Origin of the sequence: Mobilicoccus sp., assembly GCF_032060985.1 — a bacterium.
Classification (GTDB): domain Bacteria; phylum Actinomycetota; class Actinomycetes; order Actinomycetales; family Dermatophilaceae; genus Mobilicoccus.
On the sequence record NZ_DAMBGD010000003.1, the window covers coordinates 55,962 to 286,647 of the forward strand.

General features: G+C 71.9%; 199 protein-coding genes, 5 tRNA genes, 3 pseudogenes and 1 riboswitch (2 of these 208 only partly in view). Of the genes and pseudogenes, 78 read left to right on the forward strand and 129 right to left on the reverse strand.

The window, feature by feature from the left end; translation table 11 throughout:
• From RT054_RS03410 to RT054_RS03425, 4 genes are all read left to right on the forward strand, one after another.
• Nucleotides 1–690 carry the 3' portion of a WYL domain-containing protein gene (locus tag RT054_RS03410; RefSeq protein ID WP_313022162.1) on the forward strand. The gene continues 333 nt to the left of window position 1, outside the view, so the window shows 690 of its 1,023 coding nt (coding positions 334–1,023); its start codon lies off the left edge, out of view; its stop codon occupies nucleotides 688–690.
• Nucleotides 691–827: 137 nt separating this feature from the next.
• The gene (gene tatA / locus RT054_RS03415; protein ID WP_312719479.1) at nucleotides 828–1,196 is read left to right on the forward strand and encodes a Sec-independent protein translocase subunit TatA; all 369 of its coding nucleotides are present in this window, start codon (nucleotides 828–830) and stop codon (nucleotides 1,194–1,196) included.
• 8 nt (nucleotides 1,197–1,204) lie between these two features.
• Nucleotides 1,205–1,993, forward strand: coding sequence for a twin-arginine translocase subunit TatC (tatC, locus tag RT054_RS03420; protein WP_313022163.1), 789 nt, complete (start codon nucleotides 1,205–1,207; stop codon nucleotides 1,991–1,993).
• Nucleotides 1,994–2,058: 65 nt separating this feature from the next.
• Nucleotides 2,059–5,028, forward strand: coding sequence for a DEAD/DEAH box helicase (locus tag RT054_RS03425; RefSeq protein ID WP_313022164.1), 2,970 nt, complete (start codon nucleotides 2,059–2,061; stop codon nucleotides 5,026–5,028).
• A gap of 39 nt (nucleotides 5,029–5,067) precedes the next feature.
• Here RT054_RS03425 and RT054_RS03430 read toward each other — a convergent pair whose 3' ends face one another.
• The 5 genes from RT054_RS03430 to ybaK all read right to left on the reverse strand — a co-directional run bounded on the left by RT054_RS03430 (nucleotide 5,068) and on the right by ybaK (nucleotide 9,593).
• Entirely contained in the window at nucleotides 5,068–6,174 is a 1,107-nt protein-coding gene (locus tag RT054_RS03430) for a hypothetical protein (protein ID WP_313022165.1), read from the reverse strand.
• A 190-nt stretch (nucleotides 6,175–6,364) separates the two neighbouring features.
• Complete coding sequence (locus tag RT054_RS03435; RefSeq protein WP_313022166.1) at nucleotides 6,365–7,510, reverse strand: hypothetical protein; 1,146 nt, start codon at nucleotides 7,508–7,510, stop codon at nucleotides 6,365–6,367.
• Between the two features lie 64 nt (nucleotides 7,511–7,574).
• A complete protein-coding gene (locus RT054_RS03440) occupies nucleotides 7,575–7,907 on the reverse strand; it encodes a PadR family transcriptional regulator (RefSeq protein WP_312719474.1) in 333 nt (110 codons plus the stop codon).
• 193 nt (nucleotides 7,908–8,100) lie between these two features.
• A complete protein-coding gene (locus tag RT054_RS03445) occupies nucleotides 8,101–9,030 on the reverse strand; it encodes a 5'-3' exonuclease (RefSeq protein WP_313022297.1) in 930 nt (309 codons plus the stop codon).
• A gap of 44 nt (nucleotides 9,031–9,074) precedes the next feature.
• On the reverse strand, nucleotides 9,075–9,593 hold the full coding sequence (gene ybaK, locus RT054_RS03450; protein WP_313022167.1) for a Cys-tRNA(Pro) deacylase: 519 nt from the start codon (nucleotides 9,591–9,593) through the stop codon (nucleotides 9,075–9,077).
• A gap of 525 nt (nucleotides 9,594–10,118) precedes the next feature.
• Here ybaK and lnt point away from each other — a divergent pair.
• From lnt to RT054_RS03465, 3 genes are read left to right on the forward strand one after another with little or no spacing between them, the layout of a single operon-like run.
• The gene (gene lnt / locus RT054_RS03455) at nucleotides 10,119–11,696 is read left to right on the forward strand and encodes an apolipoprotein N-acyltransferase (RefSeq protein ID WP_313022168.1); all 1,578 of its coding nucleotides are present in this window, start codon (nucleotides 10,119–10,121) and stop codon (nucleotides 11,694–11,696) included.
• Nucleotides 11,697–11,728: 32 nt separating this feature from the next.
• Nucleotides 11,729–12,553, forward strand: a complete 825-nt coding sequence (locus RT054_RS03460; RefSeq protein WP_313022169.1) for a polyprenol monophosphomannose synthase — start codon at nucleotides 11,729–11,731, stop codon at nucleotides 12,551–12,553.
• 8 nt (nucleotides 12,554–12,561) lie between these two features.
• Complete coding sequence (locus tag RT054_RS03465) at nucleotides 12,562–13,131, forward strand: FxsA family protein (protein ID WP_313022170.1); 570 nt, start codon at nucleotides 12,562–12,564, stop codon at nucleotides 13,129–13,131.
• A gap of 98 nt (nucleotides 13,132–13,229) precedes the next feature.
• On the opposite strand, the gene RT054_RS03470 is transcribed toward RT054_RS03465, so the two are convergent.
• Both RT054_RS03470 and RT054_RS03475 read right to left on the reverse strand, forming a co-directional pair.
• A complete protein-coding gene (locus RT054_RS03470; RefSeq protein WP_312719465.1) occupies nucleotides 13,230–13,580 on the reverse strand; it encodes an RNA polymerase-binding protein RbpA in 351 nt (116 codons plus the stop codon).
• A gap of 210 nt (nucleotides 13,581–13,790) precedes the next feature.
• Entirely contained in the window at nucleotides 13,791–15,095 is a 1,305-nt protein-coding gene (locus RT054_RS03475) for a M15 family metallopeptidase (protein WP_313022171.1), read from the reverse strand.
• A 367-nt stretch (nucleotides 15,096–15,462) separates the two neighbouring features.
• Here RT054_RS03475 and RT054_RS03480 point away from each other — a divergent pair, with 367 nt between their 5' ends.
• Nucleotides 15,463–15,636, forward strand: a complete 174-nt coding sequence (locus tag RT054_RS03480; RefSeq protein WP_312719461.1) for a CsbD family protein — start codon at nucleotides 15,463–15,465, stop codon at nucleotides 15,634–15,636.
• Nucleotides 15,637–15,728: 92 nt separating this feature from the next.
• Here RT054_RS03480 and RT054_RS03485 read toward each other — a convergent pair whose 3' ends face one another.
• Nucleotides 15,729–16,247, reverse strand: coding sequence for an ACT domain-containing protein (locus RT054_RS03485; RefSeq protein WP_313022172.1), 519 nt, complete (start codon nucleotides 16,245–16,247; stop codon nucleotides 15,729–15,731).
• Between the two features lie 119 nt (nucleotides 16,248–16,366).
• Between RT054_RS03485 and RT054_RS03490 the strand changes: the two genes are divergently transcribed.
• The 3 genes from RT054_RS03490 to RT054_RS03500 all read left to right on the forward strand — a co-directional run bounded on the left by RT054_RS03490 (nucleotide 16,367) and on the right by RT054_RS03500 (nucleotide 20,219).
• Nucleotides 16,367–16,921 (forward strand): NUDIX hydrolase, encoded by a 555-nt coding sequence (locus tag RT054_RS03490; protein ID WP_313022173.1) that lies wholly within the window; start codon nucleotides 16,367–16,369, stop codon nucleotides 16,919–16,921.
• Nucleotides 16,922–16,941: 20 nt separating this feature from the next.
• Nucleotides 16,942–17,760, forward strand: coding sequence for an undecaprenyl-diphosphate phosphatase (locus tag RT054_RS03495; RefSeq protein ID WP_396837200.1), 819 nt, complete (start codon nucleotides 16,942–16,944; stop codon nucleotides 17,758–17,760).
• A 101-nt stretch (nucleotides 17,761–17,861) separates the two neighbouring features.
• On the forward strand, nucleotides 17,862–20,219 hold the full coding sequence (locus RT054_RS03500; RefSeq protein WP_313022175.1) for an excinuclease ABC subunit UvrA: 2,358 nt from the start codon (nucleotides 17,862–17,864) through the stop codon (nucleotides 20,217–20,219).
• On the opposite strand, the gene RT054_RS03505 is transcribed toward RT054_RS03500, so the two are convergent.
• Nucleotides 20,209–21,348 (reverse strand): alpha/beta hydrolase, encoded by a 1,140-nt coding sequence (locus tag RT054_RS03505; protein WP_313022176.1) that lies wholly within the window; start codon nucleotides 21,346–21,348, stop codon nucleotides 20,209–20,211. The two genes, RT054_RS03500 and RT054_RS03505, sit on opposite strands and share 11 nt — an antisense overlap.
• A gap of 31 nt (nucleotides 21,349–21,379) precedes the next feature.
• Nucleotides 21,380–22,495, reverse strand: coding sequence for an alpha/beta hydrolase (locus tag RT054_RS03510; protein WP_313022177.1), 1,116 nt, complete (start codon nucleotides 22,493–22,495; stop codon nucleotides 21,380–21,382).
• Between the two features lie 134 nt (nucleotides 22,496–22,629).
• Here RT054_RS03510 and RT054_RS03515 point away from each other — a divergent pair.
• Together RT054_RS03515 and RT054_RS03520 are read left to right on the forward strand one after the other, a co-directional pair.
• A pseudogene (locus RT054_RS03515) lies at nucleotides 22,630–24,402 on the forward strand (ABC transporter ATP-binding protein); the annotation flags it as partial.
• A gap of 165 nt (nucleotides 24,403–24,567) precedes the next feature.
• Nucleotides 24,568–26,331 carry an ABC transporter ATP-binding protein gene (locus tag RT054_RS03520; RefSeq protein WP_313022298.1) on the forward strand — a complete coding sequence of 588 codons (1,764 nt, stop codon included), beginning with the start codon at nucleotides 24,568–24,570 and terminating at the stop codon, nucleotides 26,329–26,331.
• On the opposite strand, the gene RT054_RS03525 is transcribed toward RT054_RS03520, so the two are convergent.
• From RT054_RS03525 to RT054_RS03545, 5 genes are all read right to left on the reverse strand, one after another.
• Complete coding sequence (locus RT054_RS03525; RefSeq protein ID WP_313022178.1) at nucleotides 26,276–27,187, reverse strand: rhomboid-like protein; 912 nt, start codon at nucleotides 27,185–27,187, stop codon at nucleotides 26,276–26,278. The two genes, RT054_RS03520 and RT054_RS03525, sit on opposite strands and share 56 nt — an antisense overlap.
• A 41-nt stretch (nucleotides 27,188–27,228) precedes the next feature.
• Complete coding sequence (locus RT054_RS03530; protein ID WP_312721196.1) at nucleotides 27,229–28,023, reverse strand: alpha/beta fold hydrolase; 795 nt, start codon at nucleotides 28,021–28,023, stop codon at nucleotides 27,229–27,231.
• A gap of 78 nt (nucleotides 28,024–28,101) precedes the next feature.
• Complete coding sequence (locus tag RT054_RS03535) at nucleotides 28,102–30,012, reverse strand: hypothetical protein (protein WP_313022179.1); 1,911 nt, start codon at nucleotides 30,010–30,012, stop codon at nucleotides 28,102–28,104.
• Between the two features lie 812 nt (nucleotides 30,013–30,824).
• Entirely contained in the window at nucleotides 30,825–31,847 is a 1,023-nt protein-coding gene (locus tag RT054_RS03540) for a hypothetical protein (protein WP_313022180.1), read from the reverse strand.
• Nucleotides 31,848–32,668: 821 nt separating this feature from the next.
• The gene (locus RT054_RS03545) at nucleotides 32,669–33,574 is read right to left on the reverse strand and encodes a DUF952 domain-containing protein (protein WP_313022181.1); all 906 of its coding nucleotides are present in this window, start codon (nucleotides 33,572–33,574) and stop codon (nucleotides 32,669–32,671) included.
• A 192-nt stretch (nucleotides 33,575–33,766) separates the two neighbouring features.
• Here RT054_RS03545 and RT054_RS03550 point away from each other — a divergent pair, with 192 nt between their 5' ends.
• The 5 genes from RT054_RS03550 to RT054_RS03570 all read left to right on the forward strand — a co-directional run bounded on the left by RT054_RS03550 (nucleotide 33,767) and on the right by RT054_RS03570 (nucleotide 37,800).
• Nucleotides 33,767–35,290, forward strand: coding sequence for an aldehyde dehydrogenase family protein (locus tag RT054_RS03550; protein ID WP_312721528.1), 1,524 nt, complete (start codon nucleotides 33,767–33,769; stop codon nucleotides 35,288–35,290).
• 134 nt (nucleotides 35,291–35,424) lie between these two features.
• Entirely contained in the window at nucleotides 35,425–35,841 is a 417-nt protein-coding gene (locus RT054_RS03555; protein WP_313022299.1) for a DUF779 domain-containing protein, read from the forward strand.
• Nucleotides 35,842–36,043: 202 nt separating this feature from the next.
• Nucleotides 36,044–36,238: a PspC domain-containing protein gene (locus tag RT054_RS03560; RefSeq protein ID WP_312721530.1), complete on the forward strand. Its 195-nt coding sequence runs from the start codon at nucleotides 36,044–36,046 to the stop codon at nucleotides 36,236–36,238.
• Nucleotides 36,239–36,388: 150 nt separating this feature from the next.
• On the forward strand, nucleotides 36,389–37,249 hold the full coding sequence (locus RT054_RS03565; RefSeq protein ID WP_313022182.1) for an SGNH/GDSL hydrolase family protein: 861 nt from the start codon (nucleotides 36,389–36,391) through the stop codon (nucleotides 37,247–37,249).
• A 50-nt stretch (nucleotides 37,250–37,299) separates the two neighbouring features.
• A complete protein-coding gene (locus tag RT054_RS03570) occupies nucleotides 37,300–37,800 on the forward strand; it encodes a hypothetical protein (RefSeq protein ID WP_313022183.1) in 501 nt (166 codons plus the stop codon).
• A gap of 16 nt (nucleotides 37,801–37,816) precedes the next feature.
• Here the strand turns inward: RT054_RS03570 and RT054_RS03575 are convergent, their stop codons facing one another.
• From RT054_RS03575 to cmk, 17 genes are all read right to left on the reverse strand, one after another.
• Nucleotides 37,817–38,311 carry an OsmC family protein gene (locus RT054_RS03575; RefSeq protein WP_313022184.1) on the reverse strand — a complete coding sequence of 165 codons (495 nt, stop codon included), beginning with the start codon at nucleotides 38,309–38,311 and terminating at the stop codon, nucleotides 37,817–37,819.
• A 113-nt stretch (nucleotides 38,312–38,424) separates the two neighbouring features.
• Nucleotides 38,425–39,360 carry a cation diffusion facilitator family transporter gene (locus RT054_RS03580; protein ID WP_312721536.1) on the reverse strand — a complete coding sequence of 312 codons (936 nt, stop codon included), beginning with the start codon at nucleotides 39,358–39,360 and terminating at the stop codon, nucleotides 38,425–38,427.
• 112 nt (nucleotides 39,361–39,472) lie between these two features.
• Complete coding sequence (locus tag RT054_RS03585) at nucleotides 39,473–41,419, reverse strand: FG-GAP-like repeat-containing protein (protein ID WP_313022185.1); 1,947 nt, start codon at nucleotides 41,417–41,419, stop codon at nucleotides 39,473–39,475.
• 265 nt (nucleotides 41,420–41,684) lie between these two features.
• Nucleotides 41,685–42,914 (reverse strand): pyrophosphate--fructose-6-phosphate 1-phosphotransferase, encoded by a 1,230-nt coding sequence (locus RT054_RS03590; RefSeq protein WP_313022186.1) that lies wholly within the window; start codon nucleotides 42,912–42,914, stop codon nucleotides 41,685–41,687.
• A 150-nt stretch (nucleotides 42,915–43,064) separates the two neighbouring features.
• Nucleotides 43,065–44,555: a glutamate-cysteine ligase family protein gene (locus tag RT054_RS03595; RefSeq protein ID WP_313022300.1), complete on the reverse strand. Its 1,491-nt coding sequence runs from the start codon at nucleotides 44,553–44,555 to the stop codon at nucleotides 43,065–43,067.
• Between the two features lie 118 nt (nucleotides 44,556–44,673).
• On the reverse strand, nucleotides 44,674–47,547 hold the full coding sequence (gene gcvP, locus RT054_RS03600) for an aminomethyl-transferring glycine dehydrogenase (protein WP_313022187.1): 2,874 nt from the start codon (nucleotides 47,545–47,547) through the stop codon (nucleotides 44,674–44,676).
• Between the two features lie 97 nt (nucleotides 47,548–47,644).
• Nucleotides 47,645–47,747: riboswitch (glycine riboswitch) on the reverse strand.
• A gap of 218 nt (nucleotides 47,748–47,965) precedes the next feature.
• Nucleotides 47,966–48,559, reverse strand: a complete 594-nt coding sequence (locus tag RT054_RS03605; RefSeq protein ID WP_313022301.1) for a MerR family transcriptional regulator — start codon at nucleotides 48,557–48,559, stop codon at nucleotides 47,966–47,968.
• A gap of 145 nt (nucleotides 48,560–48,704) precedes the next feature.
• The gene (locus RT054_RS03610) at nucleotides 48,705–49,265 is read right to left on the reverse strand and encodes a bifunctional nuclease family protein (RefSeq protein ID WP_313022188.1); all 561 of its coding nucleotides are present in this window, start codon (nucleotides 49,263–49,265) and stop codon (nucleotides 48,705–48,707) included.
• A gap of 25 nt (nucleotides 49,266–49,290) precedes the next feature.
• A complete protein-coding gene (locus RT054_RS03615; RefSeq protein ID WP_312721547.1) occupies nucleotides 49,291–50,031 on the reverse strand; it encodes a MerR family transcriptional regulator in 741 nt (246 codons plus the stop codon).
• Nucleotides 50,031–50,429, reverse strand: a complete 399-nt coding sequence (locus RT054_RS03620) for an FHA domain-containing protein (RefSeq protein WP_312721559.1) — start codon at nucleotides 50,427–50,429, stop codon at nucleotides 50,031–50,033. Before RT054_RS03620 ends, RT054_RS03615 begins: the two co-directional genes overlap by 1 nt.
• Nucleotides 50,430–50,672: 243 nt before the next feature.
• A complete protein-coding gene (gcvH, locus tag RT054_RS03625) occupies nucleotides 50,673–51,062 on the reverse strand; it encodes a glycine cleavage system protein GcvH (protein WP_312721549.1) in 390 nt (129 codons plus the stop codon).
• A gap of 41 nt (nucleotides 51,063–51,103) precedes the next feature.
• Complete coding sequence (locus RT054_RS03630) at nucleotides 51,104–51,943, reverse strand: DUF881 domain-containing protein (RefSeq protein ID WP_313022189.1); 840 nt, start codon at nucleotides 51,941–51,943, stop codon at nucleotides 51,104–51,106.
• A gap of 2 nt (nucleotides 51,944–51,945) precedes the next feature.
• The gene (locus RT054_RS03635; protein ID WP_312722763.1) at nucleotides 51,946–52,278 is read right to left on the reverse strand and encodes a small basic family protein; all 333 of its coding nucleotides are present in this window, start codon (nucleotides 52,276–52,278) and stop codon (nucleotides 51,946–51,948) included.
• The gene (locus RT054_RS03640; RefSeq protein ID WP_313022190.1) at nucleotides 52,275–53,150 is read right to left on the reverse strand and encodes a DUF881 domain-containing protein; all 876 of its coding nucleotides are present in this window, start codon (nucleotides 53,148–53,150) and stop codon (nucleotides 52,275–52,277) included. The genes RT054_RS03635 and RT054_RS03640 overlap by 4 nt, the downstream gene beginning before the upstream one ends.
• Nucleotides 53,151–53,419: 269 nt before the next feature.
• Nucleotides 53,420–53,493 (reverse strand) — tRNA-Pro (locus RT054_RS03645).
• 111 nt (nucleotides 53,494–53,604) lie between these two features.
• A complete protein-coding gene (gene der / locus RT054_RS03650) occupies nucleotides 53,605–55,296 on the reverse strand; it encodes a ribosome biogenesis GTPase Der (protein WP_313022191.1) in 1,692 nt (563 codons plus the stop codon).
• Nucleotides 55,297–55,300: 4 nt separating this feature from the next.
• Entirely contained in the window at nucleotides 55,301–56,191 is an 891-nt protein-coding gene (gene cmk / locus RT054_RS03655; protein WP_313022192.1) for a (d)CMP kinase, read from the reverse strand.
• Nucleotides 56,192–56,460: 269 nt separating this feature from the next.
• On the opposite strand from cmk, the gene RT054_RS03660 reads away from it, so the two are divergent.
• Entirely contained in the window at nucleotides 56,461–57,261 is an 801-nt protein-coding gene (locus RT054_RS03660; protein ID WP_313022193.1) for a carbonic anhydrase, read from the forward strand.
• 36 nt (nucleotides 57,262–57,297) lie between these two features.
• On the opposite strand, the gene RT054_RS03665 is transcribed toward RT054_RS03660, so the two are convergent.
• The 7 genes from RT054_RS03665 to RT054_RS03695 form a co-directional block, all read right to left on the reverse strand.
• Nucleotides 57,298–58,386: a prephenate dehydrogenase gene (locus RT054_RS03665; RefSeq protein ID WP_313022302.1), complete on the reverse strand. Its 1,089-nt coding sequence runs from the start codon at nucleotides 58,384–58,386 to the stop codon at nucleotides 57,298–57,300.
• Nucleotides 58,387–58,493: 107 nt separating this feature from the next.
• Nucleotides 58,494–59,297: a pseudouridine synthase gene (locus RT054_RS03670; protein ID WP_312719589.1), complete on the reverse strand. Its 804-nt coding sequence runs from the start codon at nucleotides 59,295–59,297 to the stop codon at nucleotides 58,494–58,496.
• Nucleotides 59,298–59,554: 257 nt separating this feature from the next.
• Nucleotides 59,555–60,238 carry an SMC-Scp complex subunit ScpB gene (scpB, locus tag RT054_RS03675; protein WP_396837192.1) on the reverse strand — a complete coding sequence of 228 codons (684 nt, stop codon included), beginning with the start codon at nucleotides 60,236–60,238 and terminating at the stop codon, nucleotides 59,555–59,557.
• Nucleotides 60,235–61,176 carry a ScpA family protein gene (locus tag RT054_RS03680; protein WP_313022195.1) on the reverse strand — a complete coding sequence of 314 codons (942 nt, stop codon included), beginning with the start codon at nucleotides 61,174–61,176 and terminating at the stop codon, nucleotides 60,235–60,237. The genes scpB and RT054_RS03680 overlap by 4 nt, the downstream gene beginning before the upstream one ends.
• A complete protein-coding gene (locus RT054_RS03685; RefSeq protein ID WP_396837201.1) occupies nucleotides 61,160–61,975 on the reverse strand; it encodes a ParA family protein in 816 nt (271 codons plus the stop codon). Before RT054_RS03685 ends, RT054_RS03680 begins: the two co-directional genes overlap by 17 nt.
• A 419-nt stretch (nucleotides 61,976–62,394) precedes the next feature.
• Complete coding sequence (locus RT054_RS03690; RefSeq protein ID WP_313022197.1) at nucleotides 62,395–63,420, reverse strand: site-specific tyrosine recombinase XerD; 1,026 nt, start codon at nucleotides 63,418–63,420, stop codon at nucleotides 62,395–62,397.
• Entirely contained in the window at nucleotides 63,417–64,043 is a 627-nt protein-coding gene (locus tag RT054_RS03695) for a hypothetical protein (RefSeq protein WP_313022198.1), read from the reverse strand. The genes RT054_RS03690 and RT054_RS03695 overlap by 4 nt, the downstream gene beginning before the upstream one ends.
• 131 nt (nucleotides 64,044–64,174) lie before the next feature.
• On the opposite strand from RT054_RS03695, the gene RT054_RS03700 reads away from it, so the two are divergent.
• Nucleotides 64,175–64,705, forward strand: coding sequence for a DUF1990 domain-containing protein (locus tag RT054_RS03700; RefSeq protein ID WP_313022199.1), 531 nt, complete (start codon nucleotides 64,175–64,177; stop codon nucleotides 64,703–64,705).
• Nucleotides 64,706–64,750: 45 nt separating this feature from the next.
• Here RT054_RS03700 and hisS read toward each other — a convergent pair whose 3' ends face one another.
• Nucleotides 64,751–66,088, reverse strand: a complete 1,338-nt coding sequence (gene hisS / locus RT054_RS03705; protein WP_396837202.1) for a histidine--tRNA ligase — start codon at nucleotides 66,086–66,088, stop codon at nucleotides 64,751–64,753.
• A gap of 92 nt (nucleotides 66,089–66,180) precedes the next feature.
• Nucleotides 66,181–66,879, reverse strand: a complete 699-nt coding sequence (locus RT054_RS03710) for an MBL fold metallo-hydrolase (RefSeq protein WP_313022201.1) — start codon at nucleotides 66,877–66,879, stop codon at nucleotides 66,181–66,183.
• 235 nt (nucleotides 66,880–67,114) lie between these two features.
• On the opposite strand from RT054_RS03710, the gene RT054_RS03715 reads away from it, so the two are divergent.
• Nucleotides 67,115–69,034 carry a DUF349 domain-containing protein gene (locus RT054_RS03715; protein ID WP_313022202.1) on the forward strand — a complete coding sequence of 640 codons (1,920 nt, stop codon included), beginning with the start codon at nucleotides 67,115–67,117 and terminating at the stop codon, nucleotides 69,032–69,034.
• 123 nt (nucleotides 69,035–69,157) lie between these two features.
• On the opposite strand, the gene RT054_RS03720 is transcribed toward RT054_RS03715, so the two are convergent.
• From RT054_RS03720 to pgsA, 12 genes are all read right to left on the reverse strand, one after another.
• The gene (locus RT054_RS03720) at nucleotides 69,158–71,512 is read right to left on the reverse strand and encodes a RelA/SpoT family protein (RefSeq protein WP_396837193.1); all 2,355 of its coding nucleotides are present in this window, start codon (nucleotides 71,510–71,512) and stop codon (nucleotides 69,158–69,160) included.
• A gap of 17 nt (nucleotides 71,513–71,529) precedes the next feature.
• On the reverse strand, nucleotides 71,530–72,057 hold the full coding sequence (locus tag RT054_RS03725; RefSeq protein ID WP_312719601.1) for an adenine phosphoribosyltransferase: 528 nt from the start codon (nucleotides 72,055–72,057) through the stop codon (nucleotides 71,530–71,532).
• Nucleotides 72,058–72,173: 116 nt separating this feature from the next.
• Nucleotides 72,174–73,514 (reverse strand): protein translocase subunit SecF, encoded by a 1,341-nt coding sequence (gene secF, locus RT054_RS03730; protein ID WP_313022203.1) that lies wholly within the window; start codon nucleotides 73,512–73,514, stop codon nucleotides 72,174–72,176.
• Nucleotides 73,511–75,508 (reverse strand): protein translocase subunit SecD, encoded by a 1,998-nt coding sequence (gene secD, locus RT054_RS03735; protein WP_313022204.1) that lies wholly within the window; start codon nucleotides 75,506–75,508, stop codon nucleotides 73,511–73,513. Before secD ends, secF begins: the two co-directional genes overlap by 4 nt.
• A gap of 455 nt (nucleotides 75,509–75,963) precedes the next feature.
• Nucleotides 75,964–77,133, reverse strand: coding sequence for a Holliday junction branch migration DNA helicase RuvB (ruvB, locus tag RT054_RS03740; protein WP_313022205.1), 1,170 nt, complete (start codon nucleotides 77,131–77,133; stop codon nucleotides 75,964–75,966).
• Nucleotides 77,130–77,741 carry a Holliday junction branch migration protein RuvA gene (ruvA, locus tag RT054_RS03745; RefSeq protein ID WP_313022206.1) on the reverse strand — a complete coding sequence of 204 codons (612 nt, stop codon included), beginning with the start codon at nucleotides 77,739–77,741 and terminating at the stop codon, nucleotides 77,130–77,132. The genes ruvB and ruvA overlap by 4 nt, the downstream gene beginning before the upstream one ends.
• The gene (gene ruvC, locus RT054_RS03750; protein WP_313022207.1) at nucleotides 77,738–78,424 is read right to left on the reverse strand and encodes a crossover junction endodeoxyribonuclease RuvC; all 687 of its coding nucleotides are present in this window, start codon (nucleotides 78,422–78,424) and stop codon (nucleotides 77,738–77,740) included. The genes ruvA and ruvC overlap by 4 nt, the downstream gene beginning before the upstream one ends.
• Before the next feature lie 228 nt (nucleotides 78,425–78,652).
• Nucleotides 78,653–79,423, reverse strand: coding sequence for a YebC/PmpR family DNA-binding transcriptional regulator (locus RT054_RS03755; protein WP_312719609.1), 771 nt, complete (start codon nucleotides 79,421–79,423; stop codon nucleotides 78,653–78,655).
• 89 nt (nucleotides 79,424–79,512) lie between these two features.
• Nucleotides 79,513–80,250, reverse strand: coding sequence for a pyridoxal 5'-phosphate synthase glutaminase subunit PdxT (gene pdxT / locus RT054_RS03760; protein WP_313022208.1), 738 nt, complete (start codon nucleotides 80,248–80,250; stop codon nucleotides 79,513–79,515).
• A 115-nt stretch (nucleotides 80,251–80,365) separates the two neighbouring features.
• Nucleotides 80,366–80,698 carry a hypothetical protein gene (locus RT054_RS03765; protein ID WP_312719611.1) on the reverse strand — a complete coding sequence of 111 codons (333 nt, stop codon included), beginning with the start codon at nucleotides 80,696–80,698 and terminating at the stop codon, nucleotides 80,366–80,368.
• A 110-nt stretch (nucleotides 80,699–80,808) separates the two neighbouring features.
• On the reverse strand, nucleotides 80,809–81,711 hold the full coding sequence (gene pdxS, locus RT054_RS03770; RefSeq protein WP_313022303.1) for a pyridoxal 5'-phosphate synthase lyase subunit PdxS: 903 nt from the start codon (nucleotides 81,709–81,711) through the stop codon (nucleotides 80,809–80,811).
• Between the two features lie 144 nt (nucleotides 81,712–81,855).
• Nucleotides 81,856–82,482 (reverse strand): phosphatidylinositol phosphate synthase, encoded by a 627-nt coding sequence (gene pgsA / locus RT054_RS03775; RefSeq protein ID WP_312719613.1) that lies wholly within the window; start codon nucleotides 82,480–82,482, stop codon nucleotides 81,856–81,858.
• Between the two features lie 187 nt (nucleotides 82,483–82,669).
• Here pgsA and RT054_RS03780 point away from each other — a divergent pair, with 187 nt between their 5' ends.
• Entirely contained in the window at nucleotides 82,670–84,778 is a 2,109-nt protein-coding gene (locus RT054_RS03780) for an elongation factor G-like protein EF-G2 (RefSeq protein ID WP_313022209.1), read from the forward strand.
• 137 nt (nucleotides 84,779–84,915) lie between these two features.
• Here RT054_RS03780 and RT054_RS03785 read toward each other — a convergent pair whose 3' ends face one another.
• The 4 genes from RT054_RS03785 to RT054_RS03800 form a co-directional block, all read right to left on the reverse strand.
• Nucleotides 84,916–85,485, reverse strand: a complete 570-nt coding sequence (locus tag RT054_RS03785; RefSeq protein WP_312719616.1) for an HIT domain-containing protein — start codon at nucleotides 85,483–85,485, stop codon at nucleotides 84,916–84,918.
• A 111-nt stretch (nucleotides 85,486–85,596) separates the two neighbouring features.
• Nucleotides 85,597–86,079: a GNAT family N-acetyltransferase gene (locus RT054_RS03790; RefSeq protein WP_313022210.1), complete on the reverse strand. Its 483-nt coding sequence runs from the start codon at nucleotides 86,077–86,079 to the stop codon at nucleotides 85,597–85,599.
• A gap of 118 nt (nucleotides 86,080–86,197) precedes the next feature.
• Nucleotides 86,198–88,276: a threonine--tRNA ligase gene (gene thrS, locus RT054_RS03795; RefSeq protein ID WP_313022211.1), complete on the reverse strand. Its 2,079-nt coding sequence runs from the start codon at nucleotides 88,274–88,276 to the stop codon at nucleotides 86,198–86,200.
• A 213-nt stretch (nucleotides 88,277–88,489) separates the two neighbouring features.
• Nucleotides 88,490–88,843, reverse strand: a complete 354-nt coding sequence (locus RT054_RS03800) for a hypothetical protein (protein ID WP_313022212.1) — start codon at nucleotides 88,841–88,843, stop codon at nucleotides 88,490–88,492.
• Nucleotides 88,844–88,987: 144 nt separating this feature from the next.
• On the opposite strand from RT054_RS03800, the gene RT054_RS03805 reads away from it, so the two are divergent.
• On the forward strand, nucleotides 88,988–89,797 hold the full coding sequence (locus RT054_RS03805; RefSeq protein WP_396837203.1) for a putative RNA methyltransferase: 810 nt from the start codon (nucleotides 88,988–88,990) through the stop codon (nucleotides 89,795–89,797).
• A gap of 168 nt (nucleotides 89,798–89,965) precedes the next feature.
• Here the strand turns inward: RT054_RS03805 and RT054_RS03810 are convergent.
• The 6 genes from RT054_RS03810 to RT054_RS03835 form a co-directional block, all read right to left on the reverse strand.
• Nucleotides 89,966–90,039: transfer RNA gene (locus RT054_RS03810), tRNA-Val, on the reverse strand.
• A gap of 157 nt (nucleotides 90,040–90,196) precedes the next feature.
• On the reverse strand, nucleotides 90,197–90,718 hold the full coding sequence (locus RT054_RS03815) for a TIGR02611 family protein (protein ID WP_313022214.1): 522 nt from the start codon (nucleotides 90,716–90,718) through the stop codon (nucleotides 90,197–90,199).
• A gap of 100 nt (nucleotides 90,719–90,818) precedes the next feature.
• On the reverse strand, nucleotides 90,819–91,034 hold the full coding sequence (locus RT054_RS03820) for a hypothetical protein (RefSeq protein ID WP_313022215.1): 216 nt from the start codon (nucleotides 91,032–91,034) through the stop codon (nucleotides 90,819–90,821).
• 277 nt (nucleotides 91,035–91,311) lie between these two features.
• Nucleotides 91,312–91,383: transfer RNA gene (locus RT054_RS03825), tRNA-Val, on the reverse strand.
• Nucleotides 91,384–91,409: 26 nt separating this feature from the next.
• A tRNA-Cys gene (locus RT054_RS03830) sits at nucleotides 91,410–91,480 on the reverse strand.
• Between the two features lie 42 nt (nucleotides 91,481–91,522).
• Nucleotides 91,523–91,595 (reverse strand) — tRNA-Gly (locus tag RT054_RS03835).
• A 460-nt stretch (nucleotides 91,596–92,055) separates the two neighbouring features.
• On the opposite strand from RT054_RS03835, the gene glgX reads away from it, so the two are divergent.
• On the forward strand, nucleotides 92,056–94,338 hold the full coding sequence (glgX, locus tag RT054_RS03840) for a glycogen debranching protein GlgX (protein ID WP_313022216.1): 2,283 nt from the start codon (nucleotides 92,056–92,058) through the stop codon (nucleotides 94,336–94,338).
• A 118-nt stretch (nucleotides 94,339–94,456) separates the two neighbouring features.
• Here the strand turns inward: glgX and RT054_RS03845 are convergent, their stop codons facing one another.
• Complete coding sequence (locus RT054_RS03845; protein ID WP_313022217.1) at nucleotides 94,457–95,740, reverse strand: PPK2 family polyphosphate kinase; 1,284 nt, start codon at nucleotides 95,738–95,740, stop codon at nucleotides 94,457–94,459.
• A 256-nt stretch (nucleotides 95,741–95,996) separates the two neighbouring features.
• Here RT054_RS03845 and RT054_RS03850 point away from each other — a divergent pair, with 256 nt between their 5' ends.
• Complete coding sequence (locus tag RT054_RS03850; protein WP_313022218.1) at nucleotides 95,997–97,058, forward strand: ATP-dependent DNA ligase; 1,062 nt, start codon at nucleotides 95,997–95,999, stop codon at nucleotides 97,056–97,058.
• A gap of 3 nt (nucleotides 97,059–97,061) precedes the next feature.
• Here the strand turns inward: RT054_RS03850 and RT054_RS03855 are convergent, their stop codons facing one another.
• Nucleotides 97,062–97,526, reverse strand: coding sequence for a hotdog domain-containing protein (locus RT054_RS03855; protein WP_313022219.1), 465 nt, complete (start codon nucleotides 97,524–97,526; stop codon nucleotides 97,062–97,064).
• 107 nt (nucleotides 97,527–97,633) lie between these two features.
• Nucleotides 97,634–98,695 carry an ATP-dependent DNA ligase gene (locus tag RT054_RS03860; protein WP_313022220.1) on the reverse strand — a complete coding sequence of 354 codons (1,062 nt, stop codon included), beginning with the start codon at nucleotides 98,693–98,695 and terminating at the stop codon, nucleotides 97,634–97,636.
• 192 nt (nucleotides 98,696–98,887) lie between these two features.
• Between RT054_RS03860 and mbhE the strand changes: the two genes are divergently transcribed.
• Genes mbhE through RT054_RS03890 form a run of 6 tightly spaced genes read left to right on the forward strand, consistent with a single transcriptional unit; the run spans nucleotide 98,888 to nucleotide 104,717 of the window.
• Nucleotides 98,888–101,668, forward strand: a complete 2,781-nt coding sequence (mbhE, locus tag RT054_RS03865; RefSeq protein WP_313022221.1) for a hydrogen gas-evolving membrane-bound hydrogenase subunit E — start codon at nucleotides 98,888–98,890, stop codon at nucleotides 101,666–101,668.
• Nucleotides 101,668–102,207, forward strand: a complete 540-nt coding sequence (locus RT054_RS03870; RefSeq protein WP_312719635.1) for a cation:proton antiporter subunit C — start codon at nucleotides 101,668–101,670, stop codon at nucleotides 102,205–102,207. The genes mbhE and RT054_RS03870 overlap by 1 nt, the downstream gene beginning before the upstream one ends.
• On the forward strand, nucleotides 102,204–103,682 hold the full coding sequence (locus RT054_RS03875) for a monovalent cation/H+ antiporter subunit D family protein (protein ID WP_313022222.1): 1,479 nt from the start codon (nucleotides 102,204–102,206) through the stop codon (nucleotides 103,680–103,682). Before RT054_RS03870 ends, RT054_RS03875 begins: the two co-directional genes overlap by 4 nt.
• The gene (locus RT054_RS03880) at nucleotides 103,679–104,080 is read left to right on the forward strand and encodes a Na+/H+ antiporter subunit E (RefSeq protein WP_313022223.1); all 402 of its coding nucleotides are present in this window, start codon (nucleotides 103,679–103,681) and stop codon (nucleotides 104,078–104,080) included. The genes RT054_RS03875 and RT054_RS03880 overlap by 4 nt, the downstream gene beginning before the upstream one ends.
• A complete protein-coding gene (locus RT054_RS03885) occupies nucleotides 104,077–104,334 on the forward strand; it encodes a monovalent cation/H+ antiporter complex subunit F (RefSeq protein WP_312722353.1) in 258 nt (85 codons plus the stop codon). The genes RT054_RS03880 and RT054_RS03885 overlap by 4 nt, the downstream gene beginning before the upstream one ends.
• Nucleotides 104,334–104,717, forward strand: a complete 384-nt coding sequence (locus RT054_RS03890) for a monovalent cation/H(+) antiporter subunit G (protein ID WP_313022224.1) — start codon at nucleotides 104,334–104,336, stop codon at nucleotides 104,715–104,717. The genes RT054_RS03885 and RT054_RS03890 overlap by 1 nt, the downstream gene beginning before the upstream one ends.
• On the opposite strand, the gene RT054_RS03895 is transcribed toward RT054_RS03890, so the two are convergent.
• Both RT054_RS03895 and RT054_RS03900 read right to left on the reverse strand, forming a co-directional pair.
• Entirely contained in the window at nucleotides 104,681–105,265 is a 585-nt protein-coding gene (locus tag RT054_RS03895; RefSeq protein ID WP_313022225.1) for a hypothetical protein, read from the reverse strand. The two genes, RT054_RS03890 and RT054_RS03895, sit on opposite strands and share 37 nt — an antisense overlap.
• Before the next feature lie 12 nt (nucleotides 105,266–105,277).
• Nucleotides 105,278–105,739 (reverse strand): hypothetical protein, encoded by a 462-nt coding sequence (locus tag RT054_RS03900; RefSeq protein WP_313022226.1) that lies wholly within the window; start codon nucleotides 105,737–105,739, stop codon nucleotides 105,278–105,280.
• Nucleotides 105,740–105,813: 74 nt separating this feature from the next.
• On the opposite strand from RT054_RS03900, the gene msrB reads away from it, so the two are divergent.
• Entirely contained in the window at nucleotides 105,814–106,224 is a 411-nt protein-coding gene (gene msrB / locus RT054_RS03905) for a peptide-methionine (R)-S-oxide reductase MsrB (RefSeq protein WP_312722348.1), read from the forward strand.
• 126 nt (nucleotides 106,225–106,350) lie between these two features.
• On the opposite strand, the gene hemQ is transcribed toward msrB, so the two are convergent.
• Together hemQ and RT054_RS03915 are read right to left on the reverse strand one after the other, a co-directional pair.
• Entirely contained in the window at nucleotides 106,351–107,064 is a 714-nt protein-coding gene (gene hemQ, locus RT054_RS03910; protein ID WP_312722347.1) for a hydrogen peroxide-dependent heme synthase, read from the reverse strand.
• 11 nt (nucleotides 107,065–107,075) lie between these two features.
• Entirely contained in the window at nucleotides 107,076–108,503 is a 1,428-nt protein-coding gene (locus RT054_RS03915; protein WP_313022227.1) for a cation:proton antiporter, read from the reverse strand.
• Between the two features lie 107 nt (nucleotides 108,504–108,610).
• On the opposite strand from RT054_RS03915, the gene RT054_RS03920 reads away from it, so the two are divergent.
• Entirely contained in the window at nucleotides 108,611–109,285 is a 675-nt protein-coding gene (locus RT054_RS03920; RefSeq protein ID WP_313022228.1) for a hypothetical protein, read from the forward strand.
• 23 nt (nucleotides 109,286–109,308) lie between these two features.
• Here RT054_RS03920 and hemE read toward each other — a convergent pair whose 3' ends face one another.
• Nucleotides 109,309–110,358, reverse strand: a complete 1,050-nt coding sequence (gene hemE, locus RT054_RS03925) for a uroporphyrinogen decarboxylase (RefSeq protein WP_313022304.1) — start codon at nucleotides 110,356–110,358, stop codon at nucleotides 109,309–109,311.
• Nucleotides 110,359–110,741: 383 nt separating this feature from the next.
• On the opposite strand from hemE, the gene RT054_RS03930 reads away from it, so the two are divergent.
• From RT054_RS03930 to RT054_RS03960, 7 genes are all read left to right on the forward strand, one after another.
• Nucleotides 110,742–111,323 (forward strand): DUF3000 domain-containing protein, encoded by a 582-nt coding sequence (locus RT054_RS03930; RefSeq protein WP_396837196.1) that lies wholly within the window; start codon nucleotides 110,742–110,744, stop codon nucleotides 111,321–111,323.
• Between the two features lie 21 nt (nucleotides 111,324–111,344).
• Nucleotides 111,345–112,940, forward strand: a complete 1,596-nt coding sequence (locus RT054_RS03935) for an HRDC domain-containing protein (protein WP_312722342.1) — start codon at nucleotides 111,345–111,347, stop codon at nucleotides 112,938–112,940.
• A gap of 320 nt (nucleotides 112,941–113,260) precedes the next feature.
• Nucleotides 113,261–114,496 (forward strand): thiolase family protein, encoded by a 1,236-nt coding sequence (locus RT054_RS03940; protein ID WP_312722340.1) that lies wholly within the window; start codon nucleotides 113,261–113,263, stop codon nucleotides 114,494–114,496.
• Nucleotides 114,496–116,610, forward strand: coding sequence for a 3-hydroxyacyl-CoA dehydrogenase NAD-binding domain-containing protein (locus tag RT054_RS03945; protein ID WP_313022229.1), 2,115 nt, complete (start codon nucleotides 114,496–114,498; stop codon nucleotides 116,608–116,610). Before RT054_RS03940 ends, RT054_RS03945 begins: the two co-directional genes overlap by 1 nt.
• Nucleotides 116,611–116,823: 213 nt before the next feature.
• A complete protein-coding gene (locus RT054_RS03950; RefSeq protein ID WP_312719925.1) occupies nucleotides 116,824–118,353 on the forward strand; it encodes a UDP-N-acetylglucosamine 1-carboxyvinyltransferase in 1,530 nt (509 codons plus the stop codon).
• Nucleotides 118,354–118,364: 11 nt separating this feature from the next.
• Nucleotides 118,365–118,952, forward strand: coding sequence for a helix-turn-helix domain-containing protein (locus RT054_RS03955; protein WP_313022230.1), 588 nt, complete (start codon nucleotides 118,365–118,367; stop codon nucleotides 118,950–118,952).
• Between the two features lie 26 nt (nucleotides 118,953–118,978).
• Complete coding sequence (locus RT054_RS03960) at nucleotides 118,979–119,920, forward strand: alpha/beta hydrolase (protein ID WP_312719922.1); 942 nt, start codon at nucleotides 118,979–118,981, stop codon at nucleotides 119,918–119,920.
• 41 nt (nucleotides 119,921–119,961) lie between these two features.
• On the opposite strand, the gene dxs is transcribed toward RT054_RS03960, so the two are convergent.
• Nucleotides 119,962–121,878: a 1-deoxy-D-xylulose-5-phosphate synthase gene (gene dxs, locus RT054_RS03965; protein WP_312719920.1), complete on the reverse strand. Its 1,917-nt coding sequence runs from the start codon at nucleotides 121,876–121,878 to the stop codon at nucleotides 119,962–119,964.
• Between the two features lie 185 nt (nucleotides 121,879–122,063).
• Here dxs and RT054_RS03970 point away from each other — a divergent pair, with 185 nt between their 5' ends.
• Nucleotides 122,064–124,832 (forward strand): phosphoenolpyruvate carboxylase, encoded by a 2,769-nt coding sequence (locus tag RT054_RS03970; protein WP_312719919.1) that lies wholly within the window; start codon nucleotides 122,064–122,066, stop codon nucleotides 124,830–124,832.
• Nucleotides 124,833–124,856: 24 nt separating this feature from the next.
• Here the strand turns inward: RT054_RS03970 and RT054_RS03975 are convergent, their stop codons facing one another.
• Entirely contained in the window at nucleotides 124,857–125,228 is a 372-nt protein-coding gene (locus tag RT054_RS03975) for a hypothetical protein (protein ID WP_312719917.1), read from the reverse strand.
• Nucleotides 125,229–125,295: 67 nt separating this feature from the next.
• Between RT054_RS03975 and RT054_RS03980 the strand changes: the two genes are divergently transcribed.
• From RT054_RS03980 to RT054_RS04005, 6 genes are all read left to right on the forward strand, one after another.
• Nucleotides 125,296–125,733: an HIT family protein gene (locus tag RT054_RS03980; protein WP_312719915.1), complete on the forward strand. Its 438-nt coding sequence runs from the start codon at nucleotides 125,296–125,298 to the stop codon at nucleotides 125,731–125,733.
• Between the two features lie 162 nt (nucleotides 125,734–125,895).
• On the forward strand, nucleotides 125,896–126,900 hold the full coding sequence (locus tag RT054_RS03985; RefSeq protein WP_312719913.1) for an ABC transporter substrate-binding protein: 1,005 nt from the start codon (nucleotides 125,896–125,898) through the stop codon (nucleotides 126,898–126,900).
• Nucleotides 126,900–127,934 (forward strand): iron chelate uptake ABC transporter family permease subunit, encoded by a 1,035-nt coding sequence (locus RT054_RS03990; RefSeq protein WP_312719912.1) that lies wholly within the window; start codon nucleotides 126,900–126,902, stop codon nucleotides 127,932–127,934. The genes RT054_RS03985 and RT054_RS03990 overlap by 1 nt, the downstream gene beginning before the upstream one ends.
• A complete protein-coding gene (locus RT054_RS03995) occupies nucleotides 127,921–128,934 on the forward strand; it encodes an iron chelate uptake ABC transporter family permease subunit (RefSeq protein WP_312719911.1) in 1,014 nt (337 codons plus the stop codon). The genes RT054_RS03990 and RT054_RS03995 overlap by 14 nt, the downstream gene beginning before the upstream one ends.
• Entirely contained in the window at nucleotides 128,931–129,713 is a 783-nt protein-coding gene (locus RT054_RS04000; RefSeq protein ID WP_312719910.1) for an ATP-binding cassette domain-containing protein, read from the forward strand. Before RT054_RS03995 ends, RT054_RS04000 begins: the two co-directional genes overlap by 4 nt.
• A gap of 1 nt (nucleotide 129,714) precedes the next feature.
• Nucleotides 129,715–130,497 carry a hypothetical protein gene (locus RT054_RS04005; protein ID WP_312719909.1) on the forward strand — a complete coding sequence of 261 codons (783 nt, stop codon included), beginning with the start codon at nucleotides 129,715–129,717 and terminating at the stop codon, nucleotides 130,495–130,497.
• On the opposite strand, the gene acnA is transcribed toward RT054_RS04005, so the two are convergent.
• From acnA to RT054_RS04020, 3 genes are all read right to left on the reverse strand, one after another.
• Nucleotides 130,487–133,258: an aconitate hydratase AcnA gene (gene acnA, locus RT054_RS04010; RefSeq protein ID WP_312719908.1), complete on the reverse strand. Its 2,772-nt coding sequence runs from the start codon at nucleotides 133,256–133,258 to the stop codon at nucleotides 130,487–130,489. The genes RT054_RS04005 and acnA overlap by 11 nt on opposite strands.
• Nucleotides 133,259–133,463: 205 nt before the next feature.
• Entirely contained in the window at nucleotides 133,464–134,858 is a 1,395-nt protein-coding gene (locus RT054_RS04015; protein WP_313022231.1) for a TRAM domain-containing protein, read from the reverse strand.
• On the reverse strand, nucleotides 134,855–136,879 hold the full coding sequence (locus RT054_RS04020) for an APC family permease (protein WP_313022232.1): 2,025 nt from the start codon (nucleotides 136,877–136,879) through the stop codon (nucleotides 134,855–134,857). Before RT054_RS04020 ends, RT054_RS04015 begins: the two co-directional genes overlap by 4 nt.
• Nucleotides 136,880–136,967: 88 nt before the next feature.
• Between RT054_RS04020 and RT054_RS04025 the strand changes: the two genes are divergently transcribed.
• Together RT054_RS04025 and RT054_RS04030 are read left to right on the forward strand one after the other, a co-directional pair.
• Nucleotides 136,968–137,633 (forward strand): TrkA family potassium uptake protein, encoded by a 666-nt coding sequence (locus RT054_RS04025; RefSeq protein WP_312719905.1) that lies wholly within the window; start codon nucleotides 136,968–136,970, stop codon nucleotides 137,631–137,633.
• A 56-nt stretch (nucleotides 137,634–137,689) separates the two neighbouring features.
• Nucleotides 137,690–138,352, forward strand: a pseudogene (locus RT054_RS04030) (potassium channel family protein); the annotation flags it as partial.
• A gap of 269 nt (nucleotides 138,353–138,621) precedes the next feature.
• On the opposite strand, the gene RT054_RS04035 reads toward RT054_RS04030, so the two are convergent.
• From RT054_RS04035 to RT054_RS04050, 4 genes are read right to left on the reverse strand one after another with little or no spacing between them, the layout of a single operon-like run.
• Nucleotides 138,622–138,981, reverse strand: a complete 360-nt coding sequence (locus tag RT054_RS04035; protein ID WP_313022233.1) for an OB-fold nucleic acid binding domain-containing protein — start codon at nucleotides 138,979–138,981, stop codon at nucleotides 138,622–138,624.
• 31 nt (nucleotides 138,982–139,012) lie between these two features.
• Nucleotides 139,013–139,819, reverse strand: coding sequence for a DUF3710 domain-containing protein (locus RT054_RS04040; protein WP_313022234.1), 807 nt, complete (start codon nucleotides 139,817–139,819; stop codon nucleotides 139,013–139,015).
• Nucleotides 139,820–139,874: 55 nt separating this feature from the next.
• A complete protein-coding gene (dut, locus tag RT054_RS04045) occupies nucleotides 139,875–140,462 on the reverse strand; it encodes a dUTP diphosphatase (protein ID WP_313022235.1) in 588 nt (195 codons plus the stop codon).
• Nucleotides 140,450–140,752, reverse strand: a complete 303-nt coding sequence (locus RT054_RS04050) for a DUF4193 domain-containing protein (protein WP_312719898.1) — start codon at nucleotides 140,750–140,752, stop codon at nucleotides 140,450–140,452. The genes dut and RT054_RS04050 overlap by 13 nt, the downstream gene beginning before the upstream one ends.
• 392 nt (nucleotides 140,753–141,144) lie before the next feature.
• On the opposite strand from RT054_RS04050, the gene RT054_RS04055 reads away from it, so the two are divergent.
• Complete coding sequence (locus RT054_RS04055; protein ID WP_312719896.1) at nucleotides 141,145–141,336, forward strand: hypothetical protein; 192 nt, start codon at nucleotides 141,145–141,147, stop codon at nucleotides 141,334–141,336.
• Nucleotides 141,337–141,453: 117 nt separating this feature from the next.
• On the opposite strand, the gene RT054_RS04060 is transcribed toward RT054_RS04055, so the two are convergent.
• Together RT054_RS04060 and RT054_RS04065 are read right to left on the reverse strand one after the other, a co-directional pair.
• Nucleotides 141,454–142,356, reverse strand: coding sequence for an inositol monophosphatase family protein (locus tag RT054_RS04060; RefSeq protein WP_313022236.1), 903 nt, complete (start codon nucleotides 142,354–142,356; stop codon nucleotides 141,454–141,456).
• Nucleotides 142,353–143,555, reverse strand: a complete 1,203-nt coding sequence (locus tag RT054_RS04065) for a ferrochelatase (RefSeq protein WP_313022237.1) — start codon at nucleotides 143,553–143,555, stop codon at nucleotides 142,353–142,355. Before RT054_RS04065 ends, RT054_RS04060 begins: the two co-directional genes overlap by 4 nt.
• A 251-nt stretch (nucleotides 143,556–143,806) precedes the next feature.
• Here RT054_RS04065 and sepH point away from each other — a divergent pair, with 251 nt between their 5' ends.
• Nucleotides 143,807–145,960 carry a septation protein SepH gene (sepH, locus tag RT054_RS04070; RefSeq protein ID WP_313022238.1) on the forward strand — a complete coding sequence of 718 codons (2,154 nt, stop codon included), beginning with the start codon at nucleotides 143,807–143,809 and terminating at the stop codon, nucleotides 145,958–145,960.
• A gap of 30 nt (nucleotides 145,961–145,990) precedes the next feature.
• Here the strand turns inward: sepH and RT054_RS04075 are convergent, their stop codons facing one another.
• The 3 genes from RT054_RS04075 to RT054_RS04085 all read right to left on the reverse strand — a co-directional run bounded on the left by RT054_RS04075 (nucleotide 145,991) and on the right by RT054_RS04085 (nucleotide 150,676).
• On the reverse strand, nucleotides 145,991–147,133 hold the full coding sequence (locus tag RT054_RS04075) for an alkaline phosphatase family protein (RefSeq protein ID WP_313022239.1): 1,143 nt from the start codon (nucleotides 147,131–147,133) through the stop codon (nucleotides 145,991–145,993).
• A gap of 100 nt (nucleotides 147,134–147,233) precedes the next feature.
• Nucleotides 147,234–147,821 (reverse strand): DUF5998 family protein, encoded by a 588-nt coding sequence (locus RT054_RS04080; protein WP_312719886.1) that lies wholly within the window; start codon nucleotides 147,819–147,821, stop codon nucleotides 147,234–147,236.
• A gap of 29 nt (nucleotides 147,822–147,850) precedes the next feature.
• Nucleotides 147,851–150,676, reverse strand: a complete 2,826-nt coding sequence (locus RT054_RS04085; RefSeq protein ID WP_313022240.1) for a GNAT family N-acetyltransferase — start codon at nucleotides 150,674–150,676, stop codon at nucleotides 147,851–147,853.
• Between the two features lie 287 nt (nucleotides 150,677–150,963).
• Here RT054_RS04085 and RT054_RS04090 point away from each other — a divergent pair, with 287 nt between their 5' ends.
• The 6 genes from RT054_RS04090 to ptsP all read left to right on the forward strand — a co-directional run bounded on the left by RT054_RS04090 (nucleotide 150,964) and on the right by ptsP (nucleotide 157,156).
• Nucleotides 150,964–151,725: a DeoR/GlpR family DNA-binding transcription regulator gene (locus RT054_RS04090; protein ID WP_312719884.1), complete on the forward strand. Its 762-nt coding sequence runs from the start codon at nucleotides 150,964–150,966 to the stop codon at nucleotides 151,723–151,725.
• Complete coding sequence (pfkB, locus tag RT054_RS04095; RefSeq protein ID WP_313022241.1) at nucleotides 151,722–152,675, forward strand: 1-phosphofructokinase; 954 nt, start codon at nucleotides 151,722–151,724, stop codon at nucleotides 152,673–152,675. The genes RT054_RS04090 and pfkB overlap by 4 nt, the downstream gene beginning before the upstream one ends.
• A 27-nt stretch (nucleotides 152,676–152,702) precedes the next feature.
• Nucleotides 152,703–153,155, forward strand: coding sequence for a fructose PTS transporter subunit IIA (locus tag RT054_RS04100; RefSeq protein ID WP_313022242.1), 453 nt, complete (start codon nucleotides 152,703–152,705; stop codon nucleotides 153,153–153,155).
• Complete coding sequence (locus tag RT054_RS04105) at nucleotides 153,152–155,080, forward strand: PTS fructose-like transporter subunit IIB (protein ID WP_313022243.1); 1,929 nt, start codon at nucleotides 153,152–153,154, stop codon at nucleotides 155,078–155,080. Before RT054_RS04100 ends, RT054_RS04105 begins: the two co-directional genes overlap by 4 nt.
• A gap of 35 nt (nucleotides 155,081–155,115) precedes the next feature.
• Nucleotides 155,116–155,385, forward strand: coding sequence for an HPr family phosphocarrier protein (locus tag RT054_RS04110; RefSeq protein ID WP_312719880.1), 270 nt, complete (start codon nucleotides 155,116–155,118; stop codon nucleotides 155,383–155,385).
• Between the two features lie 88 nt (nucleotides 155,386–155,473).
• Complete coding sequence (gene ptsP, locus RT054_RS04115) at nucleotides 155,474–157,156, forward strand: phosphoenolpyruvate--protein phosphotransferase (RefSeq protein WP_313022244.1); 1,683 nt, start codon at nucleotides 155,474–155,476, stop codon at nucleotides 157,154–157,156.
• A gap of 170 nt (nucleotides 157,157–157,326) precedes the next feature.
• Here the strand turns inward: ptsP and RT054_RS04120 are convergent, their stop codons facing one another.
• Nucleotides 157,327–158,292 carry a PIG-L family deacetylase gene (locus RT054_RS04120; protein WP_313022245.1) on the reverse strand — a complete coding sequence of 322 codons (966 nt, stop codon included), beginning with the start codon at nucleotides 158,290–158,292 and terminating at the stop codon, nucleotides 157,327–157,329.
• A gap of 255 nt (nucleotides 158,293–158,547) precedes the next feature.
• On the opposite strand from RT054_RS04120, the gene RT054_RS04125 reads away from it, so the two are divergent.
• The 3 genes from RT054_RS04125 to RT054_RS04135 all read left to right on the forward strand — a co-directional run bounded on the left by RT054_RS04125 (nucleotide 158,548) and on the right by RT054_RS04135 (nucleotide 162,876).
• Nucleotides 158,548–159,312, forward strand: a complete 765-nt coding sequence (locus RT054_RS04125) for an SDR family NAD(P)-dependent oxidoreductase (RefSeq protein WP_313022246.1) — start codon at nucleotides 158,548–158,550, stop codon at nucleotides 159,310–159,312.
• 256 nt (nucleotides 159,313–159,568) lie between these two features.
• The gene (locus tag RT054_RS04130; RefSeq protein ID WP_313022247.1) at nucleotides 159,569–160,063 is read left to right on the forward strand and encodes an OsmC family protein; all 495 of its coding nucleotides are present in this window, start codon (nucleotides 159,569–159,571) and stop codon (nucleotides 160,061–160,063) included.
• 134 nt (nucleotides 160,064–160,197) lie between these two features.
• Nucleotides 160,198–162,876: a DNA topoisomerase (ATP-hydrolyzing) subunit A gene (locus RT054_RS04135; protein ID WP_396837198.1), complete on the forward strand. Its 2,679-nt coding sequence runs from the start codon at nucleotides 160,198–160,200 to the stop codon at nucleotides 162,874–162,876.
• Between the two features lie 142 nt (nucleotides 162,877–163,018).
• Here the strand turns inward: RT054_RS04135 and RT054_RS04140 are convergent, their stop codons facing one another.
• The 5 genes from RT054_RS04140 to RT054_RS04160 all read right to left on the reverse strand — a co-directional run bounded on the left by RT054_RS04140 (nucleotide 163,019) and on the right by RT054_RS04160 (nucleotide 170,061).
• On the reverse strand, nucleotides 163,019–164,305 hold the full coding sequence (locus RT054_RS04140) for an MFS transporter (protein ID WP_313022248.1): 1,287 nt from the start codon (nucleotides 164,303–164,305) through the stop codon (nucleotides 163,019–163,021).
• A complete protein-coding gene (argE, locus tag RT054_RS04145; RefSeq protein ID WP_313022249.1) occupies nucleotides 164,302–165,507 on the reverse strand; it encodes an acetylornithine deacetylase in 1,206 nt (401 codons plus the stop codon). Before argE ends, RT054_RS04140 begins: the two co-directional genes overlap by 4 nt.
• A 203-nt stretch (nucleotides 165,508–165,710) precedes the next feature.
• Nucleotides 165,711–167,258 carry a glycerol kinase GlpK gene (gene glpK / locus RT054_RS04150; RefSeq protein WP_312721616.1) on the reverse strand — a complete coding sequence of 516 codons (1,548 nt, stop codon included), beginning with the start codon at nucleotides 167,256–167,258 and terminating at the stop codon, nucleotides 165,711–165,713.
• A 95-nt stretch (nucleotides 167,259–167,353) separates the two neighbouring features.
• Nucleotides 167,354–168,112 carry an MIP/aquaporin family protein gene (locus RT054_RS04155; RefSeq protein WP_312721617.1) on the reverse strand — a complete coding sequence of 253 codons (759 nt, stop codon included), beginning with the start codon at nucleotides 168,110–168,112 and terminating at the stop codon, nucleotides 167,354–167,356.
• A 203-nt stretch (nucleotides 168,113–168,315) separates the two neighbouring features.
• The gene (locus RT054_RS04160) at nucleotides 168,316–170,061 is read right to left on the reverse strand and encodes a glycerol-3-phosphate dehydrogenase/oxidase (protein WP_313022250.1); all 1,746 of its coding nucleotides are present in this window, start codon (nucleotides 170,059–170,061) and stop codon (nucleotides 168,316–168,318) included.
• 174 nt (nucleotides 170,062–170,235) lie between these two features.
• Here RT054_RS04160 and RT054_RS04165 point away from each other — a divergent pair, with 174 nt between their 5' ends.
• A complete protein-coding gene (locus RT054_RS04165) occupies nucleotides 170,236–171,213 on the forward strand; it encodes a sugar-binding domain-containing protein (RefSeq protein WP_312721621.1) in 978 nt (325 codons plus the stop codon).
• Nucleotides 171,210–172,214: a sucrase ferredoxin gene (locus RT054_RS04170; RefSeq protein ID WP_313022251.1), complete on the forward strand. Its 1,005-nt coding sequence runs from the start codon at nucleotides 171,210–171,212 to the stop codon at nucleotides 172,212–172,214. Before RT054_RS04165 ends, RT054_RS04170 begins: the two co-directional genes overlap by 4 nt.
• Before the next feature lies 1 nt (nucleotide 172,215).
• Here the strand turns inward: RT054_RS04170 and RT054_RS04175 are convergent, their stop codons facing one another.
• A complete protein-coding gene (locus tag RT054_RS04175; RefSeq protein WP_312721625.1) occupies nucleotides 172,216–173,697 on the reverse strand; it encodes an APC family permease in 1,482 nt (493 codons plus the stop codon).
• Between the two features lie 133 nt (nucleotides 173,698–173,830).
• Nucleotides 173,831–175,939 carry a DNA topoisomerase IV subunit B gene (locus RT054_RS04180; protein WP_312721627.1) on the reverse strand — a complete coding sequence of 703 codons (2,109 nt, stop codon included), beginning with the start codon at nucleotides 175,937–175,939 and terminating at the stop codon, nucleotides 173,831–173,833.
• 315 nt (nucleotides 175,940–176,254) lie between these two features.
• On the opposite strand from RT054_RS04180, the gene RT054_RS04185 reads away from it, so the two are divergent.
• Both RT054_RS04185 and RT054_RS04190 read left to right on the forward strand, forming a co-directional pair.
• Entirely contained in the window at nucleotides 176,255–176,458 is a 204-nt protein-coding gene (locus RT054_RS04185) for a hypothetical protein (protein WP_312721629.1), read from the forward strand.
• Nucleotides 176,459–176,585: 127 nt separating this feature from the next.
• Nucleotides 176,586–177,107, forward strand: a complete 522-nt coding sequence (locus tag RT054_RS04190; RefSeq protein WP_313022252.1) for a DUF456 domain-containing protein — start codon at nucleotides 176,586–176,588, stop codon at nucleotides 177,105–177,107.
• A gap of 156 nt (nucleotides 177,108–177,263) precedes the next feature.
• Here the strand turns inward: RT054_RS04190 and RT054_RS04195 are convergent, their stop codons facing one another.
• The 6 genes from RT054_RS04195 to RT054_RS04220 form a co-directional block, all read right to left on the reverse strand.
• Nucleotides 177,264–177,701: a DUF3040 domain-containing protein gene (locus RT054_RS04195; protein WP_312718753.1), complete on the reverse strand. Its 438-nt coding sequence runs from the start codon at nucleotides 177,699–177,701 to the stop codon at nucleotides 177,264–177,266.
• A gap of 214 nt (nucleotides 177,702–177,915) precedes the next feature.
• On the reverse strand, nucleotides 177,916–179,148 hold the full coding sequence (gene dinB, locus RT054_RS04200; RefSeq protein WP_312718755.1) for a DNA polymerase IV: 1,233 nt from the start codon (nucleotides 179,146–179,148) through the stop codon (nucleotides 177,916–177,918).
• 87 nt (nucleotides 179,149–179,235) lie between these two features.
• Nucleotides 179,236–180,009: a methyltransferase gene (locus RT054_RS04205; protein ID WP_313022253.1), complete on the reverse strand. Its 774-nt coding sequence runs from the start codon at nucleotides 180,007–180,009 to the stop codon at nucleotides 179,236–179,238.
• Between the two features lie 466 nt (nucleotides 180,010–180,475).
• On the reverse strand, nucleotides 180,476–184,525 hold the full coding sequence (locus RT054_RS04210; protein WP_313022254.1) for a DNA polymerase III subunit alpha: 4,050 nt from the start codon (nucleotides 184,523–184,525) through the stop codon (nucleotides 180,476–180,478).
• A gap of 5 nt (nucleotides 184,526–184,530) precedes the next feature.
• Nucleotides 184,531–184,950 (reverse strand): SAV_6107 family HEPN domain-containing protein, encoded by a 420-nt coding sequence (locus RT054_RS04215; protein WP_313022255.1) that lies wholly within the window; start codon nucleotides 184,948–184,950, stop codon nucleotides 184,531–184,533.
• 199 nt (nucleotides 184,951–185,149) lie between these two features.
• On the reverse strand, nucleotides 185,150–185,464 hold the full coding sequence (locus RT054_RS04220) for a DUF6504 family protein (protein ID WP_312718762.1): 315 nt from the start codon (nucleotides 185,462–185,464) through the stop codon (nucleotides 185,150–185,152).
• 433 nt (nucleotides 185,465–185,897) lie between these two features.
• On the opposite strand from RT054_RS04220, the gene RT054_RS04225 reads away from it, so the two are divergent.
• Nucleotides 185,898–187,010 (forward strand): polyprenyl synthetase family protein, encoded by a 1,113-nt coding sequence (locus RT054_RS04225; protein WP_313022256.1) that lies wholly within the window; start codon nucleotides 185,898–185,900, stop codon nucleotides 187,008–187,010.
• Between the two features lie 18 nt (nucleotides 187,011–187,028).
• On the opposite strand, the gene RT054_RS04230 is transcribed toward RT054_RS04225, so the two are convergent.
• Entirely contained in the window at nucleotides 187,029–187,436 is a 408-nt protein-coding gene (locus tag RT054_RS04230) for an Rv2175c family DNA-binding protein (protein WP_313022257.1), read from the reverse strand.
• A gap of 75 nt (nucleotides 187,437–187,511) precedes the next feature.
• Here RT054_RS04230 and pknB point away from each other — a divergent pair, with 75 nt between their 5' ends.
• The gene (gene pknB, locus RT054_RS04235; protein WP_313022258.1) at nucleotides 187,512–189,566 is read left to right on the forward strand and encodes a Stk1 family PASTA domain-containing Ser/Thr kinase; all 2,055 of its coding nucleotides are present in this window, start codon (nucleotides 187,512–187,514) and stop codon (nucleotides 189,564–189,566) included.
• A 56-nt stretch (nucleotides 189,567–189,622) separates the two neighbouring features.
• Here the strand turns inward: pknB and RT054_RS04240 are convergent, their stop codons facing one another.
• From RT054_RS04240 to RT054_RS04260, 5 genes are all read right to left on the reverse strand, one after another.
• Nucleotides 189,623–190,219 carry a molybdopterin-dependent oxidoreductase gene (locus RT054_RS04240; protein ID WP_312718768.1) on the reverse strand — a complete coding sequence of 199 codons (597 nt, stop codon included), beginning with the start codon at nucleotides 190,217–190,219 and terminating at the stop codon, nucleotides 189,623–189,625.
• A 9-nt stretch (nucleotides 190,220–190,228) separates the two neighbouring features.
• A complete protein-coding gene (locus RT054_RS04245) occupies nucleotides 190,229–191,623 on the reverse strand; it encodes a class II 3-deoxy-7-phosphoheptulonate synthase (protein ID WP_313022259.1) in 1,395 nt (464 codons plus the stop codon).
• 158 nt (nucleotides 191,624–191,781) lie between these two features.
• Complete coding sequence (locus RT054_RS04250) at nucleotides 191,782–192,516, reverse strand: response regulator transcription factor (protein ID WP_312718770.1); 735 nt, start codon at nucleotides 192,514–192,516, stop codon at nucleotides 191,782–191,784.
• A complete protein-coding gene (gene macS, locus RT054_RS04255; protein WP_312718771.1) occupies nucleotides 192,513–193,748 on the reverse strand; it encodes a MacS family sensor histidine kinase in 1,236 nt (411 codons plus the stop codon). Before macS ends, RT054_RS04250 begins: the two co-directional genes overlap by 4 nt.
• Before the next feature lie 12 nt (nucleotides 193,749–193,760).
• Nucleotides 193,761–194,804: a 1-acyl-sn-glycerol-3-phosphate acyltransferase gene (locus tag RT054_RS04260; protein ID WP_312718772.1), complete on the reverse strand. Its 1,044-nt coding sequence runs from the start codon at nucleotides 194,802–194,804 to the stop codon at nucleotides 193,761–193,763.
• A gap of 138 nt (nucleotides 194,805–194,942) precedes the next feature.
• Here RT054_RS04260 and RT054_RS04265 point away from each other — a divergent pair, with 138 nt between their 5' ends.
• Nucleotides 194,943–195,728, forward strand: coding sequence for a hypothetical protein (locus RT054_RS04265; protein ID WP_313022260.1), 786 nt, complete (start codon nucleotides 194,943–194,945; stop codon nucleotides 195,726–195,728).
• 39 nt (nucleotides 195,729–195,767) lie between these two features.
• Here the strand turns inward: RT054_RS04265 and RT054_RS04270 are convergent, their stop codons facing one another.
• From RT054_RS04270 to RT054_RS04285, 4 genes are read right to left on the reverse strand one after another with little or no spacing between them, the layout of a single operon-like run.
• Entirely contained in the window at nucleotides 195,768–196,751 is a 984-nt protein-coding gene (locus RT054_RS04270) for an ROK family glucokinase (RefSeq protein ID WP_312718775.1), read from the reverse strand.
• Nucleotides 196,748–197,758, reverse strand: a complete 1,011-nt coding sequence (locus tag RT054_RS04275) for an ROK family glucokinase (protein WP_313022261.1) — start codon at nucleotides 197,756–197,758, stop codon at nucleotides 196,748–196,750. The genes RT054_RS04270 and RT054_RS04275 overlap by 4 nt, the downstream gene beginning before the upstream one ends.
• Nucleotides 197,755–198,306, reverse strand: a complete 552-nt coding sequence (locus tag RT054_RS04280; protein ID WP_312718777.1) for a hypothetical protein — start codon at nucleotides 198,304–198,306, stop codon at nucleotides 197,755–197,757. Before RT054_RS04280 ends, RT054_RS04275 begins: the two co-directional genes overlap by 4 nt.
• A complete protein-coding gene (locus RT054_RS04285; RefSeq protein WP_312718779.1) occupies nucleotides 198,303–198,746 on the reverse strand; it encodes an SRPBCC family protein in 444 nt (147 codons plus the stop codon). Before RT054_RS04285 ends, RT054_RS04280 begins: the two co-directional genes overlap by 4 nt.
• Nucleotides 198,747–198,836: 90 nt before the next feature.
• Here RT054_RS04285 and RT054_RS04290 point away from each other — a divergent pair, with 90 nt between their 5' ends.
• Nucleotides 198,837–200,642, forward strand: coding sequence for an AMP-dependent synthetase/ligase (locus tag RT054_RS04290; RefSeq protein WP_313022262.1), 1,806 nt, complete (start codon nucleotides 198,837–198,839; stop codon nucleotides 200,640–200,642).
• A gap of 171 nt (nucleotides 200,643–200,813) precedes the next feature.
• Here RT054_RS04290 and RT054_RS04295 read toward each other — a convergent pair whose 3' ends face one another.
• A complete protein-coding gene (locus tag RT054_RS04295) occupies nucleotides 200,814–201,350 on the reverse strand; it encodes a hypothetical protein (RefSeq protein ID WP_313022263.1) in 537 nt (178 codons plus the stop codon).
• Between the two features lie 1,009 nt (nucleotides 201,351–202,359).
• The gene (locus tag RT054_RS04300) at nucleotides 202,360–202,617 is read right to left on the reverse strand and encodes a hypothetical protein (protein ID WP_312718783.1); all 258 of its coding nucleotides are present in this window, start codon (nucleotides 202,615–202,617) and stop codon (nucleotides 202,360–202,362) included.
• A gap of 229 nt (nucleotides 202,618–202,846) precedes the next feature.
• Here RT054_RS04300 and RT054_RS04305 point away from each other — a divergent pair, with 229 nt between their 5' ends.
• A complete protein-coding gene (locus tag RT054_RS04305) occupies nucleotides 202,847–204,712 on the forward strand; it encodes a DEDD exonuclease domain-containing protein (protein ID WP_313022264.1) in 1,866 nt (621 codons plus the stop codon).
• A gap of 4 nt (nucleotides 204,713–204,716) precedes the next feature.
• Nucleotides 204,717–204,995, forward strand: coding sequence for an Lrp/AsnC ligand binding domain-containing protein (locus RT054_RS04310; protein WP_312718785.1), 279 nt, complete (start codon nucleotides 204,717–204,719; stop codon nucleotides 204,993–204,995).
• 250 nt (nucleotides 204,996–205,245) lie between these two features.
• On the opposite strand, the gene trpD is transcribed toward RT054_RS04310, so the two are convergent.
• Nucleotides 205,246–206,322, reverse strand: a complete 1,077-nt coding sequence (trpD, locus tag RT054_RS04315) for an anthranilate phosphoribosyltransferase (protein ID WP_313022265.1) — start codon at nucleotides 206,320–206,322, stop codon at nucleotides 205,246–205,248.
• Nucleotides 206,323–206,326: 4 nt separating this feature from the next.
• Nucleotides 206,327–206,788 (reverse strand): hypothetical protein, encoded by a 462-nt coding sequence (locus tag RT054_RS04320; RefSeq protein WP_312718787.1) that lies wholly within the window; start codon nucleotides 206,786–206,788, stop codon nucleotides 206,327–206,329.
• 628 nt (nucleotides 206,789–207,416) lie between these two features.
• Between RT054_RS04320 and RT054_RS04325 the strand changes: the two genes are divergently transcribed.
• The 5 genes from RT054_RS04325 (at nucleotide 207,417) to RT054_RS04345 (ending at nucleotide 212,291) form a co-directional block, all read left to right on the forward strand.
• On the forward strand, nucleotides 207,417–207,995 hold the full coding sequence (locus tag RT054_RS04325) for a heme-copper oxidase subunit III (protein WP_312718788.1): 579 nt from the start codon (nucleotides 207,417–207,419) through the stop codon (nucleotides 207,993–207,995).
• A gap of 67 nt (nucleotides 207,996–208,062) precedes the next feature.
• Nucleotides 208,063–208,860, forward strand: coding sequence for a c-type cytochrome (locus RT054_RS04330; protein ID WP_313022266.1), 798 nt, complete (start codon nucleotides 208,063–208,065; stop codon nucleotides 208,858–208,860).
• 45 nt (nucleotides 208,861–208,905) lie between these two features.
• Nucleotides 208,906–210,045, forward strand: a complete 1,140-nt coding sequence (locus tag RT054_RS04335; protein ID WP_313022267.1) for a Rieske 2Fe-2S domain-containing protein — start codon at nucleotides 208,906–208,908, stop codon at nucleotides 210,043–210,045.
• Nucleotides 210,042–211,787: a cytochrome bc complex cytochrome b subunit gene (locus tag RT054_RS04340; RefSeq protein ID WP_313022268.1), complete on the forward strand. Its 1,746-nt coding sequence runs from the start codon at nucleotides 210,042–210,044 to the stop codon at nucleotides 211,785–211,787. Before RT054_RS04335 ends, RT054_RS04340 begins: the two co-directional genes overlap by 4 nt.
• Before the next feature lie 162 nt (nucleotides 211,788–211,949).
• The gene (locus RT054_RS04345) at nucleotides 211,950–212,291 is read left to right on the forward strand and encodes a metallopeptidase family protein (protein ID WP_313022269.1); all 342 of its coding nucleotides are present in this window, start codon (nucleotides 211,950–211,952) and stop codon (nucleotides 212,289–212,291) included.
• A 249-nt stretch (nucleotides 212,292–212,540) separates the two neighbouring features.
• Here RT054_RS04345 and RT054_RS04350 read toward each other — a convergent pair whose 3' ends face one another.
• From RT054_RS04350 to RT054_RS04390, 9 genes are all read right to left on the reverse strand, one after another.
• Nucleotides 212,541–213,785, reverse strand: coding sequence for an Ig-like domain-containing protein (locus RT054_RS04350; protein WP_312718794.1), 1,245 nt, complete (start codon nucleotides 213,783–213,785; stop codon nucleotides 212,541–212,543).
• Between the two features lie 301 nt (nucleotides 213,786–214,086).
• On the reverse strand, nucleotides 214,087–214,488 hold the full coding sequence (locus tag RT054_RS04355) for a cytochrome c oxidase subunit 4 (protein WP_313022270.1): 402 nt from the start codon (nucleotides 214,486–214,488) through the stop codon (nucleotides 214,087–214,089).
• Nucleotides 214,485–216,233, reverse strand: a complete 1,749-nt coding sequence (gene ctaD, locus RT054_RS04360) for a cytochrome c oxidase subunit I (protein ID WP_313022271.1) — start codon at nucleotides 216,231–216,233, stop codon at nucleotides 214,485–214,487. Before ctaD ends, RT054_RS04355 begins: the two co-directional genes overlap by 4 nt.
• Complete coding sequence (coxB, locus tag RT054_RS04365) at nucleotides 216,233–217,063, reverse strand: cytochrome c oxidase subunit II (RefSeq protein ID WP_313022272.1); 831 nt, start codon at nucleotides 217,061–217,063, stop codon at nucleotides 216,233–216,235. Before coxB ends, ctaD begins: the two co-directional genes overlap by 1 nt.
• 325 nt (nucleotides 217,064–217,388) lie before the next feature.
• Entirely contained in the window at nucleotides 217,389–218,138 is a 750-nt protein-coding gene (gene aat / locus RT054_RS04370) for a leucyl/phenylalanyl-tRNA--protein transferase (RefSeq protein ID WP_313022273.1), read from the reverse strand.
• A gap of 22 nt (nucleotides 218,139–218,160) precedes the next feature.
• Nucleotides 218,161–219,147: a carbohydrate kinase family protein gene (locus RT054_RS04375; RefSeq protein WP_313022274.1), complete on the reverse strand. Its 987-nt coding sequence runs from the start codon at nucleotides 219,145–219,147 to the stop codon at nucleotides 218,161–218,163.
• A 300-nt stretch (nucleotides 219,148–219,447) separates the two neighbouring features.
• Nucleotides 219,448–219,810 carry an iron-sulfur cluster assembly accessory protein gene (locus tag RT054_RS04380; RefSeq protein ID WP_312718802.1) on the reverse strand — a complete coding sequence of 121 codons (363 nt, stop codon included), beginning with the start codon at nucleotides 219,808–219,810 and terminating at the stop codon, nucleotides 219,448–219,450.
• 195 nt (nucleotides 219,811–220,005) lie between these two features.
• Entirely contained in the window at nucleotides 220,006–221,166 is a 1,161-nt protein-coding gene (locus RT054_RS04385; RefSeq protein WP_313022275.1) for a glycerate kinase, read from the reverse strand.
• 97 nt (nucleotides 221,167–221,263) lie between these two features.
• The gene (locus RT054_RS04390; RefSeq protein WP_313022276.1) at nucleotides 221,264–222,694 is read right to left on the reverse strand and encodes a dipeptidase; all 1,431 of its coding nucleotides are present in this window, start codon (nucleotides 222,692–222,694) and stop codon (nucleotides 221,264–221,266) included.
• Nucleotides 222,695–222,754: 60 nt separating this feature from the next.
• Here RT054_RS04390 and RT054_RS04395 point away from each other — a divergent pair, with 60 nt between their 5' ends.
• Nucleotides 222,755–223,354, forward strand: coding sequence for a DUF3043 domain-containing protein (locus RT054_RS04395; RefSeq protein WP_313022277.1), 600 nt, complete (start codon nucleotides 222,755–222,757; stop codon nucleotides 223,352–223,354).
• 220 nt (nucleotides 223,355–223,574) lie between these two features.
• Here RT054_RS04395 and RT054_RS04400 read toward each other — a convergent pair whose 3' ends face one another.
• Complete coding sequence (locus RT054_RS04400; protein ID WP_312718808.1) at nucleotides 223,575–223,784, reverse strand: hypothetical protein; 210 nt, start codon at nucleotides 223,782–223,784, stop codon at nucleotides 223,575–223,577.
• A gap of 87 nt (nucleotides 223,785–223,871) precedes the next feature.
• Here RT054_RS04400 and RT054_RS16485 point away from each other — a divergent pair.
• Nucleotides 223,872–224,249: pseudogene (locus RT054_RS16485) on the forward strand (NUDIX hydrolase); the annotation flags it as partial.
• Between the two features lie 129 nt (nucleotides 224,250–224,378).
• On the opposite strand, the gene RT054_RS04405 reads toward RT054_RS16485, so the two are convergent.
• Together RT054_RS04405 and RT054_RS04410 are read right to left on the reverse strand one after the other, a co-directional pair.
• Nucleotides 224,379–224,534, reverse strand: a complete 156-nt coding sequence (locus tag RT054_RS04405) for a hypothetical protein (protein WP_312718810.1) — start codon at nucleotides 224,532–224,534, stop codon at nucleotides 224,379–224,381.
• A gap of 30 nt (nucleotides 224,535–224,564) precedes the next feature.
• Nucleotides 224,565–224,825 carry a hypothetical protein gene (locus RT054_RS04410; protein WP_313022278.1) on the reverse strand — a complete coding sequence of 87 codons (261 nt, stop codon included), beginning with the start codon at nucleotides 224,823–224,825 and terminating at the stop codon, nucleotides 224,565–224,567.
• 60 nt (nucleotides 224,826–224,885) lie between these two features.
• Between RT054_RS04410 and RT054_RS04415 the strand changes: the two genes are divergently transcribed.
• On the forward strand, nucleotides 224,886–225,605 hold the full coding sequence (locus RT054_RS04415; RefSeq protein WP_313022279.1) for an SUMF1/EgtB/PvdO family nonheme iron enzyme: 720 nt from the start codon (nucleotides 224,886–224,888) through the stop codon (nucleotides 225,603–225,605).
• Nucleotides 225,606–225,840: 235 nt separating this feature from the next.
• Here RT054_RS04415 and cobA read toward each other — a convergent pair whose 3' ends face one another.
• The 4 genes in view from cobA to RT054_RS04435 are tightly spaced (at most 14 nt apart) and all read right to left on the reverse strand, a layout consistent with a single transcriptional unit that may run on beyond the window.
• Nucleotides 225,841–227,004: a uroporphyrinogen-III C-methyltransferase gene (cobA, locus tag RT054_RS04420; RefSeq protein ID WP_312718814.1), complete on the reverse strand. Its 1,164-nt coding sequence runs from the start codon at nucleotides 227,002–227,004 to the stop codon at nucleotides 225,841–225,843.
• Entirely contained in the window at nucleotides 226,997–228,874 is a 1,878-nt protein-coding gene (gene cobT / locus RT054_RS04425; protein ID WP_313022280.1) for a nicotinate-nucleotide--dimethylbenzimidazole phosphoribosyltransferase, read from the reverse strand. Before cobT ends, cobA begins: the two co-directional genes overlap by 8 nt.
• A complete protein-coding gene (locus tag RT054_RS04430; protein ID WP_313022281.1) occupies nucleotides 228,871–230,376 on the reverse strand; it encodes an aminotransferase class I/II-fold pyridoxal phosphate-dependent enzyme in 1,506 nt (501 codons plus the stop codon). The genes cobT and RT054_RS04430 overlap by 4 nt, the downstream gene beginning before the upstream one ends.
• A gap of 14 nt (nucleotides 230,377–230,390) precedes the next feature.
• Nucleotides 230,391–230,686 carry the final stretch of a cobyrinate a,c-diamide synthase gene (locus RT054_RS04435; protein ID WP_313022282.1) on the reverse strand. 1,195 nt of this gene lie beyond the right edge of the window, so the window shows 296 of its 1,491 coding nt (coding positions 1,196–1,491); the start codon falls outside the window, past its right edge — the gene reads right to left on this strand; its stop codon occupies nucleotides 230,391–230,393.

The following is a 230,686-nucleotide window of genomic DNA, read 5'->3' on the forward strand; positions in this document are numbered from 1 at the left end:
GCCGACGTGCCCGGTCTCGCCGACCCCCGACTCGTCGCCGACACCATCGCGCTGCTCGAGTCCGCCCTCGACCCGTCGTCGGCGGCGTTGGCGCGGGAGGCGGGCCGGCGCATCCACGTCGACGCGGGGTCGGACGCCGAGACGCGCCACGTCCCCGCGCTGCGAGAGGCCCTGCGGTGTCGTCGGCGGGTGCACCTGCGCTACGTCGTCCCCACGCGCGACGAGGCCACCGAACGCGACGTCGACCCCATGCGCCTCACCCGGGCCGAGGGGCACTGGTACCTCGAGGGGTGGTGCCACCTCGCGCAGGACACCCGCCTGTTCCGGCTGGACCGCATCGAGGCGCTCGATGTCCTGGACGTCGACGGCACCCCGCCGCCGCAGGCGCACCCTCGCGACCTCGCCCACGGCCCCTACCGGCCGGAGGACGCCGAACTCACGGTCACGGTCCTCCTCGAGCCGGAGGCGCGGTGGATGCTCGACTACTACCCGCACGAGGTCGTCGGGTCCGCCGACGGGGAGCGCGTGACGATCACGATGCCCGCCTCCGACCCGGCGTGGATCACCCGGCTCATGCGGCGCCTCGGCGGACGCGCCCGCGTCCTCTCCCCGCCCGAGGTGGTCGACCTGGTCCGCGAGGAGACCGCCGCGGCCCTCGCGCTGTACGACGGTCCGGCCCCGGCGGGCTGAGGAGCCACGCCGAGATCACCCACGGCGCGGGCGCCCCCGGGGTCCCGAGTCGTGCTCAGGGTCCCCCCGTAGACTGACGACGCTGCACCGCCATGGTGCCCGGACGACCTCACTTCGTGACTCGAAAGGCCTCTCCCATGCCCAACCTGGGTGCACCGGAAATCATCATCATCATCCTCGTGATCGTCGTCCTCTTCGGATGGAAGAAGCTGCCGGACGCCGCACGCAGCCTCGGCCGGTCCATGCGCATCTTCAAGGCCGAGGTCGAGGAGATGAAGGACAAGCCGAGCGCGGCCGGCCGTGAGACGGTACCGGGCGAGGCGCGTCGTGAGACCCGCACCGAGACCCGCACCGAGACCGTGCCGCCGGAGGACCACCGCGGCCCCGCCACGGAGACGCACACCACGGTCCGGGAGGAGCGCATCGTCGAGGACACCCCTCGCACGGACGGCCCGCGCACCGACGGACGCCGTGACGGCGACCAGTACCGTCCGCCGATGGCCTGAGGGCCGCGATGGCGCTCCGTCGCGCGAAGCGTGACCCCGAGGGGCGGATGTCCCTCGGCAGTCACCTGCGAGAACTCCGCAACCGCATCGTCATCGCCGTCGTCGCGCTCGTGCTCGCGGCGATCCCCGGGTGGGTCATGTACGACTCGCTCATCGCCGCCCTCGCGGCGCCGATGAAGCGGCGAGGTGCCGACCTCAACTTCGCCAACCTCACCGACCCGTTCGTCGTCCACCTGCAAGTGGCGTTGTTCGTCGCGGTGATCCTCTCCAGCCCGGTGTGGCTGTGGCAGATCTGGGCGTTCATCGTCCCCGGCCTGCGCAAGAACGAGAAGCGGATCGCCATCCTCTTCATCACGTGCTCGGTGCCGCTGTTCCTCGCCGGGTGCTGGTTCGCCTACCTCACCCTCGACGCCGCCGTCGACGTGCTGCTCGGGTTCACCCCGACCGTCGGCGACAACATCATCGACGCCTCGTTCTATCTCACGTTCGTCACCAGGTTCATCCTCGCGTTCGGGTTCTCCTTCCTCCTGCCGATCCTGCTCGTCGCCCTCAACATGGTCGGCGTGCTGCCGGCACGCACGATGCTCAAGGCGTGGCGGTGGGCCGTGCTCCTCATCTTCCTGTTCGCGGCAATCATCACCCCGACGCCGGACCCCTGGACGATGACGGGCATGGCGGCGCCCATGATCGGGCTGTACTTCGGTGCCTGCGGGGTCGCCGCGATCCTCGACCGCATCCGGGCCAAGCGGCGACCCGAGTGGGTCGCTACCCCCGACGACCAGGCCAGCCCACTCTGATGCGCACCGCGGGGTGAGTCGGTGTCGACGAGGCACTGTCGGCCTCGTGCCCTAGCCTTGCGGACATGGCCTCACCTGCGGAACGGTATGCAGCCTCCCGACGCGCCCGGGAGCGGGAGGCCTCCGAACTCGCCGCCTTCGCGCGGGGGCTCGACTTCGTCCTCGACGACTTCCAGGTGCGCGCCTGCGAGGCCCTCGAGGAGGGCAAGGGCGTCCTCGTCGCCGCGCCCACGGGCGCGGGCAAGACGGTCGTCGGCGAGTTCGCCGTTCACCTGGGCCTCGCCCGCGGGCAGAAGGCGTTCTACACCACGCCCATCAAGGCGCTGTCGAACCAGAAGTACGGCGACCTCGTGCGGCGCCACGGCGCGGAGAACGTGGGGCTGCTCACGGGGGATTCGTCTGTCAACGGGGAGGCGCCGATCGTCGTCATGACGACCGAGGTGCTCCGCAACATGATGTACACCGACTCCTCGACGCTGCAGGGCCTCGGGTTCGTCGTCATGGACGAGGTGCACTACCTCGCCGACCGGTTCCGCGGTGCCGTGTGGGAGGAGGTCATCATCCACCTCCCACGCCACGTCCAGCTCGCGTCGCTGTCGGCGACGGTGAGCAACGCCGAGGAGTTCGGAGCCTGGCTGGGGGAGGTGCGCGGCGAGACCGAGATCGTCGTCTCCGAGCACCGGCCCGTGCCGTTGTGGCAGCACATGATGGTCGGCCGCGACCTCTTCGACCTGTTCGTCGAGCAGACCGACGCCGGTGAACCCGACCCGCGGACCGAACGCCGGCCCGACCACCGGACGGGGCGACGGGCAGAGCGCCGCGCCGACCGCGAGCGTGCCATCGCCGCCACCCTGGACCCCGACCTCCTCGAGGCCATCGAGGCGATGCGTCGGTCCTCGCCACGGCATCGGGGCCGTGGCCGACTCGAGGACGCCGGCGCCCCCCGTGGGCGACGAGGCCGACCCCGGGGCGGTGAGCGTGGCGGGCGCGGGTCCCGCCGCACCGAGGACGCCCGACGCGGTGGACGGGAGGCGTGGTCCTCGGTCGAGGAGACGGCGACCCCCCGTCGCGGCGCGAGGCCCGGTGGTCTCCCGAGCCGCCCGCAGGTCATCGCCGCGCTGGACCGGGCGGCCCTTCTCCCCGCGATCACGTTCATCTTCAGCAGGGCCGGCTGCGACGGTGCGGTCGAGCAGATGCTCGCCGCCGACATGCGGCTCATCACCCCGGAGGAGGGGGCGCGCGTCCGCGCCGTCGCCGACGAGGCGGTGCGGGGCATCGACCCCGCCGACCTCGTCGTGCTCGGCTACCACACCTTCGTCGAAGGGCTCGTCCGCGGCTTCGCGGCCCATCACGCGGGCATGTTGCCGACCTTCCGCGAGGTCGTCGAGCAGCTGTTCACGCAGGGCCGCATCAAGGCGGTGTTCGCCACCGAGACCCTCGCGCTCGGGATCAACATGCCCGCGCGCAGCGTCGTCATCGAGAAGCTCGTCAAGTTCAACGGTCAGACCCACGCCGACATCACCCCGGCCGAGTACACCCAGCTCACGGGTCGGGCGGGCCGGCGGGGGATCGACGTCGAGGGGCACGCGATCGTCGTGTGGAACCCCCACATGGATCCGCTCGCCGTCGGTGGTCTCGCCTCCACCCGCACGTATCCGCTGCGCAGCAGCTTCCGCCCCACCTACAACATGGCCGTCAACCTCGTCGCCCGCTACGGCCGCGAACGTACCCGCGAGGTGCTGGAGACCTCGTTCGCGCAGTTCCAGGCCGACCGCTCGGTCGGCGGGCTCAACCGCTCGATCCGCGAGCTGACCGAGGCGATGGCCGGTTACGAGGAGGCCATGACGTGCCACCTCGGCGACTTCACCGAGTACGCCGCGCTCCGGCGCCGCCTCGGCGAGGTGGAGAAGGACGCCGGCCGCGCACGGGCGGCCTCGGCGAGGGTCGCGGTCGACGCCTCCCTCGGCGCGCTCACGCCCGGAGACGTCGTCTGGCTGCCCGGCCGCCACGGCGGGCGCGCGGTCGTCGTCACCGCGACCCGTGGACACAAGGGTCAGGGCGCGGCGCCGCAGGTGATCACCGAGGAAGCGCGGCTGCGTCGACTCACGGCCGACGACGTCCAGGGGCCCCTCGAGGCGTACGCCCGCCTCGAGGTCGGCCCGTCCCTCAACCCGCGCAACGCCAAGGAGAGACGGGACCTCGCGGCGACGATGCGGGTGAAGATCCCCGACGAGGCTCCGCGCGACGGTGCGTTCCCGGGGGCACCGCGACGGACCTCCGACCCGTCGCCCGACGCCCACGAGCGCGAGATCGCGGACCTGCGCAGGCAGCTGCGGGCGCATCCGTGCCACGGGTGTTCCGACCGTGAGGCGCACGCCCGGTGGGCCGAGCGATGGTGGCGGGCCGACCGCGAACGCGCCGAGCTCGAACGCCGTGTCGGCGGTCGCACCGGCACGGTCGCGCGCACCTTCGACCGCGTCTGCGACCTGCTCTCGGCCCGCGGTTACCTCGACGAGAGCGGAGGTGAGGTCACCGAACTCGGCGGCCGGCTGCGGCACGTGTACACCGAGCGCGACCTCCTCACCGCCGAGTGCCTGCGGGACGGGCTGTTCGACGGACTCAGCCCGGCCGAGCTCGCGGCCGCCGTGTCCTGCCTCATCCACGAGCCGCGCCGCGACGAGGAGGACCTGCTCCCTCAGATGCCGACGCACGCCCTGGAGTCGGTGCACACACGGATGGTGCAGCTGTGGAGCGGCATCGAGGACGCGGAGAACGACCACGATCTCCCCACGACCGGGTACCCCGACCCCGGTCTCGCACCGCCGATGTACCGGTGGGCGAGCGGTCGCAGCCTCGGGGTCGTGCTGCGCGACACCGACCTCGCCGCCGGCGACTTCGTCCGACGCTGCAAGCAGACGGTCGATCTGCTCGACCAGATCGCCGACGTCGCCCCCGAGGCGGCGGTCTCCCGCGCCGCCCGCAAGGCCGTCGACGCAGTGATGCGCGCGGTCGTCGCCGCCGATCGACTCGACTGACCGCGGCCGGTCAGGCCGCCGGCCGGGATCCGCTCGGGCTCATCGGGTCGTCGACGCGGGGCTGGGCGTGGCGGGCGTCTTCGTCGAACCGGGGGAGCGGCGCGAGGTCGCGGCCGGGGAGGGCGCCTTCAGGGTCCCCGGGGGGGTGTAGTTCGGGCCGGGGACGAGCGGGGCGATGGTGGCCGGCGGGACCCAGACTCCCGACCCGGCGTCCGGGTCGACCCACGGGTCGAGTCGGCCCTCCGCGCGACGGGGATAGGCGTTCGGCTGCGTCGCCCCGAGGAAGTCGCGCGGCATCGCGTCCGGGGTGATCGCGTCTCCCGAGGTGAGGTGCACGGGGTTGCCGTCCGGGTCGTACACCCGCGCCGACGGCACCCGGTGCCCGTTCGCGTCGTAGACGTAGAGGTTGTCCGGTCCGTACGCCGTGCCCGGCTGGGACAGACCCACCCGCGCCAGCGTCGAGGAGAGCCGGCCGGGCACGTGGTACCCGAGGACGCCGAGGACCATCACGAGGGCGCCCACGGCCAGGACGAGGGTCGCCGCCCCGAGGACGAGGTCGACGAGGACGCGCGGTGTGCTGCCGCCCGCGCCTCTGGTGCGTCGGCCGAGACGGACGCTGAGGACGACGGCGAGGACGGCCGCGGGGACGCCGAGCAGCACGAGCATGCCGAGCCCGAGGTCGAGCACCGACACCGGGATCCCGACGAGGAGGATGGCGACCGTCAGCCCGCGGATCACCCACCACGACGGCCGCAGCGAGACGAGGAACTCGACGGCGTCGTCGAAGCCCGCGTTCTCACGACGCCGACGCTCGACCGAGCCCTGCCACCCCCGGACGCGAGCGGTCCGTCGTCGTCCCCGTGCCGCCGGGGCCGGGGGGAGTCCCGCCTCGGCGCGGAGTTCGGCCGCGTACGCCTGCGGCGTCCCGAGGCGGCCCTCGATGCTGCCGCCCGAGTCGGCGGCGTCGGCGACGTCGGCGCGCATGCGCGGGGTGAGCCCGTCGACGTCGTCCCTCGACAGGTCCGCGAGCTCGGCGAGAACGACGCGGAGGTAGGCGGCGCTCTCCGGTCGGGAGGAACCCGCACCGCTCTCGTCGGCCTGCTCGGTCGTCAGCCGGGTGGCTCCGCCGGGAGTGGTCTCGGTCATGTCGTCGCCTTCGTGTCGATGAGGGGATTCGGGTCGATCGCGGGGCACGGCGCACCGATCCGTCACGCCGCAGCTGCTCGACCGGCGAGGGCTGCGCCGACTCACTTACGGTGCGGCCCTTGGGTACTGGGGACAACCTAGGGTGTCGACGCCCCACCGGGAAGGACCACAGCGATCCGCCGCGTGCTCCTCACCGCGTGGCGGTCGTGGCTCGCGGCGTCGGTGACGCCGTCGACGCCGGTGGCGTCACCGAGGAGGGCTGCGATCCCGTGGTCGGGGACGAGGCGGCCGGACCCGGGGTGGCGGGCGGCGTGGTGGCGGGCGGCGTGGTGACGTCCGGGGCAGGCTGGAGCGGCGCGATGGACGCCGGTGGGGTCCACGCTCCCGGGAGGTCCGGCAGGCCGACCCACGGGTCCGGTCGGCCGTCGCCGCGCCCGGGGTAGACGTTCGTCTGCGGTACCCCGTAGACGTCGCGGGGGACCGCGGTGGGGTCGACCCCGACCCCGGAGGTGAGTCGCACGGGGTTGCCGTCGGCGTCGAAGAGGCGTGCCGCCTCCACCCGGCGGCCGTCTGCGTCGTAGACGTAGAGATTGGCCGGCCCCTCGATCAGCCCGGGCTCGTAGTCGGGGGTCGGGGGCGGGCCGGATTCGAGGACACCCGGCCCCGTCACGCCGAGGAAGGTGAAGGCGGCGGCGACGCAGATCGCGAGGGTCAGGGCGCCGAGTGCGAGGTCGCCGAGGGTCCGCAGGGGGCTCCCGCCGGTGCGGAGGGACCGGCGTCCGAGCCGCACACTGAGGACGACGGCCACGGCCGCCACGGGAAGGCCGAGCAGCACGACCGCACCCAGCCCACCCCCCAGGAGGAGCACCGGGAACGCGACGAGCACCGTGGCGAGCGTGAGTCCGCGGATCACCCACCACGACGGCCGGAGCGAGAGAAGGAAGTCGGCGACGCCGTCGAAGGCCGGGTGCTCCCGGCGCCGGCGTGTGACCGAGTCCTGCCACACCCGATAGACCTCGTCGAGTCCCCGTCGTCCCGGTACCGGCGCGGCCGGGGGGAGCCCCGCCGCACGACGGAGCTCCGCCGCGTACACCTGCGGGGCCCCCAGCTGGTCGCGGACGCTCCCGCCCCGGTCGGCGACCATCTCGGCGAGGTCGGCCTCCATCCCCGCGGTGAGTTCCTCGACGTCCTCGGGGGCGAGGTCCGCCAGGCCGGCGCGGACGAGGCGGACGTAGGCGATGATCTCGCGCCGGGCGGGGGACGCGGCGGCCTCACCGCTCGCACCGGTCCGGTCGGGCGTCATCCGGGTGGCTCCGCCGGGAGTGGTCTCGCTCATGTCGTCGCCTCCGTGTCGGTGATGCGGGATGGGGTCTGTCGTGGGCGGGGGGCCGCCGTGCCGCTCATCGCGACGGCTCGACGTCGTCGAGGAGCCGGTCGACGGACGAGGCGAAGCGGCGCCACGTGGCCTGCTGGGCGGTGAGCAGGTCCCGCCCGGCTGGGGTCACCCCGTAGTACTTGCGGTGCGGACCCTCGGCACTGGGGACGACGTAGGACGTGAGCGCCCCCGCCTGGAAGAGCCGACGGAGGGTGCCGTACACGCTCGCCTCCCCGACGTCCTCGAGCCCGGCCGCTCGTACTCGTCTCACGACGTCGTACCCGTAGCCGTCCTCGTGGGTGACGACGGCGAGCACCGCGAGGTCGAGCACGCCCTTGACGAGCTGCGTCGTCTCCATCTCATCCCTCCCGTCCCGGGTTCCAGCCCTCGGTGGGCGATGCGGTGGTCGAGGAGACCCCCGCACCGCTCGACCACCGCCCGCTCCTCCCGTTGCCACACTATCGCGCACAGCACAATAGTGTCTACGGCGGAGCAGTTGGTCTCGCTCCGCCGACGCGCGGGGACGTCACGCCGGGACGCGGCGGCGACGCTCAGGGGCGGATGCCGAGGGCGGTGAGGAGACGGGGGACGCCGGTGAGGCGATGGGACTCGACGAGACGGGCGAGAGCGGCCGGGTCCGCGACGTGCTCGGGGACCCCACCGTCGACCGGCCCCTCGAGGGGGATGTCACGGGCCACGAGGACGACGGGACGGGCACGGTCGAGGTAGTCCCCGGACTCGGCGAGCTTGCGACCGAGCGCCCCGGCGGGCGCCTCACCTGCGGCGAGCGCCTCCTGCAGGGCGGCGACGCTGCCGTACTGCTCGAGCAGGCGCACGGCCGTCTTCTCCCCGATGCCCTTGACCCCGGGGAGGCCGTCGCTGGGATCGCCGCGAAGGAGGGCGAGGTCGGCGTACCCCGCGCCGCCGTCCACGCCGTACGTGTCGCGGAGGAACCTCTCGTCGGCGACGTCGCCGCCACGCACACCGCCGCGCGCGGTGTAGAGGACTCGGACCCCGGCGGCGTCGTCGACGAGCTGGAAGAGGTCCCGGTCGCCCGTGACGACGAGCACCGGACGCCCCGCCTGGATCGCCCGGGTCGTCAGCGTGCCGATGACGTCGTCGGCCTCGAAACCCGCGTGCCCGATCCGGGGGACACCGATCGCGGCGAGGAGCTCGACGATGACGGGCACCTGGACCGAGAGCGCCTCGGGCACCTCCTCCGCGGCGCCACCGGGTGCTCCCTCGTGGACCGACCCGGCGACGCGGTGGGCCTTGTACGTGGGGATCGCCTCGACGCGGAACGCCGGCCGCCAGTCGTCGTCCCAGCATGCGACGACACCGGAGGGCCGATGCGTCTCGACGAGCGTCGCCATCATGTCGACGAGCCCGGTGACGGCGTTGCGGGGCGTCTCGCCCGGGCCGGAGCGGTCGGGCACCCCGTAGAACGCCCGGAAGTACAGCGACGCGGTGTCGAGGAGCATGAGCGGGCGCACGAGGGACCTCCCGTGGTGAGGGGCTGGGTGGGTCAGCGGAGGAGGGGGGCGGTGGTCGCCGACAGCGCGGCGACGAGATCGGTGGGGGCGAGTTCGACGTCGAAGCCGCGGGCGCCCCCGGAGACGTAGATCGTGTCGTGGAGGAGCGCGGTCTCCTCGAGGACCGTCGGCAGCACGGTGCGCTGCCCGAGCGGGCTGATGCCGCCCACGACGTAGCCCGAGGAGCGTTCGGCGGCGGCCGAGTCCGCGAGCGCGACCTTCTTGACCCCGAAGGCGGCGCCGGCAGCCTTGAGGTCGAGCCGGCCCTCGACCGGCAGCACCGTGACGCCGAGGCCGCGCCCTCCGCCGGCGGAGAGGTCGACGACGAGGGTCTTGAAGACCCGCGCCGGGTCGACCCCGAGCTCGTCGGCGGCCTCCCGACCGAACGAGGCGACGCCGGGGTCGTGGTCGTAGTGATGCGCGGTGAACGGGATCGCGAGCCGGGTGAGAAGTGTCACCGCCGGGGTGGCCCCCGCGGACGCCTTGCCCCTGCCGCCGGTTCGTCGTGCCATGCCGCGAGTCTCGCACGGCCCCGCCGGCACCTCCCGGAGAGCGCACGGGTCGCGCCACGCCGCGTTCATCTGGACGAATCCGACGACGCGGACATCCGTGCATCCGCGCGGGCCTCTTCTTGAACGAATGCTTACCTTGGGGTAGCCCTCACGCCCGACCTGCCGGTTTGTTAAATCGCCGCAGGTGGGGGGCATGTTGACGGACCGTCGGCGAGCTGTAGCGTGGTGGGGAAGTCATCGCCGGACCCCTGCCAGGGCTCATGGCGGTCACCCCGTTCTGCCCGGCGTGGCGACGTGCGCGCGCGGTCGTCGACTCCGGCGGGGGACCTGTCAGGCTCCCCGGACCATGCGGTGGCTGCGAGGCCTGTACGCCCAGTAGACAACAGGCTCACCGCCTCCTGGCGGCGGGAGTCTGGCCCCACCGGCGTACAGGCCTCGCGCATTCCCTCCTCGTCCCGACCCGCACGGCGCCTCGTGTCCCGCATCCCCTCTCGGGGGAGCGCGACGGGGCCCTAGTCTGAGGCGGTGCTGCGCCGTCTCCTCCTCGCCGTCGCCGGGGGTCTGCTGATCTGGGCCGCCTTCCCCGACCTCGGAGTCTGGATCGCAGCGCCCGTCGGCATCGCGATGCTCGTCGCCGCCACGAGAGGCGTCGGGGTGGGCGGGGGTTTCGGTCTCGGCGTCCTCGGCGGGCTCGCCTGGTTCGTGCCCTACGTCTCGTGGACGGGCCTGCACGTCGGGCCACTGCCCTGGCTCGCGCTCGCCGTCCTCCAATCGCTGTTCGTCGGGCTCTTCGGCGCCGGTGTCTCCCTCGCGCACCGCCCCGTGGCGGACCGTGCCACCGCGGCCCGGTCCCCGCTGTCCGTCGCCGCGATCTGGTCGGCCTGTGAGTGGGCCCGCGCCTCGATGCCGTTCGGCGGGTTCCCCTGGGGACGGATCGCCTACAGCCAGGCCGAGGGCCCCCTGCTCCACCTGGCCGCCTGGGGCGGTCCGGCTCTTCTCGGCTTCACCACCGCCCTGCTCGGCGGCCTCGCTCTCGCCACGCTCGACGCCACCCGGCGACAGTTCCCCGCCCGCGCGTCGGTCTCGTCCGCCCGTCCTGCGCGCCGCGGCGTCGGCGCCGTCCTCGTCCCCGCCGTCACGGCCCTCACGCTCGCAGGTGCACCCATGCTGATCCCGCTGGGGACGGATGGCACTCCCGCCCGTCTCATGGCGGTCCAGGGCAACGCACCCCGCAACGGCCTCGACTTCAACGCCGAGCGGCGGCAGATCCTCGACAACCACGGTGCGGTCACCCGGCAGGCCGCAGCGGACGTCGCCGCGGGCCGACTGCCGACGCCCGACCTCGTCATCTGGCCCGAGAATGCGAGTGACATCGACCCGTTCGTCAACGCCGACGCCGGGGCGGTGATCGACGGCGCGGTCGAGGCGATGGACCGTCCCGTGCTCGTCGGGGCCGTCCTCGGCGGGGGACGCCGCGATCTCACGAACACCTCGATCCTCTGGGAGCCGGGCGTCGGCGCCACGGACCAGCGTTACGACAAGCAGGCCCTCGTCCCGTTCGCCGAGTACATGCCGTACCGGGCGTTCTTCCGCGCGATCACCCGCCAGGTCGACCTCCTCGAACGCGACTTCGTCCCCGGCCACACGTCGGGGGTGATCGAGGTGCCGCTGCGGGAGGGAGGCGGCACGATCCGTGCCGGTCTCGGGATCTGCTTCGAGGTCGCCGTCGACCGGGTCATGGACGCCGCCGTGCACGAAGGGGCCAACCTCCTCGTCGTCCAGACGAACAACGCGATGTTCGACTTCTCCGCCGAGTCGGCCCAGCAGCTCGCCATCAGTCAGGTACGTGCCGTGCAGTACGGCCGCAGCGTCGTCCATTCGAGCAACGTCGGCATCTCCGCGCTCATCACCCCCGACGGCGTCGCCCACGACCCCACGGCGCTGTTCACCCCCGCGGTCGTCGAGGGCACGCTCCCGCTGCGCACCGCGACCACGCCCGCCGCCGCCCTGGGGATCGCCCCCGACGTGGCGTTCGTCGTGCTCGCGGCCGCGGCGCTCATCGTGCCGGCACGACGCCCACGCCGCAGCCGTGTCGCTGAATAGACTGCCCACCCCGTTCCGTCCCGAGGAGATCCATGCCCGCCGTCCCTCGTCCCCGGCCGCACGCCCCCGGTCGCCTCTTCTCGCACGCGCCGGTCGAGCGCATCGTCGTGCTCATCCCGACGTACAACGAGAAGGACTCGATCGTCCGGCAGGTCACCACGGTGCGCGCGATCTGCCCGCAGGTCGACGTCCTCGTCATCGACGACGACTCGCCGGACGGCACCGGTCGGCTCGCCGACTCCCTCGCCGAGGCCGACCCCGCCGTCCACGTCCTGCACCGCGGCGGCAAGGACGGCCTCGGGCGCGCCTACCTCGACGGGTTCGCCTGGGCTCTCGAGCAGGGCTACGACACCCTGGTCGAGATGGACGCCGACGGCTCCCACCGCCCCCAGGACCTGCCGGCCGTGCTCGCGCGGGTTCCCGAGGCGGACCTCGTCATCGGCTCCCGCTGGGTCGCCGGTGGCAGCATCGAGAACTGGCCACCCCACCGCCGGTTCCTCTCGGTCGGCGGCAACCAGTACGTCCGGATGTTGCTCGGCATGCCCGTGATGGACGCGACCGCCGGCTTCCGCGCCTACCGGGCCGAGGCCCTGCGTCACGTCGGCCTCGGCGAGATCGCCTCCCAGGGCTACTGCTTCCAGGTCGACCTCACGTGGCGGTTCGTCAAGGCGGGACTACGGATCGTCGAGGTGCCGATCACGTTCGTCGAGCGCGACACCGGCGCCTCCAAGATGAGCCGCGACATCTTCGTCGAGTCACTTCGGAACGTCACGGCATGGGGTATGCGTTACCGATACGACCAGGCTCGTGGACTCCTCTCCTCCCGTGCTCGACCGGGTGGGTCCGCGCGCCGCTAGGAGACCGCATGTCCACCGTCTTTCCCCCCTCGACACCCGGGGTGGGCCCCGCGGGCCCGGGGGCGACGGGGCGCCGCACGCCACGCCGTGGCCGCCCGCGCCTCATGCTGTTCGTCGCCCTCGCCGTGCTCCTGCCCGTCCTCGAGATCGCCGCGCTCGTGGCGACGGGCCGGGCGATCGGCGTCCTCCCCACCATCCTCGTGCTCCTCGCCGTCTCGGTGCTGGGGCTGTGGCTCATCAAGCGGGAGGGCCTGTCGTCCTGGCGCTCGCTGCGTCAGGCCGGCCGTGAGGGTCGCGTCCCCACGCAGGAGGTCGCCAACGCCGCCGTGGTCCTCGGCGCCGGGGCGCTGTTCCTGCTGCCGGGCTTCCTCACCGATGTCCTCGCGGTGATCCTGCTCCTGCCGGTCGTGCGGCCCGCCGTCGCGCGGTTCCTGCAGCGGTCGGTGGAGCAGCGGGTCGCCGCCCGTGTCGGCATCGTGCGCTCGGTGCGTGTCGACTCCGTGCCGCCGCGCACGCAGGAGACCGGTCCGCTCGAGCTCGGGCACCTCGACCTGCGCCCCCGGGCCGAACGCGACTGAGCCACGACACCGCTGAGGCACCATGCGCGCGAGAGGGACCGTCACCCCGCGGGGTGACGGTCCCTCTCGTCATGCCTGCGGCGCGTGGCCGCGGACGTTCACTTCTTCTTGGGCTTCTCCCCGCGCGCGGCGCGGAGCAGGTCGAGGCGCTCCTCGAGGAGATCCTCGAGTTCGGGGATCGAGCGCCGCTCGAGCAGCATGTCCCAGTGCGTACGGGCGACCTTGGCGGGCTTGTTCTCGGGCTCCGGTCCGTCGACGAGCTTGGCCTCGAGGCCGCAACGGCACTCCCAGACCGGGGGGACATCGGCCTCGACCGAGAACGGGAGCTCGCTGATGTGCTTGTTCTCGCACACGTACCGCGTGATCCGGCGCTCGCTGAGCACGACGTTCTCGTCGGTCTCCATGCTGAGGGCCGACAGGTTGGTGCCCCGCAACGATCGTTCTGCCATCGATTTCCTCCATCACTTCGACTGCCCGTGCCGCAGCCGGCGCGCGTGCGGCGAGCTGCGGGCCTCACGTGTGAACGCGCCACGGCGCGCCGATGTTCCGAGACACCGCTCGCGGCATTCTCGCCGATGCGCGCCACGGTCGCGAATCCGCCGCGCCCGCGGGGCGTCCGCAGGGGAGGCCCGGCCGGCTCCGGCGCGGGGGAGCCGCCGTCAGCCGGTGAACTCCCAGTGCCACGGCTCCGGCCTGGAACCGCCCGGCTGAGCCCACGCCGGGTGGTAGAACCCGAACAGCGGCGCGTGCTGCTGCATCCAGATGTGCTGCGGGGTGCCGAAGCTCTCGACGCCGCCGCAGAGGTCGACCGCGAGACCCAGCCCGTGGTTGCTCGTGCCCGGGGTGGCCGCGAGCGTGGGCTTGCGGCGCTTGACGTCGACCTGGGCGGCGAGGCCGCGGTAGCTGTCGGTGACGCACAGCGGTGAGCCCGTGGAGGTCTGGTACGCCTTCGACATCGCGTCGAACGCGCCCGCCGCCGAGGGACGCATCATGTGGCCCGGCGAGGTCTTGAGGGCGCACAGGGCCGAACCCGGCCACTGCCCGTTGGGGTAGGTCGCGTTGTCCTCGGTGCACAGCGGGGTGGTCACCACCTCCTGCAGCGCGGCCATGTCGACCCCGGCGATCATGCCGCCGGAGACTCCGAGCTTGTCGAGGCGTGCGCGGCGCTCGGCGGCGACCTTCTGCAGGTCGAGGACGGCGGCCTGCTGCTTGGCGACGGCGCCGGCGGCGGCCTTCTGCGCCTTCTCGGCCTGGGCGGTCGCGGCCTCGCGGCGTGCGCGCAGTGCCGCCGCCTTGGCCGCAGCCTCACGTTGCTGCCGGGCGAGGGCCGCGAAGCGCTTCTCGTCGGCGGACCGGGCACCCGCGGCGAACCGGGCCTGCGCCGCGGCGTCGGCGTTCAGACCACCGGAACCCACGAGGTCGACGAGGGCGGCGACCTGGCCGAGCACGCCGGGTCCGTTGACGTAGGCGTCGTAGGCCATGCCGTCGACGTCGTCCCGGGCCGCCGCGACCTGAGCGGTGAGGGCCTTGAGGCGGGCGATCTCGTCGGCCTCGGCCTTCTTCGCGGCCTTCTCGGCGTCGCGGGCCTGGGTGACGGCGCTCATCGCCGTGTTCGATGCCGCCGCGAGAGCGGCGAGTTCCTTCCCGGCAGCAGCGAGTTCGGCATCGCTCTCGGCGAGCTGGGTCTGCAGCCGGGCGGCCTCGGCCACCTGGGCGCGTACCTGCTCGGGGGTGAGGGGTGTGCGCTCGTCGGCGCCGGAGGAGGGCTTGGGGGCCGGGGTGGCGGCGGCCGCGGGGCCGAAGGAGCGAGGGACGTCGGCGTTCCCCGAGCCACCCGAGCCACCGGAGGTGGCCACCGGCGCGGAGGCGGGGACGGGTTCGGGGACCGCCTGGCCGGGGGTGGCGAGCATCCCGATGGTGACGAGGGCGGCCGTCGTCGCGGCCGCCCACCTGAATCCCTGCATCCCCTGCCAACCCCTCGTCGCGGTCCCGCTGCCGTGTCGCCGTCGTGCTCGCCGTGTCGCTGCTTCGTCGCTGTCGTCCCGTCGCGCCGTAGGAGGCCGTCGAGGCCGCGTGCGGACGACGCGTGGGCGCGAACACCCCGCTACCACAACGGTAGCCGCGCCCCCAGCCTGAGACAAACGTGGCCGCGAGTTCGGACGTCCGACCCCGGCACGATGTCGTCGCTGGTCAGGGGGCTTGTCGGCTGATCCCTCCCGATGTCGGCGCGGCGCATGTCCGCGGCGCGCCGGGGGTAGGGGTGGCGGGGGAGAGGTTCCCGACGTACCGTGCGGTATCCGCACAACCCGGACCGACATCAAGGAGTGGCGCATGGGTATTGGAGACAAGATCGAGAACGCTGCCCAGGACCTCAGCGGCAAGGCGAAGGAGGCCACGGGCAAGGCGTCCGACGACAAGAGCCTCGAGGCCGAGGGCCGCGGCGACCAGGCCGGGGCCGACCTCAAGAAGGCCGGCGAGAAGGTCAAGGACGCTTTCAAGAAGTGACCCGACCCCGCGCCCGCCGGTGACGGCGTGAGGGGCGGGATGCATGACGACGGCGGGGGAGCGACATGCTCCCCCGCCGTCGTCGTCGACCCTCACTCGCCCGCGGGAGTGAGGGTCAACTCGACGTCCAGGCGGCGGGCCAGGTCGTGCAGCCCGTCGAACCACGCGTGCAGATCCGTCCCCCCGCCCACCTCGAGGTGCGCGTGGACGCGTAACTCCTGGCCGCCGCCGGGCATCTGGGTGCTCCTGCTGTCCAGGCACCGGACGTTCACCCGGGGGCGTGCGATCGCGGCGGTGAACTCCTCGACGATGCCGGGATGGTCCCTGCCGACGACGTCGAGGCGGATCGACCGCACCCCCTCACGGACGGGGGTTCGGGTCGCCGCGCGGACGTGGATCTGCAGCATCCCGTCGAGGGCCCGGAGATCCTCCGCGAGCGCCTCGCACCGGTCGGCCTCGGCGGTGACGACGAGCGTGCCGGCGAACACGCCGTGCCACGAGACCATGTGGCTCGACTCCCAGCTCCCCCCGTGATCGGAGATCACCTCGGCGAGCGCGTGGACCAGGCCAGGGCCGTCGTCGCCGGTGAAGGCCACTACGAGAACGTCCACGTCATCCACCATTTCTCCCTCGGGGCGGCACCGGGTGCCAGGGCAGGACGAGCCTACCGACGTGCACCCGCGGCGAGGGCGACTCCGGCGAGACTTCGAGGGCCTCTAGAGTCGTGGGCATGGCCGTCGAGATCCGCTTCTGTCGGCGCTGCGGGACCCCCACCGAGCAGCGCATCCCCGAGATGGAGGACAGGCCGCGCGCCTGTTGTCCGCACTGCGGCTACATCGACTACGTCAACCCCATCAACGTCGTCGGCACGATCCCGGTGTGGGACGAGGGCGGGCCGGAGGAGCGGATCCTCCTCTGCCGCCGCAACATCGAGCCCCGCAAGGGGTACTGGACGGTCCCCGCGGGGTTCCTCGAGCTGGGGGAGACCCTCGCCGAGGGTGCCGCCCGGGAGACGCTCGAGGAGGCGGGTGCGCGCGTCGAACTCCTCGGTCTGTTCAGCGCGATCGACGTCGTCCGCGTCGGCCAGGTGCACCTGCTCTTCCGCGCGCGGCTGCTCGACCTCGACCTCGAGCCCGGCCCGGAGACCATCGAGAACCGCCTCGTCACGATCGACGAGATCCCCTGGGACGAACTGGCGTTCCGCACCGTGCGCCGCGGGCTGGAGCTGTGGGTGCAGGACCGTCGGACCGGCACCTACGGCACGCACACCGAGGCCGTGGGGTGAGTCCCCACCACTCCGCCCGGATGAGCTGGGGAGAGGCGCTCGTGCTCGGCGCCGTGCAGGGGGTCACGGAGTTCCTCCCGGTCTCCTCCAGCGCCCACGTCTCCCTCGCCGGACGCCTCTTCGGCGGCAGGGACCCCGGCGCCGCGTTCACGGCGGTCACCCAGCTCGGCACCGAGGCCGCGGTGCTCTGGTGGTTCCGCGACGACATCACCCGCCTCGCCCGTGGCTCGACCCGAGCCCCGGGATCCTCGACCGAGGCCCGATCGGCGTGGTCGATCATCGCCGGCACGGTGCCGATCTGCCTCGCCGGGGCCGGTCTGCGACGGCTCATCACGGGACCGTTCCGCGACCTGCGTGTCACCGCGACGATGCTCGCCGGCTTCGGGCTCGTCATGCGGGCCGCGGACCGAAAGTCCGTGCAGGACAAGACGATCGAGGACGTCACGATCCGCGACGGGGTGTTGTTCGGGTGCGCCCAGGCGCTCTCGCTCGTCCCCGGGGTGTCCCGCTCGGGGGCGACGATCGCGGGCGGTCTGTTCCTCGGCTACGAGCGCTCCGAGGCCGCCCGATACAGCTTCCTTCTCGCCGTCCCGGCCGTGCTCATCTCCGGCGCCCAGCAGGCGTTCGACGTCGCCCGTGACCCGAACCCGCCGGAGTGGGGTCACCTCGCCGCGGCCACCGGTGTCGCCTTCGGCACCGGCTACGGCGTCATCGCGTGGTTCATGCGACACCTCGCGGAGGCCGACCTGCGCGGGTTCGTCCGCTATCGGTTCGCGCTCGCCGCCCTGCTCGCAGGACTCCTCCTCGTCGGGACCCTGCGTCCCGAGGATCAGGTCTGAGCGGTCTTCGGTCCACCCGTTCCCCTGGGGCCCACCGGCCTCCACAATGGTCGCGACGCCTCGGGCCGACCGGGTGCGCACCGACCGCTCGAGGGAGCCAGATGCACGCGCACCCCGCCGACCGCCACGACCTCGTCCGCGTCGAGGGCGCGCGGGAGAACAACCTCAAGGACGTCTCGCTGCAGATCCCCAAGCGCCGCCTCACGGTGTTCACCGGGGTGTCGGGCTCGGGCAAGAGTTCACTCGTGTTCGACACGATCGCGGCGGAGTCGCGACGGATGATCGACGAGACCTACCCGGCGTTCATCCAGGGGTTCATGCCCACCCTCGCGCGTCCCGACGTCGACGTCCTCACGGGACTCACCCCCTCGATCATCGTCGACCAGGAGCGGATGGGCGCGAACATCCGCTCGACCGTCGGCACGGCGACGGATGCCAATGCCATTCTCCGCGTGCTCTTCTCCCGACTCGGTGATCCGCACGTCGGCTCCCCGCAGGCCTACTCCTTCAACGTCCCCTCCCTCAGCGGCGCCGGCGCCGTGACGATCCAGACCGGCGCGAAGAAGGGCACGAAGGAGAGGCGCAGCTTCTCGATCACCGGCGGGATGTGCCCGAACTGCGAGGGGACCGGTCACGTCTCCGACATCGACCTCGCTGCCATCTACGACCCGGAGAAGTCCCTCTCGCAGGGCGCGATCCTCGTGCCGGGATACTCGATGGACGGGTGGTACGGGCGCATCTTCTCCGGGTTCGGGTTCGACATGGACGCCCCGGTCAAGTCGTTCACCGCCGCCCAGCTCGACGACCTGCTCCACAAGGAGCCCACGAAGATCACGGTCGAGGGCATCAACCTCACCTACCAGGGCATCCTCCCGCGCGTGCGCACCTCGATCCTCGCCAAGGACCGGGAGGCGATGCAGCCGCACATCCGGGCGTTCGTCGACCGGGCCGTCGTGTTCCTCGAGTGCCCGGAGTGCGGGGGGACGCGTCTCGCCCGCCACGCCCTGGAGTCGCGGATCGCCGGGGTGAACATCGCCGAGTGCTGCGCGATGCAGATCACCGACCTCGCCGCGTGGGTCCGCGACCTCGACGCCCCGAGCGTGGGTCCGCTCGTGCGCACCCTGTCCGACCTGCTCGACAGCTTCGTCGAGATCGGTCTCGGGTATCTCTCCCTCGACCGGCCCGCGGGGTCCCTGTCCGGTGGCGAGGCGCAACGGACGAAGATGATCCGCCACCTCGGGTCGGCGTTGACCGACGTCACGTACGTCTTCGACGAGCCCACCGTCGGCCTGCACCCGCACGACATCGACCGCATGAACGCCCTGCTCCTGCGGCTGCGTGACAAGGGCAACACCGTGCTCGTCGTCGAGCACAAACCGGAGACGATCGCGGTCGCCGACCACGTCGTCGACCTGGGTCCGGGGGCCGGTCCCGATGGGGGGACGGTGTGCTTCGAGGGGAGCGTCGAGGGGTTGCGGGCCTCGGGGACGCTCACGGGCCGTCACCTCGACGACCGCGCGCACCTCAAGGACGCCGTGCGCACGCCGACCGGCCATGTGCAGATCCGCGGCGCAACCGCCCACAACCTCCGCGACGTCGACGTCGACGTGCCGTTGGGTGCCCTCGTCGTCGTCACCGGCGTCGCCGGCTCGGGCAAGAGCTCGCTCATCCACGGGTCGCTGGGTCCGCGGGAGGACGTCGTCGAGATCGACCAGGGCGCCATCAAGGGCTCCCGGCGCAGCAACCCGGCGACGTACACCGGGCTGCTCGAGCCGATCCGCAAGGCGTTCGCCAAGGCCAACGGGGTCAAACCCGCACTGTTCAGCGCGAACTCGGCCGGCGCGTGCCCGACGTGCAAGGGCGCGGGCGTGATCTACACCGAGCTCGGGTTCGCCGAGACGGTCTCGAGCCCGTGCGAGGTGTGCGACGGCCTCGGCTTCCAGCCGGAGGTCCTCGAGTACCGGTTCGGCGGGAGGAACATCGCCGAGGTCCTCGCGCTGCCGGTGAGCGAGGCGCGCGAGTTCTTCGCGAGCGAGGCGGCACGGGTCCCCGCGGCGCGGACGATCCTCGACCGGCTCGCCGACGTGGGCCTCGGGTACATCACCATCGGCCAGCCGCTCACGACCCTGTCGGGCGGGGAGCGGCAGCGGCTCAAGCTCGCGACGCACATGGGGGAGCGGGGCGGGATCCTCGTCCTCGACGAGCCGACGAGCGGCCTCCACCTCACCGACGTCGAGAACCTCCTCGCGCTGCTCGACCGCCTCGTCGATGCGGGCCGCTCGGTCGTCGTCATCGAGCATCACCAGGCGGTGATGGCTCACGCCGACTGGATCATCGACCTCGGCCCCGGCGCCGGCCACGACGGCGGTCGCGTCGTCTTCGAGGGCACCCCCGCCGACCTCGTCGCGGCGCGTTCCACGCTCACCGGCGAGCACCTCGCGCTCTACGTCAACGCGTGAGGACCGGGACCCTGTCGAGGTGGGCGAGGAGGGCCTCGAGGACCCGCGTCGGGGACTCCAGGTGCACGGAGTGCCCCACGCCGGGCAGGACGACCTCCTCGTACCGTCCCCCGGCGCGGACGTACCGGTCGAGCACCGCCCGGGTCTGACTCACCATCGGATGGGAGGCCGTGGCGGCGAACGGGATCCACGGGGCGAGGAACGCCCCGCTCACCACGGCCGTGTCGAGGAGGGAGAGGTCGGAGGCGACGATGTCGAGATCGCCGCGCATCCACAGGATCGGGGGCCGGGCGGGGGAGTCGACGAGGTCGTCCCACCGGCAGTACAGGGGCGACATCGCGTTGAGGATGCCGCGCCGGCCCGGCGCGAAGTAGGGCCACCGCCACGTGAACCGCATGTCCCCGGGGTAGTGGTCGGGACTCACGTGGGTCGTGCACATCGCGGTGACCCAGAGGTCCTCGTCGGGCCAGGGGAGCAGCCGAGGCGCGGTGTACATGGCCCGGATGACCCCGCGTGGGGAGAACAGCTCCGGGACGAGCCGCGTCCCCCATCCGTTGTGGCTCTTCGCGGCGAGGAGCCAGGCGAACCGCCACACCGTGCCCCCGGACCCGGTGCCGGCGGCCTCGGGGGTCGTGAGGCGCCCCTGCGGGCCGCTCGTGCCACCGAATCCGAACGGCGAGATCGGGGCGAGGAGGGTGAGGGTGCGGGCCCGGCCGGGGGCGTCGGCGGCCGCCCGGGCGACGACACCGGCGCCCATCGACCAGCCGAGCAGGTCCGCGGCGGGCACGTCGAGGGCGTCGAGGAGCGCGAGGAGGTCGTCGCTGAGGTCCCGCAGCCCACGGGTCGCGTCGACGGGCGCGGGCTCGGTGCCACCGAACCCACGGAAGTCGAGGGCGATCGGCACGACCTGGGGTCTCGCCTCGGCGAGGGCGAGGAGCAACCGCTGGAAGATCAGCGAGGACGACAGGCTGCCGTGGGCGAGGACGACGACCCGTTCCGCCTCTCCCGCGAGGAGGGCGTCGGCGCAACGAGTCGGGACGAGCACCCGCTGGCGTAGTCGCGCGGTCGACACGTCGAGGGCGCTCACGCCGTCCAGCAGGTGGTCCGCCGCCACGATCGCCGAGGTCATGCTCGATCGTAGGCCGCTCCCGGTGCAGAACTCACCCGGTGGCGCGCAGATGCGCGACGAGTGCGCTCCGCACCTGCACGTCGGCCTCGAGGTGCGGGGAGTGGCCGACCCCGGGCAGGCACAGCTCGCGGTAGCTGCCTCCAGCCGCCCGGTAGGCCTCGAGGACGGCCCGCGTCTGGGCGATCATCGGCTGCGGCGGCAGGACGTCGGCCCCCGGGTATCCGGGCAGGACACCGGCCGCGCCGAGGACCGCGAGGTCGAGGCCGGAGGCGTCGGAGACGATGCGGTCGGCGTCGCCGTACACCCACAGGATGTCCGGGCCGGGCGCCCCGGCCAGATCGTCCCACCGACAGAACAGCGGCGACATCGAGTTGAGGATGCCCCGACGGCCCGGGGCGAACCCCGGCCAGTTCTCCGAGGGCGTCGCGTCGCCCGGGTAGTGATCGGGGCCGACGCTCGTCGTGCACATCGAGGCGACCCACATGTCCTCATCCGGCCACGGTTCCTCCCGCGGCGCGACGTACACCGCGCGCAGCGTCGCCCGAGGTGCGGAGGCCTCCGGAGCCTCGGGGGTGCCGTCACCCTCGACGCTGCCCGCGGCGAGCAACGCGGCGAACCGCGGGTTCGCCCCGCCGCCCCCGGTGCCGGCCGCGTCGGGCGTCGCGAGGGTGCCCTGCGCGTCGGTCGTCGCCCCGAACCCGTAGGGGGAGATCGGCGCCTGGAGGGTGAGACTCCGCACCCGCCCGGGAGCGTCGACGGCGAGACGGGCCACGACGCCCCCGCCCATCGACCACCCGAACGCGTCGACGGCGTCGAGGCCGAGGGCGTCGAGGAGGGAGAGCAGGTCGTCGACGTGGTCGCCGAGGCCGCGCGAGGCGTCGATCGGCGCGGGTTCGGTCTCGCCGTAGCCGCGCAGGTCGGGGGCCAGGGTGACGAGGTCGGGCATCTCGTCGGCGAGGGCGAGCATGAGGCGCTGGTAGAAGAGTGAGGACGACACGTTGCCGTGGACGAGGAGCAGCACCCTCGCCCCGGGCTCGAGGGTGGCGCCCTCGCGGGCGAGGACGCGCATCCGCAGCCGCGCGGTGTCGACGTCGGAGGCGGTGATCCCGGGCAGCAGGTGGTCGGCGGCGACCGTCGTCATCGTCATGACCGGAAGCCTAGGAGCCGCGAGGCGGAGCGCGGCGGTTCCGGACCGGGCCTCTAGGCTGGGTCGGCCCCCGAGAGACGAGGGGACGCGAAACTCGAGGGCACGCGAGAGTCGAGGCGCCGGTGAACTCCCCCATGGGTCGGCTGTGGACGACCATCCGACCGATCCGCGCGCGCCTGTTCCTCGGGCTGCTCTCCGCGCTCACGGCCTCGATCGTCGCGCTGCTCATCCCGCAGGTGCTGCAGCGGCTCGTCGACCGGCTCGAGGCGGACCCGACGAGGACCGCCGTCCTCACCGCGGGCGCCGCCGTGCTCGCCCTCGGCCTCGTCGAGGCCTCGCTCATCTGGCTGCGGCGCACGTTCGCCGTCGCGCCGGCCACGACGGCCGAGAAGCAGATGCGGGTCCGCTTCTACGACAAGGTGCAGCGGATGCCCGTCGCGTTCCACGACGCCTGGGGCTCGGGCCAGTTGCTGTCGCGATCGATGAGCGACATCAACCAGATCCGCCGGTGGGTCGCGTTCGGGATGATCATGGTCGTCACGAGCTCGGTGACGATCCTCGTCGGCGTCGCCCTCCTCGTCCGGGCCAGCCCGCTGCTCGCCGGGGTGTTCCTCCTCGGCGCCGCGCCGGTCACGGCGATCTCGTACAGGTTCAGCCGCCGCTACCACGCGCTCTCGCGCCTGTCCCAGGACCAGAGTGGGGACCTCGCCACGACGATCGAGCAGTCCGTCCAGGGCATCCGCGTCCTCAAGGCGTTCGGCCGGGGCCCCACGGCCCTCGACGTCTTCACCGGTCAGGCCGACGAGCTCCGCCGGACCGAGGTGCGCAAGGCCACGGCGATGGCCTCCTTCACCGCCGCGATCTTCGCCCTGCCCGAGCTCGCGCTCGGTGTCGCGCTCTACCTCGGTCTCCACGGAGTCGCCGCCGGGACGATGGACGTCGGCCGGCTCGCCGCCTACTTCGCGACCGCGACCCTCGTCATCGGCCCGACGCGGATGCTCGGACAGCTCCTCGGTCAGGCGGTCAACACGACGACCGCCCTCGAACGCCACTACGAGGTGATGGACGAACCCGACACCATCACCTCGCCCGACCACCCGGTCCCTGTCGACGGCGAATCCGCCTGCGGTGACGTTCGATTCGAGAACGTCCGCTTCCGCTATCCCGACGCGCCCACCCGCGGCGGGGACCTGCTCGACGGAGTCGACCTGCACGTGCGCCCCGGGGAGACGATGGCCCTCGTCGGCCTCACCGGCAGCGGCAAGTCGACCCTGCTCCAGCTCGTGCCACGGCTCTACGACGTCACCGGCGGCCGCATCACCGTCGACGGCGTGGACGTCCGCGAGATGGGTCTCACCGACCTGCGACGCCTCACCGCCGTCGCCTTCGAGGACGCGACGCTGTTCTCCGACTCGGTGCGGGCCAACGTCCTCCTCGGCGCCGACCCCGGCCTCGACCCGGAGGAGTCCGACGACCTCCTGCACCTTGCGCTGCGGACCGCCGACGCCGGCTTCACCCTCGATCTGCCCGACGGGGTCGAGACCCGCATCGGCGAGCAGGGGCTCAGCCTCTCCGGGGGTCAGCGCCAGCGCCTCGCCCTCGCACGCGCGATCGCCGCCCGCCCCCGGGTGCTGCTCCTCGACGACCCGCTCTCCGCGCTCGACACCCGCACCGAGGAGACCGTCACCGCCCGCCTGCGTGAGGTCCTCTCCGGCACGACGACCCTCGTCGTCGCCCACCGCACCTCGACCGTCGCGCTCGCCGACCGCGTGGCCCTTCTCGACGGTGGCCGGATCGTCGCCGTCGGCACCCACGCCGACCTCATGGCGACCTCCGCGCGCTACCGATACGTCCTCACCGACCAGCAGCGCGAGGCCGCCCACAACCGCGACATCACCGAGCTCACCGACACGACGACGACCACGGCGACCACGGCGACCCCGCGAGGACGCCTGTCGGTCCTCGAGCAGCCTGGAGGGACGACGACATCGGCGCCCACGGCGGAGACGGGCGCCGTGACCACCTCCGTCGCGACGGCGGACCCCCCACCCACGGGGGAGGACGACCGCACCCTGACGGCCGACGAGAACCGGGCCGCGCGGCGCAGATCGTCGCGGTTGCTGGGGGAGTTGCTCCGCCCGGTGCGGGGCCGGATCGGCGTCCTCGGCGTCATGGTCGTTCTCGCCCAGCTCGCCGTCGTCGCGGGACCGGCGATCATCGCCTGGGGCATCGACCACGCGCTGCCCGCCCTCCTCGCCGGGGATCCCGTGCCGACCGTGCTCGCAGCCGTGGCGCTCCTGCTCGCCGCCGTGGTCGGAGGGGCGCTCACGTTCGGGTACGTGCGGCAGTCGACCGTCATCGGCCAGGACGTGCTGCTGTCCCTGCGACGTCGGGTGTTCCGGCAGACTCAGCGTCAGGACCTGGAGTTCCACGAGCGCTACACCTCGGGGCGGATCGTGTCACGGCAGACCTCCGACATGGAGGCGCTGCGGGAGCTCCTCGACTCGGGGATCGACGTGATGGTCGGCTCGTCGCTGTCGATGCTCTTCACGATCGCGTTGATCCTCGCGATGGACCCGGTGACCGGCGCCGTCATGCTGCTCATGCTCGTGCCCGGCGTCGCGCTCACGGTGTGGTTCCAGCGGCGGTCGCGGGAGGCCTACCGGGGGATCCGGACGCACTCGGCGCGGCTCATCGTCCAGTTCGTCGAGGCGATGACGGGCATCCGGGCGGTCAAGGCGTTCCGCAAGGAGGACGCCGACCTCGCCCGCTACGACACCCTGGCGCAGAACTACCGTGACGCCTCCCTCGCCTCGATCATGATCTTCGGGATCTACCAGCCGGCGTTGCGCATCCTCGCGAACGCGACGATCGCCGTCGTGCTCGTCGTCGGCGGGTTCCGGGTGCTGTCCGGCGATCTGCAGGTGGGCGTGCTCGTCGCCCTCGTCATCTACGCTCGGCGCTTCTTCCAGCCGATCGACGAGATCGCGAACTTCTACAACTCGTTCCAGTCGGCCGTCGCGGCGCTCGAGAAGATCGCCGCGTTGCTCGCCGAGGTGCCCGCCGTCCGCGACCCGGAGGACCCGACGCCCCTGCCGCGGGCGCGCGGCGAGATCGACCTCGTCGACGCGGCGTTCAGGTACACCCCGCGCGGGCCACTGGTCCTCCACCCGCTCGACCTGCACATCCCCGCCGGTCAGACCGTCGCGCTCGTCGGTCGGACGGGGGCGGGCAAGTCGACGATCGCCAAGCTCGTCGCGCGCTTCTACGACGTGACCCGGGGGAGCGTGCGCCTCGACGGGATCGACGTCCGGAACCTCACCGCCGAGGACCTCACCCGCAGCGTCGTCATGGTCACCCAGGAGGCGTACCTCTTCTCGGGATCGGTGGCGCAGAACATCGCGGTCGGCCGTCCGGGGGCCTCGCGCGCCGACATCGAGGCCGCCGCGGACGCCATCGGTGCGGGCGCGTTCATCCGGCGGCTGCCCGACGGGTTCGACACCGACGTCAACACCCGGGGAGGACGGGTCTCCGCCGGTCAGCGCCAGCTCATCTCGTTCGCGCGGGCCTTCCTCGCCGACCCGGCGGTGCTCATCCTGGACGAGGCGACGAGCTCCCTCGACATCCCCTCCGAACGAGCCGTGCAGGAGGGGCTCACCCAACTCCTCGGTGCCCGGACGGCGCTCATCATCGCGCACCGCCTCTCGACCGTGATGATCGCCGACCGGGTGCTCGTCGTCGACGACGGACGCGTCGTCGAGGACGGCTCGCCCGCCGATCTCATCGCGGCCGGCGGGCGATTCGCTGCGCTCTACCACGCCTGGCAGGCCGCGTGACGGCCCGGACCGGGGGAGGGGTGGCCTCGACGACGACGGTCCCGCAGCTCGGACAGACCACCGCGGTCGTGGCCGGTGAGGTCGGTCCGTCCGCGGTGGCGGGACGCCACAGCTCCCACAACTCGCCCGCGGAGCTCTCCCGCGCGCGGACGACGGGGGAGCGCGCCACCGCCACGAGTGACAACCCGATGAGGACCGCGACCGCGTGTCCACGAGCGGTGAAGCCCGTGCCCTCGATCGCGCCATAGCCGACGACCGCCGCGAGGACGACGCCGAGCCCGACGCGGCTCACGCCCCGCAACCGGTAGATCGACAGGGCGGCGAGAGCGGCGAATCCGTAGCTCGCACCGGTGTCCTGGACGCGCATGAGCGACTCCGGAGCGCCGCGGTAGGTGATGTGCACCCACACGTCGACGGCGGCGATGAGCGTGGCACCCACGTGGCCGACGACGAACACCGCGATCGCCCTGGCCGAGCCGAGCCACCGTTCCGCGGGAGCCAACAGCATGGCAAACAACGCGATCCACCAGGCGAGTTCGCTGTTGGTGACGAAGAAGGCGCTGCGGACGAGCACCCGCAGCGGGTTGGTCGCGAGCTCCCTGAGGTTCGTCGACTGGTTCTCGATGAACAGGCGCCGCGGCAGGTCCGGCATGCCGAGCAGCACCCACGTCGTCACCCCCAGCAGCGCCAGGTAGATGAACGTCGCGGGGGCACTCGTGACGTACCAGACGATGACGTCGTCGTGGCGTGTCCACCATCGGCGGACCGGCCGCGTGAGGGCCCAGTCGTCGGCCCAGGACAGCCCGACGAGGACGACGAGAACGACCACCAGCGGTGGTACGAGTTCTCTGACCATGCCGGTGATGCTAGACCCGCGCCGAGGCCGGCCTCCGAGGGTCAGGCGTCGAGGAAGGCGCGCAGGACCGCGGTGAACTCCCTGGGTTTCTCGGAGTGGACCCAGTGGCCGCTGCCCTTGATGACGACCTTCCGCACGTGGGGGAACGAGCCCCGCATGACGTGGGTGGCCTCGGGGGTGACGTAACCCGATTCCGACCCGGCGACCCACAGTGTTCGGCCCTCGAACTCCCGCCCGAGGAAGGGGATCTCGCCGATGACGGCGTCGATGTCGCGGCGCAGCATCGCGAGGTTCGGTTGCCAGGCGAAGTGGTCGCCCTCGTGGCGGAGGTTCTGAAGGAGGAACCCGCGCAGTCCCGACTGGGGGACCTCCGCCGCCATCTGCGCGTCGACGTCGCGGCGGGTGTGGGCGGAGTCGAGGTCGAGGGAGAGCATCACGTCCATGAGGTGGACGAACTCCGTCGTGGCCTCGGAGCTCGTGGGCGCGATGTCGACCACGACGAGGTGATCCACGAGGTCGGGCGCCATGAGAGCGGCGGTCATGCAGATCTTGCCGCCCATGGAGTGCCCGACGAGGTGCACCGGGCCGTCGGCGGCGACGCCGGCGCGCAGGTGGTCGACGAGCATCGAGGCCGCGGTCTCGTAGTCGAAATCATCGGTCCACGGGGAGGATCCGTGGTTCGGCATGTCCAGCAGGACGCAGCGGTAGTCCGGCTGCAGGGCCCCGGCGATCGCGCCGAAGTTGCGGCCGCGGCCGAAGAGGCCGTGGCAGAACACGACCGTGGGCCCGGAGTCACCGACGATCGACTCGGCGAGCAGGGGAGTTCCGGTAGTCACGAGCCGAGGGTAACGAGCCTCGTCGCGGCGCCGGGAACGGGTCCACACCAGGGCGAGCGCAGGTGCTCCGCCGGCAGGTCAGAAGGGTGGCGGGCCGACCGAGCGCAGGTGCCACGGTGTCGTCGAGGCACGGGCGGCACGGGCGGCACGGACGTGCGAGGACGGCCGTCGAAGGGTGCGGATGCCGCGCGGTTCGCCGTCGTCCTCCCCTCGCCAGTCGGCCGGGGAGGAGTCGCCCGCGTCCAGTCCGAGCTCGGTGTCGATGAGGATACGGATGTCGGCCTCGGCCCCCTCCGGCGTGAGACCCGTGACGTCGGCGTGCCGCAGCACGGCCTCCTCCCGCGTGGGCACGGGCGGTCGTGGTGGCGGGGTGCGCCGCCTGGTCTCGCGGGACAGCGCGTGCAGCGTCGGTGCCGGGTGCAACGGCGCATCGCCTGCGGCCGCGCCTGTCGTTACGGGTGCCGTCGCCCGGGCCGCACGGGCCGGTTCCTCCTCCACTGGTGGCGTGAGGGCGCTCGGGGGTGGTGACGGGGGCGCGACGGGTTCGTCGGGAGGTGCCCACGACGCGGGGCGTGGGGGCGGGGACTCCGCGGGTGCCGACTCGCGCCCCGAGAGCGAGGCCGCCTCGGAGGGGGAGAACGGGGTGGGATCGAGGTCGCGGTGATCCCAGGGTGTGGTGGCGTAGGTCCGCCCCGTCGGGGTGGTCCAGGTGATCTCGCCGTTGATCCCGGGCTCCCGCACGGACGTCCACGTGCTGCGGGTCTTGTGGTTGTGCCCGCGACGATCCTTGGCCGACACGTTGGCCTCGCTCGTCGGCCCGCCCGCCGCGTGGTCGATGTCGTGATCGGTGTCGCACCGCGACGCCGGCGTCATCCGGCCGGGGGCGCGGGTGATCCCATCGCGGGCGAGGACCCGGTCGCGCAGGCGACCGGTCACGGCGTAGGACGTCGTGGACAGGTCGACCAGGTGTCCGGTGGCCGGGTCGGTGACGAGCCTCGTCCAGGTCGACCCGGCGGCGACGGCCATCCGACGGACGATCGGCGCGGCGAGCCATTCCCGTCGGCCCACCGCGTCCACGACGCCGGGTTCGTCGACAGCCCCGAGCAGACACGCGAGGGAGACGGTCACGTGCACCCGCGCCGCCGGGAGGTCCCCGAGGATGTCGCGGCACTGCGGCAACTCCCCGAACAGCAGGAGATCGAGGGCGAGGTCGGAACGCAGCTGGCTCACGGTGCGGGGGTCACCCTCCCTGCGCAGCCGGCGCGCCAGCTCATCGACGCGCTCGTGCGCCCCGGCGATGCGCCCGGCGTGCCCGGTGACGGTGAACCTGCCGGTGCCGTCCTCGTGATCGAGGAGGGCGTAGGTGTGCCGATCGGCGAGGGCTTCACGGTGGCGCCTCTGGCGGGTGGAGTGTTTCGCGACCTGACGGGACAGTCGCGCGGTGAAGATCGGCTGGGGGACCAGCAGCCCGCCGACGCCGTGGATGCTGCGCGCGGGGTAGGGCGCGGTGATCGCCTCGACGACGCCCGGCACGGTCTCGGCATCGACGAAGGACACCGCGGAGAAGGCCTGCATCGCTCGTGCCCACGACAGCTCACCCCGTGCCAGCGCGGCGCGGATGGAATGGGCTCGCTGAGGGTCGCCGACGACCATCGCCATCCGGGTATGCGCCCCGCGGCCCGTGATGCCGGTGGCCAGGGCGATCTCGTCCTCCAACCCGGCGTGGACCTCGGCACGGTGCAGACGGGCCGCACGCGCCGAGTCGGTCACGAGCGGATCCTCCGAGGCGGCCTCGCGGGACAGGACGAGCTGCTCGGTCAGCGACACCGCCCGTGCCGCCAACCATGCCGTGAGCCGCTCGATGTTCTCCATCTCGGCGAGCATCTCGTTCTCGGACAGCCCCACGAACACCTCGGGCGGGACCTCCTGCCCGACCCCCCAGCCCTCGGGTGGGGCCAGCGTGACGACCGGCGCCGCGGTCGACGTCATCGCACACACCTCCCACACCTCTCAAGACCCGGGGCGGGTCTTCGTCCTCCCATTCTACCGCCCTGACGCGGTTTCCAACACTGTCCACATGGCCTTGTCTCGAATACCTGTACGATCCGACATCGGCCGAGGTCCCGCCCCAGCGGGCGCCCACGCCGCGAGGACCTGGGCCCCGACTCGCGCACCATCCAGACGCGACACGCCGGGGCGGTGAGGGCACCGCCGGACACAGCCCATCGCGATGGGAGGACAAGCCGCGGATTGCCGGGTCGGCGAACAACGCGCGTCCGACGGTGGTGGCGTCGTCGGTGTGCGTCGATGTCGTCGCACGAGAGGCGCGCCGCATCCGTCGGCGCTCAAGCCGTCACAGTCGAGACCTCACCGTCGACCGGCACGGTGCGCCGACGGCGTCGACACGGGGAGACCGCTGCGGCCGCTGCACCGGAACGGACTCGGCAGCAGTCGTCTCGTCTCACCCCATGCCAGGGATCACCGCCGATAATCCACATTATGTCATTTCCGACTGCCCGGGCCCCTGCTCAGATGCGGACGCTACACGGCCGACGAAGCTCGGCGTCCTCCCGAAAGACGTGATCCCGCACGTGAACTCTTGACCGTACCCCGACCCGCGCATGATCATGGGATATGGGCGACGACAGAGTGCCTGGCGTGGGCGCGGTGACGGCAACCGTGTGGGTCTGCCCCCGCGGCGGGTGTGGACAGAGCCAGATTAAGACCCTGGCACCCGTTTGCCCGTCCCACAAGATCCCTATGGTGCGGGAGGCAAGTCGTCAGCGCTGACCCGCTTCGGGCTAACCAGGAGTCTGATGCGCGGAGATCTCGTCCCGCATGGCGACCAGGGCGGTGCCGTAGCCGCGTGCCGATGCGATGGCGGCGCGGTAGCTGAGCATAGACAGTGCCAGCAGTAGCGCGACGCCCGTAATGGGCGCCGACACGGGGTGACCCCTGACCCCGGCCAGCAGGGGCCCTGCTGCGCAGGCCAACGCGAAGAACACGAATACGAGCAGAGAGTACATCTCCAATCGATCGCGAAACTGATCGTGCTGACCCATCAGGCGGCTGGGGACCAGCAGGTGATTGTCCATGACGAACCTCTCCAGCCGGTCCCCCTCAAGCCCGAGACGCTCCTCGGAGGCACGCAGAACGTTCCCCATCCTCGTCGGCAGGATGCGATGAGGCGCCGTGGGGTAGTCGCCGACGCGTTGAGCGGCGCGGTAGAAGAGCGCGGCCACCGCAGGATCGCCCTTCTCGCGCCAATCGATCTCCAGCGCAGCAGCGATCGTGGCCGGATCAGAGACTCGTTGCCGCTCCGGTGGGATGTCGTAGACGTCCGTCTCCCACACGTCGACGTGGTCCCTTTCCTCCTCTGCCAGGAGCCTACCGCGCGCAGACTCGAAGAGTCGCCTGTGCAGCTCCACGACCCGTCGGTGTAGGACCTCCGATCGTCGTACGTGATGGCGCACCCTGACGCGCGTCGCCCAGTCGAGCGCCCATCCCGAGGCCCAGTACCCCTCGAGCGCGCGAATGACCCCGAAGGAGAATGCCTGCGTGACCATCGTCGCCAGGACGAGGCCGAAGGCCCAGACGATGAAGACCGTCCACGACGCACTCGACATGATCGACACCGCGGCACCGACGTCCGAGGTGGACTCACGGTGCATCGTCACGAGAAGAGCGCCCACGGCGGTGAGCATCGCCGCCGGCAACCACGCGCTCACGGCCAGCTGCTCCAACACCCGAGCAACGAAGCTGGTGAACCCTGCTGAGCCCTTCGACAGGTCGTCTGCTCTGGCAACAGTTGAGTCTTGTGACATGACCAGATTCTGGTAGCTGCTCGGCGTTGAGGTGTTCCAACAGCATCGATGCGCTGCACCCCCTTGACCAGCCGCCCACCATCTGACCAGCCGCCCACCATCGATCGGGCGAGTCGTCACCGGTATCGGCGACATCATGCGACGGCGCGGTCACTGTTGGCTTAGTCCACGCCCCGGTCACCGAATGCCGCGCCCCGGACAACGGCGCCCTTGTCTCCCATTGCGTCGTCGGCATCGGTGACACGACCGGCCGTGAGCGGTGTCCTCACCCGCGCGGCGACGCGAACACCGCAACGGACGAGGGAGGAGTGCCCCAGAGGGAGCTGCGGGAGCGACGGGGCACGGTGCGCTACGGCGTCCCACTCATCGGCAACGTGTCCACGGTGCTGGACGCCCATGAGCGTGCTGATCCGACACCTGGGCGGGTGTACCACATGGTGCGGCAGGCCTCCGTTGACGGGCGTGGGAGCTGGGCGCGGCACCACGATCCCGGCGCCGACATCTCGGTGACCAGCTCGTCACCTGCTTCCGTGCGGGTCGGCCGCATGTGGAGGCCGAGCCCGCGTCGCCACCGTGGACGTGCGGCCCCCGCGGAGATCCCGTCGCCTTCTGGCGGTCGTGGTCCGCTTCGTCGCCGATGACACCGGGGACACCTGGGCGTGGGGAGACGGCGATCTCGCCGGCTCGGTCCGCGCCCCCGCCGAGCGACTCCTGCTCACCCTCTGGGCGCTCCGGGCTTTGGACGACGCAAGGATCGGTAGCGACGGGGAGGCCTGTGCGTGCTGCCCTGGCCCGGTCCCTCGTGCCCTGAGCCGGGTTGATCAAGCCCGCACCCGACGCCGCAGCTCGTCGAGCCAGACCTCGAGACGATCGCCCCAGGGGTCGGCGAGATCCCCGGCCCGCCAGAGGCGTTCGACCTCGTCGAGATCGACCCAGCGAGTGGTGGCGACTTCGGCCGGGTCGAGGGAGACGGTCGCGTCCGAGGGCACGCGCACGAGGTAGAAGTCGAAGAAGGCGTTCGACTCGGTGCGACGTCCGAGGAGGTCGAGTTCGTCCTTACCCACCCGGAACCCGACCTCCTCGATGAGCTCCCGGACGGCGGCCTCCTCACTCCTCTCCCCCAGCAGCGCGCTGCCGGCCGCGAACTCCCACGACAACGGCCAGTCCTTCGTCGTCGCGCGTTGCGACACGAGCACACGCCCGTCGGCGCGCACGGGGCAGACACCGACGACGAGGTGGTAGCGCCCGTCCTCCCAACCGCCGTCACCGCGGCGGACGCGCTCACCGGTCGTGTTCCCCTCGGCGTCGAGCAGGTCCCACCACTCCTCGACCTCGCCCTGGACGACCGCGGCGCCGTGACTGCGGACCGCCGCGACGAGGTCGGTCGGACGCTGGCCGAGAAGGACGTCGCGCACCGCATCGACGGGAACGGGACCTCCGTACACGTGGGGGAAGAGCTCCGAGGCGGGATCGCCCGGGTCACCCGGCTCCAGGCGGACGACGTGGCCGGTGGCCGAGAGCCGGTCCTCGTCGAGGGCCAGCACGCACAGCGGGTCGGTGACGTCGGCGTAGAACCGCCCGAGCACCCCGGCGACCTGCTCCGCGTCGAGGGAGGCGTGCAGGAACCCGACCTCGTCGATGGTCGCGCCGCGGGTCGAGATGCCGTACTCCCCCGAGTGCCGGGCGGCGTCCCAATCACGGTGTTCGGCGAGGTGATAGATCGTCATGGCGCCCATCATCGCCGGTCGCCGGAACCACCTCCGACCCACCTCGGCCCCCGATCCTCCTCGGCGCGCCCCTGTACTTCAGGACACCTCTGCCCCTAATGTGACGTGCATCTCACGCGCGGCGATTCGTCGCGGCGACATGGCCAGGGCCTCACGACGAGCGCCTCCCCCTACGAACGACGGAGTTCCTGTATGACGACCTACGCCCGACCCGGTGGTTCGGACTCCCCCGTCACCGTCAAGGACAGGTACGAGCACTTCATCGGTGGCGACTGGAAGGCGCCGGTCGACGGGCAGTACTTCGACAACGTCACACCGGTGACCGGTGAGGTGTTCACGCAGGTCGCTCGTGGGACGGCCGGCGACATCGAGGCCGCCCTCGACGCCGCCCACGCCGCCGCCGACGCGTGGGGACGTACCTCGGCGGTCGAGCGGGCGACGTTGCTGCTCGCGATCGCCGACCGCATGCAGGAGAACCTCGAGACGCTGGCCGTCGCGGAGACGTGGGACAACGGCAAGGCCGTCCGCGAAACCCTCAACGCCGACATCCCTCTCGCGATCGACCACTTCCGGTACTTCGCCGGGTGCATCCGTGCGCAGGAGGGCGGGATCAGCCAGATCGACGAGGCCACGATCGCCTATCACTTCCACGAGCCCCTCGGCGTCGTCGGGCAGATCATCCCGTGGAACTTCCCGATCCTCATGGCGGTGTGGAAGCTCGCCCCCGCCCTCGCCGCGGGGAACTGCGTCGTGCTCAAGCCGGCGGAGCAGACGCCCTGGTCGATCCTCGTGCTCATGGAGCTCATCGCCGACCTCGTCCCGGCCGGCGTCATCAACGTCGTCAACGGGTTCGGCGCCGAGGCCGGTAAGCCGCTCGCGAGCAGCCCCCGCATCGCCAAGATCGCCTTCACCGGCGAGACGACGACCGGGCGGCTCATCATGCAGTACGCGAGCCAGAACATCATCCCGGTGACCCTCGAACTCGGGGGCAAGAGCCCGAACATCTTCTTCGAGGACATCGGCGAGCAGAAGGACTCCTTCTACGACAAGGCCCTCGAAGGGTTCGCGTTCTTCGCGCTCAACTCCGGCGAGGTGTGCACGTGCCCGTCCCGCGCGCTCATCCAGTCCTCGATCTACGAGGAGTTCCTCGCCGACGGCATCAAGCGCGTCGAGGCCGTCACGCAGGGCGACCCGCTCGACGACGCGACGATGATGGGCGCGCAGGCGAGCAACGACCAGTTCGAGAAGATCATGAGCTACCTCTCGATCGGCAAGGAGGAGGGCGCGAAGGTCCTCACCGGCGGCGACCGGGTCGACCTCGGTGGCGACCTCTCCGGCGGCTTCTACGTCCAGCCCACCGTGTTCGAGGGCACGAACACGATGCGCATCTTCCAGGAGGAGATCTTCGGACCCGTCGTCTCGGTGACGCGGTTCGCCGACGACGCGGAGGCCCTCTCGATCGCCAACGACACCCTCTACGGCCTCGGCGCCGGGGTGTGGACGCGGCACATGCACCGCGCCTATGCGATGGGCCGGGCGATCAAGGCCGGACGCGTGTGGACGAACTGTTACCACCACTACCCCGCCCACGCGGCCTTCGGTGGGTACAAGCAGTCGGGCATCGGTCGCGAGAACCACAAGATGATGCTCGAGCACTACCAGCAGACGAAGAACCTCCTCGTCAGCTACTCCAAGGACGCCCAGGGCTTCTTCTGAGCCCGCCCGTCCCCCCGTTCCCGCGGGTGCGTCGCACAACGGCGTGAGACGCACCCGCGGCCCTCTTCCCGGAGACCCCGATGACCGACGCCACCGCCTCCCCGCCGCCCGTTGCGTGCGCGCCGGACGCGGCCATGTGCAGTGACGTCCCGGTCGAGGAGCTCCCGACCGCGGGCCCGACCCGGGTCGCCGTGACCCCGGCCGCCGCCGCTCTGCTGCAGCGCCTCATCACACTCCACGGCCCGGTGATGTTCCACCAGTCCGGCGGTTGCTGCGACGGCAGCGCGCCGATGTGCTATCCCGCCGGGGAGTTCCTCACCGGCGACGCCGACGTCCACCTCGGCGACCTCGAGATCCCCGCGTCACCGCCGATCCCGGTGTGGATCGGCCGGCAGCAGTGGGCCGCGTGGAAGCACACGCGCCTCACGATCGACGCCGTCCCCGGCCGCGGGGCCGGGTTCTCGCTCGAAGGCCCCGAGGGGTTGCGGTTCCTCACGCGCTCCCGGCTGTTCACCCCGGAGGAGCGCGCCGCGCTCGACCTCGACGAGTGAGCCCCGCCTGGGCGGTCGAGGTCGGTGCCTGACTCGACGGGGACGCGAGGGCGGACCCCGCCGCGGAGACCCGTGCGCGCCGGGGTCGAGCCAGGGAGGTCCCCCATGGCCGTGATCAGGGCGGCCGGGTTGACTGTGAGCAGCGGGACCGACCCGGCCCGCTCCCCGGATCACCCACGAGCCACCCACCACAGGAGCGTCGATGAACCAGCGTCTCGTCCGTACCAACCAGTCCGACAAGGTCTTCGCAGGTGTCTGCGGCGGACTCGCCCGGCGGTTCGACATGAGCCCCGCGCTCATGCGGTTCCTCTTCGTCGCCTCGCTCCTGCTGCCCGGACCGCAGCTCGTCATCTACCTGGTGCTGTGGGCGCTCATCCCCGCCGAGGACGGCATCTGAGGCGACCCGCCCGCCCCCGGCCGCCCTCGGCCCCGAGCCTCGGGACGACGAGACCGCCCGAGACCGCCCGAGACCTCCAGACTCCCCACGGCGACCGGTGAGGGACGAGAACCACGCGCGACCCCCGCCGGGGCGTGACAGGGTGGCGGAATGTCAGGCGCCACGTACGTCGCCCTCGGCGACTCCTTCGCCGCGGGCATCGGGTCGCGCACGTCCGGGGATCGATGCCGCCGCCCGGGTGGGTATCCCCCGCTGCTCGCGGCGCGTCTCGGAGTCGACCTCGCCTACCAGGGGTGTCACGGGGCGACCGTCGAGGACGTCCGCCGACTGCAGCTCGGCGCCCTCGGCCCCGACACCCGTCTCGTCACGCTGACGGTCGCCGGCAACGACGCGGGCTTCACCCCGGTGATCCTCGCGGCGGCCAAGCCGGGCTGGCTCGTCGACGGTGTCCGGGTGATCGAGGCCGCCCGTCGACGGACCCGGGTGACCCTGCCCCTCGCTCTGTTCCGGCTGCTGCGCGACATCCGCCGCCGCTCCCCCGCCGCCCAGGTCGTGGTGACGGGCTATCCCCAGCTGTTCGGGTCGTACGACTGCCACTGGTCCACGTTCTTCTCGACCGCCGAGCTCGCCGCCCTGCAGGCCGGGGTCGGCGACCTCGACGCCCTGATCCTCGGCGTCGCGGGACGCGCCGGCGCGACCGGCGTCGATGTGCGCGCCGCATTCGAGGGCCACCACATCTGCAGCCCCGAGCCGTGGATCCACGGGCCCACGTGGCCGTTCGGCGACTCCTTCCACCCGACCGACCGAGGTCACGCGGCCTACGCGGACGCCGTCGCTCAGGCGCTCCACCCCGATCTCATCCCCGCCCCTCCCACCGAGGACCACCCGAGCCCACGGCTCACCGGGCACCCGGCGGTCACGGAGGGACCGCGAGAGACGGGCCGGGCGCCCCGCTTCGGCCTGCGTGAGCTGGTGCTCGCCGGGACGCGGCCGCCCGTTCCTCCCCCCTGACCGGCGGACGCGCTGTTGCGTCCCGACCTGCGCCGTCGCAGGGTAGGGGCATGAGAGACCAGCCCACAGAGTTCGACGACCGCCCGCGCGACCCCGCCTTCGACGACACGCGCATCAGCAGCGACGAGGCCGATGACCTGCCCGTCTCCCCGCCCGATGGACAGCCGCGCAGCGGTGAGTACCTCGGTGGCGACGCCGAGCCCGTCGAGGAGACGATCGACCAACGGATCATGCAGGAGGAGCCCGATCCGGACTCCGCCTACGGCGCCCCCGACAACGAGAGCGGACTCGACGACCGCGACGACCGTCTCGGCGGCGACGACCCCGACGCCATCCCCGCCGAGTCCGACGTCCTCGGCGGCGGGGACGGGGAGCTCGACTCGACCGGTGAACCCCTCCCCGACGGGATCGACATCGCCGCCGGTGGCGACGACCTCGAAGCGGTCGCCACCGCGGGTGACGCCGACTCGATCGACGAGGAACTCGAGATGCCCTCGCACGGCGACGCGCTCTCCCCGGAGGAGTCCGCGATGCACGTCGAGGACCTCTAGTCGGCCCGCTCGGACCTCACTCCTGACGCATCGCCACCGGCGTGCCGAGTGCGACCGTGCGGGACACCGTGCACAGCCGGTCTCGGGAGGCCTCGATGGCGCGCGGCACCATCGCGCGGGCCTTGTCGCCACCCTCCCCCTCCGGGAACCGCACGGTGAAGCTCACCTGGATGTCGGTGAGGTGGTGGCCCTCGTCGTCGTCGACCTTGACCCCGCTGCACTCCACCTCGAACGTGGCGGGTTCGGCGCGCCGCGCCGTGAGCATGTCGACGTCGACGGAGCTGCACCCCGCAATCGCGGCGAGCAGGAGTTCGACGGGTGTGAAGTCCTCGCTCGTCCCCGTGCCCATCGGGACCCGGCCGCCCCGCGCGTTCACCGCCTCGAACGCGCCCGCGCCGGTCCGCGTGAGCGAGACCTGGCGATACCCCTCCGCTCGCCGGCGGCCCGGGAACCGTGCCTGCTCGTCCCGATCCCGCGCGTCCTGACCACCCGTGGCCGTCACGTCCGTCATCGCCCGCTCCCTGAGGTCCGTACCGGCGGCGGGACCCGCCCGTGGGTGGGTCCGCCGCGCCGACGCCGTGCACCGGCCCGGCCAGCCTACGGAGACCGCCTCGCCGACGGCACTCAGTCGCGCGGGATCGCGACCTCGGTCTCGTAGTCGCGGTAGGCGCGCGGGTCCTCCCGCGGTTCGATGTGGCCGGTGACGACGACGCCGTCGAAGGTCTCCTTGACGGCGGTCTCGATCTCCTCGCACAGGTCGTGGGCCTCGTTGACGCTCCACGCCCCCGGGACGAGCAGGTGGAAGTCGCAGTAGCGCTGGTGGCCGGACTCGCGCGTCCGCAGGGCGTGGACGTCGATCTCACCGCCGGTGAACCGACCCATGAGACGTGCGAGCTCGGCGTTGTCCTCCTTCGGCCACGAGACGTCCATGAGCCCCTCGGCCGACTCGCTGACGAGCTTCCACCCGGTGACGATGATGTTGAGGCCGACGAGGAGGGCGACGATCGGGTCGAGCCGATGCCACCCGGTGAGCGCGACGAGCCCCACGCCCACGAGGACACCGACGGTCGTCCAGACGTCGGTGAGGAGGTGCTTGCCGTCGGCGACGAGCGTCTTGGACCGGTGTCGTCGGCCTGCACGGAGCAGGAGCATCGCGACGACCCCGTTGAGGATCGAGGCGACGACGGAGATCGCGAGGCCGATGCCGACGTTCTCGATGGGTGCGGGGGTGATGAGTCGCTGGATGGCCGCGACGATGATGAACACGGCCGCGACGAAGATCATCACGCCCTCGGCCCCCGCCGAGAAGTACTCGGCCTTGCTGTGGCCGAAGTGGTGGCTCTTGTCCGCCGGCCGGGCCGCCACCCGAAGGGCGATGAGGGCGAAGAACGCGGCGACGAGGTTGACGACGGACTCGGCCGCGTCGGACAGCAGCCCCACCGACCCGGTGATGTACCAGGCGCCGGCCTTGAGGGCGATGGTGACGACGGCGGTCGCGATGGACAGCCACGCGTAACGGGTGAGGTCGCGTGCGCTGGACGAGGTGGTCTCCTGAGTCACCCCTCAAGTATCGGCCCCGCGCCGAGTGCTCCCCACCACCCCTCCCCCGCCACGGCTCGTATGGCGAGAGGCACGGGTGGAGGTGGCAGGGTCCGCGCGCCAGCCGGCCCGGTCAGCCGGGGAAGACCGTCAGTCCGCGGAAGGTGGGCGACACGTTGGTCGCCGCGATGCCCGACCGTCCGGGGCGCAGGACGGCGGCGGAGCCGTTCGGGCGGATCGCGAGGACACGACCGGAGCCGGTCATGCCGACGAACCGCGCGTAGCCGCTGACGGTGCCCTGCGGACGCTTGCCGCCGCGGACGAACCCGCCCTTGCCGTCGCCGAGGTGGAGGACCGCGCGCCCCTTGGCGTCGACGCCGAGGAGGTCGGGCTTGCCGTCGCCGCTCCAGTCCCCGACGGCGGCCACGTGGGGGTACACGTTCCAGGCGGTACCGATCCGCTTGCCCGAGGAGAACCCACCGCCGCGCTTACCCGGGTAGAGGTACATCGCCCCGTCGGAGCGGCGGATCGCGATGAGGTCGGCGTAGCCGTTGCCGTTCCAATCGCCGGGCGTGAGGATCTGGCTCATCCCGCCGAATCCGCTGCCGACGAGCCGGGCCGAGGTGACGCCCTTCGTCGTCCCGGGGCGGATGTGGAGACGACCGTTGCGGCGGTCGAGGGTAAGCAGGTCGGGCAGACGATCGCCGGTGACGTCCTGCGTCGCGATGATCGTGCCGTAGTTCCCCCAGTTGGCCGTGTCGATCGACCGCGCGTACGTGATGTCGTTCGAGCCCTTCGGGCCGACGGCGTAGAGGCGTCCGGTCGTGCCGAGCATCATCGCGTCCGAGGCCGTGACCGCCCCGGCGGCGGGCGGGGAGACCGAGGGCCCGGCGACGCCGCCCGAGTGTCCGGATCCTCCGTGCCCGACCGAGGAGGACCGCATGAGCGAGGCGGCGCGGGTGGCCATGCTCGGCAGGTAGCCGTAGATGAGGCCGGGGCACGTCGTCTGGCCGACGTCCTTGTGGCCGCTCACGTTGCGGTAGGTGCCGCCCCTGTAGCTGAACCGGCCGCGCGGGTCGAAGCCGTGGACCGAGGCCTTCCACGCGATCGTCCGCGTCACCGCGTCGATCGCCGCGGAACTCGGCTGGACGTGGCGGTAGTCGCCCATGACCGAGATGCCCATCGTCACGCTGTTGAACCCGCTGGCCTGCGCACCGATGAGTGCCCTGTCCGTGCCGCCGTAGCGGCCCTCCCACACCCGTCCCCACTTGTCGACGAGGAAGTTGTAACCGATGTCCCCCCAGCCGCGGTCCTTCACGTGGAAGGCGTAGATGCCGCGAAGGATCGCGGGCACCTGGCTCGGGCTGTAGTTGTTCGTACCGGCGGTGTGGTGGACGATCGCCCCGCGGACCTGGCCGTAGGACGGTGAGCCACGACGGATGGACTCGTTCGCACCCCACTGCGCGCGGGTGCGGATCGTGGGACGTGAGGCCGCAGCCTGAGCGGCCCCCGCGGAGGTGCCGGTGTTGGCGTCGGCCTCCCCCTGACCGGGGTCGATGACCGACAGCGACGGATTGCGGGGCTTGTCCCCCGCCGCGCCGAGGATGCGGGCCTGCACGGCCTTCACCCCGGTGAGGACGATCGCGTCGGAGCCGCTGCGCGTGCGGCCGGCGGCCCCGCCGACCTCGACGTCCGCGTCGGAGTCGGTGTCGATGCCCTGCCACGTGCTCCAGCCCTTGGCGTCCTCCGTGCGGTACTGCACGGCGAGCGGCGCGGCACCGTCCCAGGTGACGCCGACGACCGCGAGGTTCTCGTCGACGGCTTGACGGCCCGTGGCGCCGAGCACCTCCAGGTCGGGGCTCTTGGCGACGTCCGGCGTCGTCGCCTTCGCGAGGACGAGATCGCCGTCGGAGGCGTAGTCGCCGTCGCCGACCTTGGGGTCGGCCGGGTCGACGAGCGGCGCGGCCTCCTGCGTCGTCTCGACGGGGGTGGGGGCGGGCTCACCGTGGGCGGGGAGGGCGATGAGGGCTGGGGCCAGGAGCGTGGCCGCGGTCAGGGTGGACAGTCGTCGCAAACGCACGGGCAGGACTCTTTCCGTAGTCGACTTCGATGCACGTCACCGCGATCCCGCGGCGCATCCGGGCCCCCCGAGTCCGTCGCCGCGCTCACGTTCGGCGGCAGCGGACCCGCCGCCCCTATCGACCCGGCCGATACCGAACTGAGACCTTTGGCTCAGATGCCGATCGCCCACCCTCGGTTCACCCGGCCGCCGCCGGGCATGACGAAGGGGCCGAAGTCCGCTTGTCCTGCTTGCGAACTCCGGCCCCTTCGGGGTCGCTACCGCGTCACTGACCGCCCGGGTGCTGCCCCTCGGGCCAGCCCTGACCGATGTCCTTGAGCATGTCGACGTACCACTGCTGGTGGTAGTCGAACGGCTTGTGACCGGCGATGCGGTCGAACTCGATGACACGCAGTTCGTCGTCGCGGTCCTCGTCGTTCCCGACGACGCCGGGGGTGCCCTCGAGGGCGCTGTCGACGGCCATCGTCGTCATCTCGGCGATGAGCCGCAGGTCCGCGTCGTTGGCCGGGGCTGACCGGGAGAAGTACCCCGACTTCTGCACGAGGACCTTCTCGGCCCCGAGCTTCTCCGCGAACTGCTTGCCGAACCACGCGCCGGGGTTGATCTCGTTGAGACGGACGTGACCGAACGCGTCGCGCGGCACCTCCTCACCGTTGCGCTCCATGAGGTCGACGATGTCGGAGACGCCCGCGCCCTCGGAGAGGAAGATCGTCACGTTGCCGACGGTGTCCATGACCGTCTTGAGTCGCTCCGCCTCCGCGTCGATGTGGATCTCGACCTCGGGAACGTAGACGCCGTGCACGTCCCACGCCTCCCGGGACAGGCCGATCTCGGGCAGCCACTCCTGCTCGTCCAGCCAGGCCCGGTACTCCCGCGCGGCCGCCGCGGTCAGCCAGCCGCAGTTGCGGCCCATGACCTCGTGGATGATGAGCATCCGCGATCCAGAGTTGTGCTCGGCGACGACGTTCTGCGCGAACTGCGAGGCCTGCTCGGCGGCGGTCATCGCCCCGAGCGACTGGCGGATCGGCACGATGTCGTTGTCGATGGTCTTGGGGAGGCCCACGACGACGAGATGGTGGCCGGTCTTCTCGAGGTGCGCCGCGAGGTCGGCGGCGGTGGTGTTCGTGTCGTCACCGCCGATGGTGTGCAGGACGTCGACGCCGTCCTCGGTGAGGCGCTCGGCGGCGAACTCCAGCGGGTCCACGCCCTCGGGCACGAGGCCACGCGTGACGAGGTCCTTCGCGTTCGTGAGCTTGACGCGAGAGTTGCCGATCGGCGACCCGCCGTACTTGTGCAGCAGGTGCGCCTTCTCGCGCACACCCGCGTCGACGGTGACGTAGTCGCCGGTGAGCAGGCCCTGGTAGCCGTGCTTGTAGGCGATGATCTCGATGTCGGGCGCGATCTGCGTATAGCGCTCGATGAGGCCACCGACGGCCGACGACAGGCACGGGGCGAAGCCACCCGCGGTCAACAGGGCTACGCGACGAACAGCCATACCATTTCTCCCAGCTCGGACGGTCGTGTCCCCGCACGTGGATGCGGATCGCGCCCAGCCTATCGGCCGACGGACCCCGCGGATCCGCGAAGGCGCGCCCGGGGGTCGCAGGTCCCGATGAAGGTCCGGGCCCCTCTCCGAGGCCCGGACTCAGAGGCGCGGAACCTCCCACGTGTGCACGGGATCGCCCGCCTCGCTGAGGTCGAGGTACAGCTCGAGCATCCGCCGCAGCGCGTGGGCCCGGTCGAGCCCCGACTCCTCCAGCGCGTACACCGTGTCGATCTGCCAGGAGGCGCCGTTCTGCCGGGAGATGGCACGGCCCTCGATGACCTGCAGGTAAGTGTCCCGCACCGTCCGGTCCACGCCCAGCCGCGCCAAGCCCTGCTCCGCGAGCGGGAGCAGGTGCCGGAGCGTGAGCTCGTCGGGGGCGATGGAGGAGTACCCCGGCCAGTACAGCCGCGCCGACATCCCGTCGCGGGCGCCGTGGCGGAAGTTCGTGTTCGCGGCGGAGAAGCTCATCTGCGTCCACACCGGCCGGTCCTCGTTGGCGAGGTGGACGAGCAGTCCGTAGTAGAACGCGGCGTTGGCGAGCACGTCGGTGACCGTGGGCCCGGCGGGCAGCGTGCGGTTCTCGACCCTCAGGTGCGGCTTGCCGCCGCCGGTGTCGTAGATCGGGCGGTTCCACCGGTAGATCGTGCCGTTGTGCAGGCGCAGTTCGGCCAGCTCGGGTGGCTGACCGCTCTCGAGCACCGCCACCGGGTCCTCGTCGCCGAGCTCGGGAAGCAACGCGGGGAAGTACCGCACGTTGTCCTCGAACAGGTCGAAGATCGAGGTGATCCACCGGTCGCCGAAGTCGACGCGCGCACGCACCCCCTGATTGACGTACTCGATCGACCGGGTGTCGGTCGCCTGGGTGAACAACGGGATGCGGGTCTCGTGCCACAGCATCTTGCCCGCGAAGAACGGGGAGTTGGCGGCGAGGGCGAGCTGGGGTCCGGCGAGAGCCTGCGCCGCGTTCCAGTAGGCCGCGAAGTCCGCCGGGGCGACCTGGAGGTGTAGCTGCATGGACGTGCAGGCGGCCTCCGGCCCGATGGAGTCGGCGTACATCGTCACCCGCTCCCCCGAGGGACCGCTGATGTCGATGAACATGTCCTCGCCGCGGGCCCGCATGATCGCGTCGTTGAGCGCGGAGTACCGCTTGGGCGCGCTCATCCACCCCCGGTCCGTGACGTGGTGGGAGAGGATCGTCGGCAGGATGCCGATCATCGCGAGGCGCGTGCCCACCGAGGCCGCGGCCGCGCGGGCGCCGGCGAGGGCCTCCCACACGTCCTTCTCCAGGGTGAGGAGCCCGTCGCGCTCGAGGGAGCGCGGGTTGACGTTGACCTCGATGTTGAACCGGGCCAACTCGTGCACGAACGACTCGTCGCCAATGGCCTCGAGGACCTCGGCATTGCGGAACGCGGGCTCGAGGTCCTCTCCGACGAGGGAGAACTCCATCTCCATCCCCGTCATGAAGCGCCCGGGGTCGAAGCTCGTCACCGCCAGCATCCGCTCGAACACGTCGAGGTTCTGCCGGACCTTCTCTCGGTACTGCTGGCGTTGAGCATTGCTCCACTCGCCGCTGCTGACCTCCCGCCCCATGGCACTCATCCGTTCGCTCGGAGACCGGTGGAGCACACAGTACGACCCCGGGCGCGCGCAGTGCGCGCCCGGGGCCGGACGTCGCCCTCGGGGTGTCGCGGCACCCCGAGGCGGTGGCTCAGTCCTCCTCGAGCGCCTCCGGCGGCGGGCAGGAGCAGATGAGATTCCGGTCACCGTGCGCCCCGTCGATGCGACGCACCGGCGGCCAGTACTTGGCGCGCGGGTCGACCCCGGCCGGGTAGGCGGCGGTCATGCGGTCGTACTCGACGTCCCAGCTCCCGGCCAGACAGTGGGCGGTGTGCGGGGCACCCCGCAGCACGCTGTCCTCGACCTCGACCGTGCCGTCCATGACCTCCTGGATCTCGGCGCGGATCGCGATCATCGCGTCGCAGAACCGATCGATCTCACCGAGATCCTCGCTCTCGGTCGGCTCCACCATGAGGGTGCCCGCGACCGGGAAGCTCATCGTCGGGGCGTGGAAGCCGTAGTCGATGAGGCGCTTGGCCACGTCGTCGACCGTGACGCCACTCACCTTGGTGATCTCGCGCACGTCGAGGATGCACTCGTGCGCGACGAGGCCGTTCTCGCCGGCGTAGAGCACCGGGTAGTGCTCCCCCAGCCGGGCGGCGATGTAGTTGGCGTTGAGCACGGCCATCTCGGTCGCCGCCGTCAGGCCTGTACCGCCCATGAGGCGGATGTAGGCCCAGCTGATCGGCAGGATGCTCGCCGAGCCGAACGGGGCGGCGGAGATCGGACCGACCCCCGACTCCGGGCCCGCCTCGGCGGCGAGCGGGTGGTTGGGCAGGTGGGGCGCGAGGTGCGCGCGGACACCGACGGGGCCGACGCCGGGCCCACCGCCGCCGTGCGGGATGCAGAACGTCTTGTGGAGGTTGAGGTGGCTCACGTCCGCACCGAAGCGACCGGGACGGGCCACCCCCACGAGGGCGTTCATGTTGGCGCCGTCGACGTACACCTGGCCACCGGCCTCGTGCACGAGCTCGCACAGCTCGGTGATCGTGTCCTCGTACACGCCGTGTGTCGAGGGGTAGGTCACCATGATCCCGGCGAGGCGCTCGCCGTGCGTCGCGATCTTGGCGCGTAGGTCGTCCATGTCGACCGAGCCGTCGGCGGCGGAGGCGACGACGACGACCTTGAGACCGGCCATCGCCGCGCTCGCGGCGTTCGTGCCGTGCGCGCTGCTCGGGATGAGACACACGTCGCGCTCGTGGTCACCGTTGGCCTCGTGGTAGGCGCGGATCGCCATGAGCCCCGCGAGCTCACCCTGGGAGCCGGCGTTGGGCTGGAGGGAGACCTCGTCGTACCCGGTGATCTCGACGAGCCACGCGGACAGCTGGGCGGCGAGGTCGCGGATGCCGCGGGTCTGCTCGGCGGGGGCGAACGGGTGCAGGTTCGCGAACTCCGGCCAGGTGATGGCCTCCATCTCGGTGGTCGCGTTGAGCTTCATCGTGCACGAGCCCAGCGGGATCATGCCGCGGTCGAGGGCGTAGTCGCGGTCGGCGAGACGGCGCAGGTAGCGCAGCATCGCGGTCTCGCTGCGGTAGGCGTGGAACACCGGGTGGGTGAGGTACTCCGAGGTGCGGGCGAGATCGCCGAAGTCGGGTTCCACGGTCTCGACCTGCGCCGGGGCCTCGACGCCGAACGCCTCGCACACGAGACGGACGTGGTCGGCGACCGTCGTCTCGTCGGTGCTGATCGAGAGGGTGTCGTCGTCGACGAGGCAGAGGTTGACCCCGCCGTCGAGGGCCTTGGCGAGGATGTCGCGGGCGGCGCCCGGCACCGACACCGTGATCGTGTCGACGAAGCGCGTCGTCGTGACCTCGACTCCCCCGGCGCGCAGCGCCTCGGCGAGGGCGGCGGCGTGGGAGTGGGCCCGCACGGCGATGTCGCGGAGCCCGACCGGTCCGTGCCACACCGCGTACATCGAGGCCATCACGGCGAGGAGGACCTGCGCGGTGCAGATGTTGCTCGTCGCCTTCTCCCGACGGATGTGCTGCTCACGGGTCTGGAGCGCGAGCCGGTAGGCGGGAGTGCCCTCCGCGTCGACGCTCACGCCGACGAGGCGGCCGGGCATCGTGCGGGACAGCTTCTGGCGCACGGCGAGGTAGCCGGCGTGCGGACCGCCGAAGCCCATCGGCACCCCGAACCGCTGCGAGGTCCCGACCGCGATGTCGGCGCCCCAGGAGGCGGGCTCGGCGAGCAGGGTGAGGGCGAGGAGGTCGGCGGCGGCGGTGACGAGACCGCCGAGACCGTGGACGACGTCGGCGACGGCGCGGAAGTCGCGGACCTGCCCGTCCTTGCCGGGGTACTGGACGATGACGCCGAACACGGGCTTGCCGTCGACGGCGAAGCTCAGGGCGTCCGCGGAGTCGACGCCGTCGAGGTCGAGCGTGACGCACTCGATGCGCAGCGCCCGCGCGCGGGTCTCGATGACCCCGATCGTCTGCGGCAGCAGCGCCCGGTCCAGGACGAGGACTGCGCCCTCCTTGGCCTTGGCGGCGCGACGCATGAGGGTCATCGCCTCGGCCGCCGCGGTGCCCTCGTCGAGCATCGAGGCGTTGGCGACGTCGAGCCCGGTGAGGTCGGAGACGACGGTCTGGAAGTTGAGGAGGGCCTCGAGGCGACCCTGGGAGATCTCGGGCTGGTAGGGCGTGTACGCCGTGTACCACGCGGGGTTCTCGAGGATGTTGCGCTTGACGACCGGCGGGGTGTGCGTCCCGTAGCAGCCGAGGCCGATCATCGAGGTGAGCACGGTGTTGCGCGCGGCGATCTCGCGGAGCTCGGCGATGACCGCCTGCTCGCTGGGGGCGGCCTCGATCGCGAGGGCGTCGGCGTCGCGGATGCCGGCCGGGATCGCCGCATCGATCAGGGCGTCGAGGCTGTCCTGACCCACGACCTCGAGCATCCGCGTGGTCTCCGCGTCGCCGGGACCGATGTGACGCTCGGCGAATGCCGGGGGAACGGGCTGGGTCATCGATGACCTCCTGTGGGGCGGTGACGGACGGTGCCGCCGGTGGCGACCTCCCCACGTGTCACCACCGACGAGGTCACGACGGCGGCTTCCACGGTGCCGATCTCACGCGCTCCTGGTGCCTGAGAGGTTCCGGGGAGTGTTGCCCCTTCGGCGCCACCGAAGGCCCGAAGGCGACCGGCGGACTCTCGCGCGCGAGCATGCAGCCCTCGCAGATTAACACCGCGGGCGAGGGCGCCCGAGGCCTTCCCCGGGCTCCGGGGCGCCCGGGGACCGCGGCCCGCACGACCCCACGGGACCCGTGGCTGCACGAACACGCAGGCCACTGAGGACGCCGTGGCCACACGACGACGGCGAGCCCGCCCCGCTCGGGGTGGACTCGCCGGTGGAGGGAACTCGCGGCCGATGGGCCGGGCCGAGATCAGCCCGTCCTGCGCCGGGCGCGGCGGCGGGCGCTGAGCTCGTCGACCTCGCCGGTGGCTCCGGGCGTGGAGGCCTCGGCCTCCTCGAGGGCCTCGCCGTCCTCGCCGAGGCGCTCGGTGGGGAGGTGGGCGAGGTCGCCCTCGACCTCACGCCACACGCGCCCGACGGCGATGCCGAAGACGCCCTGGCCGCCCTGGAGGAGGTCGATGACCTCGTCGTTCGAGGTGCACTCGTAGACCGTGGCGCCGTCGCTCATGAGGGTGATCTGCGCGAGGTCCTCGACGCCGCGCTCACGCAGGGTCGAGACGGCGACGCGGATCTGCTGGAGGGTGACGCCGGTCTCGAGCAGCCGCTTGACGACCTTGAGCACGAGCACGTCACGGAAGCTGTAGAGCCGCTGCGTGCCCGATCCCGTGGCCGAGCGCAGGGACGGCTCGACGAGGCCGGTGCGGGCCCAGTAGTCGAGCTGTCGATAGGTGATGCCGGCGGCGCGGCAGGCGATCGGACCACGGAAGCCCTGGTCGTCGCCGATCGCGTCCTCCGGGGTGAACAGCACGCCCTGGGTGCCCGGCAACGCGGGGACGGCGGACATGCTCGGCGCACCGTGGTCCGTGGGGTTCACGCGGTCCCTCCCTCTCGAGCGACTCGCCGGGCCGCCCGCGCCTCCGCGTCGGTCCACCGGCTCCCTCGATGGTACGGGCCCCCGAGGGCCCCGACCAACGATCCGCTCCGGCGCGTCACCCGTTTTCCCGACCGGGCGGTCCGCCCTGCGGGCCCTCGTCGTCGGGGGCGGATCCGGGCGAGCCCGGTGAGTCCGGTGAGTCCGGCCCCTCGGCGAGGAAGTCCTCGGCCGACACCTGGTCGAGGAACTCGCGGAACTTCTCGACCTCCTCGTCCTCGTCGTCGGCGTCGACGAGCACGCCCGCCTCGTCCATGACGGCCTCGGCGACGCGGATCGGCGCGTCCACCCGAAGTGCCAGCGCCACGGCGTCGGAGGTACGGGAGGGCACCTCGACCCCGCCGCTGAAGTGCAGCACGGCGTAGAACACCTGGTCGCGCATCTCGACGATCTGCGCCTCCTCGAGCTCGTGCCCGAGCGCGGCGACGACCGAGACCATGAGGTCGTGGGTCAGCGGGCGCGGCGGCACGACACCCTGCTGCGCATAGGCGATGGCCGCGGCCTCCGCCGCGCCGATCCACACCGGCAGGTACCGGTCACCGCCCCGCTCCCGCAGGAGCACGATGGGGTTGTTCGTGGGCATCTCCACGCGAACACCGAGGACGTCGACATCGATCACCCCTCTACGCTAGGGGATCCGGCGCTCAGAGTCCCGCTTTGACCAAGGCGGTGTGGAGCGCGAGGCAGTGGTGCAGCACGTCGGCCGTGACCTGACGGGCCGACTCCGTCGAACGACGACGAGCGGGTGCCGAGATCTGATCGACGAGCCCGATCTCCCGCTCGGCGGCCGTGCGGAACGGTCGCAGGTGGCGCGGTTCGAGCCCGTAGGCCGCGAGGCCGGCCGCCGCTCGGGCCACCTGCAGCGCGCGGGCGTCGAAATGCCCGTCGGCGTCCGGGGTGAGCAACCCGTAGGTGACGAGAGCCTCCAGAGTCGCCGCATCGAGGCCGGCCGCCTTGCCGATCTCGGCGCGCGTGAGTCGCAACGTGTCCTCGGTGCGGGCGAGTTCCTGCGCCGTCGGCACGTCGGGGTCGACCGGCACCTGCGGCATCCGTGGGCCGGCGGCCTGCATGCCGGGGTCGTCGAGCGACACCTCCAGGCCGCGGTCACGGGCGTCGAGAGCCTCTCGGATCACCCGCAGCGGCCAGAACCGGTCGCGCTGCGCGGTGAGCACGAACCGGAGTCGTTCGACATCCTCGTCGGAGAACGAGCGGTATCCCGACGGGGTGCGTTCGGGCGAGACGAGCCCTTCGGACTCGAGGAACCTGATCTTCGAGATCGTCACGTCCGGGAACTCGTCGCGCAGGGTCTCGAGCACGGCGCCGATGTTGCGCCGCGAGCCCGCTCGGGGCGCACGCGCGACGTCGGATCGAGCGGCGTCGGCCATCAGGCCGAGGGGCGCGGGGTGTGGAACACGAGCCGGAACTTGCCGATCTGCACCTCGTCCCCGGCACGGAGCACGGCGGAGTCGATCCGTTCCCGGTTGACGTAGGTGCCGTTGAGCGAACCGACGTCGCGCACGACGAACGTCTCGCCCTCCTGCTCGAACACCGCATGCTTGCGCGAGACGGTGACGTCGTCGAGGAAGATGTCGCTGTCGGGGTGACGGCCGGTCGTCGTCATCGCCGAGTCGAGGAGGAACCGCGCACCCGTGTTGGGCCCGCGCAGGACGAGCAGCAGCGCGGTGCCGGGACGGAGGGCGTCGATCGTCGAGGTGTCGTCGACGGAGAGACGCACGTCGGCGTCCGCCGGGAGTTCCGTCTCCGGCACCCCTGTGAATCGCATCGTCGCGGGTCCGGTGCGCGGCGGTTCCTGCCCCTGGCCGGGGTTCGCGTCGGTCACGTCGATTCACCTGTCCTCTCAATTCGCAGACATCCCACCCTAGAGTACGGGTCGATCCTTTCTCGAATGCATACGTCCACCAGGGATGTCGGTCGGTGGACGGACCCCGGCAAGCGGCGTCCCACGCCCGGTGGAGACGCCGACGCCCACCCCGGCCGGGATGGGCGTCGGAGGCGCCGCACTCGCTCAGTCGAGGCCCTCGACGTAGGCGTCGGCGTCCATGAGCGACTCGAGCTGGCCCGGATCGGCGACCTTCATCTCGAACATCCACCCTTCGCCGTACGGGTCGCTGTTGACCATCTCCGAAGCCGACTCGAGGCTCTCGTTGACGGCGACGACCTCACCGGTGAGGGGGCTGAAGAGGTCGCTGACGGACTTCGTGGACTCGATCTCGCCGCAGGTGTCGCCGGCACTCACCTCGTCGCCGACGGAGGGGAGGTCGACGTAGACGACGTCGCCGAGGGCGTCCTGGGCGTAGGAGGTGATGCCGACCCGCACGACGTCGTCGTTGCCGGTGCGCACCCACTCGTGCTCCGCCGTGTAGCGCAGTTCCTGCGGGTACTCCAGGTCGCTCATGACTCTCCTTCGTCGTCGGTGTCGAGGGGCGAGGGCCCAGGTCAGGGCGTGGACGACCCCTCGGGCGTGCCCACTGGACGAGCGTATCGGTGGCTGCTCGCGGGGTGCAACGCCTTCACGACGACACGCGGGGACTGCTGGACCTCGATGCGTGCGCCCGCCTGGCGCGTCGACTCCTCGACGCCACCGGGGATGGCGAGGGCCGAGGCGAGCGTGCGGCCGTCCCCGATCGCCACGACGGTCAGCGGCAGGGTGAGGGGCCGGCCGTCGACGAGGATGCGGCCGTCGGAGTCGACGAAGCTGCTCGAGGCGACCACCCGCACGTCGTCGATCTGGATGGCCTCGGCGCCCGCGTCGCGCAGCTCCTGCACGAGGTCGAGGATCGAGGCCGCGGTGAGGGAGTCGGACCCGCCGGTGAGGGTGATCCGCACCCCGGGCCCCTCGGCGGGGACGGTGCCGGCGAGGATGCCGAGGTCGGCGAGACGTTCACGCGCGCGGCGTTCGGCCTCGGCGCTGTCGGCGCCGTCGGCGAGGCGCGCCTGCTCGGCCTCGAGGTCCCGGGACTCCTGCGCGAGGCGGTCGGCTCGGGCGGTGACGCCGTCGAGGATGCCGACGAGCTCGGCCTCACGCAGGGAGTCCAGGCCCGTGTCGCGGGTCTGGTGGATCTGGGCCGAGAGCCCCAGGCCGAGGGCGAGGGTGAGTACCCCGGCCAGGACCGAGGCCCGGGTCGGTCGCAGCCGCAGCAGACCCCGTCGCGGGCGGTCCTCGCCGGGAGTCCCGCCGTGGCCCGCGATCGCCGATGTGGGTGTCGTCTCGGTGGGCGTCGTCTCGGTGGGCGTCGCGTCGGGGGCGCCGTCGGTGGGGGGCGTCGCAGGACTCATCGTCACGCCTTGAACAGGTGGCGTCGGATGGCGGCGACGTTGGAGAAGATCCGGATGCCGAGGACGACGATGACACCGGTCGACAGCTGCGCCCCGACCCCGAGCTGGTCGCCGAGGTAGACGATGAGCGCGGCGACGACGACGTTGGAGAGGAACGACACGACGAAGACCTTGTCGTCGAAGATCCCGTCGAGGCTCGCACGGAGGCCTCCGAAGACGGCATCCAGCGCGGCGACCACCGCGATGGGCAGGTAGGGCTGGAGCAGGGCGGGGACGCTCGGCTGGAACACGATGCCGAGGACGATGCCGACGACGAGGCCGATGAGCGGGATCATCCGTTCTCCTTCTCGGGGGTGGTCCCCGGTGACGGTGCCGAGGTCGCGCCGGGAGCGCCGCCGCCCCCGGGGAGCCTGGCGTACCGGAGCTGGGTGGTGTCGGCGGGCGGCAACGTCAGCGAGCTCGGCGCCCGGACGTCGGCGACGAGGGAGTACGCCGTGCGGAGTTCGTCGAGGTAGCGCCCGCCGGCGCCCCCGGTGAACCGCGCCTGTTCGGCTCGGCCCATGATCGCGTCGATGACGTAGGGCCGGGCGAGGGGCCGGAAGCCGACGAGGACGGCGTCGCCCGCGAAGCGGATCGCCGTGGTCGAGGTCAGCCGGTGCCCGTTGATCGCGACCCCCTCGGCGCCGGAGGCCCACAGTTCGTTGGTGACCTGCTGCAGGTCGCGGTAGACGATACGGCCGCCCTCCTCCGCGGCATCTCCGCGGGGCCCTCCCCCGCCGACGGGCCCGAGCCCGGGTGCGTCGTCGAGGGTGATGCGCAGGCCGGGGCCCTCGACCGCGGTCGCACCCGCGGCTGCGCGGACCTCCTCCAACCGTGTCCCCTGCGGACCGGACGCCACGGCGCCGGACTCGAGCGCCCGCAGCTGCGCCTCGAGAGCCGCGTTGTGGGTGGCCGCGGCGTCGGCCTCCTGCTGGCGTCGCTCGATGCGAGCGATGAGGTCGGCGCGATCGGTGCGTCCCTCCTCGGCGCGGGCGAACGCGAGGCCGGAGGTCGCGAAGAGAACCCCGGTGAGCACGGCCACCACACCGACGACGGGGGTGTTCCAGGGACGCCGCCTCGGCGCCTCCCCCCGGGCCTGTCGGGCCGCCGCCGCGGCGGCGTAGGAGGGGTCGAGGGGCCGTTCCATCGTCTCGGTGAGAAGCGACATCGACGCATCCGGCCGCCGGGGTGGCGCGGGCCTCGTCGGGGAGGGCGAGGCCCCCGCCCCCGCCCCGGATCCGGGCGTCGACGACGTCGCCGTCGTGGCGTCCGCCTTCTCCTCGTTCACGGACTCCGCCACGACCTCCTCACCCCCTCGCCTCTTCCGCACCATGTCCCCACCTTAGGAGTGAGGTCGGCGCGTCCTCGAGCGCCACCCGGGGCACGACGAAGGCCGCCTCCGACGAATCGGAGACGGCCTCTGCCTCGACCTCTCGGTCGGGACGACAGGATTTGAACCTGCGACCCCTTGACCCCCAGTCAAGTGCGCTACCAAGCTGCGCCACGTCCCGGAGCCCGTGCGGGCTTGTCGCTCACTGGCGTGAACGACACGTCACCTTAGCGCACCCCCCTCCCCGTTGCCCAATCAGCTCCCGGGCCGGGCGGGGAAGGGTCGGGCGAGGTCAGGAGCGCCGCCGCTTCTCCCGCACCCGGACGGAGATCTCGACCGGAGAGCCGGTGAACCCGAACACCTCTCGCAGGCGGCGCTCGATGAACCGGCGGTAGCCCGCCTCGAGGAAGCCGGAGGCGAAGAGGACGAACCGCGGGGGCCTCGTGCTCGCCTGCGTACCGAAGAGGATGCGCGGCTGCTTGCCACCGCGGACGGGGTGCGGGTGCGCCGCGACGATCTCGCCGAGGAACGCGTTGAGACGGGAGGTCGGAATGCGGGTGTCCCAACTGTCGAGCGAGGTCTCCAGGGCCGGCACGAGGCGGTCCATGTGACGACCCGTGCGCGCGGAGATGTTGACCCGCGGAGCCCAGGGGACCTGCACGAACTCCCGCTCGATCTCGCGCTCGAGGTAGTAGCGACGCTCCTCGTCGAGGGTGTCCCACTTGTTGTAGGCCATGACGAGGGCGCGACCGGAGTCGACGACCTGCTGCACGACGCGGACGTCCTGCTCGCTGATCGGCTCCCCCGCGTCGATGAGGACGACGCCCACCTCGGCCTTCTCGAGGGCCGTGCGGGTACGCAGGGAGGCGTAGAAGTCGGCCCCGCGCGTCTGGTGGACGCGACGTCGGATACCTGCGGTGTCCACGAAACGCCACTGCTTTCCCCCGAGTTCGACGAGTTCGTCGACCGGGTCGCGGGTCGTGCCGGCGACCTCGTCGACGACGACCCGGTCCTCCCCCGCGAGCTGGTTGAGCAGGCTCGACTTGCCGACGTTCGGGCGACCGACGAGGGCCACGCGACGTGGCCCCCCGCGGGCGTACGCACCGGCGACCGCCGACTTCTCCGGGAGGACGGCGAGCAGTGCGTCGAGCATGTCGCCACTGCCGCGGCCGTGGAGCGCCGAAACGGGGTGGGGCTCACCGAGGCCGAGAGACCACAGCATCGCCGCGTCGGACTCCGCCCGGGTGTCGTCGACCTTGTTGGCGACGAGCACGACGGGCTTGCCCGACCGGCGCAGGAGCCGCACCACGGCCTCGTCGTCGTCGGTCGCCCCGACGGTGGCGTCGACGACGAACATCACGGCGTCGGCGAGTTCGATGGCGACCTCGGCCTGTTCGGCGACGCGCAGGTGGATGCCGGAGGCGTCGATCTCCCACCCGCCGGTGTCGACGAGGGTGAACCGGCGGCCGGTCCATTCGGCGTCGTAGGCGACGCGGTCGCGGGTGACGCCGGGGACGTCCTCGACGACCGCCTCACGGCGTCCGAGGATGCGGTTGACGAGGGTCGACTTGCCGACGTTCGGGCGCCCGATGACGGCGACGACCGGTCGGTCCGAGGGGTCGTCGTCCTCGCTGTCGCGCGTGCGGCCCTCGAGCAGGGCCAGGTCGTCCTCGTCGAGGTCGAACTCGTCCAGCCCCGCCCGCAGCACCCGCTCGAGGGAACCGTCCCCGGCGCCGTCGCGGTGGGTGACGACGATCTCGACGTCGTGCTCGTCGTCGAACTCGTCATCGACGTCGTCCGCCGCCTCGACGTCCCCGTCCACGCCGACCACCTCGTCGTCGTCGGGCGCGCCGGCCGGGGTGCCGCGCACGGCGGTGGGCCGAGCGTCGGACCCGCCGGGCACGTCGGCGCGGGGGGTGTCGGGGTCGGGCAGCGGGTCGGTGTCGGTGCGGGGGTCTTCGCGGCGGGTCACGTCGTCGGACATTCGCTCATTCTCCCGTATCGGCGAGGGGCGCGTCGCGGCGGTCCACGCCGGAGGTCCGCGCGGCCTCGACGGCGGCGACGACCGCGGCGACGACGGCCTCGAAGTCAAGGTCGGAGGTGTCGAGAAGGCGCACGCCGTCGCTCGGTTCGAGGAAGGAGGTGACGGCGGAGTCGTCCCGGTCCCGGCGCACGACCTCGTCCCGGGTCGTCGCGATCGCCGCCTCGCCCGCATCGCCGTGGACCTCCTTGGCCCGTCGCGCGAGGCGGGCGTCCTCGCTCGCGGTGAGCAGGAGACGCACGTCGGCGTCCGGGGCGACGACGCTCGTGATGTCGCGCCCCTCGGCGACGATGCCCTGCGCGGCGCAACGGTCGATCCAGTCCCGCTGGGTCGCGATGAGCACCGCGCGTGTCGGCAGGTGCCTCGCGACGGCGGACACGGCGGCCGAGATGCGGGTGGTGCGGATCTCGGCGGTGACGTCGGTGTCGCCGACGCGCACGTGGGGGTCGGCGGGGTCGGTGCCCATGACGAGCGGGAAGTCGTGCGCGGCGGCGGTGACGGCCGCCTCGTCGTCGAGGTCGACGCCACGTGCGAGGCACCACCAGGTGAGCGCACGGTACATCGCGCCGGTGTCGAGATAGGCGAGGCCGAGGCGGGTGGCGACGGCGCGACTCACGCTCGACTTGCCCGAGCCGCTGGGCCCGTCGATGGCGACGACGACCGAACGGGGTGTGTTCACCGACGACCCCAGGGGGGACTCCCCCGTCGACGCCTCGCCGACCGAGGTCGGCCCCGTGAGCGGCGTGGTCGCCGAGCTCGCCGTCTCCGCAGCGGGCTCGTCGTCGGACGGCTGGGCTGGTGGGCCGGCGGCAGTTCCGGCGGCATCGATGGCGCTCACGTCGCGCAGCCTAGCGTCCGCCCGGTCCGGGGACCCGTGTGCGTGACCGTCCGCCCGGCCCCATCCCACTCGACCGCGGCCGCCCCTCCCGCCCCCGGGCCGGTCTCAGACCGGGTCCTCGCCAGACGATGGGTGGGGTGACCGCGAGGCGACCACTCGCGTTCCGGGTCCCCCCGCCGGGCGCTCGGGACCCGACGTGGCGCCCCCGGACCCCCCCTCCGATCGAGACCCCGTCTGCCAACGGGGTGTCCGACGACCCAAGGACTCCCATGCCCGACCCCACGGCCCCCACCACGCCGGCCCCCGCCACTCCGACCCCCGCCGCCGCCTGGCGGCTCCTCGCCTCGGGCAATGCACGCTTCGTCGACGGGACACCCCGACACCCGCACGCGAGTCACTGGCGCCGCCAGGACCTCACCGCGGGGCAGCACCCCTTCGCGGCCGTGCTCTCGTGCGCCGACTCCCGGGTCTCACCCGAGCTCGTGTTCGATCGCGGCCTCGGGGATCTGTTCGTCGTGCGCACCGCCGGGCATGTCGTCGACGACGTCGCCCTGGGGTCGCTCGAGTACGGCGTCCTCCACGTGGGCACCCCCCTGCTCGCCGTCCTCGGGCACGAGGACTGTGGATGTGTCGCCGCGACGATCGCCGCCGCGGAGAGCGGGATCAGGCCCGGCGGTCACGTCGGCACTCTCGTCGACGCCGTGATGCCGGGGGTTCAGGCCGCGCGCGACACGGGGACGATCTGCCTCGGGGAGATCATGGAGGAGCACGTGCGCCGCACCATGCGGGGTCTGCTCGACCGCTCCCCCGCCCTCGCCGACGCCGTCCATGACGGCCGGGTCGCCCTCGTCGGTCTCACCTATCGCCTCACCGACGGCGCCGTCCGGTTGCTCGATTGGGTCGGCGACCTCACCCCCGGCACCGACCTCGAGGGTGGCGGCCGGCAGGACGCTGCGCGGGCCGAGCGGCGCCGCGAAGCCCTCGCCGCTCAGGAGATGGCCGCGAACGACGCCGTCGTCGCAGCCACGCGGGACCCCCTCACCCCACCCCTCCCCACCCAGGCCGGATGACTCGGCCAGGGGGGCGGGGGTGCGGGTCGGGCGAACTCACTCCGTGACGTTCCAGCCGCGGGCGAGCAGTCCGGCGCGCAGGGGGTCGGCGTCGGCGGGGGCGACGAGGAGGTGGGCGACACCCACGGGGCGTCCGAGGGCGTGCTCGATCCGCACGTCCTCGATGTTGACGCCCTCGGCGCCGACGTCGGCGAACACCCGTCCCAGCATCCCGGGCGTGTCCGGGATGAGGACGGTGACGGTCGTGAACAGCGAGGGCGCGGCGCCGTGCTTGCCGGGGATGCGGGCATGACCGGCGTTGCCGTCCGCCAACATCGCCGCGAGGGTCGAGCGTGCTCCCGGAGCGTCGGCGTCGGGGTCGTCGCGCAGGACGTCGAGCGCCTCGACGACATCACCGAGCGCGACGAGGACGTCCCGTAGCACCGAGGAGACGGCACCGGCGTTGCCGACGAGGATCTGGGTCCACAGCGCGGGGTCGCTCGCCGCGATCCGGGTGACGTCCCGCACGCCCTGCCCCGAGAGCCCCACGGCCTCGGTGGGCAGATCCCGCAGCCGGGCCGCCACGAGGCTCGCCGCCACCTGGGGCACGTGGGACACGGCCGCGACGGCGGCATCGTGCTCCTCCGCCGGCATCCGGACCGGGGCGCCCCCGGTGGCGAGCGCGAGCGCGGTCACCGTCTCCACGGCGTTCACGGCACTGTCCTCGTGGGGCACGACGACCCAGGGGCGACCCTCGAACAGGTCCGGTCGCCCCGAGATCGCCCCGCTGCGCTCGCGCCCGGCCATGGGATGGGAGCCGACGTAGCGGGAGACGTCCGCCCCGCCGGCGACGAGCTCGGCGAGGATCGCGGCCTTCACCGAGGCGACGTCGGTGACGACGGCGGTCGGGTGCGCGGCCAGCTCCGCGGCGACGACGGAGCCGACGACGTCCGGCGGCGCCGCGGCGACGACGACCGCGGGCTCCGGGTCGGCGTCGGTGGCGAGCTCACCCGCCCCGAGGTCGCGGGCGAGGGCGCAGGCCGTCGGCGACGGATCGGCGAGCGTCACCCGCACGCCCCGGGCTCGCAGGGCGAGACCCACGCTGGTGCCGATGAGTCCCGTCCCGACGATCCGCACGGGGCTCAGGGCACCCACTCCGTCGCCGTCGCGCGGCCCGGGGCCGACGACCGGTCCGTTGCCGGCAGCCGACCCCGTTCCGGCGCCGCCGGCGTCGCTGTCGTCCCTGGATCCGTTCACAGCCCGGCGGCCTTGTAGAGCGCGGCGACCTCTCGGGAGTTGAGGGGCCGAAGTTTGCCGGGCTTGAGGTCGCCGAGGACCACGGGGCCGACCTGCACCCGGGTGAGGGTCTCGACCGGGTGACCGACCTCCTCGAGCAGCCGACGCACGATGTGCTTGCGGCCCTCGTGGACGACGACCTCGACGATCGCACGGCCGGGGGCGGAGTCGACGAGACGGAACGAGTCGACCGCCACGGGTCCGTCCTCGAGCTGGACCCCCTCACGGAGGATGCGGCCGACGTCGCGGTTCACCGGACCGGGCACCGTCGCGACGTAGGTCTTCGCGACCCCGTACGAGGGGTGCTGCAGCCGGTTGGCGAGTTCACCGTCGTTGGTGAGGAGGAGGAGCCCGTCGGTGTCCGCGTCGAGTCGCCCGACGTGGAACAGTCGGTCGGTGCGCTGCTCGAGCAGGTCCCCGAGGCTCGGACGCCCGAGGTCGTCGTGCATCGTCGAGACGACCCCCAGCGGCTTGTTGAGGGCGAAGTACCTTCTGTCCGCGTCGAGTTGGATCCGCTCCCCGTCGACGTGGACGGTCTGCGTCGCCGGATCGATCCGCACGCCGAGTTCCGTGACGACCTGTCCGTCGACCTCGACGCGACCTTGGCCGATGATGATCTCGCAGGCGCGACGCGACCCCACCCCGGCCGCGGCGAGGAGCTTCTGCAACCGCACCCCGTTCGGGTCGTGGACGTCGACCTTCGGCGAGGACCCCCCACCGCCCGTACTCCCACCACGGCCGCGACCCTTGGGTGGGCGCATGCCGAACCCGCGGTCCGGTCCACCCGGCACCTGACCCGCCGACGGCGACCAACGACCACCCCGGTTCCCGCCCGAGGCCGCGCCGCCGGATCCCCCGCGTCGCGCGCCGGCGCCGCTCCTGCCCGATCCGCTGGGACCGCTGCCCGTCGGGCCACCGGCCCCACCGCGACGCCCGTCCCGACCGCCGCCGCGACCGCCATCGCCACCGCGACCGCCGCCGTCTCGACCGCCACCCGCGCGTCCCCGACCTCCGTCGGTCATATGCCGCCCCTTTCGGCGATCTCGTCCACCTCGTGCCCCTCGGGCAGGTACGGCGCGAGCGGAGGGAGTTCCGCGAGCGACCCGAGCCCGAGACGGGTGAGGAAGTATTCCGTCGTGCCGTACAGCACCGCACCGTGTTCGGTGTCGGTACCGACCTCGTCGATGAGCCCCCGCGTCATGAGGGTGCGCACCACGCCGTCGACGCCCACGCCCCGCACCGCGGCGATCCGCGCGCGGGAGACCGGTTGACGGTACGCGATGACGGCGAGGGTCTCCAACGCCGCCTTGGACAGTGTCGCCCGTCGGCCCTCGAGGACGAAACGCTCGACCACCGGGGCGTACTCCGCCCGGGAGTAGATGCGCCACCCCGCCTCGGTGCGGCGGAGGCTGAACCCTCGTCCGTCCCGGTCGTACTCGTCGGCCAGGTCGTGGAGGTGGGCCCACGCGACGGTCGGTTCGATCCCGAGCACGGCGCCCAACGCCTCGGGGGTCACCGGCTCCTCGACGACCATGAGCACGGCCTCGATCGCCGACCGAGCCCCCCCGGGCATCGCCTCGAGGTCGATCTCCTCGGGCTCGGACCTCGACGGCTCCGCCTCATCGGTGGCGGCCGTGGTCGCGTCGGCGGCGTCGATCGCGTCGGTGGCGGCCATCGCGTCGGTCGCGGTGGGGTCGCTCATGCGTCCTCCGTCGTGGCAGGGAGTCGGGGTGTGGCGGGCGGGTCCGTCGGCGCGGGGACGTCGTGGTCGTCGAAGTCGGACCCGGCGTCGAGCTCGCCGGTGTCGGTGCCGATCCATTCGACGGTGAGCTCGCCGAGGGCCTCGGGCTGGTCGAAGACGACGGCGGCCTCGCGGAACAGGTCGAGCAGCGCGAGGAACCGGGCGACGACGACGAGCGTGGCGTCGGCGTCGGCGACGAGCTCGCGGAACGTCGCCCGTCGCCGACGCCGCAGGACGTCGACGACGAACCGCGTCTGTTCGCGCACGCTCACGAGCGGCTGGTGCAGGTGGGCGACGCCGACCTGCGGTGGGGTGCGGGTGAGCACCTCGGCGGCGATCATCGCGAGTTGCTCGGGCGTCGCCGTGATGACCGGTTCGGGCAGCAGGGCGGCGAAACGCGGCTCCATCTCCGCCTGCCGGGCGACGATGCGCCCCGGCCCGGCCATCCGCTCCTCGGCCCACCCGGCGACGTCCTTGAACGCCCGGTACTGCAGGAGCCGGGCGAACAGCAGATCGCGGGCCTCGATGAGCTCGAGGTCCTCCTCCTCGGGGTCGAGAGAGGGCAGGAGCCGGGCGGCCTTGAGGTCGAGCAGCGTCGCGGCGACGAGGAGGAACTCGCTCGCCTGCGAGAGGTCCCAGTCGACGTCGGCGGCCTGCTGGGCGCGGATGTGGGCGATGAACTCGTCGGTGACCTGCGCGAGGGCGATCTCGGTGAGGTCGAGCCGATGCTTGCCGATGAGCCCGAGGAGCAACTCGAAGGGCCCGGAGAACACGTCGAGGTGCACCTCGAACGGCTGCGGCGCGGCGCGGCGGGTGAGCACACCCCCCGGCGTGGCCGGTCCCGGCCCGGCGGGGGCGAGGTCGCTCTCCCCCGCCGCGACCTCAGGCGGCGCCGCCACGGGCGATGAGCTCCCGGGCCAGTTGGCGGTAGGACTCGGCGGCGGGGTGACCGGGGGCGTAGCTCGTGATGGGCTCGGCGGCGAGCGTGGCGTCGGGGAACTTGACGGTGCGGCTGATGACCGTGTGGAACACCCGGTCCTGGAAGTGGTCGACGACGCTCGCGACGACCTCGCGGCTGTGCAGGGTGCGGCCGTCGTACATCGTCGCGAGGATGCCGTCGACCTCGAGGCGCGGGTTGAGCCGGTCGCACACCTTCTCGATGGTCTCGACGAGCAGGGCGACGCCACGCATCGCGAAGTACTCGCACTCGAGCGGGATGATGACGCCGTGCGCGGCGGTGAGCGCGTTGACGGTGAGCAGCCCGAGGGAGGGCTGGCAGTCGATGAGGATGACGTCGTAGTCGTCCATCACCGGCCGCAGGACGCGGGAGAGCACCATCTCGCGGGCCACCTCGCCGACAAGCTGCACCTCGGCGGCCGCCAGGTCGATGTTCGCGGGGAGCAGGTCGAGGTCGGGGGTGCGCGTGTGCTGGATGACCTCACGCACGTCGTGACCCCGCTCGACGAGCAGGTTGTACACGGTGAGGTCGAGGTCGTTCGCCCGGATGCCGAGACCGACCGAGAGGGCGCCCTGAGGGTCGAAGTCGACGAGCAGCACCCGGCGGCCCAGTTCGGCGAGCGCGGCGCCGAGGTTGATGGTCGTCGTCGTCTTGCCGACGCCGCCCTTCTGGTTGCACATCGCGATGACGCGTGCCGGTCCATGCTCGGTGAGGACCGGCGGCACGGGGAACTCCGGCATCGGACGACCGGTGACGCCGATGTGACCGGAGGTCTCCGTCCCGGGCAGCCGCTCCTGCCCTCCCCCGCCGACACCCTCGCGGCTCGAGGTCTGTCGGCCGGAGTCCAGATCGTCGAAGGCGTCGAGCCGCGCCGACCCGTCGTGGTCGCCGTCGGCGCCGCTCTGCGGGCGCGTCTCCTCGCGGACGTCCTCACGCACGTCGCCGGCAGGCTGCGTCTCGAACGCGCTCATTCGTCCTCACTTCGGGTCGCGGACTTCGGCCGGCACCCGCGCACGGGCCGAGCGTGCACCGATACCGACCCGACCCTATCAGCGCCGATGACACGCCCGGGCCTCCCGTCGGCGCCTCGTCGACCGGACATCGCTGGGCGGCAACGGAACCCGTGGGCGTGGCGGCCTCGGTCACGCCGACGTCGCGCTCAGCGGGCCCGGGGGTGGGCGAGCGCGTAGGTCTCGCGGAGGTGGGCCGCGGTGACGAGGGTGTAGATCTGCGTCGTCGTCACGTCGGCGTGACCGAGGAGATCCTGGACGACACGGACGTCGGCCCCGCCGTCGAGCAGATGGGTCGCGAAGGAGTGCCGCAGGGTGTGGGGGCCGATGCGCCCGGCGAGATCGGCGCGCTCCGCCGCCGCCGCGACGACGCCCCACGCGCTCTGGCGCGAGAGCGCACCGCCCCGGGTGTTGAGGAACACCTCGTGCCCGCTCCCGCGCCCCCCACGCGTCGCGGACCGATGCGCGAGCAGGGCCGGACGACCGGCGGTGAGGTAGTCAGCGAGCGCGCGGGCGGCGTACCCCCCGAGGGGCACGAGGCGCTGCTTGTCCCCCTTGCCGGTGAGGCGCACGACGCGACCGACCTGCCCGATCCCGGGGTCGGACAGGTCGGGCAGGTCGTCGACGACGAGGCCGACGACCTCGCTGATGCGTGCGCCGGTCGCGTAGAGCGTCTCGACGAGGGCGGCGTCCCGCAACCCGATCGGGCCGGGTGTGGCGGCCGCCGCGGTGAGGAGACGCTCGACCTCGTCCCGCGTCACCGCCTTGGGAAGCCGACGCGGCGTCGCCGGCGGGGACACCTCGGCGGCCACGTCCTCCCCCACGGTCCCCTCGAGGAGGCAGAAGCGGTGGAGCCCCCGGACCGCCGCGAGGGTGCGGGCGGTCGAGGAGGCCGACAGCGCCGCCCGACCGTCGCCGCCCTCGCGCAGGGTCGCGACGAAATCCGTGACGTCGCCCTGACGGATCGCCGCGACATCGGCGACGTCCCGGGCGGCGAGGAACGCGTCGTAGCGGGCGAGATCCCGCGCGTAACCACGGAGGGTGTTCTCGGCGAGTCCCCGTTCGATACGCAGGTGAGCGAGCCAGGCGGCGATCTGGGCGGGGAGTGCCCGGTCCGCCACCCCGGTCGTGGGGACCCCGGCTGACGCCGACGTGCCCGTCGGCCCCGCGTTCACCGTGCGCGCACCTCGCCGTCGGGGCCGTGGACGGGGCGCAGCCCGATGCTGCGGAGTTCCAGTGCCGCGAGGGCCCGGACCACCTCGGAGTCGCCGCGACGCCATGCCTCGACGGGGTCGGGAGAGATCTCCGTGAGCCGCGGGAGCGGCCGATTGGCCAACGCGCGGAGCGCGAAGAGGTCGAGGTCGGCCTCGGAGTCGACGAGGGCGCGGGCCGCGGTGGCCCTCCGGGCGAACCGCACGCGCCCCACGACCCACGGGATCCCCAACCCCAGCGACGGACCGAGGACGGTGACGAGCGCGAGCGCGAGCGCGAGGCGCGCGACGGTGGTCTCGAACTGCGCCCCGGCCGCGCTCGCCTCGGCGACGACACCCGCCACCCTTCCGAACGCCCCCCGCAGCTGCTCCCCGGCGAACGGGATGTCGCCGACGGTCGTGCCGGCCTCGGTCATCGCCGCTCCGAAGTCGGTCGCCGTGCGCTGGAGCGCGCGCGCCGGCTCCGCGAGCTGAAGGACGAGCCCGTGGACGGTGCGCCCCGCCCACACCCACAACCCGCACCACACGAGCACCGCGAGGTCTCCGGTGATCTGGCGGGCGCGGCGGGCGGAGGTCTGGGCGTACATCACCGGTCCATCGTGACACCAGCCCCCCGGGTCGCCGCGCGGCGGCGACGCGGAGGCGGTCTCGCCTCGCGGCGACGACGCCGGGAGCGACACCCCGCCGGCGACGAGCGGCGCCCTGGGATGCTGGGGCGATGACGATCGACCACCTCCCCGGTGAGCGGGCACGACACCTCGCCGCACAGCCCCTCGCCTACGCGCCGACCGGGATGATCGACGGCCCGACCCCACCGGGATTCACCCGGCTGCAGCGCTCGCGGGCCTCGACTCGCCACGACCTCGACGCGCTCGGCAGGGACCTGTTGAGCTGGCAGGTCCAGGCCCGGTCCGGGTTCGACGTCCGCGCGACCGACATCCCCCTACGGCTGGGGACGGACGTCGAGATGCGCCTCGGCCCCGGTCGCCTCGGCCTGCGGATCCCCTGTCGGGTGGTCGAGGTCGTCGAGGAGAGCGACCGGGTCGGGTTCACCTACGGCACCCTGCCGGGCCACCCGGAGGAGGGTGAGGAACGGTTCCTCCTCGAACGGGATGCGCAGGGGCAGGTCGTCATGACGGTCAGCGCGATCTCCCGACCGGCCCTTGCCGTCGCCCGCCTCGTCTCCCCCGTCGTCGGCCTGCTGCAGACGGCGATGGCCGACCGGTATCTGCGCGTCTTCGACCGCTGAGGCCGAGCGATCGCGCGAGGCCCCGCCGGGACGCGCCGACGGGTCTCAGACCGCGGTGACCGCGATGCGCAGGTCCTCGGCGGGCGGCGTCCAGGTGGCCGCATCGGCGTCGACCTGCTCCCCGCTGCGGATGTCCTTGACCTGGTCGAGCTCCGGAGCGCCGTCGTCGCGCGGGCTCCCGGGGAACCACACGAACGGGATGCCGCGCCGGTCGGCGAACTTGATCTGCTTGCCGAACTTCGCCGCGCTCGGCGCCACCTCGCACGCGATGCCACGCTCGCGGAGCGCGGCGGCGATGCGCATCGACCGGGGGCGTTCCTCCTCGTTCGCGAGGGCGACGAGGACGACCGACGGCGACATGCGCGTGGCGGTGAGGGTCGGCATGAGCTTGGCGAGCAGACGGGAGACCCCGATCGAGATCCCGACGCCGGGGTAGGTGTTCCGTCCGTCGCTCGCGAGGGCGTCGTAGCGCCCGCCGGAACAGATCGAGCCGTAGGACTCCTCACCGACCAGCTGGGTCTCGTACACCGTGCCCGTGTAGTAGTCGAGTCCGCGGGCCACCTTGAGGTCGGCGAGCAGGAGCCCGGGGGCGTGCTCGGCGGCGGCGTCCATCACCGCGCTCAACGCCTGCAGGCCCTCCTCGAGCACCTCGTGGGAGATCCCGAGCGCCCGGACCCGGTCGGCGAAGGAGGAGTCCGGCGCGTTGATCTCGGCGAGGGCGAGGCACAGCCCGGCCTGTTCCGCGTCGAGCCCGGCCTCGACGAGCATCTCCGTCACCGCCTGCGGGCCGACCTTGTCGAGCTTGTCGACGATGCGCAACACCGGGGCGACCTGCTCGGGTGCGAGACCGAGGCCGAGGTAGAAGCCTTCGGGGATCTTGCGGTTGTTGACCTGGATGCGGAACGGCCCGATCGGCAGCGCCGCGAACGCGTCGGCGATGACGAGCGGCAACTCGACCTCGTAGTGGAAGGGCAGCGTGCCCGCGTCGACGATGTCGATGTCGGCCTGGACGAACTCGCGGAAGCGCCCGTCCTGCGGCCGCTCCCCGCGCCACACCTTCTGGATCTGGTAGCGGCGGAAGGGGAACTGCAGCTTTCCGGAGTTCTCGAGGACGTACCTGGCGAACGGCACGGTGAGGTCGAAGTGGAGGCCGAGCGCGGTCTCCGCGTCCCGCTCGTCCGCGTCGGCCGCGAGCCGGGAGACGCCGTAGATCTCCTTGTCCGCGTCACCGCCCTTGCCGAGGAGTCGCTCGACCGGCTCGACCGCGCGGGTCTCGATGCCGACGAACCCGTGCCGCTCGAACGTCGTGCGGATGACGTCGAGGAAGTGGGCCTCGACGGCGCGCTGCTCGGGCAGCCACTCGGGGAACCCGGACATGGGCATGATCTTGTTCTGGCTCAACGTCGTTCCTGTCGTACGGGGGGTGCCGGTGGGACGCGGCACCCGCGGGCCACGCGTTCGCGAGGCCGGTGGATTCAGGCGAGGTGGGCGAGGAAGGGGTTCGTCGCGCGTTCGCGGCCGATCGTCGTCGCCGGGCCGTGGCCGGGGAGGACGAGGCTGTCGTCGGGCATCGACAGGACGACGTCACGCAGGCTGGCCTGCATCGCGGCGTCGTCGCCGCCGTAGAGGTCGGTGCGGCCGATCCCCCCGGAGAACAACACGTCGCCCGCGAGGATCGTGCGCGAGAGACCGGAGTCCTCCGGCATCGCGTCGGGCAGGTCCTCGACGGTGAACAGCGCCGACCCCTCGGTATGGCCGGGGGCATGGGCGATGGTGAGGTCGAGTCCCGCGAGGGACAGCGTGTCACCGTCGCCGTAGGTGACGACGTCGCCGGGTCGCGTCCACGCGATGTCGCCGTACTGCATCTCGAGCATCGCGCGGAACTCCGGGCCGAGCTGCTCCATCGGGTCGGTGAGCCGGTACTCGTCGTCGACGTGGATGTACGTCGGGACGTCGTAGGTCTCGGCGAGCTGCGGCACCGACGCCGCGTGATCGAGGTGACCGTGGGTGAGGAGCAGCGCCGAGGGCGTGAGGCGGTGGGTGCGCAGGGCCTCGTTCAGTCGACCGTCGATGCCGCCGCCCGGGTCGACGACGACACAGTCCTCACCCGGCGCGCGGGCGAGCAGGAAACAGTTCGTCGCGAGCATGTCGGCGGGGAATCCGATGAGGAACACGCCCCCAGCCTAGACGGCGAGCAGTCCACCCTGCGCACACCGACCGTCTCACGTGCCGGAAGGCGAGGACGCCGGCGCAGGTGCCACCACGACGGAACACCCTGCTCCGGGCCACCCGTCACGACTCACGACGCCCGAATCCGCTGGTCGGCCAGTATCGTGGTCGGGGACGGCTCCACCAACGAACCGCGCGGCGTCCCCTCGTCGTCGGTGTCCAGACGCGAAGGCCCCCGCTGTGTCCGATCACACTCCCCCCACCGACCCGACGACCGCCGAGATCGACCCGGCCGCCGAGGCCGCCGAGACCGCCGAGACCGCTGCTCCCGTCACCGAGGTCGACGTGGAACGTCTCTCCGGTGCACCGGATGCAGCCACCGAGGCGAAGGCGAGCACCCCGACCCAGGAATCGGAGGACGAGAACACCTCCGAGGCCGACGTCGAGAACGCCTCCGAGGCCACCCACGACGTGGCGCCCTCGGAGTCCGACTCCGTCTCCGAGACCGATGTCGAGAACGCCTGCGAGGCGACCCCGGAGGGCATCCCCTTCCGGCGTTCCCCGAACGACGCCGCCGATGCCGAGCCCTCGGTCTCGGAGACCGACGTCGAGAACGCCTCCGAGCGTGACCCGTCGCGCTCCGACTCCTTCGGCGCCGAGGCCGACTCCGGTGTGTCCGAGACCGATGTCGAGAACGCCTCCGCGGACCGCCCCTCCCGGGGGGACGAGGTGGCGGAGTCGACGCGCGAGACCGACGACGCCTCGCCGGCCGCGCCGACGCCCACACCCGCGCCCACACCCGCGGCGACGCCGGCCGCCGTGGCCCCTGCGCCGTCGGCCGTGGCCGCACCGGCAGCCCGCGGGGACGTCCCGACCCCCGTGGCTCCCGTGCACGCGCCCGTCACCACCGACCCCTCGGCGTTCGGTCGGGTCGCCGAGGACGGCACGGTGTTCGTGCGCATCGGTCAGGAGGAACGGGAGGTCGGCTCCTACCCCGGAGCCACCGCCGAGGAGGCCCTCGCCTACTTCGCCCGCAAGTTCGACGAGGTCGCGGCGCTGGCCGAGCTCCTCCACCAGCGGGTCACGCAGACCGACCTGTCGGCCAAGGAGGGCGCGGACGGCCTGAAGCGCCTGCGCGGAGCCGTCGGCGACCTGCGCGCGGTCGGGGATTTCCCCGCGCTCCACATCCGGATCGAGGACATCGCGACCGCCGTCGAGGTGCGTCGCCACACCGAGAACCAGGAACGGTCCGCCGCGCGCGAAGAGGCCCTCAGGACGCGCGAAGCCATCGTGTCCGAGGCCGAGACGCTCGCGGCCCAGGACGAGGCCAAGGTGCAGTGGAAGTCGAGCAGCACCCGCATGCGGGCTCTTCTCGACGAGTGGAAGTCGGCCCAGAAGAACGGCCCCAAGCTCGACCGCGAGACCGAGCAGGCCCTCTGGCACCGCCTCTCCAGCGCCCGCAACTCCTTCGACAAGATGCGTCGGGTGCACTTCGCCCAGTTGGGCTCGCAGCAGTCCGAGGCCAAGGCCCGCAAGGAGGAACTCGTCGCCCAGGCCGAGGCCCTCAAGGACAGCACCGACTGGGGTCACACCGCCGGTGCCTTCAAGCGGCTCATGGACAACTGGCGCCAGGCCGGTCGCGCGGCCCGCTCCGACGACGACGCCCTGTGGAAGCGCTTCAAGGCCGCGCAGGACCACTTCTTCAACGCCAAGGACGAGGTCACCGCGGCCGAGAACGTCGAGTTCGAGGCCAACCTCAAGGTCAAGGAGGCCCTGCTCGAGGAGGCCCAGAAGATCCTCCCGGTCAAGGACGTCGAGGCCGCCAAGGCCCGCCTGCGCCCGATCCAGGAGAAGTGGGACGCCGCGGGCAAGGTGCCGCGCTCGGCGATGAAGCGCATCGAGGACGGCATGCGCAGGGTCGAGCAGTCCGTGCGCGACGCCGAGCAGCACAAGTGGAAGCGCACCGACCCCGAGGTCGCGGCCCGCGCCCGCAGCATGGTCGACCAGCTCGAGGCGTCCGTGCAGACCCTGCGCGACGACCTCGCCACGGCCGAGAGCCGCGGGGATCAGCGCAAGATCGCCAAGGCTCGCGAGGCCCTCGAGGCCCGCGAGGCGTGGCTCGCCCAGGCCCGCGCGGGGCTCGAGGAGTTCGGCGACTGAGGCACGCGTCGATCGGGCCGACCACCGCAGGCCCGATATCCCACCCGAGGAACGACGGAGGCGGCACCCGGACATCACGATCCGGGTGCCGCCTCCGTCGTGTCGGCCGCGTGAGCGGCCGGACTACTGCGCCTGGCTGGGGTGCTTGACGCCGGAGACCCGGTAGACGTCGAAGACGCCGTCGATGCGTCGGACGGCCTTGATCACGTGGTCGAGGTGGCCGGGGTCGCCCATCTCGAAGGTGAACTTGGAGATCGCCAACCGGTCGCGCGAGGTGGTGACGGCCGCGGACAGGATGTTGACGTGGTGGTCGGAGAGCACCCGGGTGATGTCCGAGAGCAGCCGGCTGCGGTCGAGGGCCTCGACCTGCAACTGGACGAGGAACATGCTCGAGACCGAGGGGTCCCAGGAGACCTGGACGAGCCGCTCGGGGTGCGCGCGGAGCCCGTCGGCGTTGGTGCAGTTCGTACGGTGCACCGAGACGTACTGGCCACGGGTGGTGAAGCCCATGATCTCGTCGCCCGGGACGGGGGTGCAGCACTTGGCGAGCTTGGTCTCGACCCCGCTCATGCCCTGGACGACGACGCCGGTGTCGGCCTTGGGTCGCCGGCCGCGGCGTCCCGGCATCGTCACCTCGGCGAGGTCCTCCTCGGCACCCGCCTCGCCACCGGAGGCGGCGATGATCCTCTCGACGATCGACTGGGCGGAGACGTTCTTCTCCCCCACCGCGGCGAACAGCGCCTCGATGTCGCTGTAGCGCAGGTCCTCGGCGATGCCCTTGAGCACCTCGGCGCTCATGAGCCGCTGGAGCTGGAGGTTGTGCTTGCGGATCGTGCGCGCGATCTCCTCGCGGCCGTTCTCGATGGCCTCCTCGCGGCGTTCCTTCGTGAACCACTGCCGGATCTTGTTCCGCGCACGGGGGCTCTTGACGAACGTCAACCAGTCGCGAGAGGGGCCGGCACCGTCGACCTTGCTCGTGAGGATCTCGACGATGTCGCCGTTCTCGAGCTGGGACTCGAGCGGCACGAGCCGCCCGTTGACGCGCCCGCCGATGCAGTGGTGGCCGACCTCGGTGTGCACGGCGTAGGCGAAGTCGACGGGCGTCGACCCCAGCGGCAGCGCGATGACGGCGCCCTTGGGGGTGAACGCGAAGACCTCCTGGGCATTGATCTCGAAGCGGAGGGAGTCGAGGAACTCCCCCGGGTCCGCGGTCTCGCGCTGCCAGTCGACGAGCTGGCGCAGCCACGCCATGTCGTTGGGGTCGCCGTCGGCGATCTCGCCACCGGGGGCCACGGCCCCCTCGACCTCCTTGTACTTCCAGTGGGCGGCGACGCCGTACTCGGCGCGTCGGTGCATCGCGTGCGTGCGGATCTGGATCTCCACGGGCTTGCCGCCCGGTCCCACGACCGTCGTGTGCAACGACTGGTACATGTTGAACTTGGGCATCGCGATGTAGTCCTTGAACCGCCCGGGCATGGGCTTCCACCGCGCGTGCATCGAGCCCAACGCCGCGTAACAGTCTCGGACGGTGTCCACGAGCACCCGCACGGCCACGAGGTCGTAGATCTCCTCGAAGTCGCGGCCCCGGACGATCATCTTCTGATACACCGAGTAGTAGTGCTTGGGCCGCCCCGTCACGGTGGCGGTGATGCGCGCCGCCTTGAGGTCCTCCTCGACCTGCCGCTTGACCTGGCCGAGGTACTCCTCACGGGCCGGCGCGCGCTCGGCGACCATGCGCACGATCTCGTCGTAGACCTTGGGGTAGAGCGTCGCGAACGAGAGATCCTCGAGCTCCCACTTGATCGTGTTCATGCCGAGCCGGTGGGCGAGCGGTGCGTAGATCTCGAGCGTCTCGCGGGCCTTGCGGGCCGCCGAGGCCGCGGGGACGTACCGCCACGTGCGGGCGTTGTGCAGCCGGTCGGCGAGCTTGATGACGAGGACCCGGATGTCACGGGACATCGCGATGACCATCTTGCGCACGGTCTCGGCCTGCGCCGCCTCGCCGTACTTGACCTTGTCGAGCTTCGTGACCCCGTCGACGAGCATGGCGATCTCGTCACCGAAGTCGGCGCGCAGCTCGGTCAATCCGTACCCGGTGTCCTCGACGGTGTCGTGGAGCATCGCCGCCGCGAGCGTCGTCGGCGGCATCCCGATCTCGGCGAGGATCGTCGTCACCGCGAGCGGGTGGGTGATGTAGGGGTCGCCGTTGCGCCGCGTCTGGCCCTCGTGCCACTTCTCCGCGACCTCGTAGGCGCGCTCGATGATCGAGACGTCGGCCTTGGGGTGGGTCGCGCGCACCGCGCGCAGCAGCGGTTCGAGCTCGGGGTGGGTGAGGTGACGGGAGCCCAGTCGCGCCAGGCGGGCGCGCATGCTCGCGCCGACCCCCGTCGACGCCGAGCCCGAGGATCCCCCGTTGGGGGGTACGGGCGTGAGGGGCTGTCGACCGGTGGGCGCGTTCGACTGTCCCGTCGTACTCATGTCGGAAGTGTAGGGGGTCAGACCACGAGGACCGACGTCAGTGGTCGTGATCCGAGCGCGGCGCGCCCTCCGAGGGCGGCGACCTCGATGACGACCTCGATGCCCACGACCTCGCCACCGAGTTCCTCGACGAGGTCGCAGGCGGCGGCGACCGTGCCACCGGTGGCGATGACGTCGTCCATGACGAGCACCCGGGAGCCGGCGGGGAACGCATCGTCGTGGATCTCGATCGTCGCGGTGCCGTACTCGAGGGAGTACTCGGCCGCCCTCGTCTCGCCGGGCAGCTTGCCCTGCTTGCGCACGGGCACGAACCCGACGCCGAGGGCGTAGGCGGTGGCCGCGCCGATCATGAAACCACGCGCCTCGATGCCGACGACGACGTCGACGCGCCCGGCGTAGCGGGCCACGGCGTCGTCGACGACGGCGCCGAAGGCACGGGCATCGCCGAGCAGGGGCGTGAAGTCCTTGAACAGCACCCCCGGCTCGGGGAAGTCCGGGATGTCACGGAGGCGGGAGGCGACGAGCGAGGCGAGCGAGTCGGTCACAGAGGGCACCCTACCGCCCACGCCGGAGGGGTCCGCCCGCCCGGACCTCGGGGAGGCCGGACGGCCGGGCGGGATCGCGGATCAGGCGGGTCGGATTCGTCGGGGCCGGCCCGCGGTCACTTCTCCCCCTGGGAGGAACGCCGACGACGGGCGTCGCGACGTCCCTCCTCGCGGGCGGCACGCTGCGCGTACGGGTGGATGGGGCGGCCGGTCGCCGTGATCCCGCCCGTGGTGCGGTCCTCGGGCTCGAGTCCCCGGTCGTCGGCGTCGAGCAGGCGGGGCCCCGCGTCGGACTCCGCCGCGCTCGACCGGGAGGTGGTCGGCGTGGCGTGCGTGGTCGCGGGCTCGGTCCCGGTGCCGCCCTCGTGGGGCGCCGCCGGCGTGAGGGCCCTCGCCGCTACCGCCGAGCCCTCGACGGGACGACCGGCGATCGCCGATTCGGTCTCGGCGACGGCCTCCTCGTAGGTCTCGCCGCTGCGGGCGCGGGCCTGCAGAACCCGCTCCTCGAGCAGCCGGATGCCCTTCTCGCGGTGACGCAGGTCCACGAGGATCGGCGGGGCGAGGAAGATCGAGCTGTAGGTCCCCACGGCGATGCCGATGAACAGGGCGAGGGACAGGTCGCGCAGCGTGCCCGGCCCGATCGTCACCCACGACATCGCGAGGATGATGCCGACCGGCAGCAGGGCGACCATCGAGGTGTTGATCGAGCGGACGATGGTCTGGTTGACCGCGAGGTCGACGGCCTCGGCGTACGTCATCGTGCGGAGTCGGAACGCCGTCGTCGTGTTCTCGCGGACCTTGTCGAAGACGACGACCGTGTCGTACATCGAGTACCCGAGGATCGTGAGGAACCCGATCGCCGAGGCCGGGGTCACCTCGAAGCCGGCGAGAGCGTAGATGCCGACGGTGAACAGGATGTCGTGGGCGAGGGCGATGAGCGCGGCGAGCGCCATCTTCCACGTGCGGAAGTACACCGCGAGGACGAGCGACACGAGGATGAGGAAGATGACGAGGGCCCGGATCGCGTCCTGGGTCACGGACTCACCCCACGACGGGCCGATGACCGAACTCGTCACGGAGTCGACCGGGACCCCGAACTCCTTGCCGAGGGCGTCCCGGACGTCGATCGCCCGGCGGTCGTCGAAGCGCTGGGTCTCGACGCGGATCGTGTCGGTGCCGACCCTCGTGACCTTGGACTGGTCGACGTGACCGACCTCGGAGACCACCGCGCCCGCCCGGCGCTCGTACCCCTCCATGTCGGTGACGCCCGGGACGCGGAAGTCGGAGCCCCCGGTGAACTCGATCCCGAGGTTGATGCCGCCTCTGAGGCCCAGTCCGAGGACCGTGAGGACGAGGAGGACGGCCGACAGCGTGTAGAAGATCTTGCGGCGCGCGATGAGGTGGATGGATCGGTGGCCCGTGTAGAGGTCGTTACCCCAGTGGCTGAACCGGCTCATGCCTGCTCCCCCTTCGACGTGGCGGCGGCCGAGACGCCGGGACCCCGGGACTCGGGACTGCTCGACGACGACTCGTCGTGGGCACGTCTGGCCCGGACGGCGCCCGCGCCCCCTTCGGCGGGCCGACCACCCCCCGGACGCCCGATCCGACCGCGGCCGAGATAGCGGCTCCGGTCGACCCCGAGGCTCTCGGGCGACAGGCCCGACCACCGGTGGCCGTCACCGAAGAACCGCGTCTTGGTGAGCAGGTGCAGGACCGGGTGGGTGAAGCAGAACGTGACGAGCAGGTCGATGACCGTCGTGAGCATGAGCATGAAGGCGAACCCGCGCACGTTGCTCGCCGCGAGCAGGTAGAGCACGAGGGCGGCGAGGAAGTTGACCGCGCCGGAGACGACGATCGTGCGGCGGGCGCGGGCCCAGCCGGTCTCGACGGCCGAGGGCACCGTGCGTCCCTCACGCACCTCGTCGCGGACGCGTTCGAAGTAGACGATGAAGGAGTCCGCCGTCGTGCCGATCGCGACGATCGCACCGGTGACCCCGGCCATCGTGAGGCGCAGGTTGTAGTGCCACCCGAGCAGCACGAGCATGAGGTAGGTGAAGATCGCGACCATCGCGAGCGACGCCGTGGTGACGAGGCCGAGCACGCGGTACTGGAGCGCGAAGTACACGACGACGAGGCCGAGCCCGATCATGCCGGCGATGAGGCCGAGGCGGAGCTGGTCCCCACCGACGGTCGGGCTGATCTGCTCGCTGCTCTGCACCGCGAACGACATCGGCAGGGCACCGAACTTGAGCTGGTTGGCGAGCATCTGCGCGGAGTCGGCGGTGAAGTTGCCGCTGATCGCCGCCCGGCCGTCCGGGATGACGCTCGAGAAGTACGGCGCGGAGACGACCCGGCCGTCGAGCACCGTCGCGAGCTGGTTGCGCGGCTGCTGCAGGCCGAGCATGTACTGGCTGACGACCCGGTAGAGGTCACGGGACTCGGGCTTCATCTCGAGGTTGACCTGGTAGCCGGGCATCGGCTGACCCTGCTGGTTGGTCATGTTGCCCGAGGAGGCGTCGGCGAGCTGGTCACCGCTGATGACCGCCGGACCGAGGAGGTACTTGGCCCCGCCGTCGAGGTCGCACGCGGCGATCGGCAGGTCCTGGTCCTCCTTGGTCGGGTCCGGCCGGTCCGTGCTCGCACAGTCGAGGGCCTGGATCTTCTCCATCGAGGAAGGGGCCTGCAGCCACGCCTCGTTGGTCGCGTAGGCGATGAGCTTCTCCGGGTCCGCCCGGTCGGCCGGGGTGATGCGGGTGAGGCCGGGGGCGACCTCCTCGAGCACCGGCTGGCGCAGGAGATCGGGCTTCGGAGTCGGGGACGGGGAGGGGGACGCCGCGGGCCGCGAACCGGCGCGCGCGTCCGCCGTCGCGGCGTCGGCCTTCAACGCCTCGGGCGCGACGGCGTTCGCCGTGCGCGTCGCCGTAGGCGTGGGCGTGGGCGTCGCCGTGGGACGAGCCTTCCCGCCAGGCGCGACGCTCTGCGTACCCGAGGGACTCGCCCCCGGCGTCGGCGCGCCCGTGGGAGCGCTCGTGCCGGTCGGCGCAGGGGTCGGCTCGGGCTGCGCGGGCAGCATCGCGAGGACGGGGCGGAATCGCATCTGGGAGGACTGCCGCAGCGACTCCTCCTGCTCCTTCGTCATCTCACCGGGGACGCTGACGACGACGTTGGAGCCGAGGGTCGCGACCTCGGCCTCGGCGACGCCCTGGGAGTCGACGCGGGCGCGCATGATGTCGACCGCCTGGGAGAGCTGCTGCTCGTTGACCTCGACACCCTCACCCACCTGGGGGGCGAGGATCATCTGCGTGCCTCCCTCCAGGTCGAGGCCGAGCTTGGGCGTCCACTGCCCGCCGCCCCACTGCACGGAGGAGAACACCCCGATGACGAGGGCGAGAAGGATCGCGCCCAACGCACCCAGGGTGCGCCAGGAGGATCGGTGGTTCGCGTTGGCCATGCTCAGTCCTGCTCGTCGAGGTCGAGGGAGGGGTGTCCCGGGGAGGTGAGGAGATGCGCGGGCGCCGAGCCGGCGTCGAGGCCGGGCCGCCGGAGCGGGGCCGTGCCGGTGGGGTGGTCCATCGAGTCCTCGTCGTCGTGTCGGGCGATCCGGTGGCGGCACGCCCGCACCGGTTGTCGGCGGAGCGGCCGGGTCACCGGCGCGGTCGCGGGACGCCGTCCCCCGCGCCCCGGGAGGCACCCCCTCAGGGGGAGCACCCGAACGAGTCTAGGTGACGCTCAGGGCCGCACGCCAACGTGCCGCGCCGACGACGGACCTGAGAACGACCTGGTCGGACGCCCGTGTCAGGACACCGAGCTCACCAGGAGACCCCGACCCGCGGGACCGACCTCCGCCGACCGCGACCGCGACCCGACCGTGGACACGATGTGCGTCATCCCCCCGGGGTGACGGGCTCAGCGGGGGTCCTCGAGCGGGAGGGTGGGGGCGTCGCCGCCGTCGAAGGAGGCTTCGGGGGTCGTCCAGGCGGCCGGGACGCCGGCGGGTGGGCGCAGCCCGAGGTGGGCCCAGGTCTGCGCCGTCGCCATACGGCCACGAGGGGTGCGGACCATGTATCCCTCGCGCACGAGGTACGGCTCGGCGACGGTCTCCACGGTGTCGGGCTCCTCCCCCACGGCGACCGCGAGGGTGGACAGTCCCACCGGCCCGCCGGAGAACCGGCGGCACAGGGCCTCGAGGACCCCGCGGTCGAGCCGGTCGAGCCCGGAGGCGTCGACGTCGAAGAGCGCGAGGGCCGCGTGGGCGGCGGCGAGGTCGACGACGTGGCGACCGTGCACCTGCGCCCAGTCCCGCACGCGGCGCAGGAGGCGGTTGGCGATGCGGGGTGTGCCGCGCGAGCGACGCGCGATCTCGTGGATCCCGGGGGCGTCCGCCTCGATGCCGAGCAGCGTGGCGGAGCGGCGCAGGATCGTCTCGAGATCGTCGGTCTCGTAGAAGTCGAGGTGTCCGGTGAACCCGAACCGGTCCCGCAGCGGTGCCGGCAACAACCCGGCTCGGGTCGTCGCGCCGACGACGGTGAACGGGGCGAGTTCGAGCGGGATCGCCGTCGCTCCGGGGCCCTTGCCCACGATGATGTCGACCCTGAAGTCCTCCATCGCGAGGTACAGCATCTCCTCGGCGGCGCGGCTCATCCGGTGGATCTCGTCGAGGAAGAGCACCTCGCCCTCGGTGAGCGAGGACAGGATGGAGGCGAGGTCGCCCGCGTGTTGGATCGCCGGGCCGCTCGTCACCCGCAGGGGCGCCTCGAGCTCGGCGGCGGTGATCATCGCGAGGGTCGTCTTGCCGAGCCCGGGAGGCCCGGAGAGCAGGATGTGGTCCGGCGGCGCGCCACGACGGCGGGCGGCCTCCAGCACGAGGGCGAGCTGCTCGCGCACCCGTGGCTGCCCGGGGAAGTCCTCGAGCCTGCGCGGACGCAAGGCCGCCTCGACGCGCTGCTCGTCGCCCTCGATCGCCGCCGGGTCGACGATGCGCGCGCCCACCTCGTAGGAGCCGTCGTCCTGTCGGACCTCGTCGTCCCGTCCGAACCCGTCGTCGTGATCCGCCGTGCCTCCTTCGCCGCGGGTCATCGGCCGAGCTCCCGCAGCGAGGCCTTGAGCAGTGCCGGCACGCTGATGACGTCATCGCCTTCACGGGCGAGGACCGCGTCGATCGCGCTCTCGGCCTGTCTGGCGTTCCAGCCCAACCCGACGAGGGCCTCGCGGACCGGGTCTCGCCGGGTGGCCTCGGGCGCCGCGGTCGGCCTCGCGACGTCCCCGCCGGTACCGACCGCCTCGGGTTCGGCGATCTTATCGCGCAGTTCGAGGACCAACCGCTCGGCGCCCTTCTTGCCGATCCCCGGCACCTTGGTCAGGGTGCGCACGTCGCCGGAGGCCACGGCGAGCCGCAGCGACGCCGGGTCGAGGACGGCGAGCATGGCGAGCGCGAGCCGGGGGCCGACGCCGGACACCGTCTGGACGAGTTCGAACAGGTCGCGTTCCTCGGGCGTGCCGAACCCGAACAGGGTGAGGGAGTCCTCCCGGACCACGAGGGAGGTCGACAGGCGTGACTCGCGCCCGAGGTAGGCGGCGGCCGCCGTCGACGGCGTCGTGTGCACGGTGAGGCCCACGCCACCGACCTCGACGACGACACGGTCGAGACCGACGTGGTGCACGGTGCCGGTGAGGGTGCTGATCATCGGCGGCCTCCTGGCGTGCGGGACGTGACGGCGCCGGGGACGCCGGCCGTGGTGCCGGCGCCGGCCGTGGTGCCGGCGGGTCTCGCCGTGGCGGTCGGGGCGGGGGCGGGGGTGCCGACGCCCCGGCGGGCCCGTCGTTGCGCCTCCTGCAGGCGGCTGGGCGGGCGGCCGGCACCTGCGGCCGCTGCGGCCTCGGCGATGCGGGACTGGGCACCGCCGCGCCACACGTGGCAGACGGCGAGGGCGAGCGCGTCGGCGGCGTCGGCCGGCCGTGGCGGGTTCGCGAGCCGGAGGATGCGGGTGATCATCGCGGTGACCTGGGCCTTGTCGGCGCGTCCGTTGCCGGTGACGGCCGCCTTGACCTCGCTCGGGGTGTGCAGTGCGAGGGGCAGGCCCCGACTCGCGGCCGCGAGCATGGGGATCGCGCTCGCCTGCGCCGTGCCCATGATCGTGCTCACGTCGCCACGCGCGAAGACCCGCTCGACGGCGATGGCGTCGGGGGCGTACCGCTCGATCCAGTCCTCCAGCTCGATCTGGAGGGCGAGGAGGCGCTCCGGCACCGAGTCGGACGAGGGGGTGCGCACGACCCCGACCGCGACCATCCGCAGGGGTGCCCCGACCCCCCCGTCCACGACCCCGAGGCCGCAGCGCGTGAGCCCGGGGTCGACGCCCAACACCCGCACGACGACCTCCTCGGCTCCCGTTCGTCCGTCGGCCCACGCGCGATCGTCAGCGTGCGTGGACAACTGTTCGATCGACACTGTACGGGGTGAGGCGCCCGGTCCGGATCACCGCCGCGCCACGCCGACACGCGCCGACGGGCGGTTCCCCTGGGGAACCGCCCGTCGATCGTCCACCCGTCGACGCTCGGTCGCGCGACCTCGCCTCGGACAACCGGGCCCGGGGCCGGCTCACTCCTCGTCGTCGAGCTGCGCGGCCACCTCGTCGGAGACGTCCCCGTTGACGTAGACGTTCTGCACGTCGTCGCTGTCCTCGAGCGCGTCGACGACCCGCATCATCTTGCGAGCGCCCTCGAGGTCGAGCTCGACCTGGAGGTTGGGGACGAACTCGGCCTCGGCCGAGTCGTAGTCGATGCCCGCCTCCTGGAGTGCGGTGCGCACGGCGACGAAGTCCCCGGCCTCGGAGATGATCCGGAAGCTGTCGCCGAAGTCCTCGACCTCGTCCGCGCCGGCATCGAGCACGACCTCGAGCAGGGAGTCCTCGGTGGCCTCCCCGTCCTTCTGCTCCTTGGGCACGATGACGACGCCCTTGCGCGCGAAGTTGTAGGCGACGCTGCCCGGGTCGGCGAGGGAGCCGCCGTTGCGGGTGAGCGCGACGCGGACCTCGGTGGCGGCGCGGTTGCGGTTGTCGGTGAGGCACTCGATGAGCACCGCGACACCGCCGGGGGCGTAGCCCTCGTACATGATCGTCTGCCAGTCGGCCCCGCCGGCCTCGGCGCCCGAGCCGCGCTTGACGGCGCGGTCGATGTTGTCGTTGGGGACCGAGGACTTCTTCGCCTTCTGGATGGCGTCGTAGAGCGTCGGGTTGCCTGCGGGGTCACCGCCGCCGGTGCGGGCCGCGACCTCGATGTTCTTGATGAGCTTGGCGAACAGCTTGCCGCGCTTGGCGTCGATCGCCGCCTTCTTGTGCTTGGTCGTCGCCCACTTGGAGTGACCGCTCATCGTGCATCTCCTGCCTCGCCTGGAAAAAGCCTTCGCGAATCCTACGGGTCGCGGCGCGCACGGGTGAAACCGTGCCCGGAGCGCGCGCGTCACGAGGCGTCGCGGGACTCCCGGACCATGCGGACGAACATCGCGTGGACGCGCAGGTCGCCGGTGACCTCGGGGTGGAACGACGTCGCGAGCAGTCTCCCCTGGCGGACCGCGACCGGGCGGTTCACGCCGTCGACCTCGACCGAGGCGAGCACCTCGACGTCCTCGCCGAGCTCCTCGACCCACGGGGCGCGGATGAACACCGCGGTGAGGGGTCGACGTTCCTCGTCCTCCTCGGGACGTGATCCGTCCGCGCCGCCCAGATCGGCGGCGACGTCGAGGTCGGCCTCGAACGAGTCGACCTGCCGCCCGAACGCGTTGCGCCGGACGAGTACGTCCATGCCGCCGAGGGTCTGCTGCCCCGCATGCGACTCGACGAGCCGGTCGGCGAGCAGGATCATCCCGGCGCACGAGCCGTACACGGGCATCCCCTCGGCGATCCGCCGCCGCAGCGGATCGGCGAGGTCGAACGCGCGCAGGAGACGGTCGATCGTCGTCGACTCCCCGCCGGGAAGGACGAGCCCGTCGACCTCGGCGAGCTCGGAGGCGCGGCGTACCGGGACCGCGTGCGCGCCGCACTCACGGAGGGCGTCGAGGTGCTCGCGGACGTCCCCCTGGACGGCGAGGACGCCGACGGTGACGCGCGGGCGTCCCCCGCTCGTCGTGTCGGTCGTCCTGTCGGTCGTCGTGTCGGTCGACGACTCGAGAGGGCCGGCGGAGGCGCGGTCGCCCGTCACGGTGTCGACTCCTGTCGGGCGTCGGGGGAAGCAGACGTCATCACGGCGCCGATGGTAGGGGGCCCCGGCACGCGCGCCGTCGGCGCCCCGGTGACCTGGCCCCGGGTCGGGTGGTCTAGGCGCGGGCCTCTCGCTCGACGCGGCGCACGAGAAGGTACTCGCGGGAGCCCGAGACGCTGACGACCTCGGAGTCCGCCTCCTGCAGCTCGGCGACGACCCAGGGGTGCTGGTCATGCACGACGGGGTGCTCGCGCACGACCTGCCAGCCCTCGTCGCCCATCTCGTTGAGGGCACTCATCGGGGAGTTGACCTCACCGATCTGCAGGGTGTGTCCCTCCCGCGTCGTCACCCGACGGAAGTACGTCGGGCCGCTGCGGCGATGGGCGATGCCGACGATCATCTCCTGGTACTGGTAGCGGTCCAGGGCGCGCGGAGCGGAATCGGTCATACCGATCCATCGGCAGCGCGGGCCCCGAACACCAGTGTCCCGCGGGACCGATCCGCCCGGGGTGGGTGGCGCGGTCCCGCGGGAGACGGGTGCTTCTCAGGGCCGGGGCGTCACCAACCGCGTTCGGCGAGGCGGTGCGGCACGGGGATGTCGTCGACGTTGATGCCGACCATCGCCTCGCCGAGACCGCGGGAGACCTGGGCGATGGTGTCGGGATCGTCGAAGAACGTCGTCGCCTTGACGATCGCGGCGGCGCGCTCGGCGGGGTTGCCGGACTTGAAGATGCCGGAGCCGACGAACACGCCCTCGGCGCCGAGCTGACGCATCATCGCCGCGTCGGCAGGAGTGGCGATGCCGCCCGCGGTGAAGAGGACGACGGGCAGCTTGCCCGCCTCCGCGACCTCCTTGACGAGGTCGTAGGGGGCCTGCAGCTCCTTGGCCGCAACGTACAGTTCGTCGGGCTCCATCGCGCGCAGGGCGTTGATCTCGCCGCGGATCTTGCGCATGTGCGTCGTCGCGTTGGAGACGTCACCGGTGCCGGCCTCTCCCTTGGAGCGGATCATCGCCGCACCCTCGGTGATGCGGCGCAGCGCCTCGCCGAGGTTGGTCGCGCCACACACGAACGGCACGGTGAACTGCCACTTGTCGATGTGGTTGGCGTAGTCGGCGGGGGTGAGCACCTCGGACTCGTCGATGTAGTCGACCCCGAGGCTCTGCAGCACCTGGGCCTCGACGAAGTGACCGATGCGGGCCTTGGCCATGACGGGGATCGAGACGGCCTCGATGATCCCGTCGATCATGTCGGGGTCGCTCATGCGCGACACGCCACCCTGGGCGCGGATGTCGGCGGGGACGCGCTCGAGGGCCATGACGGCGACCGCGCCGGCGTCCTCGGCGATCTTGGCCTGATCGGGGGTGACGACGTCCATGATGACGCCGCCCTTGAGCATCTCGGCCATGCCTCGCTTGACCCGGGCGGTGCCCGTGGTGGAGGTGGTCGGTTCCGTCCGCACGTCGGTGGACGGGGCGGGGGTGCCGTCGGAGGGCTGGGCGGCGTCGTCGCGCCGGTCGGCAGTGCTCACGTGCGTTTCTCGCTTCGTCGGTGGTGAACCCGTGGTGCTCGGGGCGCGGACAGTCTACGGGCGCCAGCGCGGCGCTCAGACGCGATCGCCGGCGGGCGGCAGCGCCTGGGTGTGGACGGCCCACATGCGCTGGACGACGGTGACAGCGCTCGCGACGGCGAGGATGCCGAGGACGACGGTGAGCACGACGTCGGGCCAGCCGAACAGGCCCGTGAGACCGGTGGCGACGAGGACGACGACGAGACGGTCGGCGCGCTCGGCGATGCCGCCCTTGGCCTCGAACCCGAGACCCTCGGCGCGGGCGCGGGCGTAGCTCACCATGAACCCGAACACGAGGCAGGCGAGGGCGAACCAGGCGGTGAGGAGTTCGTCGTGTCGCCCGGCGAAGTAGAGCAGGAGCCCACCGAAGACCGCGCCGTCGCCGAGGCGGTCGAGCGTCGAGTCGAGGAACGCCCCCCACGGGCTCGTGCGACCGGAGAGCCGCGCCATCGTGCCGTCGAGGGTGTCGGAGAACACGAACAGCGTGATGACCATCGTGCCGACGAAGAACTCGCCGCGCGGATAGAAGAACAGGGCGCCGGCGACGACACCGATCGTGCCCACCAGGGTGACGGCATCGGGCCCGACGCCGATCTTGAGGAGTCCGGCGGCGAGAGGAGTGAGGAGGCGGCGCACGAACGCCTGCGCGAAACGGCTCAACATGGTGGCGCCAGCCTAACCGCTGCCCCTGACCGGACTCTGTCGCCGAGACGACAGATGGGATGACAGCAGCGGTACTGCTCACGCGATACCCCACCTGCCACCCCATCTGCCATCTCGGGTCTGCGGGTGCGGATCGCTCGTGACCTAGGTCCTCGCCCCGGCCCCGGCCGCGGGCGCACAGTGAGCTATGGGCAGACAAGACCACACCACCGGAACCCCCGTCGTCTCCTCCCCCGAGGCCCTGCGCAACGTCGTGCTCGTCGGCCCGAGCGGATCGGGGAAGACCCGGCTGTTCGACCAACTCGTCGCGACGACCACGCCGGGCCATCGGCCCCCCACGCGAGACGGCAGCAGATCGACCTCCCTGGAGGTCGCCTCCCTCCAGAGCGGGGACCTGGTGGTGAACCTCCTCGACACCCCCGGCTACGCCGACTTCGTCGGTGAACTGCGCGCCGGGCTCCGCGCGGCCGACGCCGCGGTCTTCGTCATCTCCGCCGCCGACGGTGTCGACGCCGCGACCCGCACCCTGTGGTACGAGTGCAAGCAGGTCGGCGCACCCCTCGCCGTCGTCCTCACCAAGCTCGACACCCCCCATGCCGACTTCGACTCCGCGGTGGCCGACTGTCAGGCCGCGTTCGGTGAGGGCGTCATGCCCCTCGGCGTCCCCGTCATGGGCTCGGACAACGAGCTCGAGCGCATCGTCGACCTCGTCCTCGGTGAGGTGCACGACTACACGGGCGGGAACCGCACCGTCTCACCCACCGGCGAGGAGCACATCGGGTTCTTCGACACCTACCACGGGCCCCTCCTCGAGGGGATCATCCAGGAGGCCGAGGACGACACCCTCCTCGACCGCTACCTCGGCGGGGAGGAGATCGGCTTCGAGGTCGTCGAGGAGGCGCTGCTCACCGCCGTCGCCCGCGGGTCCTTCCACCCGGTCGTGCCCGTGAGCGTCAACACCGGCGCCGGCATCGAGGTGCTGCTCCACCTCATCGGCGCCGCGTTCCCGCCGCCCACCCGCGCGAACCGCCCCAAGGCGTTCACGATCGCCGGTGCCGAGGCCCCCGAGATCACCGTCGATCCCTCCGCGCCCCTCGTCGCCGAGGTCGTGCGCACGACGAACGACTCCTACGTCGGCCACGTGGCCCTCGTCCGGGTGTTCTCCGGCACCCTCACCCAGGACGCGCTCGTGCACGTCTCGGGACACCTCGGCAGCTTCGCCGGCCACGACGTCGCCGGCCACCCCGACCACGACGAGGACGTGCGGGTCGGTCCCCTCGCCTCGCCGCTCGGCACCGAGCTGCGGCCCAAGACGGAGGCGGTCGCCGGCGACATCTGCGTCGTGCAGAAGCTGCCCGGCGCGAGCACCTCGGACACGCTCAGCTCCAAGGACTCCCCCGTCGTCGTCGCCCCGTGGGCGATGCCCGAGGCCCTGCTGCCCGCCGCGATCCGGGCGGCGACGCGCGCCGACGAGGACAAGCTCCCCGGCGCCCTCCAGCGCCTCGCCGGGTCGGACCCGTCGCTGCGGGTCGAGCACAACGCCGAGACCGGTCAGGTCGTCCTGTGGACCATGGGTCAGACCCACCTGGACCTCGTCCTCGGCCGGCTCGAGAACGAGCTCAACGTCGCCGTCACCACCGAGCCGCTCCGCATCGCCCTGCGCGAGACGTTCATCGGCAAGGCCGCGGCCAAGGGCCGCCACGTCAAGCAGTCCGGTGGTCACGGTCAGTACGCGATCTGCGACATCGAGATCGAACCGCTCGAACGCGGCGCCGGGTTCGAGTTCGTCGACAAGGTCGTCGGCGGCGCGGTGCCCCGGCAGTTCATCCCCAGCGTCGAGAAGGGCGTGCGCGCCCAGCTCGAGAAGGGCGTCGTCGCGGGATACCCCATGGTCGACGTGCGTGTGACGCTCGTCGACGGCAAGGCCCACTCCGTCGACTCCTCCGACGCGGCGTTCCAGCTCGCCGGGGCGCTCGCGCTCAAGGAGGCCGCGACCCAGCAGGGCGCGACCGCGCTCCTCGAACCCATCGAGCTGCTCACCGTCACCGTGCCCGACGAGCACCTCGGGGCCGTCATGACCGACGTCAGCGGTCGCCGTGGGCGTCTCCAGGGCAGTGAGCAGTCCGACCGTGAGGGCTTCTCGGTCGTCAAGGCCGAGGTGCCGCAGGCCGAACTCACCCGGTACGCCGTCGAACTGCGCTCCCTCACCCAGGGCGCCGGCAGCTTCGAGCGGGAGATGGCCGGCTACGAGCTCATGCCCGCCCACCTCGTCGAGCAGTACGCCAAGGCGGGCTGAGCGCGACGTCGTGCGCGCCTGGGCGCGACAGGACCGAGAGCGGGAGCGGGGCCGGACCAGGTGTCCGGGCCCCGCTCCCGCATGTCGCAGCGGTGCTGCGGCGCACACCGGCGGTCGTGCGCGCGCCGCGGCGAGCGTCAGCGCGGCCAGGCCTCGCGGAGCTCGGTGCGGGTGTCCTCGAGGAGCACGGGCAGGGCCTTGGTCTGACCGATGATCGGGAGGAAGTTCATGTCGCCTCCCCAACGCGGCACGACGTGCTGGTGCAGGTGCGCCTCCACGCCCGCGCCCGCGACGGCGCCCTGGTTCATGCCGAGGTTGAACCCCATCGGGTTGGACGCGGCCTCGAGGGCACGGATCGCGTCCTTGGTGAGGGCCGTGAACTCGAGCGTCTCCTCGTCCGTGAGGTCAAGGTAGCGGGGGACGTGGCGATAGGGGCAGATCAGCAGGTGACCCGGGTTGTACGGGAAGAGGTTGAGGACGACGTAGCACGTCTCACCGCGGTGGACGATGAGCCCTTCGGCGTCGCTCCCCCCCGGCGCGCTGCAGAACGGGCAGGTCGGAATGTCGTTCCTGCCTCGACTCGGCCTCGCCGTCGGCTTGCCCTCCCCACGGATATAGGCCATCCGGTGAGGGGTCCACAGACGCTGGAACCCGTCCCGCACACGGGCGAACTTGCTGGCCTCCTCGGGCGCCTCCGGGATCTGCATCCCCCGATCCTAGGCGCTCGCGGGCTCGGCTCGGCCCGCCCGCGCCGGAGCCGACACGTCCGACGCCTGGGCACGCTCGCATCGGGTGTGGCAGGCCCGGTCGTGTCGTCGTCAGGGGTGGTCGCGACGCCACAACTGATCGCCGCAGGGGGCGAACCCGCGGCGCCGGAGCATGCCGCCGGCCACCTCGCTGGGCAGGAGCTGCACCCAGAGCAGTTCGGCGGCGTCGGCCCACGCGAGCGCCTCGTCGAGCACCTGCGAGCCCAGCCCGAGGCCACGCGCCTCGGGACGCACGTAGAGGTTCGTCATGTGCCCCCATGAACGCGGCACCCGGCCGGGTCTCGGCAGCGCCCGCATGAGCGCGATCGTGCAGGCCCCCAAGGGGTTTCCGTCAACGGTCGAGGCGATCCAGCTCGGATACCGATCGCGCTCGGCGAGCCAGGCGTCGGTGTAGCGATCGAGGAATCTCTCCTCGGGAGGTCGCCCGAGCTCGCGGTTGTGGGCGATCTCCAACGCGGCCAGGCGGAAGGCATCGTCGGACTCGGCCCGCGCGACGCGGGTGAGCTGCGAGGACAACCCCTTCAAACCTGCCATGGGGGCAGTGTGACATCGCGGAAGCGACAGCTGTGCTTGTGCGACGCGTGAAGCTCGGCCGGAACGGGTGGAGCGCGGAGTGTCGAGGAGAACGCCTGGGTGTCGTGTCTGACGCCGTTCAGGCGTGGTCGACGACGTCCTGCGCCGGGGCGCTCGTCACCTGCGCCTTGGTCTCGATGGCCGTGACGATCTCGGCGACGGCCTCCTCGATCGGCACACCGTTGCGCTGGCTGCCGTCGCGGTAGCGGAACGACACCGCGCCCGCGGCCCGGTCCTCCTCTCCGGCGATGAGGACGTAGGGCACCTTGGACTTGCTCGCGTTGCGGATCTTCTTGGGGAACCGGTCGTCGGAGATGTCGACCTCGACCCGCACCCCGGCGGCCTTGAGCCGGTCGGCCACGTCGAAGAGGTACTCGTTGTACTCCTCGGCGACGGGGATCGCCGTGACCTGCACCGGCGACAGCCACACGGGGAACGCGCCGGCGTAGTGCTCGACGAGCACCCCCATGAACCGCTCGATCGAGCCGAACTTCGCGGAGTGGATCATCACCGGCCGCTGACGGGAGCCGTCGGGAGCCTGGTACTCGAGACCGAAACGCTCGGGCTGGTTGAAGTCGTACTGGATCGTGCTCATCTGCCAGGTGCGGCCGATCGCGTCGCGGGCCTGAACGCTCACCTTGGGCCCGTAGTAGGCGGCGCCGCCGGGGTCGGGCACGAGCTCCAAGCCCGTGGAGGTGCATGCCTCCTCGAGGATGTCGGTCGCGATCTTCCAGTCCTCGTCCGAGCCGATGAACTTGCTGCTGTCGGGGTCGCGGGTCGACAGCTCGAGGTAGAAGTCGTCGAGTCCGAAGTCCCGCAGGAGCGAGAGGACGAAGTGAAGGAGGTGCGTGATCTCCTCGCCGGCCTGCTCGGGCATGCAGTAACTGTGGCTGTCGTCCTGGGTGAATCCCCGGAGGCGGGTGAGCCCGTGGATGACGCCCGACTTCTCGTAGCGGTACACGGTGCCGAACTCGAAGAGCCGCATCGGCAGCTCGCGGTAGGAGCGTCCCCGCGACCGGAAGATGAGGTTGTGCATCGGGCAGTTCATCGCCTTGAGGCGGTAGTCCGAGCCCGCACGGGTGATCTCACCCTCCTCGTTGCGCTCCTCGTCGACGTGCAGCGGCGGGAACATCGTGTCGGCGTAGTACGGCAGGTGCCCGGAGGTGTGGAAGAGGCCGTCCTTGGAGATGTGCGGGGTGCCGACGTAGAGGAACCCCTCGTCGACGTGCCGCTGGCGGACGTAGTCCTCCATCTCCTTCTTGATGACCCCGCCCTTGGGATGGAAGACGGGCAGGCCGGAGCCGAGCTCGTCGGGGAAGCTGTAGAGGTCCAGCTCGGTGCCGAGCTTGCGGTGGTCGCGCTTCTCGGCCTCGGCGAGGCGGTCGAGGTAGGCCTTGAGGTCGTCCTTGCTCGCCCAGGCGGTGCCGTACACGCGCTGGAGCTGGGCGTTGGCCTGATTGCCGCGCCAGTACGCGGCGGCGCTGCGCATGACCTTGAACCCGTTGGCGATGAGCTTGGTCGTCGGCACGTGCGGTCCGCGGCACAGGTCGCCCCAGGCCACGGACCCGTCGCGGCGCACGTTGTCGTAGATCGTGATCTCGCCGCCGCCGACCTCGACGGACGCGCCCTCGGCGCGCTGCTCCAGGGCGCCGGACTCCTCGGAGCCACCGCTGCCGGGGCCGTGGGCGAGGCCGATGAGCTCGCACTTGTACGGCTCGGAGGCGAGTTCGGCGAGGGCCTCCTCGGCGGAGACGACCCGCCGCTGGAAGCGCTGGCCCTCGTTGACGATCCTCTGCATCGTCTTCTCGAGCTTTTTGAGGTCCTCCGGGGTGAAGGGCTCGGCGACGTCGAAGTCGTAGTAGAACCCGTCGCGGATGTAGGGACCGATGCCGAGCTTGGCCTCGGGCCACAGCTGCTGGACGGCCTGGGCCATCACGTGGGTGCACGAGTGTCGCAACACGTCGAGACCGTCGGGTGAGGCGATGTCGACGCCCTCGACCTCGTCGCCGTCGGTCAGCTCGTGCGTGAGGTCCTTGAGCTCGCCGCCGACGCGGGCGACGACGACGCGCTTCTCATCCTCGAACAGGTCGGCGGCCGTCGTGCCCACCGGCACCGATCGCTCGCTCCCGGCGACGGACACGGTGATCTGGGCTGACACGGGTGACTCCTCGGTCGATGACGGGGCCGACGCCCACGGTCGCGGCACGGCGGCGCGGGCCACTCGGCCCGCCCGTCCAGGGTAGTCGCCCCGATCGGCCGCCCTCACCGGGGTTTTCGGCGCGTGTCGTGCCGCCTCGTGTCGTCCGTGCCGGGTGGGGTCGACGCCGGGTCGGACGGGCGCCCGGTGGCGTCCCGGCCCACGGGCGTCGGTTCAGGCCAGGCGGTCACCGACCTCGACGGTGCCGGCGCGGACGACCTCGGCGTACACCCCGGGGCAGTGCTTCGGCAGTTCGGTGACCCGCAGGACCGCCGTGCCGATGTGCACCTGCTCGCCGACGAGTTCCTGCAGATCCTCGTCGGCGACGTCGAGCACGATGTTGGCTCGCGCCACGTCGGGGTTGTTCTCGCGCCCGACGACGTGGACGGGGCGTTTCTTGCGGCGGTCGCCCTCGAGTCCCTCGGCCTCGATGCGCGCGTGTGAGAGCGACCGGCCGGGCGCGTCCTTCTCCGGGTAGACGGCGAGGCTGAGCACGGTGCCGCCGATGACGGGGCGGAGGAGTTCCATGGCGTCACTCTGCCAAACGGATTCGGGAGCGAACAGACCCGTGCCGCCCTTCGCCCGCGCGAGCCGACGGGCACGGACCGGCCGGCCCGTAGGCTGGCCGCCGTGCCGAACCTGCCCACCGCCCTCGTCGCCGCCGCCGACGTCCTGCGCTGTCCGCGGTGCGCCGCCGCGATGACGCCGGTCGAGCGAAGCCTACGATGTGCGGGAGGTCACAGCTTCGACGCCGCTCGTCAGGGGTACGTCAACCTCCTCAGCCGCCCGGCGGGCGCGGCGGCCGACGACGCCGCGATGGTCGCCGCGCGTCGGGACGTCCTCACCTCCGGCCTGTACGACGCGCTGACGGCGGGTCTCGTCGACGTCGTGGAGCGGGTCGAGGCGCCGCCCGGGTGTGTGGTCGACGTCGGCGCGGGGACGGGCCACCACACGGCTGCCGTCCTCGACGCGCTCCCCCGCCGGGTCGGCCTGGCCCTCGACCTGTCCGTCTACGCCGCGCGACGAGCGGCGAAGGCCCACCCCCGACTCGCGGCGGTCGTGGCCGACGTCTGGGAGGGGCTCCCCGTCCGGGACGGCGCCGCCGGGGTCGTCCTCGACGTGTTCGCGCCCCGGAACGTGGCGGAGTTCGCCCGGGTCCTCGCGCCGGGCGGCGCGGTCGTCGTCGTGACACCGGCTCCCGCGCACCTGACCGAGCTGGTCACGGCCCTCGCGATGCCGAGGGTGGACCCCCGTAAGGCCGAGCGCCTCGCCGAGACGTTCGCCGACTTCACTCACGGCCCCACCCACGCGGTCCGCGAGACGCTGAGGGTGAGCGGCGCCGTGGCCGCGTCGCTGGCCGGCATGGGGCCCGCCGCGCACCACGTCTCCCCCGCCGCGCTCGAGGAGTTCGCCGTCCGCCGCGACGAGGTGGCGGTGACGTTCGCCGTGGACGTCGCCGCGTTCGTGCGTCCCCGGGGCTGACGGGGGACGTCGCCCGCGGGGTCCCGTGACGCTCCGGTGCTCGCTTCCCCGACGCGTGCACCCGCCGCTCACCTCGGCTCGCGATCGCCCGCGACGGGCGGGCGACCTCACCCGCAGACGGACGAGGGCGACCCCTCGCGGGATCGCCCTCGTGCTTCGCGTCGTCGGTGGACGTAGCAGGACTCGAACCTGCGACCTCTCGCGTGTGAAGCGAACGCTCTAACCAACTGAGCTATACGTCCGTGGGACTCGCACGGCGCGGAAGGCGTCGGCGAACCGAGCGCCCACGTTACCCGGCAGGGGGCATGCGTACCAAGTCGGCACGCCCACGGGTCCCCCGCCCGGCCGGTCGCGCTCGGCCACCCCGCCGCCCACCGTGACGCGAGGGAGCACGACCCCTCAGAGGGCGAGGTGGGTGCGCATGAACCCGGCCGCCGGCTCGGGAACCCAGCCGGGAACCCCGGAGAACTTGAGGGTGGTCCACAGCACCGCGTTGACGAACAGACACGTCAGCACCACGATCCCCCCGCGCACGGCCATGTTCTGGTGCATCACCCAGTCGTTCCACCGGCGGAGTGTGCGCATGCCGTGCTCGTGCAGGCGTCGCGCCCAGTGGAACTCCGACGCCCAGATGCTCACGCCGATGAAGACGATGAGCCACCCGGGCCCGGGCAGGGGGACGGTGACCAGTCCACCGACGACGACCATGCCGCCGATCGTCGCGATGACGGCGCGGTAGATCCGGTGCGTCTGACGGTTGGCGCGGATCCGGCGCCGCCAGGCCCAGTCCCGCGGGCGCCGGATGTGGTGGTCGGGGGCCTGACCCCGGGAGGGGTCGACCGCCTGCTCCCGCACCTCGTCCCGTGGCTGTGAGTCCTCGGGGGCCGACGACGGGTCCGGTGTCGTGTCGGTCGTGGTCATGTCACCCCCTGGGTCCGGTTGCACTCCCCCATTGTCAACGAGACGCCCCGCCGGTGAGTTCCCGATGGCGGCACCGCGCGGGCGAGCGCGGGGGTCCGGTTCAGTGCCAGGCGAGCCCGAGGCACTCCACGGCCGAGACGTGGCTGGTGCGCGCCCATTCGGGCGTCCTCTCGCCCCACCAGCTGTCCTCACGGGCACGCCGCATCGCCTCGACGAGGTCGTCGGCCGCGACGGTGAGCCACGTGCCGGGCCGGCCGTCGTGCGTGGAGAGCAGAACGCTGTAGAGGCGCGTTCCGGCCGGGGCCATGACACTCATGCGGGGTCGCTCCTGATTCGAGGTCGGAGGTGGCGTTCGAGGGTTCGACGCGGTGGCAGAGACGGGCTCGAGAGCCCTACCCCTTGTCGACGGGGAGAGGACCGGCGTGAGGGCCATGCGCAATCCTGACCGTCATCGGACGCGTCCGTGACGAGAACGCCCGACGGGCGGCTCGAGTGCCGCCCGATCGGGTCGTGGGGCCGGTCGGGCGATCCGGGCGCGACCACACGCAGAACGAGACCCCCAGCCGTGTGGCTGGGGGCCTCGTTTCGTGCGGTGGGCGATACTGGGTTTGAACCAGTGACCTCTTCCGTGTCAAGGAAGCGCGCTACCGCTGCGCCAATCGCCCGACGAAGCGCCCGAAGCGCTTCTGTGAGGTGGAGACGGGATTTGAACCCGTGTACACGGCTTTGCAGGCCGTTGCCTCGCCTCTCGGCCACTCCACCGCGAAGGCTGAATGACTGCCTTCCGAGGGAGGCGATCCTCCGAGCGGACGACGGGACTCGAACCCGCGACCCTCACCTTGGCAAGGTGATGCTCTACCAACTGAGCCACGTCCGCATGTGCGTCGCGTGGATTCCGTTCGACCTTGTCGGCCTTGCGGCTTCCCGCGGCGTGCTGGACGACAGTAACCGATGACCGCGGCCGGAGTCCAACCGGCCCGCGGCCGAGTCCTCGACGTGTCCTCGCAGCTACCGGCCGCGCCCGCGCGTCCGTGCCCCTGAGGCGTGCGTCACCGCAACGCCCGGGATGAGCCACGCGTCGACCCCACGGCGTGGTCTGGGTGTCGGTGGCACGTCGCCGGTGCGGCACACTGCTCACGGATCGTGCCGCCGACGCATCGCGGCGCCGGTCATGGACGCCACGACCGCGGGGCCGCCTCATCGGCCCGGCGATCGGGTTAACGTTCGACAGGGCCCTCGCCGGGGCCGATCCGCGAATTCGCCCGAGACACGGGTGAATCGCCGACACTGCGGCACCGCGCCGCACTCATGGACGACGGAAGAGCTAAGACGGACCTATGGACATCTGGCCAGGAAACGCGTATCCGCTCGGAGCCACCTACGACGGCTCGGGAGTGAACTTCGCCCTGTTCTCCGAGATCGCCGAGCGGGTCGAACTGTGCCTCGTGAGCGAGGACGGCACCGAGACCAGGCTCGAACTCACCGAGGTCGACGGCTACGTATGGCACGGATACGTGCCCAACCTCCAGCCCGGGCAGCGCTACGGCTACCGCGTGCACGGCCCCTACGACCCCACCCAGGGCTACCGCTGCAACCCGAACAAGTTGCTCCTCGACCCCTACGCCAAGGCCATCGACGGACAGATCACCGGCGACGAGGCGCTGTTCTCGTACAACTTCGGCGACGTCAACTCCTACAACGAGGCCGACTCCCTCGGGCACACGATGCTCTCGGTGGTCGTCAACCCATTCTTCGACTGGGGCCACGACCGTCCCCCGCACCACGAGTACCACGACACGGTGATCTACGAGGCCCACGTCAAGGGGCTCACGATGACGCACCCCGACATCCCCGAGGAGATCCGGGGGACGTACGCGGCGATCGCCCACCCGGCGATCATCAAGCACCTCACCGACCTCGGCGTGACGGCCATCGAGCTGCTCCCGGTGCACCAGTTCGTGCAGGACACCCACCTGCAGGAGAAGGGGCTGCGCAACTACTGGGGCTACAACACGATCGGCTTCCTCGCCCCCCACAACGAGTACGCGGCGTACGGCACCGCGGGCCAGCAGGTCACCGAGTTCAAGTCGATGGTGAAGACCCTGCACGAGGCCAACATCGAGGTCATCCTCGACGTGGTGTACAACCACACCGCCGAGGGCAACGAGTTCGGCCCCACGCTGTGCTTCCGCGGCATCGACAACACGGCCTACTACCGCCTCGTCGACGACGCCAAGGAGCACTACTACGACACGACGGGGACCGGCAACAGCCTGCTCATGCGCAACCCGCACGTGCTGCAGCTCATCATGGACAGCCTGCGGTACTGGGTCACCGAGATGCGCGTCGACGGGTTCCGGTTCGACCTCGCGGCCACCCTCGCCCGTCAGTTCCACGAGGTCGACCGCCTCAGCGCGTTCTTCGACATCATCCAGCAGGACCCGGTGATCTCCCAGGTCAAGCTCATCGCGGAGCCGTGGGACCTCGGTGACGGCGGCTACCAGGTCGGCAACTTCCCGCCCCTGTGGACGGAGTGGAACGGGCGCTACCGCGACACCGTGCGCGACTACTGGCGCGGTGAGGCCGCCGGCCTGGCGGAGTTCGCCTCCCGCCTCACCGGTTCCTCGGACCTGTACGAGCACTCCGGACGTCGCCCGATCGCGTCGGTGAACTTCATCATCGCCCACGACGGGTTCACCCTCCGTGACCTCGTCAGCTACAACGACAAGCACAACATGGCCAACGGCGAGGACGGCAAGGACGGCGAGAGCCACAACCGCTCTTGGAACTGCGGCGCCGAAGGACCCACCGACGACCCCGAGGTGCGGGCGCTGCGGCTGCGGCAGATCCGCAACTTCCTCACGACGCTGCTCGTCAGCCAGGGGGTGCCGATGATCGCCCACGGTGACGAGTTCGGCCGCACCCAGGGCGGCAACAACAACGTGTACTGCCAGGACAACGAGATCTCCTGGATCGACTGGAATCTCGGGCGTGAGCAGCACCTGTTGTTCGAGTTCGCGAAGTACGTCGTCAACCTCCGCCTCGCCCACCCCGTCTTCCGCCGTCGCCGCTTCTTCGAGGGCGGCGCCGATCACGGGGGCCAGTCGACCGTGGGTGACATCGTGTGGTTCGCCAACAGTGGCGAGGAGATGACCGAGGAGGACTGGAGCACGGGGTATGCCCGCACGATCTCCGTCCTGCTCAACGGTGACGCGATCCAGGAGCCCGGCACGCTGGGCCAGCGGATCACCGACGACAGCTTCGTGCTGATGTTCAACGCCTACCACGAGTCCCTCGACTTCGTCGTGCCGTCGGTCATCGAGAACGTCCACTGGGTGCCGGTGCTCGACACCAACCTGCCCACGGGAATCCCGGAGAAGGGCGTCGACCCGCACGAGTCCGGCGACACCCTCACCCTCGCGCCGCGCTCGATGGTCATCCTCCAGAGCCTCACCGACGAGCCCGACCAGCTCGAGATCGACGCGGAGGACGCCCGCCGCGAGGCCGCGGGGATGATGGCCCAGGCGGCGACGAACGGCCGCGTCGAGCGCTCCCCCGAGCTCGCCGAGAAGGCCGCCGAACGCGCGGCCCGCGCCAAGGAGCGTCGCGACTCGCTCTGAGCCGCCGGTTCCGCACCGCTGAGCACCGCCGGCACCAGCGCGCAGCCCCGTGGTCGTGAGGACGACCACGGGGCTGCGCGCTGTCCCGTCCCGCTCGTCGGCGCAGGTGAGCCGGGGCTCAGGAGTCGGCGAGGCGGGCCTTCTCCTCCTCGACGTCGAAGGTCGCCCGCGGCCACTGAGGGTCGACGCGACGCAGGGCGTCGAGCAGGAGCTGCTGGACGGCGAGGCGCGCGTACCACTTGCGGTCCGCCGGGACGACGAACCAGGGCGCCTCGTCCGTCGAGGTCTTCACCAACGCCTCCTGGTAGGCCTCGCCGTAGGCGTCCCACTTGCGACGCGTGTCGATGTCACCGGGGTTGTACTTCCAGTGCTTGTCGGCGCGCTCCAACCGTTCGGCGAGGCGGGCCCGCTGCTCCTCGTTGCCGATGTGCAGCATGACCTTGACGATCGTCGTGCCGCCCCTGACCACGGAGTTCTCGAACGTGCGGATCTGCCCGTACCGGCGGCGCCACGTCGACGCGGGTACGAGGTCGTCGACGCGGGCGACGAGGACGTCCTCGTAGTGCGAACGGTCGAAGACCCCGACCATTCCGGGCGCGGGCAGCTGCCGGCGGATGCGCCACAGGAACGGACGCCGCCGCTCCTCCGGGGTGGGCTGCTTGAACGCATGGATCGTCGTGCCCTGCGGGTCGAGCAGCCCGACGACGTGACGCATGATGCCGCCCTTGCCCGCGGTGTCCAGACCCTGAACGACGAGGAGGACCGACGCCCCGCCACCTGCCCTCGAGTCCGCGTAGAGGCGCTCCTGCAGGTCGGCGATCTCGGGCTCGGCCGCCGCCGTGAGCGTCTCGGCCTCCTCCCTCGTCCCGGAGAACCCGGGCGTCGAGGACGGGTCGATGTCGGTGAGGCGGAACCCCTCCCCCACGCGCAGGGCGTCGACGAACGACGTCGACACGAGGTCGGCCACGTCCACCACGGCACCCGGTGCCACCTCGCTCGCACCGACCTCCGCCAACGCCTCCTCGACGGTGTCAGGCGCACCGGGCACCGAACGAGCCGCCTCGACGAGCTTCTTCAGCCGCTTGCGCTCGGCCTTGGCCGCCTTCTGCTCGGCCTTCTCGACCGCCTTCCGCTCGGCCTTCTCGACCGCCTTCCGCTCGGCCTTCTCGGCCTCGAGCGCGTCCGACGTCGTCTTTCCGGGCTTCTTCTCGTCGGACTTCGTCTTTCCGGACTTCTTCTTGCCCGACGACGTCTTCTCCGGCGACGTCGTCGTCCCCGCCCGCTGCTTCTTCTGCGACTTCTCCTTCTTCTTCCGGGCCTTCTGCGCCTCGACGGTGTCCATCGACGTGTCGACGTCGGTGGTCGGGTCCGAGCCGGTGGCGGCGTCCTTCTTCTTACCCATGCATGTGCTCCTGTCCGTGAGGCGACCGGCGGGTTCGCGCCCGGGGTGCTGTCGACCACACGGGCCGACTGCGCCGGGCTCCGGACGCCGATCGCGAGACCGGACAGCCCCTCCTCGCCGCACGATCGCCGCCGAGGATGTGGACCGGTGGTCGTGATGGCGACCCTATCGCTGCGACCTCACCTGCCCCCCTGTCGTGCGCGAACGGGTCGAACGTCGGTGCGCGCGAGGGCGGGGTCACCGCCACACTGTCCGCATGGACCTGCCCGTGCCCCTGCCGATCACGCCGATGCTCGCCAAGTCGGTGCCCGACGTCCCCGAACCCGACTCGGTGCCGGGCGGATTCGCCTACGAACCCAAGTGGGACGGGTTCCGGTGCCTGGTCCTCCGCGACGGGGACGAGGTGGAGCTCGCGAGCCGCGGATCCAAGACGCTCACCCGATACTTCCCCGAGCTACGTGAACCGCTGCTCGACCTGCTCCCCCAGCGGTGCCTTCTCGACGGTGAGATCGTCGTCCGCACAGGGGAACCCGGCGCGGAACGTCTCGACTGGGAGGGCCTGTCGCAACGGATCCACCCCGCGGCCTCACGGATCGCGACCCTGTCGCAGAGCACTCCGGCCGAGATCGTCGCCTTCGATCTCGTCGCGCTCGACGACGACTCCCTCCTCGACGTCGAGTTCGCCACCCGCCGTGAGCGGCTCGAGGACGTCCTCGCTTCACTCGGAGCAGGCTCCCCCCTCCACCTCACCCGGGCGACCCGCGACGCCGCCGAGGCGCGCGAGTGGTTCGTCAGGTTCGAGGGCGCCGGACTCGACGGCGTCGTCGCCAAACCGCTCTCCGGGACCTACACCCCCGGCAAGCGGACCATGGTCAAGGTCAAGCACAAGCGCACCGCCGAGGCGATCGTCACCGGCTACCGCGTGCACAAGTCCGGCCGGGGCGTCGGCTCGTTGCTGCTCTCCCTCGTCACCGACGACGGACGCCTCCTCGGTGTCGGTGGGATCGCCGCCTTCACCGCGGCGCGACGCCTCGCGCTCATCGACGAACTCGCGCCCCTCGTACGGCGGGACGAGGACGGCGAGATCCTCCACGCCGAGACCGACCGCTCCCGGTTCTCCGGCAACAAGGACGTCGGCTACGTCCCGCTGCGCCCCGAACGCGTCGTCGAAGTCGCCTTCGACCAGCTCGAGGGTGCCCGGTTCCGCCACGCCGTGACGTTCCTGCGCTGGCGCCCCGACCGCGACCCGGAGTCCTGCCTCCTCTCCCAGATCGAGGTGGCGCCCGCCTACGACCTCGCCGCCGTCCTCGAGCGCTGAGGGTCAGTCGAGGTCGTCGACCGGGCCGGTCGGCAGGTCGACGATGGGAGGACGCGGGATGGGCGCGTGACGCTGCGGCACCCGGTCCCGGTCGAAGGTGACGTGGTCGCAGCCGTGCGGTTGGGGACGACCGGCGCCATCGAGACCGACCATGACGATCCTCTCGATGTCGATGATCGTCTCGCGGGTCACCATGTTGCGGACGCGGGCCCGCAGGGTGAGGGAGGTCCGCCCGAACGCGGTGGGGACGAGGCCGAGCTCGATGAGGTCGCCCTGCCATGCCGAGGAGACGAACTCGATCTCCGACATGTACTTGGTGACACACCGCTCGTTGCCGAGCTGGAGGATCGCATAGATCGCGGCCTCCTCGTCGACCCACTTCAGCAGGCTGCCGCCGAAGAGCGTGCCGTTGGCGTTGAGGTCCTCGGGTTTGACCCACTTTCGGGAGTGGAAGCGCATGTCGGGCATGCCCCCAGGGTAGGAAACCCCTCGTCCGCCCTGGTGGGGCGGGGTGGCGACCGCGCCGGCGAGACGCCGGCGGCGAGGACGCCACCCGCTCTCGAGGTCGCGGCGGGTCACGCCCCCGCCGGGCTGCCGTCGTCGTGCCAGTTCGCGGCGTTCTTGCGGCTGGGCTGCACCCGCGGGGGCTCGCCGGGCATCTTCGGGTGATCGGGCGGGAAGTTCATCTCCGGCAGGCCGCGCTCGACGTCGGCCTCCCACAGGGCGAACGCGGCGCCGAGGTCACCCACCGCCTCCCCCATGCCGGCCCAGGCGTCGCCGCGGTCGGCGAGGATCGCGGGCACGGTGCGCACGGTGAAGTCCAGGGGGCTCACGTCGTCGAGTTCCTCCCACCGCACCGGCATCGACACGGTCGCCGCCGGCAGCGGGCGCGGGCTGTAGGCCGAGGCGATCGTGCGGTCGCGACACATCTGGTTGACGTCGAGGAAGATCCGCTCCCCTCGTTCCTCCTTCCACCACGCCGTCGTGACGAGGTCCGGCAGGCGGCGTTCCAGCTCACGGCAGACGCCGACGACGGCATGACGTGCGTCGAGGAACTCGTGGGTGCGGGTCACTCTCGAGTAGACGTGGAGACCTCGGTTGCCACTCGTCTTCACCCACGGGGTGAGGTCGAGCTCGAGCATGAGCTCACGGAGAGCGTGCGCCGCCCGTCGGGCCTCGGCGAACCCGGTCCCGGGTTGGGGGTCGAGGTCGATGCGCACTTCGTCGACGTGGTCGTTGTCGTCGGCGCGGACCGGCCACGGATGGAACGTCACCGTGCTCATCTGCACGGCCCACACGGCGGTCGCGGCCTCGTCCAGCACGAGTTGGGCGTGTCGCCGGCCCGAGGGGTAGGTGCACGTCACCGTGCGCACCCACGCCGGCAGGCCCTTCGGCGGGTTCTTGCTGTAGAACTCCTCACCGGACACCCCACCGCGGAACCGCTGCAGCGTGACCGGCCGGTCGCCCGCCGCCGCGAGCAAGGGCCCGCCCACCGCGACGACGTACTCGGCAAGCTCACGCTTAGAGATGGCGGACCCGTGCTCGGACTCCGGCCACACCGGCTTGTCGGGGTTGCTCAACCGCACCGACCGTTCCTGCCCGTCCGGGCCCGGCAGGGTGAGGATCTCCTCGCTCATGTGCGTCAGGGTACGGGCGGGAGAGGCGACGGCACGGGGACCGGGCGGGTCTCTCCCCGTAGGGTGACCTGCGATCGGCGTGCCCCGGCCGAGCGCCCGCGGCCCACTAGGATCGTGGTGGTCGGTTCACTTCGACCCCCGCCCGTTCCGGATCGCCGGCGTGCCCCGCTCGCCCCGCCGAAAGGACCCCGGTTGAACCTCCTGGTCACGATGCTCTTCGCAGCGTGCCTCCCCGTCCTCGCCCACCCCCTGGGCCAACGTCTGGGACGGCACGCCGGGTGGGTGCTCTCGGCCGGGCTCGCCGGGCTGGCCGTGCTCGTCACCACGACGTGGCTGGGCACCCGAGCCCCGATCGCCGGCGTCTGGCCGTGGTTGCCCCAGCTCGACGTCGCGTTCCGGCTGCGCATGGACGGCCTCTCGCTCGTCTTCTGCCTCGTCGTCCTCGTCATCGGCGCCCTCGTCATGGCGTATGCCGTGTCCTACCTGCCCGCGGGTCGGCACGGCTCGTTCTACGCCCTGCTCGCCTTCTTCGCCGCCGCGATGATCGGCCTCGTCCTCGCCGACGACCTCGTCCTCATGTGGGTGATGTGGGAGTTCACGACGATCTGCTCGTTCCTGCTCATCCAGCAGACCGGCCCCAAGGGCAAGGCACCGGCCCTGCGCACGCTGCTCGTCACCGGCGGTGGCGGCCTGTGCCTCCTCGGCGCGGTCGCCCTCACCGTCACGGCCACCGGCACGACGCACCTGTCCGCGGCCCTCACCTCCCCGGTGTGGCAGGACCAACCGGGCACGAGCACGGCGGTCGCCGTCCTCGTCGCACTCGCCGCGTTCACCAAGGGCGCGCAGTTCCCGTTCCACGGCTGGCTGCCCGACGCGATGGTGGCCTCCACCCCGGTGAGCGCCTACCTCCACGCCGCGGCGATGGTCAAGGCCGCGATGTACCTGTTACTGCGGTTCTCCACGGCCCTGCACGCCGTCCCCCTGTGGAACATGCTGCTCGTCGGGGTCGGACTCCTCACGATGGTGATGGGCGCGGTGTACGCCCTGCAGCGCCACGACCTCAAGGAACTCCTCGCCTATTCGACGATCAGCCAGCTCGGCATGCTCGTCGCGACCATCGGCGTCGGCACCGGATACGCGATGGTCGCCGCGCTCACCCACGTGATCGCCCACGCGATCTTCAAGTCCTCACTGTTCATGTCGGTCGGCCTCATCGACCACGAGACGACGACCCGCGACATCCGCCGACTCAGCGGGCTGCGCCGCCACATGCCGTGGAGCAGCCTCGCCCTCGTGCTCGGCGCCGCGTCGATGGCCGGCCTGCCTCCCCTCCTCGGCTTCGTCAGCAAGGAGGCGGTCTTCAAGGGGTTCACCGAGGCACCGTTCGGCGACGCCACGACGCTCGTCGTCTGCGTCGTCGCGGTCGCCGGGGCGATGTGCACGATGGCCTACAGCGGCCGGATGCTACGGCCCCTGTTCGGGCCCGACATGGAGGAGCCGCCGCACGAGGCGCCCGTGGCGATGATCGCACCGGTGCTCGTCGGGGCCGTCGCAGGCGTCCTCCTCGGCATCACCGGCCCGGTGCTGCAGCCACTCGTCGACACCGGCGCCCGGGCCGTCCTCGCCGATTCCCCCGCCGCCGACCTCACCCTCTGGCACGGCCTCAACGCCGCCCTGGTCATGTCGCTCACCGCGATCGGACTCGGCGCCGCCCTCATCGTGGCCCGGGAACGCGTCGACCGGCTCGTCGTCGGCCGGACCCTCGGCGTCGGGAACTCCGTCGCCGGGGTCGAGGGCTTCCGCAGCGGCTCCATCGCGCTCGGGCGCCGCGTGGGCGACCTCACCCGCAGCGACAACCCCTATCGGGCCCTCCTCGCCCCGCTCCTCGTGCTCGTCCTCGGGGTGGGCGGCGTCGTGCTGCTCACCGGCGCCCCCGGGCTCCCCCCGGCCGGGCACCCGTTCGACTGGCTCCTCCTCGCCGTCGTCGTCGGTGGCGTCGCGTTCACCCTCGGAGCCCGCAGCCGCGTCGCCCTCGTGACGATCGTCGGCATCGTCGGGTTCGCGATGGCGTTGCTCTTCTTCGTCCTCGGCGCGCCCGACGTGGCCGTCACCCAGCTGCTCGTCGAGATCCTCACCGTCGTCGTCATGGTCCTTCTGCTCGTCCGGATGCCCGACGGCTTCCATCCCACCGGGGCCCTGCGTTCCGGCGTCGCCGTCACCGTCGCCCTGGCCGCCGGCGTGGCGGGGACCCTCATCGCCCTGTTCGTCATGACGCCCCGCAGCGGCGACGCCCTCGGGGACGCCTTCCTCGCCCGCGCCTACGAGCTCACCGCCGGCACCAACGTCGTCAACACGATCCTCGTCGACTTCCGGGCCCTCGACACCTACGGGGAGATGGTCGCCCTCGGCACCGCGGCGGTCGCGTTCGTCGTCGCCCTGCGCTCTCGCGGCCTCCTGCCGCTGCGGCCGAGCCCCCTCGTCGTGAGCCGCGACAATCCCGCCCACGACCCGCACGAGAACACGACCGCGATCCGTGTGCTCGACCGCGTCGTCGTCCCCCTGCTCATCGGGCTGTCCCTGTGGTTCTTCCTCCGCGGGCACTACGAGACCGGTGGCGGGTTCATCGGCGCGCTCGTCGCCGGCGCCGCCGTCGTCCTCGTGTTCCTCGCCTCCGGCAGCGACTGGATCACGCGCCTCCACATCGACTACCTGCGCGTCATCGGCGTGGGCATCGTCGTCGCCACGGTGACGGGTCTCGTCAACCTCGTGTGGGCCGGGTCGTTCCTCACGCCGATGTCGACGAAGGTCGCCGGCGTCACGCTCTCGACCGGTCTGGTCTTCGACATCGGCGTCTACCTCACGGTCCTCGGTCTCGTTCTCGGGTCGATCTCCGAACTCGGTCTCGACACCCCCGAACCCACGCCCCTCCGACGACCAGGGCGCCTCACGACCCGAGAGGAGCGTGACCGCTGATGGCCCTCGCCCTCACCGTCGGTGTGCTCGTCGCCGGAGGCGTCTTCATGATCCTGCGCCGCGGCATGCTGCGGATCATCATCGGGTTCCTCATGCTCAGCCACGGCGTCAACCTGCTGCTCGTCCTCTCGGGGGGATCGAGCCGGAGGACCCCGGCCATCGGCACGGACTTCGACCTCACCACGACCTCCGACCCGCTCCCCCAGGCGTTCGTGCTCACGGCGATCGTCATCGCGTTCGCCGTCATCATCTTCATGCTCGTGCTCGCCGTCATCGGCGACGGTGACGACGACACCGACCTCGGCGACCTCCCCAGTGACACGACGCCCGACCTCTTCCCCCACGACCACCCGGCCTACCGGGGTGAGATCGAGCCCGAGCACTGGCACGACTACGTCGACCGTGCGGACGACGACCCCGAGGACCCCGACCCAGGTGAGCCCGGTGAACAGGGCGACCCGGGAGCGGACACCGGGAGGGCCCAGCACACTCCGACCGGCCCGCACGCGCCGCACACGACGACGGAGGAGACGCGATGACCGCTCTCCTGCCGTTGTTCGTCGCCCTGCCGCTGCTCGTCGCCGGGGTGCTCGTGGGCGTCCGGATGCCGCGTCCGGCGCGGCGCACCATCCTGCTCGTCGTCCTCGTCGCCGACCTCGTCGCGGCCGGGGCCCTCCTGGCCCGCACCTGGTCGGGCGCCGTGCTCGTCGAGCACGTCGGCGGGTGGGACGGGGGTCTCGCGATCCCCCTCGTCGCAGACGCGTTCTCCGGGCTCATGCTCGTGACGACCGTCCTGCTCACCGTGCTCACCGTCGCGTTCGCGTGCGCGACCGGGACCGCGGACGAGCCGTTCTTCGCGCCGCTGGTCCTCCTCGTCACGGCGGGGGTCAACGGGGCGCTGCTCACGGCCGACCTGTTCAACCTCTTCGTGTTCATCGAGATCATGCTGCTGCCGAGCTACGGGCTCATCCTCCTCGCCCACCGCGGGCGCGGGTCACGGCAGCAGGTCACGGCGTCCCGGATCTACGTCACGGTCAACCTGCTCACCTCGACGATCTTCCTCGTCGGCGTCGCCCTCATCTATGCGGGCACGGGGCGGGTCTCCCTCGGTGATCTGCACGGCGCGGCCCACACCTCCCCCACCGCGCTGCTCGGCACCGTCATCCTCCTGTCGGCCCTCGGCATCAAGGCGGCGGTGTTCCCCGCCCACGGCTGGCTCGGGCAGACCTACCCCTCGATGCCGCCCGTCGTCACGGCGTTGTTCTCCGCCCTGCACACCAAGGTGGCGGTGTACGCGCTGTTCCGGGTGGGCGCGATCCTCTTCGGCGAGACCGGTCCCGGGCCGATCTCGCTCGCGGTCTTCACGCTCTCGATGATCGTCGGGGTGCTCGCGGCCATCGGCGAGAACGACTCCCGCTCGATCCTCTCCTTCCACATGGTGAGCCAGATCGGCTACGTCCTCCTCGGCCTCGCCCTGTTCACCCCGGCGGGCCTCGCGGCCGGGGTGTTCTACCTCGTCCACAACATCCTCGCCAAGGGCGCGCTGTTCCTCAGCGTCGCCGCGGTCGAGGACCGATACGGGCGCTCGTCACTCGGCACGGTCACCGGTCTGTTGCGGCGCGAGCCCCTCACCGCGGCCGCGTTCTTCGGCGCGGCGATCTCCCTCGCGGGTCTCCCGCCGTTCTCGGGGTTCGTCGCCAAGCTCGCGATCATCACCGCCTCGTTCTCGGCCGGCCAGTGGCTCGTCGGCGCCGCCGCGCTCGGGGTGAGCCTCTACACGCTCATGTCGATGCTCAAGATCTGGGGCGGAACGTTCCTCGGTGCGGCGAACCCCGAGATCACCGAGGACGACTCCCACCGGATCCCGTTCTCGCTCGCCGCCCCCGCCCTCGTCCTCGTCGTCATCAGCCTCGTGCTCGGCGTCGGCGGGCAGCTGCTCCTCGCGCCCGCGACCACGGCCGCGCAGTCCCTCATCGACCCGACGATCTATCTCCAGGAGGTGAGCGGACGATGACCCTGCTGACCTGGCCCGTACGCATCCTCGTCTTCCTCGGGTGGTTCACCTGGCAGGTGGTCGCCGCCGGCGTCGTCGTGATCCGCGACGTGCTCACCCCCGCCGACCTGTCGACCCCGCGCATCGCGCGCGTCGTCACCCGCTGCGAGAACGACGTCGAGGTCTCGCTGCTCTCGATGGCGGTCACCCTCATCCCCGGGACCCTCGTCGTCGCGACCGAGCACCCGCGCGCCGTGCCCGAGCGCGACGAGGGCGCGAAGGGCGGCGAGGCGAGACCCGACAACCCCGTCCTCTACATCCTTGCGCTCAACGGGACCCGTGCAGACCTCCTCGCCGAGACCGCCGAACTCGAGCGGCGGCTGCTCGGCGCCCTGCGCCCTCAGGGGGTGACGCGGTGATCGGCCTGCTCATCGGCATCGCGATCGTCACCGCGACGATGGCCGCCGCCGTGTGGCGGATGAGCCGGGGACCCCGGGACGCCGACCGCGTCGCCGCCTCCGACCTGCTCTTCTTCGGGGTCATCGCCTTGTTCGCACTCGTCGGCGCGTGGCGGGGCTTCGGCGTGCTGTTCGACGTCGTCCTCGTGGCCACGGTCGTCGGGATGCTCGCCACGGTCTCCCTCTCCCGGGCCATGACGAAGGGACGTCGCTGATGTCCGAGATCGTCGGTCAGACCCTCATCGTCATCGGGTCGCTCGTGTTCGGCGCGGCCGGGCTCGGCATCCTGCGCCTGCGCGACGTGTTCGCCCGGCTCTCGGCGATCGCCACGGGGGCCGGTCTCGGGATGCCGCTCATCCTCGTCGGCGTCTTCCTCCTCGAGCCCTCGTGGGAGCGGGCCGTCAAGCTCGGCATCGCGGTCGTGCTCCAGCTCGTCACCTCCGCGGTCGCGAGCATGGCGATCGCGCGGTCGGCCTACCTCATCGGCGCTCCGCTCGTCGGTGGACCGGGCGAGGTGCCCGACGAGCTCGCCGACGTGGAGGCGGAGCGTCGCGATCGGGGTCAGGGCACGGCCGACACCACGAGGGAGGCGAGGTAGGCCGCGTAACCCCCGAGCAGGAGGATCCCGGCGAGGCGGTCCAGGCCGCCCCGCCACCGCGCGAGCACCCACACCACCATGAGGACGAGCAGGGCGAGGGGAAGGTCCTGTCGCGTCGTCGTCGCGGGGACCGGGATCGCCGCGACGAGGATCACGGGCAGTCCCAGCACGAGGCCGATGTTCGCGACGTTGCTGCCGACGGCGTTGCCCACCGCGAGGTCGGCGGTCCCGGCCCGGCCCGCGGAGATCGCCGCGGCCAGCTCGGGGAGCGACGTGCCGATCGCGACGACCGTGAGACCGACGACGAGGTCGCTCACCCCGAGTCCCAGGGCGATCTGCTCCGCCCCGAGGACGAGGAGCTCCGCCCCGCCCACGAGGATCGCCGTGCCGACGAGCACGAGCAGCACACCGGGCCACGCCGAGGGGCGCGACTCCCCCCGCTCCGCCTCGTCGCCGGCGCCCGGAGCGCCCGCGTCGGCCCCGTCGACCCGGGCAAGCGTGTCGGTGATGGCGCCGTCCCCGGAGGAGACGAGGGAGGTGGCGGGCACGGGAGCCTCGGCTCAGGACCGCGTCGCGTACACGGCTCGACCGATCGTCGCGGCGAAGACGAGCAGGAGCACGGCACCGTCGAGCGGACCGAGGCGCCCGTCGAGCGAGAGGGCGAGCAACAGCGCGGTCGCCGCCGCGCAGACCGGGATGTCGACGCGGCGGACCCGGGCGGGGATCCGGATCGGCGACACGAGCGCCGCAGCGCCGAGGACGAGGAGCACGTTGGCGATGTTGCTCCCGACGACGTTGCCGAGGGCCAGTCCGTGGTCGCCGTGCAGGACCGCGCCGGTGGAGACCGCCAACTCGGGTGCCGACGTGGCCGTCGCGACGACCGTCGCCCCCACCGTGGCAGCGCTCATGCCGAACCGCCGCGACACCCGCGTCGCGCCGTTGACGAGGGTGTCCCCACCCACCGTGAGCAGCACGAGGCCGACGAGGACGGCCGCGACCACGGCGACGAGGGGGAGCTCCACGAGCGGAGTCTAGAAGTGGGCGCGCGACCCGGTCGGCCGGGAACCGAATCGGCGTCGGCATTGTTGACTCCGGCATGAGCGAGAAGAACTACGAGGTCCAGCGCACCGAGGCCGAATGGCGAGCGATCCTCGCCCCCGCCGAGTACCAGGTGCTCCGGCAGGCCGGCACCGAACGCCCCGGCATCGGGGAGTACACGGACACGACGACGCCCGGGGTGTACTCGTGTCGCGCCTGCGGCGCGGAACTGTTCCGCAGCGAGACGAAGTTCGAGAGCCACTGTGGCTGGCCGAGCTTCTACGCGCCCCTGGCCGAGGACCGCGTCGAGTACATCGAGGACACCTCCCTCGGCATGCGCCGTGTCGAGGTGCGGTGCGCCCGCTGCGGCTCCCATCTCGGCCACGTCTTCGAGGGCGAGGGCTACGACACCCCCACCGACCAGCGGTACTGCATCAACTCGATCAGCATGCGGCTGGCGCAGGACTGAGGCCCTGCCGGTGACGAGCCCGCCGACGGCCGTCACCGGCCGCGCCGGGACCGTGCCGGCGGCACGAGGCCCCCGGAGCGCGCACTGCGCTCCGGGGGCCTTGCGTGGGCGTCGCGGCGTGGGTGATCACGGCAGGCCGTGGACGAGGGTCGCGGCGTCGACGCGGGGGCCGGTGTAGAACGGCGTCTCCTCGCGCACGTGGAGGCGGGCGCGGGACCTGCGCAGCTCGCGCATCATGTCGACCATCTCCGGCAGGTCGTCGGACTCGAACGCGAGGATCCACTCGTAGTCACCGAGCGCGAAGCTGGGGATGGTGTTCGCCCGCACCTCCTGGTAGGGCCGCGCCATGCGGCCGTGCTCGGCGAGCATCTCGCGGCGCTCTGACTCCTCGAGGACGTACCAGTCGTAACTGCGGACGAAGGGGTAGACGCAGACGTAGTCGCGCACCCGCTCCTCCTTCATGAACGCCGGCACGTGACCCTTGTTGAACTCGGCCTGGCGGTGCAGCGCGACCTGGGACCACACCGGCGCGAGGTGCCGTCCGAGCCGGGTGCGACGCAGCGACTTGTACGCCCGCTGCAGCGCCTCGACCTCCTCGGCGTGCCACCACACCATCACCTCCGCGTCGGCCCGGAATCCGGCGACGTCGTACAACCCCCGCACGGTGACGCCCTGGTCGGGCAGGGTGTCGAGGAACTCGGTGAGGTCGACGGTGAGCGCCTCGCGCTCCGCGTCGTCGGCAGGCAGGGGCGTGGACACCGAGAACACCGACCACATCGCGTAGCGGATCGTCTCGTTGAGGGCCCGCAGGCGGGCGGCGTTGGTCTGGGGGTCGGTCATGCCCTCATTCTTCACGGCGTCGACGGCTCCTGCCGACCGGGTCGGTCCCGCACGCTCTCGAGCCAGCGCATCGCGGGCGTCGCGCCCATGCCGTGCACGACGACCGACACGAGGATCGTGAACCCGACCGTCGACCAGAGCAGCTCGGCGTAGGGGAAGTCGGCCTCCTGCAGGGCGTAGGCGAGGTAGTAGATCGAGCCGATGCCGCGCACCCCGAAGAACGCCGTGACGATCCGCTCACGCGGGCCGAGGCTCTGATTGCCCTCCTCGTCGACGTCGCTCTGACGACCCAGCGCGAGCCACGCGGTGAGCGGCCGCACGACGAAGACCAGCGCGAGGCCCACCGCGGCGCCCTGCCAGGTGAGGTGGGCGAGCAGCCCGTCCCCGAGCGCGACCCCGAGGGCGAGGAGCAGCAGGAGCGTGAGCAGCAGCTCCAGCCGCTCCACCATCTCGTGCATGACGACGTGGTACTCGTCGTGTCGCTCCTCGGCGCGCAGACGCAGCGCGGCGACGAACACCGCGAGGAACCCCCACCCGCCGACCAGCTCGGTGAGGCCGTACACGAACAGCGTGCCGGCGAGCGCGAGCAGCGGTTCGCCGTTCCGCGCGAACTGGAACGCCGTCATCCGGGGACGGAAGGCGATCCGGCCCAGAAGCTTCCCGCCGAGATACCCGAACAGCACCCCGAGCGCGATCTTGCCGACGACCTCCCAGCCCAGCCACCGCAGCCACCACTCCGACACCGGGCCCTCGTCCGCGAGGAAGATCGCCGCGTAGACGAACGGGAAGGCGAGCGCGTCGTTGAGACCTCCCTCGGAGGTGAGGGCGAAGCGCACGTCGTCGTGCTCGTCGACGCCTTCGTGGACACCGTCCGCGGGACCGTCGCCGACGGCGCCGTCCTCGGCATCCCCGCGAACGCCGTCGTCGACACTCCCGTGGACGCCCTCGTCCTCGTGACGCGCGACGTCCTCGGCCTGCTCGGTCGTCGGCCCCCCGACCTGCACGTCGGCCGCGAGCACGGGATCGGTGGGCGCGAGGGCGGCGCCGAGCAGCAACGCGGCCGCGATCGGCAACCCCATGGCCCACCATCCGAGGAACGTCACCGCGGCGATGCACAGCGGCATCGCGATCGCGAGGAGTCGCCACGTCGATCCCCACGCCCGCCACGACGCGCGGGTGCGTTCGAGCGGCCGGTCGAGAGCGAGTCCGACACCCATGAGCGCGACGATCACGCACAGCTCCGCGGCGTGCTCGGTGATCGTGGGGTGCTCGAGCGGGGACAACCGCGTCGTCTCGAACGGTGGCAGGAACCCGACGACGACCCCGGTGAGGATCAGGGCCATCGGCGCCGAGAACGCCACTCGCTTCAGCAACGTCGGCAGGATCACGGCGAGGAGGAGGGCGACACCGACGAGGAGGTAGGCGGCATCAGCAGTCATGGCGACAATATGACAGCTCGCCCCGACGATCGACGGACCGGTCTCGGACGGCGCACCGGGACCGACCCCCGCGCCCCGTCGGACCGGTGATGCGTCATCCTGTGCCCATGGATCCTGCCTCCCCCGCCACGGCCACGACGGCGACCGCGCGCGACCTCCAGCCGCTCGGCCCGGTGGAGCAACTGCGGGCGGGGAGGCTGCCGCGCCGACTCCTCCAGCTGTTCGTCGGCCTCACCCTCTTCGGCGTGTCGATGGCGATGATGCTGCGCGGCGCGCTCGGGCTGAACCCCTGGGACGTGTTCCACCAAGGCCTCGCCCATCACGTGCCGTGGTCGTTCGGCACCGTCGTCATCGTCGCGAGTTTCGTCGTCCTGCTGCTGTGGATCCCGCTGCGGCAGATGCCCGGGTTGGGCACGCTCGCGAACGCGGTCTGGATCGGCGTCGCGACCGACGCCACGCTCGCGGTCCTCGCGGCACCGGGCGACCTCGCCGGTCGGGCGGCGCTCATGCTCGGGGGGATCCTTCTCAACGGGGGCGCGAGTGCGCTCTACATCGGCAGCCAGCTCGGCCCGGGACCGCGTGACGGCCTCATGACCGGACTCCATCGGCGCACCGGCGTGAGCATCCGCGTGGTCCGGACGGCGATCGAGATCGCCGTCCTCGCCGTGGGGTGGCTGCTCGGCGGGACCCTCGGCGTCGGCACGGTGCTCTACGCCCTCGCGATCGGCCCGCTCGTGCAGTTCTTCCTGCCGCGGTGCACCGTGCGGCTCACCCCCCGCTGAGGGGGACCCACCCGTCGTCGCGCTCAGGCCGGGTCTTCGCCGAGGGAGTGGACGAGCTCGACGACCCTGGTGAGAACCTCGGGGTCGGTGGAGGGCAGCACCCCGTGGCCGAGGTTGAAGACGTGCCCGGGCGCCTGGCGGCCCTCGGCGACGATGCGCCGCACCTCCTGCTCGATGACCGGCCAGGGCGCGAACAGCAACGCCGGGTCGAGATTGCCCTGCAGGGCGTATCGGCCGCCGGTGCGTTCGAGCGCGTCGAGGAGGTTGACGCGGTAGTCGACACCGACGCATTCGACACCCGCCTCCCCCATCGAGGCGAGCAGCTCACCGGTGCCGACGCCGAAGTGGATGCGGGGCACGAGCCCGGCGACGGCCTCGAGGGCCTGGGTGGAGTGCGGCCGGACGTAGGCCTCGTAATCCGCTCGCGAAAGGTAGCCCACCCACGAGTCGAACAGCTGGACGGCGCTCGCGCCGGCGTCGACCTGGATGCGCAGGTAGGCCCCGGCGATCTGCGCGAGGCGGGTGCAGAGGTCGTGCCAGAGCTCCGGGTCGCCGTGCATGAGGGCCTTGGTGTGCTCGTGGTTGCGGCTGGGTCCGCCCTCGACGAGGTAGCTCGCGAGCGTGAAGGGGGCGCCCGAGAACCCGATGAGGGGGGTGGGCCCGAGCTCCCGGACGAGCATCTGCACGGACTCGGTGATGTCGGGCACGTGCTCGGCGGTGAGGGCGGGCAGCCGGTCCAGGTCGGCGCGGGTACGGAACGGCTCGGCCACGACCGGCCCGACGCCCGCGACGATGTCGAGGTCGACCCCGACCGCCTGGAGGGGGACGACGATGTCGCTGAAGAAGATCGCCGCGTCGACGCGATGACGCCGGACGGGTTGCAGGGTGATCTCGGTGACGAGGTCGGGGCGACGGCAGGACTCGAGCATCGTCGTGCCCTCGCGAAGCGCGCGGTACTCCGGCAGCGACCGACCGGCCTGCCGCATGAACCACACCGGTGGGCGGTCGACCTTCTCCCCCCGCGCGGCGCGGACGAGCCGGCTCTGCGCCTGGTCATCCGTCCTCGTCGGCACGCCGGAGTCCGCTGCGGCGGCCCCTGCGGTGGGGATGGTCGGTGTCCTCGCGGGGGTGTGGTGTTCCTCGGGCGTCGTCGTCACCCGGGAATCCTCCCACGAGGGCCCGAACCCTTCATCCGCGTCGGGAGCAGACGCAGAGTCGACCCATACGGACGGGTGAACGGCCCCCGATGGGAAACTCGAGAAGGCAGAGGGGATGTCAGCTCAGCTACTGCCGGGGCGATCGCGCCGCCGCCATCCCCTCTGCCGTCTCGGGTGTGACGGATGTGTGGTGGGCCAGCGGCGCTCGGTGCGCAGGTGCTCGGCCGCGCCCGCGTCTCGCTGCCTCGATCGGCGTGGGAACCGAAGGGTTGTCGCCGGTGGGCCGTACTGTGCCGAGTGTGACCAACCGCCGCGCAACGACCCGCGCCGCCTCGGAGTTCGCCGAGGCGGTCGACCGCTTGCGGCAGGCCACGTTGCGCCCGGAGGTCGGACTCACCGAGATCCCCGCCCCCCAACGCATCGCCCCTCACTCGGTCGCCCTGTCGGCGGAGATCTCGACGCACCGCGACGACGAACCTCTCGCCACCGGTCGCTTCGTCATCCTCTTCGACGACGAGGCCCCCGCGGCCTGGGACGGTCGCTGGCGCATCGTCACCCTGGCCCGGGCCCAGCTCGAGCCCGAACTCGCCGGTGACCCGCTGCTCGGGGAGGTGGGATGGTCCTGGCTCACCGACGCGTTGCACACGAGCGGGGTCGCCCATCGCGCCCTCGGCGGCACGGTCACCCGGGTCGTCTCGGAGAGCTTCGGCACCCTTGGCGACACCGAACCCACGGTCGAGATGGAGTTGCGGGCATCCTGGACCCCAGACGGGAACGACCTCGTCGAGCATCTGACCACCTGGACCGACGTCCTCGCGACCATCGCGGGCGTCCCCCCGGTGCCACAGGGGGTCACCCCCCTGTCCCACCGGATGCACTGAGAGAACCGCGAGAACCACCGAATGTCCTACCTCACCGACCCGTTCGCCGTGCCGGAGCAGCTCGTCCCCGCCCCCGCTCCGCGGGCACGCGCCGGCGCCCTCGGGGCCACCGGCGCCGACGACTCCGATGGCGCCGACGCCGCACGTCCCCGGGCGGGGCGGGCGGCGACCGGGGGTCCCGCGTCGGGCGGACGCCACGCAGCCACCACGCAGCAGCGGGACGCGACGCTCGACAGGGGCGAGGCTGAGGAGACGAATCGCCGGGACGGCGACGCGGCAGGCGACGCGAGGGACCTGAGGGACCCGAGGGACGCGAGCGACGCCAGGGACACGAGCGGCGCGAGCGGCGCGAGCGGCGCGAGCGACGTGAAGGACGATGCGGGCGAGACGCACGACGGCGGCGAGACGAATGACGCACGACCCGCGCCCGTCGTGCTCACCAGCCCGGCCGGTGGCATCCCCGAGGTCGTCGAGGACGAGCACCGGCTCCTCGAGGCGGCCGAGGCCCTCGCCGCCGGTCACGGCCCGCTCGCGATCGACGCCGAACGTGCGTCGGGGTACCGGTACGGACAACGCGCCTACCTCGTGCAGGTGCGGCGCGAGGGGTCCGGCACGTGGTTGCTCGACCCGGTCGGCTGCCCCGACCTCGAGCCCGTGCAGCGGGCCACCGACGGCGTCGAGTGGATCCTCCACGCCGCCACGCAGGACCTCGGCTGCCTGAGGGGTGTCGGCCTCTCGCCCACCTCGCTCTTCGACACCGAGCTCGGCGCCCGCCTCGCAGGCCTGCCACGGGTCGGTCTCGCGGCGGTCCTCGAGCACTACCTCGACGTCTCGCTCGCCAAGGAGCACTCGGCCGTCGACTGGTCCACCCGCCCGTTGCCGCGGGACTGGCTCAACTACGCCGCCCTCGACGTCGAGTGCCTCGCGGCGGTGCGGGAGGCGATGATCGAGGACCTCGCCGCCCAGGGCAAGCTCGAGTGGGCCCGGCAGGAGTTCGAGGCACTCACGTCCTTCACCGGCCACGCCACCCGCCCGGATCCGTGGCGGCGGGTCTCGGGGATGCGCCGTCTGCGCTCCCCTCGCGCGGCCGCGGTGCTCCGTGAGCTCTGGTACACCCGTGACGATCTCGCTCGCGACCGGGACGTCTCGCCCGGACGCATCGTGCCGGACTCGGTCCTCGGCGTGCTCGCCACCGCGACGCCCAGGACCGCCGCCGAGGTCACGGCCGCCAGCACCCACCGCACGATCAGACGTCACCCCGAGGTCTGGGCCAAGGCCGTCACGCGGGCGCTCGACCTGCCCGAGTCCGACCTGCCTCCCACGACCCTGCCGAGCACCGGCCCCCCGGCCCCCCGCTCCTGGGCCGACAAGGACCCGGTGGCCGCCGCCCGTCTCGCGGCGGCCAAGGACGACCTCACCGCGTTCGCCGAGGAGCACCGCCTCCCGCTGGAGAACGTCCTCACCCCCGACACGCTGCGACGCGTCGTCTGGACCCCGCCCGAGCAGCACGACGAAGGCACCCTGCACGACGCGCTCACCGCGCTCGGGGCGCGACGATGGCAGGCGGACATCGCCGCCCCCGTCCTCGCCCGCGCCTTCGCCACCGCCCAGCCCTGACCGGCGACGCCCCCGCCGCCGCGCCGCCTCGCCGCCGCGCCGCCCGGCCACCCGCCGCCTCCGAGGACGCGCGCCGACCCCGGCGCCGCGACCCCGGCGCTGCGCGGCCCGCCGGTGGGTGAGCTTCGACACCCGACCGTGCCACGGGTGCTGCGCGGGGAGGACGGCTGGCAGGCTGGACGTCTGCGGGCGCCCCCGATCCGACGTGGTCCACGTCTCGCGACCACCCCCACGACAAGGTCGATACCCGCCAGTAATATCGGCGAGACATGACTCGGGCGTGCGACGACGCACGCCCCCGAGCCCGACAGGAGACATCCGTGTCACGAACTGAGGTCGTCTTCGTCGACGGTGTGCGTACACCGTTCGGCAAGGCGGGAGACAAGGGCATGTACGCCCAGACGCGCGCCGACGACCTGGTCGTCGCCTGCATCCGCGAACTCCTCCGCCGCAACCCCTCCCTTCCCCCCGAGCGCGTGGGCGAGCTGGCCGTCGCCGCCACCACCCAGATCGGTGACCAGGGAATGACCCTCGGACGGCTCGCCGTCCTGCTCTCGGGCCTGCCCCAGAGCGTCCCCGGCTACTCGATCGACCGCATGTGTGCGGGCGCGATGACCGCGCTCACGACGACGGCGGGCGCGATCGGTTTCGGCACCATCGACGTCGCGATCGCCGCCGGCGTCGAGCACATGGGCCGCCACCCCATGGGTGAGCGGATGGACCCCAACCCCCGCCTGCTGAGCGAGAAGCTCGTCGACCCCGAGGCGCTCTCGATGGGCAACACGGCCGAGAACCTCCACGACCGGTTCCCGCAGCTCACCAAGGAGCGCGCGGACGCCTACGCCAAGCGCAGCCAGGACAAGACGGCCGCCGCGTACGAGGCCGGCAAGATCCAGCCCGACCTCGTGCCGGTTCAGATCCGCACCGCAGAGCAGGGCTGGGGCCTCGCCACCAAGGACGAGCCGCCGCGCGCCGGCGTGACCCTCGAGGCCCTCGGTGCCCTCAAGACCCCGTTCCGCCCTCACGGCCGCGTCACGGCCGGCAACAGCGCGGGACTCAACGACGGCGCCACCGCCGCGGTCCTCGCCTCCGAGAGCGCCGCCGCCGAGCTGGGCCTCGGTGTCAAGATGCGCCTCGTCAACTGGGCGTTCGTCGGGTGCGAGCCCGAGGTCATGGGCTACGGCCCCGTCCCGGCGGCCGAGAAGGCCCTCGCCCAGGCCGGCCTGAGCATCGACGACATCGGCCTCTTCGAGATCAACGAGGCGTTCGCGGTCCAGGTCCTGTCCTTCCTCGACCACTTCGGCATCCCGGACGACGCCGAGAAGGTCAACAAGTACGGCGGCGCCATCGCCGTGGGCCACCCGCTCGCGAGCTCCGGCATCCGTCTGTGCAACAACCTCGCGCGTCAGTTCGAGGAGAACCCCGACGTGCGCTACGGCATGGCCGCGATGTGTATCGGCATCGGCATGGGCGTCGCCGTCATCTGGGAGAACCCCCACCACGCCGACTACGTGCCCGGCACCGCCGGTGCCCAGACGAACAGCGAGGCCAAGTGATGAGCATCGACTTCGCCACCATCTTCCCCGACGAGGTCGTCGCGAACTCGATCGTCCGTGACGTCGAGCTCCCCGGTGGGGCCGGCACGTTCGCCCTCATCACCCTCGACAACGGCCTCGACCACACCAAGCCCACCACCCTGGGCCCGCAGACCGTCACCCGGCTCGGTGAGGCCCTCGACGCGCTCAAGACGCGTGCGCAGGCCGGCGAGATCGTCGGTGTCGGCATCACCGGCAAGCCGTTCATCTTCGCCGCCGGCGCCGACCTGTCCGGCATCGGCGCCGTCACCGAACTCGCACAGGCCCGCGCCATCGCCGAACTCGGCCACCGCGTGTTCACCAAGTTCGGCGAGCTGGGCGTGCCGAGCTTCGCGTTCGTCAACGGCATCGCCCTCGGCGGCGGTCTCGAGATCGCGCTCAACTGTGACTACCGCTCGATCTCCGGCGACGTCGGCATGATCGCCTTCCCCGAGGTCTTCCTCGGCATCCTCCCCGGCTGGGGCGGCACGTGGCTCACCCCCAACCTCGTGGGCCCGGAGAAGGCCGTGACGATGGTCATCGAGAACCCGCTCTCGCAGAACCGCATGATCAACGGCAAGAAGGCTCACGAGCTCGGTCTCTTCGACAGGCTCTTCGAGCCGGCCGACTTCCTCGTGCAGTCGCTGCGCTGGGCCGCCGGTGTCATCAGCGGCACGGAGAAGGTCGACCGTCCCGAGGTCGACCGCGACGAGTCGACCTGGGAGGCCGCGGTCGCCAAGGGCCGCGCCGTCGCCGACGCCCGCACGGGCGGGTACTCCCCGGCCCCCTACCGCGCGCTCGACTGCATCGCCGCAGCTCGGACGAACGACAAGAAGGCCGGATTCGCGGCCGAGGACGAGGGTCTCTCCGAACTCCTCATGAGCGAGGAGGCCCGTGCGAGCCTCTACGCCTTCGATCTCGTCCAGCGTCGCGCCAAGCGCCCCGCGGGTGCCCCCGACAAGGCGCTCGCCCGCAAGGTGACCAAGGTCGGGATCGTCGGTGCGGGTCTCATGGCGAGCCAGCTCGCGCTGCTGTTCGTCCGCCGCCACCAGGTGCCGGTCGTCATGACCGACCTCGACCAGGGCCGCGTCGACAAGGGTGTGGCCTACGTGCACGCCGAACTCGACAAGCTCGTCGCGAAGGGCCGCCTCAACTCCGACAAGGCCAACCGCTACAAGGCCCTCGTCACCGGCTCGACGAGCAAGGAGGGCTTCGCCGACGCCCAGTTCGTCATCGAGGCCGTCTTCGAGGAGATGTCGGTCAAGAAGCAGGTGTGGGCCGAGGTCGAGGCGGTCGTGAGCGAGGAGTGCGTGCTCGCCACGAACACCTCCTCGCTGTCGATCACCGAGATGGCCTCCGAGCTGGCGCACCCCGAGCGGGTCGTGGGCTTCCACTTCTTCAACCCGGTCGCGGTCATGCCGCTGCTCGAGATCATCTCCGGTGACAAGACCGACGATGCCACGCTCGCCACGGCGTTCGCGACGGGCAAGAAGCTCGGCAAGTCGATGATCCTCGTCAAGGACAGCCCGAGCTTCGTCGTCAACCGCCTTCTCGGCCGCTTCATGAGCGACATGGCCCGCATCGTCGACGCCGGCACCCCCATCGACGTCGCCGACGCCGGCTTCGCGGGTGTCGCGCCGATGCCGCCCTTCCAGCTCATGGGCCTCGTGGGACCGGCGATCGCGCTGCACAACAACGAGACCCTCGCCAAGGCGTTCCCCGACCGGTTCTACGTCTCCGACAACCTGCGCAAGGTCGTCGAGATGAAGAAGCCGGCGTTCTACGTCGAGCAGGGCGGCGCGCAGGTCGTCGACCCCGAGATCGCCGCGATCTACGACGCTGGCGAGAAGACCGAGGTCCTCACCGCGGAGCAGGTGCGCGAGAAGGTCCTCTCCGGCCTGGCGGAGGAGGCGAACCTCATGCTGTCCGAGGGCGTCGTCGTCGCGCCGATGGACCTCGACCTCGGCATGATCACCGGCGCCGGGTTCCAGTTCTGGAACGGTGGCCTCACCCCGCTGCTCGACCGCTCCGGCATCGCCGAGAAGGTCGCGGGCAAGCGGTTCCTCCCGGCCGGAGCGGGTAGCCTGCCTGCCTGACCGAGCCCTCGCTCTCCTGCCCGTCCGGGGAGCGATCACCACACCACGGCAGGTCGCCGACCGACGTCTCGTCCGGTTCGGCGACCTGCCGTCGGAGTGCCGGGCGCAGGGACGCAGGCCCGCCGTGCCACACTGAGACGATCGTCCAGACGCGGTCGGGCGCCGGCGCGCCCGATGCGCTCGATATCTCACATGTGAGTTAGGATGGGGCGCATGACTGAGGATTACCTGGCCCGCATCGGCACGCTCATCCGAGAAGCGCGGAGGCACCAGGGTATGACCCAGCACGAACTCGCCGATCTCCTCGGCACGAGTCAGAGCGCCGTCGTGCGCATCGAACAGGGCAAGCAGAACCTCAGCCTTGAGATGTTGTCGCGCATCGGCGAGAACCTCGACTCCCAGTTCGTCTCCCTCGGCACCTCGGGCCCGCAGCACCTGCGCATCGAGGGCGGCACCAAGCTGCACGGCTCGATCGACGTCAAGACGAGCAAGAACGCGGCCGTCGCGCTGCTCTGCGCCTCGCTGCTCAACAAGGGCCGCACGACACTGCGCAACATCGCCCGGATCGAGGAGGTCAACCGCATCCTCGAGGTGCTGTCGAGCATCGGCGTGAGGACGCGGTGGCTGCCCGACAGCAGCGACCTCGAGATCGTCCCGCCGGCCCGTCTCGACCTCGAGGCGCTCGACGAGGCCGCGGCGCGGCGTACCCGCACGATCATCATGTTCTTCGGCCCTCTGCTGCACGAGTTCCACGACTTCGAGCTGCCGTACGCGGGCGGCTGCGACCTCGGCTCGCGCACGATCGAGCCGCACATGACCGCCCTGCGGCACTTCGGGCTCGACGTCGAAGCCACCCAGGGCGCCTACCACGCACGCGTCACCCCCGGAGTCAGGCCGTCCCGCGCGATCGTCCTCACCGAACGCGGCGACACCGTCACCGAGAACGCGCTCATGGCGGCCGCCCGGTACGAGGGGGAGACCGTGATCCGCAACGCGAGCCCCAACTACATGGTCCAGGATCTGTGCTTCTACCTGACCAAGCTCGGAGTGCGCATCGAGGGCATCGGCACGACCACGCTCACGGTCCACGGCAAGGAGCACATCGACGTCGACGTCGAGTACTCCCCCAGCGAGGACCCGATCGAGGCGATGAGCCTGCTCGCCGCCGCCGTGGTCACGGGATCCGAGATCACGATCCGCCGGGTGCCCATCGAGTTCCTCGAGATCGAACTCGCCCTGCTCTCCGAGATGGGGATGCAGTACGAGCTCACCGACGAGTACTGCTCGGAGAACGGGGAGACCCGCCTCGTCGACCTCACGACGATCCCCGGCCCCCTCAAGGCGCCGATCGACAAGATCCACCCGATGCCGTTTCCCGGGCTCAACATCGACAACCTGCCGTTCTTCGCCCTCATCGCCGCCTGCGCCGAGGGACGCACGATGATCCACGACTGGGTGTACGAGAACCGGGCGATCTACCTCACCGAACTCACCAAGGTCGGCGCCAAGGTCCAGCTGCTCGACCCCCACCGCGTCCTCATCGACGGCCCCACCCGCTGGCGTGCCGCCGAGGTCATCTGCCCGCCGGCGTTGCGTCCGGGCGTCGTCATCCTCATCGCCATGCTCGCCGCGCCCGGGGTCTCGGTGCTGCGCAACGTCTACGTCATCAACCGCGGCTACGAGGACCTCGCACAGCGCCTCACCGCGCTCGGCGCGACGGTCGAGACCTTCCGCGACATCTGAGCCGACCCGCCGTGAGTCCTCGCCCCCTCATCCCGCATCGTCGGGAACTCATCCTCGAGAAGGCGGAGGAACTCCTGCTGGACGTCGGCTTCGACGCCATGACGATGCAGGAACTCGCGTCCCGGGTGGGGATCGCCAAGGGTTCCGTCTACCGCGAGTTCGCCACCAAGGAGAAGCTCCTCGACGAGGTGCTCGCCTCGGCGTTCGCCCGCGTGCAGCAGTCGGCCGCCGCGCGTGTCGGGCAGGACCGTCCTCCCCGACTCAGCGCCGGCTATCGCGCATTCGCGGAGGGGCTCGTCGAGGAACCCCTCCTATGCGCGGCATTCCTGGACGACGGCGGGGTATTCGGCTCCCAGGTGTCGCGGATCACCGACGGGCGGTACCGCGAGCGTCATCTCGGTGTCGAGGCATGGATCGAGGAGCTCCAGACGACGGGCGCCTTGTCGACCCGGATACCCGCCCCCGACCTCGCCCTCGCGCTGTCGAGCGCCACACTGGGCCTGCTCACGGCAGCCAGGACCCTGGGGCCGTTCGATGCCGACGATCTCCAGGGCGCGCTGAGGGCGTTGGAAGTGATGGTGGGGTACCTGGAGACGTAGTGACCAATGGGAGTAGCTTGGTCACTATGAACGCGAAGCACTGCGGAGTCGAGGCGACACCGGGACTGACGCATCGGGTCGTACACGTCCACGGCGGGCCCGTGTCGGTGTACGAGGCCGGCTCCCCGGACCGGCAGTCCGTGGTCCTCTTGCACGAGGCGATGTGCGACGAGGCCCGCTTCATCTGGGATCAGTTGTTCCCCGTCCTTGCGGAGGAGTTCCGCGTCGTGGCGCTCGACACGCCCCGGCATGGGCGGTCACGGCCGTGGACCGGGCCTCTCGGTCGCGAGCGGCTCGTGCGGATTCTGCACGGCACACTCGACGAGGCGGGGCTCGCCCGAACCGCCATCGTCGGCCTGTCGATGGGCGGCGGGCTGGCCATCGAGTTCGCCGCCAGGTATCCGCAGCGCGTCACGTGCGCCGTCCTGTTCGAGCCCGGTGGGCTCGCCGACCGCCTGGACAGGCAGCTCCTGACCTGGCTTTACATCAAGACGCCTGGGCTGAGCCGGATCATCGGCCGGTGGTATGCGACCAAGACCCGCGCCGGGCTCCGCGACACCCTCGACTCCCTGTACGTGGGCGGCGCCAAGCCCACCGACCCCGAGCGGCTCCTCGACATCCTGCACGACGAGATCGAGGGCAAGCGCCGCTACAGCGAGCGGGACCTCGACGATTGGCAGATCGAGGCGATCGGCCCGCGTCGGACGTGGACCCTCCTGAACGACATCCCACGCCTCGCCTGCCCGACGCTGTGGCTCCGCGGCGCCGACAGCGCGGTGGTGAAGCAGGACGAGATGGAGCGCGCCCTCTCCCTCGCGACACAGGGCAACCCGCAGGCGTCGCTCGTCGTCATCCCCGGCGCCGGTCATCTCCTGCCGCTGGAGCGCCCGGCCGAGGTCGAGGCCGCGGTGCTCCCCTTCCTCCGGGAGCACGCGGCGGGTGGACGACGAGGGCAGCGCCACGGGTGACCACCAGGCAGTGAACGCCCCACGGGCCACCTTGGCGCACGTCAGGCCGTCTCGACCGCCGCGACGACGAGCGTGGGACTGACCGCGGCGAGGATCTTCTCGGCCACGACGGGGGCGGTGAGTCCGGCCTCGGCGAGGATGTGACCGCGGCTGTCGTGGTCGAGGAAGTGCTTGGGCAGACCGAAACGGTGCACGGGCAGCGGCTCACCCGTCTCGGCGAGCGCGGCCGACAGCGCGGCGCCGATGCCGTTGGCGGCCACGTGATCCTCGACGACCGCGACATACCCCGCCGACCGCGCGAGATCCGTGAGCTCGCCGGTGACCGGCAGTACCCACCGGGGGTCGACGACGAGGACGCTCGCGCCCTGGTCCGCCACGACGCTCGCGGCGTCGACGGCCACCTGGGCCATCGCACCGACCGCGACGAGGAGGACGTCCGGACCGTCCGAGCCGTCCGCGTCGACGCCGCGGCGGACGAGCACGTCGAGCTCCCCGATCCGGTCGACGGCCGGGATGGGGTCGGGCTCGGTGCCCTTGGGGAAGCGGAGGACGCTCGGACCGTCGTCGATCGCCGCGGCCTCGCGCAGCAGCATCGAGACCTGGTGCCCGTCCCGCGGCGCGGCGACACGGATACCGGGCACGACCGAGGCGAGCGCGAAGTCCCACATGCCGTTGTGGGAGGCGCCGTCGCTCCCGGTGACACCGGCCCGGTCGAGCACGAACGTCACGCCCTGCCGGTGCAGCGCGCAGTCCATGAGCAGCTGATCGAACGCGCGGTTGAGGAACGTCGCGTAGATCGCGACGACGGGGTGCAGCCCGGCGTAGGACAGGCCCGCGGCCATCGTCGTCGCGTGCTGCTCGGCGATCCCGACGTCGAAGACCCGCTCGGGGTAGGTCTCGGCGAACTCCCGCAACCCGACGGGAATGAGCATGGCGGCGGTGAGGCCGACGATGTCCTCCCGCTCCCGGCCCAGCTCGACGAGGGTGTCGGAGAAGTTCTCGGTCCAACTGCGCCCGGCGATCTCCAACGGCAGCCCCGTCTCCGGGTTGATGGCGCCGACGGCGTGGAAGGCGTCGTCGGCGTTGTCGAGGGCGTGCTGGTACCCGCGGCCCTTCTGGGTGATGGCGTGGACGATGACCGGGCCGCCGAAGTCCCGGGCGCGGCGCAGGGCGGTGGTGAGCGCCTCGACGTCGTGGCCGTCGATGGGCCCCAGGTACTTGAGGCCGAGGTCCTCGAAGAGCACCTGGGGCGCGATGATGTCCTTGAGGCCCTTCTTGAACCCGTGGAGGGCCTCGAACACGCGGCGCCCGACGACGGGGGTGCTCGTGAGCGTGCGGCGGCCCCACGACATGACCTGCTCGTAGCTGCGCGTCGCCCGCAGGACGGCGAGGTGCTCGGCGAGGCCGCCGGTGGTGGGGGCGTAGGAACGTTCGTTGTCGTTGACGACGATGACGAGCGGCAGTTCCTTGTCGGCCGCGATGTCGTTGAGCGCCTCCCACGCCATGCCGCCGGTGAGCGCGCCGTCGCCGATGACGGCGACGGTGCAGACGTCCCTTTCGCCGCGAAGGCGCTTGCCCTTGGCGATGCCCTCTGCCCAGGCGAGCGAGGTCGAGGCGTGGGAGTTCTCGACGATGTCGTGCTCGGACTCCCCCCGGCTCGGGTACCCCGACAGACCCCCGGCCGAGCGCAACCCCTCGAAGTCCTGGCGGCCGGTGAGGAGCTTGTGCACGTACGAGATGTGGCCGGTGTCGAAGACGATCGAATCGCGCGGGGAGTCGAAGACCAGGTGCAACGCCATGGTGAGTTCGACCACGCCGAGGTTGGGGCCGAGGTGCCCGCCGGTCGCCGAGACCGATTCCACGAGGAACGTGCGGATCTCCTCCGCGAGGTCGTCGAGCTCGGCCCGGGAGAGGGCGTCGAGATCCGTGGGACCGGTGATGGAGGCGAGCAGACTCAACGGGCTTTCCTTCCGCGACGTGTCGGGCCGACGACGTGCCGACCCAGTGACGATACGTCGTCCGACCGGGACGCACATGTGCGATGGCCGGAGGGCCCCTGGGCGTGCACCGGACCTCGCCCGAGCGCGCCGGCGGCACGCGGACGGCCCGAAGGCGGCGGCGACCGGCTCCCTAGACTGACGCCATGTCCGCCACCCCTGACGTCGGCACCCCGTCCTCGCATCCCGACGCGGCCGGGCCCACCGAGCCCGAGCTGCACGCCTCCGCCCTGCAGCGCGACCTCGACCTGCTCACCGAGTTGCACGAACAGGTCATCGAGGAGGCCGGGGGCGCCGAGCTGCTCCGCCTCGTGCGCACGCTCGTCGAGGCGTGCTCGGAGCCCGGCAGCGGGGCGCCCGGGTCGGAGGCGGACCTGCTCGTCGACCGTCTCGACGCGGTGACCACCGCCGAGGTGGCCCGCGCCGTCACCGTGCACCTCCACCTCACCAACCTCGCCGAGGAGCGTCAGCGCGTGCGCTCCCTGCGGGCCGAGGACGGCGAGTTCACCGGCGGCATCGAGGCCGGTGGGGTGGCCTCCGCCGTCGCGGCACTCCCCGAGAGCGGCACCTCGGTGCTCTCGCGGCTGCAGCGGCTCGCCATCCACCCCGTCCTCACGGCCCACCCCACCGAGGCCCGGCGCCGCGCCGTGACCTCGGCGCTCGTGCGCCTCGCCGCACAGTTGGACCGGCACGACGACCCGCACAACGGCCCGAGCGAACGCGCCCACGCCCGACGTCGTCTGCTCGAGGACATCGACATCCTGCAGCGCACCTCGACGCTGCGTCGCGACCGCCCGGAGCCTCGCGACGAGGTCAAGACGATGCTGTCGGTGTTCGACCAGACCCTGTTCCGGGCCGTACCGCGCCTGTACCGCACCCTCGAATCGGCCCTGCCGGGCGAGGACGGCCGTACCGGCGGCCGGGTGCCCGCGTTCGTCCGGTTCGGCACCTGGGTCGGCGGCGATCGCGACGGCAACCCCTACGTCACCGCCGCCGTGACCCGCGAGACGCTCGCGACCCAGGCCCACGAGGCCCTCACCCTGCTGTCGATCCATGCGGACCGGGTGGCCCGGACGCTGACGATGGACGTCGTCACCACCCCTCCTTCGGACGCCCTCCTCGCGGCTCTCGAGGCCGACGCCGTGGCCCTGCCGGGCACGTTCGCCGAGATCGCGAAGAACTCCCCCGGTGAGCCGCACCGTCAGAAGCTGCTCGTCGTCGCCGCACGCGTCCAGGCCACGCTCGCCGAGCAGGTCGGGCTCGCCTACGCCGGCCCGCACGAGATGCTCGCCGACCTGCGCCTCGTGCAGGACAGCCTGCTCGCCGCCGGCGACCACCGCAGCGCCCGGGGCGAGCTGCAGACCCTCGTGTGGCTCGTCGAGACGTTCGGGTTCCATCTCGCCGAGCTCGAGGTGCGCCAGCACAGCCGGGTCCACGAGGACACGTTGCTGGACCTGTTCGCGCAGCTCGGCGACGAACACGTGCCGGACCCGCAGGCCGCGGTCGCCGACGCTGAGTTCCTCGACGGTCTCGCGCGGAACGGCTGGCCTCGGCACCTCTCCCCCACCACGGACGCGGGGCGCGAGGCACTCGACACGATCCGCGTCGTCGCCTGGCTGCAGCAGCGCTGGGGCCGGGAGGCCTGCGGCCGCTACATCATCAGCTTCACCCGGTCCGCGGCCGACCTCGCCGCGGTGCGGGCCCTCGCGCGTCTCGCGGTCGGCGAACGGCCCCTCGACCTCGACGTCATCCCCCTCTTCGAGACGGGGCAGGACCTCCACAACGCCCCGCGGATCCTCGCCGAGCTCGCCGCGCTGCCGGGCACCGAGGAGACGTGGGCGGCCCACGGGCGCCGTGTCGAGGTGATGGTCGGGTACTCGGACTCGGCCAAGGACGTCGGACCGGCGAGCGCGACCCTCACCCTGGACCGGGCCGAGCGCGAGCTCGTCGCCTGGGCGGGCGAGAACGACGTGCAGCTCACCCTGTTCCACGGCCGCGGCGGATCGCTCGGTCGCGGCGGCGGGCCGCTGCACCGCGCGATCATGGCCCAGCCGAGCGGCTCGGTCGACGGTCGGTTCAAGGTCACCGAGCAGGGGGAGGTCATCTTCGCCCGCTACGGCGACGTGATGATCGCCCAGCGCCATCTCGAACGACTCACCTCCGCGGTGCTGCTCGCCGACGCCCCCGACGTGGCCCGCGACCGCGAGACCGCCGCCGAGCGCTACCGCCACCTCGCGGACATCGTCGACACCCAGAGTCGCGGCTGCTACCGCGCCCTCGTCACCCAGGACGGGTTCGCCGATCTCATCGCCGCCGTGAGTCCGCTCGACGAGATCGGCGACCTGCGCCTCGGCTCGCGTCCCTCGCGGCGCAGCGGCGCCGACGGCGGTCGCTCGCTCGACGACCTGCGCGCGATCCCGTGGGTGTTCTCCTGGGCGCAGACCCGCGTCAACCTCCCCGGCTGGTACGGCCTCGGGAGCGGGTTGTCGGCCGTCGCCGACATCGACCTGCTGCGTCGGGCGTATGCCGAGTGGCCGCTGTTCGCCTCGATGATCGACGTCGCCGAGATGAGCCTCGCGAAAGCCGACCGCGCGCTCGCCGAGCGGTTCCTCGCCCTCGGCGAGCGGCCCGATCTCGCGCACCAGATCCTCACCGAGTACGACCTCGCCCGGCGTCTCGTGCTCGCGGTGCTCGACCAGGACGAACTCCTCGAGCGCAAGCCGCACCTGCACACGGCCGTGGGTCTGCGCGCGCCCTACATCGACGCGCTGAGCCTGTTGCAGCACAAGGCCCTTCGCGTGCTGCGGCTCCCCGCCGACCCGCGGGCCCCAGCCCGTCCGGACCGCTCGGCGTGGACCCACGCCCTCCTCCTCACGGTCAACGGCGCCGCGGCCGGCCTGCAGAACACGGGCTGACGGGAGGGTTCGGGGGCGGGCCCGTCACAACCGGGGCACGTAGGTCTTGCCGCGGAGGGCGTCGGACACGAGCTCGGTCGCCCGGGCCACCGCCCGCAGCCGGAGGCCCTCGGCCTCCAGCGCCTGGAGCACCTCGGGCACGACCCCCGGTTCGAGGTGATCGCCCAACCCGACGCGCGCGGTGCGATAGCAGGTGCGCATGGCCTCGACCTGCGCCTCGACGTGATGGGTGGCGATCCACGCCAGCGCCACGGGGTGACGGCGCCACACCGGCTGCCCGCGATGGTCGGCGGGGCACTGGTCGAGCAGCCACTCCGTGGCCGCCTGCTCCCACCCGGGGGTGCCGGCCGGCGGTACCCCGACCGGCCAGCCCGGCGGCGTCCGCGAGTCGTTCATCCCCCCAGGATGCCGCAGGGCACCGACGACCCTGCGACGAGGCGGCGGCGCCGTCTAGGGTGGCGCCATGACGACGATCTTCACCCGCATCATCGACGGAGAGATCCCCGGACGGTTCGTCTGGTCGGACGAGCAGTGCGTCGCCTTCCTGGCCGCCGCGCCCCTCCAGCCGGGACACACGCTCGTGGTCCCCCGGGCGGAGGTCGACCGGTGGATCGACGCCGACCCCGACCTGTTCGCCCACCTCAGCCGCGTCGCGCAGATCATCGGGCGCGCCCAACAGGCCGAGTTCGACTGCGTGCGACCCGGCCTCATCATCCAGGGGTTCGAGGTGGATCACCTGCACCTGCACGTCTGGCCCACGTGGTCCCCGGCCGACTACGACTTCCGCCGAGCCGACGGCGACCCCGACGCGGCGGCCATGGACGCCGCCGCCGCCCGACTGCGCAGCCGCCTGCGCGAGGACGACGAGGCCGCCGCCCACGTGCCCGCCGAACCGGTGTGATCCCCGGCGCTCCGACGGTGGTCGTCGGTGGGTGGTCTCCGAGGACGTGAACCTCGCCGGTCGCCGGCGCGGGACTTCGTCGTGGCACGAACCCGCCTGCGCTCCTGTTAGGTTAGGTTTGCCTTAGTAAGGCGGTCCTAACCCAACCGACAGGAGTCCTCGATGCCTCGCGTCACCCCCGCCGTGCTCGTCTCGGCCCTCGCCCTCACCCTCGCCGGTTGCGGCGCGACCGCTCAAGGGGGGAGCGACGGGCCCGGTGCGGTCTCGGGGGCGGCCCCGTCACCCGCCGCCCCGGCGACGATCACGGTCGCGGCGAACAACGGCACGGTGGAGGTCCCGACCCGCCCGCAGCGCGTCGTGGCCCTCGACAACTCCTCCTTCGAGACCCTCGAGGCGTTCGGCATCACCCCCGTCGCCGCCCCCAAGCAGCTGCTCCCCGAGAACCTCGGCGAGTGGGCGAGGAACGGCGACATCCTCGACGTCGGCACCCACCGCGAGCCCAAGCTCGAGGTCGTCGCCCAGGCCCAGCCGGACCTCATCATCGGCGGCAAGCGCTTCGCGAAGGTCACGCCCGACCTGCAGAAGCTCGCCCCCGTGCTCGACCTGGCCCCCAGCACCGAGAAGGACGGCTACGTCGACGCCCTCAAGAAGCAGACGCAGACCCTCGGTGAGATCTTCGGCAAGCAGGCCGAGGCGACGCAGCTCATCACCGCTCTGGACCGGTCCGTCGAGGCCGCCGTCAAGGAGAGCTCCGGGCAGCGCGCGTTCCTCGCCAACCACAACGGCGGCAGGCTCGACAACGGCGCCGGGCGCATCGGGGTCCTCCTGCAGCCGCTGAAGGTCACCGACGTCTTCGAGACGAAGGCCGACAACGCCTCCGTCCACCAGGACTCCGGCCTCGCCCCGGAGACCGTGGCACAGAAGAACCCCGACGTGCTCATCGTCATGGACCGCGACGCCGCGGTCTCCAGCACCCGCGACACCGCCACGCCGGCGAGCCAGACCGTCGCGGCGCAGAAGGCGTGGGCCGGCACGACGTTCATGAAGAACGACGCGATCGTCTACCTCGCGGACAACTTCTACGTGACCGAGGGCATCCAGGCCTACACCGACGCCTACACCAAGATCGCGGACGTCCTCGGAAAGTCCACGGGCACCTCCTCCTGATGACGGCGGCACCGACCACCCGGGAGCGGCCGGGGTCCTCCTCCGCCGCTCCCGGCCGTCCTGCGCCCACGACCGTCCGGTTGCTGTTCGGCGGGCTGTGCCTCGCGGCCGCGCTGCTGACGGCGGCCTCGCTGTTCGTCGGCGGATACGACATCCGGGCGTCCGGCCTGCTCGAGGACCCGGAGCAGCTGCGGATGTTCCTCATCTCCCGCGTCCCCCGCACGCTCGCGCTGCTCTTCGCGGCCACGGCGATGAGCGTGTCGGGCGTCATCATGCAGATGATCACGCAGAACCGGTTCGTCGAACCGACGACCGCCGGCACGAGCGACTGGGCCGGCCTCGGGATCCTGCTCACCCTCATCCTCTGGCCGGGCGCGCCGGTGATGGCCCGCATGGTCCTCGCGAGCGTCTGCGCGTTCCTCGGCACGATGGTCTTCCTCGCGCTCCTGCGGCGGATCGCCGTCCGGGACTCCGTCGTCGTGCCGCTCGCGGGCCTCATGCTCGGTGCCGTCGTCGGGGCGGGCTCGACGTTCCTCGCCGGGCGGTTCGACCTCCTCCAGTCGATGTCGGCCTGGCGTTCGGGCGGGTTCAGTTCGGTCGTCGAGGGGTTCTACGAGCCCCTGTGGGCGGTCGCCGCGATCACGGTGGTGGCCTGGCTCGCGGCCGACCGGTTCACGGTGGCCGGGCTCGGCGAGGAGACCGCGACGAACCTCGGCCTGAACTACCACGCCGTCGTCCTGCTCGGCACCGCCCTGGTCGCCCTCGCCACCGGGATCACCTCGGTCGTCGTCGGTTTCATCCCCTTCCTCGGCCTCGTCGTCCCCAACATCGTCTCGATGCTCCTCGGGGACGACCTGCGCCGGAACCTGCCCTGGGTCGCGCTCACCGGCACGGTCCTCCTGCTCGTCTGCGACCTCGTCGGCCGCACGATCGTCGCCCCGATGGAGATCCCGGCCTCGGTGATCCTCGGGGTCGTCGGCGCCGCCGTCCTCGTCGCGCTCGTCGTGAGGAGCCGTGCCCGTGTCAGCGCCTGAGATCACCGACGCTCGCCCGGTCGAGACGGCGACGCAGGGGGCGGCCGGGCACGCCCGCCCGTGGTTGCGGGTCCTCCTCGCCTGGGGCGTCGCGGGCCTCGCGCTGGGGGCCTACCTCTTCGCGTTCGTCGTCGGACCCGTCGACTTCGCCCTCTCCCTCCGCCTCCCCACGGCCGGGGCGATCCTCGTCGCCGCGTTCACCCAGGCCCTGGCGACGGTGCTGTTCCACACGGTCACCGACAACCGGATCCTCACCCCGTCGATCATGGGGTTCGACGCCCTGTTCGTCCTCCTGCAGACCGTGCTCGTCACCCTGTTCGGCGGGCTCGTCCTCACGGACCTCGAGGGCATCCCCATGCTGCTCGCGCAGGCGGCAGCGATGGTGCTCTTCGCACTCCTGCTCTACCGCTGGTTGTTCTCGGGGACGTTCGCCAACCTGCACGTGCTCCTCCTCGTCGGCGTCGTCATCGGCATGGCCTTCCGGAGCGCCTCGACGTTCCTCGAGCGCCTTCTCCACCCCACCGACTACGACCTGCTGTCGGTGGAGTTGTTCGGCCGCATCACCGACGTCGACCCCAGACACCTCCCGCTCGCCTTCGTGGTCTGCCTCGTCGCGGGCGTCTGCGCCTGGCGGAGGCGGTACACGCTCGACGTCTTGCTCCTCGGCCGCGAGGCCGCCCTGGGGATCGGGGTGGAGCACCGCCGGGAGATGACCGTGGCACTCGTCCTCATCGCGGTGCTCGTCTCGTTCTCGACCGCCCTGGTCGGTCCGTTGACGTTCTTCGGCTTCGTCATCGCGACCCTCGCCTACCAGCTCACCGGCACCCACCGTCACGCCGCCGTGGTCCCGATGGCCACCGCGCTCGGCGTCATCGCGTTGGCCGGCGGCCAGTTCCTCCTCCAGCACGTCTTCTACTCCGCCGGATTCCTCACCACCATCATCGAGTTCGTCGGCGGCCTCTGTTTCCTCGTCGTCCTCCTCCGAAGGAGAAACCTGTGATCCGTTTCACCGACGTCACCAAGACCTACGGCGACCTCACGGTCCTCGGACCGGTCTCGGGGGAGATCCGCGCGGGCGGGGTTACCTCGCTCGTCGGCGCGAACGGCGCCGGCAAGTCGACACTGCTGACGATCGTCGGGCGCCTCCTGACACCCACCTCCGGACATGTCGAGGTCGGTGGCCTCGACGTCGCGACGGCCTCCCGCCGGGACCTCGCCCGCACGCTCGCGATCCTGCGTCAGGAGAACCACCTCACCGCGCGGCTGCGCGTGGAGGAACTCGTCACCTTCGGTCGCTTTCCGCACACCGGGGGTCGGATCACCCGCGAGGACCGCGAGCACGTCGAGCGGGCGCTGGAGTTCCTCGACCTCCTCCCGTTGCGCGACCGCTTCCTCGACCAGCTCTCCGGCGGCCAACGCCAGCGGGCCTTCGTCGCGATGACGATCGCGCAGGACACCGCGTACCTGCTGCTCGACGAGCCCCTGAACAACCTCGACCTCGCGCACGCGGCCACGATGATGCGGTTCGTGCGTCGCGCCGCCGACGAACTCGGCAAGACCGTCGTCATGGTCGTCCACGACATCAACGTCGCTGCGGCCTACTCCGACCGGATCATCGCCCTGCGCGGCGGCCGGATCGTCGCCGACGGCGGCCGCCCCGAGATCATGACCCCGCACACCCTGGCCGACGTCTTCGGCCTGCACATGGACGTGCACGAGATCGGTGGAGACGTGGTCGCGATGCACCACACTGGGGTCCCCCTGAGTACCGTCGCCTGACATGAGACGGCTCCCCCACGACTATCCCTGGACGACGACACCGGAGCCCGGGATCCTCGACCGTGGCCGGTTCCACGCCGACACCGACCCACTGCGGGGCCTCGATCTGCGCGGACGACGGGCCGTCGTCGCGGTGGGGTCCAACGCCGCTCCCGCCGTCCTCGCCGCCAAACTTCCCGACGCGCGGATCCCGCTGCTCCCTGGTGTGATCACCGACCTCGCCGTCGGGCACTCGGCCCACGTCAGCCTCGCCGGTTACATCGCGGCCGCGCCGTACCCGTGCCCGGGTGCCCGCACGCCGGTGACGGTCTCCTGGCTGGAGGAGACGGCGCTCGCGGCGCTGGATGCGACCGAGCCCAACTACACGCGTGTCACCGTCGGCTCCGTCGGCGGAGAACTCCAGGTCGAGCCGGCGCTTCACCCCGGCGAGGTCGATCTCTACGTCTCCACCCACGGCGTCGTGGGGGTCGAGGAGCCGCTCGCCCTCACGACGCAGGCCGACCTCTTCACCGTGCTGTCGCGCACCCCCGAGCTGGCCTCGGCGCTCTCCGGCGAGGTGAGCGACGTCTGTGCCCGCCTGGCCGGCGACGCCGAGCTTCGCGCCACCGTCACCGGTCGGCTGCCCCGGTGGACCCCCGATCCCCCGGCCGGACGTGGCGAGGACCGGCCCCGGCCCCCACGTCGCGTGGGAACCGGGGCCGGTGTCGGTCGGTGGCGAACCCCGCCGATCGCGCTCGCCGGGGGACCGTGTGATCAGGCCGTCGACGGGCCGATCACGCCGTGACGAGCGAACGCAGCACGTACTGCAGGATGCCGTCGTTGAGGTAGTACTCGCGCTCACCGGGGGTGTCGATGCGGACGACCGCGTCGAACTCGACGGTCGCGCCGTCCTCCTTGGCCGCGGCGACGTGGACCGTCTTGGGGGTGCGGCCCTCGTTGAGCTCGGTGATGCCGGTGATCTCGAACGTCTCCGTTCCGTCGAGCCCGAGGCTGGAGGCGGTCTCCCCCTGCGGGAACTGCAGCGGCAGGACGCCCATGCCGATGAGGTTGGAGCGGTGGATGCGCTCGTAGCTCTCGGCGATGACGGCCTTGACGCCGAGCAGGCGGGTGCCCTTGGCGGCCCAGTCGCGGGAGGACCCGGAGCCGTACTCCTTGCCGGCGAGGACGACGAGCGGGACGCCCGCCTCCTGGTAGTTCACCGAGGCGTCGTAGATCGAGCTCTGCTCGCCACCGGTGGTGAAGTCGCGGGTGAACCCACCCTCGACGCCGTCGAGCAGCTGGTTCCGAAGGCGGATGTTCGCGAACGTGCCACGAATCATCACCTCGTGGTTACCGCGGCGCGAGCCGTAGGAGTTGAAGTCCTTGCGGTCGACCCCGTTCTCGGCGAGGTAGCGACCGGCCGGGCTGTCGGGCTTGATCGAGCCCGCCGGGCTGATGTGGTCGGTCGTCACCGAGTCACCGAGCTTGGCGAGCACCCGGGCGCCGGAGATGTCCTCGACCGGGGTGAGCTCCATCGTCATGCCCTCGAAGTACGGGGGCTTGCGGACGTAGGTGGAGTCGCCGTCCCACTCGAAGGTGTTGCCCGAGGGGGTGTCGAGGCCCCGCCAGCGGTCGTCGCCGGCGAAGACGTCGGCGTACTGCTCGGCGAACATGTCCCGGTCGATCGAGGAGTCGATCGTGCGCTGCACGTCCTCGCTGCTCGGCCAGACGTCGCGGAGGAAGACGTCGTTGCCCTCGGAGTCCTGCCCGAGGGGCTCGGACTCGAAGTCGAAGTCCATCGTGCCGGCGAGCGCGTAGGCGATGACGAGCGGCGGGGAGGCGAGGTAGTTCATCTTGACGTCGGGGTTGATGCGGCCCTCGAAGTTGCGGTTGCCCGAGAGCACCGAGACGACGGCGAGGTCGTTCTCGTTGACCGCGGCGGAGATCTCCTCCGGCAGCGGGCCGGAGTTGCCGATGCAGGTCGTGCAGCCGTACCCGACGAGGTCGTAGCCGAGGGCCTCGAGCGCGGGCCACAGGCCGGCCTTCTCGTAGTACTCGGTGACGACCTTCGAGCCCGGTGCCATCGAGGTCTTGACCCATGGCTTGACCTGCAGACCCTTGTCGGCGGCGTTCTTGGCGAGGAGTCCCGCCGCGAGCATGACCGAGGGGTTGGAGGTGTTGGTGCAGCTCGTGATCGAGGCGATCGAGACGATGCCGTGGTCGATCGCGAACGTCTCACCGTCGCGGGTGACGTCGACGAGACGGTGCGGGCGATCGTGGCCGTTCCCACTCGATGCGGGAGCCTGCACCCCCTTCTGGTCGTCGGACTGCGGCGTGGGCGCGTCGCTCGCCGGGAACGACTGGGCGTCGTCGATCTCGAACTCGGCCGTGGCGTAGTCGGGCAGGACCTTGCGGAACGCGGTCTTGGACTCCGAGAGCAGGATGCGGTCCTGCGGGCGCTTGGGGCCGGCGATCGAGGGGACGACCGTGGAGAGGTCGAGCTCGATCTGCTCCGAGAACCGCAGCTCCACCGCGGGGTCGAGCCACAGGCCCTGCGCCTTGGCGTAGGCCTCGACGAGGGCCACCTGCTCGTCGCTGCGACCGGTGAGGTGCAGGTACTCGATCGTCTTCTCGTCGATGGGGAAGATCGCACAGGTCGAGCCGAACTCCGGGCTCATGTTGCCGATCGTCGCGCGGTTGGCGAGCGGGATCGAGGCGACGCCCTCCCCGTAGAACTCGACGAACTTGCCGACGACCCCGTGCTCACGCAGCATCTGCGTGATCGTGAGGACGACGTCGGTGGCGGTGACGCCCGCCGGGATCTCGCCGGTGACCTTGAAGCCGACGACCCGCGGGATGAGCATCGAGACGGGCTGGCCGAGCATGGCGGCCTCGGCCTCGATGCCACCGACGCCCCAGCCGAGGACGCCGAGGCCGTTCTCCATCGTCGTGTGCGAGTCGGTACCGATGCACGTGTCGGGGTAGGCGACGCCGTCGCGCTCCATGACGACCCGCGCGAGGTGCTCGATGTTGACCTGGTGCACGATGCCGGTGCCCGGGGGGACGACCTTGAAGTCGTCGAACGCGCCCTGGCCCCAACGGAGGAACTGGTAGCGCTCACCGTTGCGCTCGTACTCGTACTCGACGTTGCGCTCGAAGGCGTCACGGCGACCGAACACGTCGATCTGCACGGAGTGGTCGATGACGAGTTCGGCGGGACTGAGCGGGTTGATGCGCTCGGGGTCGCCGCCGAGGTCGGCCGCGGCCTCACGCATCGTCGCGAGGTCGACGATGCACGGCACGCCGGTGAAGTCCTGCATGATCACGCGGGCCGGCGTGAACTGGATCTCCGTGTCCGGCTCGGCGTCGGCGTCCCAGCCACCGAGTGCCCGGATGTGGTCGGCGGTGATGTTCGCCCCGTCCTCCGTGCGCAGCAGGTTCTCGAGGAGGACCTTGAGGCTGTACGGGAGGGTCGTGCTGCCCTCGACCTTGTCGATGCGGAAGATGTCGTACTTCTTGCCGCCGACCTCGAGCGTGTCCTTGGCCTGGAAGCTGTCCTGACTCACCCTGTGCTCCTTCGCGTTGAGTCCCACGCGTCCGATTCCACGCGTGTCCGACGTCGCTGCCCCGCTCTCGGCCCGGCTCCCTCGCCGAGTCTCTCGATATCGAGACATCTACGGTCATTCAACCACACGGGGGCGGAGGAAGGACCGTCTCACCCCCGATCCTCTCGCAGTTCGGAAGGGTTCGCGGCCCAACCCGCCACGAAGATCACGCGGGGAGCAGCAGGGCGATGGTCTCGACGTGGTGGGTCATGGGGAAGGCGTCGTAGGCGACGACGTCGGCGAGCTCGTAGCCGCACTCCACCGCGGTCGCGACGTCGCGTGCGAGGGCCGCCGGGTCGCAGGCGACGTAGGCGATGGCCCGCGGACGCATCGCGGCGAGGTCCTGCATGACCGACTTCCCCGCGCCCACCCGCGGCGGGTCGAGGACGACGAGATCCACCTCGTCACCGCCCTCGACGAGGGGCGCGAGCTCGCGGGCGACGTCACCGGCCCGCACCTCGAGCTGTTCCACCTCGGCGGTCGTCGCGGCGAGGGAGAGACACGCCCGCTCGTCGCCCTCGACGGCCAGCACGGCCCCGTCGGGGCCGACCGCGTCGGCGAGCGCCCGGGCGAACAGGCCGACCCCGGCGTAGAGGTCGAGGGCCCGCTCCCCCGGCTCGGGCCGCAGCAGCGCGAGGACGTGGTCGACGAACGTCGCCGCCGCGCCGGGATGCACCTGCCAGAAGCCTCGGGCGTGGACCTCGAAGTCGCCCTGCCAGGCGGCCGCCTCGACGTGCTCGACGACGTACTGCTCACCGGCCTCGACGCCGTCGACCTCGACCACGACGTCGTCGTCCAGCGGCACGGGCACGAGCGTCGGCTCACCCACCGACGGCGCGACGACGTCGACCGCGGCCATGCCCGTCCAGTCCTCCTGGAGCACCCCGGTGCCGACGACCCCGTGGGTCGCGATCGGGCAGTCCGAGAGCGGGATGACGTCGTGGCTGCGTTGGGGACGCAGGCCGGCGCGCCCGGCGTCGTCGACGGCGAACTCCACACGGGTGCGCCACCGCAGCCCGTCCTCGTCCCCGGGGACGGGCCGGACCTCGACCTCCCGGTCGAGACGGGCGAGACGGGCCAACTGCGTCTGGACGACGTGCCCCTTGAGGGCGCGCTGACGAGGCAGGGAGACGTGCTGGAAGTCGCAGCCGCCGCACCCGCCGGGCCCGGAGACCGGGCACCTCGGTTCGACGCGGTCCGGCGAGGCGTCGATCACCTCGACGGCGTCGGCGAAGACGAACCGGTCCCCCTCCCGGCCCTTGGTGACGACCGCGCGCACGCGTTCTCCGGGGATCCCGTGTCGGACGAACACGACCTGCCCCTCCACCCGACCGACGCAGCGGCCACCGTGGGCGATGTCGGTGAGATCGAGCTCGGCCTCGGCGCCGACGAGCGACTCCCGCTCGGGCGCCGGTGGCCGCTCTCGCCCCTGCCTCGCCCGGGCCTGCCGATCCCCGCCGTGGCTCCGGCCCTGCCGGTCCCGGCCGGACTGTGCCCGGCGAGGCTGTCCGGGGCCTCGCGCCGGCCCGTCGTTCCCGCCCGATCCGTCCTGCGTGCTCATGCCCTACCCCGTCCTGGTCCGCGTACCGACGACGGCGCGGCCTGTCCTCCGATGACCCATTCCTCGGCACCCTCCGAGCTCCGAAGCTGCCAGGGCACCGAGACCACCATGACACCCGGGGTGAACAGGAGAGCGGCCTTGAGCCGCAGCGCGCTCTGATTGTGCAGCACGTGTTCCCACCAGTGACCGACGACGTACTCCGGGACGTACACGGTGACGACGTCGCGCGGGTTGCTGCTGCGGATCGATCGAACGTAGTCGATGATCGGCCGCGTGATCTCGCGATAGGGCGAATCGAGCATCTTCAGCGGCACCGGCACCTGGAGCCGGTCCCACTCGGCGAGGAGTTCGTCGCTCTTCTCGGGCTCCACGGCGACCGTGACGGCCTCGAGCACCGAGGGTCGGCAGGCGCGGGCGTAGGCGAGGGCTCGCATCGTCGGCTTGTGCAGCTTGCTCACGAGGACGACCGCGTGGACGTGGGAGGGCAGCGCCCGCTCCGCACGGCCGTCGGCCGAGAGCTCGAGCTCCTCGGAGACCCGGCGGTAGTGCTTGTCGATCGCGAGCATGAGGAAGAAGAGGAACACCATCGCGAGGATCGCGAACCCGGCGCCGCGCATGAACTTCGTCGCGAGGACGACGAGCAGGACCGTGCCCGACATCGTCGCGCCGACCGCGTTGATCGCCCGCGACCGCATCATCCGGGCGCGTTCCTTGGGCTCGTTCGTGTCCGCGAGGTGGCGGTTCCAGTGCCGCACCATGCCGATCTGGCTCACGGTGAACGACACGAAGACGCCGACGATGTAGAGCTGGATGAGCTTGGTGACCTCCGCGTCGTACACGAAGATGAGGAGCATCGCGGCGCTCGCGAGGATGAGGATGCCGTTGCTGTAGGCGAGGCGGTCACCGCGCTGGGACAGCTGCCGCGGCAGGAAGCCGTCCTTGGCGAGCACCGAGGCGAGCACGGGGAAGCCGTTGAAGGCGGTGTTCGCGGCGAGGATGAGGATGATGCCGGTGACGATCGCGATGAACAGGACGCCGACCGGGAACCCGTCGAACACCGTCGTCGCGAGCTGGCCGATGATCGTCTCCTGCACGTAGCCCGCTCCCACCGGGACGCCGTCCTGGTAGAGCTGGGTCGCGGGGTCCTCGGCGAACTGCACGCCCGTGCGGCGGGCCAGGCCGATGATCGACAGGAGCATGATCACCGAGATCGACCCCATCATGACGAGCGTCGTCGAGGCGTTCTTGCTCTTGGGTTTGCGGAACGCCGGCACACCGTTGCTGATGGCCTCGACACCGGTGAGCGCGGCGCATCCCGAGGAGAACGCCCGCAGCAGGAGGAACGCGAACGCGACACCGGTGAGCGCCTCGTACCCGGGCTCGGGACGGAGTTCGAAGCCGGCGCTCGGCGCCGGCGGCAGGGTGCCCATCGCCGCACGGACGTTGCCCCAGACGGCCATGCCGATGATGCCGATCATGAACGCGTAGGTGGGGATCGCGAACGCCGTGCCCGACTCGCGCACACCGCGCAGGTTCATCGCGGTGAGCAGGACCACGAGCGCGAGCGCCACCCACACCTCGTGACCGCGGACGAACGGGAACGCCGCCGCCGCGTTCTGCACGCCCGAGCTCACCGACACCGCGACGGTGAGGACGTAGTCGACGAGCAGGGCGCTCGCGACGGTGACGCCGGCCTTCGGGCCGATGTTGACCGTCGCGACCTCGTAGTCCCCGCCCCCCGAGGGGTAGGCGTGGACGTTCTGCCGGTAGCTCATGACGACGACGACCATGACGAGCACGACCGCGAGCCCGATCTCCCAGCTGTGGAAGGCGACCATCGACCCACCCGCGATCGCGAGGGTGAGGAAGATCTCGTCGGGCGCGTACGCCACCGAGGAGAGGGCGTCGCTCGCGAACACCGGGAGCGCGATGCGCTTGGGGAGCAGGGTCTCGCCCAGGCGGTCGCTACGGATGGCGCGGCCGACCAGCAGTCGCTTGAAGGCTCGGCTCACATCTGACACGCCCCAAATGTAGGCTGCCGCGCCGCGTGAGGCGCACGCACGCGGTGAGACGCGGTCGAGGCGCGTCTCACCCGATAGCCTGGGCTCCGTGCATTTCGTCATCATGGGGTGCGGCCGCGTCGGTGCGACCCTCGCTCTCAGCCTCGCGGCCCGCGGACACGACGTCGCCGTCATCGACCTCGACAAGGCCGCATTCCGCCGTCTCGGCCCCGACTTCGACGGTCGGCGGGTCACCGGATACGGCTTCGACCGCGACACCCTCGTCAGGGCCGGCATCGAGAACGCCTACGCCTTCGCCGCCGTGAGCAGCGGCGACAACAGCAACATCCTCGCCGCGCGGGTGGCGCGCGAGACCTACGGCGTCGACAACGTCGTCGCCCGCATCTACGACCCCGGCCGGGCCGAGGTCTATCAGCGCCTCGGCATCCCCACCGTCGGCACCGTGCGATGGACCGCCGACCGCATCATGCGCCGTCTCCTGCCCATCGGCGCCGTCCCGGTCTACACCGACCCGAGCGGCGGGATCGTCATGGCCGAGATCCCCGCCCACGAGGGATGGATCGGTCATCGGATGGCCGACATGGAGGAGCGCAGCGGCGGTCGCATCGGCTACTACACCCGTCTCGACGAGGCCCGGATCCCGACCCCGCAGACGGTCTACCAGGAGCTGGACACCCTCCACGTCCTCGCGGCCTCCGAGGACATGGCGGCCGTCTCCGCCGTCCTGCTGGACCCGCCCGCCCGCCACGACTGATCCGCTCCCACGCCGACCCACCGGGGAGTCAGACCCCCACTTCCGAAAGGACCCCCATGCGCGTCGTCATCGCCGGAGCCGGCAGCGTCGGCCGTTCCATCGCGCGGGAACTCATCGAGAACGGCCACGAGGTCCTGCTCATCGACAGTGACGCCGCCGACGTCCAGTCCTCCCGGGTCCCCGACGCCTCGTGGCTGCTCGCGGACGCGTGCGAACTCACCTCGCTCGAGGACGCGGGTCTCGAGCACTGCGACGTCGTCGTCGCCGCCACCGGCGACGACAAGGCCAACCTCGTCGTCTCGCTGCTCGCGAAGACGGAGTTCGGCGTCCCCCGCACCGTCGCGCGCGTCAACAACCCGAAGAACGAGTGGATGTTCGACTCGACGTGGGGTGTCGACGTCGCCGTCTCGACACCTCGGCTCATGACCGCCCTCATCGAGGAGGCGGTGAGCGTCGGCGACCTCGTGCGGATCTTCGAGTTCTCCCAGTCCGAGGCCGTCCTCGTCGAGCTCACCCTGCCCGAGGGCACCCCGTGGACCGGTCAGCGCGTCATCGACGTGCCGTGGCCGATCGACACGGTCCTCACCTGCCTCGTGCGCCAGCAGCGGGCCATCGCGCCGAGCGCCGACGACGTGCTCGAGGTCGGCGACGAACTCATCCTCGTCACCTCGGTGGACCGCGAGGACGAGCTCGCCCGCCTCCTCAACCCCGACTCCCAACGCGGCGAGGAACAGGAGGGCGAGGAGGAGCTCGGCGAGGACGTCCCCGGCACGGCCGCGGCGCTCGACGGTCACGACAGGCGCGGAGCCACCGCGGTGGGCCCCGCCGGTGAGCCCGGCGGCGCGGTCGACGCCCCCGTCGACGCGGGCGACCCGGCGCACCCCGACCCCACGTCGGCGGGAGACACGTCGATGGGAGACACGTCGATGTCAGACACGTCGATGGGAGACACGGCGCACGAGCACGAGCCGGCGACCCCGCAGGACCCTCAGACGGGCAGGATCTCGTAGTCGGGGTTGAAGATCGTGCGAACGCCCTGGCGGCGGCACACGCGCCCCTTCACGTGCAGGACGGTGCCCGGCCGGATGCCGTGCACGTACCGACGGCCCAGCCAGACGACGTCGAGGGCCCCGGTGCCGTCGTAGATCTCGACGGTGAGTTCGCGCGGTCCGCCGCTCGTCGGCGGGTGGGACAGCGCGCGGGCCACTCCACAGACGTCGGCGAGAGCGCGGTCATGGACCTCGGCGATGGGCTGCGCCCCGAGGGCGGCGCCACGACGCCGCAGGTCCGCGGTCTCGTCGTCGTCGCGCGCCGCGATCAGCCCGCGGATCCGACTCATGACGCTCATGCCGCGAGCCTCACGTCACCCGATCTCACGGTCAGCGGATCTCCGTGATCTCCGGGCCGCGGGTGAAGGGGTCGAGGTCGGCGGCGCTACGCCCGGGCTCCTCCGCCGGCTGCTCCTCGTCGTCGGGCAGGCGGAGGGTGAGGAGTTCGCGCGGCCCCATGGGCTCACCGCCACGGTCGACGACGACGTGGGCGAAGACCGCCCTCAGCCCCGCGGCGGCGGTCCGGTCCTCCGCGGCGCGTCCCGAGAGGACACCACGCAGGAACCACCGCGGACCGTCGACGCCGAGGAAGCGCATACGGGTGCCCCCGGTGGAGACGAGCAGCTCGGTGCCGTAGTCGCCCTCCTCCTCGACGGCCTCCCCGCCCTGGGCGGTGAGTCCTTCGGCGATCTCACCGCGGATCTCCGACCACAGGCCGGAGGACTTGGGTGCGGCGAACGCCTGGAGCTGGAGGCTCGAGTCGCCGAGGACGACCTGCACCGCGGTCACCTGGCTCTGGCTCTGGTCCATCTCGAAGGTGAGCATGAGCCCCTCGACCGCCGGCACCCAGATCGAACCGAGCCGCAGGTAGCCCTCGGTGTCGGGGGCGTTTGCGGCGTCGTAGGGGCCCACGTCGAGGGCCGCTCGCGCGGGGGCGGTCTCATCGGTGCCGGGCGCTCCGGTCGTGCTCGTGAGGTCGACGGCGTCGCTCGCGAGGTCGACGGCGTCGCTCGAGGGGCCGGTGCTGCTCGCGGGACCGGTGCTGCGCGCACCCTCGGCGGCCGCCGACGTGCCGGGGGTCTCCGACGTCGCCGACGTGACGTCCTCGCTCTTCTTGCCGCGGCGGAACCACGCCATGGTCGATCTCCTCCTCGTGGGCCCTCGACGGGTGCCCTGCGTCCGACCGGCGGAATCAGCCCGTCCTGGGCCCGAATCCGCCGCTGTCACCGTGACCAGTGTGGCCCCTGTCGGTGCTCGAGAGCACATCGGTCTCGACGAAGCGCACGGCGGGCACGGGCATGAACAGGATCTGGGCGATGCGGTCGCCGCGATGGAGCCTCATCTCCTCGTCCCCCAGGTTGACGAGGTTGATCTTGATCTCACCCCGATAGCCGGCGTCGATCGTGCCGGGGGCGTTGACGATCGAGATGCCGTGGCGGGCGGCGAGGCCCGAGCGCGGGTGGACCGAGCCCACCCATCCCGGGGGGATCTCCATCGCGACTCCGGTGCCGACCAGCCCCCGCGCGCCGGGCGCGAGGGTCAGGTCGGTGGCGGCGAACAGGTCGGCGCCCGCGTCGTCGGGGTGCGCGCGGCGCGGGAGCGGAAGCTCCGGGTCGAGTCGCCTCAGCCGGATCTCCAACGGGGTGGCCGGCATCGGCGGCGTGGTCGGCATCGGGGTCCAGCGCGCGTCCGAATCCGGGTGCGCGGCGGGGTGGGAGTCCCCGTCCGAGGCGGGCGCCGTGACCGGCCGGGGCTCGTGGTCGGCGTTCAGCTCGCGCACTCCTTGCACACCGGGAGGCCACCGACCTCCTTCGCGAGCTGGCTGCGGTGGTGGACGAGGAAACACCGGGAGCAGGTGAACTCGTCGGCCTGCTTGGGCACGACGCGGACGGAGTACTCCTCGCCGGAGAGATCGGCACCGGGCAGTTCGAAGCTCTCGGCCTGTTCGGCCTCGTCGACGTCGACGCTGGAGGCCGACTTGTCGACGCGGCGCGACTTCAGCTCCTCGATGCTGTCCTCACCGAGCTCGTCCTCGTCGGTCTTGCGGGGGGCGTCGTAGTCAGTGGCCATCCGGCTCGTCTCTCCTTGTTCGTCGGCACATCCACGGTCCTGCACGGGACCGTCATCGGCCCCGCGTGCGCCAACACAACGTTTCCGACGCCGGGATTGTGCCCTATCCCCGGGGCGAGGAGTACCCGGGCCGCCCGATGGTCCTCGGCCGGTGTTGCGCGACGGTGTCGGCGCCTGGGCCTCAGGCCGATTGCTGGACGGACGACCTGGTGTCACCGCATCGTCACCCGGTCGTCACCGGCACGGTTCCAGGGTTGTCGCCCACGTCGTCTACTCTCGGCGCGGACGACGTCCAGGACGCGGCCCGGCACACGCGTCGGGTCCGGGGCGATCGTCCGCACCGACGCAACACCCCCGAACCGCCACGAACCGAACACCTCAGGAGGTGGGTCATGACCGAACTCCACGTGCAGATCGTTCACCGCGCGCAGGAGGCGCTGGCATCCTTGCAGGCCGCGGAGGAGGAACGAGACCTCCACCTGGCGCATGTGCACACCGGCGAGCTGGAGTCCCTCGCCCGCACCGCCCTCGAGCACGACCTCGACGTCCCGCAGCTGCGGCCGTTCACGCCCGAGACCGTCTGAGAGCCCGAGACCGTCGAGCACGGAGGACGCCCGGCCCCCACGCACCAGGTGGGCGGCCGGGCGTCCTGCGTCCCTCTCGTCGCGGGGTTTCGGCTCGGGTGGTTCGGCTCGCGTGGTTCAGGGGTGGCGGACGAGGTCGACGACGGAGTCGACGGCTCGGGTGAGCGCCTCGGCGATGCCCGGGGCGGCGGCGATGACGCAGTCGCTCGAGGGTGGTTCGCCCTGCGCGCCCGTGCAGGTGCCTCCGGCCTCGGTGAGGACGATCCAGCCCCCGGCCATGTCCCAGGGGTTGATGCCCATCTCGTAGTACCCGTCGAGACGTCCCGCGGCGACGTGGCACAGGTCGAGGGCGGCCGAGCCGCCGCGGCGGATGTCGCGCACGTGCGGGATGAGTTCGGCGAGCGCCCGGGCCTGCCGGCCGCGCTTGGCCGCGTCGTACCCGAAACCCGTGCCGACCAGGCTCGTCGCCAGATCGGTCGCGTCGCTCACGTGGACGGGCTCGTCGGCGCCGTCCACGGTGCGGGTCCAGGCACCTCCGCGAAGGCGGGCGTGGTGGACCCGGCCCGCGACGGCGTCGGCGACGGCACCGACGACCGGACGCCACTCCCCCGGCACCGTCGGGTCGCCCTGCACGAGGGCGACCGAGACGGCGTACTGCGGGAACCCGTAGAGGTAGTTGACCGTCCCGTCGATGGGGTCGACGACCCAGGTCAGTCCGCTGCCCGCGGGCTCCGTGGTGCCCGGCGGAGCCTGGTCGGTCCGTCCGTCGGCCGCCTCCTCCTCCCCGAAGAACGCGTCCCGGGGCCGGGCCGCCCGCAGCCGCGCGGCGATGAGTTCCTGGCTGCGCGAGTCCATCACCGTGACGATGTCGACGTCGGAGGACTTCGTCGTGACCTGGAGTTCGGCGGCGCGCCGCTCGACGACGAACCGGGCCGCCTCGGCGGCGACGTCGATCGCCAGCTCCTCGAGCGCGCGCAGCTCCTCCGCGGACGGCAGACCCCGGTCGGTCGCGGCGGTCATCGGGTCGCCTCCGCCGTCGCGATCGGCGTCACCCCGGGACTGTCGAGACCGCAGAGGGCCGGGCGCGCGCCGACCGGGCGCGGATCCGGGCAGCACCCGGGCCGGCACCGGGAGGGCAGCGGGCCGCGTGCCGAGACGGTCGCCGGGGTCACGTCCTCGCCCCGCGCCTCCGCGGCGCGCTCCTCGAGGAGGTCGACGAGACCGCGGACGAACGCCGGGTCGCAGCGCACGGTGGGGACCCGCACGAACGCGAGGCCGAGCGTCTCGGCCACCTCGGCCGCCTCGGTGTCGAGGTCGTGGACGACCTCCATGTGGTCGGCGACGAACCCGATCGGGCTGACGACGACACCGTCGACGCCGTCCTCGGCGAGGTCGCGCAGGTGGTCGCCGATGTCCGGCTCGAGCCACGGCTGGTGCGGCGGGCCGGAACGGGAGCAGTAGACGAGACTCATCCCGAGGGCGTCGATGCCGGGGGTCCCCGCGAGGGACTCCCGCACACGCGCCGTGACGAGATCGACGATCTCCTCGTGCCGGGCCACGTACTCCCCACCGTCGGGACCCGAGGCCTCGGCCATCGACACGGGGATCGAGTGCGTGACGAACGCCAGGTGGGGACGCGCGACCTCGTGCGTGGCGAGGAACTCGCGCACCGCGTCGACCGTGCGTGTGGCCGCCGCCTCGACGAACCCGGGGTGGTCGGCGTAGGGGCGCACCTTGTCGATCATGAGCGTCGCGGGCCCGTCGCCCGTCGCGCCGTCGTCGGCGCCGCCCTCGGGCACGAGCTCGAGACCCAGGTCGACGACGGAGGAGGCGAGTTCCTCCCGGTACTGGCGACACCCGGAGTAGGAGGGGTAGGCGCTCGTGACGAGGGCCACGAGCCGCGACAGTCCCCGCTCGCGGGCCTCCTGCAGCGCCTCGGTCGTGAACGGCGCCGCGTGACGGTTGCCCCAGAGGATCGGCACGGACTCCCCCCGGGACCTCAACTCACCCTCGAGGGCCTCGACGAGCCGCCGGTTCTCACCGTTGATGGGGCTGACGCCGCCACGGATCTCGTAGTGGTGGGCCACCTCGGCGAGGCGTTCGTCGGGGATCCCCCGCCCGCCGGTGACGTGGCGCAGGAAGGGCATCACCTCCTCGGGGGCCTCCGGGCCGCCGAACGAGAGCAGTAGGACGGCGTCGTAGGGCGCCAGGGCGTTCACCAGGTTCCTCCTCGAGGGGACGGGGCGACCGCGCGACCGATCCCACCGGGCCCGCCCGAGCCGACACGCGAGTCCGCTCGGGGAACGATCCGTTCGAGCCGGCGGCCATCGGATCGGGCACGTCGCGCAGCGGCCGTGCCTGCTCACGCTATCGTGGCCACGACTGTCGACCGCCCGCGCCCACCCCGACCCCGGGGCGCCCCGGCCGGGTGCGATGCGAGGCGGTGGTCCGCGCGATGGGAGAAGACTCGATGCACGCACTGCGCCTCCTCGGCGTCAGCGACGACGGAACCCACCTCGTCCTCGGGGACGGGGCCACCGAGTACGCCCTGCCCGTCGACGCCGCCCTGAGGGCGGCGCTCCGCCGTGACACCCAGCACGTCATCCCCGGTCACACCGACGGCCGTCCCATGAGTCCCGTCGAGGTCCAGGCGCTCATCCGCGGGGGTGCCGACGCCCAGGAGGCCGCCGAGCGAGCCGGGTGGAGCATCGAGAAGGTCCGTCGGTACGAAGGACCGATCCTCGCCGAGCGTGAGCACGTCGCCCGTCTCGCGATCGCCTCACGCCTGCGTCCTCGTGGACCCGCCTCCGGCTCACCCACGCTGCTCGACCGGGTCACGCGGCGCCTCGGGGCCCACGGCGTGTCGATCGACGACGTCGACTGGGACGCCTGGCGCGACGACGACGGCCGCTGGGTCGTCGAACTCGACTACACGCACGAGGAGCGACGGCGGCGCGCGTCGTGGACCTTCGAGAAGTCCTCGATGTCGATCCGGCCGCTCGACCACGAGGCCCGTCTCCTCACCGACGACGATCCGGAGCCCGAGCCCGTCGAGACGTTCTACCCCGAGTACTCCGGCCAGCCCTCTCAGTCCCACGACGGGGCGCATGAGAGCGGTGACACCGGTCGCGGCGCCGACTTCGCCGCGTACGCGGCCCGTTCCTCCGAGCCGGTCGCCCACCGCGGGGAGCGCCCGCACGTCGACGACGACTCCGACCTCATGGCCACCCTGCGCTCCACCTCGCGGGCCCGGCGCCGTGGAGGGCGTCGTGCGTCCTCGGCACCCGTGACCGCGACCCACGAGGAACCGGTCCTCGTGGCCGAGGACGACACCGCCGCCTTCCCCGTCCCGCAGCCTGCCGAGGCCTCGGCCCCGGCGGAGATCGCCGACGCCGTCGAGGACGCTCGGGCCGAGCTCGCCGAGGTGCCCCAGACCCCCGACGAGAGCACCGACACCGATACCGACGCACGGCAGGAGGCCGGGCTCGACGCGAGCGCCGAGCTCGGCGACGTGCCGTCGACGGCGCACGAGACGACGGGGGACGACCCGACGCCGGACGACGACCCGACGACGGACGACGGCACGACCGCGCAGTCGGGCTCCACGCGGGGCTCGGAATCCCCCGAGGACGATGCCCCGGCTTCCGAGGAGGGGTCCGGCCTCTCGGCGCTCACCGCGTCGGCCGCGGCGCTCGAGGCGGAGGCCGAGGCGGCGACCACGCCGACCCCCCGCGAGCCGCTCACCGCCGGGGAGGGTGTCCGCGACGATCGTGACGCCGCCGGACCCGATGCGACGCGGGCCGGGGACGCGGGAGATGCCGATTCGACGGTCGTGCCCGGCGCCACCGCCCCGGCGTCGCCGGTCGGAGCCGAGCCCGTGCCCGAGTCCGTCGTGCCCGAGCCCGTGGACGGGTCGCCGGCGGCGGACGGCGAGGAACCCGCGCCGGCCGCGGCCCACGACGAGCCCCACCTGCCGTTCGAGGACACGCCGCCCGCACCGACGCTGCGAGCCGTCGAGGGCACCGCGGGTGACCCCGAGGTCGCCGACACCCCACCGACCCACGACCCCGACGTCTCCGCGACCGCCACGGGGCCGACCGACACCGCCTCGCCGACGCCCACGGCCGACTCGCCCCGGTCGACGACCGGCTCTCGTCGCACCCGTCGCCGGACCAAGAAGACGACGGCCCCGGGCGACGCGAGACGCCACGACGCGACCGACCGCACCGCCGACACCACCGGCACCGACAGTGACGGCCCGACGTCGGCGAACGCGGAGAGCACCTCGTCGACCCCGACGACCTCGGGCCCCAAGCCGACCCCGTCGACCTCGGGCCCCAAGCCGACGGCGCCGGCGGTCACGGCCCCCGTCCCGGACCCCGGCGCCCCCACCTCGGCCGCACCGACCGCCTCGTCGGAGGCCGCCCGCCCCGACCCGGGTGCCCCCGCGCCCGACGCCACTCCCACGCCCCGTGACCTGGCGGGCCGCGCCCGTGCCGGGGACACGACCCCGGCGGCGGAGTCGGGGTCCCCGGGGCAGTCGTCGAAGCCCCGCCGCCGTGGCCGTGCGAGCGTCCCGGCGTGGGACGACATCATGTTCGGGGCCAAGCCCGGCGAGGAGTGAGGGGCGTCGCGCGGACGGCCCTCGCGCGAGTCAGCGTCCTCGCGGTGGGACGAGGAGGAACGGGATCGTCAGCTCGTCGGGCGTGAGGGACCCGTGGAGCCCGAGCAGGCTGCGCAGTTCCTGACGCTGGGTCCGGGAGTCGACGATCGCCTCCTCGCCCCGCATGACGGCCACGACGTCGCCGACCCGGTCGCTCATGTCGTCCTCGACGCCCCCGAACAACTCCTCTGCCCGCTCACGGCCGATGACCCAGGCCCGGCCCTCCAATCTCTCCGACCACGTGGCGAGCACGTCGGCCGCCGCACCGGGTTCGCAGTAGAGCTGCAGCGCGCGGGGCTCGCCACCGGCGTGACGCACGCCTGCGGCGAGTTCGGCGTCCTCGGCGAGATCGATCCGGTTCTCCAGCGGGCACGTGACCATGCCGTGGTCGGCGGTGACGACGATCGCCGTGTCGCTCGGGACGGAGGCCGCGAGCCGCCGGAGTTCGCCGTCGACGGCCTCCAACTCGGCGCCCCACTCCCAGCTGTCCGGGCCGCGCACGTGCCCGATCTTGTCCACGTCGCCCCAGTACAGGTAGACGAGGCCACGAGGGGCGCCGCGCAGCGCGGCGAGGGTCGCGTCGACCCGGTCGGGCAGCGAATGGGCGGCGGTGAACGCTCCGCCGCGCAGGGCGGCGTTGGTGAGCCCCGAACCGTCGAAGAACCCCGGCCCGACACGCGTGACGGGGATCCCCACCCGGTCGGCCTCGGCGAACAGCGTCGGGCGCGGCTGCCACAGGTAGGGGTCGGGGCCGTCCTCCCAGCTCAGCTCGTTGAACAGCCGATCGGCGCCGGGGACGAGAACGGTGTAGCCGAGCATCCCGTGCGCGCCCGGAGGCAGCCCGGTGCCGAACGTCCCCATGCTCGTGGCGGTGGTCGAGGGGAACCCCGACAACAGCGTCCGCCCCGTCGGCAGCAGGGAGCGCAGGAACGGCGCGTGCCCACCGCGACGTCGCAGCAGCGCGTCGCCGAGCCCGTCGACGAGCACGACGACCGCCCGCGCACACTCGGGGACCGCGAGGCGTCCGACGACGTCGGGGACTCCGAGCGCCGCGCAGACCGACGGCAGGACGTCGGCGAGTCCGCCACCGTCGTAGGCGGGCGCCGGGGAGAGCAGATCCGCCGGGGTCGTCACGACGTCCCTCCGCCGCGCATCCACGGCGTCGGGCGGGTGGACGGCGTCGGGCGGGTGGACGGCGTCGACGGTCCGCGGCACTCCCCGGAGACGCGGTCGCTCACCGTGCCGTCGCAGCCTGCAGGGCCGAGGCGAACGCGACGGCCTGGGAGAGCGCCGAGTCGCCGTCGGCGACGGCGCTGACCCGGATGCTGATGTCGTCGGCGGTGAGGGTGCCCTCGTAGCCGTGGTCGGCGTCGCACGCGGGGTCGCCGCAGGTCGCCGGCAGGAGGTCGACGCGCGTCACCGAACCCCAGCCGATCGTCACGGTGATCTCGTGCCCGAGGATGCCCGGCCGGTAGGACGCCGGGTCGGCGACGACGTGGGTGAGCATGACGCCCCGTACCCCCGACAGCGGGACGCTCTCGGTCGTGGCCGTGGCGGTGCCGACGGGCGCGCCCTCCTCCGTGTGGTCGTCGGCGTGGGCGACGACGAGCCGCGTGGCGGTGAGGACGAGCACGGTGACGTGCCGGCGCACCGAGTCGTGGTCGAACGTCGTCTCCTGATGGACGAGGTGGGAGACGACGTCGTCGCCAGCGAGCGCGGTCGAGACGACGTCGCGCACGAGGCCGGGGTAGTACCCCGCACGTTCGATGTCACGGATGAGGGCGGGCGGCAGTCCGCCGGAGGCGCGGGACGGGACGTTCATTCCCTCAGTGTCTCCTGATCTGCGCGGACTCACGTCAACGCCCTGCGTCCGGGGTCGGTGCGGGTGTCGGCCGGCGCGACGACGATGGCCGCGCCGAGGATGTCGGCCCCCGCCGGGTGGGCGTTGACGGGGTTGAGCTCGAGGTGGGCGATCTCGGGGACGTCGTCGGCGAGGGTGGCGACGCGGGCGAGGATGTCGACGAGCGCGTCGTTGTCGACGGCCGGCGCGCCGCGGTATCCGGTGAGGACGGGTGCGGAGGCGATGTCGCTGAGCAGACCGCGGGCGTCGACGTCGGTGAGCGGCGGGATGCGGTGGGAGACGTCGTGCAGGAGGTCGGAGCTCGCGCCCGCGATCCCGAACGACACGACGGGTCCGAAGAGGGGGTCCTCGACCGACCGGATGAGGGTCGCCAGGCCGACCGGCGCCATCTCCTGGACGACGAGCATGGGGTCGTCGGCGTGGGCGAGCTGTTCGCTCAGGGTGTCGAACGCCGCGACGACGGAGGCGTCGTCGGTGAGCGCACCACGGACGCTGCCGGGCAGGGTGCGGATGGCCGGGAGCATCGTGCGGACGACCACCGGCCCGCCGAAGCGCTGCGCGGCGTCCACGGCCTCCTCGGCGTCGCTCACCGGCACCATCGGCCACACCTTCAGGCCGTAGGTGGCGAGCAGCGTCGTCGCCTCCTCCGGGGTGAGGGGGCGCCCCTCGGGGGCCTCGGCGAGGACCCGGTCGACCAGCCGTCGCGCGGCTCCCTCGTTGATGCCGTCGGGGGTGATGATCTCGCCGTGGTCGCTCTGTCGCCACTGCGCATACCGGGTGATGGCGGCGAGGGCCGCGATGCCGTCGAGGGGGGTCTTGTACACCGGCACGATGTACCGCCCGCCGTTGCTGCGGGGACGCCCGGCGCGATGCATGACGTCGGTGACGTCGCGCAACCCGAGGAACGTCGTGAGACACGGCTTTCCGTACAGCCACGCGATGTGGGCGATGGCGGCGGCGACCTCCTCGTCGGAGGAGCCCATGGGCGGCGTCACGCACACGATGACGCTGTCGACCTCGGCGTCGGCGAAGGCCGCCTCCGTCGCCGCGGCCACCGTCGTCGCGTCGCAGCCGGTGGCCAGGGACACCGGACCGTGGGTGACCGTGAGCCCCGCCCGCTCGGCGGTGTCGACGACGATCGAGTTGAGACCGCGTGAGGTGCCGATGACGGCGATGCGCGGGCCCGCGGGGAGGGGCTGGTGTTCGAGGAGCTCGGCGATGTCGACGAGTTCGTGGATGCTGCTCGTGCCGATGATCCCCGCCTGGTCCAGCAGCGAGTCGAACGCGGCGGCGCCGACGAGGGAGGCGCGGGTGCGGTGCCCCGGGGGCACGGCGCCGATCGTGCCGGTCGTGACCGCGACGACGGGCTTGCTCATCGAGAGCTGCCGCGCGATGCGCGAGAACTTGCGCGGGTTGCCGACCGACTCGATGAACATCCCGACGGTGCGGGTGTCGTCGTCGTCGATGAAGTACTGGAGGAGGTCGTTGCCGGAGACGTCGATGCGGTTGCCGGCCGAGGCGAACACCGACACCCCGAGCCGTCGCCGGGCGACGGAGGCGAGCAGGCCGACGCCGATGCCGCCGCTCTGGGTGAAGAGGCCGAGCGAGCCCGGCTCGGGGACGTGCCTGGCGATCGTCGCCGCGAGGCGGACCGCGGGGTCGTTGTTGACGAGCCCGAACGCATTGGGGCCGAGGACACGCATGCCGTAGTCACGGGCGCGGCGCAACAGTTCGGCCTGCCGCTCCGCCCCCTCGGGGCGGCCGGACTCCGCGAATCCGGAGGAGATGACGAGCAGGGTGGTGACCCCGGCCGTCGCGCAGTCGTCGACGACGTCGAGGACCCGCTCGGCGGGGACGCAGACGACGGCCATGTCGACGCCGCCCTCGATGTCGCTCACCTTGGAGTAGGCGTGCAGGCCGCGCACGGAGTCGGTCTCGCTGTTGACGAGATGGACCGCCCCGGAGAACCCCCCGTCGAGGATGCAGTCCAGCGCGAGCGAGCCGACGGCGTCGGGGCGGCGGCTCGCCCCGACGACCGCGAGCGACCGGGGGCTGAGGACCCGGGTCATGCTCTGCGCCTCGGCACGGTGCTCGCGGGCGAGCTGCACGGCCTTGCTCTTCTCCGTGGGCTCGATCGTGAACTCCACGGCGATGACGCCGTCGTCGAAGTGGTGCGACACCTCGTAGCCGGCGTCGATGAAGACGTTCATCATGCGGCGGTTCTGCGGCAGCACGTCGGCGACGAAGCGGCGGACACCGCGCTCCTGCGCGACCGCGGCGAGGTGCTCGAGGAGCACCGAGCCCACGCCACGGCCCTGGTAGTGGTCGGAGATGTTGAACGCGACCTCGGCGATGCTCGGGTCGCTGAGGCAGTCGTAGCGCGCGATGCCGATGACGACGTCGCGGATGGTCGCGACGATCGCGGCCCGCGTGTCGTAGTCCACGTGGGTGAACCGGTGCATGTCGCGCTCGGAGATCTCCTTGATCGGCGCGAAGAACCGCAGGTAGATGGACTCCGCCGACTGCTGCGCGTGGAAGGCCCGGATGCCCTCGGCGTCGGCCGGGACGATGGGGCGGACGTGCGCGACGCTGCCGTCGCGCAGGACGACGTCGGCCTCCCACTCCGCGGGGTAGTCGTCGGGCCGATTCGCCCCCGTGGGGGCGGGGGCCGTGGCCGCGTCGGCCGGCGGCACGACCGGCGACCCTGCGGGGCCGCCGACGGGGGCCTCCTTGGGGGCGTCGCCGTGGTGGTGCGGGGACGCGGCGGGTCGAGGTGCGGCGGGCGTGTCGGGCGTGGTCACGTCGTCGTCGGCCATGTGCTCATCATCCCACGCACACCTACCGACCGGTCTGCCCGAACAGCACTCCCCGGCGGCGACCACGTCACATCGCGAGCCACGATCGCAGGTCCGCACCTGCCACGGCACCGACCCGACGGCACCGACCCGTCGACACGACGACACGACGACCCGACGACACGCCCGGACCGACACGTGGCCGGGCGGTGTCGGCGGGCATCGACACCCAAAGTTGCGCAAGCCTGCCCAAACGGGCACGACCCCACTATCGTCGGACACACCACCGGACAGGAGGAACCGCGCAGATGCATCAGCACGAGCGGCACACGTTCATCGTGGATCTCGCGCGCCGCACCTCCCGGGTCGACGTCTCCGACCTCGCCGAGACCCTCGACGTGACCCCCGAGACGATCCGCCGTGACCTCACCGTCCTCGAGCGCCACGGCCTCGTCCGCCGTGTGCACGGTGGCGCGATCGCGATCGAACGCTTCGGTTTCGAGCCCACGATCGAGAGCCGGAGCCGCCACCACCAGGGCGAGAAGCAGCGCATCGCCGAGGCCGCCGCCCGTCTCGTGCCCGAGCACGGAGCGATCCTGCTCGACGCCGGCACGACGACCGCCGCGGTCGCCGAGCTGCTCCCCCACGGGCGTGAGCTCACGGTCGTCACGAACTCCGTCACCGTCGCCGGGGTCCTCGCCCGTCGCACCGACATCGACCTGCACCTCCTGGGCGGGCGGGTCCGGCCCCGCACCCTCGCCGCCGTGGGCCCGTGGGCGGTGGACGCCCTCTCCGGCGTCCACATCGACGTGGCGTTCATCGGCACGAACGGCATCTCGATCGCGCGGGGTCTCACGACGCCCGAGGAATCCGAGGCCCTCACCAAGCGGGCGATGATCGCGGCCACCGCACGGGTCGTCGTCGTGAGCGACCACTCCAAGATCGGCACCAACCACTTCCACCGGTTCTGCGACCTCGGGGCCGTCGACACGATCGTCACGGACACCGGGCTCGACGAGGAGACCGCGGCCGATCTCGCCTCACACGGACCGGAGGTCCTGCTCGCATGATCGTCACCGTCACCCCCAACCCCAGCGTCGACCGCACGATCGCCGTCGACCGACTGCTCGAGGGCGAGGTCAACCGCGCCACCGCCACCCGGCTCGACCCCGGCGGCAAGGGCATCAACGTCTCCCGGGCGGTCGTCGCGAACGGCGGGGCCACGGTCGCCGTGCTTCCCGTCGGTGGTGTGCACGGGCGCATGATGACCCAGCTGCTCGACGGCACGGGCGTCGTCGTCGAGGCCGTCCCGATCGCCCAGTCCATCCGCGCGAACATCGCGGTCGTCGAACCCGACGGCACGACGACCAAGATCAACGAGCCGGGTCCGAACCTCACGACCACCGAGGTCACGACGTTCCTCGACACCGTGCGCGAGGTGGTCAAGGCCTCGCCGGGGGCCTGGATCGTCGGGTGCGGCAGCCTCCCCGGTGGCGTCGCCGGTGACTTCTACGCCGACCTCGTCCGCCTCGGCCACGAGGTCGGCGCCCGGGTGGCGATCGACACCTCCGGGGCCCCGTTGCCCCCGGCGATCCCCGCCGGACCCGACCTGATCAAGCCCAACCGCGCGGAACTCGGGGAGCTCGTGGGCGCGGACCTTCGCACCGTCGGCGAGGTCGTCGACGCCGCCCGCGACCTCATCGCCGGGGGAATCGCGCAGGTGCTCGTCTCCCTCGGGCGCGACGGCGCCCTGCTCGTCTCCGCCGACACCGTCCTGCTCGCCGCGGCCTCCGTCGACAGACCCCTCTCGACCGTGGGGGCGGGGGACTGCACGTTGGGGGGCTACCTCCTCGCGCTCGACCGGGGGGCGTCGCCGCAGCAGGCGCTCGTCCAGGCCGTCGCGTTCGGGTCGGCCGCGGTCGGCCTCCCCGGCACCGAGGTGCCCTCCCCGGCCCACGTCGCGTCGATCGAAGTTCGTGTCGACACCGACCCCGAGCGCCCGGCTCCACTGATTGACTGATCCCTCCACCCAGAACAAGGAGTTCGCATGTCCGCCACCCTCATCACCGACGCCCAGGTGCTCCTCACCCTGGAGGGGGACCGGAACGCCGCCACCCGCGCCCTCGCGGGCACCCTCGTCGACACGGGCCGCGTCACGGACCTCGACGGATTCCTCGCCGACGTGGAGGTCCGTGAGCAGCAGATGGCGACGGGTCTTCCCGGCGGCATCGGCATCCCCCACTGCCGCAGCGTGCACGTCACCGAACCCTCCCTCGCGTTCGGACGCTCCGAGCAGGGCATCGACTGGGGTGCCGAGGACGGCCCCGCGCACCTGATCTTCCTCATCGCCGTCCCCGAGGGCAGCGACGAGGACCACCTCGCGATCCTCGCGAAGCTCGCGCGAAAGCTCATGCGCCGCGAGTTCAAGGACGCCCTCCGTGAGGCCCCCGACGCCGCCACCGTGGTCCGAGTGGTCCAGGAGGAGGTGGTCAACGCATGAATCTCGTCGGCGTAACGTCCTGCCCCACGGGCATCGCGCACACGTACATGGCCGCCGAGGCACTCGAGCAGGCCGCCCGCGACGCCGGCCACGAGATGATCGTCGAGACCCAGGGATCGGCCGGCTCCACCCCCCTGGACCAGGCCACCATCGACGCCGCCGACGCCGTCATCCTCGCCCACGGCCTCGAGGTCAAGGACAAGGACCGCTTCGCCGGAAAACCCACCGTCGACGTCGACGTCAAACAGGGCATCGCCCGCGCCCCCGAACTCATCACCGAAGCCGTCGCCCTCGCCGAGGCCGCCGCGACCGACGCGACCGGCGCCCCGGGCGACTCGGACACGACCGATGTCGGACCCCTGTCGTTCGTCGGCGTGACGTCCTGCCCCACGGGCATCGCGCACACGTACATGGCCGCCGAGGCACTCGAGCAGGCCGCCCGCGACGCCGGCCACGAGATGATCGTCGAGACCCAGGGATCGGCCGGCTCCACCCCCCTGGACCAGGCCACCATCGACGCCGCCGACGCCGTCATCCTCGCCCACGGCCTCGAGGTCAAGGACAAGGACCGCTTCGCCGGAAAACCCACCGTCGACGTCGACGTCAAACAGGGCATCGCCCGCGCCCCCGAACTCATCGCCGAAGCCGTCGCCCTCGTGCGGTCCGCTCGGGCGGGCGCCGAGGGAGCCGACGGCGAGCGCGGCCGCGGCTCCGAGCTCGAGGGTGCGGGCGCCGGGTCGAGCACCGCCACGACGCCCACCCCCGGCGCGACGGCCGCGCGGGCGACGCCCCCGCGCTCCTCGGAGCGCCCGGCGACGGTCGGCACCGGCACCAAGGTGCGGCAATGGTTGATGACCGGGGTGTCGTACATGATCCCGTTCGTCGCCGCGGGTGGAATCCTCATCGCGCTCGGTTTCATGCTCGCCCAGGTGGTCGGCGGTGAGACCGGCGCCATCGACGTGGCGAACAACTACTCCCTCGTCCACGAGGACGGCACGACGAACATCGTCGCGAACTTCGACCCGACCGACGGGATGCAGTGGGCCGCGCTGCTCTTCCTCATCGGTTCCACCTCGTTCGGCTTCCTCGTCCCGATCCTGTCGGGGTACATCGCCTACGGCATCGCCGACCGCCCCGGGCTCGTCCCCGGCATCGTCGGCGGCATGATCGCCTCGACGATCGGCGCGGGCTTCCTCGGCGGTATCGCCACCGGCTTCATCGCCGGGTTCGTCGCGCGGTGGATCGCGGGGTGGAAGGTCCACAAGGGGGTGCGCGGCGTCATGCCGGTCGTCGTCATCCCGCTGCTCTCGACGCTCATCACCGGCGGGCTCATGATCCTGCTGCTGGGCCGCCCCATCGCCGCCCTCATGACGTGGATGAACGACGCCCTCAACGGGATGTCCGGAGCCAACGCCGTCCTGCTCGGCGCGATCCTCGGGCTCATGATGGGTTTCGACCTCGGCGGGCCGGTCAACAAGACCGCCTACACCTTCGCCACCGCGGGCCTCGCCGCCGCCGGAGACATGCCGCTGCGCATCATGGCGTGCGTGATGGCCGCGGGCATGGTGGCACCGCTCGCCATGGCCGCGGCCACGGCGATCCGGCCGAAGGTCTTCAGCCCGGCCGAACGCGAGAACGGCCGCGCGGCCTGGCTTCTCGGCGCCTCGTTCATCTCCGAGGGCGCGATCCCCTTCGCCGCGGCCGACCCCGTGCGGGTCATCGCCGCCTCCCTCGTCGGCTCCGGAGTCACCGGTGCGCTCGTCATGGCGTTCGGCTCGACCCTGCGGGCCCCGCACGGCGGCATCTGGGTCGTGCCTCTCATGGGCCACCCGCTGATGTTCCTGCTCGCCGTCGTCATCGGCGCCGCGCTCATGGCGGCCGTCGTCCTGCTCCTCAAGTCCTCGTCGCGCCCGGCGACGGTCTGATCCCCCGCAAGAACAACCCTCACAAGGAGAATCCCATGGCATCCCGTCAGGTCAGCATCGCCTCCTCCGTCGGTCTGCACGCCCGCCCCGCGGCGCTGTTCGTCCAGGAGGCGACCGCGACCGGTCTGCCCGTCACCATCGCCAAGGAGGGCGCCGACCCGGTCGACGCCCGCAGCATCCTCGCCGTCATGGCCCTCGGCGCCAAGCACGGCGAGACCGTCACCCTCGAGGCGAACGGCGAGGGCGCCGACGCGGCGCTCGACAAGCTCGTCGCCCTGCTCTCCCGCGACCTCGACGCGGAGTGACGGCGTGACCGGCCCGTCCACTGTCCAGCCGTCGGGCACTGTCCAGCCGTCGGGCACTGTCCAGCCATCGGGTGACGCTCCCGCCGGCATGCCCGGCCACGAGGTCCTGCACGGCATCGGCGTCTCCGCGGGGACGGCCTCCGGTCCCGCAGTCCAGGTGCGTCCCGCACCGGGTCCCGACACCTCCGAGCCGCCGACGACCGACGTCGAGGAGGCCAAGGCGCGGGTCCGCACCGCGATGGAGGAGGTCGCCACCGGCCTCACCGCGCGCGCCTCCCACGCCGACGACCACGCCCGCCCGATCCTTGAGGCGACGGCGATGATGGCCCGCGACCCGGGCCTGGCCTCCGGCATCGACACCCAGCTCGCCACCGGGCTCGGCATCACGCAGTCGGTCCACAAGGCCGTCGAGGAGTACTGCGTGATGTTCGCCTCCCTCGGCGGGTACATGGCCGAGCGCGTCACCGACCTGCGGGACGTCGGCGACCGCACGATCTGCCGTCTGCGGGGTGAGCCCGAACCCGGCGTGCCCGAGCTCACCGAGCCGTCGGTGCTCATCGCGTACGACCTCGCTCCGGCGGAGACGGCGACCCTCACCACCGACACGGTGCGCGGGATCATCACCTCCGCCGGCGGGCCCACGAGCCACACGGCGATCCTCGCCGCCCAGCTCGGGATCCCGGCCGTCGTCCAGGTCAAGGGCGCGATGCTCATCGACGCCGGCACCGACGTCGCTCTCGACGGCGGCGTGGGCGAGGTCATCGTCTCCCCCACCGAGAAGGAGAAGGCGCAGCTCTCCGAGCGCAGCCGTCGCCGTGCCGAGGCCCTCGCGGGCAGCAGCGGCGAGGGCGCGACCCGTGACGGCAAGAAGATCGCCCTGCTCGCGAACATCGGCACCGCCGACGACGCCGTCAGCGCCGCGGCCAAGGACCTCGAAGGCTCCGGCCTGTTCCGCACCGAGTTCCTCTTCCTCGAACGCGACCAGGCTCCGAGCCTCGAGGAGCAGACCGCGACCTACACCACGGTGCTCGAGGCGTTCGGTGACCGTCGCGTCGTCGTGCGCACCCTCGACGCGGGCGCGGACAAGCCGCTCTCCTTCGCCGACCTCGGCGAGGAGGAGAACCCGGCCCTCGGCCGCCGCGGTCTGCGTCTGGGCATGATCCGCGAGGACCTCCTCGACACCCAGATCGAGGCCCTCGCCGCCGCCTACGCCAAGACCGGTGGCGACGTGCGGGTCATGGCGCCGATGGTCGCGACCCTGGACGAGACGACGTACTTCGCGGAGAAGGTCCGTGCGGCCGGACTCCCCAAGGTCGGGGTCATGGTCGAGATCCCGGCGGCGGCGCTGCGGGCCGAACAGATCCTCTCGATCGTCGACTTCGTCAGCATCGGCACGAACGACCTCTCGCAGTACACGATGGCCGCGGATCGCATGCAGGGCGAGCTCGCTCCCCTGCTCGACCCCTGGCAGCCCGCGGTCCTGCAGCTCATCCGCGCCACGTGTGACGGGGGCCGGGCCACCGGCAAGCCCGTCGGTGTCTGCGGTGAGGCGGGCGGCGACCCGCTGCTCGCGCTCGTGCTCGTCGGGCTCGGGGTGTCGTCGTTGTCGATGGCACCGGGGCGCGTTCCCGCAGTGCGCGCCGCCCTTCGACTGCACGACTACGCGACGTGTCAGCAGATGGCGGCCTACGCCCTCAACGCGAGCAGTGCCGTCGCGGGCAAGGAGGCGGTCATGGGGATCGTCCACCCCAACCTCATCGACCTGCTCTGAGCAGGTCGGCCTCCGAGGTTCTCGACGACGGGGCGGCTGCGTGGATCATCCGCGCAGCCGCCCCGTCGTCGCCGCTCCATCCCACCCCGCCACACCCACCTCCACCGAGCCCCCTCCCACCGGACCCCACCCGTTCGATGACGTCATCCGGTCGGATCCGTCGATGTGGGTCAGGGGGTGGGGTCGAAGGGCCAGGCGTATCGGAGGCCGGGGGCGAGGCCGGGCTCGATGAAGTACTCGTGCCCGAAGACGACGGCGAAGTGCTCGGGCGGGATCGACAGGAACATCCCGATGTCGGTGACCTGACTCGCGTGACAGGCGAGGGCGGCCCGCTTGGCCTCGACCGCGTCTCCGAGTGCGACGGCCCAGTGGATCTCGGACTCCGGCGTCCCGACGGGGTTGCCGTCGTCGGCCGGGCCGTCGACGTCCATCCGACGGGCGGCGGTCGCGATCCCGCCGGCGTCGGCGACGGTCTGGCGGTGTGCAGATCCGGGCGTCTCGGGGTCGGCCGCGGGACCCTCCGGGTCGGTGGTGGAGACGTCCCGGTGGGTGACGGATGCCTCCGGGTCGGTCGTGGGAGCCTCCGGAGCGTCCTCGGGCGCGAGGGCCTCGGCGGCCGCGAAGACCGCGCGAAGGTGATCCCGGTTGAGCGTCGACTCCACCAACCGCGGCCGCGAGGCGGCGAGGTCGGCCGCCGCGTGGGCGACGTGGTGGGCCTTGACATGGTCGGGGTGGCCGTAGCCCCCGTGCCAGTCGTAGGTGACGAGGACGTCGGCGCCCTCCTCGTCGAGGATGGCCGCCAGTCGGGCCGCCGCCTCGCCGGTGTCGGCGACGTGGAAGGAATCCTCCCCCTCGTTCTCCTCCCACCCGGTCATGCCGGAGTCGGCGTAGTCGAGCCACGCGATCCGCGCCGTCCCCGTGACCCGCGCCGAGGCCGCGGCCTCGCGGCGGCGGCGGTCGATCAACGTCTCGTCGGCGGCGAGGTCGTCGGGCACCTCCCCGTGATCGCCGTTCGTCGCATACACGCAGACGACGCGATGCCCTCGGCGGGAGGCCAGCGTCATCGTCCCCGAGGTCTGGGACGCCTCGTCATCGGGATGGGCATGGAAGAACACGATCGTGGACACGTCCTCCATCCTTCCGCATGGTCGGTCGTCCGGGTCCGCGCGGGTCCCGGCAAGGGACATGATCCGCCGAGAGGCGCCGGGCCGGGGCGACCCGAGACGGGCGTTCCGGGCACGGCCTCGAACCCCGTCCCGGTGGGGTGGGCCGGTCTCTCGAGGTACGCACGAACGAGTGGGCCCGAGGCGGCTCTGCGCCTCGACGTCAGGCGTTAGGTTGGGCGCGACGACGGCGTCACCCGGGACGCCGATGACCATTGAGGAGTTCCGATGCAGATCACCCCGCAGACCGTCGCGATCGTCACCGGCGGAGGCTCCGGCCTCGGCGAGGCCACCGCTCGCCGTCTTCACGCGGACGGTGCCGCCGTCGTGCTCCTCGACCTCGAGAGCAGCAAGGGCGCGCAGGTCGCGGCGGACCTCGGCGAGCGCGCCCGGTTCGCCCCGACCGACGTGCGCGACGAGGACGCCGTGCTCGCCGCGATCGAGGTGGCGAAGGAACTCGGTGAGCTGCGCATCGCCGTCTGCTGTGCGGGTGTCGCCACCCCGGGCCGGGTCCTGGGCCGCAAGGGCCCGCTGCCGCTCGAGACCTACCGCACGGTCATCGACATCAACCTCGTCGGCACGTTCAACGTCCTCCGTCTCGCAGCAGCGGCGATGACCGAGAACGAGCCCGTCGACGGCGACCGCGGCGTCATCGTCATGACCGCGTCGATCGCCGCCTGGGACGGCCAGGTCGGCCAGGCCGCGTACGCGTCCTCCAAGGGCGCGATCGTCGGTCTCACCCTCTCGGCCGCCCGTGACCTCGCCGACAAGGCGATCCGTGTCGTCACCATCGCCCCCGGCACGATGGAGACCCCGATGATGGCGAGCCTTCCCGAGGAGACCAAGGCGAGCCTCGGCGCCATGGTGCCGCACCCGAGCCGTCTGGGCCGCCCCGAGGAATACGCCGCCCTCGCCTCGCACATCGTCGCCAACGGGATGCTCAACGGCGAGGCGATCCGGCTCGACGGCGCCCTGCGGATGCCGCCGCGCTGACCTCGTCCGCCCTTCCGGCGGTGCAGGCCCACGTCGACGCGGGGGTCCGGCGTCGATGTGGCAATCTCGACGGAGTCGATCTCGATGCCGGGGAACCCCGAGCCCCGTGACCAGCGGTTTCCCACTCGCCCGCTCGTGCGGACGCTCTCGACGCCGTCGAGATTGCCACATCTCTTCGAGGACGCCTTGACCGACGAGCCCACGCCGTGCGGGCGACGAGGTCATCCGCGACGCCGGGGTGTGGCACGGTGCTGCCGTGGCGACTCACACCTATGACCTGCACCTCATCTGGGACGGCAATCGCGGCAGCGGCACGTCCGGCTACCGCGACTATGGCCGCGACGTACGCGCCCGCTGCGAGGGGCGTCCAGAGCTGGCGTTGTCCGCCGACCGGCCGTTCCGCGGCGACGCCACCCGCTGGAACCCCGAACTGCTGCTGGTCGGGGCCCTGAGCGAGTGCCACATGCTCTCGTTCCTCCACGTCGCGGTGACGCACGGGGTCGTCGTCACCGCCTACGAGGACTCCCCCACCGGCACGATGAGGCAGGAGGGCATCGGCGGACACTTCACGCGAGTCCTGCTGCGGCCACGAGTGACGGTCGCGGACCCGGCCCACGTCGACCTCGTCCCCGCCCTGCACGAGGAGGCGGGTGCGGCGTGCTTCATCGCCGCCTCGGTGGACTTCCCGGTCGACCACGAGCCCATCACCCGGGTGGAGAGCGCTTCCCCCGCGGGCAGCGGCGAGGCGTGAGGGGCGTGGGTCTCCCCGCCGGCTCCCGGTGCGCCCATACCCACCCCGGCAGGGTCCCGGCGTGCCGGGTGGGCCGAGCCGGACCGCATGCGGGAGGATGGGCGGTCGGCACGAGCAGGTGAAGGAGAACGTAGGTGGCGCGAGGCAAGCAGCCCTCACTCCTCGATGAGGACTTCGAGGAGAACATCGTCGACATCGACGTCCAGGACGAGATGGAGGGGGCGTTCCTCGAGTACGCCTACTCCGTCATCTACTCCCGGGCGTTGCCGGACGCGAGAGACGGGCTCAAGCCGGTGCAACGGCGGATCCTCTACGGGATGCGGGAGCTCGGCCTCCGGCCCGACCGGGGCCATGTGAAGTCGAGCCGCATCGTCGGTGAGGTCATGGGTAAGTACCACCCTCACGGCGACTCGGCGATCTACGACGCGCTCGTGCGTCTGTCGCAGCCGTTCACGATGCGACTGCCGCTCATCGACGGACACGGCAACTTCGGTTCCCTCGACGACGGTCCCGCCGCGGCCCGGTACACCGAGGCCCGGATGAGCAGGGCCGCACTGCCGATGGTCGACGGCCTCGACGAGAACACCGTCGACTTCGTCCCCAACTACGACGATCAGCTCCTGCAGCCCGACGTGCTTCCCGCCGCCTATCCCAACCTCCTCGTCAACGGGGCGAGCGGCATCGCGGTCGGCATGGCGACGAACATGGCGCCGCACAACCTCGGCGAGGTGATCGCCGCGGCCCGGCACCTGCTCGACCACCCGGACGCGAGCCTCGACGACCTCATGAAGTACGTCCCCGGCCCCGACCTCCCCGGCGGTGGGCGGATCATCGGCCTCGACGGCGTCCGTGACGCCTACGCGACCGGACGCGGCAGCTTCCGCACCCGCGCGACGTGCCGGATCGAGAACGTCACGCCGCGACGCAAGGGCATCGTCGTCACCGAACTGCCCTACCTCGTCGGCCCCGAGAAGGTGACGACGAAGATCACCGAACTCGTCCACGCGAAGAAGCTCCAGGGCATCCACGACCTCGTCGACCTCACCGACGGCGAGAACGGCCTCCACCTCGTCATCGAGATCAAGAACGGCTTCAACCCCGAGGCCGTCCTCGAGAAGCTCTACCGGCTCACCCCGCTGGAGGACTCCTTCGGCATCAACAACGTCGCCCTCGTCGAGGGGCAGCCGCGCACCCTGGGGCTCAAGGAGCTCCTCTCGGTCTACGTGGCCTTCCGTCTCGACGTCGTGCGCCGCCGCACGCAGTACCGCCTCGAACGCGCCCTCGACCGCCTCCACCTCGTCGAGGGTCTGCTCATCGCGATCCTCGACATCGACGAGGTCATCCAGCTCATCCGCGCCGCCGACGACGCCGCCGTCGCGCGCGAGCGACTCATGGACGTCTTCGAGCTCTCGGAGGCGCAGGCCACCTACATCCTCGACCTCCAGCTGCGTCGGCTGACGAAGTTCTCCCGCCTCGAACTCGAACGCGAGGCGGAGGAGCTGCGCAGCCGGATCGAGGCCCTGCGCGCGATCCTCGCCGACGACGAGGTGCTGCGACGCGTCGTCTCGACCGAACTCGCCGAGGTCACCGCGGAGCTCGGCACCCCGCGCCGCACCGTGCTGCTCGAGGCCTCCGGGGCCGCGACGACCAGTGCTGCCGCGCCCCTGGAGATCGGCGACGACCCCTGCTTCGCGCTCCTGTCGTCGACGGGGTTGCTCGCCCGCACGACCGAGCGCACCTCCTTCCCGGCCGACGCGCCGCGGGCGGCGCACGACGACGTCGTCGCCGCCGTCCCGACGACCGCCCGTGGACAGATCGGTCTGCTCACCTCCCACGGCCGCGTCGTGCGGGTGTCCGTGCTCGAGCTGCCGACGATCCCCCCTACGAACGGGGCCGCCTCACTCGCCGGGGGCACGGCGGCGAGCGTGTACGTCCACCTCGCGAAGAACGAGGTGCCGATCACGATCCTCGGCCTCGACGAGGAGGCCACCGGGCGACCGGGCGTCGCCCTCGGCACCGCCGCGGGCGTCGTCAAACGCGTCGTCCCCGAGTACCCCGCGGGGCGCGAGGAGTTCGACCTCATCGCGTTGAAGAACGGCGACACGATCGTCGGTGCACGCGAACTCGCCACCGGCACCGAGGAACTCGTGTTCGTCACCTCCGAGGCCCAATTGCTTCACTTCGGGGCCGACCTCGTGCGCCCGCAGGGCCGCGGCGCCGGAGGGGTGGCCGGCATCAAGCTCGCGGCCGGCGCGCGGGTCGTCGCGTTCGATGCCTACGACCAGGAGGCGAAGGTCGTCGTCGTCACGGTCGCCGGTGCCGCCGCCGGCGGCGCGACCCAGAAGGGCAGCGTCAAGACCACACCCGTCGAGGAGTACCCGGGCAAGGGGCGGGCCACCGGCGGGGTCCGGGCGCACCGGTTCGTCAAGGGTGAGGACACGCTGCTCGCGGCGTTCGTGGGCCCGGGGCCGGTCCGTGCGGTGACGCGGACCGGCAAGCCCCTCGCGCTGCCGAACCAGATGGGCCGCCGGGACGGCTCGGGCACCACCTCACCCGGCGTCGTCGCCGGCCTCGCCCCCGCGAGCGCGACGACGGCGTGGACCGGTTCGGCGACATCCCGCACGGGTGCCGGGGACGCGCTGTTCGACGACGCCGGGATCGCGGCGACCGCCCCGGGCGCCGGAATCGGCGACGCCGCCGACGCCGGTCCGACCCTCGACCCGCCCCGCCCGCCGCGGCCGCGCCCACGCGTCGACCGCACCGAGGGCGACGACCCCGACTCCCTCGACGACGTCGTCCAGATCGGCGACTGAGGATCTCGGAGCGCGCGTCCAGTGCGAACCGAGAAGGACCCCACGGCACCGGCTGCCGTGGGGTCCTTCTCGTCACGGGTCGCGCACCCGATTCGTCATGGGTCGCACGGTGAGGATCGGGGCGACGCCTCCCCACGGTCGGTCACCGCGCCGAATACACCCTCCGGGCGATGACGAGGCAGCCGATCGACAGCAGGGCGACCGCGATGTAGTAGAAGCTCGGCGCCTGCAGGTGGTAGGTGACGAGCCAGGCGAGGATCGTGGGAGCGAACCCGCCGAGCAGCGTGACACCGATGTTGTAGGCGAGCGACATGCCGGTCGTGCGCACCTCGACCGGGAAGAGCTCGGCGAGCAGGGACGGCAGCGGCGCGAAGTACGCGGCCATGAGGGTGCCGAGGACGACCTCGATCGCGACGAGCGTCCCGACGGCCGGGGCGGTGGTGAGCACCGCGAACATCGGCCAGGCGACGAGCATCCCGATCACCGCGGCCGTGAGCATGATCCGCGTCTGCCCCACGCGGTCGGCGAGGCGACCGACGAACGGGGAGCCGACGAGCGCGATGAGCCCGGCGACGGCGGCGCCCGCATACCCGCTCCACGGCGGCAGACCGAGGTTCTTCTGCGCGAACGTCGGCAGGTAGGTGATGAGGTACACGCTCATCGTCGCGACGCCGACGCAGCCGGCCGCGGTGAGGACGAGCGGCATGTGGGTCCGGAACGTGGCGCCGAGCGGGGAGTCGACCTTCTCGGCGTCGGTGAACTCCGGGGTGTCGTCCATGCGCAGCCGGATGTAGAGACCGACCGGCCCGATGAGCAGCCCGAAGACGAACGGCAGCCGCCACGCCCACGCGTGCAGAGTCTCGGTGGACACCTGGGTGTGCAGGAGGAAGCCCGCCGTGGCCGCGAGGAACATCGACGCGCCCTGCGTGGCGACCTGCCAGGAGGCGTAGTAGGCCTTGTGCCGTTGGGTGTGCTCGGTCATGAACGCCGTCGCCGAGCCGAACTCGCCGCCGGCCGAGAACCCCTGGACGAGTCGCGAGACGACGATGAGCAGCGGCGCGGCCACACCGATCGTCGCGTACGTGGGCGCGAACGCCATGAGGGCGACACCGAGCGTCATGAGGGCGATCGTCAGGGTGAGCGCGGCCTTGCGACCGTGCCGGTCGCCGTAGTGACCGATGGCCATCGCGCCGAGCGGACGGATGAGGTAGCTGACCCCGAACAGCCCGAACGTGACGATGAGGCCGATGGGGTCCTCGAGATCGGGGAAGAACAGCGTCGCGATCACCGGCGCCATGAAGGCGTAGACGATGATGTCGAACCATTCGAGGGCGTTGCCGAGGGCGGCGGCGATGACGGCCCGACGGCCGCGACGCGGGTCCTCCGGGCGGGCGAGAGGGGCCGAGGGCGTCGGCGGGACGGCGCTCATCGCCCCGCCTCCGCGGTCGTCGCGGAGAGGTGGTCGATCAGCGCGCCGAGGAACTGCTCGCACGCGACGATCTGGTCGAGCTCGACGTACTCGTCCGCGGCGTGGGCCTGGGCGATGTCGCCGGGGCCGCAGACGATCGTGTCGATCCCGGTCTCGGCGAACTGCCCGGCCTCGGTGCCGTAGGTGACCTTCCCCTCGGGCTCGGCGGCGCCGAGGGCGAGCGCGAGCCGGGTGGCGGGTCCGTCGGCCGAGGAGTCCAGGCCGGGCACCTGGGCGAGGACCTCGAGGCGCACCGAGACCTCGTCGGCGCGCTCCGGGATCTCCGCCTTCATCTCGGCCTCGAGGCGAGCGGCGACCGATCGCAACGACTCGACGACCTCGGCCGGGTCGTCCGCGGCGATCGACCGGAACTCCAGCTGGACGACACACCGGTCGGCCACGGTGTTCCCCGCGATGCCGCCGGAGACGAGGTTGACGCTCGTCGTCGTGTGCGGCACCGGGTAGGCCGGATCGAAGGGCCCGCCGGTGCGCCAGGCGTCGGCCATGCCACGCACCTCGGTGATGAACCGTGCCGCGTGCTCGATCGCGTTGACGCCCTGCGGGGTGAGCGAGGAGTGCGCGGCGATCCCGGTGAACGTCACCTCGAGGAGGTTGATCGACTTGTGCGCCGTGACGACCCGCATCGAGGTCGGCTCGCCGACGACGCACACCTCGGGAGCGAGGCCGAGATCGGCGATCTGCTTGACGATGTGGGCGCCGCCGAGGCACCCGACCTCCTCGTCGTAGGAGAGCGCGAGGTGGAGGGGGGCACGGAGGTCGGCCTCGACCATCCGCGGCAGGAGGTGCAGGGCGACGGCGGTGAACGCCTTCATGTCGCACGCACCCCGACCGTAGAGGCGGCCGTCACGGATCGTCGGGGTGAACGGGTCGCTCGTCCACTGCTGCCCGTCGACCGGGACGACGTCGGTGTGCCCGGAGAGGACGACGCCCCCGCTGCGGGCACCGTCCGCGGCGGGGATCGTCGCGACGAGGTTGGCCTTCCTCCCCGACTCGTCGGGGAAGAGCTGCGGATCGATGCCGTGGTCGCGCAGATACGCGGCGACGACCTCGATGAGCGGCAGGTTGGAGTCGCGGCTGGTCGTGTCGATCTCGACGAGCCGCTCGACCCACGACAGGGACGCGGGGGGCTGTGTCTGCTCCATGAGACGTGATCTTAAGGACCGGGATCGACGGCGCTCCCCGCGGGGGCGTCGACCGCGTCGTGCGGGGTGGATTCGCTACCTCGCGGGAGCGGACCCCCGGCCCCGGCGGCACCCCGGCCCCACCGGCACCGCCCCCGGACACGACCGTGCCCGGCCACCGAGGGCGGCCGGGCACGGAGGATGGTGCGTGATACGGGACGAGGTCAGTCGACGTCCTCGTCCACCCACTCGAAGGTCTTGGTGACGGCCTTCTTCCACTGACGCAGGAGGCGCCCGCGCTCGGCGTCCTCCATGTGGGGCTCCCAGCGCTTGTCCTCGGCCCAGTTGTCGATGACGTCCTGCTCGCCCTCCCAGAACCCGACGGCGATGCCGGCGGCGTACGCGGCACCGAGCGCCGTGGTCTCGGCGACCTTCGGGCGCACGACCGGCACACCGAGCATGTCGGCCTGGAACTGCATGAGGGTGTCGTTGGCGGTCATGCCACCGTCGACCTTGAGCTCGGTGAGCTCGAGGCCCTGCGTCTTTGCGTCCTCGACCATCGCGTCCATGACCTCCCGGGTCTGGAACGCCGTCGCCTCGAGGGCGGCACGGGCGATGTGTCCCTTGTTGACGAACCGCGTGAGGCCGACGAGCGCACCGCGGGCGTCACTGCGCCAGTACGGCGCGAACAGGCCGGAGAACGCGGGCACGAAGTAGGCGCCACCGTTGTCCTCGACGGTCGCGGCGAGCTTCTCGACCTCGGGGGCGGTGGCGATGATGCCGAGGTTGTCGCGCAGCCACTGCACGAGCGAACCGGTGACGGCGATCGAACCCTCGAGCGCGTAGACGGCCTTCTTGTCGCCGATCTTGTAGCACAGCGTGGTGAGCAGGCCGTTCTCGCTGGCCACGGGCTCCTCACCGGTGTTGATGAGCATGAAGTTACCCGTGCCGTAGGTGTTCTTCGCCATGCCCTTGCTGAAGCAGGCCTGGCCGAACGTCGCGGCCTGCTGGTCACCGAGGTCACCGGCGACGGGGGTGCCGACGAGCAGGCCCTGCGGACGGCCGTAGCCGTACACCTCGGAGGAGGACTTGATCTCGGGCAGCATCGACATCGGGATCGTCATGTCCGCGCAGACGCCCTCGTCCCAGGCGAGCTTGCGGTAGTCCATGAGCATCGTGCGGGAGGCGTTGGTGACGTCGGTGACGTGGACGCCGCCCTGCGTACCACCGGTGAGGTTCCAGATGACCCACGTGTCGGTGTTGCCGAAGAGCAGGTCGCCGTTCTCGGCCTTCTCACGGGCGCCCTCGACGTTGTCGAGGATCCACTTGACCTTGGGGCCGGAGAAGTACGTCGCGAGCGGCAGGCCGCAGATGTCCTTGTACTTGTCGGCACCCTCGTCGCCCGCGAGCTCGTCGCAGATCTTCTGGGTGCGGGTGTCCTGCCAGACGATGGCGTTGTAGACCGGCTCCCCGGTGTTCTTGTCCCACACCACCGCGGTCTCGCGCTGGTTGGTGATGCCCACCGCGGCGATCTCGTGGCGGTTGACCTCGCCGCGGGAGAGGCACTGGCCGACGGCCTCGCGCACGTTGGTCCAGATCTCCGTGGGGTCGTGCTCGACCCAGCCGGCGCGCGGGAAGATCTGCTCGTGCTCGAGCTGGCCGACGCTCCTGATCTGTCCGCCGTGGTCGAAGAGGATCGCGCGCGAGCTCGTCGTGCCCTGGTCGATCGCAAGGACGTACTTCTTCGGGGTGGTCGTGTCCTGGTTGGTCATGGCTGGCCTTTCACGTCGTTGTGAGATGTGACGTTTCTACTCGGGGGCCGGAGACGCCGGGTGCGGCGCCTCCGGCCTGGTGGACGGGGTGGTGCTCAGAAGACCTGCGCGAGGAGACCGGCGAGGAGCGCGCCGATGATCGGGCCGACGACGGGAACCCAGGAGTAGGCCCAGTCGCTGGCGCCCTTGCCACGGATCGGCAGGACCGCGTGGGCGATACGGGGGCCGAGGTCACGAGCCGGGTTGATGGCGTAGCCGGTGGGTCCACCGAGGGACAGACCGATACCGACGATGAGCATCGCGACGGCGAGCGGACCGACCTGCGCCGGCGTGTTGCCGAAGCGGAGGATGATGTAGACGAGCACGAAGGTGCCGAGGATCTCGGTGACGAGGTTCCAGCCGTAGGAGCGGATGGCCGGGCCGGTCGCGAAGACGCCGAGCTTGTCGGCCGCGGGGGCCTCCTCGTCGAAGTGCTTCTTGTAGGCGAGGAACGCGCCCACGGCGCCGAGGAACGCGCCGAGGAACTCACCGGCGAAGTAGACCATCGTGGAGACGAACGTCACCGGCACGCCCTTGGCGTACTCGGCGGCGCCACTCGCCCACAGGCCGACGGTGACGGCCGGGTTGAGGTGGGCACCGGAGCGGTAGGCGGCGTACACACCGGCGAACACGGCGAGACCCCAACCGAACGTGATGACGATCCAGCCCGAGGCGTTCGACTTCGTCTTCGGGAGCACGACACCGGCGACGACGCCCGCACCCAGGAGGATGAGGATGGCCGTACCGAGGACTTCGGACCAGAAGACCTCCATCAGCGTGGGGGCTGCCGCTGCGGCGGCGAGTGTGTGGAGCATGGGTTTTCCTTACACGTCGTTGTGCGGCTGGCGAGGCGACCAGCCGGGAGCGTCTCGATCGGGTCGATCGACCACGCTGGGTGGAACAGGGCTCGTTCGACCCCCCGGTGGCACAGGGGTGGGGCCACCGGTGGGTCGAGGAGGGCGGGCGGGACGCCCGACGTCCGGGGCCGCCACGTCGGCTGCGGCCCCGGACGAAGATGTCAGGCGAGGGGGACGATGTCCTCGACCTTGAGGCGCTCGGCGCTCGCGACGGCGTCGGAGTGCGTGGCCTCGGCGGCGAGTTCGGCCTCGGTGCGCTCACGGTAGAGGTCGAGCTCACGCTGGACGGTGGCGTCGTCCCAGTCGAGCAGCGGCGCCATGAGGCGCGCGATCTCCTCGCCGGCGGCGGCGCCGCGGTCGCGCTGCTCGAAGTCGAGCCGGACGCGCTTGCGAAGGACGTCCTCGAGGTGGATGGCGCCTTCGTGGGTGACGGCGAAGACGACCTCGGCGCGCAGGTAGGCGGGCGCCTTCTCGAGCGGGGTGCCGAGATCGGTGTCCTGCTCGACCATCTCGAGGATGTCGGGCAGTTCGTCGCCGTACCGGTCGAGAAGGTGCTGTACCCGCTCGGTGGTCCATCCCTGATCGGCGGCGATGCGGTCGCGCTGGGCCTGCCAGGCAGCGTAGGCGGCAGCACCGACCAGGGGGGTCTGTTCGGTCACGCACGGGTGCGCCTTGACGGCGTCCTTGCCCCCCGTGCGTTCGAGTGCGAAGTCGACGGCATCCTCGGCCATGACGCGGTAGGTCGTGAGCTTGCCGCCTGCGATGGCGCACAGGCCGGGCATGACCTCGGCGACGGTGTGCTCGCGGGAGACCTTGGCGGACTCGCCGCTGCCCTTGCTCTTGGGCTGCAGCAGGGGACGCAGGCCGGCGTAGGTGCCGATGATGTCGTCGCGGGTGAGGTTGCTCGCGAGCACCGAGTTGGCGTGCTCGAGGATGTAGTCGATGTCCTCCGACGTGGTCACCGGGTGGACGAGGTCCTCGGTCCACTCCGTGTCGGTCGTGCCGATGACCCAGTAGCGGTCCCACGGGATGATGAAGAGGACCGACTTCTCGGTGCGGAGGAAGATGCCCGTCTGACCGTCGATGCGGTCCTTGGGGATGACGATGTGGATGCCCTTGCTGGCCAGCACCTGCAGGCCGCCGTTGCGGGTGGCGAGGTCCTGGGTGCGCTCGGTCCAGACGCCGGTCGCGTTGATGACGTAGCCGGCCTGCACCTCGATGTCCTTGCCGGTCTCGAGGTCGCGGACGATGGCGCCGGTGACGCGCTCGTCGCCGCCCTTGTACTCCTTGATGTAGTCGACGACCTGCGCGCGGCTCGCGGCGAGGGCGCCGTACTCGGCGGCGGTGCGGACGAGGTCGATGACGAGGCGCGCGTCGTCGACGCGGGCGTCGTAGAAGCGGATCGCGCCGATGAGGGCGTCCTCGCGGATGTCGGGGAAGAGCTCGCGGGCGCCGTCCTTGGTGTAGTGGCGCTGGCTCGGCACGGCGCTGTGGCCGCCGCCGCCGAACTGGGCGAGCATGTCGTACATGCCGACGCCGACGGCGCTGTAGGAGCGCTCGACGACGGGGGTCTTCAGCGGCCACAGGAACGGCTGGGCCTTGACGAGGTGCGGCGCGGTGCGCGTGAGGAGCAGACCGCGCTCCTTGAGCGCCTCGGCGACGAGGGCGAAGTTGAACTGGTAGAGGTAGCGCAGACCGCCGTGGACGAGCTTGCTCGACCACTGGGAGGTGCCGCCGGCCCAGTCCTGCGCCTCGACGATCGCGACCCGCATGCCGCGGCTCGCGGCGTCGAGGGCGATGCCGGCGCCGGTGACACCGCCACCGACGACGAGAACGTCGACGCCCTCCTTGCTCATGCTCTCCAGCGCCTGCTCGCGCTGAGTGCGGTTCAACCTGTTGAGTGGCATCTCGTCCTCCTGGGCGTCGTCGTTGACGGGTCGCGATGCACGGGGCCATCGCGTCTCACATGGGCCGTGGGAGGCCGGCCATCGTGTGGCCGGCTCCGTCCTGACATCTACGATCCTCCCCCGCGGCCGTTCGTGCATCACCCTTGCACGAACGTGCACGTAGGCTGTCGTGCCATGAACGAACGCGAGTTGGCGGCGGTCGCGCATTCCTACTACGTGGTCGGCGAGACGATGGACGTCATCGCCCGACGGCTCCGCGTCTCGCGATCGACGGTCTCCCGGCTGCTCTCCGAGGCCCGCCAACGCGGGATCGTCCAGATCACGATCAACGCCCAGGTCCACGACTCCCCCGCCCTCGCCCGACACCTCGAACGGCTCGGCGTGACCGGCCACGTCGTCGACGTCCGGGACGGCGCCTCGGCGCTGGCGCACCTCGACGCGGTCGCCCGCACCGCCGGGCACCTCGTGAGTTCGCTCATGAGCGACGGGGACTCGCTCGGCATCGCGTGGGGGACGACGACGTCGGCCGTCGTCGAGCGCCTGCCCGCCAAGCCGTTGCAGGATGCGACCGTCGTCCAGCTCAACGGCGCCGCGAGCAGCTGGACGAGCGGCATCGCCTACGCCGGCGACATCCTCGGTCGGGCCGCCCTCGCCTACGGCGCCCACGCCCAGTACTTCCCGACCCCCGCGTTCTTCGACGACCCGCGCACTCGGCACCTGCTGTGGCAGGAGGCCTCCGTGCGCCGCGTCCTCGACATGCACCGGCGCCTCTCGATCGCCCTGTTCGGCGTGGGGAGCCTGTCGGCCGAACTCCCCTCGCACGTCTACGCGGCCAACTACCTCTCCAACGCCGACCTCGCCGAGCTGCGGGCCGAGGAGGTCGTCGGCGACGTCTGCACGGTGTTCGTGCGGGAGGACGGGACCTGGGCCGACATCGCCCTCAACGACCGCTCCAGCGGTCCGACTCCGGGATTGCTGCGCACGCTGCCCCGGCGGGTCTGCGTCGTGAGCGGACCCGCCAAGGTCCCCGCGCTCGTGGGGGCGCTGCGTGCGCACGCGGTGACCGACCTCGTCCTCGACCGGCCGACCGCCACCGCCCTCGTGCGCCACCTCGAACACCGGCCGCGGGTCGCGGCTAGGCTTCCGGGATGAGCTCTGCCGTCCGTCGTCACGCCCCGCTCCCCGGCTCCTGCGCCGGCATGTGGACCGACGCCGACGAACCGGCCTGGGGGTCGGCCGCACCCGCGACGTTCTGGGTGGCGCTCGAGCAGCCGGGCCCCTGGGGCCACAAGGCCCTCACCGAGTCCCGCCTCGCCCCCGAGATCGGTCGCGCGCTCGAGCGCGGATGTGCGGCGGCCGGTGGCCGCGCCCTGCTCATCCGCAGCACCGGCGAGCACCACGTCGGGCGCGGTGAGTGCCCCTCTCACCGCCGCCTGTACGTCGCGGGCGGCATGCCCGAGGGCACGCCCTGGCTGCTCACGGGCGAGATCGGCGACCCGTCCCTCGTGCTCGACCTCCCGTTCGCGACCCTCGGGGGGGCCGACCCGGGCCCCGCCCTCGAGGCCGTCCGCGCCCTCTCGCTCACGCAGGAATCGGTGCTGCTCGTGTGCACGAACGCCCGCCGTGACGCGTGCTGCGCGGTGCTCGGCCGTCCCCTCGCGCTCGAAGCGGGGACGCTGCGTCCCGGGCGGGTCTGGGAGTGCACCCACACCGGTGGTCACCGTTTCTCCCCCACCGGGGTCGTCCTGCCCACCGGCGCCACCCTCGCCCGCCTCACGCCCGACCTCGCGGTGCGTGCCCTCGAGGCCGCCGACCGCCAGGAGATCGGGGACGAGCTGCTCCGACCCCGCCACCATCGGGGCCTGTCGCACCTGGCCCCACCGCTCCAGGCCGCCGACGCCTGGGTCCGCCACCGGTTCGGCGAGGGCGACGTCAGGGCGCTCACCGTTCGCCGCCTCAGCGAGGACGAGGAGCCCGACGGCTCGGTGCGCGTCCGCGTCGACCACAGCGACGGACGCAGCCTCGAGGTCGTCGCCACCAAGTCCTACGACGAGGCCCGGCCGCGCAAGAACTCCTGCACGACCGGGCCCGTGCCCGCCGAGAGCTGGCGGGTCGCGCCCGTCCCGGCGGCCGGACTCACCGGGACGCCGTGACTCACATGTGCGTGCGGCCCTCACGCTGGGACCGCAGGTCGAGCGCGTCGACGTGGCCGCTGAGTTTGTCGACCCTGTCCGGGCCGTCGTCGTCGGACCCGATCTTGAACAGTCGAGTGATCCCCCAGAGCACGACCCCGACGACGAGCAGCAGGCCCGCGACGGCGTAGTCCTGTGCCGGGCGACCGCTGAGGGGGCTGGCGAGGAAGCCCGCCGTGAGTGCGCCGAGGACCGCGACGATCGTCGGGGTCGTGAAGTGCTCGTGTTCGACCTTGTCCTTGCGCAGGAGCAGCACCGCCACGTTGACGACGGTGAACACGATGAGGAGCAGGAGGGACGTCGTGCCGCCGAGCGCCTTGAGGTCGGCGAACCAGATGAGGACGAAGGCGAGCAGCGTCGTGAAGACGATCGCGACCCAGGGTGTGCGCCGGCCTGCGTGGACCTTGCCGAACACCCGCGGGAGCACCCCCTCGTGGGCCATGCCGTAGAGCAGACGCGAGGCCATGAGCATGTTGATGAGCGCGGTGTTGGCGACGGCGAACATCGTGATGAACGCGAAGATGCCGATCGGGAACGCGGGGGCACCGGCCTGGATGACCTTGAGCAACGGGGTCTCCCCCTCGCCGAGCTCGGCCACCGGCACGAGCATCACCGAGGTCACCGCGACGAGGATGTAGACGATCCCCGTGATCGTCAGGCCCGTGAGCATGATCTTGGGGAAGATCCTCGCCGGGTTCTTCGTCTCCTCGGCCATGTTGACCGAGTCCTCGAAGCCGACCATCGCGAAGAAGGCGAGCGCGGTGGCCGCCGTGACCGCCCCGAACGCGGTCTCGCCCTCGGCGATGTGGATCTGGGTGAGCGGGGTGAGGTCGCCCTTGCCGGAGGCGAGCGCGAACGCGCCGATGCCGATGATGATGAGCAGACCCGACAGTTCGACGCAGGTGAGGACGACGTTGACCTTGACGCTCTCGCTCACGCCGCGGAAGTTGATGCCCGCGACGATGAGCATGAACCCGAGGGCGACGAGCATGAGCATGAGGCCCTGGGTCGCGGAGTCCCATCCGAGCACCGAGCCGAGATTGCCGGCGAACGCCTTGGCCGCGCTGCTGCTCGACGTGAGGCCCGAGGCCATGACGGTGAACGCGACGAGGAACGTGATGAAGTGCACCCCGAACGCCCGGTGCACGTAGACGGCGGCACCGCCCGCCCTCGGGTACTTCGTGACGAGTTCGAGGTAGCTCATCGCGGTGAGGAACGCGACGACGAAGGCGAGGAGGAAGGGCAGCCACACCGCACCGCCGACGTCCTGGGCGACCTTGCCGGTGAGGGCGTACACGCCGGTGCCGAGGATGTCGCCGACGATGAAGAGGAGGAGGAGACCGGGCCCGATGCGACGGACGAGACCGGGCTCGCCGCCGCGACCGCCCTCGGAGGGGTCGGAACCGCCGTAGGCGGCGTTGATGTCGTCGTCTGTCTCTCGCATGGGCACACGTTCGTCCTACCGAGGGCCGCACGGCACCCCCGAATGATCACAGAACGATCACGACTTGCCGACGGGGTTGACGGGTCGGGGCCACGGATCCTCCACCTCCCCCGCCACCCTGGGGCGCCGGTGTTCAGGCGTCGATGCGCTCGCGGTCGAGATAGTCGGCCGCGTCGACGAGGAAATCCTTGCGCGGGGCGACATCACTGCCCATGAGCAGCGAGAACGTGCGCTCGGCACGTTCGGCGTCGGCGAGGGTGACCCGCCGCAGCGTGCGCAGGCGGGGATCCATCGTCGTCTCACGCAGCTGCGCGGCGTCCATCTCACCGAGACCCTTGTACCGCTGGATGGGCTCCTTGTAGCGGCGCCCCTTCTTGGCGAGGGTGGCGAGGGTGCGGCGCATCTCGTTCTCGTTGTACGTGTACACGAGCTCGCCCTTGCGGGCGCCCGATCCGAGGACCTCGATGCGGTGCAGTGGCGGCACCGCGGCGTACACCCGGCCGGCGGCGACGAGCGGGCGCATGTACCGGAAGAACAGCGTGAGCAGCAGGGTGCGGATGTGAGCGCCGTCGACGTCGGCGTCGGTCATGATGATGATCTTGCCGTAGCGGGCGGCGTCGATGTCGAACGTGCGGCCCGAGCCCGCGCCCACCACCTGGATGATCGAGGCGCACTCGGCGTTCTTGAGCACGTCGGCCACGCTGGCCTTCTGCACGTTGAGGATCTTGCCGCGGATCGGCAGCAGCGCCTGGAACTCCGAGCGCCGGGCGGCCTTGGCCGTGCCCATGGCACTGTCGCCCTCCACGATGAACAGCTCGGTGCGGTCGGGGTCGTTGCTGCGGCAGTCGTACAGCTTGCTCGGCATCGCCGAGCTCTCGAGCGCGTTCTTGGTGCGCTGGTTCTCCTTGTGCTGGCGGGCGGAGATGCGCGTCTTCATCTCCGAGACGACCTTCTCGAGCAGGAGGTTCGCCTGGGCCTTGGTGTCGCGCTTGCCCGAGGTGAGCAGGGCGGTCAGCTCGCGCTCGACGACCTGCGCGACGACCTGACGCACCGCCGAGGTGCCGAGGACCTCCTTGGTCTGCCCCTCGAACTGCGGTTCGGCGAGACGCACGGTGACGACGGCGGTGAGACCGGCGAGCACGTCGGCCTTGTCGACCTTGTCACCGCCGACCTTGAGGCGTCGGGAGTTCTCCTCGAGCTGACGGCGGAACACCTTGAGCAGCGCCTGCTCGAATCCCGTGCAGTGGGTGCCGCCCTTGGGGGTGGCGATGATGTTGACGAACGAGCGCAGGGTGGTGTCGTACCCGGTGCCCCACCGCACCGCGATGTCGACCTCGCACGTGCGGTCGACGTCCTGCGCGGTCATGTGGCCGCGATCGTCGAGCACGGGGACGGTCTCGGTGAACGTGCCCTCGCCCTGCAGGCGCCACACCTCGGTGACCGGCGGGTCGGTGGCGAGGAAGTCGGTGAACTCGGCGATGCCCCCCTCGTAGCGGAAGGACTCCTCGTGCGGGCCGTCCGCGCCGGGGGTGCCGGGCAGCCCGCGCTCGTCGCGCACGGCGATCGTGAGGCCGCGCACGAGGAACGCCGTCTGCCGGGCGCGCGCGACGAGTTCGTCGTAGGAGAACTCCGCGGCCCTCAGGAAGATCTGCCGGTCGGCCCAGTACCGCACCCGCGTGCCGGAGACCCCGCGCTTGACCTTGCCGACGACGTCGAGCTCGCCGCGGTCGACGAACGGGGTGAACGTGGACTCCGGCGAGGGACCGGACGGGCCGTCCTCGAAGCGCCCGGGTTCGCCGCGGTGGAACGTGAGCCGGTGGGTCTTTCCGCCGCGGTCGACCTCGACGTCGAGCCGGGAGGACAGCGCGTTGACCACGCTCGCGCCGACGCCGTGGAGACCGCCGGAGGCCGCATAGGAACCGCCGCCGAACTTGCCGCCCGCGTGGAGCTTGGTGAACACGACCTCCAGACCCGAGAGTCCCGTGCGGGGCTCGACGTCGACGGGGATGCCGCGACCGTCGTCGCGGACCTCGACCGACCCGTCGGCGTGGAGCACGACCTCGATGCGCGAACACACCCCCGCGAGCGCCTCGTCGACGGAGTTGTCGATGATCTCCCACAGGCAGTGCATGAGGCCCCGGCCGTCGGTCGAGCCGATGTACATGCCGGGACGCTTGCGCACGGCCTCGAGGCCCTCGAGGACCTGGAGGTGTCGTGCGGTGTACGACTCGCCTGCGCTCAACGCCAACCCTTCTCTTTCTCTCCTGCCGCACGGGTTCCGTCGGCCCACGCAGGGTATCGAGCGGCACCGACAACCCGTCGCCAGGCTCGCCGTGGGGGCGAGCCACACGTGGCCCGAGTCGTGCTCACGACCCCGCGTCGACTTTGCGCGAGAGCGGCCCATGACGACCGGAGACCTACACGGAGCGCCCCGAACGCCGATGAGAAGGACGCGCCACGCCTGCCCGATGAGCGTGGGAACAACTCTGCGTGCTTCACTGTTGAGGCAGGTGAGCACCACGCGCCCCCGGCGCCCGAGATGAACGGAAGGCTCGACGTGACAGCTACCTTGGCCCCTGGCCTGACCACGGCCGACCGCTGCGACCGTTGCGGCGCGCAGGCCTACATCCGCGTCCGCCTCGAGAGCGGCGGAGAACTCCTGTTCTGCGCCCACCACGGCCGCGCCCACCTGCCCAAACTCCACGACGTGGCCGCGGAGATCCAGGACGAGACCGACCGCCTCCACGGCGCCGAGGTCTGAGTTCCCACCTCCCACATCGGGATCCACACTTCACCGTAGAACGCCGGCAGGAAACGCCGGGTCGCCTCCGCCAGGAGGCGACCCGGCGTTTCTGCTGGTGGGCCCTGTGGCCGGTAATGTTCGACAGGTGCTTCTCGCCGTCACCATCCTCGCCGCCCTCGTCATCGTCGTCGGGCTCGTCGGCGTCGTCGTCCCCGTCCTGCCCGGGACGGCACTGGTCCTTCTCGCGGTCGTGGTCTGGGCGTTCGTGGCCCAGCACGCGATCGCCTGGGTCGTTCTCATCTTCGCGATCGCCATGGCCGTCGCCGGGTGGGTGCTGCAGTACATGCTCCCCACCCGCCGGATGCAGGCCTACGGCGTGCCGAAGCGCACGCTCATCGTCGGGGCCGTCGCCGCCGCCGTGGGCCTGTTCCTGTTCCCGCCGCTGGGCCTGCCCCTGGGGTTCGTCCTCGGCGTGTTCGGCGCGGAGTGCGCGCGCCTGCGGTCGGCCCAGGAGGCGTGGCCGAGCGCCGTGCAGGCGCTCAAAGCCGCCGCGGTGAGCTACGGCATCGAGCTCACGACCGCCGTGATGATCGCCCTCGCCTTCGCCATCGGGGCGTCGTTCGTGCTCAGCGGCTCCCTCGACGCCGTCCCCTCCCCCACGGTCTGAGCCCCGGATGGCGTGGGCGGCGACGGAACGTCCACGCAGAGGAACACGCCAAAGAAGAACACGCCGGCACGACGCTCGCTGCGAGCGCGGTGCCTGAACACGACGATCCCCCGTCGGCCGGAGCGGCCGAGCGGGGGATCGTGTGTCGTGTGACGGTCAGTAGGCGCCGCCGCGACGACGTTCGTCCCAGCGGTCCTCCTGACGTTGCATGAACGACCCCTGTCCAGGGGCCGGTGCGCGGCGGGGACGCGGGCCGCGTCCACCGCGGCCACCCCGGCCGGTCTTGCGGCTGCGTCCGGTGCTCGTGTCGGTGAGGGTGCGTTCTCCCCCACCGCCGCCGACCCCGGAGGCCCAGGCGACACCGGCGACCATGACGGCGAATCCCACGCCGCCCAGCCAGATGAGTTCGAGGCTCACGCCCGCGACGACGCAAGCGAGACCGAGGAGCGCCAGACACAGTCCGACGACGACGCGCTTCTTCGGGGGACCCGCGCGACGCTGGCCCTTCATCGAGGAGGCGAACTTCGGGTCTTCGGCGTAGAGCGCACGCTCCATTTGCTCGAGCAGCTTCTGCTCGTGCTCAGACAGTGGCACCGCGACCTCCTTCTTTCAGGGCAGCCCAGGCGAATCGAGATGGGACTCCTCGACAACGTCGGGGCTGCCCGGATCGTTCCCTCCCACGGTGATCGTCGTGGCGACAGATCACCGATGTGATCAAGAGTACGGCCCGGAGCCGCGCCGTGGTAGGTCGGTGCCCGGCAGTCCTCGACGAGCGACACGGGCGGGGCGGCACCCGCCCGTCGTCGCACTACCGGTCGTCAGGGTCGGCCTCGTCCCGGGCGACGAGGGAGGCGGGCCGGACGGCCCCCGCGCCGAACCGGACGCGGGCCCGGTCCATCGCGAGGTCGGCGTCGCGCCAGCCGTGCTCGGGTTCGTCGAGCATTCCCTGCACCGGGGTGGCGGAGACGTCGGTGAGGCCTTCGAGGCGCACGCCGACGAGGCGGATCCGGGCCCGTTGCAGGCCGAGCGCGTCGAAGAGGTCCTTCGCGACGAGATAGACGTCGCGGCCGACGTCGGTGGGGTCACGCAGGGTGCGGGAGCGGGTGATCGTCGTGAAGTCGGAGAACCGCACGCGGATCGTCACCGTACGGCCCGTCATCCCGGCGTCGCGGGCCCGCCCGCCGACCTTGTGCGACAGGTGGAGCAGACGGCGATGGATCTCGGCGGGGTCGTCGATGTCGGCGGAGAACGTCTGGTCGGCGCCGATGCTCTTCTCGGTTCGGGTGGGGGTGACGCGGCGGGGGTCACGGCCCCAGGCGAGGTCGTGCAGGGCCGCGCCGTGTTCACCGAGGGCCTTGCGCAGGGTGGTGACGGGGGTGTGCGCGAGGTCGGCGACGGTGACGAGCCCGAGCCGGTGGAGCTGCTCCTCGGTGCGGTCACCGACCCCCCACAACGCCCCGACGGGAAGCTGCTGGACGAACGGGACGACGTCCGCGACCGGCACGACGACCATGCCGTCGGGCTTGGCCAGTCCGGAGGCGAGTTTGGCGACGAACTTCGTCGGCGCGACCCCGACCGAGCACGTGATCCCCTGCTCGTCGGCGACGGTGTCGCGGATCATCGCCCCGATCGTCGCGGGCGATCCCAGTCGCCGGACCGCACCCGCGACGTCGAGGAACGCCTCGTCGAGGGAGAGCGGCTCGACGGCGGGGGTGATCTCGTGGAACGTCGCCATGACGGCCGCGGAGATACGCGAGTACAGCCCGTGGTCAGGGGGGAGCACCGTGGCCTGCGGGCACAGGCGGCGGGCTCGGGACATCGGCATCGCCGAGGCGACCCCGAACGCACGGGCCTCGTAGGTCGCCGACAGGACCACGCCGCGATGGCCCCCGCCGATGATGACCGGGGTGCCGACGAGCTCGGGGTGGGAGAGCAGGGTGGCGGAGGCGTAGAACGCGTCCATGTCGACGTGGAGGATCGTGCAGCCGGTGTCGTCGAGATGGTCGGACTGCGCGGGGCGGGCGAAGCGACGGCGACTCACGGGATCGCTCTCTGCGGGTGGGACCGGATCGGGTGGTGCCGTGTCGGGTGCGGGACGGGGTGAGGCGGCGAGGGGCGGCCCGGGGCGTCAGTCCGCGCGCACGGCGAGAACGTGCAGCCCCGCCCCGAGGCGTCCGAGGAAGGCGGCGGCGCTGCGTTCCGCGACGGCCTGTTCGAGAGCGAGGAGGCTCGCCCGGTCGGCCTCGGAGTCGAGGGAGGCGGAGGGCACGAGGTCGGTGAACACGCGCACGCCCTGGGTGGAGACGGGGGTGAGGCCGCTCGTGACGAGGCGTTCGTGGATCTGCTCGACGTCGAACCGGCGCGGCAGCGGGTCGTCCTCGCCCCATCGGCCGTCGGCGGAGACGAGCGCGGTGCGCGCCGCGTCGAACTGCCCGGCGAGGGCGCGGGAGAGCACGGCCGCGAGCCGTTGGGCGACGAGGAGGCTGACGACCCCACGGGGGGCGAGCACGTCGCGCAGCGCGCCGATCGTCGCCCCCGGGTCGTCGACGTACTCGAGGACGCCGTGGCAGCAGACGAGGTCGACCGGCTCCTCGACGAGGTCGGTGAGAGTTCCGGAGTCGCCCTGGCGGCCGTGGACGCGCTCGGAGACCCCGGCCTCACCGGCGCGGCGGGAGAGGGAGGCGAGGGCGTCCGGGCTGGGCTCGACGACGAGGACGTCGTGGCCGGCCTTCGCGAGCGGAACGGCGAAACCACCGCTGCCACCGCCGAGGTCGAGCACCCGCAGGGGGCGTCCCAGCTCCTCCTGCTGACGGCGGGTCGAGGCGGCGACGACCTGCCACACCGCCGCCGTGCGGATCGAGCTGTCGATCCCGCTCCGACGGATGCGCTGCTCCTCGGCCATGCCGGTCCCTCTCCCTCGAACGGGTCGCGCGAAGACCTCGTCGTCCACACGCGCCCACCTCGCTGCTGTTCGCCGCCCACTCTAGGGGCTCGCCGTCCCCGCATCCGGCACTCCCCCGGCGCGAGTGCGACGTCACGGGTGCGCTCGGCCGTGACGTCGCGCGGGCCGGAGGTCCGGGCCAGGCGGAGGCGCCGGGGCGCCCGGAGAAGTCCGGTCTCGCCCTGACCCCCTGTCGCACCCGGAAGTGCCGCCACACCGAGAGGACACGCCGTCCCGCGGCCACGACGGGCCTCCGGGACGCGGTGGACGCGCCGGGTCCCCGACGCGTGAGGCACCGGGCGACCACCTCGGGACGACACGAGGCCACACCTCGACGAGGCACCCCGACGAGGTGGAGGCGTGAGATTCCGGGGACACGGCGCCGGGAGGCGACGGGGGCGGGGCTCGCGCGGGTGGGCGACGGCGGTCATCCGGCGCTCCCCGGGCTGGCATGCCAGAGCGTGCGGCTGGGCTGGGTGCGTCCGGTGCGGTCGGTGAGCCCGCCGAGTGCGTGGCCCTGACGTGCGGGGACGCCGGCGGGGGCGATGTCGGCGTACGGCGACTGGGCGAACCCGGATGCGTGCCGCAGCACCCGCCTCGGCCGAGGTCGCGCGGCGTCCCCGGCGAGTCCTCCCGCGAGGGTCGTGGGGGTCATCACCGCACGGGCGGCCTCGGCCCCACCGGTCGACCACGCGTCCCAGACCTCGAGGAGGTCGTGCGCGGCGGTCGCTCGCACGGAGACCCCCCGCGGGCCGGTACGGCGGGTGACGCCTCGCACGACGAGGAGCCAGTGGTGGAACACCGTCATCGCATACGCGCCCTGGACGTCCTCGAAGAACGTCGCGTCGACCGGGCCCGTGGAATCGTCGAGGGTGAGGAACACGACCCGACGCCCGGAGCGCACCGGCGGGGTCTGCGTGGCCACCTTGACCCCGGCGACGAGGATGTCGCTGCGGGTGCGGACCTCCCGCAGGTCCTCGGCACGCACGACGCCGAGGTCGTCGAACATCTCGGTGTACGGCTCGAGGACGTGCCCGCTGACGTCGAGCCCGAGGACGTCGAGCTCGGCCCGCACCCGTTCGACGGGATCGAGTTCGGGGAGCCCGCTCGCCGGGGTGAGCTCGGGACCGATGTCGAGCGCCAGCTGCACCGACCTCTCCTCCACCTCCCTCACCGCCGCCGGTGCCCGCGACTGCCCCGCCGCCCGGGCCCGCACGTCACCGGGCCCGGGCGGGGAGGACGCCATGGTCGGGAGGGACGCCGTCTCCGCGAGGGTCGGGACGGCCGAGGTCGACGCGGCGAGCGACGCCCCCACCGCGCCCTCGCGAGGTGCGGTCGATCCGTGAGGCCCTGGAGACCCCGAGGACCCGGGGGACCCTCCGGCCACGACTCCGGCACCGACAGGGACGACTCCGGCCCCGACACCCGCCCCTCCTCCGGCAGCGACGCCTACCCGCGCCGCCTGAGCGCGGCTCGCCCCGCCTGCACCCCGGCCGCGGTCGGTGGCGCGGTTCCAGCGGTCGAGTTCGGCGACGTGGAGCAGCAGGTCACGACGGGTGATCGCGCCGCGTCGTCCGAGGCCACCGCGGGAGGCGACGTCGATGCCGTAGAGCTCGTCGAGGGCCCCGGCGAGGACGAGGCGTTCGAGCACGGGACGGCTGGGCCGGGCACGGCGGGCAAGGTCCTCGAGCCCGGCGTAGGGCCGCCCGGCGACGATCCGGGCGACCTCGTCGGCGGAGATCCCCTTGACGTCGGCGAGGCTCACCCGGATGCCGAGGGTGCCGTCCTCGCACCGTTCGACGCGGTAGACCTCGTCGGAGGCGTTGACGTCGAGGCCGAGGATCGGGATGCCGTGGGTGCGCGCGTCGTCGAGGATGAGCCGTTTGGGGTACATGCCGGGGTCGTGGGTGAGCACCCCGGCGATGAACGCCGCCGGGTGGTGGGTCTTGAGCCATGCGCTCTGGTAGGTGGGCAGTGCGAACGCCGCCGCGTGGGCCTTGCAGAAGCCGAAGCTCGCGAACGCGGCGAGGACCTCGAAGATGCGGTCGCGGTCGGCCGGGGCGTACCCGCGGGCGGCGGCGGCCTCGTACCACCAGGCCTGGACCTCCTCTCGCCCCTCGTGGGTGCCGAGCGCCCGACGCACCTCGTCGGCCTCGGCGAGGCTGATGCCGGTCGTCGTCGCGAGGATGCGCAGCACCTGCTCGTGGAAGACGACCACCCCCCACGTCTCGGCGAGGGCGGGCTCGAGGGAGGGGTGGAGGTACTCGGGCTCGGCCCACCCCTGCCGCGCGCGCAGGAACGGGGTGATCATGTCGGACTTCACCGGGCCCGGCCGGAAGAGGGAGATGTCGATGATGAGGTCCTCGAACGTCTCGGGGGCGAACTTGCCGACGAGTTCGCGCTGGCCGGGGCTCTCGATCTGGAAGCACCCGAGGGTGCGGGTGGAGCGGACGAGCTCGTAGGTCTCGGGGTCGTCGAGCGGGACGCAGGCACGGTCGTCGAGATCGACGTGGGTGTCCTCGACGCGGGCGATCTCGGCGGTGGCGTACGCCATCGCCGACTGCATGCGGATGCCGAGGACGTCGAGCTTGAGGAACCCGAGCGCCTCGACGTCGTCCTTGTCGAACTGGCTCATGGGGAACCCGAGCCAGCTCGCCTCGACGGGGGTGCGATCGAGCAGTCCGAGCCCGGAGAGCACGACCCCGCACGGGTGCAGGGCGAGGTGGCGGGGCAGCCCGTCGAGGCGTTCGACGAGTTCGAAGAGCACCTCCATGCGAGGCGCGGTGAGCCCCATGCCGGAGAGCTCCGGCAGGTCGGCGATGGCCGTGCGGGCGTCGCGGGCGCGGATGTGGGGGAATGCCTTGGCGATCGCGTCGATCTCGACGGCGGGCAGCCCGAGCGCGGATCCGACGTCACGGATCGCGTGGCGCACCCGGTAGGTCTCGGTCATCGACACACACGTCACCCGTTCGCCGCCGAAATGATCGAGGATCAGCTCGTACATCTCGGTGCGCCGGGCCGACTCGACGTCGATGTCGATGTCGGGCAGCTGCGCCCGCAGCGGGGTGAGGAAGCGTTCCATGAGCAGCCCGTGCCGCATGGGGTCGATGCCGCTGATGCCGAGCAGGTGGTTGACGAGGCTGCCCGCCCCGGAGCCCCGGGCGGCGACCCGCACCCCGGCGCCGCGCACGAGGTCGCACACGAGCGCGACCGTGAGGAAGTACGTCGCGTATCCGAGGGAGGCGACGACCCCGAGTTCGTCGTCGAGCCGCTCGGTGACGCGGGCGAGTTCAGCCTCCCCCGCGTGCGGGTAGCAGCGGGCGATCCCCGCCCGGCACCGTTCGACGAGGACGCGGTGGGGGTCCTCGCCCGGTACGAGGCCAAGGACGTCGGGTTCGGGCAGGTGGATCGATCCGAGCCCGACGTCGCGCCGGGGATGCTGGACGCACTCGGCGGCGATCGCCGCGGTGACGTCGAGGAGCAGGCGTGCCTCCCGGTCGTCGCGGGTGAGGCGTCGGGCGATCGTCGTCATCGTCGTGGTGGCGGCGAGATGACCGGCCGTGCTCACCCGGTCGAGGTGGCGGTCGTCGAGCACGGTGAGACGCCGCGCCGCGTCGAGCACGTCGACGGTCGCCGCACCGTCGGGGGTCGCATGCCGGACGGCGGCGGTGAGGACGCACGGCACCCCGACGTCACGGGCGAGCTGCACGAGGCGTCGCGACTGCGCCGCGCTGCGGACGTGCCCGGGCGGGGCGTCGTGGCACGTCACCTCGACGACGAGGGATTCCCCGAGCAGGTCACGCCAGCGCAGCAGCAGCTCCCGTGCCCGATCGGGGCGGTCGAGGATCGTGCGCCCCACGTCGGAGTCCGGGCCGAGCAGGACGAGCAGGGGCGAGGGCGCCGCCCCCCCGACACGGACCTCCTCCCCGACCGCGTCGGCGAGCATCCCGGGGGTGACCAGCGGTTTCCCGCGTTCGGCGGAGGACAGGTGCGCGGCGGTGACGAGACGGCACAGCGCCGCCCAGCCCCGCCCCGGCGCGACCCCGGCGCCGGCGCCGCGGGCGAGGACGACGACCCGAGGCGCGCGATCGTCGACGAGCGCACCGCCGCGTACCGGGGTGCGGGGGCCGCGAGTCCTCGCCGCGCCCGCAGGCATCCCGACCCCGAGTGCCCCGAGCCCGCCGCCGTCCCCCCCACCGTTCCCGTTGCCGTTCGCGTCGAGGCGATGCGGGGCGCCGGGGTGGAGCAACGCCCGCGCCGCGCCCTCGTCGAGGGCGAGGTCGACCCCGAGGACGGGGTCGATGCCGGCCGCGGTCGCCGCGCGCACGAACCGGACCGCGCCGTAGAGACCGTCGCGATCGGTGAGCCCGAGGATGCCCTGCCCGTCCGCGGCCGCGGCCTCGACGAGCGCGGCCGGGGACGAGGCCCCGTAGCGCATCGAGCTGCTCGAGGCGACGTGCAGATGAGCGAAGGGCATCGCGCTCAGCCCCGACCGGCGACGGCGAGACCGAGGTGGGCGGAGCCGGACTCGAAGGGCAACCCGAGAGCACCGAGCACGAGACCGTGGAAGGTCTCCGAGTCCCGCAGCAGGTCGTCGGCCTCGCGGGGGCTCGCGACCTGACCCGCCTCGAGCGCACCCCGACGAGCACCGCACAGGGCAAAGTAGTCGGCCCATTCGGTGAGTTCGGGCGCGAGGGAGGCGAGCACCGTCCACGTGTCCCGCATCGGGGCGGGACGACGGCCCGCGGGCCGAGACGTGCGGGCGGAGACGACCGCCGCCGCCGATCGCAGGGCGGCGAGGTGGGCGTTGACGTACCGGTCGTTCGTCGTCTCGCTGCGGTGTGCGCTGACGAGCGTCGAACGCGCGCGGTCGAGCAGGTCGAAGGTCGTGGCTGCGGGCATGACGGTGGCCTCTCCTCGGAGGGGATGGGGGGTGACGCCGACGGGGGGGACGAGGTCGCGTGGATGCGGGACGGGTTCGGCAGTCGTCGCGAACGGGACGTGACGGGGGACGTGAGTCGAGGACGTCGACCGGCCCGAGGGGGCGGTCGCGTCGGAGAGGGGTGGTCGTGGGGTGCAGGAGCGTGCGGACGGGGTGTGGTCAGTCACCGACGCGGAGGAGACGCCAGTCCTGCCCCCGGGCGAGGTCGTAGACGCCCGAGCCGGTGGAGCCACGGGCGACGGCGGTGACCCGCCACACGTACTCCTCGAGGTGGTTCGGCTGGAGGGCCCAGACGCCCCCGTCGTTCGCCAGGGCCCGCCGCCACCACGGCCGACGCATCACCCACCGGTCGTGGACGGCATCGACGTCGTAGACGCGGCCCTGCCAGATGAACCGCCGGGGCGGCACCTCGGACTCGGGGCATCCGTCGACCCGCGCGATCTGCACCTGGACCGGTTCGTCGTACCTGCGCATCGCACCTCCCCTGTCGAGGCCTCTTCGCGGGGCGCCCGCGACCGACCGCCGACGGCGTTTCGGGCACGGACGAAGACCACGAGACCTGGCTTGGGACCCGGCGTCGGAACCGGTGTCGGATCTGGTTCGAGACCCGGCGCCAGCCCTGTTCGAGCCCATTTTCGAATCGAACTTCTGTTCGATGCATCGAGAGTACACCCCACCACCGACAACCTGTCAACGATGACGAATGCGCAGCTCAGGGCCGATGCGGACCCTCGGTGTACACATGAACGACGGGTGGACGTGCGTCCGACAGGGGGCCGTCCGGCGGTCCGCCCCGACGCGGGCGTGACGTCCCCCGTGCCGTAGGCTCGACCGAACGGGCCGGCCGACGCAGGCCCTCCCCGCCCGGCTCAGGCGAGACGAGCAGACGAGGAGACGAGGAGACACGATGTCCGTCCCCGGGACACCCGCCGTGGCCACGCACGACTACGACCTCCCCACGCTGCGCGGCCGGGTGGAGTCCGTACTCACGAGCGAGATCGCCCACCAGCGAGACAGCCTCGCCCCGCTCGGCCACGACGTCGTCCCCCTCGTCGACGCGATCGCCGACCTCCTCGGTGCCGGCAAGCGCCTCCGGGCGGCGTTCTGTGACTGGGGCTATCGCGCGACGGGGGGTGTGCACACCGAGGGCATCGTCACGGTGGCCGCGGCGATGGAGATGTTCCAGGCGGCCGCGCTCATCCACGACGACGTCATGGACGACTCCCGCACCCGCCGCGGGCGCCCCACGGCGCATGTGCGCTTCGGCGAGATCCACACGGCCCACGACTGGTCGGGCGAGCCCGGGCGCTACGGCCTCGCCGGCGCGATCCTCGCCGGCAACCTCTGCCTCGTGTGGTGCGACGAGATGGTCGCCCGCGCCGCCCTCCCCGCCGACGAACTCGCCCGCGCCCGCACCGTCTTCGACGAGATGCGCACGCACCTCATGGCCGGGCAGTTCCTCGACATGCACGTCGCGACGGCCGGATGGGACGACCTGCACGAGGCGGACCGCATCGCGCGCAGCCGCACCGTCGTGCGCTACAAGAGCGCGCAGTACAGCGTGGCCCACCCTCTCCTCATCGGAGCGCGGGCGGCAGGGATCTCCGACACCGACGCCGCCCACCTCCGGGAGTACGGGCTCGCGCTCGGGGAGGCCTTCCAGTTCCGCGACGACCTGCTCGGCGTCTTCGGCGACCCCACGACCACGGGCAAACCGGCGGGCGACGACCTGCGCGAGGGCAAGCGCACCGTCCTGCTCGCGCTCGCCCTCGGCGCGGAGGACACCACCGACGCGCGACTGCTCGCCGACCGGGTCGGCGACCCCGCCCTCACCGACGCGGACGTCGCCGACCTGCGTGCCGCCATCACCGGGTCCGGGGCCGTCCGGCGCCTCGAGTCCCTCATCGACGAGGGCGTGCACGCCGCCCGCGGCCACCTTCGGGACGTCGAGGGGATCACGGACGCGGGGCGCGCGGCCCTCGACTCGTTGATCGACGCCGCGACGCAGCGGGAGGCCTGAACCCTCCGCACGGCCTCCTCAGAAGGCCGTCTCCATCGCCCGTCGGCGGATCTCGCTCTTGTGGCCCGCGAGCAGGGCCCCCATCGGACTCCCGTCGCCGACGAGACCCTCCTGCGGGGTGAAGAGCCACGTGAGCAGTTCGAGGTCGTTCATGCCGCCGTCGGCGAGCACCGTGATGGTGCCGGGCAGCGCAGGCAGGGGCCCCTCGGGCGTGACGAACACGGCCGGGATGTAGATCGCGTTGTTGGGGCCGCGCCGCACGGCGACGAGCTCGTGGTTCTTGAGCTGGGTGCGCACGGTGGAGAGCGCGCATCCCTGCCGCTCGGCGGCCTCGGGCACCGACAGCCACCCGTCGACGAGGGTCTCGAGGTCGGCGAGGCGCGGGTCGGGCGAAGGCGTCCGGTCGGTCGGCTGCTGGTCGTTCACGGACCCAGAGTGCCAGAGACGCGCCCCTGCGCGCCGCACCGGCCGCGCCGTGGGCGGCCCCCCTAGACTGCCGCCGTGGCGACCGTGCAGCAGGACGGACTCGTCGGCCGCACGGTCGACGGGCGCTACACGGTGCTCACCCACCTCGCCGACGGCGGCATGGGCAGCGTCTACGCGGCCCTCGACACCCGCCTCGATCGGCAGGTCGCCCTCAAGATCATGCGCGTCGATCTCGCCCGCGACCCCGAGTTCGTCCGGCGATTCCGCCGGGAGGCGAGGGCGGCGGCGCGGCTGTCGCACCCGAACGTCGTCGGCGTGTTCGACCAGGGTGAGGACGACGGTCTCCTCTTCCTCGCGATGGAGTTCGTCGACGGGCAGACCCTGCGCGACCTCCTCGAGGAGCAGGGCGCCCTCACCCCTCGCGAGGCGCTCGACCTCGTCGCCGCGATCCTCGAGGGCACCGGCGCGGCCCATCGCCGCGACGTCCTGCACCGCGACATCAAGCCCGAGAACGTCCTCGTCTCGGCCGAGGGGCACGTCAAGGTGGCCGACTTCGGCCTCGCCCGCGCGATGGGCGCGACGACCGCGACCGGACGCACCGGCCCCCTCCTGGGCACCGTCGCCTACCTCGCGCCCGAGCAGGTCGAGCACGGCACGGCCGACGCCCGCACCGACCTCTACGCCATCGGGCTCGTGCTCCACGAGATGCTCACCGGTCGTCCCGCCGTCGCGGGCGACTCCCCCATCCACGTCGCCTGGCAGCATGTCACCGGTTCGCTGGCCACGCCGTCCTCGCAGGTCCCGGAGCTTCCGGTGGTCCTCGACGACCTCGTCGGACAGGCCACGCGCCGGGACCCGGCCGAGCGGTTCGCCGACGCCGAGAGTTTTCTCGCCGCGGTGGACGCCGCCCGCGCCGAGCTTCCGGCCGCGGCGCTCGACCACCGTCCTCGTCACGTCGATCCCGCCGGTCCTCGCCTCGAGGGCGACGCGGACCGGTTCCACGACACCGGCACCCTGTTCCGACGGACCCGGGCGCTCTCCCGGGCCGAGCTCGGCACCTCCTCACCGACACCCGACGAGCACGGCGGTGCCACCGCAGCCCAACCGATCGGGACCGGGGCCCAGGCCTCGGTGGCCGGGGTGACCCCTGCTGCCCCGCACGCGCCCCCCACCGCGAACGCTCCCGCTTCGTCGCACGTCGCCGAGACTCCCCCCACGCCCGACGCCCCCGGCCCGCGCGGGGCCACGCGCCGACGGGCGCGCCATGCTCTCCTCGCGGCCCTCGTCGTGCTGCTCGTCGTCGCCGGGGTCGGGGCCTACTGGTGGTTCGGACCACCGGGACAGCGCACCGTGCCGGCGGTCGTCGCGACCGAGGTGGTCGCCGCCGAGGAGGCGCTGCGCGCCGAGGACCTCGTCCCCATCACCGAGGAGGCGTTCTCCGAGACCGTGCCGCGGGGCCAGGTCGTCTCCTCGGAGGCCGCGACGGGCACGGTCCTGCACCGCGGGTCGCGCGTGCGGCTGGTCGTCAGCAAGGGACCGGAGCGCTACGACGTCCCCGACGTGCGCGGACGCACCCCCGAGGAGGCCTCGGCGCTGCTCGCCGACACCAAGCTCGCCGCCGGCGCGACAAAGGAGGCCTACGACGAGACGATCGAGAAGGGGAAGGTCGTGCGCACCGAGCCGCGGACCGGCACGGCGGCCAAACCGCGCACCGCCGTCACCCTCGTCGTGAGCCGGGGCCGCACGCCGGTCCCCCTCACGGGCATCGTCGGCCTGCGCCGCGAGGAGGCCGTGACCCGGCTCGAGAACGCCGGCCTCACCGTCGTGGTCGCCGACGAGCGGGTGTTCAGCACGACGGTGCGCGCGGGCTCGGTCGCCGAGACGGCCCCGGCGGGCCGTGTCTACCGGGGAGACACGGTGACGCTCACCCTGAGCAAGGGTCCGGAGATGGTCCGCGTGCCCGCGGTGCAGGGCAAGACCGAGGCCGAGGCGGTCGCCGAGCTCAAGGCCGCGGGATTCGAGGTCGAGGTCAACCGCATCCTCGGCGGGGTCTTCGGTACGGCCCGTTCCACCGACCCCTCCGGCGGCACCGCACCCAAGGGCAGCGTCGTCGTCCTCAACATCGTCTGACGGCAAACCCGAGACGGCAGGATGGGGACGGTCGGCGTGGGCGATGACAGCGCGCCTCACTCCTGGTGGGCGTAGCGCTCCTCACGCCAGACGTCACCGGTGAAGTGGTAGCCGCGTTCCTCCCAGAACCCCCGTTGGGGCGAGGCGAGGTACTCGATCGTGAGAAGCCACTTCGGCCCCTTCCACCCGTACAGGTGGGGGACGACGAGGCGCATGGGCCAGCCGTGCTCGGGGGCGAGGGCCGCCCCGTCGAGATGCGTCGCGAACAACGCCCGAGGGGAGAGGAGGTCGTCGACGGTGAGGTTCGAGTGGTACCCGTAGGCGGCGCAGGCGTACAACCACCGCGCCTCGGGTGCGGGCGGGGCGAGATCGATGATCGTGCGGGCCGACACCCCGCCCCACACGAGCCCAGGGGTGCTCTTGTGGGACGCGCAGTGCAGATCGGCCCGCACCTCGACGTGCGGCAACGCCTCGACGTCGGCCCACGACAGGCGCGTCATCGAGCCGTCGGCCGTGGCGCCCTCGATCGTCAGCGACCACGAGTCGAGGTCGATCCGCGGCACCCGTCCGTAATGGTTGGGACGCAGCGGCGCCTCCCGCTGTCCCGGTGGGAGACGGGCGGGTTCGCGGAGGTCGTCGCGGGGGTCGTTCACGAAACCCCGTCAGGCCTGCGGGTCGTCGCCATCACCGTTCACCTGGTCGAGCGGGGTGGGGGCGTCGCCGCGGTTGCGGTCGGCGAGCATCTCCGCGACGACGAACGCGAGCTCGAGACTCTGCTGGTGGTTGAGGCGAGGGTCGCAGAGCGTCTCGTAGCGACGTTCGAGGTCGCTGTCCTCGAGGTGCATGACGCCGCCGAGACACTCGGTGACGTCGTTGCCGGTGAGCTCGACGTGCAGGCCGCCGGGGTGGGTGCCGACCTGGGCGTGCGCGTCGAAGAACCCGCGGACCTCCTCGACGATGTCCTCGAACCGGCGCGTCTTGTACCCGTTCTCGGTGGAGAAGGTGTTGCCGTGCATCGGGTCGCACACCCAGGTGACGAGACGCCCCGACTCCTTGACCGCCTCGAGGATGGGCGGGAGGGCGTCGCGGATCTTGTCCTGCCCCATCCGGGTGATGAACGTGAGCCGGCCGGGGTCGCCCTCGGGGTCGAGCCGCTCGATGAGTTCGACCGCGTCGGCGCCGGTGGCCGTGGGGCCGAGCTTGACGCCGATAGGGTTGGTGATGCGTGAGACGTAGTCGAGGTGGGCCCCCTCCCGCTCGCGAGTGCGCTCGCCGACCCAGAGGAAGTGCCCGGAGGTGCCGTACGGACGCCCGGTGCGGGAGTCGATGCGCGTGAGCGGCTTCTCGTAGTCGAGCAGGAGGGCCTCGTGGCTCGCCCACACGTCGACGCGTCGGAGGGCCTCGAAGTCGACGCCGCAGGCGTTCATGAACTGCATGGCCCGGTCGATGTCCCCGGCGATGCGCTCGTACCGCTTGTTGGCGCGGTTGGACATGAACCCGCGGTTCCAGTCGTGGACGTGCCGCAGGTCGGCGAAGCCCCCCTGCGTGAACGCCCGGACGAGGTTGAGGGTCGCCGAACTCGCGTGGTAGGCGCGGACGAGCCGCTGCGGGTCGGGACGCCGCGCGTCCTCCTCGAAGGAGAAGTCGTTGACCATGTCACCGCGGTAGGCGGGCAGTTCGACGCCGCCGCGGGTCTCGGTGTCCTTGCTGCGCGGTTTGGCGTACTGGCCGGCCATCCGCCCGATCTTCACGACCGGCAGGCTCGCGCCGTAGGTGAGCACCGCGGCCATCTGGAGGATCGTCTTGACCCGGTCGCGGATGTTGTCGGCGGTGGCGGAGGCGAACGTCTCGGCGCAGTCGCCGCCCATGAGCACGAACGCCTCACCCCGCGCGGCGTCGGCGAGGCGGCGACGCAGGATGTCGCACTCCCCGGCGAAGACGAGCGGAGGATAGGTCGACAGCGTGTGCTGCGCGGCCCGGAGTGCCTCGGGGTCCGGCCACACCGGCTGCTGGCGGGCGGGCAGGTCGGCCCAGGTGAGCGAGTCGTTCGGAGTCACCCGGTCAGGGTAATGCGCGGTGGGTGTGGCTCCGTCCGCGGGTTCGGATGGCGGGCATACAACAGGAGGCACCTCCGGGGTCCCCCACGCGGCGGCGACGTCGGGCCGCGCGCCCACCGCGAGGCCGACCGGGCCGGGACGAGCGGCGATGCCGCGGCTCAGGCCTCGTCACCGGGGTCGACGAGGCCCCGGGCCACGGCGTACCGGGCCAGTTGCACCCGGTTGTGCAACTGCAGCTTGCCGAGGATGTTCTGCACGTGGTTCTGGACCGTGCGGTGACTCACGACGAGCATGTCCGCGATCTCGCGGTAGCTCATCCCCGTCGCGACGTGGCGGAGGATCTCCGTCTCGCGCGGGGTGAGGACCGGGGGGTCCTCCTCGCCCGGGCCCGATGCGGTGTCGGCGAGACGGCGGAACTCGCCGAGCACGAGACCTGCGAGTCCGGGCGTGAACACCGCCCGCCCCGCGGCGACCGCGTGCACGGCCGCGAGGAACTCCTCCCGGCTCGCGGACTTCACGAGGTACCCGGTGGCCCCCTCCTTGACCGCCTGGAGCACGTTCTCGGCCTCGCCGGAGGCCGAGAGCACGAGGATCCGCACCGAAGGCAGGCGGGCCTGCAACCGGCGGCAGACCTCGACACCGTTCATCTCGGGCAGCATGAGGTCGAGGACGAGGACGTCGGGCGAGACGGCGAGGGTGCGATCGACCGCCGCACGCCCGTCGGCGGCGGTGCCGACGACGTCCAGACCGGCGGACTCCAGGTCGCGAGCGACGGCCTCGCGCCACATCGGGTGGTCGTCGGCGACGACGACCCGGATCGGCCGTCCGTCCGCACCCGTCCCGCCCGCCGACGCATCCGGGCTCGTCGCGTCCTCGCCGTCGGGACGGTTCATCCCGGGCCTCCTGTCGTCGGTGCGTCCGGCGCGATGCCGGGGCCCGCCTCGATCGGGGCACGCATCTCCACGACGGTACCGCGTGCACCCGAGGTGACCTCGGCGCTGCCGCCGAGATCCGCCAGGCGCGACACGATGCTCGAGGACACCCCCAGACGGCCCTGGTCACGGGCCTGCTCGAGCCGTCCCGGCGCGATCCCCGCGCCGTCGTCGCGCACGGTGACGAGCACCTCCCCGGCGACCTCCTCGATGAGCACCCACGCCCGCGCCTCCGGGCCGGCGTGCCGGGCGACGTTGTCGAGGGCGGCGCCGACCGCGGCGTCGAGCTCGCGTGCCCGGTCGCTCGAAAGGACGAGGCGGCCCGTGTCGACGACGACCACCCTGTCGCTCGCGCGGGCGAGCAGGAGGCGGGTGAGGTCGGTCACGGGTGGCGCGCCGTGCGCGGCGGGCGGCGGGTCCTGCGAGACCGGCGTGCGGATGAGCTCACGCAGTCGACGCTCCTGCTCACCGGCCATCCGGCCGAGATCGGCGGCCTCGCCCCCGACCTCGAGGCCCCGTCGATGGACGAGGCTCAACGCCTGCAGCACGCCGTCGTGGACGCTGCGGGCGAGCCGTTCGCGCTCCACCACCCGAGCCCGCACGACCTCGGCCTCCCGCGCGAGGCGGTGGGCGCGGCGTACGAGGTCCGTGCAGTACCCGACGAGGGTGCCGAGCAGCAGGAGGATGACGATGTTGTGGAACGTCACCGAGTTGGGATGACGGATGAGCACGAGGTCGGCCACGGCGATCACTCCCGCCGCACAGCCGCCGGCGACCGGGCCGGCGAGCACGGCCCACGAGAGCACCGTCGCCGCGGGCCACAGTCCCGGGACGGTCGGCGCCCCACCCTCGATGGCCGCGCGGGAGTCCACGAGGGCCGACCCGAGGATCGCCGCCGCCCCGATCGCGAGCTCCGTCCCGAGCCACCACGGCGTGCGGCGGCGCACGACGAGTGTGGCGACCGTCCACGCCGTGAGCACCCCGAGGATCACCCATCCGCGGGTGGGGTGGGCGACGCCGGGGAGTCGGTAGGCGTACAGCCCGACGACGTACAGCAGGACGAGCGGCCGCAGCAGGTCGAGAGCCGTCCAGAACCCCCGGATCACCGGGGCGTCGTCGGACTCGGGCACGATCCGGGCGAAGCGTGCGGGGGGCAGGCCGGGGCCGGACGCCTCACGGTCCGCCTCGCCCATCGCAGGTCGTGCTCAGCGCTCGTCGGCGTCGGAACCGGTACCGGAGGAGTCGGGTGCCACGTCCGCCGCGTCGTCCCGCGTCCGTCCGTCGACCGTCGGGGAGTCGTCGGTCTCACGGCTGTCGTCGCCGGCCTGAGCGTCGGCACGACGGCGTCGGCGCTGGTCCACCTCGGCGCGGGCCGCCTGGATGAACTCCTCCGCACGGGCCTGGGCGCGGTCGCCCTCGGCCTTGGCGCTCGCGACGAAGTCGCTCGCCTTCGCCTGCACGTTGGCGCCGACGTTGGCGCTCTCGGCCTTGGCATTCGCGACGAAGTCGCTGGCCTTGGCCTGGACGTTCGCGGTCTCCGCCTTGGCCGCGGCGATGAAGTTCTCGGCGGCCGCGGCGATCTGCTCCTTGACCGTCGCCGCGTACTCGTCGACGTACTCCTGGCCCGAGAGCTCACGCAGGGCCGCCATGATCTCGTCGGTGATGTGGCGGAGCACCTCGTGGTCGTCGGCGCGGTCCTCGTACTCCGAGAAGTCCATGGGGGTGCCGAACTTCATGCCGACCTGCATGACGTTGGGGATGATCTGGCCGGTGGGCTGGGCCTTGTCGGTGTCGATCATCGCGACCGGGATCACGGGCACGCCCGCGGTCAGAGCCATGCGGGCGATGCCGGTCTTGCCCTTGTAGAGCCGACCGTCGGGCGAGCGCGTGCCCTCGGGGTAGATGCAGAACAGCTCGCCCCGGCGCAGCACGGCGAGGCCGGCGTCCATCGCGACCTGGCTCGCCGCCCCACCGGAGCGGTCGATGGGGATCTGACCCGTGCCCCGGAAGAACGCCGCCTTGAGACGGCCCTTGAGCCCGGGCTGGGTGAAGTAGTCGCTCTTGGCCGGGAACGTGATGCGCCGGCTGCTCATGAGCGGCAGGAAGATCGAATCCGAGAAGCTGAGGTGATTGCTCGCGAGGATCGCCGGACCGTGCGTGGGCACGTTCTCGACCCCCTCGGCATAGGGGCGGAACAGGACCCGCAGGACCGGGCCGATCAGCACGAGCTTGAAGAACCAATAAAGCACCTGAACCTCCGGGTCGAGAACGCCCCCTCACCGTACCGGCCGGTTCGTCCGAGCGGGAGGGTTGACTCACCTCCCTTGGGCCGACCTCGCCCGCGGGCTCTGCGAGAATCGGGACGACGACGGCGGGAGGTGGGATCCATGACGCGCAACGACCCTGGCGGACGCGACGACATCGACGCTCGCTTCGCCGACATCGTCGCCCACTGGGACGATCCGCCGCCCGAGGCGACGGAGGACGACGGGGCCCTCGAAACGCCCCCGGTCGACCGCGCCGGTGGCGCGACCGCGGTCGGCGACGGGCCCGATGGCGAGCCGGCCGACGAGAGGCCCCACCGGGTCGACGACCTCGCGACCGGACACGGCGCCGACACCCCGACCACCCCGGAGCACGGGCGCGGGGTCGAGTTCCCCGATCCCCGGCGCGACGTCGAGGACTCCGGCCGGGGTCACGGCGTGAACCCGCCGCCGGGGCGTCACCCCGGTCACACGTTCCCCGGTGCCGGTGTGTTCGGGACATCCGGCGCCTCCGGGGCCTCCGACACCGCAGGGACCTCCGGTCCGGCGCGCCCGGACGGGACGGCCGATGCGGACGCGGCGCCCGACGCACGACCCGACTCGCGCTCCTCCACCGGCGACGCCTCCGGCTGGCGTGTCCACGTCCCCCCGGAGGACGAGGAGGAGACGTTCGTCCCTCCCCCGCCGCAGCCGTTGCCCGCGGTCCTCACCGACTGGCCCTTCTACCTGGCCCTCGGTGGTCTCGTCCTCGGCCCGCTGGCGCTCGTCCTGCTCGTGATGCTCGCCCCCACGGAGCGCCACCTCATGTGGGTCGCGGCGGGCCTGACGATGGCGGGCTTCGTCACGCTGGTCCTGCGTCAACCGCTGGACCGCGACCCCGACGACACCGACGACGGCGCCCGCGTCTGACCGGCTCCGCCCCGGACCTCACGCCCCGGGGCGGGCGGATCACGCGTGACGGGCGAGGTCGGCGGCGCCGATGAGTCCGGCCTCGGGGCCGAGAGCGGCGTGCACGATGCGGGCCTCGGGACGATAACCCCGGCCCGGCAACCGGCGTCGGAACGCCTCCCGGGCCGGGTCGAGCAGCAGGTCACCGGCCGCGCTCACCCCGCCGCCGACGACGAACAACCCGGGATCGAACGCCGCGGCGAGTCCCGCCATGCCGATGCCGAGCCAGTGACCGATCTCCGCGAGGAGTTCGCGCGCCGTGGGGTCACCGTCCTGCGCCGCCTCGGTGACGAGCGGTCCGGCGAGGCGAGTGGGGTCTCCCCCGACGCGCGCGAGGAGGTCCTCGGCCACCGGTGAGCGGGTCGACATGAGGCCGCGCGCCTCCCGCACGAGGGCGTTGCCGCTCGCGTACTGCTCCCAACAGCCGCGGTTGCCGCACTCGCACCGGATGCCGTCCGGCACGACCTGCATGTGGCCGAACTCGCCCGCGATGCCGAACCGGCCCCGCTGGAGGACGTGGTCGATGAGCAGGGCTCCGCCGATGCCGGTGCCGAGGGTGATCATCACGACGTGCGACTCGCCCCGCGCGGCGCCGAAGCGCGACTCCGCCCACGCGGCCGCATTCGCGTCGTTGTCGACGGTGATCGGGCGCCCGATGCGGTGCGACAGCGAGTCCCGCAGCGGTTCGTCGCGCCACGACAGGTGGGGCGCGAACACGACGGTCGCACGGTCGGCGCCGACGAATCCGGCGGCCCCGATCCCCACGCCGTCCACGGTCCGCCCGTCCTCGCGGGCTCGCCCGAGGAGTTCCTCGACCGCGTCGACGATGATGTCCTCGACGATCCGGGGGCTGCTCGAGCGGTCCGGGGTGTCGCGGCGTGTGCGGCACACGATCGTGCCTTCGGCGTCGACGAGGCCGGCGGCGACCTTCGTGCCACCGATGTCGACGCCGATGGCGAGGCCCTCGTCGGCGGCAGGCGTCACCGCAGCCCCTCCTCGCGCGCGAGCGCCGCCGCACCGACGACCCCGGCGTCGTCGAGCAGTTCGGCGAATTCCATCCGCGCGTAGGGCCGGAAACCACGACCCGTGATGCCCTCCTCGAACGCCTCTCTCGCGGGCAGGAGCAGGAGGTCACCGGCCTGGGAGACGCCGCCGCCGATGAGGATGAGCTCGGGATCCAGCACGGCGGTCAGTGACGCCGCGCCCGCACCGATCCAGCGTCCGAGGTCGGCGATGAGGTCGATCGAGGCGGAATCCCCCTCCAGCGCCGCGGCGGTGATGTCGGGCCCGCTGAGTTCGTCGGGCTCGTCACCACACCGGGCCCGCAACGCCGCAGCCTCGGGCCCGGCCACGGCGACGAGCCGGCGCGCCTCGCGCAGCAGGGCGGTGCCGGAGCCGTACTGCTCGAGGCAGCCTCGGACGCCGCAGCCGCACAACCGGCCGTCGGGCACCATCCGGATGTGTCCGAGCTCGGCGCCGACGCCGAAGGCACCGCGCAGCAGCCGGCCCGCCGTGACGACGCCGCCTCCGACGCCCGTCCCGATCGTGAGGAACACGAGATCGTCGACGTCACGGGCAGGGCCGTGGACGAACTCGCCCCACGTGGCGGCATTGGCGTCGTTCTCCATGACGACGGGCAGTCCCACGAGCTCGGCGAGCCGCGCCTTGAGCGGCTCGTCGCGCCACGCGACGTTGGGGGCGAACATCACCCTCTCGCGCGCGCGGTCGAGGAAACCGGCGACGGCGACGCCGACCGCGGGGACGTCCTGGTCCGCGGTGAGGTCCCGGACCACCTCGGCCGCGGCCGACGTGATCTCCGACGCGTCCTGCGCGGGGGTGTCGCGGCGGGCGCGGCGGATGATCCGCCCCTCCGGCCCGACGAGTGCACCGAGGATCTTCGTGCCGCCGATGTCGAGCCCGACCGTGACGTCCCCCGCCCGGGCCTCCCTGGCGGCACCCGTCACGTCGTCTCCGCGCGTCGGGTCGGTCATGCCTGCTCCTGTCGTCCGTCATGGAGGTTCGATGTCCCCGCGTCGTCGCTCCGGCCGCTCTCGCGGGGGGACTCCTCGGCGGGATCCGTGGTCGCGGTGCCGCGGCCCGCCCGGGCCTCGATCGTCGTGGCGGCGCTCCGCAGGCCACGGGCGAGAAGATCGCCCACGTCGGCGATGTCACGCAGCACCTGCGGCGCGTGGTCGTGCGCCCAGCGGCGACCACGACACCAGGGGCAGGAGTCGCAGGTGTCGCTCGGATGCGGTGGCCGGTCCTCCCCGCGCGAGTCCTCCCCGGCGAACAGGCGGGCGACGGACGGGGCGAAGCCCTCGGTCACCGCTCCCGCGTCGGCGACCAGGCGCAGCACCCGGTCGGTCGACGAGGCGTGCCCTGCCCCTGCGGACTTCGCCGAGTCGGCGTCCGAGTCCGAGTCCGAGTCCGAGTGCGAGGGGGAGGGTGCGGGTGAGGGCGACTCACGACGCGCGCGACGCAGCGCCTCCGACAGTCGCCTCGCCTCCTCCGCCGCGGATCCGATCGGGGCGTCGCTCATCCCTCGGCCCGGGCCTTGAGCCCGCCCAGCGCCGTCGTGACGATGGTCTTCTCGGCCTTGCGGCGCAGCATCCCCGGCAGCGGCACGGCGAGGTCGACGGCGAGGTCGTAGGTGACGAGAGTTCCGTCACCCTCCCGAGCGATGACGTACCGGCCGTCGAGGGCCTTGAGCTTGCTCGAACGCACCAGGTGCCACGTCACCTCACCGACGCCGTCCTCGGCCAACTGCCAGTCGTAGGCCAGGACGTAGGTGTCGCTGACGGGCCCCGCGTCGATCGTGAACTCCACCTCCTGCGGCCACGAGTCGGCGTCCTCGCTGAGCACCGTGACGGAACGCACGTCCGCAGACCACTCCGGATACGACTCGACGTCGGCCACGATGTCGCAGACCGTTCCGGGCTCGGCGGCGATACGGATTGACTCCTGTGTTCTTGCAGACATGTCCGTAGGCTAGCCGCGCGCAGCCCCACGAGTAGGGTGACCGAGGCTCGGGCACCCCGCCCACCCGCCGCAACGCGTGAAGAGGAGCCGATGCGCGAATCCATCATCCCCCCGGTCGTCCCCCCGACCACCGAGGGCACTCTGGCTGACATCCCCGCCCGCAACGCCGAGCGACGAGGTGACCGGGTCGTGTTCTCGGTCAAGGACCCCGGGGTGGCGGACGCCACGTGGCGCGACGTCACCGCCCGTGAGTTCCTCGCCGAGGTACGCCGACTGGCGAAGGGGTTCGTCGCCGCCGGCATCGAGGTCGGCGACCGCGTCGCGATCATGAGCCGCACCCGTTACGAATGGACGCTGCTCGACTTCGCCCTCTGGACGGCCGGGGCCGTCCCGGTCCCGGTCTACGAGACCTCCTCGGCCCACCAACTGCAGTGGATCCTCCAGGACACCGCGGCCCGGGCCATCGTCGTCGAGGACGAGTCCCACGCGAGCGTGGCCACGGAGGTCCGGGACGACTGCCCGGCCCTCGAGCACGTGTGGTCGATCGTCGGTGGCGGACTCGACGACCTCCGTGAGGCGGGTCGGGAGATCGACGACGCCACGCTCGCCGCCCGACGCGAGGGCATGGACCGCACCTCGCTCGCGACGATCATCTACACCTCGGGAACGACCGGACGCCCCAAGGGCTGCGAGTTGACCCACGGCAACTTCATGGACCTCTCCGACAACATCGTCGTCGTCCTCGCCCCGATCCTCGCGCCCGACGACGCGTCGATGCTCATGTTCCTGCCGCTCGCGCACGTCTTCGCACGGCTCATCCAGGTCGTCGCCGTCGACGCCTGCATGCGCGTCGGGCACGCCCCCGACATCAAGAACCTCATGGGTGATCTGTCGGACTTCCGGCCGACGTTCCTCCTCGCGGTGCCGCGCGTGTTCGAGAAGGTCTTCAACGCCTCCGACCAGTCGGCCCGCGCCGACGGCAAGGGCGGCATCTTCACCCGCGCGACCCGTACCGCCATCGCCTACAGCCGTGGCCTCGACGACCCCCACGGGCCCTCGCCGCGCATCCGCATCGCGCACGCGGTGATGGAGCGGCTCGTCTACCGCAAGATCCGGGCCCAGCTCGGCGGCAAGATCGCCTGGGCCGTCTCCGGCGGGGCGCCGCTCGGTGAACGTCTCGGCCACTTCTTCCGCGGCATCGGCATCACGATCCTCGAGGGGTACGGCCTCACCGAGACCACCGCCCCGGTCGCGGTCGGACGTCCCGACGACCTGCGCATCGGCGCCGTCGGCCTGCCGATCCCCGGAGTGGGTGTCCGCATCGACGCCGACGGCGAGGTCCTCGTCAAGGGTGAGGGCGTGTTCCGGGCCTACCGCGGCAACGCCGAGGCGACGGCGGCCGCCTTCACCGACGACGGATGGTTCCGCACCGGCGACCTCGGTGACGTCGACGAGCACGGGTTCCTCTCGATCACCGGGCGCAAGAAGGAGATCCTCGTCACCGCGGGTGGGAAGAACGTCGCCCCCGCGGGCCTGGAGGACATCATCCGCGCCCACCCGATCGTGTCGCAGGCCGTCGTCGTGGGTGACCAGCGGCCGTTCGTCGCCGCGCTCGTGACGATCGACGCCGACATGGTGCCCGCCTGGGCGGCCTCCCACGGCCGGGACGACCTCACCCCAGAGGCCTGCCTCACCGACCCCATGGTCCGCGAGCACATCCAGATGGCCGTCGACCGCGCCAACGGCACGGTCAGCCGCGCCGAGAGTGTGCGCTCCTTCCGCATCATCCCGGGTGACTTCACCGAGGCCAACGGCTACCTCACCCCGTCGCTCAAGCTGAAGCGCAAGGAGATCATGCGCGACTTCGAGGGCGACGTGGAGGCCATCTACTCCTGATCCGGGGTCCCGGATCGACCTCATCCTGCGACGACACGCCGGCCGGCCCCTCGACGGGGCCGGCCGGCGCGTCGTGGGAGGGGTCTCCCTCGCGGGGGGGTGGCGTGTCCGGGGCGGGTGAGGGCGGGCGTCACGATCCGGGGCGGCGTCGAGCACGAGGCCCTGGGTCGGTCACGGTGCCGCGGAGCGCGCGAGCACTCTGAGGTCCTCCCTCCAGGCCGGGAGGAGATCGCGCTCGAGCGAAGCCCACCGGTGCGGCGACGAACCGACGGTGGGACCCTCGATGAGCAGGTCGGTCGCGGATCCGGGCCCGTGGAGGCGGGTGTAGGTGCGCACTGCGACGAATGCCCGGGCGTAGGTGAGCAGCGCCGCGTGCCGGTCGCTCCCGACGAGCTCGAAGTCCTCGTCGCGTGGCAGCCGGGTGGGCAGCTCACCGGTCGCGTTCTCGCGGGCCGGCGGGGTGAGGACCTCCTCGGCGGGGACCGAGGACCACCGGTAGGCCACCTGCTCGGCCACGCCCTCGACGAGCCAGCGGGGCGCCGACGGTCGTTCACGCTGCGCGAGCGTGACATGGACGCACTCGTGGGTGAGGACGACGACCCGGCCCTCCTTGGACAGCTCGTCCCACGCCGACCCGCCCACCTCGATCCATACCGTCGCCTCGGGAGGAGACCCGGCGACGACCGTCGTGGCCGCCGGGCGCGCCACCTCGATCGGCGACGCCGCCCCGGACCGGACCCGCGATCCCGATGGGGCCCTCCCTCCCGACCGATCGGGCGGGGCCGACGCCGTCGGTGACGCCGATGCCGCCGCTCTTCTCGACGTCCCTCCGGACCGGCCGTCGGGCAACACGACGACGAGAGGAGGGACGGCCTCCGTCGCCGGCCATTCCGTCCGGCAGCGGGTCCACGCCGCGTCGGCGGCCTTGGCGAAGGCGGTCGCCGCGCCCGCCGAGGTCGAGGGGAGGCCAGGCGTCTGCTCGCCGGGCGCGACCTGGGCGGAGGGGGTGGAGATGTCGGGAGGTGCAGCGGACGGCACCGGCGGGTTCCCCACCCGCGACGGTGCGCCGGAGACGGCGACCGGGGACGAGCCCGCCGGTCGGCCACCTGATCCTCCACCGTCCGCGGGCGCCTCACCGACGACGATCGACCGGCTCCCGCGCCGGATCGGCCGGTCCGGCCATCGACGCACGGCCTGCAGTTCGGCGTCGTCGAGCAACCCCGGCGCCAGTTCTCCCCCGGGGGGAGACGCCGCTCCGGACGCGTCGTCCCGGCCACCGGGCGACGACGTCGGTGGTGTTCCCCCCCACGACGGCGAGGCCCCGGTCGGCGTCGTCATCGGCGTCGATCCCCCGTCGAGCTGCGGGGGCGGGCCCGCGCAGCCGCCGAGCACCACGACGCCGACCATGGAGGCGACGCAGAGGGACCACGGAGGCAGCCACCCCGACGACGGGGACGACAGCGACGCCGAGCGAATCGGTTCGACAGACCGGGAGGACCCGCCGGGTACGGGGCACTGCGCGGCCGACCTCGATGCCCGGGCAGAGGCGCGTGAGGGCGCGGGTGCGGACCGCCGCCACCCCAGCGACCGGGCCGCGTCGACGAGCCGTGACCTGCGCCCCGTCCGAGGCACCACGGGCCGGGCCGGCTCGTCCGTCGCCATTGCCGCAGCACGCCGACCGACGGGTTCGTTCGAGACCTCGTCCACCCCACCTCGGTCATCCAGCGGCCCGCACACCCTCCCAGGGTTGCACCTCGGCGGTCAGTCGTGCCGCCTCGGAGGCGGCCACCAACCCGGCGCCGACGAACACGTCGACCGCCCGCCGCTCCACCGCGTCCAGCCTCAGACCCCCGACGGGGCCGTCGAGCAGGACCCGGACCGAGCAGTCGGCACAGCCGTGGCCGGCCACGGGACAGGTGCCGCAGTCCACCACCAGCCCGCCGCCGTTCTCGATCGTGGTGATCGTCTCGAACATCTCGGCCTCCTCGACCTCACCCGCGACCCCTCGGCCCCGGTTCGTGACGAACGCTAGGGGCGTGCTCCGACAACCCTTCGCGGGCGAGCCGGGACACCCTCGCCATCTGCGTGTGACCGTGGACGCCCCACCCCCGCGCCGGCCTCGACGGGGACCTCGCGGCCGCCCCGACGGGCCCGTGGAGTGCCGGAGGCCAAGGGTTGTCGGAGCCGGATGTCACGGTCCTCCCATGCACGACGACACCTCCTTCGCGAGTCTCCCCGACCCTCCCGACGGGACACCGGCCGACGCCCCCGTCCCGTCGGGAGGATCGGAGGGAGGCACCGAGTACGTGCAGCAGACGCTCGTCGACCTCGACATCCCCGGTGACGGTGCCAACCTCCACCCAGACACGGGCACCCCGTTGTCACAGGTCACGTTCGTCGTCGTCGACCTCGAGACCACCGGCGGCAGCCCGGCGGACTCCCACATCACGGAGATCGGGGCGGTCAAGGTACGCGGCGGCGAGGTGATCGAGGAGTTCCACACTCTCGTCGACCCACAGGTACCGGTCCCGCCGTTCATCCGGCTGCTCACCGGCATCACGGACGAGATGCTCATCGGGGCCCCCCGCATCGACGAGGTGTTGCCCGCCTTCCTCGAGTTCGCCCGTGGCGCCGTGCTCGTCGCCCACAACGCCCCCTTCGACATCGGGTTCCTGCGGGCGGCCACCCGCGCCTGCGGGGGAACGTGGCCGGCCCCCGTCGTCGTCGACACGGTCACGCTCTCCCGGAGGCTCGTCACCCGCGACGAGGTGCCCAACCACAAGTTGGGCACCCTCGCCGAGCTCTTCGGCACCACGATCACCCCCGACCACCGCGCCCTGCACGACGCACGCGCCACGGTCGACGTCCTCCACGGCCTGCTGGCCCGGTGCGGCGGCACCGGCCCGCTCTCGGCTCAGACGCTCGAGGACCTGCAGGTTCTCGCCTCGCGCGTCCACCCCGTGCAGCGCCGCAAGCGGCACCTCGGCCGGGGACTGCCCTCCGCGCCGGGGGTGTACCTGTTCACGGGGCTGCGCGGGCAGGTGCTGTACGTCGGCACCTCGACCGACATCCGCCGTCGGGTGTCCTCCTACTTCACCGCTGCCGAGCAACGCACGCGTATGACCGAGATGCTCACGGCCGCCGAGCACGTCGTCCCCGTCGTGTGCGCCACCCGGCTCGAGGCCCAGGTGCGCGAACTCCGCCTCATCGCCGAGCACGACCCGCCGTACAACCGGCGCTCGCGCAAGCCGTGGTCGAAGTCATGGGTCAAGGTGACGGTCGAGCCGTTCCCGCGATTGTCGATCGTCACGCGCGTCAAGGACGACGGTGCCCGCTACGCCGGTCCTTTCCCCCGGCGTCAGGCGGCGGTCGAGGCGATCTCCGCCGTCCACGAGGTCCTGCCCCTCCGCCAGTGCACGACCCGCCTCGCCCGGATCTCGGCCGCGGCGTCGGCCTGCCTGCTCGCCGAGATCGGCCGGTGCGGAGCCCCCTGCCGCGGGCGCCAGAGCGTCGAGGAGTACGACCCCGTCGCCACCCGCGCCCGGCGACTGTTCGCCGGTGAGGACCGCACCCTCATCGACGGTCTGCGGGCGCGCATGCTCGCCTACGCCGCCGAGGAACGGTACGAGGAGGCGGGCGCGGTCCGCGAACGCGCGGCGGCCCTCGTCGACGGACTCGGACGGGCGCAGCGCCTCGCCCCGCTCGCGGCCGCTCCCGAGATCGTCGCGGCCAAGCGCCGAGACGGCGGCGGATGGGAGGTGGTCTCGATCCGGCACGGGCGTCTCGCCGGCACCACGCTCACCCCGCCCGGGGCCGACCCCGTCCCGTTCATCTCCGCCATGCGGGCCTCGGCCGAGGTCGTCTCACCCCCGGTACCCCCCTGCCCGGCCACCCATCCCGAGGAGACGGAGATCCTCCACCGTTGGCTGACCGGCGACGGGGTCCGCCTCGTCGACCTCGTCGGTACCTGGAGCTGCCCTGTGGCGGGAGCCGACGGCGCGGAGTCCCTCAGCCGAGCCCCCGGTCGCACGTCGCGCCCCGCCGGGGTGCCGGTGAGGTCGTTAGAGTGAGGGCGTGATCACCGCCATCGTCCTCATCAACGCCGATGTCCACCGCATCCCGGAGGCCGGCCAGGCCATCGCCGAGATCGACGGCGTCACCGAGGTGTACTCGGTGACCGGCGGTGCCGATCTCATCGCCGTCGTCCGCGTGGCGGAGCACGACGACCTCGCCGACGTCATCGCCGACCGCATCAACAAGGCCGACGGGGTGATCTCCACCGACACCCACATCGCGTTCCGCACCTACAGCAAGAGCGACCTCGACGCCGCCTTCGCCATCGGGCTCGACTGACCTCCGTCACGTCGATCCCCGCGAGCGGGAGGCGCCCGCGGCCGGTGTCTCGTGCGTCGGCGCACCCCGACGTGGGTGCGTGGGCCGTCCCCGCTGAGGGCGACGATCCTGGCGATGGGGCCCGCCCGGCCCCCGCCCACACGCGTCACCGGAGCGCGTCGAGGAGCCACCACCGGCCCGGCGCGGACCCCGCCGTGAACGGCTGAGCCCCGGGCCCTGCGCGCCCATCGAGGCACGCACGGGCTCTCGCTCAGAGCAGGGCGGCGCGTTCGACCGTGACCCGACGCCACCGCTCGAGCAGGTCGGCCGCGGCGCCGGAATCGATGGCGCTCGCCGCCCTGTCGACGCCGTCGCGCAGCGCCGACACGAACGACTCCTCGCCGACGACCCGATCAGCGTCGTGAACGAGGGTGAGGGCGATACCCGCGTTCAGCAGCACGGCCGCTCGCACGGCCTCCATCGTCCCCTCGTCCTCGCCGGCGAACAGCCGGCGGACGACCCCGGCGTTGTGCTCGGCGTCGCCGCCACGCAGCGACTCGAGGGGGTGTCGGCGAAGCCCCACGGTCTCCGGCGCGAGCACATAGCGGTCGACCTGGCCGGGCCTCGCCCACCACACGTCGGACTCGGTGGACACGGTGATCTCGTCGAGGCCGTCGCGTCCGCGGAACACGGCGGCCTCGCGGCCCCGGTCGGCGAACACGCCTGCGACGAGGGGTGCCGCCTGCTCGAACGCGACCCCCACGGCGGCATGACTGGGCTGCGCCGGGTTGGTGAGCGGACCGAGCAGATTGAACACGGTCGGGATCCCGAGCTCACGGCGTCCGGCGGCCGCGTGGCGCATCGAGGGATGGAAGTCCTGCGCGAAGCAGAACGTGATGCCGACCTCGTGGGCGACATCGACGACGCCCTGCGGGCCTAGGCTGAGCGCCACTCCGAGGGCCTCGAGGCAGTCGGCGGTGCCGGACTTGGAGGAGGCGGCTCGGTTTCCGTGCTTGACGACGGTCACCCCGGAGGCGGCGGCGACGATCGCGGACATCGTCGAGATGTTCACGGTGTTCTGCCGGTCACCACCGGTGCCGACGATGTCGAGGCTCGGCTCGGCGACCTCGATCCGCCGTGCGTGGACGAGCATCTCGTCGGCGATGCCGGTGAGTTCGGCGATCGTGACGCCCTTGGCCTGCAACGCGACGACGAACCCTGCGAACTGACTCGGGGTCGCCTCTCCCGTCATGATCTGCCCCATCGCCCAGGAGGCGGCATCGGGCGCGAGGTCCTCCCCGGCGACGAGCGCGGAGAGGATCGACGGCCAGGTGTGGGCGAGCGTCACGGGGTCAGTGACCAGCGGAGTCGCCGGGCAACGCACGAGCCACGTCGACGAGCGCCTCGGCCATCGTCAGAGCGTCGAACGGTTGGGAGACCGCCGCGTCGGCGTAGGACCAGGAGGCGAGCCACGCATCCTGGGGACGACCGGTGAGCACGATGACCGGCGGGCAGTCGAACACCTCGTGCTTGAGTTGACGGCACAGGCCCAGACCGCCGAGCGGCGCGGCCTCACCGTCGAGCACGAGCATGTCCACCCGACCGGAGCGCACGGCGTCGATCACCGCCGGTGCGGTGGCGCACTCGAGCCAGGACTCGACCTCGACGTCGGGTGCCGGGCGCCGGCCCACGGCGAGGCGCACGGAGTCACGGATGCTGCGGTCGTCGCTGAACAACAGGACCCGCACCGACCGACGTCCACCGCTGGTGGTGTCGGAGGAGGCGGTCGCCGTCTCGCTGTTGAGGCCAGTCATGCCGCGAATCCTACCGACATCCCTCCCGCTCCCGGCCCCGGCGTCCGTCCGGGCGTGGCCGAGCATCCCTCCGGGGCGGCCACGCCCTCGGGTGCGGTCTCCGTGCGTCGTCGGCGCGCCCCCCTCAAGCGGGGTCGACACGGCATCGTCATCCCCGCCGTCTCGGCCACACCCGTGCCGGAGGGCGCCGCCCGCGGTGAGACACCGGGTCCCGGCGGGACATCGGGTTGCGATGTGACGCGCGTGACATTCTCGGGCGGGGTCGGCCACGATCGGCGATCTCCTCGCTCCCCACCCGAAGGGCAGCCCGCTCCGCTCCCGCGTGAGTCGGTCCACTGTCCTCGTGCCCCCGTGCGAGGACGGTGCGCCCCGCACAGCGGGCACCCCGCCGAGGTGGAGCACGCCGCCTCCCGCGGCGGCGTGTCGAGGACCAGATCCCCTGCGTCGAGCGCCCTCTGCGTCCGCCTCCGGCGCGGGTGCGCCGACACCCGCCGAGGTCCCAACGTCCCATTCGCCTCCGAATATGGCCATAATGGCGCCCGTGGCGACTGTTTCCTCTACTCATACTCACTCACCGGGACCTCGACCGGGCACGGCCCCGGGGCACGGCCCCGTCACCCGACCCGACATGGCCTCCGTGGGCACGATCGTGTGGTTGTCGAGCGAACTCATGTTCTTCGCGGGACTGTTCGCCATCTACTTCACGCTTCGATCCGTGCGCCCGGACCTCTGGGAGGCCAGCACGGCGCACCTCAACGTGCCGTTCGCCTTCGTCAACACGGCGATCCTGGTCACCAGTTCCCTCTGGTGTCAGTTCGGTGTGGCCGCCGCGGAACGCGGCCAGGGCTCCCGCACGGGGGGCTTCTTCGAATTCAAGAAGTGGGGCATGCGTGAGTGGTTCGTCCTCACGTACGTCTTCGGCTCGGTGTTCGTGGCCGGCCAGGTGCTGGAGTACGCCGAGCTGGCCGAGCACGGCCTGACGCTCTCGGCGACCGCCTACACGTCGGCGTTCTACCTGACCACCGGCTTCCACGGCATCCACGTCATCGGCGGTCTGCTCGCGTTCCTGTTCATCATCGGCCGCAGCTTCACCACCCGCCGGTACACCCACCGTCAGGCCACCGGCGCCATCGTCGTGTCGTACTACTGGCACTTCGTCGACGTCGTGTGGATCGCCCTGTTCGCCGTCATCTACGTCCTCCAGTGACGCCGGCCGCGACCCGCCGCCCGATCGCTGCTTCCGTCCCCGAACCCCCGAAGTCAAGGATGCCCTCGTGACTGCCTCAACCGTGACCCGACGCCGGCACCCCGCGGTCCTGTTCGCCCTGCTCGTCGTCGCGCTGGTCGCCGTCGGTGGGGTGTACTCACTCGTCTCCTCCGGAGGCCGTGCGACCGCCGACACCCGCCCCTACACGGCGCAGGACGTCACCGCCGGTGACCGTCTGTTCAAGGCCAACTGCTCCACCTGTCACGGCCAGCAGGCCGAGGGCACGAGCGCCGGTCCGAGCCTGGTCGGCGTGGGCGCCGCCGCCGTCGACTTCCAGGTCGGCACGGGCCGCATGCCCCTCGCAGGGCCGGCCGTGCAGGCCAAGCGCAACAGCCACGTCGCGTTCTCCGACGAGCAGATCCGCCAGATGGGCGCCTATGTCGACTCCCTCGGCCCCGGCCCCGGGATCCCGGACGAGAAGTACGCCAGCGGCATCGGTGGCGACGTCGCCCGTGGTGGCGAGATCTACCGCGTCAACTGCGCGATGTGCCACAACTTCGCCGGCTCCGGCGGTGCGCTCACCCGCGGCAAGTTCGCCCCGCCGCTGCACGACATCGAGGGCAAGCACATCTACGAGGCGATGCTCACGGGCCCGCAGTCGATGCCGGTCTTCGACGATGCGAACCTCGACCCGGAGGCCAAGCGCGACGTCATCGCCTTCCTTCACGAACTCGACCAGAACAACAGCTACGGCGGTCACGGCCTGGGCAACCTCGGCCCCGTCGCCGACGGCTTCTTCCTCTGGTTGCTCGCGGTTCCCCTCATGATCGGGGCGGCCGTCTGGCTCGGTCGCAAGGCGGCCTGAGCCATGACGACACCCCCTAGGCATCACAGCGACAGGAACGATCACATGAACGAGAACGGCGTCACTCCGGCCGGAGAACGCCCGGCCGAGGGCAGTTCCACCGCCACCGGCCGTGACCTCACCGGTTCCGCCGGTCACTCACAGGCCGTCGACACCGTCCCGGAGCGGTTCGAGAACCCCGGTCTCCCGCCGCACGTCATGCGTCACGCCGATGTCGACCCCAAGGCGGCCAAGCGCGCCGAGCGTCAGGTGCTCGCGCTCTTCACCGTCTCGGTGCTCGGCTCTATCGGCTTCATCGTCGCCTACCTCACGCTCGACATGACGACCATGGTGTACGTGCCGGTGTTCGGGCGGATCAGCCCCCTGCACACCGCCCTCGGCGTGTGCCTGGCGCTGAGCCTTCTCGGTATCGGTCTCGGCGCGGTGCACTGGGCGAAGACCCTCATGCCCGACACCGAGGAGATCGAGGAGCGCCACCCCACGGGTTCGTCCCCGGAGACGCGCGCCGAGCTCATGGACACCCTCGACGAGGGCCGCCGCAGCAGCCAGCTCGCCCGTCGGCCGATGATCGGAGCCCTCGGCGCCACCGCTCTCGGCCTGTTCGCCCTCCCGCCGCTGTTCCCCATCGTCGGTGGCCTCGGCCACCTTCCGCGGCGCGAGATGCACCACACGTTCTGGCAGACCGGGATGCGCCTCATGCGCGACCCGCAGATGACGCCGATCCGCGCCGACGAGGTGCACCGCGGCGCCGTGTTCCACGTCCTGCCCGAGGGCATCGACAGCCCGGCCAAGCAGGCCAAGGAGGGGGAGCACTTCGAGCACGACGAGGACCTCAGCCTCCTGCAGCGCAAGGCCAAGGCCGCCGTCCTGCTCGTCCGTCTCGATCCCGAGGCCTTCAAGAGCGACAAGGCCCGTGACTGGGGCTACGAGGGGATCGTCGCGTACAACAAGATCTGCACGCACGCGGGCTGCCCCGTGGGGCTCTACGAACAGCAGACGCACCACCTGCTGTGCCCGTGCCACCAGTCCACCTTCGACGTCACGCAGGACTGCAAGGTCGTGTTCGGCCCGGCCAAGCGTCCTCTTCCGCAGCTGAAGATCACCGTCGATGATGAGGGTTACCTCGTGGCGGCGCAGCCGTTCATGGAACCCGTGGGCCCGAGCTTCTGGAGTCGTAAGCGATGAGCACACAAGCAACCGCGCGCGCGGCAGACCGGCTCCGTACCGACGAGCCGGCACCTCGGCCCGGGCGGGACCGAGGAAACGGCGGGCGTCACGGCGCCGTCGCCAGTTGGTTCGACGACCGCACGGGCATCGCCGGCCCCATGCGCTACCTCATGCGCAAGGTCTTCCCCGACCACTGGTCGTTCATGCTCGGCGAAGTCGCGATGTACTCGATGATCATCGCGCTGCTCACCGGCGTGGCGCTCACCCTGTGGTTCGTCCCCTCGATGGGCGAGGTGCACTACGACGGGCCGCACGCGCCCCTCAACGGCATCCTCATGAGCGAGGCCTACGCCTCCACGCTGCAGATCTCCTTCGAGGTGCCCGGCGGTCTCCTCATCCGCCAGGTCCACCACTGGTCGGCCCTGTTCTTCGTGGCCGCGATCGGCATGCACATGGCGCGCGTGTTCTTCACCGGCGCGTTCCGCAAGCCGCGCGAGATCAACTGGGTGATCGGCACCGTGCTCCTCCTGCTGGCCATGATCGAGGGCTTCGCGGGCTACTCCCTCCCCGACGACCTGCTCTCGGGCACCGGTCTTCGCGTGATGGAGGGCTTCGTCCAGTCGACCCCGATCCTCGGCTCGATCATCAGCTACCTGATGTTCGACGGGGCCTTCCCCGGACACATCATCATCGCGCGCCTCTACATGGCGCACATGCTGCTCGTGCCGGCCCTGCTCATCGGCCTGTTCACGGCGCACCTCGCGCTCGTCATGGTCCACAAGCACACCCAGTACCCCGGCCCCGGCCGCACCAACGACAACGTCGTCGGTTTCCGCGTCATGCCGGTGTACGCCGCCAAGGCCGGTGGCTTCTTCTTCATCGTGTTCGGCATCATCACGCTGATCTCCGGGCTGGTCACGATCAACCCCGTGTGGGCCTACGGCCCGTACGACCCCTCGCCGGTCACCGCCGGTGTGCAGCCCGACTGGTACATGGGCTTCGCGGACGGCGCGCTGCGGCTCCTGCCCGGTTGGCTCGAGGTTCCCGTCGGCTCCTGGACGTTGTCCCTCAACGTCGCCCTCGGCTCGATCGTCCTGCTCCCGGTCGTGTTCACCCTCGCCGGCGCCTACCCCTTCCTCGAGGCCTGGATCACCGGTGACAAGCGCGAGCACCACCTGCTCGACCGCCCGCGTAACCGCCCGGTGCGCACCGGCATCGGCATCGGCGCGATCATCGCCTACCTCGTGATGTTCTTCGCCGCGGGCAACGACATCATGGCGATCAAGCTGGGTCTGTCGATCAACGACATCACCCACGTCCTGCGGTTCCTCTTCTTCGCGGGCCCGATCATCGGCTTCTGGGTCACCAAGCGCATCTGCCTGTCTCTGCAGCGCGCCGACCGCGAGCTCGCCCTGCACGGCAAGGAGAGCGGCCGGATCGTCCGCACCGCCGACGGCGAGTTCCGCGAGTACCACGAGCCGCTGAGCGACTACGAGATGTGGAACCTCGTGGGTTACGAGAGCCCTGAGCCCCTCGAACTCACCGACGGTCGAGACGCCCACGGCGTCGCAGCCCCCACGGGTCGCAGCCAGAAGCGTCGGGCCGCCTGGTCCCGGTTCTTCTTCAAGGACCGTGTCGCTCCGGTCACCCCGGCCGAGCTGCACGAGGCGCACGCTCACCACGACCAGGCCTCGGACCGCGCGCTGCTCGCCCGTGAGGACGTCCACCACGACGAGATCCTCGAGGACGCGCACCACTGAGCCTCCTGAGTTCCGGCTCACCGACGAAGGCCCCCGCACCGTGCCGGTGCGGGGGCCTTCGCACAGCCCGGACTCCCGCCGCCGACCCGTGCTCGCCCACTCCCCCGGGTCGCTCACCAGAGCGGCCGGTGTCGTGCGGCACCATGAACGGGTGAGGTCGTCATGATGATGAGCCGGGAGCAGTTCGAGGAGGCCGTGGCCGACGCGCTCGACGCCGTCCCTGGGGAGCTTCTCGACATGCTCGACAACGTCGTGTTCCTCGTCGAGGACGAGCCGGAGAGCGGAGAGGAGCTCCTGGGCCTCTACGAGGGCGTCCCCCGCACCGAACGCACGTGGGGTGATCTGGGCCTCCCCGACCGCATCACGGTGTTCCAGGGGCCGACGCTGCGCATGTGCACCAGCGTGGAGCAGGTGCGCCACGAGGTCACGGTCACCGTCGTCCACGAGATCGCGCACCACTTCGGCATCGACGACGAACGCCTCCACGCCCTCGGCTGGGCATGAGCTGACGCGTCGGGCGTGTGCCTCCCGACGACCATGGCGCGCAGCGCGAAACTGGGAGGTCACGGGGCATCGGTGTGTCGACCGGCGCGACGTCCAGGAGCACCGCCACGGCCACCAGCCGACGACGACCACCCGACGACGGGAGTGCGGGGGGCACGGAGAGGCCACGACGCCCGGGCCTCACGGTCCGCAGACCCGCCTGGAGGACAGACCCCCGTCCGTGGGCGTCGGGGACCCTCGTCCGTGGCGTCAGGGAGTCGTCGTCGACGTCGACGGTGAGGGCGCAGCGGGCGCCGACGACGTGGACGACGACGAGGACGACGTGCTCGACTTCTTGGACGTCGGGGAACCGGTCGACGAGGAGGTCTTCTTCGCGAGGGCGCTGCGGGCATGCCACTCGTCGGCGCTGAACAGCCAGACCGACAGCCCGTCGCCGGGCTTCATCCGCCGGGAGGAGCCGGTGAACTCGACGACGTCACCGATGATCGAACCGCGGAAGACGTCGGCTGCCGCCCCCGGACCGAGGTTGACGCAGCCGTGGCTCACGTTCCGACGTCCCTGCGCCCACACCGACCAGGGGGCGGCGTGGAGGAACTCTCCGGTGTTCGTGACCCGCATCGCGTACCTGACCTCGGTGCGGTAGTAGTTCGCGTCCCCCTCCTTGAGCCCGAGGGTGCCCGCGTCCATGACGTAGTCCTCGTGCTTCTCGGTGATGACCTTGGTGCCCGAGCGGGTCTCCCAATCGGCCGTGGGCTTGCCGGCGCTGATGGGATAGCTCGCGACGCGCTTGCCGTTGTCGCTCACGCTCATCGTGTGGCCGGCGAGATCGACCTTCATGATGCGGGCCCGCTTGGCGACGGTGAACGTGCCGCCCTTGTCCTGCACGATGTACTTGTCGGGCCCCGTGGCGACCCCTGTGAGCGGCGCGGAGACCGTCACCTTGGTGTTGGGCTTCCAGTACGAGTCCGGCCGCCACATGAGCTGGCGTTCGTCCAGCCAGCCCCATGAGCCCTTCTGGGCGGGGACGACCTTGATCTTCATGCGCTTCTCGACCTCGGCGCGCATCTCCGGGGTGGTCACCGCGCTGTCGAACGTCACCATCGCCGGCATCCCGACACCGACGGTCGAGCCGTCCGGTGTCACGGTGTACGTGGCCTTCACACCCGGATCCAGCGTCGAGAACGACACGCTCTGCTGCGAGGTGGCACCCTCGGCGTTCTTGGCCGTCGCCTTCCACGTGTACGTGGTGGAGGGCTTGAGACGCATGTCCGCCGACGGCGACCAGACGCCGTCGCTCACCTTGCCCGGGATGACCGTCCCCTTGGGGTCCTGCAGGCGCACCGACACGAGGTCGCCCTGTCGAGCCTGGACGGTGAGGCGCTCGTCGGGCTTGACGCCCTTGCCCCCGTCCTCGACCGAGAAGGCGAGCTCCGCCGAGGGCACGGTCGGGCTCGCGTTCTCGTCCTCACCGCCGGCCCCGATGGCACCTGGCATGTCACAGGCCGTGACGAGCAAGGTTGACCCGATGGCCAGGCCGAGACCGACCACCCGGACATAGTCGATCCGCGTTCTCACGTGCACCCCGGAATTCCTCCTTGTCGGCCCCTGTCGTGCCATCGCATCCGCCGCCTGCAAGTCCACGCCCCGGCGCGGACCGGATGCCCCCACAATCGGCACTCCCCCCATGGTGACGCATATCGCCCGACGATTCCACCACCGGGGGCCGCGAGGCCCCGAAAAGCGTGAACCCCGCTGCGGGGCAGCGGGGTTCACGTCGATTGGGCGAAGCGGGGAGTCAGATCGCCATGTCCTGGCGGAAGTACTCGAAGACCCACCCGATGAGGGCGACGGCCCCGAACACGACGCCGACCAGGAAGACCCAGAGGCCGAGGCGCAGGCCGAGGAACACGATGATCGCCGACGCCGCGAGGGGCAGCGGCCACCAGGAGTGCGGGCTGAAGAACCCGTACTCGCCCTCCTGCATCCACTGCTCACCACGCGGGTCGTCCGCAGGGTCGCGGTCGAGCTTCTTCATGGTGAGGCGCAGGTACATGCCGAACATGAGACCCATGAGGCCCAGGAGCAGCATGGCCACGACCCCCACCGGCTCCTGCCACTTGGTGAAGAAACCGTAGATGATCGTCACGGGGACGAAGAAGATGAAGGCTGCGTTGAAGAGCGCCGAGGTCTGCTTCATCGCTTGCCACCTCCCTTCGACTGCCCCTCGAGCTCCGGTTCACCGAGCAGCTCGTCGAGCACGCCCTTGTCGGGGGTCGGCGTGTCGAACGAGGCCACCTCGGGGTGGTTGAGGTCGAACACCGGACGCTCGGAACGGATGCGCGGGAGCGAGTCGAAGTTGTGCCGCGGGGGCGGGCACGAGGTGGCCCACTCCAGCGAGGAACCGTAGCCCCATGGGTCGTCGACGGTGACCTTGGGCGCGTGCTTCTGCGTCTTCCACACGTTGATGAAGAACGGGATCATCGACGCGCCGAGCAGGATCGAACCGAACGTCGAGATCTGGTTGAGGAAGGTGAACCCGTCCTCGACCATGTAGTCGCCGTAGCGGCGCGGCATGCCATCGACACCGAGCACGTGCTGGATGAGGAACGTCAGGTGGAAGCCGAAGAACAGCATCCAGAAGTGGATCTTGCCGAGGCGCTCGTCGAGCATCTTGCCCGTCATCTTGGGCCACCAGAAGTAGTAGCCCGCGAACATGGCGAACACCACGGTGCCGAAGATCGTGTAGTGGAAGTGCGCGACCACGAAGTAGGTGTCGGAGAGGTGGAAGTCGAGCGCGGGACTCGCGAGGATGACACCGGTGAGGCCACCGAAGAGGAAGGTCACGAGGAACCCGAGCGCCCAGAGCATCGGCGTCTCGAAGGTGAGCGACCCTCCCCACATCGTGCCGATCCAGTTGAAGAACTTCACGCCGGTCGGAACGGCGATGAGCATCGTCATGATCGAGAAGAACGGCAGCAGCACCTGGCCGGTGACGTACATGTGGTGCGCCCACACCGTGGCCGAGAGGGCCGCGATCGCGATCGTGGCGAAGATGATGCCCTTGTAGCCGAAGATCGGCTTGCGGGAGAAGACCGGGAAGACCTCGCTGATGATGCCGAAGAACGGCAAGGCGATGATGTAGACCTCCGGGTGGCCGAAGAACCAGAACAGGTGCTGGTACAGGATCGGGCCGCCGTTGATCGGGTCGTAGATGTGCATGCCGTAGAGCCGGTCGCCCACGAGGGCGAACCATGCCGCGGTGAGCACGGGGAAGACCATGAGGACGAGCAACGAGGTGACCAACGACGTCCAGGTGAACACCGGCATCCGGAACATCGTCATACCCGGCGCGCGCATGCACACGATCGTGGTGATGAAGTTGACCGCGCCCATGATCGAGGCGAAACCGGTGGCCGCGAAGCCCAGGATCCACAGGTCGGCGCCGAGGCTGGGCGAGAACACCGAGTTCGACAGCGGGGTGTAGGCGAACCATCCGAAGGAGGCCGCGCCACCGGGAACGAGGAAGCCGGAGCACGCGACGATGCCACCGAAGGTGAACAGCCAGTAGGCGAGCATGTTGAGTCGCGGGAAGGCGACGTCGGGGGCCCCGATCTGGAGCGGGACGAGCAGGTTGGAGAACGCCGCGAACAGCGGTGTCGCGAACAGCAGCAGCATGATCGAGCCGTGCATCGTGAACATCGCGTTGAACTGCTCGAGGTTCTGCAGCACCTGCAGACCCGGCGAGAAGAGCTCGGCCCGGATGATGAGGGCGAGCAGGCCACCGATGGAGAAGAACACCATCGTGGTGACGAAGTACAGGTTCGCGATGACCTTGTGATCGGTGGTCGTGATGACCTTGACGAACCGACGCCCCAGGGACGTGGTCGGCTCAGGTGCCGGTCCGTGACCGGTGTGCTCGGGGCGAGTGATGATCGACGCCATCAGTTGCCACCTCCTTGCGGCTGGTACTGCTGGTAGCTGGGCTGCCCCTTCTCGAGGTGGGCCCGACTGAGGGAGTTGTCGAGGAGGCCGGTCTGACCCCGCGCCTTGAGGTCGGCCATGTGCTGGTCGAACTCCTCCTTGGAGACGACCTTGACGTTGAACAGCATCGTCGCGTGGTAGGCGCCGCAGAGCTCGGCGCACTTGCCCTGGAACGTGCCCTGCTGGCGGGTCTCGATCTGGAGCTTGTTGACCTTGCCGGGGACCATGTCGAGCTTCTGCTGGAACGCCGGCACCCAGAACGAGTGGATGACGTCACGAGCGGTGAGCACGAACTCGACCCGGGAGTTCTCGGGAAGGTACAGCGTCGGGAGCGTCTGCTCGACGCCCGGCTTTCCGGTGAGGTCGGCCTGGATGCCGGAGTCCCACACCTTGTCGTCGACGTAGTTGAAGTCCCAGCTCCACTGCTTGCCGACGACGTTGATCGTGTAGTCGGGCTTGGCGCTCGTGTCGAGCAGGACCGCCTCGTCGCGGGCGGTGAAGAAGAAGAGGACGCCCACCATCATCACGGGGATGATGGTGTAGAGGATCTCGATCGGCACGTTGTACCGAAGCTGGGGCGGCAGGCCCACGTCGTCCTTCTTGCGGCGGTACCGCACGATGCACCAGATCGTGAGTCCCCACACCAGGATTCCGACGGCGAGAGCCGCGATCCAGCTGGCGACCCAGAGGTTGGTGACGCGGTCGGCTCCGGCGGAGGCGCCCTCGGGCAGGTACCCCCGCTGCAATGCTTCGGAGCATCCGCTGAGCGTCAGCGCCGCAAGAGCGGCCACGCCGCCGAGCGCCAGGCGCGAGCGTCGTCCGCGCCTCCGTGAGTCATCGTGCCGAGGCAAGGTACACCTTCCGGTTCGGTGGTGACGTCCACCCCTGGGGGCGGACGCGCTCACCCGGGCGAGCTGCTCGTCCGGGGTCATGGACGTCGCCAGCATAGACCAGGCTCGACGGCGATGGTCGGTAGCGCGGCGCCCGGCTCCGGCTCGGCTCCCCCGAATCCGCGCCCAAGGCCGCGGTGCTCGCAGGGCGGACGGTGCGGGCCGCCGGCAGGCGGTGCGCGCGGCCGACCCGAGGCCCGACAGGGCGCATCGGTCCCCGCCACGCTCAGGAACCACTCTCCCCTGCTGCGTCCGGGCCGGGCGGGTGCCGCGTGGGCTGCCAGGTCGGAGCCGGCGCCTCCAGTGCCCGGGAGAGCCTGCGGAGGTAGTCCGACCGCGGGATGTCGACGACACCGAGGGACGCCAGGTGTGGCGTGGACCACTGCGTGTCGATGACCCTCCGCGTGTCGTGGTCCGCGAAGCACCGCTCCACGAGGGCCACGAGGGCCACCTTGGACGCGTCGGTCTCACGGTGGAACATCGACTCCCCCGCGAACAACCCCCCGATCGACACCCCGTACAGGCCGCCCACGAGGTCGCCGTCGCGGCGGACCTCCACCGAGTGCGCCCACCCGAGTCGATGCAGGCGCGTGTACGCCACGGCGACGGCCGAGGTGATCCACCGGCCGTCGCGGGAGGGGTCGGCGCATCCGGCGACGACGCCTTCGAAGTCGGTGTCGAACGTCACGTCGAAACGTCGCATCGACTTCCTCAGGGAACGCGAGATCCGCAGCCCCCCGGGCAGGAGCACCCCGCGCGGTTCCGGTGACCACCACACGAGGGGACCGGCGCCGTGCCGCCCCACGCCCATCGGGAACACGCCGGAGCGGTAGGCCTCGAGGAGGGTGCCCGGTTCGAGGTCCGCCCCCACACCGGCGATGTCCCGCCCCCACCCGCCGGTCGCGTCGAAGCGGTGCGGCGTCGGGGGCGGCTCGATCGGTCCCTCGGTGTGAACCTCGACGTCGTGCTCGGCCATGGGTCGATCGGGCCTGTCGTGCTCAGACACGGTCCTGGGGCAGGTGGGCGGCGATCGCGTCGGCGTCCGCGTCGCCGTAGGCCTCGGCGAGACGTGCCCGCAGGCCGGTGAGCCCCTCCGCGTACTCCTGCGTGCCGACGGTCTCGACGACGTGGGTCGCCATGACGGCCCCGAGTTGCGCGCAGTGGCGGTGCGCGAGACCGGCACCAAGGCCGACGAGGAACCCGGCCCGGAACGCGTCGCCGACACCCGTCGGGTCGGCGACCGTCCGCGCCTCGACGACCCCGACGTGGACCGGCTCCTCTCCCCATGCCGCGACGGTGCACCCGTTCGCCCCGCGCGTCGTGATGCGCACCTGGACCCGGTCGGCGATCTCGTCCGCGCTCCAGCCCGTCTTCTGTTCGGCGAGGTGGGACTCGTACTCGTTCGTGAACAGGTAGGTCGCGCCGTCGATGAGGCGGCGGATCGAGGGGCCGTCCATGAACGCCATCTGCTGGCTGGGGTCGGCGGCGAACGGGATGCCCCGCTCACGGCACTCGTCCGTGTGGCGGAGCATCGCCTCGGGGTCGTCGGGGCCGACGAGGACGAGCTCGAGGCCGCCGACACGCTCGATGACGGGGCCGAACTCGAGGTCACGGGCCTCCGACATGGCACCGGGGTAGAACGTCGCGATCTGGGCGAGCACGGAGTCGGTCGTGCAGACGAAGCGCGCGGTGTGCGCCGTCTCCGAGATGTGGACGGACGTGCAGTCCACGCCGTGGCGTTCCAGCCAGGAACGGTAGTCGGCGAAGTCGGCGCCGGCGGCGCCGACCAGCACGGGGCGGGCGCCGAGCACGGCCATCCCGAACGAGATGTTGCCTCCGACCCCTCCGCGTCGGATGTCGAGTCCGTCGGCGAGGAAGGAGAGGGAGACCTGCTCCAGCTGCTCGGCGAGGAGGGAGTCGGCGAACCGTCCCCGGAAGGTCATGAGGTGATCGGTCGCGATGGACCCGGCAACGGCGATAGGCACCCGGTCAATCTATCGCGCGACCACGGCTCCCCCACGACGGCCACGCCCGGGCGCCCCCGCACCCGCCGATCCCGCCGACGCCGCCCTCCCGTCGTACAGCGATGGGGCGAGAGGCCCTCCCCTCGGATTCCGCACTGCCGTGACCAGCGCCGATTCGAGCCGGCAAAACCTCGACGGGGTGGATGTTCCATCGATGTACGACGGAGGGGCACTCGGTCACCTCGGCAACGACACGGCGCCGCCGCCCCGAGGGACGACGGCGCCGTGAGGCACTGGGTGGGCGCGCGCGGCGCCGACCGGTCAGCTGAAGGAGTCGCCGCAGGCGCAGGAGGCGCCGGCGTTGGGGTTGTCGATCGTGAAGCCCTGCTTCTCGATGGTGTCGGCGAAGTCGATCGTCGCGCCGTCGAGGTAGGGGGCGCTCATGCGGTCGACGACGACCTCGACGCCCTCGAAGTCGCGCACGGCGTCACCGTCGAGGGTGCGCTCGTCGAAGTAGAGCTGGTAGATGAGCCCCGAGCAGCCACCGGGCTGCACGCCGACCCGCAGGCGGAGGTCGTCGCGACCCTCCTGTTCGAGAAGGCTCTTCACCTTGGTGGCGGCCACGTCGGTGAGGAGGACGCCGTGCTCGGCGGTCTGCGCCTTCTGCTCGTTCTGCACAGTCATGTTGCTCCCTAAGTCGTTCGGTGGGGAATCCCGTCGGAGGCCCCGGGGCCTGGCGCCCGGCGTGGTGACCGGACTCGATCGACCCGTGATGGGTGAGGCTACCCTTCACAACACCGTAGACGCCGAGGGTGTTCCCGCGCGAGGGGGGTCCGGGAACACGACCCGCACCCACCGTGGTGAGGGGAGGTCGGGGCGTCAGGGCGACCAGGTGCCCGCGACCCGGGCCGCGCGCGCCGTGAGAGAGCCGACGGGGTCGGCCATCATGTGCGTGCTCTGCTCGGCGTTCTCGGCCACGGCGTACACGCCAGACACCCCGAGCGCCATGGTCTCGCGCCTCCCGACGGTGACCTCCCCGGCGAGGACGACCGTCGGCAACCCGCGGATGGCCGCGAGAGCGGAGACGCCGGCGACCACGCCGCCCCGCAGTGAGGTCCAGTCGAAACACCCCTCGCCGGTGAGCACGAGATCGTGTCGTTCGAGGAGGCTCTCGATCCCCCAGGCCCGCTGGCCGATGTCGACGGCGCTCTCCACGTGCGCGCCGAGGACGAGCAGCGCGTAGCCGAGGCCGCCCCCCGCCCCGGCGCCCGGCTCCCGCTCGAGGCGCCGTGGCAGACCCGTGAGCAGGTCGAGGGCCGGAGTGCTCGTCCGGCGGACGAGGTCGTGGAAATGGCCGAGGGCGGTCTCGAGGGCCTGGGCCTGCACCGGGGAGGCGCCTCGCTCGGGTGCGTCGAGGGCGGAGGTGCCGTCGAACCCGAGGAGCGGGCACCTGTCCTCGGTCGCGATGACGAGCTCGGTGCCGGCGAGGAGGTCGCGGGCCTCGTCGAGGCCGGCGAGGGCGTCCGCATCCATCTCGTGCAGCGCGCCGCCGCCGCGGGCGAGGCGGGTGGTGTCACCGACGCCGAGGGCGCACAGCAGCCCCGCTCCCCCGTCGTTGGTGCCGCTGTCGCCGACGGCGACGACGATCCGGGACACCCCCTCCTCGAGGGCCGCGCGCACGAGTTGTCCCACCCCGAACGAGCTCGTGACGAGAGGACGACGTTCGTCGGCGGCGAGGAGGTGCAGGCCGTTGGCCTGCGCGGCCTCGATGTAGGCGGTGCGCACGCCCGGGGCGTCCTCGACGAGCAGGAGTGAGGCGGGCACGTCCCGACCGAGCGGGTCACTCACGGTCGTCGCCACCGAGACGCCCCCGACGGCCGTCGCGAGGACGGAGAGGAACCCCGGTCCTCCGGCCGACAGCGGTGCGAGTGTGAGGTCGTCCTCGGGCGCGCGGCGCCGCCACCCCTCCGCCATCGCCTCGGCGGCCTGGACGGCCGTGAGCATCCCGGGGAAGGCGGCAGGGCTGATGAGCACGCGCACGGTGGATCTCCTCGCGTCGGGTCGTCGGTTCTCGAATCAGTGTGCCGGGCGGAGCTTTCCGCCGGAAACACCCCGTCGGGGCGTCAGCCGGGCACCCTCATCCGTCGCTCCGCATGGTCCCGAGGCGCTCGAGCAGCAGGGTCTCGGCCAGGCAGGCCTTCTCCCATTCCGCGAGGTGGAGGCTCTCGTCGGGGCCGTGAGCCCGCGTGTCGGGGTCCTCGACACCGGTCACGAGGATCGCGGCGCTGGGGAAGGTCTCGGCGAACTGCGAGATGAAGGGGATCGACGCCCCGAGCCCGATCTCGGTGGGGTCGCTCCCCCAGGCGTCGGCGAGGGCGCTCTGGGCGGCCTCGACGACCGGGCCCTCCGTGGACGCGGTGAACCCGGCGCCGGCATCGACGAGGTCGACCTCGACCTGCACACCCCAAGGGGCGTGGGACTCCAGGTGGGTCTTGAGTGCCGCATAGGCCCGCATCGGGTCCTCGCTCGCGGCGATGCGCATCGAGAGCTTGGCCTGGCACGTGGGCGACAGCAGGTTCGCCGCCACGTCGACCGCGGGGGCGTCCAGACCGATGACGGTGATCGACGGCCGGCTCCACAACCGTGCGGCGAGCGGCCCGGTGCCGAGCAGCCGGACGCCGTCGAGGACCCCGGAGTCGGCGCGCAACACGTCCTCGGGGTAGTCGACGTCGGGGTCGGGCTCCCAGGTGAGGCCCTCGACGGCGACGTCCCCTTCGTCGGTGTGCAGGGTGGCGAGCAGCCGGCACATCGCGGTGATCCCGTCGGGGACGGGCCCGCCGAACAGGCCCGAGTGGAGGCCGTGGTCGAGGCTGCGGACCCGCACGACGACGCGGACGTTGCCGCGGAGCGAGGTCGTGAGGCTCGGGGTGCCGATCGCCCAGTTGGCGGAGTCGGCGATGACGATCGCGTCGCAGTCGAGCCGGTCGGCGTACCGCTCGAGGATGGCGGGCAGGGACTCGCTGCCGACCTCCTCCTCCCCTTCGACGAAGAGGCGGACGGAGACCGGGGGCCGGCCGTCGTGGGCCCGGAGCGCCGCGACGTGGGCCATGACGCCCGCCTTGTCGTCCGCGGCACCGCGTCCGTACAACCGGCCGTCGCGTTCGACGGGCTCGAACGGCGGGGACTGCCAGTCCGAGTCCGGACCGGGCGGTTGGACGTCGTGGTGGGCGTAGAGCAGGACGGTCGGGGCCCCCTTCGGGCCGTCGACGCCCCCGATGATCGCCGGGTGGCCCTCGCCGATGTGCACGACCTCGACGTCGGCGCCGGCGTCGCGGAAGAGCTCGGCCACGCGCTGCGCGCTCGCCTCCACGTGGGCGGCGTCGAAGGAGTCCAGCGAGACGCTCGGGATCCGGACGAGGTCCTCCAGGTCCGCCCGCACCTGGGGCATGAGGTCGGCGATCCGGCGTCGCCAGTCCGCCGCCGACCGGGTGCCACCGTCTCCCTCGGGGCCGGAGCGCCCCTCCGTGTCGGGCGAGGAACCGGTGGGGGGAGGCGTGGGCTCGGTCATCGCCCCAGGGTACCGAGCGGGGTGGCCCTCGCGCGGCCCGTCGCGGATATGGTGTGGCACGTGTATCGATGGAAGAAGCAGGAGGAGACGCCGGTCGCGAGCGAGACGGCGTCGCCGGTCCGCCCGGGGGCGAAGAATCGCCCCACTCCCTCGCGCCGGGAGGCCGAGGCGGCGCGCCGTCGCCCGATCGTGCCCGCCGACCGGGAGGCGGCGAAGAAGGAGTCGCGGCAGAAGGAGCGCGCCGAACGTGCCCGCTACCGCGAGGGCATGTACCGCGGCGAGCAGTGGGCCCTCGGACCGCGCGACCGCGGTCCTCAGCGCCAGCTCATCCGCGACATCATCGACTCACGGTGGAACATCGGTGAGTTCCTCCTCCCGGTGATGATCGTCGCGCTCCCCCTCAGCCTCCTGCGGTACTCCTGGGCGTACACCGCCGGGTTCGCCGTGCTCTACGGGATGATGATCGTCACCATCCTCGACACGGTGTTCCTCAGTAGGCGCATCAAGAAGGAGATCTCCGAGCGCCTCGGTGAGGAGCCGAGCCGCGGCACGTTCTGGTACGTGTTCTCCCGGTCGGTCCAGATGCGGCCCGGGCGCGTGCCCCGTCCGCGTGTCACGCGCAAGGGGGAACGCGTCACACCGCAGGCACCGCGAGCCTGAGCCCCACACCCGCCGCTCACGGCTCAGCCTCGACTCTGGCGCCAGCCCGACGAATGGTCACGACGAGGAACGCCCCGCCGATGCGGCGGGGCGTTCCTCGTGTCGGAGGGACCCCCGCGCGGAAGGTCCGAGCACGTCTGGGGCGATGTCGGCTCGGTGATCGTGTCCGCAGCGGAGAGCCGCGAGGAGTCGCCACCGCGGGGGCGTCGGGCGCCGCTCCTCAGCCGGCCTCGAGGCTCATGGGGCCGTAGACCACGCGGTCGCCCTCGAGGAGCGTCACCTGCGCGACTCCCGCGTCGGCGAGGTCGGCCCAGGTGTCCGAGAGCCACGCCTCGGCCTCGCCCTGACCGGGGAACTCCGCCCTCGGCACGGCCGGGTCCTCGATCTCTCGGCCGTCCGCATCCTCGCACCGCCATGTCCATGCAGTCATGACACGACCCTAGCGGCGCCCGCCTTCGGACGGCGGTCGAGGACGATCCAGCCGCACACCGGCCGGTCTTCGCCTGGGGGCGACGACGTGCCGATCCGCGGCGGACCAGGCCGTGGCGGGCGGGGGCGGGCGGGGCTGCGGGGGCGCAGGTTGTCGGTCGTCGGCAGAGCGCTCGTCACCGACACACGGGCGCTGCTGGTCCACAGATGCCCAGGTCGTGGGAACCACCGGACTGTCGGGGCCTACCCGGGTCATGTCGAGCCAGGTGAGTCCGTCGGGGACGCGGCACGTCGTGAGTGCCTGGAGCAACTCGGCATCGGGATGGTCGACGCGTCACGCTTCCCGAGGTCATGCTCCAACACCAGGCCCCATGAGTACGCCTTCCCCGCCATCCGTCGGACCGGCGAACCCAGCAACATGGCACCTGACGAACACGACGACCTCGGTTGGTCCACTACCGATGACCTGACCCCGCTCAGGAGCTCCGAACACGCGGCCCTCATGGACCTGGTCGATGCGCTGCGCGACGTGAGACGAATCGGCCCGACTACGTCACGTGGGGACGAGCGCACCACAGGCATGGGCACGCGTGCGTCAGGGCCGTTCGAGGTGCGGCCGGTCGAGGTCGACCTTGTCGAACACCCAGGAGCTACGAGCCTTCGGGTCGGCCTCTGCCACATGGAGCCGCTCGCCGCCGACGTACCGCCGGTACATGGGGGCCATCGCGTCGGGGGCCAGGAGCGGGGTCACCTCGGTACCGCAGGTTGCCACGCGGCACGGTCACGTCGAAGCACGGTGGAAGCCCTCCGCGTCCCGGCCGGCGGCGACCCGGTGCGCCTCGGTGTGGTGGAAGCGGTCGATCGTCACCGACAGAATCGGCCGGTGGCAGAGGGTCGACGCGGTGACGAGCTCTGCGGCGAGGTGGCTCTTGCCCGCCCCGTCGAACCCGTCGATGGCGACCAGTGCGCGGGTGTCGGGGCGCACCCCTTCCAGCTCGTGGAGCAGCTGCCGGATCACCTGGTCGCGCGCAGGGTCCATCACGCGTCGCAGCCTGGACGCACACCCGTCGACATGGCCGGACGCCCGCGCGACGATGTCTCCGTGTTCATCGACATGGTCATCGTTCCACCGCAGGGTCCCACCGCGGAGAGGATCGTCGACCGACGGGATGGGCACGCGTGGTCGGTGGACGTCGCGCCGTTCCACATCGCCACCGCGCCCGTCACCGTCGAGGAGTGGGCCGGGGTCCATGGTGAGACGCCGACCGCGCATGGCCGCGGGATTCCCCAGGTGAACGTGACCTGGCGAGAGGCCGTCATCTTCTGCAACGCACTTTCGCAGCTCGAAGGCCTGCCTGCGGTCTACACCGTGACACAGCGCGAGGCACCGGTTGTCGCCGGTTGGCGGCCCCACGACGAACCCGAAGCCGACACCTGGCATGTCGAATGGGACCGGGCGGCTGACGGGTACCGCCTCCCGACCGAGGCCGAGTGGCAGGTCGCCTGCCGCGGCGGCACGACGGGCCCTCACTACGCGCATCTGGCCGACATCGCGTGGTACGACGCGACCACCACGAGCGGCCCACGCCCGGTCCGGCAGAAAGAGCCGAACGCCTGGGGGCTCTACGACACCCTCGGCGGAGTCTGGGAGTGGTGCTGGGACCTGTACGACGAGGACGTCTACGGCCCGTATCGCGTCATTCGCGGCGGGGGCTGGAGCGATCCCCACTGGAGCTGCCGTTCAGGCGTGCGTCGCAAGACGCACCCGCAGGCGTCCTTCGACGACCTGGGCTTCCGAGTCGCCCGCAGTCACCGCCCCTGACCCCCGACGTCGTCGGGTCGGTCACGGCGCGACGACGGGTGCGTGCGGCGGCACCGCTCACGGGCGACGCACACCCGTCGACATGGCCGGACGCCCGGGGACCCGGTTGTCTCGACCCCGAGGTCACTGCGGCTGCGGATGTGGTCGAGAACGAGACGCCCGACCGTTCGTGCACCCGTCACTCACCTGGTCCTCCGCGCGCCCCACCGACAGTCTCGAGCCGCACACCCGCCGGTCAGGACCCCTGCGCGAAGCGCGCGACGTCGCCGATGACGGTGACCGCCGGTGCCCGCACCTCCTGCGTCGCGCCGTCGGCGAAGCGCCCCAGGGTGGAGACGTGCGTCCGTTGACTCGGCAGGGCGGCGTCCATGACGGAGGCGACGGGGGTGTCGGCGTCGCGGCCGGCCTCGATGAGCGCCCGGGCGATACGCGGCAGGGTCTCGACGCCCATGAGGACGACGATCGTCACCCCGCTGCGCCCGAGGGCGGCCCAGTCGATCGTGCTCCGAGGGTCGTCGGGGGCCGCGTGGCCCGAGACGATCGCGAAACCCTGGACGAGGCCGCGGTGGGTGACGGGGATCCCGGCGAGCGCCGGCGCGGAGACCGCCGAGGTCACCCCGGGGATCACCGAGACGGGGACGCCGGCCTCGGAGCAGGCGATGTGCTCCTCCATGCCCCGGCCGAACACGAACGGATCGCCGCCCTTGAGCCGCACGACGCGCTTGCCCGCGCGGGCCCGGTCGACGAGGACGGCGTTGATCTCCTCCTGCGGGGTGAACCGGCCGCGGGGGATCTTCGAGACGTCAACGATCTCGACCTCCGGGCCCAGGTCGTCGAGGAGCGCGAGGGGGGCGAGGCGGTCGACGACGACGACGTCGGCACGCAGAACGGCCTCGCGCCCGGCGACGGTGATGAGCTCGGGCGACCCCGGCCCTCCCCCGACGAGGACGACCGAGCCACACCTCTCGCCGCGATCGCCGCCACTGCGTGCGGCCCCCGTGGACGGCTCGAGCGCGTCGTCGACCTCGACCGCGGGTGACGAGGTGACGTGTGAGGGTGAGGGCGTCTCTCGACGGGTCGAGCGCGGCAGCAGCAACACGCCGGCCGCCTCGGCCGCGTCGTGGACCGCGGCATCGAGGCTCGGCGAGTCGCTCGCGGGGGCGACGACGAGGATCCCGTGCAGATCCGCGGCGGTGAATTCGTGCGGCGACCACGTGATGAGGTCGCGCTCGACGAGGTCCTGCAGCGCCGTGACCAGGGTGGGGGCGACGACGTGCACCTGGGCGCGGGCGCGCAGGAGGCGACCCACGGGGCCGATCGCGTGGCCTCCCCCGCCGACGACGAGACAGGGGCGACCCTCGAGCAGGAGGTCGAGCGTCGGGGAACCGGACTCACTCATCGCGTTCGGACACCCCGGCGCTCTCGAAGGTCGCACCCTCGGCGAGCACCCGCGCCGCGCCCTGGACGAGCGGCGCCGCGCACACCGCGCCGCTGCCCTCGCCGAGGCGCATGCCGAGGTCGAGCAGGGGGCGCAGGCCGAGCTTCTCGGTCGCGTACCGGCACGCGGGCTCGGCGGAGTGGTGTCCGGCGAACCAGTACTGCCGCGCCGTCGGCGCGAGCGCGTCGGCGACGAGGGCCGCGGACAGGGCGATGACGCCGTCGAGGATGACCGGGGTGCGCAGCGCCGCGGCGCCGAGGAGGAACCCGACGAGGCCGGCGTGCTCGAAGCCGCCGACGGCCGCGAGGGCGCCGAGCGGGTCGTCCGCGCTCGCGCCGTGGGTCTGCACCGCCCGGGCGACGACCTCGGTCTTGTGGGCGAGCATCGCGTCGTCGATGCCGGTGCCGCGGCCGGTGACCTCGGCGGCGGGACGTCCGGTCATCGCGGCGACGAGCGCGGCCGAGGGCGTCGTGTTCGCGAGGCCGAGGTCGCCGGTGAGCAGGAGCCGGTTGCCCTGGGCGACGAGGTCGCGGGCGACGTCGATCCCGGCCTCGACGGCATGGGTGCACTGCTCGGCGGTCATCGCCGGGGTCTGCGTCATGTCGGCGGTGCCGCGGGCGATCTTGCGGACCATGAGGCCCGGCTGCTCGGGCACGTCGCCCTTGACGCCCATGTCGACGACGGCGACCTCGGCGCCGATGCCGCGGGCCAGCACGCTCGTCATCGCGCCGCCGGCGAGGACGTTGAGGACCATCTGCATCGTCACCTCCTGCGGCCACGGGGTGACGCCCTGGTCGTAGACGCCGTGGTCACCGGCGAACACCGCGAGAGCGGCGGGCTCGGGCACCGGCGGCGGGCACTGACCCGTGATCCCGGCGAGGCGGACGCTGATGTCCTCCAGCTCGCCGAGCGACCCCGCGGGCTTGGTGAGCAGCCCCTGACGGCCGAGGGCGGCCGCGCGGGCCTCCTCGTCCACCGGCGCGATGGCGGCGATCGTCTCCTCGACGAGTGACATCGGTTCTCCTCCCGGGAGGCGGCGTTCGCCCCACGTGTCGTGATGGACCGCCCACCCGAGGGGGCGGCGGCGGGCCCAGCCCGAGAGCGCGAGCTCCGGGGCGGGCGGGAACGTCTCGACGTGCCCGATGCAGAGGAACGCGACGACGTCGAGGTGGGCGGGCAGACCGAGTTCGGCGCGCAGCTCGTCGGGATCGAAGAAGCTCACCCAACCGATCCCGAGGCCCTCGGCGCGGGCGGCGAGCCAGAGGTTCTCCACGGCGCACGCGACGGAGAACGGGGCCATCCGCGGATCCGCGTGGCGACCGAGGGTGTAGGGACCTCCGCGGGTGGGGTCGCACGTGACGACGATGTTGAGCGGCGTCGAGAGGATCGCCTCGACCTTGAGCCCGTCGAAACTGCGCGCACGACCTCCCGGCAGCGACGCGGCGAACGCCTCCCGCTGGGCCGCGGCGAGGGCCTGGACGCGGGTGCGGACCTCGAGGTCGTGCAGGAGCACGAAGTCCCACGGCTGGGAGAACCCCACGCTCGGCGCCTGGTGCGCCGCCGACAGCACCCGCAGGAGCACCTCGTCGTCGATCGGGTCCATCGTGAACCCCGAGCGGATGTCGCGCCGGTTGGCGACGACGTCGGCCAACCCCTCCCGCACGCCGTCCGGCATCGGGGGCGTGACCGGGGAGGTCGCCGACTGCCCCGTCTGCGGCTGCGCCGTCGGGTGCGGTGGCGGGGTCGAGTGCGCTCGCGACGGCGCGTGCGAGGTCGTGTCGTCGCCCAGGGGTGCGGTGTTCTCCGTGGCGGACTCGTGGGTCGTCGTCATCGGTCCTCCCGATCGTCGTGGGGTGCGGGCGGCTGCGGGGTGGGGTGCTCGACGCCATCGGGGCGGTCGAGGTTCTCGTCGCGGCCGGCGGTGTGGGGGGTGGCGGCGGACCGGTCGTCGGTGACGGGGCTTTCGCTCTCGTCGACGTCGAGCTCCGCGCTGAGCAGGCGGGTGAGGGCGGCGAGGAGGACGTCGGTCTCGGCCCGTTCCCGGACGGCGATGCGCACGTAGCTCTCGTCGAGCCCAGGGAAGGTGTCGCCGCGGCGGACGGCGATCCCCTGCTCCCGCAGCGCGAGACGCAGTCGCGCCGCACCGGGGTGACGGGCGAGGACGAACGGCCCCGCAGCGGGCACGGTGACCTCGAACCCCAGCGAGGTGAGTCCGTCGACGAGGTGGGGACGAGCCTCGCGCAGTCGCTCGACGACCTCCGCCGTGTGGGCCACCCCCTGTGCGCTGCAGACGGCCTCGACCGCCGCGAGCGCCAGGCTGTTCACCGACCAGTGCGGCTGGACCGCGGCGCAGGCGGCGACGACCTCGGGTGCGGCGACGAGGAATCCCGCCCGGACCCCGGCCAGGCCGAACGTCTTCGTCAGGCTCCTGACGACGACGAGCCCGTCCCCCGAGGCCGCGTGGCGCAGCGCCGTGTCCTGTTCGCGGGGCACGACGTCGAGGAACGCCTCGTCGACGAGCACGAGCCGACCGGGTCGACGCAGCCGCAGCACCTCCGCCACGGGGTGCAGGCGGGAGGTCGGGTTCGTCGGGTTGCCGAGGACGACGAGATCCGCCGCCGAGTCGGTGCCGACGTCGTGGCCGGCGTGGCGGTCGGCCGCATGCTGGTCGGCCGCGTGCCGGTGCCGGTCCTCGTCGTCGGGGACGCGGCCGGTCCGGTCATCGGCCGTCCGGCCCGGGGTCTCGCCCGTGATCCTGCCGCAGGTGGAGGTGTCGCCGTTCAGGGCATCGGCGTCGAGGGCGAAATCGGGACCGGGGAGCACGTGCCGCTCGGGGACGTACCCGGCGGCGCGCAGGGCGGCCTCGGGCTCGGTGAACTGGGGGTGGACGACGACCGGCCGCCGCCACCCGCGGGCTCTCGCGACGAGGTGGAACGCCTCCGCGGCCCCGTTCGTGATGAGCACCCGCTCCTCCGGCACCCCGAGGTGCGCCGCGAGGCGGGCGGTGGCCGGACCGGGGTCCGGATAGGCGGCGAGCCCGTCGATCGCCGACGACATCGCCTCCCCGAGGAACGCCGGCGGCCTCGGCACGGCGACGTTCACCGCGAAGTCGCGCAGCCCACGGGCCTCGACGTCGCCGTGATGATCGAGGAGCGCCGCCTCCGTGTGAGCGCCTCGGGGGGCACGGTCGTCTCGGGTCGCCGGGAGCCCCGGCCCCCCGCGTGGGGTCGGATCGCTTCGCGCGCCCTGGTCCCCACGCACGTCCTGGTCGGCGCGGGCTCGGGCGGCGTCGTCGACCTCGGCCGAGTCACCGCCACCCGCGGGTCGAGCCACGGGAGCCGGCACGGTCACGTCATCTCCCCGGCCCCGACGGCCGCGGCGAACGAGGCGGCGAGGCGGGGGGCACCGGCCCAGTGCAGGTGCAGGTAGGAGGCGTGGACGGAGCCGTCGACCCAGCCGTCGCGACGGGTCTCGCCCTCGTGGTCACGCCACGCCCAGGCGCGGTGGGGGGCGTCGCCGTGAGCGGCCCCGATCGCGGGCTCGACGACGGTGCGGTGGAACTCGTGCCCCACGACGCGGGTCCCCTCGGGGCCGAGGACGCTGTCGGTGAGGGCGACCCCCTCGCGGTACCCGAGGGTGAGGC

Coding starts and splice junctions, on each gene's coding strand:
- tatA (WP_312719479.1), top strand. CDS start 828: ATGCCCAACCTGGGTGCACCGGAAATCATCATCATCATCCTCGTGATC.
- tatC (WP_313022163.1), top strand. CDS start 1,205: ATGGCGCTCCGTCGCGCGAAGCGTGACCCCGAGGGGCGGATGTCCCTC.
- RT054_RS03425 (WP_313022164.1), top strand. CDS start 2,059: ATGGCCTCACCTGCGGAACGGTATGCAGCCTCCCGACGCGCCCGGGAG.
- RT054_RS03430 (WP_313022165.1), bottom strand. CDS start 6,174: ATGACCGAGACCACTCCCGGCGGAGCCACCCGGCTGACGACCGAGCAG.
- RT054_RS03435 (WP_313022166.1), bottom strand. CDS start 7,510: ATGAGCGAGACCACTCCCGGCGGAGCCACCCGGATGACGCCCGACCGG.
- RT054_RS03440 (WP_312719474.1), bottom strand. CDS start 7,907: ATGGAGACGACGCAGCTCGTCAAGGGCGTGCTCGACCTCGCGGTGCTC.
- RT054_RS03445 (WP_313022297.1), bottom strand. CDS start 9,030: ATGCTCCTCGACACCGCGTCGCTGTACTTCCGGGCGTTCTACGGGGTG.
- ybaK (WP_313022167.1), bottom strand. CDS start 9,593: ATGGCACGACGAACCGGCGGCAGGGGCAAGGCGTCCGCGGGGGCCACC.
- RT054_RS03460 (WP_313022169.1), top strand. CDS start 11,729: ATGCCCGCCGTCCCTCGTCCCCGGCCGCACGCCCCCGGTCGCCTCTTC.
- RT054_RS03465 (WP_313022170.1), top strand. CDS start 12,562: ATGTCCACCGTCTTTCCCCCCTCGACACCCGGGGTGGGCCCCGCGGGC.
- RT054_RS03470 (WP_312719465.1), bottom strand. CDS start 13,580: ATGGCAGAACGATCGTTGCGGGGCACCAACCTGTCGGCCCTCAGCATG.
- RT054_RS03475 (WP_313022171.1), bottom strand. CDS start 15,095: ATGCAGGGATTCAGGTGGGCGGCCGCGACGACGGCCGCCCTCGTCACC.
- RT054_RS03480 (WP_312719461.1), top strand. CDS start 15,463: ATGGGTATTGGAGACAAGATCGAGAACGCTGCCCAGGACCTCAGCGGC.
- RT054_RS03490 (WP_313022173.1), top strand. CDS start 16,367: ATGGCCGTCGAGATCCGCTTCTGTCGGCGCTGCGGGACCCCCACCGAG.
- RT054_RS03495 (WP_396837200.1), top strand. CDS start 16,942: ATGAGCTGGGGAGAGGCGCTCGTGCTCGGCGCCGTGCAGGGGGTCACG.
- RT054_RS03500 (WP_313022175.1), top strand. CDS start 17,862: ATGCACGCGCACCCCGCCGACCGCCACGACCTCGTCCGCGTCGAGGGC.
- RT054_RS03505 (WP_313022176.1), bottom strand. CDS start 21,348: ATGACCTCGGCGATCGTGGCGGCGGACCACCTGCTGGACGGCGTGAGC.
- RT054_RS03510 (WP_313022177.1), bottom strand. CDS start 22,495: ATGACGATGACGACGGTCGCCGCCGACCACCTGCTGCCCGGGATCACC.
- RT054_RS03525 (WP_313022178.1), bottom strand. CDS start 27,187: ATGGTCAGAGAACTCGTACCACCGCTGGTGGTCGTTCTCGTCGTCCTC.
- RT054_RS03535 (WP_313022179.1), bottom strand. CDS start 30,012: ATGACGTCGACCGCGGCGCCGGTCGTCACGCTGGCCCCACCCGAGGGC.
- RT054_RS03540 (WP_313022180.1), bottom strand. CDS start 31,847: ATGTCACAAGACTCAACTGTTGCCAGAGCAGACGACCTGTCGAAGGGC.
- RT054_RS03545 (WP_313022181.1), bottom strand. CDS start 33,574: ATGACGATCTATCACCTCGCCGAACACCGTGATTGGGACGCCGCCCGG.
- RT054_RS03550 (WP_312721528.1), top strand. CDS start 33,767: ATGACGACCTACGCCCGACCCGGTGGTTCGGACTCCCCCGTCACCGTC.
- RT054_RS03555 (WP_313022299.1), top strand. CDS start 35,425: ATGTGCAGTGACGTCCCGGTCGAGGAGCTCCCGACCGCGGGCCCGACC.
- RT054_RS03560 (WP_312721530.1), top strand. CDS start 36,044: ATGAACCAGCGTCTCGTCCGTACCAACCAGTCCGACAAGGTCTTCGCA.
- RT054_RS03565 (WP_313022182.1), top strand. CDS start 36,389: ATGTCAGGCGCCACGTACGTCGCCCTCGGCGACTCCTTCGCCGCGGGC.
- RT054_RS03570 (WP_313022183.1), top strand. CDS start 37,300: ATGAGAGACCAGCCCACAGAGTTCGACGACCGCCCGCGCGACCCCGCC.
- RT054_RS03575 (WP_313022184.1), bottom strand. CDS start 38,311: ATGACGGACGTGACGGCCACGGGTGGTCAGGACGCGCGGGATCGGGAC.
- RT054_RS03590 (WP_313022186.1), bottom strand. CDS start 42,914: ATGGCTGTTCGTCGCGTAGCCCTGTTGACCGCGGGTGGCTTCGCCCCG.
- RT054_RS03595 (WP_313022300.1), bottom strand. CDS start 44,555: ATGGGGCGGGAGGTCAGCAGCGGCGAGTGGAGCAATGCTCAACGCCAG.
- gcvP (WP_313022187.1), bottom strand. CDS start 47,547: ATGACCCAGCCCGTTCCCCCGGCATTCGCCGAGCGTCACATCGGTCCC.
- RT054_RS03605 (WP_313022301.1), bottom strand. CDS start 48,559: ATGTCCGCCGTCCCCGCGTTGCCGGGCACCCAGGGCGTGCTGTTCACC.
- RT054_RS03615 (WP_312721547.1), bottom strand. CDS start 50,031: ATGGCCGACGCCGCTCGATCCGACGTCGCGCGTGCGCCCCGAGCGGGC.
- RT054_RS03620 (WP_312721559.1), bottom strand. CDS start 50,429: ATGCGATTCACAGGGGTGCCGGAGACGGAACTCCCGGCGGACGCCGAC.
- gcvH (WP_312721549.1), bottom strand. CDS start 51,062: ATGAGCGACCTGGAGTACCCGCAGGAACTGCGCTACACGGCGGAGCAC.
- RT054_RS03630 (WP_313022189.1), bottom strand. CDS start 51,943: ATGAGTCCTGCGACGCCCCCCACCGACGGCGCCCCCGACGCGACGCCC.
- RT054_RS03635 (WP_312722763.1), bottom strand. CDS start 52,278: ATGATCCCGCTCATCGGCCTCGTCGTCGGCATCGTCCTCGGCATCGTG.
- RT054_RS03640 (WP_313022190.1), bottom strand. CDS start 53,150: ATGTCGCTTCTCACCGAGACGATGGAACGGCCCCTCGACCCCTCCTAC.
- der (WP_313022191.1), bottom strand. CDS start 55,296: ATGTCCGACGACGTGACCCGCCGCGAAGACCCCCGCACCGACACCGAC.
- RT054_RS03660 (WP_313022193.1), top strand. CDS start 56,461: ATGCCCGACCCCACGGCCCCCACCACGCCGGCCCCCGCCACTCCGACC.
- RT054_RS03670 (WP_312719589.1), bottom strand. CDS start 59,297: ATGCGCCCACCCAAGGGTCGCGGCCGTGGTGGGAGTACGGGCGGTGGG.
- scpB (WP_396837192.1), bottom strand. CDS start 60,238: ATGAGCGACCCCACCGCGACCGACGCGATGGCCGCCACCGACGCGATC.
- RT054_RS03685 (WP_396837201.1), bottom strand. CDS start 61,975: ATGCCGGAGTTCCCCGTGCCGCCGGTCCTCACCGAGCATGGACCGGCA.
- RT054_RS03695 (WP_313022198.1), bottom strand. CDS start 64,043: ATGTACGCCCAGACCTCCGCCCGCCGCGCCCGCCAGATCACCGGAGAC.
- RT054_RS03700 (WP_313022199.1), top strand. CDS start 64,175: ATGACGATCGACCACCTCCCCGGTGAGCGGGCACGACACCTCGCCGCA.
- hisS (WP_396837202.1), bottom strand. CDS start 66,088: ATGCCCATGTCCGGGTTCCCCGAGTGGCTGCCCGAGCAGCGCGCCGTC.
- RT054_RS03720 (WP_396837193.1), bottom strand. CDS start 71,512: ATGAGTACGACGGGACAGTCGAACGCGCCCACCGGTCGACAGCCCCTC.
- secF (WP_313022203.1), bottom strand. CDS start 73,514: ATGAGCCGGTTCAGCCACTGGGGTAACGACCTCTACACGGGCCACCGA.
- secD (WP_313022204.1), bottom strand. CDS start 75,508: ATGGCCAACGCGAACCACCGATCCTCCTGGCGCACCCTGGGTGCGTTG.
- ruvB (WP_313022205.1), bottom strand. CDS start 77,133: ATGACCCGCGGCGAAGGAGGCACGGCGGATCACGACGACGGGTTCGGA.
- ruvA (WP_313022206.1), bottom strand. CDS start 77,741: ATGATCAGCACCCTCACCGGCACCGTGCACCACGTCGGTCTCGACCGT.
- RT054_RS03755 (WP_312719609.1), bottom strand. CDS start 79,423: ATGAGCGGTCACTCCAAGTGGGCGACGACCAAGCACAAGAAGGCGGCG.
- RT054_RS03765 (WP_312719611.1), bottom strand. CDS start 80,698: ATGACCGATTCCGCTCCGCGCGCCCTGGACCGCTACCAGTACCAGGAG.
- pgsA (WP_312719613.1), bottom strand. CDS start 82,482: ATGTTGAGCCGTTTCGCGCAGGCGTTCGTGCGCCGCCTCCTCACTCCT.
- RT054_RS03780 (WP_313022209.1), top strand. CDS start 82,670: ATGGGCAGACAAGACCACACCACCGGAACCCCCGTCGTCTCCTCCCCC.
- RT054_RS03785 (WP_312719616.1), bottom strand. CDS start 85,485: ATGCAGATCCCGGAGGCGCCCGAGGAGGCCAGCAAGTTCGCCCGTGTG.
- RT054_RS03790 (WP_313022210.1), bottom strand. CDS start 86,079: ATGGCAGGTTTGAAGGGGTTGTCCTCGCAGCTCACCCGCGTCGCGCGG.
- RT054_RS03800 (WP_313022212.1), bottom strand. CDS start 88,843: ATGGAACTCCTCCGCCCCGTCATCGGCGGCACCGTGCTCAGCCTCGCC.
- RT054_RS03815 (WP_313022214.1), bottom strand. CDS start 90,718: ATGACCACGACCGACACGACACCGGACCCGTCGTCGGCCCCCGAGGAC.
- RT054_RS03820 (WP_313022215.1), bottom strand. CDS start 91,034: ATGAGTGTCATGGCCCCGGCCGGAACGCGCCTCTACAGCGTTCTGCTC.
- glgX (WP_313022216.1), top strand. CDS start 92,056: ATGGACATCTGGCCAGGAAACGCGTATCCGCTCGGAGCCACCTACGAC.
- RT054_RS03845 (WP_313022217.1), bottom strand. CDS start 95,740: ATGGGTAAGAAGAAGGACGCCGCCACCGGCTCGGACCCGACCACCGAC.
- RT054_RS03850 (WP_313022218.1), top strand. CDS start 95,997: ATGGACCTGCCCGTGCCCCTGCCGATCACGCCGATGCTCGCCAAGTCG.
- RT054_RS03855 (WP_313022219.1), bottom strand. CDS start 97,526: ATGCCCGACATGCGCTTCCACTCCCGAAAGTGGGTCAAACCCGAGGAC.
- RT054_RS03860 (WP_313022220.1), bottom strand. CDS start 98,695: ATGAGCGAGGAGATCCTCACCCTGCCGGGCCCGGACGGGCAGGAACGG.
- RT054_RS03870 (WP_312719635.1), top strand. CDS start 101,668: ATGGCCCTCGCCCTCACCGTCGGTGTGCTCGTCGCCGGAGGCGTCTTC.
- RT054_RS03875 (WP_313022222.1), top strand. CDS start 102,204: ATGACCGCTCTCCTGCCGTTGTTCGTCGCCCTGCCGCTGCTCGTCGCC.
- RT054_RS03880 (WP_313022223.1), top strand. CDS start 103,679: ATGACCCTGCTGACCTGGCCCGTACGCATCCTCGTCTTCCTCGGGTGG.
- RT054_RS03890 (WP_313022224.1), top strand. CDS start 104,334: ATGTCCGAGATCGTCGGTCAGACCCTCATCGTCATCGGGTCGCTCGTG.
- msrB (WP_312722348.1), top strand. CDS start 105,814: ATGAGCGAGAAGAACTACGAGGTCCAGCGCACCGAGGCCGAATGGCGA.
- hemQ (WP_312722347.1), bottom strand. CDS start 107,064: ATGACCGACCCCCAGACCAACGCCGCCCGCCTGCGGGCCCTCAACGAG.
- RT054_RS03915 (WP_313022227.1), bottom strand. CDS start 108,503: ATGACTGCTGATGCCGCCTACCTCCTCGTCGGTGTCGCCCTCCTCCTC.
- RT054_RS03920 (WP_313022228.1), top strand. CDS start 108,611: ATGGATCCTGCCTCCCCCGCCACGGCCACGACGGCGACCGCGCGCGAC.
- RT054_RS03935 (WP_312722342.1), top strand. CDS start 111,345: ATGTCCTACCTCACCGACCCGTTCGCCGTGCCGGAGCAGCTCGTCCCC.
- RT054_RS03945 (WP_313022229.1), top strand. CDS start 114,496: ATGAGCATCGACTTCGCCACCATCTTCCCCGACGAGGTCGTCGCGAAC.
- RT054_RS03950 (WP_312719925.1), top strand. CDS start 116,824: ATGACTGAGGATTACCTGGCCCGCATCGGCACGCTCATCCGAGAAGCG.
- RT054_RS03960 (WP_312719922.1), top strand. CDS start 118,979: ATGAACGCGAAGCACTGCGGAGTCGAGGCGACACCGGGACTGACGCAT.
- RT054_RS03970 (WP_312719919.1), top strand. CDS start 122,064: ATGTCCGCCACCCCTGACGTCGGCACCCCGTCCTCGCATCCCGACGCG.
- RT054_RS03975 (WP_312719917.1), bottom strand. CDS start 125,228: ATGAACGACTCGCGGACGCCGCCGGGCTGGCCGGTCGGGGTACCGCCG.
- RT054_RS03980 (WP_312719915.1), top strand. CDS start 125,296: ATGACGACGATCTTCACCCGCATCATCGACGGAGAGATCCCCGGACGG.
- RT054_RS03985 (WP_312719913.1), top strand. CDS start 125,896: ATGCCTCGCGTCACCCCCGCCGTGCTCGTCTCGGCCCTCGCCCTCACC.
- RT054_RS03990 (WP_312719912.1), top strand. CDS start 126,900: ATGACGGCGGCACCGACCACCCGGGAGCGGCCGGGGTCCTCCTCCGCC.
- RT054_RS04005 (WP_312719909.1), top strand. CDS start 129,715: ATGAGACGGCTCCCCCACGACTATCCCTGGACGACGACACCGGAGCCC.
- RT054_RS04015 (WP_313022231.1), bottom strand. CDS start 134,858: ATGAGCACGCAGGACGGATCGGGCGGGAACGACGGGCCGGCGCGAGGC.
- RT054_RS04035 (WP_313022233.1), bottom strand. CDS start 138,981: ATGAGCGTCATGAGTCGGATCCGCGGGCTGATCGCGGCGCGCGACGAC.
- RT054_RS04040 (WP_313022234.1), bottom strand. CDS start 139,819: ATGGCGTGGTTCCGCCGCGGCAAGAAGAGCGAGGACGTCACGTCGGCG.
- RT054_RS04050 (WP_312719898.1), bottom strand. CDS start 140,752: ATGGCCACTGACTACGACGCCCCCCGCAAGACCGACGAGGACGAGCTC.
- RT054_RS04055 (WP_312719896.1), top strand. CDS start 141,145: ATGACCGAACTCCACGTGCAGATCGTTCACCGCGCGCAGGAGGCGCTG.
- RT054_RS04060 (WP_313022236.1), bottom strand. CDS start 142,356: ATGACCGCCGCGACCGACCGGGGTCTGCCGTCCGCGGAGGAGCTGCGC.
- sepH (WP_313022238.1), top strand. CDS start 143,807: ATGCACGCACTGCGCCTCCTCGGCGTCAGCGACGACGGAACCCACCTC.
- RT054_RS04080 (WP_312719886.1), bottom strand. CDS start 147,821: ATGAACGTCCCGTCCCGCGCCTCCGGCGGACTGCCGCCCGCCCTCATC.
- RT054_RS04085 (WP_313022240.1), bottom strand. CDS start 150,676: ATGGCCGACGACGACGTGACCACGCCCGACACGCCCGCCGCACCTCGA.
- RT054_RS04090 (WP_312719884.1), top strand. CDS start 150,964: ATGCATCAGCACGAGCGGCACACGTTCATCGTGGATCTCGCGCGCCGC.
- pfkB (WP_313022241.1), top strand. CDS start 151,722: ATGATCGTCACCGTCACCCCCAACCCCAGCGTCGACCGCACGATCGCC.
- RT054_RS04100 (WP_313022242.1), top strand. CDS start 152,703: ATGTCCGCCACCCTCATCACCGACGCCCAGGTGCTCCTCACCCTGGAG.
- RT054_RS04105 (WP_313022243.1), top strand. CDS start 153,152: ATGAATCTCGTCGGCGTAACGTCCTGCCCCACGGGCATCGCGCACACG.
- RT054_RS04110 (WP_312719880.1), top strand. CDS start 155,116: ATGGCATCCCGTCAGGTCAGCATCGCCTCCTCCGTCGGTCTGCACGCC.
- ptsP (WP_313022244.1), top strand. CDS start 155,474: ATGCCCGGCCACGAGGTCCTGCACGGCATCGGCGTCTCCGCGGGGACG.
- RT054_RS04120 (WP_313022245.1), bottom strand. CDS start 158,292: ATGGAGGACGTGTCCACGATCGTGTTCTTCCATGCCCATCCCGATGAC.
- RT054_RS04125 (WP_313022246.1), top strand. CDS start 158,548: ATGCAGATCACCCCGCAGACCGTCGCGATCGTCACCGGCGGAGGCTCC.
- RT054_RS04140 (WP_313022248.1), bottom strand. CDS start 164,305: ATGAGCGCCGTCCCGCCGACGCCCTCGGCCCCTCTCGCCCGCCCGGAG.
- argE (WP_313022249.1), bottom strand. CDS start 165,507: ATGGAGCAGACACAGCCCCCCGCGTCCCTGTCGTGGGTCGAGCGGCTC.
- glpK (WP_312721616.1), bottom strand. CDS start 167,258: ATGACCAACCAGGACACGACCACCCCGAAGAAGTACGTCCTTGCGATC.
- RT054_RS04155 (WP_312721617.1), bottom strand. CDS start 168,112: ATGCTCCACACACTCGCCGCCGCAGCGGCAGCCCCCACGCTGATGGAG.
- RT054_RS04160 (WP_313022250.1), bottom strand. CDS start 170,061: ATGCCACTCAACAGGTTGAACCGCACTCAGCGCGAGCAGGCGCTGGAG.
- RT054_RS04165 (WP_312721621.1), top strand. CDS start 170,236: ATGAACGAACGCGAGTTGGCGGCGGTCGCGCATTCCTACTACGTGGTC.
- RT054_RS04170 (WP_313022251.1), top strand. CDS start 171,210: ATGAGCTCTGCCGTCCGTCGTCACGCCCCGCTCCCCGGCTCCTGCGCC.
- RT054_RS04175 (WP_312721625.1), bottom strand. CDS start 173,697: ATGCGAGAGACAGACGACGACATCAACGCCGCCTACGGCGGTTCCGAC.
- RT054_RS04205 (WP_313022253.1), bottom strand. CDS start 180,009: ATGGCCGAGGAGCAGCGCATCCGTCGGAGCGGGATCGACAGCTCGATC.
- RT054_RS04210 (WP_313022254.1), bottom strand. CDS start 184,525: ATGCCCTTCGCTCATCTGCACGTCGCCTCGAGCAGCTCGATGCGCTAC.
- RT054_RS04215 (WP_313022255.1), bottom strand. CDS start 184,950: ATGCCCGCAGCCACGACCTTCGACCTGCTCGACCGCGCGCGTTCGACG.
- RT054_RS04220 (WP_312718762.1), bottom strand. CDS start 185,464: ATGCGCAGGTACGACGAACCGGTCCAGGTGCAGATCGCGCGGGTCGAC.
- RT054_RS04225 (WP_313022256.1), top strand. CDS start 185,898: ATGTCCGTCCCCGGGACACCCGCCGTGGCCACGCACGACTACGACCTC.
- RT054_RS04250 (WP_312718770.1), bottom strand. CDS start 192,516: ATGAACCGTCCCGACGGCGAGGACGCGACGAGCCCGGATGCGTCGGCG.
- macS (WP_312718771.1), bottom strand. CDS start 193,748: ATGGGCGAGGCGGACCGTGAGGCGTCCGGCCCCGGCCTGCCCCCCGCA.
- RT054_RS04265 (WP_313022260.1), top strand. CDS start 194,943: ATGACGCGCAACGACCCTGGCGGACGCGACGACATCGACGCTCGCTTC.
- RT054_RS04275 (WP_313022261.1), bottom strand. CDS start 197,758: ATGACCGACCCGACGCGCGGAGACGACGTGACGGGTGCCGCCAGGGAG.
- RT054_RS04280 (WP_312718777.1), bottom strand. CDS start 198,306: ATGAGCGACGCCCCGATCGGATCCGCGGCGGAGGAGGCGAGGCGACTG.
- RT054_RS04285 (WP_312718779.1), bottom strand. CDS start 198,746: ATGTCTGCAAGAACACAGGAGTCAATCCGTATCGCCGCCGAGCCCGGA.
- RT054_RS04290 (WP_313022262.1), top strand. CDS start 198,837: ATGCGCGAATCCATCATCCCCCCGGTCGTCCCCCCGACCACCGAGGGC.
- RT054_RS04300 (WP_312718783.1), bottom strand. CDS start 202,617: ATGTTCGAGACGATCACCACGATCGAGAACGGCGGCGGGCTGGTGGTG.
- RT054_RS04305 (WP_313022264.1), top strand. CDS start 202,847: ATGCACGACGACACCTCCTTCGCGAGTCTCCCCGACCCTCCCGACGGG.
- RT054_RS04320 (WP_312718787.1), bottom strand. CDS start 206,788: ATGACTGGCCTCAACAGCGAGACGGCGACCGCCTCCTCCGACACCACC.
- RT054_RS04325 (WP_312718788.1), top strand. CDS start 207,417: ATGGCCTCCGTGGGCACGATCGTGTGGTTGTCGAGCGAACTCATGTTC.
- RT054_RS04335 (WP_313022267.1), top strand. CDS start 208,906: ATGAACGAGAACGGCGTCACTCCGGCCGGAGAACGCCCGGCCGAGGGC.
- RT054_RS04340 (WP_313022268.1), top strand. CDS start 210,042: ATGAGCACACAAGCAACCGCGCGCGCGGCAGACCGGCTCCGTACCGAC.
- RT054_RS04345 (WP_313022269.1), top strand. CDS start 211,950: ATGATGATGAGCCGGGAGCAGTTCGAGGAGGCCGTGGCCGACGCGCTC.
- RT054_RS04350 (WP_312718794.1), bottom strand. CDS start 213,785: ATGCCAGGTGCCATCGGGGCCGGCGGTGAGGACGAGAACGCGAGCCCG.
- RT054_RS04355 (WP_313022270.1), bottom strand. CDS start 214,488: ATGAAGCAGACCTCGGCGCTCTTCAACGCAGCCTTCATCTTCTTCGTC.
- ctaD (WP_313022271.1), bottom strand. CDS start 216,233: ATGGCGTCGATCATCACTCGCCCCGAGCACACCGGTCACGGACCGGCA.
- aat (WP_313022273.1), bottom strand. CDS start 218,138: ATGGCCGAGCACGACGTCGAGGTTCACACCGAGGGACCGATCGAGCCG.
- RT054_RS04380 (WP_312718802.1), bottom strand. CDS start 219,810: ATGACTGTGCAGAACGAGCAGAAGGCGCAGACCGCCGAGCACGGCGTC.
- RT054_RS04390 (WP_313022276.1), bottom strand. CDS start 222,694: ATGACCGAGCCCACGCCTCCCCCCACCGGTTCCTCGCCCGACACGGAG.
- RT054_RS04400 (WP_312718808.1), bottom strand. CDS start 223,784: ATGACTGCATGGACATGGCGGTGCGAGGATGCGGACGGCCGAGAGATC.
- cobA (WP_312718814.1), bottom strand. CDS start 227,004: ATGAGTGAGTCCGGTTCCCCGACGCTCGACCTCCTGCTCGAGGGTCGC.
- cobT (WP_313022280.1), bottom strand. CDS start 228,874: ATGACGACGACCCACGAGTCCGCCACGGAGAACACCGCACCCCTGGGC.